At 63.4% G+C, this 221,912-nt stretch carries 215 protein-coding genes, 2 tRNA genes, 8 pseudogenes and 2 riboswitches (2 of these 227 cut by a window edge); of the genes and pseudogenes, 132 read left to right on the top strand and 93 right to left on the bottom strand.

The genetic code is table 11. The annotated features are described in order from the left end of the window. Positions 1-184, bottom strand: partial view of a GntR family transcriptional regulator gene (locus PCQ86_RS01595; RefSeq protein ID WP_270174722.1) — the start only. The gene continues 518 nt to the left of window position 1, outside the view; 184 of the gene's 702 nt are visible here — the first part of the coding sequence; its start codon is at positions 182-184; the stop codon falls past the left edge of the window. 121 nt (positions 185-305) lie between these two features. Between PCQ86_RS01595 and PCQ86_RS01600 the strand changes: the two genes are divergently transcribed. From PCQ86_RS01600 to PCQ86_RS01610, 3 genes are read left to right on the top strand one after another with little or no spacing between them, the layout of a single operon-like run. Beyond that, positions 306-1,496 carry an acyl-CoA dehydrogenase family protein gene (locus PCQ86_RS01600; protein ID WP_270174723.1) on the top strand — a complete coding sequence of 397 codons (1,191 nt, stop codon included), beginning with the start codon at positions 306-308 and terminating at the stop codon, positions 1,494-1,496. Next, positions 1,493-2,275: an SDR family NAD(P)-dependent oxidoreductase gene (locus tag PCQ86_RS01605; RefSeq protein ID WP_270174724.1), complete on the top strand. Its 783-nt coding sequence runs from the start codon at positions 1,493-1,495 to the stop codon at positions 2,273-2,275. The genes PCQ86_RS01600 and PCQ86_RS01605 overlap by 4 nt, the downstream gene beginning before the upstream one ends. Continuing rightward, positions 2,272-3,312, top strand: a complete 1,041-nt coding sequence (locus PCQ86_RS01610) for a phosphotransferase (RefSeq protein WP_103736828.1) — start codon at positions 2,272-2,274, stop codon at positions 3,310-3,312. The genes PCQ86_RS01605 and PCQ86_RS01610 overlap by 4 nt, the downstream gene beginning before the upstream one ends. Before the next feature lie 104 nt (positions 3,313-3,416). Here PCQ86_RS01610 and PCQ86_RS01615 read toward each other — a convergent pair whose 3' ends face one another. Beyond that, positions 3,417-4,220 (bottom strand): exodeoxyribonuclease III, encoded by an 804-nt coding sequence (locus PCQ86_RS01615; RefSeq protein ID WP_011803699.1) that lies wholly within the window; start codon positions 4,218-4,220, stop codon positions 3,417-3,419. Positions 4,221-4,230: 10 nt separating this feature from the next. Here PCQ86_RS01615 and pyrE point away from each other — a divergent pair, with 10 nt between their 5' ends. Together pyrE and PCQ86_RS01625 are read left to right on the top strand one after the other, a co-directional pair. After that, positions 4,231-4,941: an orotate phosphoribosyltransferase gene (pyrE, locus tag PCQ86_RS01620; protein ID WP_012655328.1), complete on the top strand. Its 711-nt coding sequence runs from the start codon at positions 4,231-4,233 to the stop codon at positions 4,939-4,941. Positions 4,942-5,006: 65 nt separating this feature from the next. Further along, entirely contained in the window at positions 5,007-5,690 is a 684-nt protein-coding gene (locus tag PCQ86_RS01625) for a DUF4124 domain-containing protein (RefSeq protein ID WP_270174725.1), read from the top strand. A gap of 71 nt (positions 5,691-5,761) precedes the next feature. Here PCQ86_RS01625 and gatB read toward each other — a convergent pair whose 3' ends face one another. From gatB to gatC, 3 genes are read right to left on the bottom strand one after another with little or no spacing between them, the layout of a single operon-like run. Beyond that, entirely contained in the window at positions 5,762-7,219 is a 1,458-nt protein-coding gene (gene gatB / locus PCQ86_RS01630) for an Asp-tRNA(Asn)/Glu-tRNA(Gln) amidotransferase subunit GatB (RefSeq protein WP_135149727.1), read from the bottom strand. A gap of 2 nt (positions 7,220-7,221) precedes the next feature. Further along, positions 7,222-8,724 carry an Asp-tRNA(Asn)/Glu-tRNA(Gln) amidotransferase subunit GatA gene (gene gatA / locus PCQ86_RS01635; protein WP_103736826.1) on the bottom strand — a complete coding sequence of 501 codons (1,503 nt, stop codon included), beginning with the start codon at positions 8,722-8,724 and terminating at the stop codon, positions 7,222-7,224. Between the two features lie 10 nt (positions 8,725-8,734). Continuing rightward, positions 8,735-9,034: an Asp-tRNA(Asn)/Glu-tRNA(Gln) amidotransferase subunit GatC gene (gatC, locus tag PCQ86_RS01640; protein WP_088887854.1), complete on the bottom strand. Its 300-nt coding sequence runs from the start codon at positions 9,032-9,034 to the stop codon at positions 8,735-8,737. A gap of 206 nt (positions 9,035-9,240) precedes the next feature. Here gatC and PCQ86_RS01645 point away from each other — a divergent pair, with 206 nt between their 5' ends. The 4 genes from PCQ86_RS01645 to mrdA are packed head-to-tail and all read left to right on the top strand — an operon-like array spanning position 9,241 to position 13,717. Continuing rightward, the gene (locus PCQ86_RS01645; protein ID WP_135147851.1) at positions 9,241-10,284 is read left to right on the top strand and encodes a rod shape-determining protein; all 1,044 of its coding nucleotides are present in this window, start codon (positions 9,241-9,243) and stop codon (positions 10,282-10,284) included. Positions 10,285-10,313: 29 nt separating this feature from the next. Further along, positions 10,314-11,231 (top strand): rod shape-determining protein MreC, encoded by a 918-nt coding sequence (mreC, locus tag PCQ86_RS01650; RefSeq protein ID WP_252101690.1) that lies wholly within the window; start codon positions 10,314-10,316, stop codon positions 11,229-11,231. Next, positions 11,228-11,749 carry a rod shape-determining protein MreD gene (mreD, locus tag PCQ86_RS01655; protein WP_011803707.1) on the top strand — a complete coding sequence of 174 codons (522 nt, stop codon included), beginning with the start codon at positions 11,228-11,230 and terminating at the stop codon, positions 11,747-11,749. Before mreC ends, mreD begins: the two co-directional genes overlap by 4 nt. 27 nt (positions 11,750-11,776) lie before the next feature. Continuing rightward, entirely contained in the window at positions 11,777-13,717 is a 1,941-nt protein-coding gene (gene mrdA, locus PCQ86_RS01660) for a penicillin-binding protein 2 (RefSeq protein WP_270174726.1), read from the top strand. A gap of 16 nt (positions 13,718-13,733) precedes the next feature. Here the strand turns inward: mrdA and PCQ86_RS01665 are convergent, their stop codons facing one another. The 7 genes from PCQ86_RS01665 to PCQ86_RS01695 all read right to left on the bottom strand — a co-directional run bounded on the left by PCQ86_RS01665 (position 13,734) and on the right by PCQ86_RS01695 (position 20,974). Continuing rightward, positions 13,734-14,633, bottom strand: coding sequence for a DMT family transporter (locus tag PCQ86_RS01665; RefSeq protein WP_270174727.1), 900 nt, complete (start codon positions 14,631-14,633; stop codon positions 13,734-13,736). A gap of 132 nt (positions 14,634-14,765) precedes the next feature. Then, positions 14,766-15,518 (bottom strand): amino acid ABC transporter ATP-binding protein, encoded by a 753-nt coding sequence (locus tag PCQ86_RS01670; RefSeq protein ID WP_011803710.1) that lies wholly within the window; start codon positions 15,516-15,518, stop codon positions 14,766-14,768. Next, positions 15,515-16,297 (bottom strand): amino acid ABC transporter permease, encoded by a 783-nt coding sequence (locus PCQ86_RS01675; protein ID WP_011803711.1) that lies wholly within the window; start codon positions 16,295-16,297, stop codon positions 15,515-15,517. Before PCQ86_RS01675 ends, PCQ86_RS01670 begins: the two co-directional genes overlap by 4 nt. Positions 16,298-16,336: 39 nt before the next feature. Further along, entirely contained in the window at positions 16,337-17,098 is a 762-nt protein-coding gene (locus tag PCQ86_RS01680; RefSeq protein ID WP_012655337.1) for an ABC transporter substrate-binding protein, read from the bottom strand. Positions 17,099-17,263: 165 nt separating this feature from the next. Next, a complete protein-coding gene (gene rocF / locus PCQ86_RS01685) occupies positions 17,264-18,184 on the bottom strand; it encodes an arginase (RefSeq protein ID WP_012655338.1) in 921 nt (306 codons plus the stop codon). Between the two features lie 37 nt (positions 18,185-18,221). Next, a complete protein-coding gene (locus PCQ86_RS01690) occupies positions 18,222-18,980 on the bottom strand; it encodes a sulfite exporter TauE/SafE family protein (protein WP_270174728.1) in 759 nt (252 codons plus the stop codon). A gap of 299 nt (positions 18,981-19,279) precedes the next feature. Next, positions 19,280-20,974 (bottom strand): GMC family oxidoreductase, encoded by a 1,695-nt coding sequence (locus PCQ86_RS01695; protein WP_270174729.1) that lies wholly within the window; start codon positions 20,972-20,974, stop codon positions 19,280-19,282. Between the two features lie 335 nt (positions 20,975-21,309). On the opposite strand from PCQ86_RS01695, the gene PCQ86_RS01700 reads away from it, so the two are divergent. The 8 genes from PCQ86_RS01700 (at position 21,310) to PCQ86_RS01735 (ending at position 27,830) form a co-directional block, all read left to right on the top strand. Continuing rightward, positions 21,310-22,428, top strand: coding sequence for an MlaE family ABC transporter permease (locus tag PCQ86_RS01700; RefSeq protein WP_123675269.1), 1,119 nt, complete (start codon positions 21,310-21,312; stop codon positions 22,426-22,428). 2 nt (positions 22,429-22,430) lie between these two features. After that, positions 22,431-23,273, top strand: a complete 843-nt coding sequence (locus tag PCQ86_RS01705) for an ABC transporter ATP-binding protein (RefSeq protein WP_012655342.1) — start codon at positions 22,431-22,433, stop codon at positions 23,271-23,273. Then, the gene (locus PCQ86_RS01710) at positions 23,273-24,250 is read left to right on the top strand and encodes an MlaD family protein (protein ID WP_270174730.1); all 978 of its coding nucleotides are present in this window, start codon (positions 23,273-23,275) and stop codon (positions 24,248-24,250) included. The genes PCQ86_RS01705 and PCQ86_RS01710 overlap by 1 nt, the downstream gene beginning before the upstream one ends. 17 nt (positions 24,251-24,267) lie before the next feature. Beyond that, a complete protein-coding gene (locus PCQ86_RS01715; RefSeq protein WP_270174731.1) occupies positions 24,268-24,945 on the top strand; it encodes an ABC-type transport auxiliary lipoprotein family protein in 678 nt (225 codons plus the stop codon). Between the two features lie 247 nt (positions 24,946-25,192). After that, positions 25,193-25,408 (top strand): CsbD family protein, encoded by a 216-nt coding sequence (locus PCQ86_RS01720; RefSeq protein ID WP_011803720.1) that lies wholly within the window; start codon positions 25,193-25,195, stop codon positions 25,406-25,408. A 76-nt stretch (positions 25,409-25,484) separates the two neighbouring features. Beyond that, the gene (locus PCQ86_RS01725; RefSeq protein ID WP_196994557.1) at positions 25,485-26,063 is read left to right on the top strand and encodes a hypothetical protein; all 579 of its coding nucleotides are present in this window, start codon (positions 25,485-25,487) and stop codon (positions 26,061-26,063) included. 148 nt (positions 26,064-26,211) lie between these two features. Next, on the top strand, positions 26,212-26,718 hold the full coding sequence (locus PCQ86_RS01730; protein ID WP_011803722.1) for a hemerythrin domain-containing protein: 507 nt from the start codon (positions 26,212-26,214) through the stop codon (positions 26,716-26,718). Positions 26,719-26,897: 179 nt separating this feature from the next. Then, positions 26,898-27,830, top strand: coding sequence for a GGDEF domain-containing protein (locus tag PCQ86_RS01735; RefSeq protein WP_270174732.1), 933 nt, complete (start codon positions 26,898-26,900; stop codon positions 27,828-27,830). Positions 27,831-27,833: 3 nt separating this feature from the next. Here PCQ86_RS01735 and PCQ86_RS01740 read toward each other — a convergent pair whose 3' ends face one another. Both PCQ86_RS01740 and PCQ86_RS01745 read right to left on the bottom strand, forming a co-directional pair. Next, a complete protein-coding gene (locus PCQ86_RS01740; protein ID WP_011803724.1) occupies positions 27,834-28,472 on the bottom strand; it encodes a MarC family protein in 639 nt (212 codons plus the stop codon). Next, on the bottom strand, positions 28,472-29,218 hold the full coding sequence (locus tag PCQ86_RS01745; RefSeq protein ID WP_012655349.1) for an SDR family oxidoreductase: 747 nt from the start codon (positions 29,216-29,218) through the stop codon (positions 28,472-28,474). The genes PCQ86_RS01740 and PCQ86_RS01745 overlap by 1 nt, the downstream gene beginning before the upstream one ends. A 107-nt stretch (positions 29,219-29,325) precedes the next feature. On the opposite strand from PCQ86_RS01745, the gene PCQ86_RS01750 reads away from it, so the two are divergent. Next, positions 29,326-30,015 (top strand): dienelactone hydrolase family protein, encoded by a 690-nt coding sequence (locus tag PCQ86_RS01750; RefSeq protein WP_172205463.1) that lies wholly within the window; start codon positions 29,326-29,328, stop codon positions 30,013-30,015. An 87-nt stretch (positions 30,016-30,102) separates the two neighbouring features. On the opposite strand, the gene PCQ86_RS01755 is transcribed toward PCQ86_RS01750, so the two are convergent. The 6 genes from PCQ86_RS01755 to hemB all read right to left on the bottom strand — a co-directional run bounded on the left by PCQ86_RS01755 (position 30,103) and on the right by hemB (position 37,377). Then, a complete protein-coding gene (locus PCQ86_RS01755) occupies positions 30,103-31,662 on the bottom strand; it encodes a DHA2 family efflux MFS transporter permease subunit (protein ID WP_270174733.1) in 1,560 nt (519 codons plus the stop codon). Positions 31,663-31,773: 111 nt separating this feature from the next. Continuing rightward, positions 31,774-32,985: an efflux RND transporter periplasmic adaptor subunit gene (locus PCQ86_RS01760; RefSeq protein WP_270174734.1), complete on the bottom strand. Its 1,212-nt coding sequence runs from the start codon at positions 32,983-32,985 to the stop codon at positions 31,774-31,776. A gap of 33 nt (positions 32,986-33,018) precedes the next feature. Next, positions 33,019-34,476: an efflux transporter outer membrane subunit gene (locus PCQ86_RS01765; RefSeq protein WP_270174735.1), complete on the bottom strand. Its 1,458-nt coding sequence runs from the start codon at positions 34,474-34,476 to the stop codon at positions 33,019-33,021. A gap of 31 nt (positions 34,477-34,507) precedes the next feature. Then, complete coding sequence (locus PCQ86_RS01770; RefSeq protein ID WP_270174736.1) at positions 34,508-35,020, bottom strand: MarR family winged helix-turn-helix transcriptional regulator; 513 nt, start codon at positions 35,018-35,020, stop codon at positions 34,508-34,510. Between the two features lie 104 nt (positions 35,021-35,124). After that, positions 35,125-36,267 carry a magnesium transporter CorA family protein gene (locus PCQ86_RS01775; RefSeq protein WP_270175411.1) on the bottom strand — a complete coding sequence of 381 codons (1,143 nt, stop codon included), beginning with the start codon at positions 36,265-36,267 and terminating at the stop codon, positions 35,125-35,127. A gap of 102 nt (positions 36,268-36,369) precedes the next feature. Next, a complete protein-coding gene (gene hemB / locus PCQ86_RS01780) occupies positions 36,370-37,377 on the bottom strand; it encodes a porphobilinogen synthase (RefSeq protein ID WP_270174737.1) in 1,008 nt (335 codons plus the stop codon). On the opposite strand from hemB, the gene PCQ86_RS01785 reads away from it, so the two are divergent. The 22 genes from PCQ86_RS01785 to PCQ86_RS01890 all read left to right on the top strand — a co-directional run bounded on the left by PCQ86_RS01785 (position 37,376) and on the right by PCQ86_RS01890 (position 53,288). Further along, positions 37,376-38,251: a lipoate--protein ligase family protein gene (locus PCQ86_RS01785; protein WP_270174738.1), complete on the top strand. Its 876-nt coding sequence runs from the start codon at positions 37,376-37,378 to the stop codon at positions 38,249-38,251. The genes hemB and PCQ86_RS01785 overlap by 2 nt on opposite strands. 209 nt (positions 38,252-38,460) lie before the next feature. Then, positions 38,461-38,889: a CopD family protein gene (locus PCQ86_RS01790; protein ID WP_011803734.1), complete on the top strand. Its 429-nt coding sequence runs from the start codon at positions 38,461-38,463 to the stop codon at positions 38,887-38,889. A 97-nt stretch (positions 38,890-38,986) separates the two neighbouring features. After that, a complete protein-coding gene (locus PCQ86_RS01795; RefSeq protein ID WP_011803735.1) occupies positions 38,987-40,084 on the top strand; it encodes a VanZ family protein in 1,098 nt (365 codons plus the stop codon). Between the two features lie 9 nt (positions 40,085-40,093). Then, the gene (locus PCQ86_RS01800) at positions 40,094-40,435 is read left to right on the top strand and encodes a (2Fe-2S) ferredoxin domain-containing protein (RefSeq protein WP_011803736.1); all 342 of its coding nucleotides are present in this window, start codon (positions 40,094-40,096) and stop codon (positions 40,433-40,435) included. Between the two features lie 83 nt (positions 40,436-40,518). Beyond that, positions 40,519-41,166, top strand: a complete 648-nt coding sequence (locus tag PCQ86_RS01805; protein WP_270174739.1) for an alpha/beta hydrolase — start codon at positions 40,519-40,521, stop codon at positions 41,164-41,166. A gap of 79 nt (positions 41,167-41,245) precedes the next feature. Beyond that, positions 41,246-42,409 carry a D-alanyl-D-alanine carboxypeptidase family protein gene (locus tag PCQ86_RS01810; protein WP_196994548.1) on the top strand — a complete coding sequence of 388 codons (1,164 nt, stop codon included), beginning with the start codon at positions 41,246-41,248 and terminating at the stop codon, positions 42,407-42,409. 150 nt (positions 42,410-42,559) lie between these two features. Continuing rightward, positions 42,560-42,937: a 30S ribosomal protein S12 gene (gene rpsL, locus PCQ86_RS01815; RefSeq protein WP_003059441.1), complete on the top strand. Its 378-nt coding sequence runs from the start codon at positions 42,560-42,562 to the stop codon at positions 42,935-42,937. A 170-nt stretch (positions 42,938-43,107) separates the two neighbouring features. After that, the gene (gene rpsG, locus PCQ86_RS01820) at positions 43,108-43,581 is read left to right on the top strand and encodes a 30S ribosomal protein S7 (protein WP_011803739.1); all 474 of its coding nucleotides are present in this window, start codon (positions 43,108-43,110) and stop codon (positions 43,579-43,581) included. Positions 43,582-43,738: 157 nt separating this feature from the next. Then, positions 43,739-45,847 carry an elongation factor G gene (gene fusA, locus PCQ86_RS01825; protein ID WP_270174740.1) on the top strand — a complete coding sequence of 703 codons (2,109 nt, stop codon included), beginning with the start codon at positions 43,739-43,741 and terminating at the stop codon, positions 45,845-45,847. A gap of 184 nt (positions 45,848-46,031) precedes the next feature. After that, positions 46,032-47,222 carry an elongation factor Tu gene (gene tuf, locus PCQ86_RS01830; protein WP_047349905.1) on the top strand — a complete coding sequence of 397 codons (1,191 nt, stop codon included), beginning with the start codon at positions 46,032-46,034 and terminating at the stop codon, positions 47,220-47,222. Positions 47,223-47,249: 27 nt separating this feature from the next. Beyond that, positions 47,250-47,561 carry a 30S ribosomal protein S10 gene (rpsJ, locus tag PCQ86_RS01835; RefSeq protein WP_003059431.1) on the top strand — a complete coding sequence of 104 codons (312 nt, stop codon included), beginning with the start codon at positions 47,250-47,252 and terminating at the stop codon, positions 47,559-47,561. A gap of 250 nt (positions 47,562-47,811) precedes the next feature. Beyond that, positions 47,812-48,486, top strand: coding sequence for a 50S ribosomal protein L3 (gene rplC / locus PCQ86_RS01840; protein WP_011803742.1), 675 nt, complete (start codon positions 47,812-47,814; stop codon positions 48,484-48,486). Continuing rightward, positions 48,486-49,106, top strand: coding sequence for a 50S ribosomal protein L4 (gene rplD, locus PCQ86_RS01845; RefSeq protein WP_011803743.1), 621 nt, complete (start codon positions 48,486-48,488; stop codon positions 49,104-49,106). Before rplC ends, rplD begins: the two co-directional genes overlap by 1 nt. Beyond that, positions 49,103-49,417: a 50S ribosomal protein L23 gene (rplW, locus tag PCQ86_RS01850; protein ID WP_011803744.1), complete on the top strand. Its 315-nt coding sequence runs from the start codon at positions 49,103-49,105 to the stop codon at positions 49,415-49,417. The genes rplD and rplW overlap by 4 nt, the downstream gene beginning before the upstream one ends. Positions 49,418-49,420: 3 nt before the next feature. Further along, positions 49,421-50,245: a 50S ribosomal protein L2 gene (rplB, locus tag PCQ86_RS01855; RefSeq protein ID WP_011803745.1), complete on the top strand. Its 825-nt coding sequence runs from the start codon at positions 49,421-49,423 to the stop codon at positions 50,243-50,245. A 10-nt stretch (positions 50,246-50,255) separates the two neighbouring features. Beyond that, on the top strand, positions 50,256-50,534 hold the full coding sequence (gene rpsS / locus PCQ86_RS01860) for a 30S ribosomal protein S19 (protein WP_011803746.1): 279 nt from the start codon (positions 50,256-50,258) through the stop codon (positions 50,532-50,534). 9 nt (positions 50,535-50,543) lie between these two features. Then, positions 50,544-50,876, top strand: a complete 333-nt coding sequence (gene rplV, locus PCQ86_RS01865) for a 50S ribosomal protein L22 (RefSeq protein ID WP_011803747.1) — start codon at positions 50,544-50,546, stop codon at positions 50,874-50,876. 16 nt (positions 50,877-50,892) lie between these two features. Next, positions 50,893-51,759 (top strand): 30S ribosomal protein S3, encoded by an 867-nt coding sequence (gene rpsC / locus PCQ86_RS01870; RefSeq protein WP_012655363.1) that lies wholly within the window; start codon positions 50,893-50,895, stop codon positions 51,757-51,759. Between the two features lie 2 nt (positions 51,760-51,761). Then, on the top strand, positions 51,762-52,178 hold the full coding sequence (gene rplP / locus PCQ86_RS01875; RefSeq protein WP_011803749.1) for a 50S ribosomal protein L16: 417 nt from the start codon (positions 51,762-51,764) through the stop codon (positions 52,176-52,178). A 12-nt stretch (positions 52,179-52,190) separates the two neighbouring features. Beyond that, complete coding sequence (rpmC, locus tag PCQ86_RS01880; protein WP_011803750.1) at positions 52,191-52,388, top strand: 50S ribosomal protein L29; 198 nt, start codon at positions 52,191-52,193, stop codon at positions 52,386-52,388. A 9-nt stretch (positions 52,389-52,397) separates the two neighbouring features. Then, positions 52,398-52,667: a 30S ribosomal protein S17 gene (gene rpsQ / locus PCQ86_RS01885; protein WP_011803751.1), complete on the top strand. Its 270-nt coding sequence runs from the start codon at positions 52,398-52,400 to the stop codon at positions 52,665-52,667. A 114-nt stretch (positions 52,668-52,781) separates the two neighbouring features. Beyond that, complete coding sequence (locus PCQ86_RS01890; protein ID WP_041835851.1) at positions 52,782-53,288, top strand: peroxiredoxin; 507 nt, start codon at positions 52,782-52,784, stop codon at positions 53,286-53,288. A 144-nt stretch (positions 53,289-53,432) separates the two neighbouring features. Here PCQ86_RS01890 and PCQ86_RS01895 read toward each other — a convergent pair whose 3' ends face one another. Together PCQ86_RS01895 and PCQ86_RS01900 are read right to left on the bottom strand one after the other, a co-directional pair. Then, entirely contained in the window at positions 53,433-53,948 is a 516-nt protein-coding gene (locus tag PCQ86_RS01895) for a GNAT family N-acetyltransferase (RefSeq protein WP_088887834.1), read from the bottom strand. A 42-nt stretch (positions 53,949-53,990) separates the two neighbouring features. After that, the gene (locus PCQ86_RS01900) at positions 53,991-54,659 is read right to left on the bottom strand and encodes a cytochrome b/b6 domain-containing protein (protein WP_270174741.1); all 669 of its coding nucleotides are present in this window, start codon (positions 54,657-54,659) and stop codon (positions 53,991-53,993) included. Positions 54,660-54,839: 180 nt separating this feature from the next. On the opposite strand from PCQ86_RS01900, the gene PCQ86_RS01905 reads away from it, so the two are divergent. Then, the gene (locus tag PCQ86_RS01905; protein WP_270174742.1) at positions 54,840-55,301 is read left to right on the top strand and encodes a c-type cytochrome; all 462 of its coding nucleotides are present in this window, start codon (positions 54,840-54,842) and stop codon (positions 55,299-55,301) included. A 95-nt stretch (positions 55,302-55,396) separates the two neighbouring features. Here PCQ86_RS01905 and PCQ86_RS01910 read toward each other — a convergent pair whose 3' ends face one another. Further along, positions 55,397-55,900 carry a TlpA disulfide reductase family protein gene (locus PCQ86_RS01910; protein ID WP_011803756.1) on the bottom strand — a complete coding sequence of 168 codons (504 nt, stop codon included), beginning with the start codon at positions 55,898-55,900 and terminating at the stop codon, positions 55,397-55,399. 252 nt (positions 55,901-56,152) lie between these two features. On the opposite strand from PCQ86_RS01910, the gene PCQ86_RS01915 reads away from it, so the two are divergent. The 5 genes from PCQ86_RS01915 to ptsP are packed head-to-tail and all read left to right on the top strand — an operon-like array spanning position 56,153 to position 60,423. Next, positions 56,153-56,716 (top strand): hypothetical protein, encoded by a 564-nt coding sequence (locus PCQ86_RS01915; protein WP_196994542.1) that lies wholly within the window; start codon positions 56,153-56,155, stop codon positions 56,714-56,716. Then, complete coding sequence (locus PCQ86_RS01920; RefSeq protein ID WP_270174743.1) at positions 56,713-57,951, top strand: MFS transporter; 1,239 nt, start codon at positions 56,713-56,715, stop codon at positions 57,949-57,951. The genes PCQ86_RS01915 and PCQ86_RS01920 overlap by 4 nt, the downstream gene beginning before the upstream one ends. Continuing rightward, positions 57,948-58,397, top strand: a complete 450-nt coding sequence (locus PCQ86_RS01925) for a PTS sugar transporter subunit IIA (protein ID WP_011803759.1) — start codon at positions 57,948-57,950, stop codon at positions 58,395-58,397. The genes PCQ86_RS01920 and PCQ86_RS01925 overlap by 4 nt, the downstream gene beginning before the upstream one ends. After that, a complete protein-coding gene (locus PCQ86_RS01930; protein ID WP_011803760.1) occupies positions 58,366-58,635 on the top strand; it encodes an HPr family phosphocarrier protein in 270 nt (89 codons plus the stop codon). Before PCQ86_RS01925 ends, PCQ86_RS01930 begins: the two co-directional genes overlap by 32 nt. An 18-nt stretch (positions 58,636-58,653) precedes the next feature. After that, the gene (gene ptsP, locus PCQ86_RS01935; protein ID WP_270174744.1) at positions 58,654-60,423 is read left to right on the top strand and encodes a phosphoenolpyruvate--protein phosphotransferase; all 1,770 of its coding nucleotides are present in this window, start codon (positions 58,654-58,656) and stop codon (positions 60,421-60,423) included. Between the two features lie 71 nt (positions 60,424-60,494). On the opposite strand, the gene lipA is transcribed toward ptsP, so the two are convergent. From lipA to PCQ86_RS01950, 3 genes are read right to left on the bottom strand one after another with little or no spacing between them, the layout of a single operon-like run. Continuing rightward, on the bottom strand, positions 60,495-61,475 hold the full coding sequence (lipA, locus tag PCQ86_RS01940) for a lipoyl synthase (RefSeq protein WP_011803762.1): 981 nt from the start codon (positions 61,473-61,475) through the stop codon (positions 60,495-60,497). A 17-nt stretch (positions 61,476-61,492) separates the two neighbouring features. Then, positions 61,493-62,185 (bottom strand): lipoyl(octanoyl) transferase LipB, encoded by a 693-nt coding sequence (gene lipB, locus PCQ86_RS01945; RefSeq protein WP_041838775.1) that lies wholly within the window; start codon positions 62,183-62,185, stop codon positions 61,493-61,495. Between the two features lie 11 nt (positions 62,186-62,196). Next, the gene (locus PCQ86_RS01950; protein ID WP_270174745.1) at positions 62,197-62,493 is read right to left on the bottom strand and encodes a YbeD family protein; all 297 of its coding nucleotides are present in this window, start codon (positions 62,491-62,493) and stop codon (positions 62,197-62,199) included. 239 nt (positions 62,494-62,732) lie between these two features. Between PCQ86_RS01950 and PCQ86_RS01955 the strand changes: the two genes are divergently transcribed. The 13 genes from PCQ86_RS01955 to pdeM all read left to right on the top strand — a co-directional run bounded on the left by PCQ86_RS01955 (position 62,733) and on the right by pdeM (position 76,490). Further along, a complete protein-coding gene (locus PCQ86_RS01955; protein WP_011803765.1) occupies positions 62,733-63,221 on the top strand; it encodes an ATP synthase subunit I in 489 nt (162 codons plus the stop codon). A 22-nt stretch (positions 63,222-63,243) separates the two neighbouring features. After that, a complete protein-coding gene (gene atpB / locus PCQ86_RS01960) occupies positions 63,244-64,107 on the top strand; it encodes a F0F1 ATP synthase subunit A (RefSeq protein ID WP_011803766.1) in 864 nt (287 codons plus the stop codon). A gap of 51 nt (positions 64,108-64,158) precedes the next feature. Further along, positions 64,159-64,407 (top strand): F0F1 ATP synthase subunit C, encoded by a 249-nt coding sequence (atpE, locus tag PCQ86_RS01965; RefSeq protein WP_011803767.1) that lies wholly within the window; start codon positions 64,159-64,161, stop codon positions 64,405-64,407. 35 nt (positions 64,408-64,442) lie between these two features. Next, positions 64,443-64,913: a F0F1 ATP synthase subunit B gene (locus PCQ86_RS01970; protein WP_103738591.1), complete on the top strand. Its 471-nt coding sequence runs from the start codon at positions 64,443-64,445 to the stop codon at positions 64,911-64,913. 11 nt (positions 64,914-64,924) lie between these two features. After that, a complete protein-coding gene (locus PCQ86_RS01975) occupies positions 64,925-65,467 on the top strand; it encodes a F0F1 ATP synthase subunit delta (RefSeq protein WP_103738590.1) in 543 nt (180 codons plus the stop codon). 46 nt (positions 65,468-65,513) lie between these two features. Then, a complete protein-coding gene (gene atpA / locus PCQ86_RS01980) occupies positions 65,514-67,073 on the top strand; it encodes a F0F1 ATP synthase subunit alpha (protein ID WP_011803770.1) in 1,560 nt (519 codons plus the stop codon). 18 nt (positions 67,074-67,091) lie between these two features. After that, entirely contained in the window at positions 67,092-67,958 is an 867-nt protein-coding gene (gene atpG, locus PCQ86_RS01985; RefSeq protein ID WP_011803771.1) for a F0F1 ATP synthase subunit gamma, read from the top strand. A 42-nt stretch (positions 67,959-68,000) separates the two neighbouring features. Continuing rightward, positions 68,001-69,407, top strand: a complete 1,407-nt coding sequence (gene atpD / locus PCQ86_RS01990) for a F0F1 ATP synthase subunit beta (RefSeq protein WP_196994539.1) — start codon at positions 68,001-68,003, stop codon at positions 69,405-69,407. Between the two features lie 75 nt (positions 69,408-69,482). Then, on the top strand, positions 69,483-69,899 hold the full coding sequence (locus tag PCQ86_RS01995; protein WP_135148449.1) for a F0F1 ATP synthase subunit epsilon: 417 nt from the start codon (positions 69,483-69,485) through the stop codon (positions 69,897-69,899). Between the two features lie 129 nt (positions 69,900-70,028). Beyond that, positions 70,029-71,129, top strand: coding sequence for a ligase-associated DNA damage response exonuclease (locus PCQ86_RS02000; protein ID WP_270174746.1), 1,101 nt, complete (start codon positions 70,029-70,031; stop codon positions 71,127-71,129). Beyond that, the gene (locus tag PCQ86_RS02005; protein ID WP_270174747.1) at positions 71,129-72,808 is read left to right on the top strand and encodes an ATP-dependent DNA ligase; all 1,680 of its coding nucleotides are present in this window, start codon (positions 71,129-71,131) and stop codon (positions 72,806-72,808) included. Before PCQ86_RS02000 ends, PCQ86_RS02005 begins: the two co-directional genes overlap by 1 nt. 91 nt (positions 72,809-72,899) lie before the next feature. Continuing rightward, the gene (locus PCQ86_RS02010) at positions 72,900-75,812 is read left to right on the top strand and encodes a ligase-associated DNA damage response DEXH box helicase (protein WP_270174748.1); all 2,913 of its coding nucleotides are present in this window, start codon (positions 72,900-72,902) and stop codon (positions 75,810-75,812) included. 3 nt (positions 75,813-75,815) lie between these two features. Then, positions 75,816-76,490: a ligase-associated DNA damage response endonuclease PdeM gene (pdeM, locus tag PCQ86_RS02015; protein WP_270174749.1), complete on the top strand. Its 675-nt coding sequence runs from the start codon at positions 75,816-75,818 to the stop codon at positions 76,488-76,490. 48 nt (positions 76,491-76,538) lie between these two features. Here the strand turns inward: pdeM and PCQ86_RS02020 are convergent, their stop codons facing one another. Genes PCQ86_RS02020 through PCQ86_RS02030 form a run of 3 tightly spaced genes read right to left on the bottom strand, consistent with a single transcriptional unit; the run spans position 76,539 to position 78,645 of the window. Then, entirely contained in the window at positions 76,539-77,090 is a 552-nt protein-coding gene (locus tag PCQ86_RS02020) for a TPM domain-containing protein (protein WP_172205532.1), read from the bottom strand. Between the two features lie 25 nt (positions 77,091-77,115). Beyond that, the gene (locus tag PCQ86_RS02025) at positions 77,116-78,018 is read right to left on the bottom strand and encodes a TPM domain-containing protein (protein WP_270174750.1); all 903 of its coding nucleotides are present in this window, start codon (positions 78,016-78,018) and stop codon (positions 77,116-77,118) included. Between the two features lie 21 nt (positions 78,019-78,039). Further along, positions 78,040-78,645, bottom strand: coding sequence for a LemA family protein (locus tag PCQ86_RS02030; protein ID WP_011803780.1), 606 nt, complete (start codon positions 78,643-78,645; stop codon positions 78,040-78,042). A 144-nt stretch (positions 78,646-78,789) separates the two neighbouring features. Between PCQ86_RS02030 and PCQ86_RS02035 the strand changes: the two genes are divergently transcribed. The 3 genes from PCQ86_RS02035 (at position 78,790) to PCQ86_RS02045 (ending at position 80,896) form a co-directional block, all read left to right on the top strand. Then, positions 78,790-79,239 carry a YybH family protein gene (locus tag PCQ86_RS02035; protein ID WP_270174751.1) on the top strand — a complete coding sequence of 150 codons (450 nt, stop codon included), beginning with the start codon at positions 78,790-78,792 and terminating at the stop codon, positions 79,237-79,239. Positions 79,240-79,311: 72 nt separating this feature from the next. Further along, the gene (locus PCQ86_RS02040; RefSeq protein ID WP_270174752.1) at positions 79,312-80,316 is read left to right on the top strand and encodes a YheT family hydrolase; all 1,005 of its coding nucleotides are present in this window, start codon (positions 79,312-79,314) and stop codon (positions 80,314-80,316) included. Between the two features lie 40 nt (positions 80,317-80,356). Beyond that, positions 80,357-80,896 carry a DUF2946 family protein gene (locus tag PCQ86_RS02045; RefSeq protein WP_011803783.1) on the top strand — a complete coding sequence of 180 codons (540 nt, stop codon included), beginning with the start codon at positions 80,357-80,359 and terminating at the stop codon, positions 80,894-80,896. Positions 80,897-80,975: 79 nt separating this feature from the next. Here PCQ86_RS02045 and PCQ86_RS02050 read toward each other — a convergent pair whose 3' ends face one another. The 4 genes from PCQ86_RS02050 to PCQ86_RS02065 all read right to left on the bottom strand — a co-directional run bounded on the left by PCQ86_RS02050 (position 80,976) and on the right by PCQ86_RS02065 (position 87,548). Continuing rightward, entirely contained in the window at positions 80,976-81,518 is a 543-nt protein-coding gene (locus PCQ86_RS02050) for a c-type cytochrome (RefSeq protein ID WP_270174753.1), read from the bottom strand. Between the two features lie 120 nt (positions 81,519-81,638). Beyond that, positions 81,639-83,084 carry an efflux transporter outer membrane subunit gene (locus PCQ86_RS02055; protein WP_270174754.1) on the bottom strand — a complete coding sequence of 482 codons (1,446 nt, stop codon included), beginning with the start codon at positions 83,082-83,084 and terminating at the stop codon, positions 81,639-81,641. 24 nt (positions 83,085-83,108) lie between these two features. Beyond that, entirely contained in the window at positions 83,109-86,255 is a 3,147-nt protein-coding gene (locus PCQ86_RS02060) for an efflux RND transporter permease subunit (protein WP_270174755.1), read from the bottom strand. An 18-nt stretch (positions 86,256-86,273) separates the two neighbouring features. Then, entirely contained in the window at positions 86,274-87,548 is a 1,275-nt protein-coding gene (locus PCQ86_RS02065; protein ID WP_270174756.1) for an efflux RND transporter periplasmic adaptor subunit, read from the bottom strand. Positions 87,549-87,719: 171 nt separating this feature from the next. Here PCQ86_RS02065 and PCQ86_RS02070 point away from each other — a divergent pair, with 171 nt between their 5' ends. From PCQ86_RS02070 to PCQ86_RS02080, 3 genes are all read left to right on the top strand, one after another. Further along, entirely contained in the window at positions 87,720-88,340 is a 621-nt protein-coding gene (locus PCQ86_RS02070; RefSeq protein ID WP_012655391.1) for a TetR family transcriptional regulator, read from the top strand. Between the two features lie 54 nt (positions 88,341-88,394). Further along, a tRNA-Arg gene (locus tag PCQ86_RS02075) sits at positions 88,395-88,457 on the top strand. Between the two features lie 124 nt (positions 88,458-88,581). Beyond that, positions 88,582-88,657, top strand: a tRNA-Arg gene (locus tag PCQ86_RS02080). Positions 88,658-89,146: 489 nt separating this feature from the next. Here the strand turns inward: PCQ86_RS02080 and PCQ86_RS02085 are convergent. Further along, complete coding sequence (locus tag PCQ86_RS02085; protein ID WP_270174757.1) at positions 89,147-90,202, bottom strand: hypothetical protein; 1,056 nt, start codon at positions 90,200-90,202, stop codon at positions 89,147-89,149. 35 nt (positions 90,203-90,237) lie between these two features. Here PCQ86_RS02085 and PCQ86_RS02090 point away from each other — a divergent pair, with 35 nt between their 5' ends. From PCQ86_RS02090 to tnpC, 3 genes are all read left to right on the top strand, one after another. Next, positions 90,238-90,789, top strand: a complete 552-nt coding sequence (locus PCQ86_RS02090) for a transposase (protein ID WP_270174758.1) — start codon at positions 90,238-90,240, stop codon at positions 90,787-90,789. Then, a complete protein-coding gene (tnpB, locus tag PCQ86_RS02095) occupies positions 90,786-91,118 on the top strand; it encodes an IS66 family insertion sequence element accessory protein TnpB (protein ID WP_270174759.1) in 333 nt (110 codons plus the stop codon). The genes PCQ86_RS02090 and tnpB overlap by 4 nt, the downstream gene beginning before the upstream one ends. 88 nt (positions 91,119-91,206) lie before the next feature. Beyond that, on the top strand, positions 91,207-92,718 hold the full coding sequence (gene tnpC / locus PCQ86_RS02100) for an IS66 family transposase (RefSeq protein WP_442874517.1): 1,512 nt from the start codon (positions 91,207-91,209) through the stop codon (positions 92,716-92,718). 25 nt (positions 92,719-92,743) lie between these two features. On the opposite strand, the gene PCQ86_RS02105 is transcribed toward tnpC, so the two are convergent. Beyond that, positions 92,744-93,826: an RNA-directed DNA polymerase gene (locus tag PCQ86_RS02105; protein WP_270174761.1), complete on the bottom strand. Its 1,083-nt coding sequence runs from the start codon at positions 93,824-93,826 to the stop codon at positions 92,744-92,746. A gap of 591 nt (positions 93,827-94,417) precedes the next feature. Here PCQ86_RS02105 and PCQ86_RS02110 point away from each other — a divergent pair. After that, positions 94,418-95,130 (top strand): annotated as a pseudogene (locus tag PCQ86_RS02110) (IS5 family transposase). A 25-nt stretch (positions 95,131-95,155) separates the two neighbouring features. Here PCQ86_RS02110 and PCQ86_RS02115 read toward each other — a convergent pair. Both PCQ86_RS02115 and PCQ86_RS02120 read right to left on the bottom strand, forming a co-directional pair. Next, positions 95,156-95,830, bottom strand: coding sequence for a hypothetical protein (locus PCQ86_RS02115; RefSeq protein ID WP_270174762.1), 675 nt, complete (start codon positions 95,828-95,830; stop codon positions 95,156-95,158). Continuing rightward, positions 95,830-96,306: a hypothetical protein gene (locus PCQ86_RS02120; protein WP_199563020.1), complete on the bottom strand. Its 477-nt coding sequence runs from the start codon at positions 96,304-96,306 to the stop codon at positions 95,830-95,832. Before PCQ86_RS02120 ends, PCQ86_RS02115 begins: the two co-directional genes overlap by 1 nt. 281 nt (positions 96,307-96,587) lie before the next feature. Between PCQ86_RS02120 and PCQ86_RS02125 the strand changes: the two genes are divergently transcribed. Genes PCQ86_RS02125 through PCQ86_RS02135 form a run of 3 tightly spaced genes read left to right on the top strand, consistent with a single transcriptional unit; the run spans position 96,588 to position 99,831 of the window. Further along, the gene (locus tag PCQ86_RS02125; protein ID WP_270174763.1) at positions 96,588-97,754 is read left to right on the top strand and encodes a CBASS cGAMP synthase; all 1,167 of its coding nucleotides are present in this window, start codon (positions 96,588-96,590) and stop codon (positions 97,752-97,754) included. Next, entirely contained in the window at positions 97,751-99,367 is a 1,617-nt protein-coding gene (locus PCQ86_RS02130; RefSeq protein WP_116005710.1) for a ThiF family adenylyltransferase, read from the top strand. Before PCQ86_RS02125 ends, PCQ86_RS02130 begins: the two co-directional genes overlap by 4 nt. Next, on the top strand, positions 99,355-99,831 hold the full coding sequence (locus PCQ86_RS02135; RefSeq protein ID WP_270174764.1) for a Mov34/MPN/PAD-1 family protein: 477 nt from the start codon (positions 99,355-99,357) through the stop codon (positions 99,829-99,831). The genes PCQ86_RS02130 and PCQ86_RS02135 overlap by 13 nt, the downstream gene beginning before the upstream one ends. A 75-nt stretch (positions 99,832-99,906) precedes the next feature. Here PCQ86_RS02135 and PCQ86_RS02140 read toward each other — a convergent pair whose 3' ends face one another. From PCQ86_RS02140 to PCQ86_RS02180, 9 genes are all read right to left on the bottom strand, one after another. Further along, the gene (locus PCQ86_RS02140) at positions 99,907-101,316 is read right to left on the bottom strand and encodes a nucleotidyltransferase (RefSeq protein ID WP_270174765.1); all 1,410 of its coding nucleotides are present in this window, start codon (positions 101,314-101,316) and stop codon (positions 99,907-99,909) included. A 1-nt stretch (position 101,317) separates the two neighbouring features. Continuing rightward, positions 101,318-102,316, bottom strand: coding sequence for a CBASS cGAMP-activated phospholipase (locus PCQ86_RS02145; RefSeq protein ID WP_116005708.1), 999 nt, complete (start codon positions 102,314-102,316; stop codon positions 101,318-101,320). 335 nt (positions 102,317-102,651) lie between these two features. Then, a complete protein-coding gene (locus PCQ86_RS02150; RefSeq protein WP_270174766.1) occupies positions 102,652-105,804 on the bottom strand; it encodes a type I restriction endonuclease subunit R in 3,153 nt (1,050 codons plus the stop codon). Between the two features lie 83 nt (positions 105,805-105,887). Then, positions 105,888-106,418 carry a DUF6036 family nucleotidyltransferase gene (locus tag PCQ86_RS02155; RefSeq protein WP_086926346.1) on the bottom strand — a complete coding sequence of 177 codons (531 nt, stop codon included), beginning with the start codon at positions 106,416-106,418 and terminating at the stop codon, positions 105,888-105,890. Then, entirely contained in the window at positions 106,415-106,729 is a 315-nt protein-coding gene (locus PCQ86_RS02160; RefSeq protein ID WP_066785924.1) for a hypothetical protein, read from the bottom strand. The genes PCQ86_RS02155 and PCQ86_RS02160 overlap by 4 nt, the downstream gene beginning before the upstream one ends. Positions 106,730-107,076: 347 nt before the next feature. Further along, on the bottom strand, positions 107,077-107,901 hold the full coding sequence (locus PCQ86_RS02165) for a hypothetical protein (RefSeq protein WP_270174767.1): 825 nt from the start codon (positions 107,899-107,901) through the stop codon (positions 107,077-107,079). A 48-nt stretch (positions 107,902-107,949) separates the two neighbouring features. Continuing rightward, the gene (locus PCQ86_RS02170) at positions 107,950-108,459 is read right to left on the bottom strand and encodes a hypothetical protein (RefSeq protein WP_270174768.1); all 510 of its coding nucleotides are present in this window, start codon (positions 108,457-108,459) and stop codon (positions 107,950-107,952) included. Further along, positions 108,456-110,198 carry a type I restriction-modification system subunit M gene (locus tag PCQ86_RS02175; protein ID WP_270174769.1) on the bottom strand — a complete coding sequence of 581 codons (1,743 nt, stop codon included), beginning with the start codon at positions 110,196-110,198 and terminating at the stop codon, positions 108,456-108,458. The genes PCQ86_RS02170 and PCQ86_RS02175 overlap by 4 nt, the downstream gene beginning before the upstream one ends. 61 nt (positions 110,199-110,259) lie before the next feature. After that, positions 110,260-110,550 carry a helix-turn-helix domain-containing protein gene (locus PCQ86_RS02180; RefSeq protein ID WP_333489927.1) on the bottom strand — a complete coding sequence of 97 codons (291 nt, stop codon included), beginning with the start codon at positions 110,548-110,550 and terminating at the stop codon, positions 110,260-110,262. Positions 110,551-110,629: 79 nt separating this feature from the next. Between PCQ86_RS02180 and PCQ86_RS02185 the strand changes: the two genes are divergently transcribed. From PCQ86_RS02185 to PCQ86_RS02215, 7 genes are all read left to right on the top strand, one after another. After that, positions 110,630-110,869: a hypothetical protein gene (locus PCQ86_RS02185; protein WP_026437435.1), complete on the top strand. Its 240-nt coding sequence runs from the start codon at positions 110,630-110,632 to the stop codon at positions 110,867-110,869. Further along, positions 110,862-112,133 carry a site-specific integrase gene (locus PCQ86_RS02190; protein WP_086926343.1) on the top strand — a complete coding sequence of 424 codons (1,272 nt, stop codon included), beginning with the start codon at positions 110,862-110,864 and terminating at the stop codon, positions 112,131-112,133. Before PCQ86_RS02185 ends, PCQ86_RS02190 begins: the two co-directional genes overlap by 8 nt. A gap of 122 nt (positions 112,134-112,255) precedes the next feature. Further along, positions 112,256-112,873 carry a hypothetical protein gene (locus tag PCQ86_RS02195; protein ID WP_139285381.1) on the top strand — a complete coding sequence of 206 codons (618 nt, stop codon included), beginning with the start codon at positions 112,256-112,258 and terminating at the stop codon, positions 112,871-112,873. A gap of 39 nt (positions 112,874-112,912) precedes the next feature. Beyond that, positions 112,913-113,149 (top strand): hypothetical protein, encoded by a 237-nt coding sequence (locus PCQ86_RS02200; protein ID WP_094122685.1) that lies wholly within the window; start codon positions 112,913-112,915, stop codon positions 113,147-113,149. Between the two features lie 13 nt (positions 113,150-113,162). Further along, the gene (locus tag PCQ86_RS02205) at positions 113,163-113,837 is read left to right on the top strand and encodes a hypothetical protein (RefSeq protein WP_270174770.1); all 675 of its coding nucleotides are present in this window, start codon (positions 113,163-113,165) and stop codon (positions 113,835-113,837) included. Positions 113,838-113,898: 61 nt separating this feature from the next. Beyond that, on the top strand, positions 113,899-114,270 hold the full coding sequence (locus PCQ86_RS02210; protein ID WP_232476455.1) for a hypothetical protein: 372 nt from the start codon (positions 113,899-113,901) through the stop codon (positions 114,268-114,270). 346 nt (positions 114,271-114,616) lie between these two features. Then, a complete protein-coding gene (locus PCQ86_RS02215; protein WP_198314746.1) occupies positions 114,617-114,994 on the top strand; it encodes a type II toxin-antitoxin system HicB family antitoxin in 378 nt (125 codons plus the stop codon). A gap of 47 nt (positions 114,995-115,041) precedes the next feature. Here the strand turns inward: PCQ86_RS02215 and PCQ86_RS02220 are convergent, their stop codons facing one another. The 4 genes from PCQ86_RS02220 to PCQ86_RS02235 all read right to left on the bottom strand — a co-directional run bounded on the left by PCQ86_RS02220 (position 115,042) and on the right by PCQ86_RS02235 (position 122,373). Next, entirely contained in the window at positions 115,042-115,818 is a 777-nt protein-coding gene (locus PCQ86_RS02220) for a hypothetical protein (RefSeq protein ID WP_086926340.1), read from the bottom strand. After that, on the bottom strand, positions 115,811-118,537 hold the full coding sequence (locus tag PCQ86_RS02225) for a hypothetical protein (RefSeq protein WP_270174771.1): 2,727 nt from the start codon (positions 118,535-118,537) through the stop codon (positions 115,811-115,813). Before PCQ86_RS02225 ends, PCQ86_RS02220 begins: the two co-directional genes overlap by 8 nt. After that, positions 118,534-120,564 carry a hypothetical protein gene (locus tag PCQ86_RS02230; RefSeq protein WP_270174772.1) on the bottom strand — a complete coding sequence of 677 codons (2,031 nt, stop codon included), beginning with the start codon at positions 120,562-120,564 and terminating at the stop codon, positions 118,534-118,536. The genes PCQ86_RS02225 and PCQ86_RS02230 overlap by 4 nt, the downstream gene beginning before the upstream one ends. Positions 120,565-121,188: 624 nt before the next feature. Beyond that, entirely contained in the window at positions 121,189-122,373 is a 1,185-nt protein-coding gene (locus PCQ86_RS02235) for an ATPase (protein WP_066785869.1), read from the bottom strand. A gap of 578 nt (positions 122,374-122,951) precedes the next feature. On the opposite strand from PCQ86_RS02235, the gene PCQ86_RS02240 reads away from it, so the two are divergent. Both PCQ86_RS02240 and yczR read left to right on the top strand, forming a co-directional pair. Further along, a complete protein-coding gene (locus PCQ86_RS02240) occupies positions 122,952-125,867 on the top strand; it encodes a Tn3-like element IS1071 family transposase (RefSeq protein WP_003049965.1) in 2,916 nt (971 codons plus the stop codon). 143 nt (positions 125,868-126,010) lie between these two features. Continuing rightward, on the top strand, positions 126,011-127,267 hold the full coding sequence (gene yczR / locus PCQ86_RS02245; RefSeq protein WP_256496993.1) for an aminotransferase-like domain-containing protein: 1,257 nt from the start codon (positions 126,011-126,013) through the stop codon (positions 127,265-127,267). An 18-nt stretch (positions 127,268-127,285) separates the two neighbouring features. Here the strand turns inward: yczR and PCQ86_RS02250 are convergent, their stop codons facing one another. After that, a complete protein-coding gene (locus tag PCQ86_RS02250; protein ID WP_201969913.1) occupies positions 127,286-127,900 on the bottom strand; it encodes a TetR/AcrR family transcriptional regulator in 615 nt (204 codons plus the stop codon). Between the two features lie 89 nt (positions 127,901-127,989). Between PCQ86_RS02250 and PCQ86_RS02255 the strand changes: the two genes are divergently transcribed. The 7 genes from PCQ86_RS02255 (at position 127,990) to PCQ86_RS02290 (ending at position 137,479) form a co-directional block, all read left to right on the top strand. After that, positions 127,990-128,910, top strand: coding sequence for a ketopantoate reductase family protein (locus PCQ86_RS02255; protein WP_033996653.1), 921 nt, complete (start codon positions 127,990-127,992; stop codon positions 128,908-128,910). A 43-nt stretch (positions 128,911-128,953) separates the two neighbouring features. Then, positions 128,954-129,805, top strand: a complete 852-nt coding sequence (locus tag PCQ86_RS02260) for an alpha/beta fold hydrolase (RefSeq protein WP_033996654.1) — start codon at positions 128,954-128,956, stop codon at positions 129,803-129,805. Then, positions 129,805-130,782 (top strand): DMT family transporter, encoded by a 978-nt coding sequence (locus tag PCQ86_RS02265; protein WP_033996656.1) that lies wholly within the window; start codon positions 129,805-129,807, stop codon positions 130,780-130,782. The genes PCQ86_RS02260 and PCQ86_RS02265 overlap by 1 nt, the downstream gene beginning before the upstream one ends. A 49-nt stretch (positions 130,783-130,831) precedes the next feature. Then, complete coding sequence (locus tag PCQ86_RS02270; protein ID WP_030093064.1) at positions 130,832-131,623, top strand: LysR family transcriptional regulator; 792 nt, start codon at positions 130,832-130,834, stop codon at positions 131,621-131,623. A gap of 118 nt (positions 131,624-131,741) precedes the next feature. Further along, the gene (locus tag PCQ86_RS02275) at positions 131,742-134,444 is read left to right on the top strand and encodes a Tn3 family transposase (protein ID WP_196996221.1); all 2,703 of its coding nucleotides are present in this window, start codon (positions 131,742-131,744) and stop codon (positions 134,442-134,444) included. A 1,070-nt stretch (positions 134,445-135,514) separates the two neighbouring features. Beyond that, positions 135,515-136,477: an IS5 family transposase gene (locus tag PCQ86_RS02285; protein WP_046462844.1), complete on the top strand. Its 963-nt coding sequence runs from the start codon at positions 135,515-135,517 to the stop codon at positions 136,475-136,477. Between the two features lie 363 nt (positions 136,478-136,840). Further along, positions 136,841-137,479 (top strand): trimeric intracellular cation channel family protein, encoded by a 639-nt coding sequence (locus PCQ86_RS02290; RefSeq protein ID WP_092701314.1) that lies wholly within the window; start codon positions 136,841-136,843, stop codon positions 137,477-137,479. A 117-nt stretch (positions 137,480-137,596) separates the two neighbouring features. Here PCQ86_RS02290 and PCQ86_RS02295 read toward each other — a convergent pair whose 3' ends face one another. From PCQ86_RS02295 to PCQ86_RS02305, 3 genes and pseudogenes are all read right to left on the bottom strand, one after another. Then, positions 137,597-138,871 (bottom strand): D-amino acid dehydrogenase, encoded by a 1,275-nt coding sequence (locus PCQ86_RS02295; protein ID WP_044398507.1) that lies wholly within the window; start codon positions 138,869-138,871, stop codon positions 137,597-137,599. Between the two features lie 61 nt (positions 138,872-138,932). Next, positions 138,933-139,045, bottom strand: a riboswitch (glycine riboswitch). Next, positions 139,046-139,135: riboswitch (glycine riboswitch) on the bottom strand. 10 nt (positions 139,136-139,145) lie between these two features. Beyond that, positions 139,146-140,059 (bottom strand): annotated as a pseudogene (locus PCQ86_RS02300) (amidohydrolase); the annotation flags it as partial. A gap of 2 nt (positions 140,060-140,061) precedes the next feature. Continuing rightward, entirely contained in the window at positions 140,062-140,892 is an 831-nt protein-coding gene (locus tag PCQ86_RS02305; protein ID WP_044398509.1) for an AraC family transcriptional regulator, read from the bottom strand. Between the two features lie 107 nt (positions 140,893-140,999). Between PCQ86_RS02305 and PCQ86_RS02310 the strand changes: the two genes are divergently transcribed. The 3 genes and pseudogenes from PCQ86_RS02310 to PCQ86_RS02320 all read left to right on the top strand — a co-directional run. After that, positions 141,000-141,539 carry a carboxymuconolactone decarboxylase family protein gene (locus tag PCQ86_RS02310; RefSeq protein ID WP_044398511.1) on the top strand — a complete coding sequence of 180 codons (540 nt, stop codon included), beginning with the start codon at positions 141,000-141,002 and terminating at the stop codon, positions 141,537-141,539. Positions 141,540-141,738: 199 nt separating this feature from the next. Beyond that, positions 141,739-141,993, top strand: coding sequence for a hypothetical protein (locus PCQ86_RS02315; RefSeq protein ID WP_052521058.1), 255 nt, complete (start codon positions 141,739-141,741; stop codon positions 141,991-141,993). Positions 141,994-142,101: 108 nt separating this feature from the next. Then, positions 142,102-142,245: pseudogene (locus PCQ86_RS02320) on the top strand (class II aldolase); the annotation flags it as partial. Between the two features lie 533 nt (positions 142,246-142,778). Here the strand turns inward: PCQ86_RS02320 and PCQ86_RS02325 are convergent. From PCQ86_RS02325 to PCQ86_RS02345, 5 genes are read right to left on the bottom strand one after another with little or no spacing between them, the layout of a single operon-like run. Further along, positions 142,779-143,270 carry a DM13 domain-containing protein gene (locus tag PCQ86_RS02325; protein ID WP_081770863.1) on the bottom strand — a complete coding sequence of 164 codons (492 nt, stop codon included), beginning with the start codon at positions 143,268-143,270 and terminating at the stop codon, positions 142,779-142,781. Between the two features lie 8 nt (positions 143,271-143,278). Continuing rightward, positions 143,279-143,980 (bottom strand): haloacid dehalogenase type II, encoded by a 702-nt coding sequence (locus tag PCQ86_RS02330; protein WP_044398513.1) that lies wholly within the window; start codon positions 143,978-143,980, stop codon positions 143,279-143,281. A gap of 20 nt (positions 143,981-144,000) precedes the next feature. Continuing rightward, on the bottom strand, positions 144,001-144,699 hold the full coding sequence (locus PCQ86_RS02335; RefSeq protein WP_044398515.1) for a glutathione S-transferase N-terminal domain-containing protein: 699 nt from the start codon (positions 144,697-144,699) through the stop codon (positions 144,001-144,003). Positions 144,700-144,702: 3 nt separating this feature from the next. Further along, complete coding sequence (locus tag PCQ86_RS02340; protein WP_043387357.1) at positions 144,703-145,398, bottom strand: glutathione S-transferase family protein; 696 nt, start codon at positions 145,396-145,398, stop codon at positions 144,703-144,705. Positions 145,399-145,430: 32 nt separating this feature from the next. Beyond that, positions 145,431-146,306 (bottom strand): AEC family transporter, encoded by an 876-nt coding sequence (locus tag PCQ86_RS02345; protein ID WP_044398520.1) that lies wholly within the window; start codon positions 146,304-146,306, stop codon positions 145,431-145,433. Positions 146,307-146,399: 93 nt separating this feature from the next. On the opposite strand from PCQ86_RS02345, the gene PCQ86_RS02350 reads away from it, so the two are divergent. Both PCQ86_RS02350 and PCQ86_RS02355 read left to right on the top strand, forming a co-directional pair. Continuing rightward, a complete protein-coding gene (locus tag PCQ86_RS02350; protein WP_084601294.1) occupies positions 146,400-147,164 on the top strand; it encodes a helix-turn-helix domain-containing protein in 765 nt (254 codons plus the stop codon). Between the two features lie 87 nt (positions 147,165-147,251). After that, complete coding sequence (locus tag PCQ86_RS02355) at positions 147,252-148,199, top strand: IS5-like element ISAte1 family transposase (protein WP_044398522.1); 948 nt, start codon at positions 147,252-147,254, stop codon at positions 148,197-148,199. 65 nt (positions 148,200-148,264) lie between these two features. Here PCQ86_RS02355 and PCQ86_RS02360 read toward each other — a convergent pair. Next, positions 148,265-148,663, bottom strand: a pseudogene (locus PCQ86_RS02360) (Na+/H+ antiporter NhaA); the annotation flags it as partial. Next, complete coding sequence (locus PCQ86_RS02365) at positions 148,587-149,534, bottom strand: IS5 family transposase (protein WP_043009032.1); 948 nt, start codon at positions 149,532-149,534, stop codon at positions 148,587-148,589. The pseudogene PCQ86_RS02360 and the gene PCQ86_RS02365, both read right to left, overlap by 77 nt. 187 nt (positions 149,535-149,721) lie before the next feature. Between PCQ86_RS02365 and PCQ86_RS02370 the strand changes: the two genes are divergently transcribed. Beyond that, a complete protein-coding gene (locus tag PCQ86_RS02370; RefSeq protein WP_003464995.1) occupies positions 149,722-150,567 on the top strand; it encodes an AraC family transcriptional regulator in 846 nt (281 codons plus the stop codon). A gap of 29 nt (positions 150,568-150,596) precedes the next feature. On the opposite strand, the gene PCQ86_RS02375 is transcribed toward PCQ86_RS02370, so the two are convergent. Next, a complete protein-coding gene (locus PCQ86_RS02375; protein ID WP_003464991.1) occupies positions 150,597-151,115 on the bottom strand; it encodes a YkgB family protein in 519 nt (172 codons plus the stop codon). Between the two features lie 875 nt (positions 151,116-151,990). Next, positions 151,991-153,067: pseudogene (locus tag PCQ86_RS02380) on the bottom strand (transposase); the annotation flags it as partial. 136 nt (positions 153,068-153,203) lie between these two features. Here PCQ86_RS02380 and PCQ86_RS02385 point away from each other — a divergent pair. After that, the gene (locus PCQ86_RS02385; protein ID WP_003049965.1) at positions 153,204-156,119 is read left to right on the top strand and encodes a Tn3-like element IS1071 family transposase; all 2,916 of its coding nucleotides are present in this window, start codon (positions 153,204-153,206) and stop codon (positions 156,117-156,119) included. A gap of 240 nt (positions 156,120-156,359) precedes the next feature. Here PCQ86_RS02385 and PCQ86_RS02390 read toward each other — a convergent pair whose 3' ends face one another. Together PCQ86_RS02390 and PCQ86_RS02395 are read right to left on the bottom strand one after the other, a co-directional pair. After that, a complete protein-coding gene (locus tag PCQ86_RS02390; protein WP_086926369.1) occupies positions 156,360-156,857 on the bottom strand; it encodes a GNAT family N-acetyltransferase in 498 nt (165 codons plus the stop codon). Beyond that, positions 156,854-157,135 carry a type II toxin-antitoxin system TacA family antitoxin gene (locus PCQ86_RS02395; RefSeq protein ID WP_067511936.1) on the bottom strand — a complete coding sequence of 94 codons (282 nt, stop codon included), beginning with the start codon at positions 157,133-157,135 and terminating at the stop codon, positions 156,854-156,856. The genes PCQ86_RS02390 and PCQ86_RS02395 overlap by 4 nt, the downstream gene beginning before the upstream one ends. Before the next feature lie 173 nt (positions 157,136-157,308). Here PCQ86_RS02395 and PCQ86_RS02400 point away from each other — a divergent pair, with 173 nt between their 5' ends. The 3 genes from PCQ86_RS02400 (at position 157,309) to PCQ86_RS19815 (ending at position 159,099) form a co-directional block, all read left to right on the top strand. Then, complete coding sequence (locus PCQ86_RS02400; protein ID WP_082763069.1) at positions 157,309-157,863, top strand: antitoxin Xre/MbcA/ParS toxin-binding domain-containing protein; 555 nt, start codon at positions 157,309-157,311, stop codon at positions 157,861-157,863. Beyond that, on the top strand, positions 157,860-158,339 hold the full coding sequence (locus PCQ86_RS02405; protein ID WP_157667092.1) for an RES family NAD+ phosphorylase: 480 nt from the start codon (positions 157,860-157,862) through the stop codon (positions 158,337-158,339). Before PCQ86_RS02400 ends, PCQ86_RS02405 begins: the two co-directional genes overlap by 4 nt. A gap of 349 nt (positions 158,340-158,688) precedes the next feature. Then, positions 158,689-159,099: an IS3 family transposase gene (locus PCQ86_RS19815; RefSeq protein WP_406562098.1), complete on the top strand. Its 411-nt coding sequence runs from the start codon at positions 158,689-158,691 to the stop codon at positions 159,097-159,099. Between the two features lie 67 nt (positions 159,100-159,166). On the opposite strand, the gene PCQ86_RS02420 is transcribed toward PCQ86_RS19815, so the two are convergent. Continuing rightward, positions 159,167-159,595, bottom strand: coding sequence for a type II toxin-antitoxin system VapC family toxin (locus tag PCQ86_RS02420; RefSeq protein WP_198314750.1), 429 nt, complete (start codon positions 159,593-159,595; stop codon positions 159,167-159,169). Next, complete coding sequence (locus PCQ86_RS02425) at positions 159,592-159,846, bottom strand: type II toxin-antitoxin system Phd/YefM family antitoxin (RefSeq protein ID WP_067511925.1); 255 nt, start codon at positions 159,844-159,846, stop codon at positions 159,592-159,594. The genes PCQ86_RS02420 and PCQ86_RS02425 overlap by 4 nt, the downstream gene beginning before the upstream one ends. 704 nt (positions 159,847-160,550) lie before the next feature. On the opposite strand from PCQ86_RS02425, the pseudogene PCQ86_RS02435 reads away from it, so the two are divergent. Together PCQ86_RS02435 and PCQ86_RS02440 are read left to right on the top strand one after the other, a co-directional pair. After that, positions 160,551-160,724, top strand: a pseudogene (locus tag PCQ86_RS02435) (transposase); the annotation flags it as partial. Positions 160,725-160,760: 36 nt separating this feature from the next. Continuing rightward, positions 160,761-160,976 carry a hypothetical protein gene (locus PCQ86_RS02440; RefSeq protein WP_270174773.1) on the top strand — a complete coding sequence of 72 codons (216 nt, stop codon included), beginning with the start codon at positions 160,761-160,763 and terminating at the stop codon, positions 160,974-160,976. Positions 160,977-161,098: 122 nt separating this feature from the next. Here the strand turns inward: PCQ86_RS02440 and PCQ86_RS02445 are convergent, their stop codons facing one another. From PCQ86_RS02445 to PCQ86_RS02480, 8 genes are all read right to left on the bottom strand, one after another. Beyond that, on the bottom strand, positions 161,099-161,584 hold the full coding sequence (locus PCQ86_RS02445) for a LysR family transcriptional regulator (RefSeq protein ID WP_270174774.1): 486 nt from the start codon (positions 161,582-161,584) through the stop codon (positions 161,099-161,101). Positions 161,585-161,722: 138 nt separating this feature from the next. Next, the gene (locus PCQ86_RS02450) at positions 161,723-163,003 is read right to left on the bottom strand and encodes a TRAP transporter large permease (protein WP_270174775.1); all 1,281 of its coding nucleotides are present in this window, start codon (positions 163,001-163,003) and stop codon (positions 161,723-161,725) included. A gap of 1 nt (position 163,004) precedes the next feature. Further along, positions 163,005-163,607 carry a TRAP transporter small permease gene (locus PCQ86_RS02455; RefSeq protein ID WP_270174776.1) on the bottom strand — a complete coding sequence of 201 codons (603 nt, stop codon included), beginning with the start codon at positions 163,605-163,607 and terminating at the stop codon, positions 163,005-163,007. A 42-nt stretch (positions 163,608-163,649) separates the two neighbouring features. Continuing rightward, a complete protein-coding gene (locus tag PCQ86_RS02460; RefSeq protein ID WP_270174777.1) occupies positions 163,650-164,561 on the bottom strand; it encodes an NAD(P)-dependent oxidoreductase in 912 nt (303 codons plus the stop codon). Beyond that, positions 164,561-165,625: a TRAP transporter substrate-binding protein gene (locus tag PCQ86_RS02465; protein ID WP_270174778.1), complete on the bottom strand. Its 1,065-nt coding sequence runs from the start codon at positions 165,623-165,625 to the stop codon at positions 164,561-164,563. The genes PCQ86_RS02460 and PCQ86_RS02465 overlap by 1 nt, the downstream gene beginning before the upstream one ends. Before the next feature lie 42 nt (positions 165,626-165,667). Further along, positions 165,668-166,654, bottom strand: coding sequence for a Bug family tripartite tricarboxylate transporter substrate binding protein (locus PCQ86_RS02470; RefSeq protein ID WP_270174779.1), 987 nt, complete (start codon positions 166,652-166,654; stop codon positions 165,668-165,670). A 613-nt stretch (positions 166,655-167,267) separates the two neighbouring features. Further along, complete coding sequence (locus PCQ86_RS02475) at positions 167,268-168,071, bottom strand: enoyl-CoA hydratase/isomerase family protein (protein ID WP_270174780.1); 804 nt, start codon at positions 168,069-168,071, stop codon at positions 167,268-167,270. Further along, positions 168,068-168,751, bottom strand: coding sequence for a GntR family transcriptional regulator (locus tag PCQ86_RS02480; protein WP_201395788.1), 684 nt, complete (start codon positions 168,749-168,751; stop codon positions 168,068-168,070). The genes PCQ86_RS02475 and PCQ86_RS02480 overlap by 4 nt, the downstream gene beginning before the upstream one ends. Before the next feature lie 139 nt (positions 168,752-168,890). Here PCQ86_RS02480 and PCQ86_RS02485 point away from each other — a divergent pair, with 139 nt between their 5' ends. From PCQ86_RS02485 to PCQ86_RS02540, 12 genes are all read left to right on the top strand, one after another. Then, entirely contained in the window at positions 168,891-170,354 is a 1,464-nt protein-coding gene (locus PCQ86_RS02485; RefSeq protein WP_270174781.1) for an NAD-dependent succinate-semialdehyde dehydrogenase, read from the top strand. 46 nt (positions 170,355-170,400) lie between these two features. Next, complete coding sequence (locus PCQ86_RS02490) at positions 170,401-171,210, top strand: HpcH/HpaI aldolase family protein (protein WP_270174782.1); 810 nt, start codon at positions 170,401-170,403, stop codon at positions 171,208-171,210. Between the two features lie 33 nt (positions 171,211-171,243). Next, positions 171,244-172,425 carry an acyl-CoA dehydrogenase family protein gene (locus PCQ86_RS02495; protein WP_270174783.1) on the top strand — a complete coding sequence of 394 codons (1,182 nt, stop codon included), beginning with the start codon at positions 171,244-171,246 and terminating at the stop codon, positions 172,423-172,425. Between the two features lie 5 nt (positions 172,426-172,430). Continuing rightward, positions 172,431-174,197 (top strand): FAD-binding protein, encoded by a 1,767-nt coding sequence (locus PCQ86_RS02500; RefSeq protein WP_270174784.1) that lies wholly within the window; start codon positions 172,431-172,433, stop codon positions 174,195-174,197. A gap of 24 nt (positions 174,198-174,221) precedes the next feature. Continuing rightward, complete coding sequence (locus PCQ86_RS02505) at positions 174,222-175,484, top strand: CaiB/BaiF CoA transferase family protein (RefSeq protein WP_270174785.1); 1,263 nt, start codon at positions 174,222-174,224, stop codon at positions 175,482-175,484. A gap of 1 nt (position 175,485) precedes the next feature. Then, positions 175,486-177,174: a GMC family oxidoreductase gene (locus PCQ86_RS02510; protein ID WP_270174786.1), complete on the top strand. Its 1,689-nt coding sequence runs from the start codon at positions 175,486-175,488 to the stop codon at positions 177,172-177,174. Beyond that, entirely contained in the window at positions 177,171-178,082 is a 912-nt protein-coding gene (locus tag PCQ86_RS02515; protein WP_270174787.1) for an AEC family transporter, read from the top strand. The genes PCQ86_RS02510 and PCQ86_RS02515 overlap by 4 nt, the downstream gene beginning before the upstream one ends. A gap of 9 nt (positions 178,083-178,091) precedes the next feature. Next, positions 178,092-179,114, top strand: a complete 1,023-nt coding sequence (locus tag PCQ86_RS02520) for a 2-hydroxyacid dehydrogenase (RefSeq protein WP_270174788.1) — start codon at positions 178,092-178,094, stop codon at positions 179,112-179,114. Beyond that, positions 179,111-181,906 carry a phosphoenolpyruvate carboxylase gene (gene ppc, locus PCQ86_RS02525; protein WP_270174789.1) on the top strand — a complete coding sequence of 932 codons (2,796 nt, stop codon included), beginning with the start codon at positions 179,111-179,113 and terminating at the stop codon, positions 181,904-181,906. The genes PCQ86_RS02520 and ppc overlap by 4 nt, the downstream gene beginning before the upstream one ends. 10 nt (positions 181,907-181,916) lie before the next feature. Continuing rightward, positions 181,917-183,236 carry a glycerate kinase type-2 family protein gene (locus PCQ86_RS02530; protein ID WP_270174790.1) on the top strand — a complete coding sequence of 440 codons (1,320 nt, stop codon included), beginning with the start codon at positions 181,917-181,919 and terminating at the stop codon, positions 183,234-183,236. 83 nt (positions 183,237-183,319) lie between these two features. After that, complete coding sequence (locus PCQ86_RS02535) at positions 183,320-184,069, top strand: electron transfer flavoprotein subunit beta/FixA family protein (RefSeq protein WP_270174791.1); 750 nt, start codon at positions 183,320-183,322, stop codon at positions 184,067-184,069. Positions 184,070-184,093: 24 nt separating this feature from the next. After that, positions 184,094-185,026, top strand: coding sequence for an electron transfer flavoprotein subunit alpha/FixB family protein (locus PCQ86_RS02540; protein WP_270174792.1), 933 nt, complete (start codon positions 184,094-184,096; stop codon positions 185,024-185,026). A gap of 165 nt (positions 185,027-185,191) precedes the next feature. Here PCQ86_RS02540 and PCQ86_RS19820 read toward each other — a convergent pair whose 3' ends face one another. From PCQ86_RS19820 to PCQ86_RS02560, 4 genes and pseudogenes are all read right to left on the bottom strand, one after another. Continuing rightward, positions 185,192-185,500 (bottom strand): DUF3363 domain-containing protein, encoded by a 309-nt coding sequence (locus PCQ86_RS19820; RefSeq protein WP_442874527.1) that lies wholly within the window; start codon positions 185,498-185,500, stop codon positions 185,192-185,194. Between the two features lie 88 nt (positions 185,501-185,588). After that, positions 185,589-186,392, bottom strand: coding sequence for an IS21-like element ISThsp10 family helper ATPase IstB (gene istB, locus PCQ86_RS02550; protein WP_270174793.1), 804 nt, complete (start codon positions 186,390-186,392; stop codon positions 185,589-185,591). Next, positions 186,382-187,899 (bottom strand): annotated as a pseudogene (gene istA, locus PCQ86_RS02555) (IS21 family transposase). Before istA ends, istB begins: the two are co-directional and overlap by 11 nt. Positions 187,900-188,076: 177 nt before the next feature. Continuing rightward, complete coding sequence (locus tag PCQ86_RS02560) at positions 188,077-188,397, bottom strand: hypothetical protein (RefSeq protein ID WP_270174794.1); 321 nt, start codon at positions 188,395-188,397, stop codon at positions 188,077-188,079. A 699-nt stretch (positions 188,398-189,096) separates the two neighbouring features. On the opposite strand from PCQ86_RS02560, the gene PCQ86_RS02565 reads away from it, so the two are divergent. Both PCQ86_RS02565 and PCQ86_RS02570 read left to right on the top strand, forming a co-directional pair. Then, on the top strand, positions 189,097-189,402 hold the full coding sequence (locus PCQ86_RS02565) for a helix-turn-helix domain-containing protein (protein ID WP_270174795.1): 306 nt from the start codon (positions 189,097-189,099) through the stop codon (positions 189,400-189,402). Positions 189,403-189,540: 138 nt separating this feature from the next. Further along, positions 189,541-189,768: a hypothetical protein gene (locus tag PCQ86_RS02570; protein WP_252101750.1), complete on the top strand. Its 228-nt coding sequence runs from the start codon at positions 189,541-189,543 to the stop codon at positions 189,766-189,768. A 199-nt stretch (positions 189,769-189,967) separates the two neighbouring features. On the opposite strand, the gene PCQ86_RS02575 is transcribed toward PCQ86_RS02570, so the two are convergent. Next, positions 189,968-190,498 (bottom strand): helix-turn-helix domain-containing protein, encoded by a 531-nt coding sequence (locus PCQ86_RS02575; RefSeq protein ID WP_252101751.1) that lies wholly within the window; start codon positions 190,496-190,498, stop codon positions 189,968-189,970. 106 nt (positions 190,499-190,604) lie between these two features. Next, a complete protein-coding gene (locus PCQ86_RS02580; protein ID WP_270174796.1) occupies positions 190,605-190,916 on the bottom strand; it encodes an HU family DNA-binding protein in 312 nt (103 codons plus the stop codon). 316 nt (positions 190,917-191,232) lie between these two features. On the opposite strand from PCQ86_RS02580, the gene PCQ86_RS02585 reads away from it, so the two are divergent. The 6 genes from PCQ86_RS02585 to PCQ86_RS02610 all read left to right on the top strand — a co-directional run bounded on the left by PCQ86_RS02585 (position 191,233) and on the right by PCQ86_RS02610 (position 197,669). Beyond that, the gene (locus PCQ86_RS02585; protein ID WP_442874554.1) at positions 191,233-191,901 is read left to right on the top strand and encodes a DNA/RNA non-specific endonuclease; all 669 of its coding nucleotides are present in this window, start codon (positions 191,233-191,235) and stop codon (positions 191,899-191,901) included. A 713-nt stretch (positions 191,902-192,614) separates the two neighbouring features. Then, positions 192,615-194,309: an OmpA family protein gene (locus PCQ86_RS02590; protein ID WP_270174798.1), complete on the top strand. Its 1,695-nt coding sequence runs from the start codon at positions 192,615-192,617 to the stop codon at positions 194,307-194,309. 39 nt (positions 194,310-194,348) lie between these two features. Continuing rightward, positions 194,349-195,899 carry a hypothetical protein gene (locus PCQ86_RS02595; protein WP_270174799.1) on the top strand — a complete coding sequence of 517 codons (1,551 nt, stop codon included), beginning with the start codon at positions 194,349-194,351 and terminating at the stop codon, positions 195,897-195,899. Between the two features lie 15 nt (positions 195,900-195,914). Further along, complete coding sequence (locus PCQ86_RS02600; RefSeq protein ID WP_270174800.1) at positions 195,915-196,769, top strand: hypothetical protein; 855 nt, start codon at positions 195,915-195,917, stop codon at positions 196,767-196,769. Between the two features lie 9 nt (positions 196,770-196,778). After that, the gene (locus PCQ86_RS02605; RefSeq protein ID WP_270174801.1) at positions 196,779-197,006 is read left to right on the top strand and encodes a glycine zipper domain-containing protein; all 228 of its coding nucleotides are present in this window, start codon (positions 196,779-196,781) and stop codon (positions 197,004-197,006) included. A gap of 72 nt (positions 197,007-197,078) precedes the next feature. Then, a complete protein-coding gene (locus PCQ86_RS02610; protein ID WP_270174802.1) occupies positions 197,079-197,669 on the top strand; it encodes a hypothetical protein in 591 nt (196 codons plus the stop codon). 171 nt (positions 197,670-197,840) lie between these two features. Here the strand turns inward: PCQ86_RS02610 and PCQ86_RS02615 are convergent, their stop codons facing one another. From PCQ86_RS02615 to PCQ86_RS02640, 6 genes are all read right to left on the bottom strand, one after another. Continuing rightward, the gene (locus PCQ86_RS02615; protein ID WP_270174803.1) at positions 197,841-198,038 is read right to left on the bottom strand and encodes an XRE family transcriptional regulator; all 198 of its coding nucleotides are present in this window, start codon (positions 198,036-198,038) and stop codon (positions 197,841-197,843) included. A gap of 82 nt (positions 198,039-198,120) precedes the next feature. Continuing rightward, positions 198,121-198,978 carry a hypothetical protein gene (locus PCQ86_RS02620; RefSeq protein ID WP_270174804.1) on the bottom strand — a complete coding sequence of 286 codons (858 nt, stop codon included), beginning with the start codon at positions 198,976-198,978 and terminating at the stop codon, positions 198,121-198,123. 20 nt (positions 198,979-198,998) lie between these two features. After that, the gene (locus tag PCQ86_RS02625; RefSeq protein ID WP_270174805.1) at positions 198,999-203,861 is read right to left on the bottom strand and encodes a hypothetical protein; all 4,863 of its coding nucleotides are present in this window, start codon (positions 203,859-203,861) and stop codon (positions 198,999-199,001) included. An 800-nt stretch (positions 203,862-204,661) separates the two neighbouring features. Further along, on the bottom strand, positions 204,662-205,222 hold the full coding sequence (locus PCQ86_RS02630; RefSeq protein WP_270174806.1) for a DUF6036 family nucleotidyltransferase: 561 nt from the start codon (positions 205,220-205,222) through the stop codon (positions 204,662-204,664). A 12-nt stretch (positions 205,223-205,234) separates the two neighbouring features. Continuing rightward, complete coding sequence (locus PCQ86_RS02635) at positions 205,235-205,861, bottom strand: helix-turn-helix transcriptional regulator (RefSeq protein ID WP_270174807.1); 627 nt, start codon at positions 205,859-205,861, stop codon at positions 205,235-205,237. Positions 205,862-205,907: 46 nt separating this feature from the next. After that, positions 205,908-206,210, bottom strand: a complete 303-nt coding sequence (locus PCQ86_RS02640) for a hypothetical protein (protein WP_270174808.1) — start codon at positions 206,208-206,210, stop codon at positions 205,908-205,910. A 718-nt stretch (positions 206,211-206,928) separates the two neighbouring features. Here PCQ86_RS02640 and PCQ86_RS02645 point away from each other — a divergent pair. From PCQ86_RS02645 to PCQ86_RS02655, 3 genes and pseudogenes are all read left to right on the top strand, one after another. Beyond that, a complete protein-coding gene (locus PCQ86_RS02645; protein ID WP_270174809.1) occupies positions 206,929-207,258 on the top strand; it encodes a KGG domain-containing protein in 330 nt (109 codons plus the stop codon). A gap of 211 nt (positions 207,259-207,469) precedes the next feature. Then, entirely contained in the window at positions 207,470-207,931 is a 462-nt protein-coding gene (locus PCQ86_RS02650) for a hypothetical protein (RefSeq protein ID WP_012655393.1), read from the top strand. A gap of 64 nt (positions 207,932-207,995) precedes the next feature. After that, positions 207,996-209,161, top strand: a pseudogene (locus PCQ86_RS02655) (zinc-dependent alcohol dehydrogenase). A gap of 132 nt (positions 209,162-209,293) precedes the next feature. On the opposite strand, the gene PCQ86_RS02660 reads toward PCQ86_RS02655, so the two are convergent. The 5 genes from PCQ86_RS02660 to PCQ86_RS02680 form a co-directional block, all read right to left on the bottom strand. Then, complete coding sequence (locus PCQ86_RS02660; protein WP_123674830.1) at positions 209,294-209,803, bottom strand: DUF4142 domain-containing protein; 510 nt, start codon at positions 209,801-209,803, stop codon at positions 209,294-209,296. A 126-nt stretch (positions 209,804-209,929) separates the two neighbouring features. Continuing rightward, on the bottom strand, positions 209,930-210,697 hold the full coding sequence (locus tag PCQ86_RS02665) for a class II glutamine amidotransferase (RefSeq protein ID WP_011803798.1): 768 nt from the start codon (positions 210,695-210,697) through the stop codon (positions 209,930-209,932). A 33-nt stretch (positions 210,698-210,730) separates the two neighbouring features. Further along, on the bottom strand, positions 210,731-210,919 hold the full coding sequence (locus tag PCQ86_RS02670) for a 4-oxalocrotonate tautomerase (RefSeq protein ID WP_011803799.1): 189 nt from the start codon (positions 210,917-210,919) through the stop codon (positions 210,731-210,733). 23 nt (positions 210,920-210,942) lie between these two features. Then, positions 210,943-211,179, bottom strand: coding sequence for a cysteine-rich CWC family protein (locus PCQ86_RS02675; protein WP_011803800.1), 237 nt, complete (start codon positions 211,177-211,179; stop codon positions 210,943-210,945). A 106-nt stretch (positions 211,180-211,285) separates the two neighbouring features. Next, on the bottom strand, positions 211,286-213,487 hold the full coding sequence (locus PCQ86_RS02680; RefSeq protein ID WP_270174810.1) for a malate synthase G: 2,202 nt from the start codon (positions 213,485-213,487) through the stop codon (positions 211,286-211,288). Positions 213,488-213,713: 226 nt separating this feature from the next. On the opposite strand from PCQ86_RS02680, the gene PCQ86_RS02685 reads away from it, so the two are divergent. From PCQ86_RS02685 to PCQ86_RS02695, 3 genes are all read left to right on the top strand, one after another. Then, positions 213,714-214,652 carry a LysR family transcriptional regulator gene (locus PCQ86_RS02685; RefSeq protein WP_047349345.1) on the top strand — a complete coding sequence of 313 codons (939 nt, stop codon included), beginning with the start codon at positions 213,714-213,716 and terminating at the stop codon, positions 214,650-214,652. 91 nt (positions 214,653-214,743) lie between these two features. Further along, on the top strand, positions 214,744-215,328 hold the full coding sequence (locus PCQ86_RS02690; RefSeq protein WP_270174811.1) for a DUF3016 domain-containing protein: 585 nt from the start codon (positions 214,744-214,746) through the stop codon (positions 215,326-215,328). Positions 215,329-215,367: 39 nt separating this feature from the next. Further along, positions 215,368-215,823: a DUF2214 family protein gene (locus PCQ86_RS02695; protein WP_196994524.1), complete on the top strand. Its 456-nt coding sequence runs from the start codon at positions 215,368-215,370 to the stop codon at positions 215,821-215,823. Positions 215,824-215,923: 100 nt separating this feature from the next. Here the strand turns inward: PCQ86_RS02695 and PCQ86_RS02700 are convergent, their stop codons facing one another. Beyond that, a complete protein-coding gene (locus tag PCQ86_RS02700; protein WP_012655402.1) occupies positions 215,924-216,256 on the bottom strand; it encodes a PsiF family protein in 333 nt (110 codons plus the stop codon). A 125-nt stretch (positions 216,257-216,381) separates the two neighbouring features. Here PCQ86_RS02700 and argS point away from each other — a divergent pair, with 125 nt between their 5' ends. The 6 genes from argS to PCQ86_RS02730 form a co-directional block, all read left to right on the top strand. Further along, positions 216,382-218,085, top strand: a complete 1,704-nt coding sequence (gene argS, locus PCQ86_RS02705) for an arginine--tRNA ligase (protein WP_270174812.1) — start codon at positions 216,382-216,384, stop codon at positions 218,083-218,085. 12 nt (positions 218,086-218,097) lie between these two features. After that, a complete protein-coding gene (locus PCQ86_RS02710; RefSeq protein WP_047349343.1) occupies positions 218,098-218,724 on the top strand; it encodes an SPOR domain-containing protein in 627 nt (208 codons plus the stop codon). 58 nt (positions 218,725-218,782) lie between these two features. Beyond that, complete coding sequence (locus PCQ86_RS02715) at positions 218,783-219,433, top strand: thiol:disulfide interchange protein DsbA/DsbL (RefSeq protein ID WP_011803808.1); 651 nt, start codon at positions 218,783-218,785, stop codon at positions 219,431-219,433. Between the two features lie 173 nt (positions 219,434-219,606). Next, on the top strand, positions 219,607-220,266 hold the full coding sequence (gene lptA / locus PCQ86_RS02720; protein ID WP_041835854.1) for a lipopolysaccharide transport periplasmic protein LptA: 660 nt from the start codon (positions 219,607-219,609) through the stop codon (positions 220,264-220,266). A 23-nt stretch (positions 220,267-220,289) separates the two neighbouring features. Further along, complete coding sequence (gene lptB / locus PCQ86_RS02725) at positions 220,290-221,042, top strand: LPS export ABC transporter ATP-binding protein (protein ID WP_012655406.1); 753 nt, start codon at positions 220,290-220,292, stop codon at positions 221,040-221,042. Between the two features lie 52 nt (positions 221,043-221,094). Next, a protein-coding gene (locus PCQ86_RS02730) for an RNA polymerase factor sigma-54 (protein WP_270174813.1) crosses the window boundary here: on the top strand, positions 221,095-221,912 show its 5' portion. It continues 760 nt past the right edge of the window; only the first 818 of its 1,578 coding nucleotides appear in the window; it begins with the start codon at positions 221,095-221,097; its stop codon lies off the right edge, out of view.

Consider the following 221,912-nt stretch of genomic DNA (forward strand, 5'->3'; position numbering starts at 1 on the left):
GCACCGAGTTGCGGCTCACGCCGAACTGCGCGGCCAGGTCCACCTCCACCAGCCGCTGGCCGGGCACGAAGCGCTGCTGCGCCAGCCCCTGCACGATGCCGTGGAACACCGCGTCGGCGGCGCTCTGCGGGGCGTCGGCCCCGGTATCGGGCGAATCGGGTAAGGGCGGGGCGATGGAGGGCATGAGCGGGCGAGGAGATTGCGCGCAAACGTTAGCACAACGGCAGGGGTATTGTTTTCAAAATTGTTCAACAATATCATCCGCAATATGCCAGGTGTTCTGGTTGACCTTCTACGAGGCCCGCATGGACTTTTCTCTCTCCCCTGAACTGCGCGCATTGCGCGACAAGGTGCGGCAATTCATCGCCGAACAGGTAATCCCCCTGGAAAACGACGAGCGCCAGTCCCACCACGGCCCGAGCGAGGCGTTGCGTCACGAGCTGGTGGCGCGCGGCAAGGCGGCAGGGCTGCTCACGCCCCATGCTTCCCGCGCCATGGGCGGTATGGGCCTCACGCATGTGGAAAAGGCCGTGGTGTTCGAGGAGGCCGGCTACTCCTGGCTGGGCCCCACGGCACTCAACATTCACGCGCCCGACGAGGGCAACATCCACCTGATGGAAGAGGTGGCCACGCCCGCGCAGAAGGAGCGCTGGCTGCGCGGCCAGGTGGCCGGCGACTGGCGCTCGTGCTTCGCCATGACCGAGCCCGCGCCCGGCGCGGGGGCGGACCCGTCCATGCTGGACACCACGGCCGTGCGGGATGGCGACGACTACGTGATCAACGGCCGCAAGTGGTTCATCACCGGCGCAGAAGGCGCGCACTACGCCATCGTCATGGCGCGCATGGAGGACGGTTCGGCCACCATGTTCCTGACCGACATGGACAAGCCCGGCATCGTGCTGGAGCGCAACATGGACGCCATGGACGCCTGCTTCACCGGCGGGCACGGTGTGCTGCGTTTCGACAACCTGCGCGTGCCCGCAGCCGATGTGCTGGGCGAGGTGGGCAAGGGCTTTCGCTACGCGCAGGTGCGCCTGGCGCCCGCGCGCCTCACGCACTGCATGCGCTGGCTGGGCCAGGCGCGCCGCGCGCACGATACGGCGCTGGAATACGCGCGCAAGCGCCACGCCTTCGGCAAGCCGCTGGCCGAGCACGAGGGCGTGGGCTACATGCTGGCCGACAACGACATGGACCTGCACACCGCGCGCCTGCACATCTGGCACACCGCATGGATGCTGGACCAGGGCGAGAAGTGCAACTTCGAGTCCAGCCGCGCCAAGGTGGTGTGTTCCGAGGCCGAGTGGCGCGTGGTGGACCGCAGCGTGCAGATCCTGGGCGGGCAGGGCGTGACGGGCGAGACGCCGGTGATGCGCATCTTCACCGACATGCGGGCCTTTCGTATCTACGACGGCCCGAGCGAGGTGCACCGCTGGAGCATGGCTCGCAAGCTCGTGCACATGGCCGAGAAGGCCGCCGCAGCCAAGGAGGTGGCATGAGCGATGCATTGACGCCCTTTCGTCTGGACGGCCGCGTGGTGCTGGTCACCGGCGCATCGAGTGGCCTGGGCCAGCATTTCGCGCGGCTGCTGGCTTCGGTGGGCGCTCGCATAGCCGTCGCCGCGCGCCGGGCCGACAAGCTGCAGGGCGTGGTGGATGACATCGCCGCCGCGGGCGGCGAGGCGCGGGCGTTCACGCTGGACGTGACGGACGCCGCCAGCGTGCGCGCGTGCCTGGACGCCGTGGGCGCCGTGGGCGCCTGGGGCGTGCCCGATGTGGTCATCAACAACGCGGGCGTCACGGTGACGCGCCCGCTGCTGGAGCAGACCGAAGAAGACTTCGACCAGGTGCTGGACACCAACCTCAAGGGCTGCTGGCTTGTCGCCACCGAGGCCGCGCGCCGCATGGTGGCTGCGGGCAAGGGCGGCGCCATCGTCAACGTGGCATCCATCCTGGGTGAGCGCGTGGCGGGCGGCGTGGCGCCGTATGCCATCTCCAAGGCCGGCGTGGTCCAGGCCACCAAGGCCATGGCGCTGGAGCTGGCGCGCCACCGCATCCGCGTGAACGCGCTGCTGCCCGGCTACGTGGTGACCGACCTGAACCGCGACTTCCTCACCAGCGAGGCGGGCGACAAGCTGCGCAGCCGCATCCCCAGCCGGCGCTTTGGCGAGCTGACGGACCTGGACGGGCCGCTGCTGTTGCTGGCGTCCGACGCCGGCGCCGCCATGTCGGGCGCCACGGTGGCGGTCGACGGCGCGCACCTGGTGAGTTCGCTATGAGCGGCGCGTCCACTTCTTTGCCGCTGGACGCGCTGGGCGACTACCTGCGCGCGCAGGGCCTGGCGGGCACGGGGCCGCTCGCGGCCACGGTACTGGCGGGCGGGCAGTCCAACCCCACCTTTCGCATCACCACGGCGGAAGGCCGCAATTACGTGCTGCGCAAGAAGCCCCCGGGGGCGCTGATCGCATCGGCCCACGCCATCGACCGCGAGTACCGCGTGATGCGCGCGCTGCAGGACACGGCCGTGCCCGTGCCGCGCATGCTGGCCTACTGCGACGATGCGGCGCTGCTGGGCACGCCGTTCTACGTGATGGAGTTTCTGCAGGGCCGCGTGCTCATGGACCAGTCGCTGCCCGGCATGGACCCGGCCGAGCGCACCGCCATCTACCGCGAGATGAACCGCGTGATCGCCGCGCTGCACGCCGTGGACTACGCCGCCGTGGGCCTGGCCGACTACGGCAAACCTGGCAACTACGTGGGCCGCCAGGTCGCGCGCTGGTCGCGCCAGTGCCGCGAGGCCACGGTACCCGTCACGCCGGCGATGGAGCGGCTCATGGACTGGTTGCCCCAGCACCTGCCGCAGGACGACGAGACCACGCTGGTGCATGGCGACTACCGCTTGGACAACCTGGTGTTCCACCCCAGCGAGCCGCGCGTGATCGGCGTGCTGGACTGGGAACTGTCCACGCTGGGCCACCCGCTGGCCGACCTGGCCTACCAGTGCATGGCCTGGCGCATCCCGCCCACCCTGTGGCGCGGCATCGGCGGGCTCGATCTCGCGGCGCTGGGCATCCCTCAGGAAAGCGAGTACGTGGGCTGGTACGAGCAGGCCACCGGACGCCAGGCGGCGGAGCACTGGGATTTCTACCTGGCCTACAACCTGTTCCGCATGGCGGCCATCCTGCACGGCATCGCCCAGCGGGCGCAGGACGGCAATGCCGCGGCCGCCGATGCGGTGGAGACGGGCGCCAAGGCCGGACCGCTGGCCGAACTGGGCTGGGAGGCGGCGCAGCGTTACATGGCCGGGCGCCAGTAAGCAGGTCGCTATGAAAATAGAAGCTGTTCGCGCTGGATATGTAAGCTTTTCCATGCGAAAGCGCGTGGAAAATGCCGAACACCCGGCGCGAATAGCTCCTGAATTCAGAGCGACAGCTCGTACCCCACGGTGATGGGCGCGTGGTCGCTGAACTTCTGCGCCTTGTAGATTTCCTCGGTACGCGCGAGCGCCGCGATGGCGGGCGTCGCCAGGTGGTAGTCCAGGCGCCACCCCACGTTGTTGGCATAGGCCTGGCCGCGGTTGCTCCACCACGTGTAGCAAGCGTCCGTGGTCTCCGGCTGTAACTGACGGTAAACGTCCACCAGCCCGCCCGCGGGGTCAGAGATGTGCAACAACTTTGTCATCCAGGCGCGCTCCTCGGGTAAAAAGCCGCTGTTCTTCTGGTTGCTGCGCCAGTTCTTCAGGTCGATCTGCTGGTGGGCAATGTTGATGTCGCCGCACAGGATGAACTCCCGCTCGGCCTTCAGCCGCATGAGGTGCGGATGGAATTCCTCCAGGAAGCGGAACTTGGCCAACTGGCGCTCCTCGCCCGAGGAGCCGCTGGGGAAGTAGGCGCTGATGATGGACAGGCGCCGCGCGGGCGTGTCAAAGCGCAGTTCCACGTAGCGCCCCTCGGTGTCGAACTCGCTGGAGCCGTAGCCGATGACCACGTCGCTGGGCTCGTGGCGCGCATAGATGCCCACGCCGGAATAGCCCTTCTTCACCGCAAAATGGAAGTAGCCCTTCAGGCCGGCCAGTTCCTCGAAACGCCCCTGCATGTCCGCAGACTGGGCCTTGATTTCCTGTACGCAAATACAATCCGGCCGGCTTTGGGCAATCCATGCCTCGACCCCTTTGGACGTGGCCGAGCGGATGCCGTTGAGGTTGAGACTGGTTAATTTGAACAAGGGTGCATCCATGGTGACAGACAGCGCGCAGACGGTGGAACAAGGGGCGAGCCAAGCCCGCCTGGCGCAGGATTTCGTGCGGTTTGCTGTGGATTCAGGGGTGCTGCGCTTTGGTGAATTCAAGACCAAGGCAGGCCGCATGAGCCCGTATTTCTTCAACGCCGGTCTGTTCGACGACGGCGCCAAGCTCGGGCGGCTGGCGCAATTCTATGCACAAGCCCTGCTGGCCAGCGGCGTCGAGTTCGACATGGTCTTCGGCCCCGCCTACAAAGGCATTCCGCTGGCCGCCACGGTGGCGGTGGAGCTGGCGCGCCTGGGCAAGAACGTCCCCTTTGCCTACAACCGCAAAGAGGCCAAGGACCATGGCGAGGGCGGCACGCTGGTGGGCGCGCCGCTGCAGGGCAAGGTGCTCATCATCGACGACGTGATGAGCGCCGGCACCGCCGCGCGCGAGTCCATCGCGCTGATCCGCGCCGCGGGTGCCACGCCGCATGCGATTGCGATTGCCCTCGACCGCCAGGAGAAGGCCACCGAGAATGGGCAGGACGTGGACCACAGCGCCGTGCAGTACGTGCGCCGTGAACTGGGCATGCAGGTTTGCGCTATCGCCAAGCTGGCAGACTTATTGCAATACCTATCGGCGGGTGGCGGCGATACGCAGATGCGCGAGCACCACGAGCGGGTGCTGGCCTATCGCCAGCGCTACGGCGTGAACGACTGAAAACAACGGCAGCAGCCAGGAGGGCAGGGGTTTTGAAAGCAGGCACACGACACGCGGGCTGGTTCATGGCAGGAGCAACCGCCGCAGCGCTGGGCCTATTGTCCCCGGTCGCCTGGGCGCAGCCGAAGCCGCCGCAAGAGGTGTACACCTGCATCGACAAGAGCGGACGGCGCATCACCGCCGACCGCCCCATCGCCGACTGCGTGGACCGCGAGCAGCGCATCCTGGACCACACCGGTGCCGAACGGCGCCGCATCGGCCCCACGCTGACCGAACACGAGCGTGCCGCGTTGGAAGTGCAGCGCCGCAAGGAGGCGCAGGAGCGCGCGCGCATTGCCGAAGAGCGCCGCCGCGAGCGCGTGCTGATGGCGCGCTACCCCGACGAGGCGGCCCACCAGGTTGAGCGCGAGGCCGCCCTCGTGCAGGTGGACGAGGTCATGGCCGTAGCACGCAAGCGCATCCAGGAACTGCAGGTCGAGCGCAAGCGCATTGACGGCGAGATGGAGTTCTACCGCCGCGACCCGCTCAAGGCGCCGATGAAGCTGCAGCGCCAGATCGCCGAGAACGATGAGGCCGTGGCCGAGCAGCAGCGCTTTTTGACCGCGCAGGACCAGGAAAAGCGCCGCATCCACCAGCGCTTCGACGCCGAACTGGCCCAACTGCGCCAGTTATGGGCGGCCCAGCGCGCGGCGGCGTCGCAACTGGTGCCGCCGCAATCCACGCTCGTATCGCCCGGCGCCTCGCGCTGAGACGGCACACAAAAAGGCTCCAACGGGAGCCTTCTTTTTTGATAGCTGCCAGCGCTCGACTGGCCTGCGTTTTAGGCCAATTTGGCCTTCAGCAAGTCGTTGACCTGCTGGGGGTTCGCCTTGCCCTTGCTGGCCTTCATCACCTGGCCTACGAGGGCGTTGAAGGCCTTGTCCTTGCCGGCCTTGTACTGTTCCACGTTGGCGGCGTTGGCGGCAATCACCTCGTCGATGATCTTCTCCAGCGCGCCCGTATCGTTCATCTGCTTGAGGCCCTTGGCCTCGATCACGGCGTCCACGTCATGGCCTTCGCCGCTCCACAAGGCTTCGAATACCTGGCGAGCGGCGTTGTTGCTGATGGTGCCGTCGTTGATGCGGCCGATGAGCGCCGCCAGTTGGGCGCTGTTCACCTTGGCCTGCTCCACACCGATCTCCTCGGCATTCAGGCGGCGCGAGATCTCGCCCATCACCCAGTTGGAGGCGAGCTTGGGCTGGCCGCAGCCCTTGGCGGCGTCCTCGAAATAGGCCGCCATGGCCTGGCTCTGCGTGAGCGTGGTGGCGTCGTACTCGGGCAGGCCGTACTGCTGCACGAAACGCGCGGCCATCGCGCGCGGCAGCTCGGGCATCTGGGCCCTGATGTCATCGATCCAGGGCGCGGCGATGCGCAGCGGCGGCAGGTCGGGGTCGGGAAAGTAGCGGTAGTCGGCCGCGTCTTCCTTGGTGCGCATGGCGCGCGTCTCGCCCGTGTCGGGGTCGAACAGCACGGTGGCCTGCTGGATCGCGCGGCCATCCTCGATCTCCTCGATCTGCCAGCGGATCTCGTAGTCGATCGCCTGCTGCATGCTCTTGAAGCTGTTGAGGTTCTTGATCTCACGGCGCGTGCCCAGGGGCTGGCCGGGCTTGCGCACCGAGACGTTGGCGTCGCAGCGGAAGCTGCCCTCCTGCATGTTGCCGTCGCAGATGCCGATCCAGGTCACGATCTTGTGCAGTTCCTTGGCGTAGGCCACGGCTTCTTCGCTGCTGCGGATGTCGGGCTCGGTCACGATCTCCAGCAGCGGCGTGCCCGCGCGGTTCAGGTCGATGCCCGACTGGCCCCCTCCACCCAATGAGGAGTCCTCGTGCAGCGACTTGCCCGCGTCTTCCTCCAGGTGGGCGCGCACCAGGCGCACGGTCTTCTTCTCATCGCCCAGATAGAAGGAGACTTCGCCGCCTTGCACCACCGGGATCTCGAACTGGCTGATCTGGTAGCCCTTGGGCAGATCCGGGTAGAAGTAATTCTTGCGCGCAAAAATGCTCTCTGGCGCAATGTGGGAGCCAAGGGCCAGTCCCAATTTAATAGCGCAGGCGACGGCCTCGCGGTTCATCACCGGCAGGGTGCCGGGCAGCGCCAGGTCCACGGCGCAGGCCTGGGTGTTGGGCTCGGCGCCAAAGGCGGTGCTGGCGCGGCTGAAGATCTTGCTGCGGGTGGCGAGCTGGGTGTGGGTCTCGAAGCCGATGACGACTTCGTAGCCCTGGATGAGTTTCGCGGTCATGGTCAGATGCCCTCCGGCGCACGGAGGTGGAAGTCGGTCGCCTGCTGCAGGCGGTGCGCGGCATTCAGCAGGCGGCCCTCCTGGAAGTAGTTGCCGATGAGCTGCAGGCCCACGGGCATGCCGCCCGCGCCAAAGCCGGCGGGCACGCTCATGCCGGGCAGGCCGGCCAGCGACGCGGGCAGGGTGAAGATGTCGGCCAGGTAATCGGCCAGCGGGTCGTTGCCGTGCTCGCCGAGCTTCCAGGCCACGCTGGGCGCCACGGGGCCGGCGATCAGGTCGCAATCCTTGAAGGCGTTCTGGAAGTCGTCCGCGATCATGCGGCGGATCTTCTGCGCCTGCAGGTAGTAGGCGTCGTAGTAGCCGTGCGAGAGCACGTAGGTGCCGATCATGATGCGGCGCTTGACCTCGTCGCCGAAGCCTTCGGCGCGGGTCTTCTTGTACATGTCCACCAGATCGGCGTAGTCCTTGGCGCGGTGGCCGAACTTCACGCCGTCAAAGCGCGAGAGGTTGGACGACGCCTCGGCCGGCGCAATGATGTAGTACACGGGGATCGACAGCTCCGTGCGCGGCAGGCTGATGGGCACCAGCTTGGCGCCGAGCTTCTCGTACTCCTTCAGTGCCGCATCGACGGCGGCGCGCACGTCGCCCGCCAGGCCGTCGCCGAAGAACTCGGCCGGGATGCCGATGCGCAGGCCGTCGATGGAGTCATTCAGCTGGGCGCTGAAATCCTCGGCCGGCACGTCCAGGCTGGTGGAGTCGCGGTCGGGGTCGGGGCCGCACATGGCCGACAGCAGCAGCGCGCAATCCTCGGCCGAGCGGGCCATCGGGCCAGCCTGGTCCAGGCTGGAGGCGAAGGCGATCATGCCGTAGCGGCTGGCGCGGCCGTAGGTGGGCTTGATGCCGGTGACGCCGCAAAACGATGCCGGCTGGCGGATGGAACCGCCGGTGTCCGTGCCGGTGACGGCCGGCGCCAGGCGCGCGGACACGGCCACGGCGCTGCCGCCCGAGGAGCCGCCGGGGATGCGGCTGGTGTCCCAGGGGTTGCGCACCGGTGCGGGGGCGTCGCAGCCCACGGGCGCCACGGCGGAGTTTTCGTTGGCCGAGCCCATGGCGAACTCGTCGCAGTTGAGCTTGCCCAGCGTCACGCAGCCGGCATCGGCCAGGCGAGTGACCACGGTGGCGTCGAACGGCGACTGGTAACCGGCCAGCATTTTCGATCCGGCGGTGCTGGGGAAGTCGCGGGTGACGAAGATGTCCTTGTGCGCGATCGGCACGCCGGCCAGCGGGGCAGCCGTGCCGGCGGCGAGGGCCGCGTCCTGCGCGCGGGCCTGCGCCAGGGTGGCGTCCTCGTTCATGGCGACGTAGGCGCCCAGGTTCTGGTGCTGGCGTGCGCGGGCCAGGAAATGCTGCGCGGCCTCGACGGCCGAGACCTGTTTGCTGCGCAGTGCGCTGGTCAGCTGTGCGATGCCCAGGTCGTGGAGTTCGGAGGAGGGGGTGTTGCTCATGCTGTCGTCCTCACTCGATGACCTTGGGCACCAGGAACAGGCCGCGCTCGACGGCCGGCGCGCTGCGCTGGTTGGCCTCGCGCTGGTCGGGCTCGCTGGCCACGTCCTCGCGCAGGCGCAGCTGCACATCCTGCACCACCGCCACCGGGTGCGACAGGGGGGCGATGCCATGGGTATCCACAGCCTGCATCTTCTCGACGATGCCGAAAAAACCGTTGAGTTGCGTGAGCATGCGCTCACTTTCGCCGGGGCTCAGTTCGAGCCGGGCCAGATTGGCGATGCGGCCGATATCCTGGGGTGTCAGTGCCATAGGGAAGAGGGACGGGCGGAAACCAGATGTAAAGCGGTTTCCCGGGCTCCGCCAGGGGGAGTTATTCACAGGGGATGCGTTATTATCCCGGCTTTGCCGCTAGACCTCCACATTGCCGGTCATTGTGCGAAAAAAGCCAACAAACACCCCCGTAATATCCGGCGACGGCAGGCCGACGTGCATGCCGTGCCTGAGAGGACCCCTGCATGTTCGGAGCTTTCCGTCGGTACTTCTCCACCGACCTGGCCATTGACCTTGGCACAGCCAACACCCTGATCTTCGCCCGCGACAAGGGCATCGTGCTCGACGAACCCTCCGTCGTCGCCATCCGCCACGAGGGCGGCCCGCATGGCAAGAAAGTGATCCAGGCCGTGGGCCACGAGGCCAAGGCCATGCTGGGCAAAGTGCCTGGCAACATCGACGCCATCCGCCCGATGAAGGACGGCGTGATTGCCGATTTCGTGATCACCGAGCAGATGATCAAGCAGTTCATCAAGATGGTGCATCCCCGCTCGGTGCTCACGCCCAGCCCGCGCATCATCATCTGCGTGCCCTGCGGCTCCACCCAGGTGGAGCGCCGCGCCATCAAGGACGCGGCCGAAGCGGCCGGCGCCACCGCCGTGTACCTGATCGAAGAGCCCATGGCCGCCGGTATCGGCGCGGGCCTGCCGGTATCCGAGGCCTCTGGCTCCATGGTGGTGGACATCGGCGGCGGCACCACCGAGGTCGGCGTGATCTCGCTGGGCGGCATGGTCTACAAGGGCAGCGTGCGCGTGGGTGGCGACAAGTTCGACGAATCCATCATCAATTACATCCGCCGCAACTACGGCATGCTGATCGGCGAGCCGACGGCCGAGGCCATCAAGAAGAACATCGGCTCTGCCTTCCCCGGCTCCGAGGTCAAGGAGATGGAGGTCAAGGGCCGCAACCTCTCCGAGGGCGTGCCGCGCAGCTTCACCATCTCGTCCAACGAGGTGCTGGAGGCCCTGACCGAGCCGCTCAACCAGATCGTCTCCGCCGTCAAGAACGCGCTGGAGCAGACCCCGCCGGAGCTGGGCGCCGACATTGCGGAGCGCGGCATGATGCTCACCGGCGGCGGCGCGCTACTGCGCGACCTGGACCGTTTGCTGGCCGAGGAAACCGGCCTGCCCGTATTGGTGGCCGAGGAGCCCCTGACCTGCGTGGTGCGCGGCTGCGGCATCGCGCTGGAGCGCATGGACCGCCAGGGCAGCATCTTCACCAGCGACTGAGCCCGAACCGCGCCTGACGAGCTGTCCGCATGCCACTGGGAACCCTGGACCGTTCGGCGCCGACGCTGTTCAAGCAGGGGCCATCGCCGCTCTCCCGCCTCACCCTCTACAGCGCCCTGGCGCTGTTTTTGATGGTGGCGGACGCACGCTTTCACCTGACAGAGCCGCTGCGCAAGGCCGTCTCCACGGCGCTGTACCCGCTGCAATGGCTGATGCTGCAGCCGGTGGAGTTCGCGGACAAGGGGGCTGGATACTTCCAGTCGCTGCAGGCCGCACAGCAGGGCATGGACGACGCGCAGCGCACCATGGCGCAAATGGCTGTGCGCGCCGGCGAGGCCGAGCAGCTGCTGCGCGAGAACGCCGAGCTGCGCCAGTTGCTGGCACTGCGCGAGCGCCTGACCACCGAGGCCACGGCCGCGCAAGTGATTTATGACACGGCAGACCCCTATACGCGGCGTGTGATGGTGGACCGTGGGCAGCTGGCAGGCGTGGAGCCGGGCTCGCCGGTGATGGATGCCTCGGGGGTGCTGGGGCAGGTCACGCGCGTGTTCCCCATGCTCAGCGAAGTCACGCTGCTCATCGACCGCGACCAGGCCATTCCTGTGCTCAACCTGCGCACCGGTGCACGCAGCGTGGCCTACGGCGACCCGGTGGCCGGGCATGGCGGAGGCATGGAGCTGCGCTTCACGCCGGGCAATGCGGATGTGCAGGAAGGCGACCTGCTCACCACCAGCGGCGTGGACGGCCTGTACCCCGCGGGCCTGCCGGTTGCGCGCGTGCTGCGCGTGGAGCGGCGCGCCGACTCCGCCTTTGCGCGCATCTACTGCGCTCCCGTGGCGCAGATGTACGGAGCGCGCCATGTGATGGTGCTCAAGCCAGTGGTGGCCGACCTGCCGCCGCGCCCCGAACCCGAGCCGGCGGCGCCCAAGCGCGGAGGCCGCAAATGATCATGCCCAAGGGCCAGCAGCTGCTGCTGCCCGTGAATCCGGTCTTCATCGCTGCCAGCCTGGTGGCCGCGCTGGCGCTGAACATGCTGCCACTGGGCCGCGTGGTCTGGACGCCCGACTGGGTCATGGTGCTGCTCGTGTTCTGGGGCATGCACCAGCCGCAGCGCGTGGGGCTGGGGGTGGCTTTCCTCATGGGGCTGTGCCTGGATGTGTACCAGTCTGCCCTGCTGGGCCAGCATGCGCTGGTGTACTGCCTGCTGATGTTCGGCGCGCAATACACGCACCGCCGGCTGCTGTGGTTCGGCCCGCTGCTGCAGGCGCTGCAACTGCTGCCGTTGTTCTTTGCGGCCCATGCGCTTGAACTGCTGCTGCGCGTAGCTATCGGCGGGGGCATCCTGCCGGGTTTCGAAGGCCTGGTGGCACCGCTGCTGGAGGCCGCCCTCTGGCCGCTGGCCAGCTGGGTGCTGCTGGCGCCCCAGCGCCGCCCGCCCGACCGCGATGAAAACCGGCCGCTGTGAGCGCGCAGGGGTGAAGGGCCGCTGCGGATGACCGAACTGCGCAATGCCGAGGCCGATGTCTGGCACTTTCGCCTGCGCGTGTTCGTCGTGGGCGTGGTGGTGCTGCTGGCATTCCTGCTGATCGTCGCGCGCCTGGTGGTGCTGCAGGTGGTGCGCCACGAGGACCTCGCGGACCAGGCCGAGAGCAACCGCACGGCGGTCGTGCCCATCGTGCCCAACCGCGGCCTCATCCTGGACCGCAACGGCGTGGTGCTGGCCACCAACTACTCGGCATACACGCTGGAGATCACGCCCTCGCGGACCATGGACCTGGAGGCAACGATCGACGCGCTGGCCGAGGTCGTGGACATCCAGCCGCGCGACCGGCGCCGCTTCAAGCGTCTGCGCGAGGAGTCGCGCAGCTTCGACTCCCTGCCCATTCGCACACGGCTGTCGGACGAAGAGGTGGCGCGCTTTGCGGCGCAGCGCTACCGCTTCCCCGGCGTGGACATCAAGGCGCGGCTGTTTCGCAACTACCCGCTGGGCGAGGTGGCGAGCCACGCCATCGGCTACATCGGCCGCATCAACCAGCGCGAAAAGGAGCGCATCGAGGACTCGGACGATGCGGCCAACTACCGCGGCACGGACTACATCGGCAAGCTGGGGGTGGAGCAGAGCTTCGAATCCACGCTCCACGGCCAGACGGGGTTCGAGCGCATGGAGACCTCGGCCGGCGGGCATGCCGTGCGGCGCCTGAACAGCCACCCGGCGACGCCGGGCAACACGGTGATGCTGTCGCTGGACATCAAGCTGCAAAAGCTGATCGAAGATATGTTCGGCGAGCGCCGCGGCGCTCTGGTAGCGCTGGACCCGCGCAACGGCGAGGTGCTGGCGCTGGTGTCCAAACCCACGTTCGACCCCAACCTGTTCGTCGAGGGCATCGACCAGGAAAACTGGCAGGCGCTCAACGAGTCCATCAACAAGCCACTGCTCAACCGCGCGCTGCGCGGCACCTACCCTCCCGGCTCCACCTACAAGCCCTTCATGGCGCTGGCCGCGCTGGAGCTGGGCAAGCGCACGGCGGGGCAGGTGTTCAACGACCCGGGCTATTACAACTATGGCGGGCGCACCTTCCGCAGTCACGAAGGCGGCCTGGGCGGCGTGGACATGCACCGCGCCATCCAGTATTCGAGCAACACCTATTTCTATTCGCTGGCCGTGGAGATGGGTGTGGACGCCATCCACGACTTCATGAAGCCGCTGGGCTTCGGGCAGATCACCGGCATCGACATCGGGGGCGAAGTGCGCGGCGTGCTGCCCAGCACCGAGTGGAAGCGCAACACCTACAAGCGCCCGGAGGCCAAGCGCTGGTACTCGGGCGAGACAGTGTCGCTGGGCATCGGCCAGGGCTACAACAACTTCACCATGCTGCAGCTGGCCGTGGCCGAGGCCACGCTGGCCAACGGCGGCACCCGCCACCGTCCGCACCTGATCAAGGCCGTGAAAGACCAGGTGGGCGGGCAGGTGACCGAGGTGCAGCAGCCCCCCGGCGAGCACCTGGGCTACAACCCCAAGCATGTGGCGATCGTGAACAACGCGCTGATGGCCGTGAACCAGGCGGGCACGGGGCGGCGCGTGTTCGCGGGCGCGCCCTACACCTCGGCGGGCAAAACCGGTACGGCGCAGGCGGTGAGCCTGGGGCAGAACGTGCGGTACAACGCCAAGCTGCTGGAGGAGCACCAGCGCGACCACTCCCTGTTTGCCGCGTTCGCACCCGTGGAGGAGCCCCGCATCGCCGTGGCCGTGATCGTGGAGAACGCGGGCTTTGGCGCGGCGGCGGCGGCGCCCATCGTGCGCCGCGTGTTCGACTACTGGCTGCTGGGCCAGTACCCGAGCGAGCAAGACCTGGCGGCCGTCTCCAAGGGGCAGGCCGGTGCTCCCATGGGCACGCCGCGCAACGCGGCGGACGTGCCGCTCGCGATGCCCTGAGGGCTCTTGCGCCCGATCAGGGTGCGGAAGGACGCGCCAGTGCGCGCGGCGGCGGCAACTGGCTCACCACCAGGGCGGCCACGATCAGCGCCGCGCCCGCCAGGCCGGCCGCGCCCAGGCGCTCGCCGATCAGCACCCAGGCCGTGGCGGCGGCAAACACCGGCTCCAGCCCGAAGACGATGGCGCTGCGCATGGCATCCACGCGCTGCTGGCCCCAGGCCTGCAGCGTCACCACCAGCACGCTGGCCACCACGCCCAGGTAGGCCAGCGCCGTCAGCGCGTGCGCCGGCAGGTCCGCCAGGGCCTGCAGCGATGTGGCGACCTCGCCATGGCGCGCGAGCAGCAGCACGCTGGCCGCGGCGAACATCACCAGCGCCTGCACCGCCGCCATGCGTGTGGCGCGCAGCGGCCGGGCCGCCGTGCGGCGCGCGCATTCCTCCAGCGTGAGGATGTAGATGGCATAGAACAGCGTGCTGGCGAGCGTCAGCGTGTCGCCCAGGTTCCACGGCTCGTTCTCGTGGAACATCAGCACCATGCCGGCCAACGCCATGGCGCAGGCCGCCCACAGCGCGGCGCCATAGCGCCGGCCCAGCACGGCCATGGCCAACAGCGGCACCACCAGCACGTTCAGCCCGGTGACGAACGCATTGCGGTTGCTGCTGGTGCGCGCCAGCCCCTCGATTTGCAGCCAGAACGCGAGGAACAGCAGGGCGCCCAGCAGCAGACCCCAGCGCAGTTCCGTGCGCCGCAGACCGCGCCACAGCGGCGCCAGGACCAGCAGCGCAATCGCGAAGCGGGCCCAGATGATCTGCAGCGCATCCAGGTGCGCGGACATCATCTTCATCGCAGGGAAGGTGGTGCCCCAGACGGCGACCACCAGCAGGAGGGCCAGCAGGCCCTGGCGTTCGGAACGCATGGCTTCTTCAAAAATGAGAGCTGTTGGCGCTTGTCTCAAAAGGATTCTGATATGTTTTCATATCGGAACCCAAGTACATCAAGCGCTGGCAGCTATGGTTTTATAAGCGGCCGCACCGTGCCGCCCGGCGGGTCAGTGGCTCATGCGCCCGATGAAGGAGCGGATGCGGTCGTTGGCCGGGTTGGAGAAGAACTCGGCCGGCGGCGCATCGTGGGCAATGCAGCCCTGGTCGAAGAACATCACGCGGTCCGCCACCTCGCGCGCGAAGCCCATCTCGTGCGTGACCACGATCATCGTCATGCCGCCGCGCGCCAGCTCGCGCATCACGTCCAGCACCTCCTGCACCATCTCGGGATCAAGGGCACTGGTGGGCTCGTCGAACAGCATCACCTTCGGCGCCATGGCCAGCGCGCGCGCAATCGCCACGCGCTGCTGCTGGCCGCCCGACAACTGCCAGGGGTACTTGTGCGCATGGTCCTGCATGCCCACGCGCTTGAGCAGGGCCATGGCCTTGTCGTTGGCCTCGCGGCGCGACGTGTGGCGGATGCGGCGCGGCGCCAGCGTCACGTTGTCCAGCACCGTCATGTGGCCGAACAGGTTGAACTGCTGGAACACCATGCCCACTTCGCTGCGCTGCAGCTGCAGCGTGCGCGGGTCGTCGGTGACCTCCACGCCGTCGATGGTGATGCTGCCGCTGTCATGCGGCTCCAGGCGGTTGATGGCGCGCAGCAGCGTGGACTTGCCCGAGCCCGAGGCGCCGATGATCACGGTGACCTCGCCCGTGCGGAACACGGTGGACACGCCCTTGAGCACCTCGTGGCTGCCGAAGGCCTTGCGCACGTCCTTGCACACGATGTAGGGATTGGCGGAAGCGGCGTGGCTCATTTCACACGCCCTTCGACGTCAAAGCGGTACTCGATGGCATGGGTGACCTGCGTCACCAGCGTGGTCAGGATCAGGTAGGTGATGGCCACCGTGGTCAACGTGGCCACGGGCTGGAAGGTGGCGGACTGGATGCGGTTGCCCACGTTGGTCAGCTCCACCACGCCGATGGCGTAGGCGAGCGACGAGTCCTTGAGCAGCGCCACGAAGTTGCTCACCAGCGGTGGCAGCGCGATCTTGAAGGCCTGGGGGAACACGACGTCGAAGAACACGTGCGTGCGCGACAGGCCGAGTGCTCGCGCGGCTTCGGTCTGCCCGCGCGGCACGGCCAGCAGGCCGGCGCGGATGGCCTCGGCGTTGTAGGCGCCCACGTTCAGACCCAGCGCCACCACGGCGGCGGCGAAGTCGGGCAGGTTCAGGCCCGGCACCAGCACGGGCAGCGCGAAGTACACGAACAGGATCTGCACCAGCAGCGGCGTGCCGCGGATCGCCCAGATGTAGAAGCTGGCCACCCAGCGCAGCCAGGCCAGGCGCGAGGTGCGCGCCAGCGCCGCGGCGGTGCCCAGCAGCAGGCCCACGGTGCCGCTGACCAGCGTCAGGTACAGCGTGGTGAGCGCGCCTTCGGAGAAGAGCTCCGCGTTGGAGCCGATGGGCTCAGGAAAGAAGGAGAGGAACTGGCCGAGCAGGGCGAGGACCAGCGCCATCAACACCAAAGCCGCCACCAGCGTTGCATTGCTGCGCTGGGTGCGGCTCCAGTGTGCGGGCCAGAGAGCGAGAAGCATGGGCAAAGCGGGCCGGACCCGCAGGCCCGGCGCAGTCGGTTACTTGCAGGTGACGTCTTCTTGGAAGTACTTCTGGGAGATCTTGCCCACAGTGCCGTCGGCGATCGCTTCCTTCAGCGCCTTGTTCCAGGCGTCGGCCAGGCCCTGGTTGCCCTTGGAGACGGCGGAGGCCACCTGCTCCACGAACAGCATGTCGCCCGTGCGGAAGCCCGCCTTGGGCGCCTTGGCCAGCATTTCCTTGGCCACGAAGCGGTCGGTCACCCAGGCGTCCACGCGCTTGGACGCCAGGGCGTTGCGCGCGGCTTCGTCGGTGGGGAAGTTCTTCACGTCCTTCACGCCGGGCACCTTCTTCACGGCGTCCAGGTAGGTGGTGCCGGTCTGCACGGCGACCACCTTGCCATTCAGGTCGGCGGCCTTGGCCACCTCGGGCTTCATCGACACGATGATGCCGCCCGAGCAGTAGTGCGGCAGCGTGAAGGTCACGGCCTTGGAGCGCTCGTCGGTGATGGCGTGCGAGGCGATCACCAGGTCCCAGCGGTCCTGGGCCAGGCCGGTCAGCAGCGCGTCGAAGCCGACGGTCTTCCACTCGTACTTCAGGCCCATCTTCTTGACCACGGCCTCGGCCACTTCGATCTCGTAGCCCGTGAGCTGCTTGCCCTTGAAGAAGTTGAACGGCGCGTACTGCCCCTCGGAGCCGAGGATGATGGTGCCGCTCTTCTGGATTTCTTCCAGGGGACGCGCCTGCACGACAACGGCGGCGCACAGCGCCACAGCAGTGGCCAGGGTCTTGAACATCTTCATAGGGAGTTCCTGCTTGCTTCAGGTACAAAAAATCCGGCATTGCGGATCACAAGCCGGAAACCAACGCCTGCGCAAGAAGCCCGGGTAAGGGCGGCGTCACGAGGCGGTCACATTATAGAGAGCGGCCCCTGGTGCGCCGCATTGACGCAAACCCGGGGGCCAGGGTCATTGCGGGCGCATCAGCGTGGACTTGCCGAACAGGCTCTCCAGCAGGTCCACGGCCAGCTCGGCCGTCTGGTTGCGCACGTCCAGCGCAGGGTTCAGCTCCACCAGGTCCGCCGAGCCGAGCGCACCGCAGTCGGCCAGCATCTCCATGCACAGCTGGGTCTCGCGGTAGGTCGGGCCGCCGCGCACGCCGGTGCCCACGCCCGGGGCCACCGACGGGTCCAGGCAATCCATGTCGAAGCTCACGTGCAGGTGCGTGTCCTGGTCCACGTCGGCCAGCGCGGCCTGCATCACCGCGCGCATGCCCAGCTCGTCGATGGTGCGCATGTCGTACACCTCGATGCCGTGCTCGTTGACGAAGCGCTTCTCGGTGGCATCCACGCTGCGCACGCCGATCAGCGTGATCTGCCCGGACTGCAGCGCCGGCGGCGCATCGGGGCCGGCCAGGCGCGTGAGCTGCGCCGGACCGTGGCCCAGCAGGCACGCCACAGGCATGCCGTGCAGGTTGCCGCTGGGGGAGGACTCGGGGGTGTTGGCGTCCGCGTGCGCGTCGAACCACAGCACCTTCAGCCGCCGCCCGCGCGCGCGGCAGTGCTGCGCCACGGCGCTGATGGAGCCGATGGCCAGGCAGTGGTCTCCGCCCATGAGCAGCGGCAACTGTCCCGCCTGCAGCGCGGCGTGCGTGGCTTCGTACACCGCCCGGTTCCAGGCCGCGACCTCGGCCAGGTGGCGAAAGCCGCTGGCGGGCTCGGCCTGCGGATTGCCGGGGCCGGCCAGGTTGCCCTGGTCGCGCACGTCGAAGCCGCGTGCCTGCATGGCCCGCGCGATGCCCGCGATGCGCAGCGCGTCGGGGCCCATGCTGGCGCCCAGCACGCTGGCGCCCACGTCGGTGGGGGCGCCGATCAGGGTCAGGGTCGTCATCGGGTCTCTCCTTGCCAGTGAATGCGGGTGGATCGGGTCAGCGCAGGAACGCGTCGTAGCCGGTCTTCAGGATCAGCATGCCCACCACCAGGATGAAGATGCCGCGCACGAAGCCCGCGCCGTGCTTCAGCGCCAGGTGGGCGCCGAGCAGGCTGCCCACCACGTTGGCCACGGCCAGCGGCAGCGCGAAGTGCCACCAGACATGGCCCTTGGCCGTGAACAGGATCAGCGCGGCCACGTTGGTGGCCAGGTTCAGCAGCTTGGCGGACACCGACGCGTTCAGGAAATCGTAGCCCAGCACGCGCACGAAGAGAAACACGAAGAAACTGCCCGTGCCGGGGCCGAAGAAGCCGTCGTAGTAACCGATGGTCACGCCGATGGCGCAGGCCGCCAGGGTTTCACGCCCTGCAGCCAGGCGCGGCGCGTGGTGGCGCCCCAGGTCCTTGCGCGCCAGGGTGTAGATCAGCAGCGCCACCAGCACCAGCGGCAGGAGCTTGCGCAGGAAATCGGCGGAGATCAGCGTCACCACCCAGGCGCCGGCGAACGCGCCGACGAATCCCGCGAGCGCCGCCGGCAGCATGGCACGCCAGCGCATCTGCACGCGGCGGCTGTACTGCCACGTGGCGATGCCCGTGCCCCAGATGGCGGCACTCTTGTTGGTGCCCATCAGCGTGGCCGGCGGCGCGGTGGGAAACGTGGCGAACAGGGCGGGCAGCAGGATCAGGCCGCCCCCGCCGACGATTGCGTCCACGAAGCCGGCCAGCAGCGAGGCCAGCGAGACGATGATCCATTCCATGGGCGCGATTGTCGCACCGCCACCGCTACGGAATCAGTAGCTGCTTGCGCCCACCCTGCGGGCGCTGGGGCCACTTTTGCTGAAAGTCTCGATAAATAAAAAGGCACCCGGGTTGCGGGTGCCTTGTGAAGGGGCATCTCGTTGCGGATGCCTGATTGGATGGTTGATGTTCTTGTGTTAGGGCTGTTGTCTCCTCGGTCCCCTCGGTTGGCGAGCCGAGGCGCGCTTCGAGTGCATGGACTGTAATAAAACGCACCCCGTTGGTGCATTGGTGGTTTCCCGCACCTGCTGCCACTGGTTCAAACTGGGGCACGCGCCTCGCTGCGAATCCATTGGGCGGCCATCTCGGCCATCATCAGCGTGGGTGCATTGGTATTGCCGCTGGTGATGGTGGGCATGGCGCCCGCGTCCACCACGCGCAGGCCGGCCACCACGCCGCCGCGGCCGTCGCGCACGCGCAGGCGCGCATCCAGCACGGCCTGCGGATCGTCCAGCCGGCCCATGCGCGTAGTGCCCACGGGGTGGAAGATGGTGGTGGCGATATCGCCCGCCAGCCGGGCGAGGTCTTCGTCGCTCTGGTACTGCGGGCCGGGCTTGTATTCCTCGGGCTGGTAGGAAGCCAGTGCGGGCTGGGCCACGATGCGGCGCGTGACGCGCAGACTGTCGGCGGCCACCTGGCGGTCCTCGGGCGTGGACAGGTAGTTGGGAGCGATGGCCGGCGCGGTGCGGAAGTCCGGGCTCTTGATCTGGATGGTTCCGCGGCTGGTGGGGTTCAGGTTGCACACGCTGGCCGTGAAGGCCGGGAAGCGGTGCAGCGGCTCGCCGAAGGCCTCCAGCGACAGGGGCTGCACGTGGTACTCAAGGTTGGGGTGCGGCAGGTCCGGCTGGCTGCGTGTGAAGGCGCCCAGTTGCGACGGTGCCATGCTCATCGGGCCGCTGCGCTTGAAGGCGTATTCCAGCCCGATCCTGGCCTTGCCCAGCAGGTTGCCCGCCAGCATGTTCAACGTGGGCACGCCTTGCACCTTGTACACGGCGCGGATCTGCAGGTGGTCCTGCAGGTTGGCGCCCACGCCGGGCAGGTCGGCCTGTATGTCGATACCGTGCCGCTGCAGCAACGCGCCGGGGCCGATGCCCGACAGCTGCAGAATCTGTGGCGAGTTCACCGCGCCGGCGCTCAGGATCACCTCCTGCTGCGCGTGGGCCGTGACCATTTCCTCGCCGGTCCACACCTGCACGCCGGTGCAGCGCAGGCTGCCGTCCGGCTGACGGTCCAGTACCAGGCGCGTCACCTGGGCCGAGGTCCACATCTCGAAATTGGGCCGCCCGTAGCAGGTGGGGCGCAGGAAGGCCTTGGCCGTGTTCCAGCGCCAGCCGTTCTTCTGGTTGACCTCGAAATAGCCCACGCCCTCGTTGGTGCCGCGGTTGAAGTCGTCGGTGGCGGGAATGCCGGCCTGCTGCGCGGCCTGGGCGAAGGCGTCGAGGATGTCCCAGCGCAGGCGTTGCTTTTCCACGCGCCATTCGCCCGAGCTGCCTGTGGACTTGCTGCCGTGCAGGCGCTTGAAGTTCTCGTTCACGCCCTCGGGCTGGTCCAGGCGCCAGTGGTCCTCGTGGCGGCGAAAGGCCGGCAGCACGTTGTCCCAGCGCCAGGCGTCGTCGCCCGTGATCTGGGCCCACTGGTCGTAGTCGCGCGCCTGGCCGCGCATGTAGATCATGCCGTTGATGCTGCTGCAGCCGCCCAGCACCTTGCCGCGCGGGTAGCGCAGGCTGCGGCCGTTCAGGCCGGTGTCGGCCTCGGTGTGATAGAGCCAGTCGGTGCGCGGGTTGCCGATGCAATACAGGTAGCCCACGGGAATGTGGATCCAGTGGTAGTCGTCCCTGCGGCCGGCCTCCACGAGCAGCACACGGTTCTTGGGGTCTGCGCTGAGCCGGTTGGCCAGCAGGGCGCCGGCGGTGCCGCCGCCGATGATGATGTAGTCGAAAGTGGTGTCGCTCATGGATGCCGATCGCACGTCAGGGAAGGAGCGCAACGCGCCAGCGCCGGGGCTGCCGCAGTGCAGCAATCGATTGTGCGATTCGGCACTCGGGTGTCGAGAGGGAAACCCCGCTGCGCTACGCTTTTTGATAGTGGCAGCGCGCGCTGCGGGTGCGTCACGACCGGTTTTTGATGTTTTTTCAAGCGCCGGCGGGCCTCGCTTTTGCCACGCGCCAATCTGTGGAATGATGCGCCGCGTCAGCCCCGTGCGCGGCGCGGCCGCCGGAATATGCAAAACTGCGGGCGCCGCCAGTGGCGCCGGCGCCAGCCGGTCGCCCGGCCTCTTTCCCGACCACCATGCCCGTCACCCACCCTCCATCGGTCGTGCAGGACCACGCTGCCAGGCCCCTTGCCCAGCCGCAGGGCGAGTGGGTGGCCGCGGCTTTTGCCGACCGCCGGGCCTGGCGGCGGGTGGCGGCGCAGCTCAAGGAGTGCGGTCCCGGCGTTGCCTGGAGCCTGCAAGGCGTGCAGCGTCTGGACCACGTGGGCGCGCAGATCCTGTGGAACCACTGGGGCCGCGCCTGGCCCGAGCAGCTGGAACTGACCGAGAACCAGCGTGAGATGCTGGAGCGCGTGGCGCAGTACACCACCCCCTGCGAGCCCCCCGCGCCTTGGCGCCTGGGCGACCAGGTGGACCGCCTGGGCGTGCTGGTGCTGCACGCGCTGGACCATGTGCGCCATCTGGTGATATTGGTGGGCCAGCTGGTGCTGGACGTGCTGCGCCTGCTGCGCAACCCGCGGCGCGGGCCCTGGCGCGACATCTCGGGCCACCTGTACCGCATGGGCGCCACGGCGCTGCCCATTACGGCGCTGGTGGGCTTCCTGATCGGCGTGGTGCTGGCCTATCTCATGTCGCTGCAGTTGCGGCAGTTCGGCGCCGAAGCGTTTATCGTGAACATCCTGGGCATCTCGCTGATCCGCGAGCTGGGGCCCATGCTGGGCGCCATCCTCGTGGCGGGGCGATCGGGCTCGGCCATCACCGCGCAGATCGGCGTGATGCGCGTCACCGAGGAGCTGGACGCCATGCGCGTCATGGGCATACCGCACGGTTTTCGCCTGGTGATGCCGCGTGCGCTGGCGCTGGCGCTGGCCATGCCCCTGGTGGCCCTGTGGACCACGCTGGCTGCGCTGGCGGGCGGCATGCTGGCTGCGGACCTGACCATGGGCATCTCGTCGGCCTACTTCGCGCAGGCCCTGCCTGCCGCCGTGAATGTGTCCAACCTGTGGCTGGCGATGTCCAAGTCGGTGGTGTTCGGCGTGTTCATCGCGCTCATCGGCTGCCACTGGGGGCTGCGCGTCAAGCCCAACACCCAGAGCCTGGGCGAAGGCACCACCGCCTCGGTGGTGAGCGCCATCACCATGGTGATCATCGTGGACGCGCTGTTCGCCGTCGCTTTCAAGAACGTGGGTTTCTAGCCATGGATGCCACCCGCCCCGCCGCAGACGCCGACACCCGGGCCGTGGTTGAGCCGCCGGTGGTGGACATCCGCGGCCTGGCCACGGTGTTCGGCCGGGGTGACGAAGCGTTCACGGTGCACGACGACCTGCAGCTCACCGTGCAGCGCGGCGAGATCCTCTCGCTCGTGGGAGGCTCGGGCACCGGCAAGACGGTGTTGCTGCGCCACATCCTGGGGCTCACGCGGCCCACGCGCGGCAGCGTGGAGGTGCTGGGCCGCTCGGCGGCTGAGCTGGTCGGCGGCGAGCGCGCCAGCAGCCGCGTGGGCATGCTGTTCCAGCACGGGGCGCTGTTCTCGGCCTTCAACGTGCTGGACAACATTGCTTTCGCGCTGCGCGAGCTGGGCACGCTGCCACCCGCGCTGGTCAACGACGCGGCCATGGTCAAGCTGCGCCTGGCGGGGCTCAAGCCCGAGCACGCCACGCGCATGCCGGCGGACCTCTCGGGCGGCATGATCAAGCGCGTGGCCCTGGCGCGCGCGCTCATCATGGACCCGCCGCTGCTGCTGCTGGACGAGCCCACGGCGGGGCTGGACCCGAGCAGTTCCGACGAGTTCTGCGCGCTGCTGCGCGAGCTGCATGCGGCGCTGGGCCTCACGGTGATCATGGTCACGCACGACCTGGATACCCTGTACGCCCTGTCCACGCGCGTGGCCGTGCTGGCCGACCGGCGCGTCATCGTCACCGGCACGCCGCAGGAGGTCGCGCGCTTCGACCATCCCTTCATTCACCACTTTTTTCTCGGAGAACGCGGCCGCCGTGCCATGGCCCAGCCGCCCGCCGCCTCTTCGTCCAAGGAAGCCTGATGGAAAACAAGTCCCATGCCCTGGCCGCAGGCATTTTCGTGATCGCCGTGGCGGCGCTGCTGGCCGGCCTCGGCATGTGGCTCACGCGCGACCAGACCGATTACCAGCTCTACGAGCTGTCCAGCAAGGACAGCGTGAGCGGCCTGCAGCCCCAGGCAGCCGTGCGCTACAAGGGCGTGGCCGTAGGCAAGGTCATGCACATCGGTTTTGACCCGCAGGTCTCGGGCAACGTGCTGATCCGTATCGCCGTGAATGCGGACGCGCCCATCAGCCCCACCACCTTCGCCACGCTGGGCTACCAAGGCGTGACGGGCCTGGCCCATGTGCAGCTGGACGACGCGGAGGCGCCGCTGCCCGCGCCGCCGCCGGGCGCCAGCGGCCTGCCGCGGCTGCCGCTGCACAGCTCCTCGTTCAGCCAACTGGCCGAGCAGGGCCCGGCCATCCTGGGCCAGGTGCAGGAGGCCACGCAGCGCATCAACACCCTGCTGGGCGACGAGAACCAGCAGCGCTTTTCCACGGCACTGAAGCAGTTGGGCGACGCGGCGGGCAGCATCGACCAGCTCGCGCGCCGCCTGGACAACACCGTGACCACCCGTCTGGACCCCGCGCTGGCGGGCGTGCCGCCGCTGGTGCAGGACACGCAGCAGACCCTGCAGGCGCTGCGCCAGGCGGGCAGCAGCGCGGCCACGGCCGCCAACGACGTCAGCCAGGCCATCCGCACGCTGCAGGCCGAGGGCGGCGCGCTCGACGAGATCGCCGCGGGCGCCAAGTCGCTGGCCGGCGCGGCCGACCGCTTCGGCCGCGTCACGCTGCCGCGCATCAACCATGCGGCCGACGAAACCGCGCGCGCCGCGCGCCGCGTGGGCCGCACGGCCTCGGGTATCAACGACAACCCGCAGTCGCTCATCTATGGACCAGGCCGCTCGGCCGCGGGGCCCGGCGAGCCCGGTTTCACCGCTCCCGCAGCGCAGCCCTGACGCATTGCAAGGACCCTATGATGACTATTAAAATGATAGCTGTTTGCGCTCACCAGATAAGCGTTAAAGCCATTTTTGGCTTCACATTTATGGCGCTGATGGCAGGCTGCTCCATCCTCCCCGAGCCGCCGGTGCGCGCCGATGTGTACGACTTCGGCCCCGGTCCCTTGCAGGCGCCGGGCCCCGCGGCCAGCGCGCCGCTGCCGCCGATCGCGCTGGCCGAGGTGACCGCCACGGGCCTGCCCGAGGGCAGCACCGCGCTGCTGTACCGGCTGGCCTATACCAACGCCCAGCAACTGCGCCCCTACACCCAGGCGCGCTGGAGCCTGCCACCCGCCGTGCTGCTGCACCAGGCGGTGCGCGAGCGCCTGGGCCAGCGCCGCGCGGTGCTCTCAGGCGACGACGGCATGGCCGTGTTGCTGGAGCGCGGCCGCATGCCCAGCGTGCTGCGCCTGGAGCTGGAGGAGTTCAGCCATGTGTTCGGCGCGCCCCAGGCGAGCGCCGGCCTGGTGCGTGTGCGCGCCGTGCTGGCCGACGCGAGCACCGCGGGTGAGACGCTGGTCGCGCAGCGGGTGTTCGTGGCGCGGCGCGATGCCGCCACGCCCGATGCCGCCGGCGGCGCCAAGGCCCTGGCCGATGCGGCGGCCCAGGTGGCCGAAGAGCTGGCCGCATGGGTGGAGCAGTCCGGCCGCTGAGCGCCTGCGCCTTTTCAACCCCTCAAGAGACATGCCTGCGCATGTCTCTTTTTTTTGCCCACCGCGCACCGGCGACGGCGCGGAGGCCTACATGCCGCTGTCGCCCTGGGCTGACGCGGCTTGCGTGCGCGCACCGACGCGCTGCCGCCGAGCACCTGCCTAGAGTCCATTCATCGCCTCGCAATGCCCGGCGCTGTACAGGGGCCAGGCAGGCGATCCCTCAACAACCGCTACAGGAGAGTGACGTATGAACGAAGACCGCATTGAAGGCAACTGGAAGCAGTTCAAGGGCAAAGTGAAGGAGCAATGGGGCAAGCTGACCGACGACGACCTGGACGTCATCGCCGGCAAGCGCGACCAGCTGCTGGGCAAGCTGCAGGAGCGCCACGGGCTGGCCCGGGAGGCGGCCGAGGAACAGCTCAAGGGCTGGGAGCAGCGCAACCCCGACTTCCGCTACGACTGACGCAACGCGCCGCAGGGGCATGACTCGCGCGCCCTGCGAGATCCAATTTCCATCACATTCATCTGGAGGACATTCCATGAAAAACGCACGCAATCTGCTGGCCCTGGCGGCCGCTGCCCTGATGGCCACTTCGGGCATGGCCATGACCAAGGAGGAATACAACGCCGCCAAGGACCGCATCGGCGCTGACTACAAGGCTGCCAAGGCGCAGTGCGACACCCTGAAGGGCAACGCCAAGGACGTCTGCATGAAGGAGGCCAAGGGCCGCGAGAAGGTGGCCAAGGCCGAGTTGGAAGCCCAGTACAGGCCCAGCGACAAGGCCACCTACAACGTGAACGAGGCCCGTGCCGATGCTGACTATGAAGTGGCCAAGGAAAAATGCGACGACCAGAAGGGCGACGCCAAGGACATTTGCGTGAAGGACGCCAAGGCCGCCCATGTGGCCGCCAAGGAAAACGCCAAGGTGCAGCGCGCGCAGGCCAAGCCCGCCGACTCCACCGCCGAGAAGCGCGCCGATGTCGCAGAGGCCAAGAAGGACGCCGCAGAGGCCCAGCGCGAAGCCAACTACAAGGCTGCGAAGGAGCGCTGCGACACCATGAGCGGTGACGCCAAGGACAAGTGCGTGGCCGATGCCAAGCGCACCTACGGCCAATAAACCGGCAAACATGTGCAGCCCCGCCTCTGGCGGGGCTTTTTTTGTCCCCCACCAGCGGCACCGACATGACATGTGTCAATACCGCCGGTGGCGGTTTTTCTTAAGCTCGCGCCGCTTCACAACGCCGCACAGGAAGGAAAGACCGCCCATGGCCGCATTGCAATGGTCCGAGGAACTCGCACTGGATCTGCCGCAGATGGACCACACGCACCAGGAATTCGTGGCACTGCTGCAGGCCGTGGAGAGCGCCGATGACGTGGCGCTTATCGGTGCCTGGGAAGACCTGGTGGCGCACACCGACGCCCACTTCGCCCAGGAGGACCGCTGGATGCAGGCCACCCGCTTTGCCGCGGGCAACTGCCACAGCACGCAGCACCAGGTGGTGCTCAAGATCATGCGCGAGGGCACCGACCGCGCGCGCCAGGGCGAGCTGCATGTCCTGCGCGAGATGGCTGCAGAGCTGGCCGTATGGTTCCCCCAGCATACGGACGCCATGGACGCGTCCCTCGCCCAGCACCTGCGCCGCGTGGGCTTCGACCCCGCCACGGGCAGCGTGCAGAAGCCGGGCGCGCTGCCCGACGATCTGATCCACGGCTGCGGTGGGGCCTGCTCTTCGGGTGACGACACCCCCGCCCAGCCCGCCGCCGTGGCCTGAACGATCGGCCGGCTCAGCAGAACTGCAAAACTGGGGCGGTGCGGCGCCGCGCCGGGTGCGTGTGGCGCTTGGCGACAGGTTGTGCCGGAGTGGCGCGGCGTGGCGTCCCGCGCCCGCCACGGTTGCTGTCGCGTCGCCCTGCTAAGCTTGCTGCGTTTTCACGGCCAGCCGGAGCCCCCATGACGCCGCATGAACCACCCGAAAGCGCGCTCTATCGCACCCTGCTCGAATCCACGCGCGCCATTCCGTGGAAGATCGACTGGGCCACGGCGACCTTTGCCTACATCGGGCCGCAGATCGAGGACCTGCTGGGCTGGGCGCCCACCAGCTGGAGCACCGTGCAGGATTGGGCCGACCGCATGCACCCCGACGACCGGGACCGGGTGGTCAACTTCTGCATTTCGCAATCCCAGTCGGGCGTGGACCACGAGGCGGACTACCGCGCGCTCACCACAGGCGGGGATTACGTGTGGATCCGCGACGTGGTGCATGTGGTGCGCGACTTGCAGGGCAATGTGGTGTCGCTCGTGGGCTTCATGTTCGACATCACCGAGCGCAAGCAGAACGAACACCAGCTGCTGCAACTGCAGCAGGAGCTGCAGGAACTGTCATTCCGCGACGGGCTCACGGGCGTGAACAACCGCCGCAAGTTCGACGCGGTGTACGAGCGCGAATGGCAGGAGGCGCAGCGCACCGGAGAGCCGCTGTCGCTGCTGATGTTCGATGTGGATTTCTTCAAGAGCTACAACGACCAGTACGGCCACGTGGAGGGCGACGAGTGCCTGCGGCGCGTGGCCCGCGCGCTGCAGCAGGCCGCCCACCGCCCGCGCGACTGCCTGGCGCGCTACGGCGGCGAGGAGTTCGTGCTGCTGCTGCCCGGCGCGGATGCATCTTCCGCGCGCGCGGTGGCGCAGCGCTGCATGCAGGAGGTGGCCCACGCCGGTATCGTTCATGCGGCTTCGCCCCTGGGCCAGCAGCTCACGGTGAGCGTGGGCATGGGCACGGCCCTGCCCGGCACGCAGGATGACTCCAAGCGGTTCCTGGAAACGGTGGACCGCTGCCTTTACCGTGCCAAGCATGCGGGGCGCAACCGCATCGAGGCCACGGCCTGACCGCTATGAACGCGCGGCCAGCACCGGAAACAGCTTGCTCAGCCCGTCGGCCATCACCTCCACGGCCAGCGCCGCGAGGATCAGTCCCATGAGCCGCGTCATCACGTTGATGCCCGTCTTGCCGAGCACGCGCTCGATGGGCTCGGCCAGTGCAAAGCACAGCGCCGTCGCCGCGCCCACCACCACGCCGTAGCCCACCAGCGCCAGGTGCTGCCAGATGCTCTGCGCGCGGTCGGCGTAGATCACCACGGTGGACATGGCCGCCGGCCCCGTGAGCAGCGGGATGGTCAGCGGCACCACGGCGATGCTGCTGCCCGCAGCCGCCTTCTCGGCGCCCTGCTCCAGCTCGTGGGTGTGCGGCTTGGCCTCGGCCGGCTGCGCATTGAGCATGTTCATGGCGCTGATCAGCAGCAGCATGCCCCCGCCCACCTGGAAGCTCTGCAGCGAGATGTTGAAGAAGTCCAGGATCTGCAGGCCGACGAGCGCGCAGGCCGCGATCACGCAAAACGCGCTGAACGCCGCCACCTGGACGGTGCGCCGGCGCTGCGCGGCGTTGAAACCGCTGGTGTAGTGGATGAAGAACGGCACGATGGCCAATGGATTCACGATGGCCAGCAGCGTGATGAGCGGCTTCAAGTCCATCAGCGGCCCCCGGCAATGTCCATGAGCGTGGCCGAGGTGTAGCTGGCCGCGTCCGACATCAGCCACACGATGGCCTCGGCCACTTCCTCGGGCGTGCCGCCGCGCCCCATGGGCACCTGGCCTGCCAGGTCGCGCACGCGGTGGGGCAGGCCGCCGCTGGCGTGGATATCGGTGTCGATCAGGCCGGGGCGCACGGCATTCACGCGGATGCCCTCGCCGCCCACCTCGTGCGCCAGGCCTATGGTGAGCGTGTCCAGCGCGCCCTTGGACGCCGCATAGTCCACGTACTGATGGGGCGCACCCAGCCGGGCCGCGATGCTGGACACGTTGACGATGCTGCCACCGGCGCCGCCATGGCGCGTGCTCATGCGCAGCACCGCCTCGCGCACGCAGTAGAAGGCGCCCAGCACGTTGATGCTGAACATGCGCCTCAGGCGCTCGCCGTGCATCTCGTCCACGCGGGCAGGGCGGTCCACCACGCCCGCGTTGTTCACCAGTGCCGTGAGGCGCCCCAGGCGGTGGTCCACGGTCTCGAACAAAGTCACTACGTCGGCCTCCACCGCCACATCGGCCTGCACCGCGATGGCGCGCCCGCCCGCGGCCTCGATCTGGCGCACCACGCCGTTCGCGGCTTCGGCGTGGCGCAGGTAGTTGATGGCCACGGCCCAGCCGCGCTGCGCGGCCAATAAGGCGGCGGCAGCGCCGATGCCCCGGCTGCCGCCGGTGATCAGAACAATCTTGTCCATGTACGGGTGACTCCTGCAAGAATGGCGCATTGGAACAGGTTTGCGGCGCTGACGCGTATCGTCCACGCGCCTGCATTCCCTTCGCTCAACGCCTCAGGAGACACGACATGGGACAGTGGGTGGACCTTACCGCCAGCGACGGATTCACGGCCCCCGCCTGGGTGGCGCGCACCGACGGCGCGCCGCGCGGCGCGGTGGTGGTGCTGCAGGAGATCTTCGGCGTCAACGCCCACATCCGCGCCGTGACCGACCGGCTGGCCATGCGCGGCTACCTGGCGGTGGCGCCGTCCACCTTCGCGCGGGTGCAAAAGGGCGTGGACCTGGGCTACAGCGATGCCGACATGAAGGCCGGCCGGGCACTCAAGGCCGCCGTGGAGGGGTTGCCCGCGCCGGGCGTGATGCCCGACATCCAGGCCGCCATCGACTATGCCGCGCGGCACAGCGACTGCAAGGTCGGCGTGGTGGGCTTTTGCTGGGGCGGGCTGCTCACCTGGCGCGCGGCCTGCATGCTGCAGGGGCTGTCCGCGGCCGTGCCCTACTACGGCGGCGGCATGACCACGCCCGCCGAGGTGGCGCGCCAGCCGCGCGTGCCGGTGCTGGCGCACTTTGGCGAGCGCGACCAGTGGATCCCGCTGGACAGCGTGCAGGCCTTTGCCTGCGCGCACCCCGAGGCGCAGGTGCATGTGTACGCGGCGGACCACGGCTTCAACTGTGACCAGCGCGCCAGCTACGACGAGGCCGCCGCCATGACCGCGCGCGACCGCACGCTCGCCTTCCTGGCACGGCACGTCGGCTGAGATTTATAGAGAAAATCACTGCTAGCGCCCACCTGGTAAGCGCTAGCAGCTAGATTATTGATAGCGTTTTCGCATCGACATCGCCGCTCAATGCGCACCGGCCGCGGCGTCGGCGCTGCCGCTGGCAGCGCGCGTGGGGTGGGCCAGCCACACCAGTGGGATCAGCAGCAGGAACAGCAGGGCCGAGGCATAGAAGATGTCGTTGGCCGCGAGCATGAAGGCCTGCTGGTTCACCAACCGCTCCACCTGGGCCAGTGCCTGCTCGGGCGTGAGACCCCCGGCCTGCAGGCCCTGCAGCGCCTGCGTGAACGGCAGGTGGCCCTGGTGCAGGCCTTCGGTCAGCTGGGCATGGTGCAGGCTGGCGCGCCGCTCCCACAGCGTGGTGGTGACGGACGTACCCACCGCGCCGGCCGTGATGCGCATGAAGTTCGACAGCCCCGAGGCCGCCGGGATGCGGTCGGGCGCAATGCCCGACAGCGTGATCGTGACCAGCGGGATGAAGAAGAACGCCATCGCCACGCCCTGGATGATGGTGGGCACCATGATGGTGGCGAGGTCTGCCTGGGTGTTGAAATTGGAGCGCATCCACAGCACCAGCGCAAACACCAGGAAGGCCAGCGTGGCAAAGCGGCGCAGGTCCACCTTGGCGATGTTCTTGCCCACCAGGGGCGACAGCACCATGGCCAGCAGCCCCACGGGCGCCATCACCTCGCCGGCCTGCGTGGCGGTGTAGCCCATGTACTGCTGCAGCCACAGAGGCAGCAGCACCACGTTGCCGAAGAACAGCCCGTAGCCCACGGAGGTGGCCAGCGCACCGGCCCAGAAATTGCGGATGCGAAACAGCGCCAGGTCCACCACGGGGTGGTCCTCGCCGCGCTCCCAGACCACGAAGGCCACCAGGCCCACGAGCGCGACCAGGCCGCAGGCCACCACCCAGGGCGACTCGAACCAGTCGTGCTCCTTGCCGATGTCCAGCATGACCTGCATGGCACCCACCCAGATTACGAGCAGCGCGAGGCCGATGGAATCGATGGGCAGCGCGCGCCGCTCGGTCTCGCGCTGGTGGAAGATGCCCCAGGTGACCACCACGGCGGCAATGCCCACGGGCACGTTGATGTAGAAGATCCACGGCCAGGTCATGTTGTCGGTGATCCAACCGCCCAGCAGCGGCCCGGTTACCGGCGCGATCAGCGTGGTCATGGACCACATGGCCATCGCCACGCCCGCGAGCGCGCGCGGATAGCTCGACAGCAGCAGCGACTGCGACAGCGGAATCATCGGCCCGGCGACAAAGCCCTGCAGCGCGCGTGCGGCGATGAGCAGTGCCATGTTGGGCGCCAGCCCGCACAGCAGCGAGGCGATGACGAACAGCGTGACGCTGGCGACGAACAGGCGCACCTGGCCGAAGCGCTGCGAGAGCCAGCCCGTGAGCGGCACGGCGATGGCGTTGGCCACCGCGAAGCTGGTGATGACCCAGGTGCCCTGCGTGGAGCTCACGCCCAGGTCGCCGGCAATGGCCGGCAGGGATACGTTGGCGATGGACGTGTCCAGCACGTTCATGAATGTGGCGGCCGACAAGGCCAGCGTGCCCCAGGTGCGCGCGCTGCCCGTGAGCGGCGGTGGGGGCAGGGGAGCGGAAACTGTCATGGGTGCTTGAACCTTTCGATCAATTCGGCGTGGCCCGGGGCGCGGTCGGCTGCGGCCCGCGCGGCGGAGCCGGGAGGCGGGCGGCGCCGCGCGCACCGGGCCTTGGCGGCATCAATGCGCGCCCAGGTTCGCGCGGATGATGCGGGCCACGTCAGCGTCCGCGCCCTCGTCGAGCGAGGCGTACACGGTGGTCTGCGCCACCGCCTCCTTGCGTGGCGCCTCGGCCAGTGCAGGGCCGCTGCGCTCGCTCGTGTCCACCGTCACGTCCATGGACAGGCCCACGCGCAGCGGATGCTCGGCCAGCTGCGCGGCGTCGAGCGCGATGCGCACCGGCACGCGCTGCACCACCTTGATCCAGTTGCCCGTGGCGTTCTGCGCGGGCAGCAGCGCAAAGGCCGCGCCCGTGCCCACGCCCAGGCCTGCGACGGTGCCCGTGTACTCGACCTTCTTGCCGTAGAGATCGGCCGTGAGCTTGGCCGGCTGGCCCAGGCGCAGGTGGCGCAGCTGGTTTTCCTTGAAGTTCGCGTCCACCCAGACCTCGCGCAGCGGCACGATGGACATGAGCGCGGTGCCCGCGGCCACGCGCTGGCCCAGCTGCACGTTGCGCTTGGCCACATAGCCGTCCACCGGCGCGGGCAGCGCGGTGCGCCGGTCGGCCAAGTAGGCCTCGCGCACCTTGGCCGCGGCGGCCAGCACGCTGGGATGCTGCTCCACGGGCACGCCCTGCGTCAGCGACTGGTTGGCCGCGAGCTGCTCGCGCGCGGCCGCTACGCCGGCCTGCGCGGCGGCCAGTTGGGTGCGCGCGGTGTCGAGCTGGCTGCGCGCGTGCTGCAGCTCTTCCTTGGAGACGGCGCCATCGCCCGTGAGCGCCTGGCGGCGCTGAAGGTCGGCCTGGGCGCGGGCCACCTCGGCCTGGGCGCGAGCCACCTCGGCCTCGCGCAGGCGCACCTGGGCGGTCAGCGTGGCGTTGTTGGCGTAGAGCTGGCGCGTCTGGCGCACGGTCTGGGCCAGCGCGGCCTCGGCCTGCTGCAGGGCCACGCGCGCGTCGGCCGGGTCCAGGCGCACCAGCGGCATGCCGGCGCGCACCAGGTCGGTGTCGTCGGCCAGGATGGCCGTCACCGTGCCGCTGGTCTGCGGCGTGATCTGGATGACGTTGCCCTGGACGTAGGCGTTGTCGGTGGATTCGTAGTGGCTGGCGACGAGCCAGTCGTACACGCCCCAGGCCGCGCCGGCGAGCACGACCACGCTGGCGAGCGTGAACAAGGCCTTGCGGCGGGCGGTTTTGCTGGCCGCGGCGGCAGCGGGAGTTTGCGGTGCGTTCATGGTGGAAACGGGTCTTGTCAGGGGAAGAAGGGTTTAGCCAGCGGTGTAGCCGCCGCCCAGGGCGCGCATCACGGCAGCCTGCGTGTCGAGCCGTCGTGCGGTGAGGTCCACGGCCAGGCGGCGCTGGGCCAGCACCTGCGATTCGGCCGAGAGCACCTGCAGGTAGGTGGCGAGCCCTGCCTCGTAGCGCTTGCGGGCGATGGCGTAGGCGGATTCGGCTGCTGCGGCGGCCTGCTGCTGCTCGGCAATCTGGCGCTCGATGGAGGCACTGGAAGCCAGCTGGTCGGCCGCGTCGCGCACGGCCTGCAGCAGCGTGGCGTTGTAGCTTTCCACGGCGGCATCGAGGTCGGCCGACTTGCCCGCGAGGTTGGCGCGCAGGCGCCCCGCGTCGAAGATCGGCAGGCGCAGGGCCGGGCCCACGCCCCATTCGCGGCTGCTGCCTTCCACCAGCCGGTCCAGGCCCATGCTGGCCAGGCCCACGAAGGCCGTGAGGCTCACGTTCGGATAGAACTGCGCCCGCGCCACGGCCACGTCTTGCGTGGCGGCCTCCACACGCCAGCGCGCGGCGGCCACGTCGGGGCGGCGGCCTAGCAGGTCGGCGGGCAGCGTGGCGGGGACTGCTACCGATTGGATAGCTGCTAGTGCTTGTGGGATAAGCGTTAGAGTCGATTTTGGATCACCCACCAATGCGCCCAGCGCATGGCGGGTAAGCGCGTCCTGCTCGCGCAGCGCCTCGATCTGCTGGCGCGCCTCGGGCAGCGCGCCCTCGCTTTGGCGCAGCTCCAGTTGCGTGTCCAGGCCCGCGGCCACGCGGCGCTGCACCAGGCGCAGCATTTCCTCGCGCTGGGCTAGGGTGCGTTCGGCCACGCGCAGCTGCTCCTGCACCTGGGCGAGCTGCAGGTAGGTGTGCACGACGTTGGCCGCCAGCAGCAGGCGTGCGGCCTCGGCATCGGCGCGGGCGGCGCGGGCCGCGCCCAGGGCCGCTTCCAGCGCCGCGCGGTGCTTGCCGAAGAAGTCGATTTCCCAGCTGCCCGACAGGCGCGCCGTGTCCATCGTGAGGGTGCTGCCGGCCTGGCCGGGCGGGTAGGGGCCGTTGTCGCTGTAGCGCTGGCGCGAGAGGTCGGCGCTCGCGTTGACCTGCGGGCTCAGTGCGGCGCGCGCCGTCTGGGTGTAGGCCTCGGCGCGGGCGATGCGTGCCTGCGCCTGGCGCAGTTCCGGGTTGCCAGCCAGGGCCTGCTCCACCAGCGCATCGAGCTGGGCGTCGCCAAACGCACGCCACCAGTCGGGTGCGACGGCAACCTGCGGCCCGCCCGCATCGACCAGCGTGGCCGCATCGCGCGCCTGCGCCCGCGGGGTGATACCGCCCATGTCGGCGCAGCCGGTGAGCGCGGGCAGCGCCAGGAGCGCCACGGCCAGCGTGGCGGCATAGAGCAGTGCGGAGCCTGGCGGCGCGGCGCCGGGGGCAGGGGGAGAGGAGAGGTGGTTTTTCATGTTGTGTTTCTCTCGGAGGGGAAGCGAAGAATCAGGGCCCGGTCATGGCGCAGGTGTTGGCGTAGATGCGGGCAAGGAAGTCGCGCAGCTGCGCCTCCTCCGCTGCGTCAAAGCCGGCGATGAGCTCTTTCTGGACCTGGGTCAGGATGGCGGGCAGCTGCTCGGCCACAGCCCGGCCCTCTGGCGTGAGCGCGACATGCACCACGCGGCGGTCTTCCTGCGATCGCTCGCGCTGGCACAGGCCCTTGGCCTCCAGCCGGTCCAGCAGGCGCGTGAGGCCGCCCGCGTCCAGGTGGCACATGCGCGCCAGGGCCGCGGCGGTGCCGGGCGGGTCCAGCAGCAGGCGCAGCAGGGGTTTCCACTGCGCGTCGGTCAGGCCCAGGGGCTCCATGCGGCGCTCCACCTCATACCCCAGCAGGGTGGTGATGCGCCGCATCTGAAAGCCGATGCTGCGCTCGATCTCGAACGGCACCGGCAACTCCGGGTCGGACAGCGGGCAGGCGACATCCGCCGACAGGGGGGGCGGAATGGAAGGTGAATTCATGCCGCGACAATAGTTGACTGGTCAATCATTGTCAAAGCAAGAAAACAAAACCCTGCTGGTAACCGGGGCGGCGTGGCCGTGCAGCCGCGCGTGCGGGGAAGGGGTCAGCCCTGGCCGGTGCGCGCCAGGTAGCGCTTGCGCCAGAAGAACAGCGTGAGGCCGACGGCCGTGGCGGTCATGCTGCCCATGGCCCACCAGAAGCCGTCCTGCTTGTGCACCAGGGGGATGAACTCGAAGTTCATGCCGAAGATGCCGGCGATCAGGTTCAGCGGCAGGAACACGGCGGTGAGCGCCGTGAGCGTGCGCATGATGTCGTTGGTGCGGTTGCTCTGCGCCGAGAAGTGCATCTGCACCGTGGCCTCGGTGCTTTGCTCCAGCCGGCGCACGTGGTGCACCACGCGCTCGATGTGCTCCAGCACGTCGCGGCTGCGCACCTTGAGCAGGTCCAGCTCGCGCAGGGCCGCCGGCGTGTCCGACGAGGGGGCCCAGGTCTCCAGCACCGCGCACCAGGCCTGCACGGCGGCACGCTGGTCTTCGCAGATCTCGTCGAGCTGGTGCAGGGTCAGGCGCGCGTCCATCAGGGCGCGCCAGTTGTTGAAGCGCGTGCGCGGCTGCAGCAGCTCGGCCTGCCAGTGGTCGAGCTGGCGCGACAGCTCGCGGCGCAGGTCCAGGTAGTTGTCCACGATCTGGTTGACCATGCGCAGCATGAGGTCGGCCGGGCTGGCGGGCAGGCGCGTGCCGGCCACAGGGCCGGTGCGCAGTTCGCGCACCACGGCTTCGGCGGGCGTGGTGGGCAGCGCGTTGCCGTTGGGCGCCTCGGGCGGGGGCGTCGTCGTCGGAGCCGGTGGGGTGATCAGGCGCGCCGCGTAGGCATCGCGCACGGAGCAGTCGGCCGGGTGCACCGACAGCAGCACCTGGTCGAACACCGCGAAGCCCACGGGGCTGGTGTCGATGCGCCGCAGTACGGGCGGGCCGCCGCGCGCCGCCGCCGGCATGAGCGGGGCGGCCGCGGGGGCGAGCGATGCGCTCAGGCGGCGCACCACCAGCATGTCGTACTGCGAGGTGTAGTCGTAATGCGAGGGTAGCTGGGCGTTGAGCAGGTCGGACACGTGCAAGTCCACCAGCTGCTGGCCCGTGAGCGCCTGCAGCACGCCCTGCAGGCGCGGCAGTTCGGTGCTGAACGCCGCACGTGTGCAGGCGATCCAGTAAAAGCCCCGCGCGGGCGGCTGGGTGGGCAGCTCGGGCATTTCCCGCGCTTGGGCGCCGGGCTGCAGGTGGAAGATGCGGATCGCCTGCGGGGTTAGGGTCAAATCGGCCTCCAGCGCTTATGGGGCAAGCGCAAGCAGCTATTATTTTGCGAGCAAACGCGCGGCGTCCAGCGCGAAGTAGGTCAGCACGCCGTCGGCACCCGCGCGCTTGAAGGCCAGCAGCGACTCCATCATTACCTTGTCATGGTCCAGCCAGCCGTTGGCGGCGGCGGCCTTGAGCATGGCGTACTCGCCGCTGACCTGGTAGGCGAAGGTGGGCACCTTGAACTCGTCCTTCACGCGGCGCACCACGTCCAGGTAGGGCATGCCGGGCTTGACCATGACCATGTCGGCGCCCTCGGCCAGGTCCAGCGCCACCTCGCGCAGGGCCTCGTCGGTGTTGGCCGGGTCCATCTGGTAGACGTTCTTGTTGCTGCGCCCCAGGTTGGCGGCCGAGCCGACCGCGTCGCGGAACGGGCCGTAGAAGGCGCTGGCGTACTTGGCGCTGTAGGCCATGATGCGGGTGTAGATCTGGCCGTGGGCCTCCAGCGCCTCGCGGATGGCGCCGATGCGCCCGTCCATCATGTCGCTGGGCGCGACCATGTCCACGCCGGCCTGGGCATGGGTCAGGGCCTGGCCTACCAGCAGTTCCACGGTCTCGTCGTTCAGGATGTAGCCGGTGTCGTCCAGCAGGCCGTCCTGGCCGTGGCTGGTGTAGGGGTCCAGCGCCACGTCGGTCATCACGCCCAAGTCGGGGAACTCGGCCTTGAGCTTGCGCACCACGCGCGGGATCAGGCCGTCGGGGTTGAGCGCCTCCTTGCCATCGGGCGTCTTGAGCGCCGCATCGATCGACGGAAACAGCGCGAGCACCGGGATGCCAAGCTTCACGCATTCCTCGGCCACGGGCAGCAGCAGGTCCAGGCTCAGGCGTTCCACGCCGGGCATGGAGGCCACGGGCACGCGCAGGTGGGTGCCTTCGTGCACGAACACCGGATAGATGAAGTCGTGCGGCGTGAGCACGGTCTCACGCACCAGGTTGCGGGTGAATGCATCGCGGCGCAGGCGGCGCGGGCGATTGGCGGGAAAGGGGGTGGGGCTGGACAGATGCATGGCGTCGATTGTCCTTCACTCCCATGCCGGGCTCCACCCCTGCGCTCATCCTTGCGCGGGCCTGCCCGTGGCCGCTGGTGGTAGCCTGTGCCACTTGCCATCTCGCCAGGAGTGCGCCATCACCACCGCAGCACAGGAGCACCGCTGGAACCAGCGGTACATGCAAACCGCAGTGACGCGGCCCTATTGGCGCGTGTGGACCTACGAAACGCCCGCGGTGGTGCTGGGCTGCTCGCAGCGTGCCTATCTGGACAGCGCCCGCGCGCGCCTGGCGCCCGGCATGGAGCTGTTGCAACGCCCCTCGGGCGGTGGTGCGGTGCTGTGCGGCCCGTGGATGGTGAGTTGTTCGGTGGTGCTGCCGCCATCGCACCCCTGGGTGCAGGGCCGCCTGCCCGACAGCTACCAGGGGCTGGGCCAACTGCATGCGCAGGTACTGGCCCCGTGGGGCGTGGCGGCGCGGGCGTTGCCGCCCGATCAGGTTGCCGCTGCCAACGCCCGCGGCGGGCCGGTGGTGCCCTGGGCCTGCTATGGCAGCCTTGCACCGTGGGAAGTGGTGGACGCGGCCGGACGCAAGCTGGTCGGCCTGGCCCAGCGGCGCCAGCGCGCTGGCGTGCTGCTAGTGGCGGGCACCCTGGTCACGCCCCCGGACTGGGCGTTGCTGTGCCAGGCGCTGGACCAGCAGGGCGACGAAGCTGCACTGCGCGCGCGCACCGTTTCGTGCGCCGAACTCAGTGCCTGTGCGCCGGATGCGCAGCAGATGGCCCGCGCCTTGCGCGTGGCGCTGACACAGACGCTGGGTGAAGAAGCGGGCGACGGCGCGGGCGAGGCGGCGGACGACCCCGCGCGCCAGGCACCAGCACCGAACCGTCCCTAGCCGACGCTCCATCTTGCGCACCCTGGCGGTGGGTGCTAGATTGGCCCTGGGCGGCCCCTCCGCCCCCCGCTTCACCTCCCTGAGCGGGCCCCGCTGCCTGCGACGCGGCGGGGTTTTCCGCCCGGATTTCCGGGCATTTTTTTGCCTCGTGGCGGTTCCGTGTCCCGACCGGGTAATGCAGCGCCGGCACCGCCACGTACACTGCGCCGATGCTCTGGGTCAAAGCCTTTCACATCGTCTTCGTCGCCAGCTGGTTTGCTGGCCTGTTCTACCTGCCGCGCATCTTCGTCAACCTGGCCATGGTGGCGCCCGGGTCGGTGGCCGAGCGGGAGCGCCTGCTGCTCATGGCGCGCAAGCTGCTGCGCTTCACCACGCTGCTGTCGGTCCCCGCCATCGCGCTGGGCCTGTGGCTGTGGCTGGGCTACGGCATCGGCAAGGGGCCGGGCAACGGCTGGCTGCACGCCAAACTGGCCGTGGTGCTGCTGGTGGTGGGCTACCACCACGCCTGCGCCGTACTGCTGCGCAGGCTGGCTTCCAACGCGGACCAGCACAGCCACCGCTGGTTCCGCTGGTTCAACGAGGTGCCGGTGCTGCTGCTGCTGGTCGCCGTGGTGTTGGTGGTCGTCAAGCCGTTCTGAGATGCAGCGGCTGCAGCGTTGCCCGGCTTCGTTTCCTCGCAATGGGGGCGGCGCGCGGCGGGCGGCAGCGGCCACGGCACGAGGTGATTGAGAGGGCATGCACAAGACGTCCGCCTGGCCTCTGGCGCTCATCTACGCGGCGCTGATCGTCTTCGCCAGCCTGTTCCCGTTCGACGGGTGGCGCGAGCAGGGAATTTCGCCCTGGGTGTTCTTCTCGGCGCGCATCCCGCCGCCGTACTGGACCTGGTTCGACGTCAACATGAACATCGCGGGCTATGCCCCGCTGGGGTTCCTGCTGGCCTTGGCGGGCCTGCGTTCTGGCTGGCCGCGCGCGGCCGTGCCGTTGGCGGCACTGGCGGGTGCGCTGCTGTCGCTGAGCATGGAATACCTGCAGATCTTCCTGCCGCGGCGGGTGCCGTCCAACATGGACTTCGCGCTCAACGCGACCGGTGCGCTGCTGGGAGCGTTGGCGGCCGCGCTGCTGGAGCGCTTCGGGGCCATTGCGCGCTGGAGCCGCTTTCGCGAGCGCTGGTTCGTTCCGCATGCGCGCGGCGCGCTGGTGCTTTTGGCGCTGTGGCCCTGGGCCCTGCTGTTCCCGGCGGCGCTGCCCTTTGGCCTGGGGCAGATGTGGGAGCGGCTGGAGGCCGCGCTCATCGACGCGCTGCAGGACACGCCGTTTCTGCAGTGGCTGCCCGTGCGCGAGGCGCCGCTGGAGCCACTGTCGCCGGGCGCCGAGCTCATGGCCGTCGCGCTGGGGCTGCTGATCCCCTGCCTGCTGGGCTACTGCGTCATGCGCCATGCGGGGCGCCGCATGGCCTTCGCACTGGCGACGGCCGCCGTGGGCGTGGGCGTGACGGCGCTGTCGTCGCTGTTGAGCTACGGGCCCACGCACGCCTGGGAGTGGCTCACGCTGCCGGCCCGCATGGGCGTGCTCGTTGCCCTGGGGGCGGCCCTGGCGATGGCGGCCGTGCCGCGGCGCGGCTGCGCGGCGTTGCTGCTGCTGGCGCTGATGCTGCACCTGAACCTGCTCAACCAGGCGCCCGCCAGCGCCTACTTCGCACAGACGCTTCAGGCCTGGGAGCAGGGGCGCTTCATCCGCTTCTACGGCCTGGGGCAGTGGCTGGGCTGGCTCTGGCCCTATGGGGCACTCGTCTATGTGGTATTGCGGGTGTCGCGCCGCGATGGCGACTCCTAGAATCGTGCCATGAGCGACACCACCCCCCAGTACTACCAGCGCCACATCTTCTTTTGCCTGAACGAGCGCACGAACGGCGAGAACTGCTGCGCCCACCATGGCGCCCAGCAGGCGTTTGACCGCTGCAAGATGCTGGTCAAGCAGCAAGGCCTGATGGGCCCCGGCAAGGTGCGCGTGAACAAGGCGGGCTGCCTGGACCGCTGCGCCGGCGGCCCCATCGCCGTGGTCTATCCCGAAGGGACTTGGTACACGTACGTGGATGAGAGCGACATCGACGAGATCGTGGAGTCGCACCTCAAGAACGGCGTGGTGGTCGAGCGCTTGCTCACGCCGCCGGAACTTGGCCGCTGATTTGCGCTCACTATCCTCTTTGTAGTGTTTTGGGCTCCAGCGCTTTCCCATCCAGCGCGGGCAGCTCTTGATTGGATAGCAACGTGAATGCCCAGACCGAACGCCTGACCCTCACGGGCGCCGCGGGTGCCATCGAAGCCGCGCGCGATGCCGCGGCCGACGGCGTACCGCCGCGCGGCGTGGCGGTGATCGCCCATCCCCACCCGCTCTTCGGCGGCACCATGGACAACAAGGTGGTGCAGACCCTGGCGCGCGCCTTCGTGGCCTGCGGCTGGACGGCCGTGCGCTTCAACTTCCGGGGCGTCGGCGGTACCGCTGGCGTGCATGACGAAGGGCGCGGTGAGCTGGAGGATCTGCTGGCCGTCGTCCGCCAGGTGGCGCCCGAGGGGCCTGGCGCCGTGCCGATTGCCCTCGCGGGTTTCTCCTTCGGCGCCTTCGTCACCAGCCACGCGCTGGCGCGCCTGTGGGGTGAGCGTGCGGTGGAGCGTGCCGTGCTCGTGGGCACGGCGGCCAGCCGGTTCAACGTGGCCGACGTACCCGCCGAGGCCCATTTGCGCACCCTGGTCGTGCACGGCGAAGCCGATGACACCGTGCCCCTGTCCGCTGTGATGGATTGGGCGCGCCCGCAGACACTGCCGGTTACGGTTGTGCCTGGGGGCGGTCATTTCTTTCACGGACAATTGCCGCTGCTCAAGGGCCTGGTCATGCGCCACCTGCAATCCGCGCCCTGACGGCGCGGCACCATTTCTCTTGTGCCGGCCATGCGGTCGGCCCGTTTCTTCTCCCGTCTCCCGAGTGCCTGTTCCCACCATGAAGTCTCTTTTGTCCTCCCTGCGAACCCTTGCCTGCGCCGCCCTGATGGCCCCCGCCATCCTCTGGGCGCAGGTACCCCAACCGCCGGAGATCGCCGCCCGCAATTACATGCTGGTGGACGTGACGGCCGGCCAGGTGCTGGCGACCAAGGACATCGACGCGCCGGTGGAGCAGGCTTCGCTGACCAAGCTCATGACGGGCTATCTGGTCTTTGACGCACTGCGCGCCAAGAAGATCACGCTGGAGCAGCGCCTGCCGGTGAGCGAGCGCGCCTGGAAGATGCCGGGTTCGCGCATGTTCATCGATCCCAAGATGCAGGTTCCGGTGGACGACCTGCTCAAGGGCATGATCGTGCAGTCGGGTAACGACGCCACCGTGGCCCTGGCCGAAGGTGTGGGCGGTACGGTGGAAAACTTCGTGCGCCTGATGAACGAGCAGGCCAAGGCGCTGGGCATGACGAACACCGCCTACAAGAACCCCGAGGGGTTGACCGAGCCCGGCCACACCACCACCGCGCGCGACCTGGCCACCCTGGCCACCCGGCTGATGCAGGACTTCCCCGAGTACATGCACTACTACTCGACCAAGCAGTACCGCTACGAGGGCACGCCAGCCTCCAACAGCAACAACCGCAACATGCTGCTGTTCCGCGATCCATCGGTGGACGGCCTGAAGACCGGCCATACCGCCGCCGCGGGCTATTGCCTGGTCGCCACGTCCAAGCGCGAGTTTCCCAATGTGGGGCAGCGCCGCCTGCTGTCCATCGTGCTGGGGGCCGCGAGCGAGAACGCCCGCGCCAACGAGAGCCAGAAGCTGCTGAACTGGGGCTACACGGCGTTCGATTCGGTCAAGCTGTTCGACGCTGGCCAGGCTGCCGCCACGCCCGCCGTGTGGAAGGGCACGCAGAGCACCCTCAAGATCGGCCGCCCCGAAGCCATCGTGATCACCGTGCCTTCGGGCAGCGCGGGCAAGGTCACGACCGAGATCGTGCGCAAGGACCCGCTGGTCGCACCCTTCACCAAGGGCCAGGCCATCGGCGCGCTGAAGGTGAAGTTGGGTGAGCAGCAGGTGGCCGAGGTGCCCCTGGTGGCGCTGGAGGATGTGGCACAGGCCGGCATCTTCGGCCGTGCCTGGGACGCCATTCGCCTCTGGATCAAGTAATCGCCACGCTTTGGAGGCGGCTCAGCCGGGGGTTCATCGTCCCCGGATTGCCTGTCCGCTTCCAAACTGGTACATTAGAAGGCTTTTCGGAATTTCCGAAGGGTTTCACGTTTTCGCTTTTTATAGCAATTCACGTTTAGGGACGTATTAATGCCAACCATTAACCAACTCGTGCGTCAGGGCCGCACGGTCGAAGTTGTCAAATCCAAAAGCCCTGCTATGGAAAACTGCCCCCAGCGCCGTGGCGTGTGCACCCGTGTGTACACCACGACGCCGAAGAAGCCTAACTCCGCTCTGCGTAAGGTCGCCAAGGTGCGCCTGACCAACGGTTTCGAGGTGATCTCCTACATCGGCGGTGAAGGCCACAACCTGCAAGAGCACAGCGTGGTGCTGGTGCGCGGCGGTCGTGTGAAGGACTTGCCCGGTGTGCGTTACCACATCGTGCGCGGTTCGCTTGACCTGCAAGGCGTCAAGGATCGCAAGCAGGCCCGCTCCAAGTACGGCGCGAAGAAGCCCAAGGCCAAGTAAGCCCTGGGCCTTTCGGTCTGAGATTTTTCGGTGCTGTTCCCGCGTGGCGCGGTGACACAGCGTAGTGACCCTAAACGCAGGTGTTCTGCGCGGGTCGAGTAAGTGGGAGTCCTGAATGGCTCTCGCGGTGCCGGGAACGGTGCCAACTGAAGCAAAGATAGAGGTAAAAAATGCCACGTCGTCGCGAAGTCCCCAAACGTGAAATCCTGCCGGATCCCAAGTTCGGCAATGTCGAGCTGTCCAAATTCATGAACGTGATCATGGAAGGCGGCAAGAAAGCAGTTGCAGAGCGCATCATTTATGGCGCCCTGGATCTGATCTCCCAGAAGCAGCCTGAAAAGGATGCTCTGGAAGTGTTCGTCACGGCCATCAACAACGTGAAGCCGATGGTCGAAGTGAAGTCCCGCCGTGTGGGCGGTGCCAACTACCAGGTGCCCGTGGAAGTACGTCCCGTGCGCCGTCTGGCCCTGTCGATGCGCTGGATCAAGGAAGCCGCCCGCAAGCGCGGCGAGAAGTCCATGGCCCAACGCCTGGCCAACGAGCTGATGGAAGCCACCGAAGGCCGTGGTGGCGCCATGAAGCGTCGTGACGAAGTGCACCGCATGGCCGAAGCCAACAAGGCCTTCAGTCACTTCCGCTTCTAATCAAACGGAAGTCATCAAGGGTTCACCTCGGTACACGATAAAGGCCGCTGACGTGCTGAAGCACGCGGCGGCCTGTGTTGATTGAGGCCCTGTCATCAAAGGTCGCGCGTTATCGATGCGCGATCGGATCCCCAAAGCGATCAACCAAGGATTCATCATGGCTCGCAAAACCCCCATCGAGCGTTATCGCAATATCGGTATTTCCGCCCACATCGACGCGGGCAAGACCACCACGACCGAACGTATCCTGTTCTATACCGGTGTGACCCACAAGCTGGGCGAGGTGCACGATGGCGCCGCCACGACCGACTGGATGGAGCAGGAGCAAGAGCGCGGTATCACGATCACCTCGGCGGCCGTGACCTGCTTCTGGAAGGGCATGGACATGTCCTACCCCGAGCACCGCTTCAACATCATCGACACCCCCGGCCACGTGGACTTCACCATTGAGGTGGAGCGTTCCATGCGCGTGCTCGATGGTGCCTGCATGGTGTACTGTGCCGTGGGTGGCGTGCAGCCCCAGTCGGAAACCGTTTGGCGTCAGGCCAACAAATACAAGGTGCCCCGCCTGGCCTTCGTGAACAAGATGGACCGTACCGGCGCCAACTTCTTCAAGGTGGTGGACCAAATCAAGACCCGCCTGAAGGGCAACCCCGTGCCCGTGGTGGTGCCGATCGGTGCCGAAGACAACTTCAAGGGTGTGGTCGATCTGCTGAAGATGAAGGCCATCATCTGGGACGAGGCTTCTCAGGGCATGAAGTTCGAGTACACCGACATTCCCGCGGAAGTCAAGGAGACGGCCGAGAAGTGGCGCGAGAACATGGTGGAAGCTGCGGCGGAAGCCAGTGAAGAGCTGATGAACAAGTACCTGGACGAAGGTACCTTGTCGGAAGAGGACATCAAGGCAGGTCTGCGTGCCCGTACCCTGGCCGTTGAAATCCAGCCTATGCTGTGCGGCACGGCGTTCAAGAACAAGGGCGTGCAGCGCATGCTGGACGCTGTGATCGACTACCTGCCCTCGCCCGTGGACATTCCTGACGTCGAAGGCACCGACCCCGACGACGAAGAGAAGAAGCTGGCCCGCAAGGCCGACGACGGCGAGAAGTTCTCCGCGCTGGCGTTCAAGCTGATGACCGACCCGTTCGTGGGTCAGCTGACCTTCGTGCGTGTGTACTCGGGCGTCCTGTCCAAGGGCGACACCGTGTTCAACTCGGTCAAGGGCAAGAAGGAACGTATCGGCCGTATCGTGCAGATGATGGCCAACGAGCGTATCGAAGTGGACGAGATCCGCGCCGGCGACATCGCTGCCTGCGTGGGCCTGAAGGATGTAACCACGGGTGAAACGCTTTCCGACGTGGACAACCCCATCATCCTGGAGCGTATGGTGTTCCCCGAGCCCGTGATCGCACAGGCCGTGGAGCCAAAGTCCAAGGCTGACCAGGAAAAGATGGGTATTGCCCTGTCGCGCCTGGCCTCCGAAGACCCGTCGTTCCGCGTGCGCACCGACGAAGAATCGGGCCAGACCATCATCGCCGGCATGGGCGAGCTGCACCTGGAAATCATCGTGGACCGCATGAAGCGCGAGTTCAACGTGGAAGCCAACGTGGGCAAGCCCCAGGTGGCCTACCGCGAAACCGTGCGCAAGACCGTCACCGATGTGGATGGCAAGTTTGTGCGCCAATCCGGTGGTAAGGGTCAGTACGGCCACGTGGTGTTCACGCTGGAGCCCCTGGAAGCAGGTAAGGGCTTCGAGTTCGTCGACGAAATCAAGGGCGGTGTGGTTCCTCGCGAATACATCCCTGCGGTGGAGAAGGGCGTGATCGAAGCGATGACCTCGGGCGTCTTGGCGGGTTACCCCGTGGTGGACGTTCGCGTGCGTCTGACTTTCGGTTCGTACCACGATGTGGACTCGTCCGAACAGGCGTTCAAGATGGCTGCTATCTTCGGCTTCAAGGAAGCGGCTCGCAAGGCCAACCCCGTCATCCTCGAGCCCATGATGGCCGTGGAAGTCGAGACGCCCGAGGATTACGCCGGTACCGTGATGGGTGACCTGTCCAGCCGTCGTGGCATGGTGCAGGGCATGGACGACATGGTCGGCGGCGGCAAGGCCATCAAGGCCGAAGTCCCGCTGTCCGAGATGTTCGGCTACGCCACGCAGCTGCGCTCCATGACGCAAGGTCGCGCGACGTACACGATGGAGTTCAAGCACTACGCCGAAGCACCGCGCAACGTGGCCGAAGCCATCGTTGCGGCTCGCGCCAAGTAAGCCGGGCATATAAGCAAAAAGAGCTGCTAACGCTTGTCCATCAAGCGCAGGCGGCTCCTGTTTTTCTAGCAAGTTTCTTGCAATCTGCGATCCGGTGCCGTCCTGTTGCACTGTGCGGGCCGAACCAGCAACCGGATGCAGACGTTAAACCCTCACACAGGCATTGCTCTTTTGGAGTTCGAAAATGGCAAAAGGTAAGTTTGAACGTACCAAGCCCCACGTGAACGTGGGCACGATCGGTCACGTGGACCATGGCAAGACGACGCTGACGGCGGCCATCGCCACCGTGCTGTCCAAGAAGTTCGGCGGCGAAGCCAAGGGCTACGACCAGATCGACAACGCCCCTGAAGAAAAGGCGCGCGGCATCACGATCAACACCTCGCACGTGGAATACGAAACGGCCACCCGCCACTACGCCCACGTCGACTGCCCCGGCCACGCCGACTACGTCAAGAACATGATCACCGGCGCCGCTCAGATGGACGGCGCCATCCTGGTGTGCTCGGCCGCTGACGGCCCGATGCCCCAGACGCGCGAGCACATCCTGCTGGCCCGTCAGGTGGGCGTGCCCTACATCATCGTGTTCCTGAACAAGTGCGACATGGTCGACGACGAGGAACTGCTCGAGCTGGTCGAGATGGAAGTGCGCGAACTGCTGGACAAGTACGACTTCCCCGGCGACGACACCCCCATCATCCGCGGTTCCGCCAAGCTGGCCCTGGAAGGTGACCAGTCCGACAAGGGTGAGCCCGCCATCATGCGCCTGGCCGAAGCCCTGGACACTTACATCCCCACGCCTGAGCGCGCCGTGGACGGCGCCTTCCTGATGCCCGTGGAAGACGTGTTCTCCATCTCCGGCCGCGGCACCGTGGTGACCGGCCGCATCGAGCGCGGCATCATCAAGGTCGGCGAAGAAATCGAAATCGTCGGTATCCGCGACACGCAAAAGACCACCGTCACCGGCGTGGAAATGTTCCGCAAGCTGCTGGACCAGGGCCAGGCTGGCGACAACGTGGGCCTGCTGCTGCGCGGCACCAAGCGCGAAGACGTCGAGCGCGGCCAAGTGCTGTGCAAGCCCGGCTCCATCAAGCCCCACACCCACTTCACGGCTGAGGTGTACGTGCTGAGCAAGGACGAAGGCGGCCGTCACACGCCCTTCTTCAACAACTACCGTCCCCAGTTCTACTTCCGCACCACCGACGTGACCGGCTCCATCGAACTGCCGGCCGACAAGGAAATGGTGATGCCCGGCGACAACGTGTCGATCACTGTGAAGCTGATCAACCCCATCGCCATGGAAGAAGGCCTGCGCTTCGCTATCCGCGAAGGCGGCCGTACCGTGGGCGCCGGCGTCGTTGCCAAGATCATTGCGTAATCCAGCAAAGCACTGAAGGAATACACAATGTCCAAGCAAAAGATCCGCATCCGCCTGAAGGCATTCGACTACAAGCTGATCGATCAGTCTGCAGCCGAGATCGTTGACACCGCCAAGCGTACCGGCGCCATCGTCAAGGGCCCCGTGCCCCTGCCGACGCGCATGAAGCGCTTCGACATCCTGCGTTCGCCGCACGTCAACAAGACCAGCCGCGACCAGTTCGAAATCCGCACGCACCAGCGCCTGATGGACATCGTCGATCCCACGGACAAGACGGTGGACGCCCTGATGAAGCTGGACTTGCCGGCTGGCGTGGACGTCGAAATCAAGCTCCAGTAATCCCTTCCTGTTGCTTGCTTCGTCCCGGTCCTCGCTGAGGACCGGGCACCCCCAACGCGGACTTGCTTGTAAAAGCAGTCCGCGTTATACTTTGCGGCTTCGCGTTTTTGCGTCCAATTTTGGATGCGTGATGCGGAGTTTTATCAACCTTCTTTCGCGCACATAGGTGCAAGCCGTCGAGGCCAGCGCCCGTCGTGCAAACGTTCTGGCCAATTGAAGTCGGGGCGGCGGAAGTTTTGGAGAACAACCAATGAGTCTGAGCAACTCCCTCGGGTTGCTGGGCCGCAAGGTGGGCATGATGCGTCTGTTCACCGATGACGGGGACGCAGTGCCCGTCACGGTGGTGGATGTGTCCAACAACCGCGTGACCCAGGTGAAAACCCAAGAGAACGATGGCTACGTGTCCCTGCAGGTCACGTTCGGTTCGCGCAAGGCATCTCGCGTGACCAAGCCTGAAGCTGGCCACCTCGCCAAGGCGGGGGTCGAAGCCGGTGAAATCATCCGTGAATTCCGCGTGACCCCCGAAGTCGCAGGCAAGTACGCCGCTGGCGCTGCTGTGCCCGTGGCTGATGTGTTCGCCGTGGGCCAGAAGGTCGACGTGCAGGGCACCTCGATCGGTAAGGGCTTCGCCGGCACGATCAAGCGCCACAACTTCGGTTCGCAGCGCGCCTCGCACGGTAACAGCCGTTCGCACAACGTTCCTGGCTCCATCGGTATGGCGCAGGATCCGGGCCGCGTGTTCCCTGGCAAGAAGATGACGGGTCACCTCGGTGATGTCACCGTCACGACGCAAAACCTCGACGTGGTTCGCATCGACGAAGCACGCCAACTGCTCTTGATCAAGGGCGCTGTTCCGGGCTCCAAGGGTGGGTTCGTCACGGTGCGTCCGGCTGTCAAGGCGCAAGCTTCCAAAGGAGCGAACTAATGCAGCTCGAACTCCTGAATGAACAGGGCCAGGCGGCGTCCAAGGTGGATGTGCCCGAGACCGTGTTCGACCGTCAGTACAACGAAGACCTGATCCATCAGATCGTCGTCGCTTACCAGGCCAACGCCCGTCAAGGCACGCGCGCCCAGAAGGACCGCGAGCAGGTCAAGCACTCGACCAAGAAGCCTTTCAAGCAAAAGGGTACTGGCAATGCACGTGCCGGTATGACCTCCTCGCCTCTGTGGCGTGGGGGCGGTCGCATCTTCCCGAACCTGCCTGAAGAAAACTTCTCGCAGAAGATCAACAAGAAGATGTACCGCGCTGGCATGGCTTCCATCCTGTCGCAGCTGGCCCGTGAAGGCCGTCTGGCTGTGGTGGACTCCCTGAAGCTTGATACGCCCAAGACCAAGGTCCTGGCCGACAAGTTCAAGGCCATGAACCTGCAATCGGTGATGGTGATCGCCGATGAAGTGGACGAAAACCTGTACCTGGCATCCCGCAATCTGAAGAACGTGTTCGTGACCGAGCCGCGTTATGCAGATCCCGTGTCGCTGGTGCACTACAAGAAAGTGCTCGTCACCAAGGGCGCGATCGACAAACTCAAGGAGATGTTCGCATGAGCACGCTCAAGTTTGACGAAGGTCGTCTGATGCAAGTGTTGGTCGCTCCCATCGTGTCCGAAAAGGCCACCATGGTTGCCGAGAAGTCCAACGCTGTGACGTTCAAGGTGCTGCAGAACGCAACCAAGCCCGAGATCAAGGCCGCCGTGGAACTCATGTTCAAGGTGGAAGTGAAGGGCGTTTCTGTGGTGAACACCAAAGGCAAGACCAAGCGCTTTGGCAAGACCATGGGCCGCCGCGATAACGTGCGCAAGGCCTATGTGCTGCTGAAGGAAGGTCAAGAGCTGAACCTGTCCGGGGAGGCTGCGTAAACCATGGCCGTTATCAAGATCAAACCGACTTCCCCGGGCCAGCGCGGCGCGGTGAAGATCTCGCGTGACCACCTGTACAAGGGTGAAGCGTTTGCAGGTCTGCTGGAACCCCAGTTCCAGAAGGCCGGCCGCAACAACAACGGTCACATCACCACCCGTCACAAGGGCGGTGGCCACAAGCACCACTACCGCGTGGTGGACTTCCGTCGCAACAAGGATGCCATCCCTGCCAAGGTGGAGCGCATCGAGTACGACCCGAACCGCACGGCCCACATCGCCCTGGTGTGCTACGCCGACGGCGAGCGCCGCTACATCATTGCTCCGCGCAACCTGGAAGTGGGCGCCACGATCGTCAGCGGCTCCGAGGCGCCGATCCGCGTCGGTAACACGCTGCCGATCCGCAACATTCCCGTGGGCTCGACCATCCACTGCATCGAGCTCAAGCCCGGTGCCGGTGCGCAGATCGCCCGCTCCGCTGGTACGTCGGCCACGCTGCTGGCCCGCGAAGGCGTGTACGCCCAGGTGCGTATGCGTTCGGGCGAAGTGCGCAAGATCCACATCGAGTGCCGCGCCACGATCGGCGAAGTCGCCAACGAAGAGCACAGCCTGCGCCAACTGGGCAAGGCCGGTGTGAAGCGTTGGATGGGTATCCGTCCCACGGTGCGTGGCGTTGCCATGAACCCGATCGACCACCCGCACGGTGGTGGTGAGGGCCGTACCGGCGAGGGCCGTCATGCTGTTGACCCATGGGGCAACCTGACGAAGGGCTACCGCACCCGCAACAACAAGCGCACACAAGTGATGATTGTGTCGCGTCGCAAGAAGTAAGGGCTAGCAAATGACTCGTTCTCTCAAAAAGGGTCCGTTTGTTGACCATCACCTGGTCGCCAAGGTCGAAAAGGCCATTGCTACCAAGGACAAGAAGCCAGTCAAGACCTGGTCGCGTCGCTCCATGGTTCTGCCCGAGTTCATCGGTCTGACCATTGCCGTGCACAACGGCAAGCAGCACGTGCCGGTTTATGTCACCGACCAGATGGTGGGCCACAAGCTGGGCGAATTCGCCCTGACGCGCACCTTCAAGGGTCACCCCGCGGACAAAAAAGTCCAGAAGAAGTAAGGAACGACCATGTCTGAAACACGTGCAGTCCTCCGGGGCGTCCGTCTGTCGGTGGACAAGGGTCGCCTGGTCGCTGACCTGATCCGCGGCAAGAAAGTGGACCAAGCCCTGAACATCCTGGCCTTCACGCAGAAAAAAGCTGCCGTGATCGTCAAGAAGGTGCTGGAGTCCGCCATCGCCAACGCCGAGCACAACGACGGCGCCGACATCGACGACCTGAAGGTCAAGACCATCTTCGTCGAGCAAGGCACCACGCTCAAGCGCTTCACCGCGCGCGCCAAGGGTCGCGGCAACCGCATCAGCAAGCCCACGTGCCACATCTACGTGACCGTGGGTAACTGAGGCCTAAAGGAAGAATATGGGACAGAAAATCCATCCTACCGGCTTCCGCCTTGCTGTAAGCCGCAACTGGGCCAGCCGCTGGTATGCCAGCAACCGTGACTTCGCCGGCATGCTGGCCGAAGACATCAAGGTGCGCGAGTACCTGAAGGCCAAGCTGAAGAACGCCGCCGTGTCGCGCATCCTGATCGAGCGTCCTGCCAAGAACGCCCGTATCACGATCTTCTCGGCACGTCCCGGCGTGGTGATCGGCAAGAAGGGCGAGGACATCGAGAACCTGAAGAAGGAACTCGCAACCCGCCTGGGCGTGCCTGTCGCCGTGAACATCGAAGAAGTGCGCAAGCCCGAAATCGATGCCAAGCTGATCGCCGACTCGATCACCCAGCAGCTGGAAAAGCGCATCATGTTCCGCCGCGCCATGAAGCGCGCCATGCAGAACGCGATGCGCCTGGGCGCCCAGGGCATCAAGATCATGTCCTCGGGCCGTCTGAACGGCATCGAAATCGCCCGTACCGAGTGGTACCGCGAAGGCCGTGTGCCGCTGCACACCCTGCGCGCCGACATCGACTACGGCACCTCCGAAGCCAAGACCACCTATGGTGTGATCGGCGTGAAGGTGTGGGTCTACAAGGGCGACACGCTGGGCCGCAACGACCTGCCCGCCGCCGAGACGCCGCGTCCTGAAGAAGAGCGCCGTCCCCGTGGCCCGCGCCGCGATGGCCGCCCAGGCGACCGCGCCGGTGCTGGCCGTGGCGGCCGCCGCCCGATGGGCACCAATGCAGCCCCTGCCGACGGTAGCGACAAGCCTGCCGGCGCTGGTGGCGATTCCGTTAAGCGCGTCAAGAGCGCGCCCGCTGCCGCAGCGGCGGACGGTAAAGGAGAATAAACATGCTGCAACCTGCTCGCCGCAAGTTCCGTAAGGAGCAAAAAGGCCGCAACACCGGCGTTGCCACGCGTGGCAATTCGGTGGCTTTCGGTGACTTCGGTCTGAAGTGCACGGACCGTGGCCGTCTGACGGCCCGCCAGATCGAGGCCGCACGCCGTGCGATCTCCCGCCACGTCAAGCGTGGTGGCCGTATCTGGATCCGCGTGTTCCCCGACAAGCCGATCTCTACCAAGCCCGCTGAAGTGCGTATGGGTAACGGTAAGGGCAACCCCGAGTACTACGTGGCTGAGATTCAGCCCGGCAAGGTGGTGTTCGAGATCGTTGGCGTGCCTGAAGAACTGGCCCGCGAAGCGTTCCGCCTGGCTGCCGCCAAGCTGCCGCTGCGCACCACGTTCGTTGCCCGTCAGATTGGCGCCTAAGGAGAAATCAACATGACGAAATCTGCTGAACTCCGCCAAAAAGACGTGGCCGGCCTGGAAGCCGAAATCAAATCGCTGCAAAAGGCCCATTTCGGCCTGCGCATGCAAAAGGCCACGCAACAGCTGGGCAACACCGCCACGCTGAAGGCCACGCGCCGCGACATCGCCCGCGCCAAGACCATTCTTGCTGAAAAGCAAGCCGCCAAGTAAGGAGCCGACATGACGGAAGCTAAAAAATCCCTCAAGCGCACCTTGGTTGGCAAGGTGGTCAGCGACAAGCGCGCCAAGACCGTGACCGTGCTGGTCGAGCGCCGTGTGAAGCACCCCATCTACGACAAGATCATGATCAAGTCGAGCAAGTACCACGCCCATGATGAGAATGGCGAGTACAAGATGGGCGACACCATCGAGATCACGGAGAGCCGTCCGCTCTCCAAGACCAAGAACTGGGTGGCCACGCGCCTGGTGCAAAAGGCCGGGCTGCTCTAAGCCTTCGCAGACGCCATCTGCGCGCCTCCGAGAAACGACCCACAATGTGGGTCGTTTTTCTTTTTGGGGCCCGCAGATCCTGCCGGGGCCCTCCAACCCAGCAAGGAGATTCTCATGATCCAAGTCGGCGACACGCTGCCCGCCATCACACTGATGGAGTACTCGGAAGTCGAGGGCAATGGCTGCAGCCTCGGCCCGAACCCGGTGGATGTGCAAAAGGCCGCCGCGGGCAAGACGATTGCGCTGTTCGCGGTGCCGGGCGCCTTCACGCCCACCTGCTCGGCCAAGCACGTTCCCGGCTACGTGGAGCAGGCGGGCGCCCTGAAGGCTGCCGGCGTGGACGAGATCTGGTGCCTGTCGGTGAACGATGCCTTCGTGATGGGCGCCTGGGCGCGCGACCAGAAGACCGATGGCAAGGTGCGCATGCTGGCGGACGGCGACGCCGCGTTCGCCAAGGCCACCGGTTTGACGCTGGACTTGAACGGCAAGGGCCTGGGCCTGCGCAGCAACCGCTATTCCATGCTGGTCAAGGACGGCAAGGTGGTTGCATTGAACGTCGAGGCGCCGGGCAAGTTCGAGGTGAGCGACGCCGCTACGCTGCTCGGCCAGGCCAAGGGCTGAGGCTGCTGGCGCTGGCATCGGAGGGCTCCGGTGCTGGCACCACGCCGCAGGCGAAACGCCGCCCCGTCGCGAGATGTGGGCGGCTTTGCTATTGTTTAGATAGCTTTCAACGCTTTCCACATAAGCGCTAGAGGCCTTAAAAGGCTAGTAAATTTCCGCTTTCAGGTAGTGCGAACCCGGCAGGGGGTTGTGGTAGTACGGCGGTATTTCCTCGAAGCCCAGTTCGGAATACAGCGCACGCGCCGATTCCATGCCGTCCAGCGTGTCCAGCAACACGCAGGCATAGCCGGCCTGCCGTGCCTGGTCCAGCATGGCCTCGGCCAACTGCCGCCCCAGGCCGAAGCCGCGGAACGCCTTGCGCACGTACAGGCGCTTCATCTCGCAGGCGTTGGGGTAGTCGGCGGTGTCCAGCGGCCGCAGGGCGCAGCACCCGGCAATGCTGCCCTCCACCTCGGCCAGCAGGATATGGCCGCGCGGCGGCGCATATTCGCCCGGCAGGGTGGCGAGTTCCTGCGCAAAGTTCTGGAACGACAGGTCCACGTCCAGGGTGTCGGCATATTCCTGGAAGATGTCGCGCACCACGTGCATCTCGTGGGGCAGGGCGGGGCTCAGCAGCGTAACGTCAGGGGAATGGTCCACTGTGCAGAAAGAATCCGGCATGGAAAAAGGCAGGGGCCAGTGTAGCCGCACCGCTGTGGGCGCTCAAAAAGCCCCCAGGCTGGCGACCCACCAGGCCAGTAGCGCGCTCAGAGCCGCCACAAGGGCCGCCCCTGCGCGGCTGAGCGCATCGTCGCGCGACGCGGGTGTGGGCCCGGGCAGTTGGCGATCGCCGTGCACCATGGCGCCCACCAGGGCCTGACGGCGCACCAGGGCGTAGAAAACAATCGCCGCCAGGTGCAGCGCGACGAGCCCCACCAGCAGGAATTGGCCCACGTCCTTGTGATACCAAGTGGCCTGCGATACCCACTCGCCAGAAACGAAGCGCGTAAGCGGACCGGCGAAGGCGATCTCGTCGTCGCTCAGCAGGCCGGTGCCTACCTGGGCCAGCAGCACCGCCAGCAGGGCAAAGACCGACAGTGCGCCCAGCGGCGAATGGCCCGGGCTGGTCACCTTGCCTTCCTGGTGGGCGAAGTGGCTGCGCAGGCGCGCGGGTGTGGGTAGGAAGCTCGCAAAACGCGACCAGCGTCCGCCCACCAGGCCCCAGGCCAGGCGAAAGGCCAGCAGCGCCAGCATCACGTAGCCCAGCCGCAGATGCCACTGCATGGCGTTGCCGCCCAGCTTGGCGGTGACGACCAGGGCGACGGTGGTCACGGCGAGCGACCAGTGGAACAGCCGGGTCGGCAAATCCCAGATGCGTACGGTGTGCGGCATGGCGAAGCGGGGGAGCGGAGGACGCGGCTATTGTGCCCAGCGTGCCCCCGGCGGGCTATATCCGACTGCCCTTCGGGCGCTTGCGGCCATGGCGTCACGCGGCCGCGCCATACTGCGCGCCGGCGCAGGGCGTCCAGCCGTCGCCGCAGCCATTCCCTTCCCCACGACAAGGTGCATTCCATGCCAATCAAAGCCCTCGCTCTTGCCGCCACCGCAGCAGCCGCCACGCTGGTGTCGCTGCCCGCTGCTGCCCAGTTCGCCAAGCCAGAAGATGCCATCAAGTACCGCCAGGGTGCGCTGTTCGTGATGGGACAGCATTTCGGCCGCATCGGCGCAATGGCCAATGGCCGCGTGCCGTTCGACGCGAAGGCTGCGCAAGAGAATGCCGATACCGTAGCCGCCCTGGCCGCTTTGCCGTGGGCCGGCTTCGGCCCCGGCACGGACAAGGGCGCGCCCACCAAGGCCAAGCCCGGCGTGTGGACCGAACAGGCCAAGTTCCAGGAGCATGCCGACAAGTTCCAGGCCGAGGCCGCCAAGCTGGCCGCCGCCGCCAAGACGGGCCGCCTGGACAACCTGAAGGCCGCATTCGGCCCGGCGGCCAATTCCTGCAAGGCGTGCCACGACGCCTACCGCGCACGTTGATGCGCTATTGAAATAATAGCTGCTAGCGCTTGCTGCATAAGCGCGAAAGGCTGATTTCATTCAGGAAATCGGCCTTTTTTCTGAAGAAAGGTGCTTCAGGCTTCGGCCAGCAGGCGTTCGATGAGCTTGTGCAGCTCCTCGAAATCGGGTGCGCCGATGTAGCTCTTCACGATCTCTCCGCGCTTGTTGACGATGTACGTGGTGGGGGTGAGCTTCACGTCGCCCCAGGCCTTGGCCACGGCGCCGGTGTTGTCGATGGCCACCTTGAACGGCAGCTTGCGCGTTTCGGTGAAGTTGACCACGTAGCTCGGCGGGTCGTAGCTCATGGCCACGGCCAGCGTCTCGAAGCCCTGGCCTTTGTACTTGTCGTAGGTCGCGACGATCTCGGGCATCTCCGCCACGCAGGTGGTGCAGCTGGTGGCCCAGAAGTTCACCAGCGCCACCTTGCCCTTGAGGTCGGCGGTGGTCTGCTGCGAACCGTCGAGCAGAACGAACGTGGACTGCGGTGCCTGGGACGTGCCCGAGCCCAGCACCACCACGGCGCCCACGGCAGCGCCCGCCACCAGGGCGCCCGCCGCCAGCCATTTCTTGATCTGCATAACCAGGTACTCCGTGTGGGCCGCCGTTCGGGTGGCCGTTCGTGTGTTTGACGCGATAGGTACGGGATTGTGCCGCGCGGGCGTTCCAGCACTCGCCACCATGGGATTGCCTGCAAGGCGGTAAGTTCACCGGACGGCCGGCCTCGAGCGCGCGGTTTGCGCCAGCGCAAAGCCCTGGGGCCCATACCGTGCGCCGTCTAGAGGGGCAACCGCCAGCAGCCAGCCAGGGCGGCGCTGGGAATAATCAGGCACATGACCCTTGCTCCTGCCGGCGCGCGCCGTCTCCTGACCCTGGCCTTCGCGGCCAGCATGCTGGCGCTGGCCGCCTGCAGCCCTGCGCTGAATTGGCGCAGCGTCACCTTGCCCGACGCCGGCCTGGCGCTGACGCTGCCCTGCAAGCCCGAGTATGCGAGCCGGCCCGTGGACCTGGGCACGGGCGCCGTGCCGCTCGCCATGGTCGGCTGCGAGGCCGATGGCGCCACCTTCGCCGTATCCCACATGCCGCTGGCCGAAGCGGCGCAGGCCGGGGCGATGCTGGCGCGCTGGCAGGCGGCCGTACAGGCCGGCATGCGCGCTTCGCAGCCGACTGCACCCGTCGCCTTCGTGCCCACGCGCGCGCTGGCTGTGCCGCAGTCGGTGCGGCGGCAGGCGCAGGGCCAGGCGCCCGGCGGCTCGGCCGTCACCGTCGATGCCGTGTGGTTCGCGCGCCTGGAGGGCGGCCAGGCACGTCTGTACCACGCGGCGGTCTATGCGCCGCGCCGCACGACGGCCACGGCGGCTGACACCTTCTTCGCCAGCCTGGCGCTGCAGCCATGAGCGTGCTCACGCGGCGCACGGCCGTGGTCGTCTTCCTGGCCTTTGCGTTCACCTACTTCATCTCGGCGCTGTTGCGCGCGATCACCGCCACTCTGGCGCCCACACTGGAGGCCGAGTTCCAGTTGCACGCGCGCGACCTGGGGCTGCTGGCGGGTGGCTACTTCCTGGGTTTCGCGCTCACGCAACTGCCGCTGGGCCGGTGGCTGGATCGTCACGGCCCGCGCGTGGTGCTGCTGGGTTTTCTGGGTGTGGCGGTGGCGGGGTGCCTGGTGTTCTCCTGGGCCACGGGCTTCTCGGGGCTGCTTGCGGGGCGCATGCTGTGCGGCGCGGGCGTCAGCGCCTGCCTGATGGCTCCGCTCACGGGATTCCGGCGTTGGCTGGAGCCCGGTGCGCAGTTGCGCGCCAACTCCTGGATGCTGATGACCGGTTCGCTGGGCATGGTGGCGTCCACCCTGCCGGTGCAGTGGCTGCTGCCACTGGCAGGGTGGCGCCCGTTGTTCTGGGGGCTGGCGGCGCTCATCGTGCTGGCCATGGCGCTGCTGGCGCTGGGCGTGCCGCGCTGGCCGCAGGCGCCGGCAGAGTCGGGAGCAGGCGTAGAAACGGGCTATGCACAGGTGTGGCGCCATCCGTACTTCCTGCGCACGGCGCCGCTGGGCTTCTTCTGCTATGGCGGCATGGTCGCGGTGCAGACGCTGTGGGCCGCGCCCTGGATGCAGCACGTGGCCGGCTATACGCCGTTGCAGGCCGCCACCGGACTGTTCTGGATCAATGTGAGCATGCTGATCACCTTCTGGACCTGGGGCATGGCCAGCCCGTGGTTGCTGCGTCGCGTGGGCGGGGCCGACCCGGTGATGGCCGCGAGTTTGCCGCTGTCGCTGCTGGTGCTGGCGGGCATTGTGTTGGCGGGCGGACGTGCGGGCGCCGCGGCCTGGGCGCTGTATTGCGTGTCATGCACCAGCGTGGCGCTGTCGCAGCCCGCGGTGGCATTGGCGTTCCCGCAGGCACTGGCGGGGCGCGCGCTGTCGGCGTACAACCTGGTGATCTTTGCGGGGGTGTTTGCCGTGCAATGGGGTATTGGCCTGGCGGTGGACGCGTTCGTGGCCGCCGGGCTGGACATGGCGCGCGCCTACCGGGCCGCCATGGCGCTGCACCTGGCCTGCACGGCGGGAGCCTATGCATGGTTCATGGCGCGGCGCGAGCACGGTGATAATGCACTGCACTGCAGTACCCCATGAATACGCGCCTTCTCATCATCGCCCACGCCCCTTTGGCCCATGCGCTGCGTGAATGCGCGCTGCACGTGTTCCCCGACTGCTGGCAGGAGGTGCTGGCGCTGGACGTGCCGCCCCATGAGGCCCCCGAGGCCACGCTGTCGGCCGCCCGCGCGCTGATGGAGCAGCAGGGCGAAGCCTCGGTGCTGGTGCTGAGCGACTTGTTCGGCGCCACGCCCTGCAACGTGGCCCAGCGGCTGGTGGACGGCCTGCAGTCCCGCCTGGTGGCGGGCGTGAACCTGCCCATGCTGCTGCGCGCCGTGAGCTACCGTAGCGAGCCGCTGGATGCGCTGGTGGCACGCGCCCTCGTGGGTGGCACGCAGGGCGTGATGCAGGTGGGCGCGGCCGCGCCGCAGAATCAAAACCGACGTCCGTCTCATGATCAAGAAGAACATCACCATCAGCAATAAGCTGGGCCTGCATGCCCGCGCCTCCGCCAAGCTCACCAAGATGGCGGGCAGTTTTCCCTGCGACGTCTGGATGCGCAAGGGAGAGCGCCGCATCAATGCCAAAAGCATCATGGGGGTGATGATGCTGGCGGCGGGCATGGGGTCCGAGGTCGAGATCGAGACCGATGGTGCGCAGGAGCAGGAAGCCATGGATGCGCTTGTCGCGCTCATCGATGGCAAGTTCGGCGAGGGCGAATAAACCGCAGGCGAGGCACGCATGACCTTCTCCATCCACGGTCTGGCTGTCGCGCGCGGCATCGCCATCGGGCGGGCGGTGCTCGCGGTATCCAGCCGCATGGAGGTGGTGCACTACTTCATCGAGCCCGGCCAGGTTGAGGCCGAGATCCTGCGTGCGCGCCGCGGACGGGACGCGGTGGCCGAGGAGCTGCAGCGCCTGCAGGCCGACATGCCGCACGACGCGCCGCCCGAGCTGGCCGCGCTGCTGGACGTGCACCTGATGCTGCTGCAGGACGAGATGCTGGTCAACGGCGTCAAGCACTGGATCACCGACCGCCTCTACAACGCCGAGTGGGCGCTGACCACGCAGCTGGAGATCATCAGCCGCCAGTTCGACGAAATGGAGGACGACTACCTGCGCGAGCGCAAGGCCGACCTGGAGCAGGTGGTGGAGCGCATCCTGCGCCACATGCGCGGCGTGGCCAGCCCCGTCGCGCCGCCGCCCTCCGCCCCGCGCCGCCAGGCCGAGGCGGGTGCGGAGGCGGAGTTCCTGCTGGGCGGCGCGGCCGATGCGCCGCTGGTGCTGGTGGCGCACGACCTGTCGCCGGCCGACATGCTGCAGTTCAAGCAGAGTGTGTTCGCCGGCTTCGTGACCGACGTGGGGGGCAAGACCAGCCACACGGCCATCGTGGCGCGCAGCATGGACATCCCCGCCGTGGTGGGTGCGCGCAGCGCCAGCCAGTTGGTGCGACAGGACGACTGGGTCATCATCGACGGCGATGCCGGCGTGGTCATCGTCGACCCCACGCCGATCATCTTGGCGGAATACGGTTTTCGCCAGCGCCAGATCACGCTGGAGCGCGAGCGCCTCATGCGGCTGCGCCACACGCCGGCCGTCACGCTGGATGCACAGGCCATTGAGCTGCTGGCCAACATCGAGCAGCCCGGTGATGCGGGTGCCGCGTTGCGCGCGGGCGCGGCGGGCGTGGGGCTGTTTCGCAGCGAATTTTTGTTCATGGGCCGCAGCGGCCGCCTGCCGGACGAGGAGGAGCAGTACCGCGCCTACCGCGAGGCGGTGGAGGGCATGCAGGGCCTGCCCGTGACCATCCGCACCGTCGATGTGGGCGCCGACAAGCCGCTGGACAAGGGGTACAAGGACAGTTCGCTCAACCCGGCGCTGGGCCTGCGCGCCATCCGCTGGAGCCTGGCCGATCCGGCCATGTTCCGCACCCAGCTGCGCGCGGTGTTGCGCGCGGCGGCACACGGCCCGGTGCGGCTGCTGTTCCCCATGCTCGCGCATGTGAGCGAGATCCGGCAGACGCTGGCCCAGGTGGACCTGGCGCGCGCCGAGCTGGACGCACGCGGCGCTGCCTACGGTGCGGTGCAGCTGGGCGCCATGATCGAGGTGCCGGCTGCGGCGCTCATGGTGCGCCAGTTCCTGCGCTACTTCGACTTTCTCTCGATCGGCACCAACGACCTGATCCAGTACGCGCTGGCCATCGACCGCGCGGACGAGGCCGTGGCCCACCTGTACGACCCGTTGCACCCGGCCGTGCTGCGGCTGGTGGCCGACGTGATCGCGGAGGGCGCGCGCCAGGGCAGGAGCGTGAGCGTGTGCGGCGAGATGGCGGGCGACGTCGCCATGACCCGGCTGCTGCTGGGCCTGGGCCTGCGCAGCTTCTCGATGCAGCCGGCGCAGATCCTGGCCGTCAAGCAGGAGGTGCTGCGCGCCGACGCGCGCAAGCTGGGCGAGTGGGCGCAGCAGCTGTTGGATGGGGACGATCCGGCTGCGTCGTTGCGAGCGCCCTGATCGCTATTTAGATAATAGCTGCTGGCGCTTGTCAGTATTGGCCTGGAGGTCGATTTGACTTGTATTCCGAGTCAAACGCCAGCGGCGTGCGCCTGCTGGTCGGCATGGTAGCTGGAGCGCACCATGGCACCTACTGCGGCGTGGCTGAAGCCCATCTTGTAGGCTTCTTCCTCGAACATCTTGAAGGTGTCGGGGTGCACATAGCGCCGCACGGGCAGGTGGCTGTTGCTGGGGGCGAGGTACTGGCCGATGGTCAGCATCTCGATGCCATGTGCGCGCATGTCGCGCATGACTTCCAGAATTTCCTCGTCCGTCTCGCCCAGGCCCACCATCAGGCCGCTCTTGGTGGGCACGCCGGGGTGCAGTTGCTTGAACTTCTTGAGCAGGTTGAGGCTGAACTGGTAATCGGAGCCGGGGCGCGCTTCCTTGTACAGGCGCGGCACGGTTTCCAGGTTGTGGTTCATCACGTCCGGGGGCGCGGCCTTGAGGATTTCGAGCGCACGGTCGTCGCGGCCGCGGAAGTCGGGCGTGAGGATCTCGATCTGCGTGCTGGGCGAGAGTTCGCGGGTACGCTGGATGCACTCCACGAAGTGGCCCGAGCCGCCGTCGCGCAGATCGTCGCGGTCCACGCTGGTGATGACCACGTACTTCAGGCGCAGCGCGGCAATCGTCTTGGCGAGGTTCAGCGGCTCGTCTTTGTCCAGCGGGTCGGGGCGGCCGTGGCCCACGTCGCAGAACGGGCAGCGGCGCGTGCACTTGTCGCCCATGATCATGAACGTGGCCGTGCCCCTGCCAAAGCATTCGCCGATGTTGGGGCAGCTGGCTTCCTCGCACACCGTGTGCAGCTTGTGCTCGCGCAGGATGTTCTTGATCTCGTAAAAGCGCGTGGTGGGACTGCCTGCCTTCACGCGGATCCACTCGGGCTTCTTGAGCACCTCGCCCTGCTCGACCTTGATCGGGATGCGCGACAGCTTGGCCGCGGCCTTCTGCTTGGCCAGCGGGTTGTAGGCTTCGGTGGACTGCGCTTCGCGCACGACGTCGGGAGTGCTCATGGCTGCTGAGGGAGAGGTCAGGGCGCGAGGCGGCGTGCGAGCTGTTGGCCCAGCATGGCCGCGGCATCGTCCCAGGGGATGTGGACGCCGATTGTAGAAAGGTCCACCGTTTGCAAACCTGCGTAACCGCAAGGGTTGATGCGGGAGAAGGGTTCCAGGTCCATGGCGACGTTCAGCGCCACACCGTGGTAGGTGCAGTGGCGCGCGACCTTGATGCCCAGCGCGGCGATCTTGCCCAAGCCGGTGAAGTCCGGCTGGGGTGGGCCGTCGGCGTGGGCACGTTTTTGCGGGCGCTGCGGCAGCATGCTGTGGCCGTGCGGATCGTCCAGGCGCACGTAGATGCCGGGCGCGCCGGCCACGCGGTGGCCCGTCACGCCGTAGTGGCCCAGCGTGCGGATCACGGCTTCCTCTATGCGGTACACGTATTCCTTGACGTAGTAGCCCGCACGGCGCAGATCGATGAGCGGATAGGCTACGACCTGGCCGGGGCCATGGTGCGTCACCTGCCCGCCGCGGTTGGTGGCAACGACGGGGATGCCGCCGGGCGAGAGGACGTGGTCGCTCTTGCCGGCCAGGCCCTGTGTGTACACCGCGGGGTGCTCGCAAATCCACAGCTCGTCGGGCGTCTCGTCAGTGCGCTCCTCCGTGAAGCGCTGCATGGCGGCCACCGTGGCCGGGTAGTCCACCCGGCCCAGCATGCGCAACTCCATGGTGCGGACGTTCAGAGCACGACCTTGACCATCGGGTGCGAGGTCAGGGCCCGGTACAGATCATCGAGCTGCTCCCGACTGGTGGCAGTCACGGTGATGGTCACGCCCAGGTAGTTGCCCGCGCGGCTGTCGCGCAACTCGATGGTGGAGGCGTCGAAGTCGGGGTCGAAGCGGCGCGCAACCTCGGTGACGGCATGCACGAACCCGTTCACGTTTGCTCCCGTGACCTTGATGGGAAAGCGGGACGGATATTCGATCAACGAGTCCTTGCGAGGATCGGCGGAAGAGGGCTGGCTGGGCGTCGTCATTAGGCTCTTTCAAGGCCGGAGGGGCCGAAGGGAAGGGGTGCCCCAAGCGGGTAGCGATGGTATACCCGCGGTTCGCTGTGGCTTTAGGCGGGCCCCGTGGCCGCGCTGCACCACAATAGGCGTTGGCGCGGTGCCACAATGGTGCGGCTATGTGCAGTGATCCACCCGCGCTCCGTTACCGATTGTGGATCGGCCGGGGTTTTTACTTATAATCAAGGGCTTTGTGAAAGTTTTGGTCTGTGGCGCAGGCGTCTTCCAACGATAAAAAAATCGCCTCCGAGACTGAATCTGAGGTTGAGGATTCCGACTTCAAGCCCCTGACTGCACAAGAGGCGCGGGAGTGGCGGTCACGCCATCCGGCACTGTCGGTCTGGCGCATTGTCTGGGGCCAGGCGGCGGTGGGGGCGGTAGTGGCCCTGCTGGCATGGTGGCTGACGGGCAGGCTGCCGGTGGCATGGTCCGCCGGGTACGGGGCTCTGTCCGTCGTGGTGCCGGCGGCGCTGTTTGCCCGTGGCATGGCGCGCAGGCGCTCCACGGCTGGTGCTGCGATGGTCGGGCTTCTGGGTTGGGAGTTGGTCAAGATTGCATTGACCGTCGCCATGTTGGCGGCGGCGCCCCGGGTAGTGCCGGGGCTCAGCTGGCTGGCGTTGCTGGTCGGCATGGTGGTAACGATGAAAACGTACTGGATCGCGCTGCTGGCGCGGCCTGGTGTCCGACGAACCGATTGATATTTGAGAGAAGAGTTGTCCGATGGCCGCAGATGCGCACGCCCCGACTGCAAGTGAATACATCGTTCACCACCTGCAGCATCTCCAGAACATCAAGCAGAAGTCCATCATCGACTTCTCGGTTGTCAACCTCGATTCCGTTGCCGTCAGCGTGATCTTGGGTGTTTTGGGTCTGTTCGTCATGTGGCTCGCTGCCCGCACGGCCACTTCCGGTGTGCCAAGCCGCTTCCAGGCGGCTGTCGAGATGCTGGTCGAGATGGTGGACAACCAGGCCAAGGCCAACATCCACAACGCGCAAAGCCGTAAGTTCATTGCACCTCTGGCGCTCACCGTGTTCGTCTGGATTTTCCTGATGAACGCCATGGACCTGCTGCCGGTGGACCTGCTGCCCGTGCTCTGGCAGGTCGCCACAGGTGACTCGCATGCCTACCTGCGCGTCGTTCCCACCGCCGACCTGTCCACCACCCTGGGCCTGTCCAGCGCCGTGCTGATCCTGTGCTTCGTGTACAGCATCAAGATCAAGGGGCTGGGCGGCTGGGCGCATGAACTGGTGACCGCGCCCTTCGGCACCAGCAAGAACCCTGTTTTCGCCCTGATCCTGGGCGTGGTCAATCTGCTCATGCAGATCATTGAATACGTTGCCAAGACCGTGTCGCATGGCATGCGACTGTTCGGCAACATGTACGCTGGTGAGTTGGTGTTCATGCTGATTGCCCTGATGGGTGGCGCAGCGGCTATGTCGCTCTCTGGTGTGTTGCTCCCCGTGGGGCACATCATTGCGGGCTCTATCTGGGCGATCTTCCACATCCTGATCATCACCCTGCAGGCCTTCATTTTCATGATGCTGACGCTGATTTATCTCGGCCAGGCGCATGAAGCTCACTGATCCTTTCGTTTCCTTTCTCAACCTTCCTTTCTTTTCATCCTAGGAGTCATCATGGAAAACATTCTCGGTCTCGTCGCTCTGGCTTGTGGTCTGATCGTGGGCCTCGGCGCTATCGGCGCTTCGATCGGTATTGCCCTGATGGGTGGCAAGTTCCTGGAATCCTCCGCACGCCAGCCTGAGCTGATCAACGAACTGCAAACCAAGATGTTCATCTTGGCAGGTCTGATCGACGCCGCCTTCCTGATCGGCGTGGCCATCGCTCTGCTGTTCGCTTTCGCCAACCCCTTCGTTCTGGCCTAAGCCTCCGTCAACGCCCTAGAAAGAAAGGTGTTGCCGTGAGTATCAACGCGACCCTGTTCGTTCAGGCCATTGTTTTCCTGATCCTGGTGCTGTTCACGATGAAGTTCGTGTGGCCCCCGATTGCGAAGGCGCTGGATGAGCGAGCCCAGAAAATCGCCGATGGTCTCGCAGCTGCCGATCGTGCCAAGACCGAGCTTGCTGCTGCCGACCAGCGTGTGAAGCAGGAACTGGCTGCCGCCAGCAACGAAGCCGCGACACGCTTGGCCGACGCTGAGCGCCGCGCACAGGCCATCATCGAAGAGGCCAAGGCGCGCGCCAACGACGAAGGCAACAAGATCGTCGCTGCTGCCCGTGCCGAGGCCGAGCAGCAAGCGATCCAGGCACGTGAAGCCCTGCGCGAGCAGGTGGCGGCCCTGGCCGTCAAGGGGGCTGAGCAGATTCTCCGCAAGGAAGTCAATGCCGGCGTTCATGCCGATCTGCTGAACCGTCTGAAGACCGAGCTGTAAGGGAGCATTCAATGGCTGAACTCGCCACCATTGCCCGCCCTTACGCCGAGGCGCTGTACAAGGCCTGCACCGACCAAGCCGGTGTGGACCTGAATGGCGCTACAGCCTGGGTGGACGAGCTGGCGGCGATTGCCGCCAATCCCCAATTGCGCCAACTGGCGGACAACCCCAAGGTGACGGGCGAGCAGGTGTTCGACGTCATCGTGGGCGTGGCCCGCTCGGCGTTGCCTGACCTGGCCAAGAACTTCCTGCGTACCGTGATCGATAACGGGCGCGTGCAGGCGCTGCCTGAAATCGCGGCCCAGTTCCGTACGCTGGTCAATCGCAGCCACGGCACTTCGGATGCCGTGGTGTACAGCGCCTTCCCGCTGGATGCGGGCGCTCTGACCGATTTGGGTGCCACGCTTGAAAAGCGCTTCGGTCGCAAGCTCAATCTCTCCGTGCAGTTGGATGAGACCCTGATCGGCGGCGTGCGCGTGGTGGTGGGCGACGAGGTGCTCGACGCTTCCGTCAAAGCCCGTCTGGAACAAATGAAAGCTGCCCTCACCGCCTGATGGGCGTGAGGTCTCGGCTATACCCCCAAGAAAGAAGGAAAGAGTCATGCAACTCAATCCCGCAGAAATTTCTGAACTGATCAAGAGCCGCATCGAAGGTCTGGCAGCCAGCAGCGACATCCGCAACCAGGGCACCGTGGTGTCCGTGACCGACGGTATCGTGCGCGTCCACGGCCTGTCGGACGTGATGCAGGGCGAAATGCTCGAATTCCCTGCCGCGGCAGACGGCCAGCCCTCCTTCGGCCTGGCCCTGAACCTCGAGCGCGACTCCGTCGGCGCCGTGATTCTGGGCGAGTACGAACACATTTCTGAAGGCGATACCGTGAAGTGCACGGGCCGCATTCTGGAAGTGCCGGTGGGCCCGGAACTGATCGGACGCGTGGTGAACGCTCTCGGCCAGCCGATCGACGGAAAGGGTCCGATCAATGCCAAGATGACGGACGTGATCGAGAAGGTCGCCCCCGGCGTGATCGCGCGCCAGTCCGTGGACCAGCCGCTGCAAACCGGCCTGAAGTCCATCGACTCCATGGTGCCAATCGGCCGTGGCCAGCGTGAGCTGATCATCGGCGACCGCCAGACCGGCAAGACGGCAGTGGCCATTGACGCCATCATCAACCAGAAGGGCCAGGGCGTGACGTGTATCTACGTCGCCATCGGCCAGAAGGCATCGTCGATCAAGAACGTGGTGCGCGCCCTGGAGCAGGCCGGCGCCATGGAATACACCATCGTCGTGGCGGCTTCGGCTTCCGAGTCCGCCGCCATGCAGTACGTGTCGGCCTACTCCGGCTGCACGATGGGCGAATACTTCCGCGACCGTGGCGAAGACGCGCTGATCGTGTACGACGACCTGTCCAAGCAAGCTGTGGCCTACCGCCAGGTTTCGCTGCTGCTGCGCCGCCCGCCAGGCCGCGAAGCCTTCCCCGGCGACGTGTTCTATCTCCACAGCCGCCTGCTGGAGCGTGCAGCCCGTGTGAATGCCGACTATGTGGAAGCCTTCACCAAGGGCGAGGTCAAGGGCAAGACGGGTTCGCTGACCGCACTGCCCGTGATCGAAACCCAGGCCGGCGACGTGTCTGCCTTCGTTCCAACCAACGTGATCTCGATCACCGACGGTCAGATCTTCCTGGAAACCAGCCTGTTCAACGCTGGTATCCGCCCCGCCATCAACGCCGGTATCTCGGTGTCGCGCGTGGGTGGTGCCGCCCAGACCAAGCTGATCAAGGGCCTGTCCGGCGGTATCCGTACCGACCTGGCCCAGTACCGTGAACTCGCGGCGTTCGCGCAGTTCGCCTCCGACCTGGACGAAGCCACGCGCAAGCAGCTGGATCGCGGCGCCCGCGTGACGGAACTGCTCAAGCAGCCCCAGTACAGCCCGCTGAGCACGGCCCTGATGGGCGCGACGCTCTTCACGGTGAACAAGGGCTTCCTGGACGACGTGGACGTGAAGAAGGTGCTGGCCTTCGAAGCCGGCCTGCACCAGTACCTGAAGACGAGCCACGGTGCGCTGCTGGACCGCCTACAGCAGAACCGCGCGTTCGACAAGGAAGGCAAGGACGAGGCCGAACTGACGCAAGCCATCACGGCGTTCAAGAAGTCGTTCGTTTAAATCGGACGAGGAACCATCATGGCAGCAGGTAAGGAAATACGCGGCAAGATCAAATCGGTGGAAAACACCAAGAAGATCACCAAGGCCATGGAAATGGTGGCCGCGTCCAAGATGCGCAAGGCGCAAGACCGCATGCGTGCCGCCCGACCCTATGCCGAGAAGGTGCGCAACATTGCCGCCCACCTCGGCGAGGCCAACCCTGAGTACGTGCACCCTTTCATGAAGGCGAACGATGCGAAGGCGGCTGGCATTATTGTCGTGACGACCGACAAGGGCCTGTGCGGAGGTATGAACACCAACGTGCTGCGCGCCGTCACCACCAAGCTGCGCGAACTGCAGTCTACGGGTGTCGATGTGCAGTCCGTCGCTATTGGCAACAAGGGGTTGGGCTTCCTCAACCGCGTGGGTGCCAAGGTCGTGGCGCATGCCACCGGGCTGGGCGATACGCCGCACCTGGACAAGCTGATCGGACCGGTGAAGGTGCTGCTGGATGCTTACGCGGAAGGCAAGATCAACGCGGTGTACCTCAGCTACACCAAGTTCATCAACACCATGAAGCAGGAATCGGTGGTGGAGCAGTTGCTGCCCCTGTCGTCCGAGCAGATGCAGGCCCAGAAGACCGGCCATGGTTGGGATTACATCTACGAGCCTGACGCGCAGAGCGTGATCGACGAACTGCTGGTGCGCTATGTCGAGTCGCTGATCTACCAGGCAGTGGCAGAGAACATGGCCTCGGAGCAGTCCGCGCGCATGGTGGCCATGAAGGCCGCCACCGACAACGCCGGTAACGTCATCAACGAGCTCAAGCTGGTCTACAACAAGACGCGCCAAGCGGCGATCACGAAAGAACTTTCGGAGATCGTTGCAGGTGCCGCGGCAGTCTGATGCCGCCTTCGGGTCTCGGTTTAAATTTTTGGAGCAAATCAAATGGCTCAAGTGCAAGGCAAGATTGTTCAATGTATCGGCGCCGTGGTGGACGTGGAGTTCCCGCGCGACCAGCTGCCCAAGGTGTATGACGCCCTGAAGCTCGAGGGCTCGCCCCTGACGCTGGAAGTGCAGCAGCAGCTGGGCGACGGCGTGGTGCGTACCATTGCGCTCGGTTCTTCGGACGGCCTCAAGCGTGGCCTGATGGTCACGAACACCGGCAACCCCATCACCGTGCCCGTGGGCAAGGCCACGCTGGGCCGCATCATGGACGTGCTGGGCAACCCCATCGACGAGCGCGGCCCCGTGGACCAGAGCCTGACGGCTTCCATCCACCGCAAGGCCCCCGCTTATGACGAGCTCAGCCCTTCGCAGGAACTGCTCGAGACCGGCATCAAGGTGATCGACCTGGTGTGCCCGTTCGCCAAGGGCGGCAAGGTGGGCCTGTTCGGTGGTGCCGGCGTGGGCAAGACCGTGAACATGATGGAGCTCATCAACAACATCGCCAAGGCGCACTCGGGTCTGTCCGTGTTCGCTGGCGTGGGTGAGCGTACCCGCGAGGGCAACGACTTCTACCACGAGATGGCCGACTCCGGCGTCGTGAATCTGGAGAGCCTGGGCGAGTCCAAGGTGGCCATGGTCTACGGCCAGATGAACGAGCCCCCGGGCAACCGTCTGCGCGTGGCCCTGACCGGCCTGACCATCGCCGAGTCCTTCCGCGACGAAGGCCGCGACGTGCTGTTCTTCGTGGACAACATCTACCGTTACACGCTGGCCGGTACCGAAGTGTCCGCCCTGCTGGGCCGGATGCCTTCCGCCGTGGGCTACCAGCCGACGCTGGCCGAGGAAATGGGCCGTCTGCAAGAGCGTATTACCTCGACCAAGGTCGGGTCCATCACGTCCATTCAGGCCGTGTACGTGCCTGCCGACGACTTGACCGACCCGTCGCCTGCCACCACCTTCGCCCACCTGGACTCCACCGTGGTGCTGTCGCGTGACATCGCCGCTCTGGGTATCTACCCTGCCGTGGACCCGCTGGACTCCACCAGCCGCCAGCTGGACCCGCAGGTCGTGGGTGAAGAGCACTACCAAGTGGCCCGCCAAGTGCAGGGTACCCTGCAGCGCTACAAGGAACTGCGCGACATCATCGCAATTCTGGGTATGGACGAGCTGGCCCCCGAGGACAAGCTGGTCGTGGCCCGTGCCCGCAAGATCCAGCGTTTCCTGTCGCAGCCGTTCCACGTGGCCGAGGTGTTCACGGGCTCGCCTGGCAAGTACGTGCCGCTGTCCGAGACCATCCGCGGCTTCAAGATGATCGTGGCTGGCGAATGCGACCACCTGCCCGAGCAGGCCTTCTACATGGTGGGCACCATCGACGAAGCCTTCGAAAAGGCGAAGAAGGTGGCCTGATGGTCCGAAGGCCGGCCCCGCGTCCGGCCCTCGTGAGCCCCACAGGCTTGCCATTCCCTTTTTCTAGGAGCAAAGATGAACACCATCCATGTTGATGTGGTCAGTGCCGAAGAGTCCATCTTCTCCGGCGAGGCGCGCTTCGTCGCGCTGCCCGGCGAAGTGGGCGAATTGGGCATCTATCCGCGCCACACGCCACTCATCACCCGCATCAAGCCGGGTTCGGTGCGCATCGAATTGCCTGACGGCAATGAAGAGTTCGTTTTCGTGGCCGGTGGCATTCTGGAAGTGCAGCCCGACTGCGTGACCGTGCTGTCCGACACCGCCATCCGTGGCCGTGACCTGGACGACCAGAAGGCGCAGGAAGCCAAGGCTGCGGCCGAGGAAGCCCTGAAGAACGCCAAGAGCGAGATCGATCTGGCGCGCGCCCAGGCCGAGCTGGCCGTGATGGCAGCGCAGATTGCCGCGCTGCGCAAGTTCCGCCAGAAGCGCTGATCGACTGGTCGCCTTCCATCGCAAAAGCCGCCTTCGGGCGGCTTTTGTCGTTAGGGGGGGGCCGCTATGGCGCTCGTCCATCGGCGCCGTCCGACGCCAGCCAGGCCCAACGCGGCGCTAGCATGGGCCATGGTCAACCCTTTGGCAGAGACTGCGGCAGGCGACTTGGTGGTAGCGCGCCCCGAAGGGCTGTATTGTCCACCGGGTGGCTTTTATATCGACCCCTGGCGGCCGGTGGACCGGGCCGTCATCACCCATGGCCATGGCGACCACGCGCGGCGCGGGCACGGACACTACCTGGCGCACGAGCACAGCGCGGGTATCCTGCGCGGTCGGCTGGGGGCGGACATCGCCTTGCAGACGCTGGCTTACGGCGAACCCCTGCACCACAACGGCGTGCGCATCTCACTGCACCCTGCGGGCCATGTGCTGGGCTCGGCCCAGGTGCGGCTGGAGCACGGCGGTCGCGTGTGGGTGGCCTCGGGTGATTACAAGCTGGAGGCCGACGGCACCTGCGCGCCGTTCGAGCCCGTGCGCTGTGACACGTTCATCACCGAATCCACCTTCGGCCTGCCCATCTACCGTTGGCCCGCCCAGGCCGTCCTGCAAGCCCAGATCAACGACTGGTGGCGTTCCAACGCGGCCATGCGCCGCCCTTCGGTGCTGTTTTGCTATGCGTTCGGCAAGGCGCAGCGCATCCTGCATGGCGTAGATGCCAGCATTGGTCCGCTGCTCATGCATGGCGCGGTGGAGCCCCTCAATGCCGCTTACCGCGCCGCCGGCGTGCGCCTGCCGCCCACGCAGGGGGCCACCGACGCGTCACTGGATGCGGCGACACGCGAGACCGCGCTGGTGCTGGCGCCGCCCTCGGCCCAAGGCAGTCCGTGGATGCGCCGCTTCCCACGCCACGCCGATGCCTTTGCCAGCGGCTGGATGCAGCTGCGCGGCACGCGTCGCCGCCGCGGGGTGGATCGTGGTTTCGTGCTCTCCGATCACGCAGACTGGCCGGGCCTGCAGCAGGCGATTGCCGCCACGGGGGCCGAGCGCGTGTTCGTCACCCACGGCAGCGTGACCGTCATGGTCCGCTGGCTGCGCGAGCAAGGGCTGGATGCCCAGGCTTTCGCCACCGAATACGGCGACGAGGACGAGGCAGCGCCGACCGACGCGCCAACTGCAGCGCCCACTGCACCGGAAGGCGACGCAGGCGACGCGGCCGGAGGCACCTCCTGATGCAGGCCTTTGCCGCGCTCTACCAGGCGTTGGATGCCAGCACGTCCAGCCTCGCCAAGCAGGCCGCGCTGCGCGACTATCTGCGGGGTGCGCCACCCGAGGATGCCGCCTGGGCCGTCTACTTCCTCGCGGGTGGCAAACCACGCCAACTCGTGCCCACCAAGCTGCTGCGCGCGGTGGCGCGCGAAGCGGCGGGGTTGCCGGAATGGCTGTTCGACGAAAGCTACGAGGCTGTGGGCGATCTGGCCGAGACCATCGCACTGCTGTTGCCCCCGCCCACGCAGGCGCACGCCCTGGGGCTGGCCGCATGGATGCGCGAACACCTCTTGCCGCTGCGCGGCCTGGCGCCCGACACCCAGGCTGAACGACTGGGTGCGCAATGGGCGCGGCTGGCGCCCGAGGAGCGGCTGGTGTACTTCAAGCTCATCACGGGGGCCTTCCGCGTGGGCGTGTCGCGCTTGCAGGTCACGCAGGCGCTCGCGGCCGTGAGCGGCGTGGACGCCAAGCGCATCGCACAGCGCCTCATGGGCTACACGCACGTGGGCGCGCAGCCCGGGGCGGCTGACTACCAGCGCCTCGTGGCGCCCGAGGGAGACAGTGCGGGCGCGCAGGCTGCGGAGGCCCAGGGCCATCCCTATCCCTTCTTTCTGGCGCACCCGCTGCAACTGCCGGTGGCGCAGTTTGACGCCGCGCTCGGCCCGCCGGCGGACTGGATCGTGGAATGGAAGTGGGACGGCATCCGCGCCCAGCTCGTGCGGCGCGCTGGCGCCACTTGGCTGTGGTCGCGCGGGGAGGAGTTGGTGACCGATCGCTTCCCCGAGCTGCAGGCGTTGGGCGACGAAGCCCTGCCCGACGGCACGGTGCTCGACGGCGAGATCGTCGTGTGGCAGCCCGCGCGAGCGGATGCGCCGGCGCAGCCGCGCCCGTTTGCCGACCTGCAAAAGCGCATCGGCCGCAAGTCGCTGGGCCCCAAGCTGCTGCGCGAGGTGCCCGTGGTGCTGCTGGCCTACGACCTGCTGGAGGAACACGGCCAGGACCTGCGAGGCCTGCCGCTGCAGGCGCGGCGCGCGCGGCTGGACGCGCTGCTGGCGCGCGTCGACCACCCGGCGCTGGTGCCCAGCCCGGTGCTGCCGGGACAGAGCTGGGCCGAACTGGCCCGCCTGCGGGACAGCGCGCGTGCACTGGGCGTGGAGGGCATGATGCTCAAAGGGCGCACGGCGCACTATGGTGTGGGCCGCACCCGGGACGTGGGTATCTGGTGGAAGTGGAAGATCGACCCGATGAGCGTGGACGCCGTGCTCATTTATGCGCAGCGCGGCCACGGGCGCCGCGCCAGCCTGTACAGCGACTACACGTTCGCCGTGTGGAGTGCGCCGCACGGCACCGAGGGGCGCACGCTGGTGCCGTTTGCCAAGGCGTATTCGGGCCTGACCGATGCCGAGATGGCGCGGGTGGACGCCATCATCCGCAAGACCACGGTGGAGAGCTTCGGCCCGGTGCGCAGCGTGCGGCCCACGCTGGTGTTCGAGCTGGGCTTTGAGGGCATAGCGCGCAGCGCGCGGCACAAGAGCGGCATCGCCGTGCGCTTCCCGCGCATGCTGCGCTGGCGTGAAGACAAGCCGGTGGACGAGGCTGATTCGCTGGATACGCTGGCAGCGCTGTTGCCTGCTACGCCATGATCTGGTGCTATGAATACAAGAGCTGTTGGCGCTGGATGGACGGGCGCTGCAGGCGATTTTCCCTCGAAATGCCATGGCCCGCGCGGCGGCAATGCCTTGGCCGCGCGGTGCAACGGGGGGTGCCGTGACCGCCCCGCGCTTCCCCCTCGCAACCGGCTGGCTGGCCACGCGCGGCTGGGCGCCATTCGCCTTCCAGCGCCAGGTGTGGCGCGCCATCGCGCAGGGACGCTCGGGCCTGCTGCATGCCACCACGGGCGCCGGCAAGACTTATGCGGTGTGGCTCGGGGCGCTGCAGGCCTTTGCGGACTTGGAGTCAAAACGGCCTGTAGCGCCCGTCCATCCGGCGGTACACGCTATAAATAACGAAGCAGCACCGCGGACCGCACCACTCACCGTGGTGTGGATCACGCCCATGCGCGCGCTGGCCGCCGACACGCTGCGTGCGCTGGCGGCGCCGCTGCAGGCCCTGGCCGCACAGCATGCCGGCCTGGCGCGCTGGAGCCTGGGCGCACGCACGGGCGATACCGGCAGCGCCGAACGCAGCGCCCAGGCGCGGCGTCTGCCCACGGTGCTCGTCACCACCCCCGAAAGCCTGTCGCTGCTGCTGGCGCGCGCGGACTCGCGCGAGCAACTGGCCCGCGTGCGCCTGGTGGTGGCGGATGAATGGCACGAGCTGCTGGGCAACAAACGCGGCGTGCAGGTGCAGTTGGCGCTGGCGCGGCTCGCGGGCTGGAACCCGCGGCTCCTGGTCTGGGGCATGTCGGCCACGCTGGGCAACCTGCCCGAGGCCATGCAGACGCTGCTGGGCCGGGAGGGCGGCACGCTGGTGCGCGGCCGCGTGGAAAAGCGCCTGGTGGTGGACACCCTGCTGCCCGAGCGGCCCGAGCGCTTCACCTGGGCCGGCCACCTGGGCCTGGCCATGCTGCCGGCGGTGGTGCGCGCGCTGGAGGAGTCGCCCGGCACCACGCTGGTGTTCGTCAACGTGCGCTCGCAGGCCGAGCAGTGGTACCAGGCGCTGCTGGACGCGCGGCCGGACTGGGCGGGGCAGATCGCCATCCACCACGGCTCGCTGGACCGCAGCGTGCGCGAATGGGTGGAGGTGGGGCTCAAGAGCGGCAGCCTGCGCGCCGTGGTCTGCACCAGCAGCCTGGACCTGGGCGTGGACTTTCTGCCGGTGCAGCGCGTGCTGCAGATCGGCTCGGCCAAGGGCGTGGCGCGCCTGCTGCAGCGCGCCGGCCGCTCGGGCCACGCACCAGGGCGGCCCTCGCGCATCACGCTGGTGCCCACGCACAGCCTGGAGTTGGTGGAGGCCGCTGCCGCGCGCGCCGCGGTGCATGCCGGGCGGGTGGAAAAGCGCGTCTCGCCGCACCAGCCCGTCGATGTGCTGGTGCAGCACCTGGCCACGGTGGCGTTGGGCGGGGGCTTCGAGCCCGAGGCGCTGTATGCCGAGGTGCGCCGCACGGCCGCGTACCGCACGCTGCCGCGCGGCGTGTGGCAGTGGTGCCTGGACTTCGTTGCGCGTGGCGGCAGCGCCCTGGCGGCCTACCCGGACTACCGCCGTGTCGTGCCGGACGAGAACGGTGTGTGGCGCCTGCCCGATGCGCGCCTGGCACGCCGCCACCGCGCCAACATCGGCACCATCGTGAGCGATGCCAGCATGCAGGTGCAGATTCTGCAGGGCGCTCGCCTGGGCGCGGTGGAAGAGGGCTTCATCGCGCGGCTGTCGCCGGGCGACTGCTTCGTGTTCGCCGGGCAGGTGCTGGAACTGGTGCGCACGCGCGAGATGACCGCCTTCGTGCGGCGCGCGCCGGGGCGCCAGCCCACGGTGCCGCGCTGGAACGGCTCGCGCATGCCGCTGTCCACCGTGCTGGCCGACTACGTGGTGCAACAGCTCGCGCAGGCGGGGCGGGGCCGCTACGCCAGCCCCGAGCTGCGCGCCGTGCGCCCGCTGCTGGAGGTGCAGCGCCGCTGGTCCGCCCTGCCCACGCCGGGCACGCTGCTGGCCGAAACGCTGCGCACGCGCGAGGGCTGGCACCTGTTCCTCTACCCGTTTGCCGGCCGGCATGCGCACATCGGGCTGGCCAGCCTGTTCGGCTGGCGCGCGGCCCAGGGGGTGCCGGGCACCTTCTCGATCGCCGTGAACGACTATGGATTGGAGCTGCTGTCCGCCACAGAACGCGACTGGCCGGCCTTGCTGCCCGACCTGCTGCGCACCGACGCCGCCGCGCCGCAGGCCGCCCGGCAGGCGCACGCCCTGGCGCCCGACGAGGCGCTGGCCATTCGCAACACTGCCAACGCCACGGCGCCCGAGTCGGTGCCGCAAGAGAGTGACGCGCGCGCAGCGTTGCTGCACGAGGTGCTGGCCAGTCTCAACGCCACCGAGATGGCGCGCCGGCGCTTTCGCGAGATTGCGCGCGTGGCGGGGCTCATCTTTCAAAGCCACCCGGGCGAGCAGCGCAGCGCGCGCCAGCTGCAGGCGTCTTCACAGTTGTTCTTCGAGGTCTTTCGGCGTTATGACGCGGGCAACCTGCTGCTGCGCCAGGCCGACCAGGAAGTGCTGAGCCAGGAGCTGGACGTGGCACAGCTGCTGGCGGCGCTCACACGCATGCAGGCGCAGCAGCTCATGGTGCAGCCTCTCGTGCGACCCGGGCCGCTGGCCTTTCCGCTGATGGTGGAGCGCTTTCGCGAGCAGCTCAGCAACGAGGCGCTGGCCGACCGCATCGCGCGCATGCTGGGCGACATGGAAGCCGCCGCCAGCGCGCGCAAACCCGTACCGGCCCCGCCGGTGCAGGACGTCGTGCCCCCTGACCCGCCGCGCCGCCGGCGCGCCGCCCCCCCGGCCGCGCCACCGCGGCAGGAAGCATCGTCCGCCGTCACCGACGCACTGCGCGGCACGCTGGACTTTGCCGATGCCTCCGAGGGCACGGGCGCCGCGCCGGCCGCGGCGCGGGGCCGTTCCCCGCGCCGCGCGCGCAAACCTTCCCGCCCGTTGCCGCGCCTGTGACCCATGCATGCGCCTGATCCGCCCGCCGACCTGGCCGTGGACCTGGCCGGCACCACCGTGTGGCTGCTGCCCGAGCGCGCGCTGTGGTGGCCGGAGGGCGCCATGCTGTGCCTGGCCGACCTGCACCTGGGCAAGGCCGCCACCTTCCGCGCGCGCGGCCTGCCCGTGCCCGCGGGCACCACGCAGGGCAACCTGGCTCGGCTGGCGCAGTTGCTGGCGCGCCACCCCGGCGTGCAGCGCTTGGTGGTGCTGGGCGACTTCCTGCATGCGGCCGAGGCCCACGCGCCCGCGTTGCTGCGCGCGTTGGCCGCTTGGCGCGAGGACCATGCGGCACTGGAACTGGTGCTGGTGCGCGGCAACCACGACCGCCACGCGGGCGACCCACCGGCGTGGCTGGGCGCGCGCATCGTGGAGGAGCCTTGGTCTCTGGGACCTTTCGCCTGCTGCCACCATCCACAGCACCGCGCGGGGCAGTGGGTGCTGGCCGGACACCTGCACCCCACGGCCGTGCTGTACGGCGGCGGGCGCGATGCGCTGCGCATGCCCTGTTTCGTGGCGGAGCCGGGACTGCTGGTGTTGCCGGCCTTTGGCGAGTTCACCGGCGGCCATGCCGTGCCCGCCGCGCCGGGGCGCCAGCGCTTCGCGGTGGGGGCGGGGCGCGTCTGGGCGTTGCCCTGAAGGGGTGATCGAAAAGGGAGTTCCGCCTCGCAAGGCGTGCTCTGGTACTCAGTCCACCGTGCCCGGGATGACGGGAGCGTCGGGCAGCTCGTTCGGCCAGTCCACGCCCTCGGTGGCCGGAAAGTGCTCCACGAGCAGCGCAGAGACCTCGCTCAGCGCCTGGGTCAGACCGTCCTCGTACCGGCCTTGGCGGAAAGCCTCGGCCATGTGCGACACCATGCTGCGCCATGTCGCCGGGGGCACGCGGCGCGCCAGAGCGCGGTCGGCCACGATCTCGATGGCATGCTCGGCCAGCATCAGGTAGATGAGCACGCCGTTGTTGTGTTCGGTGTCCCACACACGCAGCTTGCCGAACTGCGTGACCGCGCGCTCGCGCGCCGTGGCGCCGCGCCACAGGTACGACAGCGGCAGGCCGCCTTCCACGCAGATGCGGATCTGGCCGGTGTGGCGGCGCTCGCTGGCGGCCACGCGCTGGCCCAGGCGCTCCAGCACCTCGGGTGGCAGGGCCTGGTGCAGGCCGCCGTCGGACCAACGGTGCCGCAGCAGCCGCGCCAGGCGCGCCAGCACGCCGGAAGGTGGGGATGAAGAGGGTGTGACCATGGTGTTTCGCTCTGTGCTTGCCGCCCTACCAGTCGCCCGATGCACCGCCGCCGCCGAAATCTCCGCCGCCGCCCGAGCCGAATCCACCACCGCCTCCACCGCCCCAGCCACCGCCGTGACCGCCTCCCCAGCCGCCGCCGTGCCACACCACGGGGCCGCCGCGGCCCGCAAAGATCCAGGTGTAGAGCAGCGCCAGCAGCCCCGCGCCACCCGCCAGCAGCAGGCTGGAGGTGACGATGAAGGCCAGGAACCCAGCGCCGCCGCCCATCACCAGGCCGCCCAGGCGCTGGCCGAACAGCCGGCGCACCACGGGGCCCGCCACCATCACGCCGAAGAAGAGGAAGACGGCCAGGTCTGTCCAGTCAAAGCCCGCGGACGCGCCGCGGCCCTGCCCGTCGCCTTGCTGGCTGCTTTGCGGCGCGGGCAGGTTTTCGCCCGCGATGCGCGCGCCGATTTGCTGCACCGCGGCGTCCAGCCCGCCGGCAAAGTCGCCCTCGCGAAAGCGCGGCTTCATCGCGCCGTCGATGATGCGCGCGGCGGCGATGTCGGGTATGGCGCCTTCCAGCGCCTTGGCCACCTCGATGCGCATGCGCCGGTCGTCCTTGGCCACGACCACCAGCACGCCATCGCCCACGTCCTTGCGGCCGATCTTCCAGGCGTTGCTCACGCGGTTGGCGAAGGCGGCGATGTCCTCGGGCGCGGTGGTGGGCACCATCAGCACCACCACCTGCGAGCCGTGCTGCTGCTCGATGGCGGCCAGCCGCGCCTCCAGCCTCTGGCGCTGCGCGTCGTTCAGCGTGCCGGTCTGGTCGATCACGCGCGCCTGCAGCGCAGGCACCGCGCGCAGCGGCTGCGCGGTGGCGGGGAGGGCTCCGATAGCTACAATAAATATAGCTATCAGCGCTTGAAGGGCAAGCGCTAGCGGCATATTTTGCTTACAACCCCGATGTCAGGGCTTGGAGGCGGGTGCGGGGCTGGAGAAATCCACCTTGGGCGGCGCAGAGATCTCGGCCTCGTTCGCCACCGTGAAGCTGGGCTTGGGTTCATAGCCGAACACCATGGCCGTGAGGTTGGTGGGGAAGCTGCGTGCGAGCACGTTGTACTCCTGCACGGTCTGGATGTAGCGGTTGCGTGCCACGGTGATGCGGTTCTCGGTGCCCTCCAGCGTCACGCGCAGGTCGCGGAAGGCCTGGTTGGCCTGCAGCTGCGGGTAACGCTCGGCCACCACCATCAGGCGCGACAGCGCGCTGGACAGCTCGCCCTGCGCCTGCTGGAACTTGTTGAACGCCTCGGGGTTGTTGAGGGTTTCGGGCGTCACCTGGATCGAGGTGGCCTTGGCGCGCGCCTCGATCACCTTGGTCAGCGTCTCCTGCTCGAACGCCGCCTCGCCCTTGACGGTGGCCACGATGTTGGGCACCAGGTCGGCGCGGCGCTGGTACTGGTTGAGCACTTCGCTCCACGCGGCCTTGGACTGCTCGTCCAGGCGCTGGAAGTCGTTGTAGCCGCAGCCCGAGAGGGCCAGCACGGCGGAAAGCATGGCGATGAGTCGTTTCATGGTGAAGAGGCCTTTTCAATGCAGAAGAAAGACGGGCGGCACGGCGCCGCGCATGCCCATCATTGTGCATGCATCGGCCAGGCGCATGACAGGGCCATCGAACGGCACAATACGCGGCTGGGTTGCAACCACCGACACTTCGCCATGCCCCGAACCCCGCTGCGCGCGGCCGCCCTGGCCGGTTCCCCCGACGATCTGGAAGCCGCGTTCTACGACGCCCTGCAAGCCGGCGACGTGGAGCGCGTGATGGCCTGCTGGGCCGACGAGGACGACATCGTCTGTGTGCACCCCGGCGCCGCGCGCCACGTGGGGCCCGCCGCCATCCGCGCGGCGTTCGCCACCTTGCTGCAGCAGGGCGGCCTCAACGTGCATCCCGCGCAGGTGATGCGCGTGCAGGCCCTGGCGAGTGCCGTGCACAGCGTGTTGGAACATGTGCGTGTGATGCTGCCCGACGGCCCGCGCGAGGCCGTGGTACAGGCCACCAACGTCTACCACAAGACCCCGCAAGGCTGGCGCCTGGTGGCGCACCATGCCAGCGCCGCCGGCATGCACGAGGCCAAGGGCGCTGCGCCCGCCGGGCACCTGCTGCATTGATGCCAAGCCTTTGAGGGGCTGGTTTATGGGGCAAATTGGCCTTCAGCACAATACCAGAAAGCGCTTCCAGCTATGAAATATGAAGCGCCTTGGTGGTTGCCCGGCGGCCATGCACAGACCATCTGGCCCGCGCTGTGGGCGCGGCGCACGCTGGGGCCGCCGCCGGCCTATGTGCGCGAGCGCTGGCTGGCGCCCGACGGCGACTTCGTGGACGTGGACTTCCTGTGGCCGTGTGCCGCGGCGGGCGCGGCCCCCGCGCCGCTGCTGGTGCTGTTCCATGGACTGGAAGGCTCGTCGCGCAGCCACTATGCGCAGGCCTTCGCCGGCGTGGCCCGCGAGCGCGGCTGGGGTTTTGCCGTGCCGCACTTTCGCGGCTGCAGCGGCGAGATCAACCGCGCGCCGCGCGCCTACCATTCGGGCGACCATGAAGAGATCGACTGGATCCTCCGGCGCCTGGCCGGGTTGCAGCGGACCGGCGGTGGGGCGCGGGCGCCGCTGCTGGCCGTGGGGGTGTCGCTGGGCGGCAATGCGCTGATGCGCTGGGCCGGCGAGCAGGGCGGCAGCGCGCTCGCCAGCGCGGACGCCATCGCCAGCGTGTGCGCTCCGCTGGACCTGGCGGCCGGCGGCCACGCCATCGGGCGGGGCTTCAACCGGCAGGTGTACACGCGCATGTTCCTGCGCACCATGGTGCCCAAGGCGCTGGCCAAGCTGGCGCAGTACCCCGGCCTGTTCGACCGCGCGGCCCTGCTGGCCGCGCGCGATCTGCACGCTTTTGACGACCTCTTCACCGCGCCGCTGCACGGCTTTCGTGATGCAGAGGACTACTGGCGCCGCGCGTCGGCCAAGCCGCTGCTGCCTGCGGTGCGCGTGCCGGCGCTGCTGGTCAATGCGCGCAACGATCCCTTCGTGCCCGGCGCCAGCCTGCCGCGCGACGGTGAGGTGGCGCCCGTGGTCACGCTCTGGCAGCCGGCGCATGGCGGCCACGTCGGCTTTGCGCAGGGCGGCTGGCCCGGCCATGTGCGCGCCCTGCCCGAAGCCGTGGCTGCCTGGCTGGCCGACCACGCGGCGCTGGGGTGAATACCTGCGGGGGCGCGGACGAGGGCGCACAATCGCTGTCATGGATGACATCGTCAAGCAGGCCATCGCCAAATGGCCCAACGTGCCGGCCTGCTACGGCTGGCTGGGGCTGGATGCGCGCGGCCACTGGTACCTGCGCGATGACGCCGTGCAGTTACAGGGGGGCTTCGCCGTGGCGCGCGGAACGCGGCTGGAACATGCCAAGCTGATCGAATTCATCCACCGCAACTATGAGGCGGATGGTGAAGGCCGCTGGTTCTTCCAGAACGGACCGCAGCGCGTCTATGTGGAACTGGAGGCCACACCGCTGATCTGGCGTCTGGGCGCCGACGGCGAGCCCGTGGCGCACACCGGCCGGCCGGCCGGTCGGGTGAATGAGTGCCTGGTGGACGAGGCCGGCCGCGTGTACCTGGCCTGCACCGCCGGCCTGGGCCTGGTGCACAGCCTGGATGTGGAGGCGTTGGCGCGCCAGATCGATCAGGGCCGCTGGACGCCACGCGAGGTGCTGGCGGCCGACCTGCCCGGTGCCTACGGCTTTGTGCCGAGCCCGCAGGCGGCTGCGGGCCCACTGCCTGCGTAACGCGCCGCACTGCAGAAAACCCCCGTCCAGAAACCAACAAGCCGGCACGCGGCCGGCTTGTGACGAGGCGAAAAGTGCCTTAGTTGGAGGCGGCTGGTGCGCTCGCAGCGGCCGCGCCGCCTTCGGCGCCGGGACGGTTGGGCTCCTCGAACTTGGCGCCGGCGGCATTGGCCATGTAGGCCACGCCGCGCGCGATCTCGGTGTCGTCGAAGTCGCCGCCACCCTGCGGTGCCATGGCGCCCTTGCCCTTGAGGGCCGATTGCACCAGGGCTTCGAAGCCCGTGGCAATGCGCGGCGCCCAGGCGGCGGCGTCGCCCAGCTTGGGCGCGCCCGCGGCGCCGGTAGCGTGACAGGCGGCACACTGCCCCTGGAAGACAGCTTCGCCTGTGCGCAGCGGGCGGTTGGCGTCGCGCACCTCGACGTTGCCAATCTTCTGGATGCGCTGGGCCACGGCCAGTTCGGGGTTGGAGGAGCCGGCCGCCGGCTTCTTGTCGGCCGTGACGAACAGCACCAGGCCGATGATGGCGAACACCGGGAGCACAAACGCAAAAATGACGGTGACCAGGAGTTGCTTGGGGTTCTTGATCGGTCCGGTATGCGCTTCGTCGTGGGTGTCGCTCATGGGATCCTCTGGTGATTCTGTTGTACTGGGGGCTGAAGGGAAAAGAGTTTTCGATTATAGGAGCGCGCTCCACGCCCGCCCGTTGGGGAAAAAACGGGCAGGCGCGCGTCGTGACCTATGTCAGGAGCGTGGGGTCTCTTCGGCGGGAGCGGTCCAGCCGCCGCCCAGCACCTTGTAGAGCGTCACCTGGTTCTGCAGTTGCTGCAGGCGTGTCACCACCAGCGACTGCTGGGTGGCGAACAGCGAGCGCTGCGCATCCAGCAGGTCCAGGTAGCTGGCCACGCCGTTGCGATAGCGCAGGTCCGACAGCTCGAAGCGTTTGGCATCCGCCTGCGCCTGGGCACGCTGGGCGTCGACCTGCTCCTGCAGCGTGGCCTGGCCGGCCAGGGCGTCGGACACCTCGCGGAACGCGGTCTGGATGGATTTCTCATACTGGGCCACGGCGATTTCGCGGCCCGCGCGCGCGGACTCCAACCCCGCCTGGTTGCGGCCGGCATCGAAGATCGGCAGGGCCAGTTGCGGCGCCAGAGAGAACGCCCACGAGCCGCTCTTGAACAGCCCCGACAGCTCATCGCTCACGGTGCCGAACTGGGCGGTGAGCGAGATGCGCGGGAAAAACGCCGCGCGCGCCGCGCCGATGTTGGCGTTGGCGCCGATCAACTGCTGCTCGGCCATGCGCACGTCCGGGCGGCGCACCAGCAGGTCGGAAGGCAGGCCCGCGGGCAGCGCCTGCATGGGCGTGGCGTCGGCCAGGCGCGAGGAGGGCAGGCTGGCACGGATGTCGTCGGGCAGCGGCTGGCCCAGTAGCAGGACCAGCGCGTTTTCATCGAGCATGCGCTGGCGCTGCTGCTGCGCATAGGTGGCGCGTGCGGCCTGGGCCAGGCTCTCGGCCTGGCGGTTGTCGAGCTCGGAGCTCACGCCGTTCTCCAGGCGCAGGCGTGTGAGCTTGACCGACTCATCGCGCGTTTCCAGCGTGCGACGCGAGATGTCGAGCAGCTCCTCGTCGGCCATCAGTGTGAGCCAGCCCGAGGCCACGGCCGCCACCAGGCTGATCTGCGCCGACTTGCGCGCCTCGTCCGTGGCCAGGTACTGGGCCAGGGCCTGCTCCTTGAGGGCCGCCACGCGCCCGAAGAAGTCGATCTCCCAGGCCGAGATGCCCAAGCCCACCTGGAACTGGTTGGCGTAGCTGCCCGTGGTCACGCTGGGCTGGCGCGTGCCGCTGGCGATGGCGTTGACCGTGGGGAACTGGTTGGCGCGCTGGATCTGGAATTGCGCGCGCGCCTGCTCGACATTGAGCATGGCCACGCGCAGGTCGCGGTTGTTGCCCAGGGCCATGCCGATCAGCCGCTGCAGGCGGGGGTCGGTGAAGTATTCCTTCCAGTCGATGTCCGCCGCGGCCCGCGCGGAGGTCGTGGATTCGGCCCCCGCCAGCGGATAGGCCTGCGGCACGGGGGCCGCAGGACGTTCGTAGGTCGGGATGAAGCTGCAGCCCGCCACCAGCGCCGCGGCTAGCAGGGGGGAGAGGGCGCGCGCAGGGCGCGCGCGGTTCAGGGTGTGCGATTGCATAGGTTGTTCTCCTGCCGGCGGGGCTCAGGCCTCGCCGCGGTGTTGGAGTGCCTGCTGGGCGTCATGCTCCTGCTGGCGGCGGCTGCCCTTGAAGAAGCTGCGCACCACCACGAAGAACACGGGCACGAAGACCACGGCCAGCAGCGTGCCGGTGATCATCCCGCCGATCACCCCGGTGCCGATGGCGCGCTGGCTCGCCGAGCTGGCGCCCGATGCGAGGAACAGCGGCACTACGCCCAGCGTGAAGGCCAGCGACGTCATGATGATGGGGCGAAAGCGCAGGTGGGCCGCCTCCAGGGCTGCCTCGATCACGCTCTTGCCCGAGGCCTGCAGGTCCTTGGCAAATTCGATGATCAGGATGGCGTTCTTCGCCGACAGGCCGATGATGGTCACCAGGCCGATCTGGAAGTACACGTCGTTGGACATGCCGCGCAGCAGCGTTGCCAGTACCACGCCCAGCACGCCGAGCGGCACCACCAACAAGACCGAGAACGGGATGGACCAGCTCTCATACAGCGCTGCCAGGCAGAGGAACACCGCCAGCAGCGAGAACGCGTAGAGCACCATGGCCTGCGAGCCCGCGAGCTTTTCCTCGCGTGACTGGCCCGTCCATTCGAAGCCGAAGCCCTCGGGCAGCTGCGCGGACAGGCGCTCCATCTCCTGCATGGCGTCGCCGGTACTGAAGCCCGGTGCCGCATTGCCGGCGATCTTCATCGCCGGATAGCCGTTGTAGCGCACGGTCTGCATGGCACCGCTGATCCATTGCGTGGAGGCGAAAGTAGACAGCGGGACCACCTGCCCCTTGTTGTTGAGCACGGGCAGGTCCAGCACCGACTCGGGCTGCATGCGTGCCGAGGCATCGGCCTGCACCACCACGCGCTGCAACCGGCCCTGGTTGGGGAAGTCGTTCACATAAGACGAGCCGAGCGCGGTGCCCAGGGCGCTGCTGATGCTGTCGAACGACACGCCCAGGGCATTGGCCTTGTCGCGGTCGATGTTGATCTGCATCTGGGGTGCGTCTTCCATGCCATCGGGGCGCACGCCGGCGAGCACCTTGCTCTGCGACGCCATGCCCAGCAGCTGATTGCGTGCCGCCACTAGGGCGTCGTGGCCCTTGGACCCGCGGTCCTGCAGCCGGAACGTGAAGCCCGAGGCCGTGCCCAGCTCGGGAATCGGCGGTGGGCTGAGCGCGAAGATGAAGGCATCGCGGAAGCCCGACAGCGCGCCCATGGCGCGGCCGGCCACGGCGTCGGCGGAGTGCGCGGCGCCGGGGCGCTCGCTCCAGTCCTTGAGGGTGATGAACGCCAGGCCCGCGTTCTGCCCCTGGCCGGAGAACGAGAAGCCCGCCACGGTGACGATGTCCTTCACCTCGGTCTGCTTCAGGGCGAAGTCCTCCACCGCGCTCAGTGCGCTCTGCGTGCGCTCCAGCGATGCCCCGGCGGGCAGTTGCACGTTGGCGATCAGGTAGCCCTGGTCTTCATTGGGCAGGAAGGAGGTGGGCAGGCGCATGTACACGATGCCCACGGCACCGATCAGCGCGGCGTAGATGATCAGCATGCGGCCGCCGCGGCGCACGAGGCGGGACAGGCCCGACTCATAGCGGTGCGTGGTGCTCTTGAAGACGCGGTTGAACCAGCCGAAGAAGCCTTTCTTTTCGTGGTGGTCTTCCGCGACGGGCTTGAGCAGCGTGCCGCACAGCGCGGGCGTCAGCGACAGTGCCAGGAAGGCCGAGAACGCAATCGATGTGCCCATGGTGACTGCGAACTGGCGGTAGATGTTGCCGGTGGAGCCCGCGAAGAACGCCAGCGGCACGAACACCGAGATCAGCACCACAGTCACGCCCACGATGGCGCCGGAAATCTGGCCCATGGCCTTGCGCGTGGCCTGCAAGGGCGGCAGTCCCTCCTCGGCCATGATGCGCTCCACGTTCTCCACCACCACGATGGCGTCGTCCACCACGATGCCGATCACCAGCACCATGCCGAACATGGTCAACACGTTGATCGAGAAGCCCATGGCCAGCAGGGCGCCGAAGGTGCCCAGCAGCGCCACCGGCACCACGATGGTGGGGATGATGGTGTAGCGGAAGTTCTGCAGGAACAGGAACATCACCAGGAACACCAGCGCCACGGCTTCCAGCAGCGTGTGGATCACTTTCTCGATGGACACCGAGATGAAGGTGGAGGTGTCGTAGGGAATCGCGTACTTCACGCCTTCGGGAAAGTACTTCTGCAGGTCGGCCAGCTTGGTCTTCACGGCTTCGGCCGTGGCCAGTGCGTTGGCGGTGGAGGTGAGCTGCACGCCCATGCCCACCGAGGGCGACCCGTTCAGCCGCGCGCTGGTGCTGTAGCTTTGCGCGCCCAGTTCGATGCGCGCCACATCCTTCATGCGGACGGTGGAGCCGTCGGTGTTGGCGCGCAGCACGATGTCGCCGAACTGTTCCACGGTGGACAGCTGCCCCTTGACGACGATGGTGGCCGAGGTGGTCTGGCCTTCCGCGGCGGGCAGGTCGCCCAGGTTGCCGGCCGACACCTGCACGTTCTGGGCGCGGATCGCGGCATTGACCTGGTCGAGCGAGAGATTGAATCCCTTGAGCTTGACCGGGTCGATCCAGATGCGCATGGCACGCTCGGAGCCGAACTGCGTCACACCGCCCACGCCCGGCAGGCGCTGCAGTTCAGGCACCACGTTGCGCGCGGCATAGTCGTTGAGTGCCTCGATGCTCACGTTGGGGTTGTCAGACGTGAGGATGGAAAACAGCAGGAAGTTGGAGCGCGACTTTTCCACGCGCACGCCCTGCTGCGTCACCGCGGCTGGCAGGCGCGGGGTGGCGCGCGACAGGCGGTTTTGCACATCCACCTGGGCCAGGTCGTCGTTCGTGCCCGGCTCGAAGCTCAGCACGATCGAGCCCGTGCCGTTCGCCTGGCTGGTGGTTTCCATGTAGGCCAGACCGGTGGCGCCGTTCATCTCGCGTTCGATGACGGCGAGCACGCTGTCCTCCAGGGTCTGGGCGGTGGCGCCGGGATAGGCCACCGATACCTGGATGGTCGGAGGCGCCACCGCCGGGTACTGCGCAATGGGTAGCTGGGTGATCGAGACCGCGCCGGCCACCATGATGAAGATAGCGATCACCCACGCGAAAATGGGGCGCTCGATGAAGAACTTGGCCATGTGCCGCGCTCCTGGTTCTTATTGTTGGGCCGGCGTTGCGGCGGGCTGGCTGGCGGCGGACGCTGGCGCCGCTGGGGCCTTGGCGGCACCTTGCGGTTGCCACGGCACGGGTTGGACGACGATCGGGTCGCCCGGCTTGCCGCGGGGCAGCTTCTGGAAGCCGTCCACCATGACCTGTTCGCCCGACTTTAGGCCGTCGAGCACCACCCAGTTGGAACCCTGGGCCGGGCCGAGCTTGACCACGCGCGGTGTGACGTGGTTGTCGGGGCCCACCACCATCACCGTGTCGGCCTTGCCGGAGCGGGTGACGGCCTGCTGGGGCAGCAGGATGCCGTTGTCCACCTGGGCCTGTTCCAGACGCACGCGCACGTACAGGCCGGGCAGCAGGGCGCGCTCGGGGTTGGGGACTTCGGCACGCAGGGTCACCTGGCCGCTGGTGGCGTCCACGGTGAGGTCGGTGAACAGCAGGCGGCCGGTCTGCGGATACACGATGCCGTCTTCCAGCACCACGCGCACGTTGGCCGCATTGGCACTGGACTGCTTGTACTTGCCGCTGGCCATGGCGGCCTTCAGCTTGATGGCCTCCGAGGCGGACTGCGTGAAGTTGATATACAGGGGGTCGATCTGCTGGATCACCGCCAGCTCGGTGGGTGTGCCCTGGCCCACCAGCGCGCCTTCCGTGACGAGGGCGCGGCCAATGCGGCCGGAAATCGGAGCGGTGACCGTCGCATAGCCCAGGTTGATGCGCGACGTGGTCAGCGCGGCCTTGGCGGCGGCAACATTGGCTTCGGCGGTCTTCTGCGCGGCGACAGCATTGTCGTATTCCTGCTTGCTGATGGCGTCGACGGCCACCAGCGGGCGATAGCGCTCGGCCAGCGCACGGCTTTGCGCCAGGCTCGCCTCGGCCTGGGCCACGCTGGCCTCGGCCTGGGCCACACTGGCCTGGTAGGGCGCGCTGTCGATCAGGAACAGTTGCTGGCCGGCCTTCACATCGCTGCCTTCCCTGAAGAGGCGCTTTTGCAGAATGCCCGCGGCCCGAGCGCGCACTTCGGCAACGCGCGAGGCTTCCAGCCGGCCGGGCAATTCGGTGACCAGCCCGATGTCCCTCGGCTGCACGGTGACCACGCCCACCTCCGGTGCGCGGGGTGATGCGCCCGCGGCGGGGGCGTCGCTTTTCTGACCGCAGGCGCCGAGCGCGAGGGCCGTTGCCAGCGCAACCGCGAGGGCTGCGGGGACAGGGGTGCGCTGGAAGGGGCGGATAGCACGGGCTGTTGCGTTGTTCAGGCGAGGCATGGAAATCCTTTGACGGCGGTATGCGTTAGATGTTGTTTGAGACCGGCGGGTGATGCTGACACGGGTAAATGACAGACGCGCAAAGGGGAATGATTATACATACGTACATGAATGTATAATTACTTGGAAAGCGCGGCCGTTGCCGTATCCACGTTTTGGAGGTTCCCATCCATGGCACGACGTACCAAGGAAGATGCAGATGCTACGCGCAACAGCCTTCTGGATGCTGCCGAGCGCGTGTTCTACGAAAAAGGCGTGTCGCGCGCCTCGCTGAGCGACATTGCCCAGGCTGCGGGCGCCACGCGCGGCGCGATCTACTGGCATTTCAAGGACAAAGTGGCCTTGTTCAATGCCATGATGGACCGGGTGACCCACCCGCTGGAGCAGGTGGGCAGCAAGAGCGCCAGCATGGCCACTCTGCCCCCGTTGGAGCGGCTGCGCTCCATGGTGGACTTCGTCCAGCGCACCATCGTCCAGGACGAGCGCACGCGCCGGGTGTTCGAGATCGCGTTGTACCGGGTCGAATACGTCAACGACCTCGCGGCGGTGCGCGACAACCATATCGAAGGCTGTGCAGATTTTTGCGCGCTGATCGAGGGTGAATTGCGTTCGGCGGCAGAAGACCAGAACCTGCAATTGCCGATGGAGCCACACACCGCCGCGATGGGTGTACAGGCGCTGTTCGATGGCCTGCTGCAGTCCTGGCTGCTGACCCATGGACGCTTCGATCTGGTGACCGTCAGCCGAGGCGCCATCGACGCCTATCTGCGGGGGTTGGGTTTTCGTCTGTAGCCACAGCCACGTGCGATAATCCGCCGCTTGTTCGCCATCGGGCGGATTTTCCCAGCGGCTGTAGCTCAGTGGATAGAGTATTGGCCTCCGAAGCCTATAGTCATCCGCGCAGCCGTGATGAATTTGAGCATTGGTCTTTTTTAGAGCTGCGGCTGTAGCTCAGTGGATAGAGTATCGGCCTCCGAAGGCTATAGTCATCCGGGCTGTCAGCGGAATTTTGAGTATTGGTCTTTTAAGAGTTGCGGCTGTAGCTCAGTGGATAGAGTATCGGCCTCCGAAGCCGAGGGTCGTGGGTTCGATCCCCGCCAGCCGCACCAAAATCAAGGACTTACGTGAGTTTTCCATGGCCCACGATACAGTCAAATTTTGGTTCAAGTCTCAGAGTTGACCGCTCTCAGCAGCCAATAAGGCCTTGAGGCTCAGGGTCACAGTTTTCTGACGTCTGTGTTCATGGCCCGCCTGTGGCCCATGCGTGGCCCTGCCATAGCGCAGAGATGAAGCTTCAAGGGATTTTTGACCATTGGGCCCGTGGCCCATCGAAAGTTCTTCAGCTTGCCGTCATCTCTTGATGGATGCTCCGTTGACTGCTAAACCTTCCCACTTGGGGGATAAGCAATCAAATGACTGTTCAGCAGCGATAGGCGACGTTCGCAATCGCTCGCCTGAGCGTCCACTTCCGCCGAAAGTCGACACGCGCCCCGATACAGCGGGGTGCAGAGTTGCTGCAACCTCAGCAACACTTTTGCTGTAGTTGCGCAGTTAGCATGGACTGTGCATGCAGCATCACCACTGCTACCAATGCCCCCTCAGTACCCAGCAGCCTTGATCTCGGCCAGTGCGGCGATCATGAGCTTGCGTCCGGTCTTTAGCCACTTGAACGGAATGCGCCCGGTAGGTGCTTTGGTCGTCTTAACGATCGGATGAGCGAGTTCGCTTTCACCGCGCTTTGTGTGTACAGCAAAGACGTACGCATAGGTCTTCGGGAACTTAGCCATGAAGGCCTTGTTGCCAATCACGCCACCAAAGTTACCAAGATTCCGGGCACCAATCGTTCCGTCGCGCTTGAAGAGATCGTCGACCAGGAGATCGTTGAAGACATCAAGCATACTGACCCAGACCGTCGGATTCGTCTTGAAGTAGCCCTTGCAGGCAACTATCTTCGTCTCGACGTGATGATAGTTCTTGTTAAAGAACTTCCGCCAGTTGACTGCGACATCTATGCCGCTCATTTCGTGCAGTGCCAGCCGGATTCCGCAGACCTTTGTATCAACACGCCGCAGCTTGCCGTTCTCTCGCAGCACGATCTTGGCCAGTGGATGGATATCACGGATCGGCTTTCGAATCTCGCAGTCCAATAGAGCAGCGAGCCATGCTGCCGCCAGTGCCACATCAGCGTCATTGCTTCGCATCGAAGCGTTCAGGAGTCGCTCCCGTCGACCATTAGCAATTTCGAACCAAGGCATGCCGAAGTGCAACCGCGTCCTCAGCCAAGGCGTATGTGAATACTGCAGCGCGTAGTCAGACTGGCGTTCAGTCAGGTGCGACAAGCGATGCAATGCATTCCACAAGGACGCGGTCAACTCAGGCGTGCTGGTTCGGGGCGCCCACATCCTCTTCAGTAACGATCGAAGGCGCTTGGTGTGTGTCACTGACAGACGATCACCGGCAGCCGTTACCAGGCTTGCCCGAATCGCCGGGTATAGATCCTGCTTTTCGATGTGGTCTAGCAGGCGATCGCCATGCTTGTCAGGCAGCTCTCTAAACTTCTGTAGGTAATTCGAAATCTGGGGGTAGTAGTGCGGCGCGTGCTCGAAGACAGTATCCGTCCAGCCACCCCATCTACCCCGAATGAGCAATTGCAAGCACCATCGTGTCCACGTAAACCATCGTGCACACCATGTCTCAAGAGATTCCCAACTCGCGCTCCTGTGTCCCCCGCACTCGCCGGGTCTACAGCGCGCAATTCAAGGCTGAACTGATCGCCGCGTGCCAGCAGCCCGGCGCATCCATTGCCGCCACGGCGCGTGAACATGGCATGAATGCCAACGTGCTGCATCGCTGGCTCAAGGAGCATCGTCTGGGCCAGCACCAGAGCGCCTGCGATACCGCGCATGCCGATGCGTCCGGCATCGCCCCACACTGCGACGATGCAGCGGCTGAGCCAATGGCCAATGCACAGCCTGTTCGTGCCCCAGCGCATCAGGTTCATCCGGCGCTTGCCAACCCCGCACCCGCCTTCATCGCCATGACACTGGGCTCGCCAGTGATGGTTCCCCAGGCAGCGGGTGCACAGGCGGCCCCCACCAGTGCTGCATCGGCAGCTGCCTCCTCAGACATCCGCATCGAGTGCTGCCATCACGGCACCCTCGTGACGGTCAACTGGCCTGTGGGCGCTGCTGCCGAGTGTTCCCGCGCATTGCAGGGTTTGCTGCGGGTGCTGCGGCAATGATCCGCATCGACGCCGCCTGGCTGGCCACGGCACCGCTGGACATGCGCGCCGGCACCGACACGGCGCTGGCCCGGGTGGTCACCGTGTTCGGTGCCGTCCACCCCCACCACGCCTATCTGTTCGCCAACAAGCGCGCCAACCGCATCAAGGTGCTGGTGCACGACGGCATCGGCATCTGGCTGGCCGCGCGCCGTCTGCACCAGGGCAAGTTCATCTGGCCGGCACCAGGCGATGAACAGTGGCAGTTGGAGTCCAATCAGCTCGATGCCCTGGTGCTGGGCCTGCCCTGGCAACGCATGGGGGACGCGGGCATCATCACCGTGGTTTGAAGTCTGAGCGGCAGGTCTGCCGGCGCGCAATCCGTGGATCTGCGCATGACAGTGCAGTGCCTTCCTTGGCACACTGCCTGTCATGTTGATGCAGCCGCAATCCCTGGATGATCTGAGCGCAGAGCAACTGCGCGAGATGACCACGCGGCTGCTCACCGAACTGCGCCACAGCCAGGCCCTCAACGCCAAGCTCACCCACGAGAACGCGCTGCTCAAGCGCATGAAGTTCGCGGCCCAGTCCGAACGCTTCAACGCCGAGCAGCGCAGCCTGCTCGAAGACGAGATCGAGGCCGACCTGGCGGCGGTCGCCATCGAGATAGAGCAACTGCAGCCGCCTGCGGCGCCAGCCCCCCAAGCCAAGCAGCAACCCAAACGCCACCCCCTGCCGGCCCATCTGCCGCGCCGCGAGATCCGCCACGAGCCCGATTCGACCACCTGCCAGTGCGGCTGTGCGATGAAACGCATCGGTGAAGACGTGGCCGAGAAGCTCGACTACGTGCCCGGCGTGTTCACGGTGGAGCGCCACGTGCGTGGCAAGTGGGCCTGCGCCCAGTGCGAGACCATCACCCAGGTGCCAGTCGACGCGCATGTGATCGACAAGGGCATCCCGACTGCGGGCCTGCTGGCCCAGGTGCTGGTGGCCAAGTACGCCGACCACCTGCCCCTGTACCGCCAGGAAACCATCTTTGCGCGCGCCGGTCTGGCCATCCCTCGCTCGACCCTGGCGCAATGGGTGGGCACCTGCGGCGTGCGGCTGCAGCCGCTAGTGGATGCGCTCAAGGCGGAAATACTCGGCCACCGTGTGCTGCACGCCGATGAAACGCCGGTGCAGATGCTCCAACCCGGCAAAGGGGCGACGCATCGGGCTTACCTTTGGGCCTACGTGCCAGGCGCGTTCGAAGACATGAAGGCCGTGGTGTACGACTTCTGCGAGTCAAGAGCGGGCGAGCATGCGCGCCACTTCCTGGGCGATTGGAAGGGGGCACTGGTCTGCGACGACTTTGCTGGTTACAAAGTCACGATCGCCAACGGCGTGACCGAGGTGGGCTGCCTGGCGCACGCCCGGCGCAAATTCTTTGACTTGCATGCGGCGAACAAAAGCCAGCTTGCCGGGTTCGCGCTGGAGCAGTTCGCCAAGGTCTATGACATCGAGCGCGAGGTCAAGGAACTGAACGCCGATCAACGCAAAGCCATTCGTCAGCAGCACACCAGGCCGATCCTGGATGCGTTACACCAGTGGATGACATTGCAGCGGCAAAAGCTGCCAGACAGCTCGGCGACTGCCAGGGCCCTGGATTACAGCCTGCGGCGCTGGACTGCGCTGACGCGCTTCGTTGATGACGGGCAACTGCCCGTGGACAACAACTGGATCGAGAACCAGATCCGGCCGATTGCCATTGGCAGGAGCAACTGGCTGTTCGCCGGCAGCCTGCGCGCGGGCCAGCGTGCGGCTGCTGTGATGAGCCTGGTGCAGTCGGCCCGAATGAACGGGCATGACCCCTATGCCTACCTCAAGGATGTGCTCACAAGGCTGCCCACGCACAAGGCCAGCCGTATCGACGAGCTCTTGCCGCACCGCTGGCAAGCTCTGATCGTCTGATCAATAACCGGGTGACCGACAACGGTCAACATGGGATTACCGCGCGCTTACCGAAGACATGCCATAGTCGGTCGAGGACCCGAAGCGACGGCGCAGCATTGGCCAGCAGAAACTTGAACCGCGTCGGGTCAGTTACCCGATACCCTTTTTCTCGGGGAGCCAATTCCGCGATCCGGCGCCGGATGCCAACCTGGTCAGGTACCGGGCCCGTCAGCACCGCCTCCACAGGAGAGCTGACAGACTTCAACTCGTCCTGAATGTCTGTCACCCGGTGGATGTCGATCTTCCCCGACTGCGGGAATAAACCCACGTCCTTGCTCAGTCGATCGAGAGAGACCAGTGCGTGCCGCAAGTGGTCCTCGTTCTTCGCAAAAAGACGGATGTCATCAACATAGCGAAAGTATTTAACGTCGAAGCGGGTGCGGAAGTTGTCGTCGAAGTGCTTTAGGACCGCTTCGGAGATTAGTCCCGAACTTAGCGGGCCTTGCGGGATGCCGTGGTCGTGATAAATCTGCGTCGTCGTTGCTGTCCACTTATTTAGTAGCCTGGTCAGCTCTACGCAGAAGTCATGGTCAAGGCCAATCTCCTTGAGCATGTGGCGCAGGACGTTGTGGTCGATGCTGTCGTAAAACGCTGTGAGGTCGAAGCTCGCAGTCCAGACGTAGCCGTTGACAAACACTGTTTCGGCCGCCTTGTTGAATGCCTTGTATCCATCAGTCCACCTTCGGTAGAACCATAGGCTGGACACACCTGCATACTGATGACCGAAGACTTGGCGGTTGTATTTGCTTTTGACGCGCGGATGCAGTCGTTCGGCAACGACATTGGCCATCGCCTGATACACGATCTGATCCTCGATGCCCAACAATGTGTACGGACGCAGGATGCCCGAGGGCTTCGGCAGGAGTAGTTTGCAAGCATCGGATGGTTCGAAGATGCTTCGATCAAGTCGACTCTTCAGATGTTTTAGCAGGGCCCCATCTGCGGTCGCGTAAGCCGAGTACAGCTCTCTGAAGTGCGACTTGTACGCACGATCCGGATTCGAACGAATCCACTGCCAAGCTAGCTGTAGGTTCTCCAGACGCGCGGCGAACTTCGGAAAAGGCATAACGAGAGTGTCGAGCAGGTAAGCGTCTTCACGCAGGTGAAGGCTTCTATCGTCATTGGATCGCTCTGCTTCCGCCCAGAGCGTCGAGACACGGCCAGCCTCCCTTGTTATTGGAAATTCGCATGGAATGTTACTCGACGAACTCCGCACCGCCGAGTGAAAATTTCGCGCTTTCAGCCCTAGTCCGCTTCGGATGCTTGATCTGTCGCTTGGAAGGTAGACCGGCAAAGGCAGGAATCAGCCTGAAGTTGTCAACAGGGTGCCAGTGGGCAGCTATGCAGCGGTTGCAGTCCGCCGCCGTGCCGACCTCAACGCACGCTCTCTGTAGCGTTGCAGTCATCCGTACGGCGCCGGTTGCTCTTGCTCGTTGACCGCTTATGGTCGAGCAGTCGACGTCAGGCCAAATCGGTCAAACGACTACTGTCCCCGTTGGTAAACTGACGCTACCCGCCCCATCAAAATACTGTCGATGGCGAAAGCCGTCGGATTGGGCTAGGGGCTGTTGAGAATCAAGCACAACGGCTCGGAGGGCTGTGATGCAATAGGCGCATGAGCATTCGATGGGTACTGACAGACGAGCAATGGGCCAAGATGGAGCCTCAATGCCTTGGCAAGCCAAGTGATCCTGGACGCAGCGGCACAGACAACCGCCGCTTCGTTGAGGCAGTGCTGTGGATTGCCCGCACAGGCAGCCCCTGGCGAGACCTGCCGCCAGAGTTCGGCAAGTGGAACACGGTGTTCAAACGCTTTAGAGACTGGGTTAAGGCCGATGTGTTCCAACGTCTGTTCGATGCAGTGAGCGAGCAGCCGGACATGGAATATGCGATGGTGGATGCCACGATTGTGAAAGTGCATCGGCACGGCCAGGGGGCAAAAGGGGGACTTCGGGCCAGGCCATAGGCCACTCGAGGGGCGGCATGACCACGAAGATACTGGCGCTGACGGATGCATTGGGCAATCTGGTGAAGTTCGTCTTGATGCCAGGGCAGCGCCACGACACCAAAGGGGTCAGAGAGCTGATTGCCGATGTGCGCTTTGATGCCTTGCTTGCCGACAAGGCCTTCGATGTGAATTGGCTGATCCAGGAGTTGGGTAAGCGCGGGGCGCAGGTGGTGATCTCACAGATGCCCCGCAGGAGAGCGCCACTGGAGATTGACCTGGAGGTCTACAAATGGCGCCACTTGATCGAGAACTTCTTTTGCAAGCTCAAGGAGTTCAAACGTATCGCAATGCGCAGCGACAAGACGGATAGCAGCTTCGCAGCGATGATCTATCTCGCAGCTGGGGTTATCAACTCCCGTTGATTCTCAACGCGCCCTAGACAGCAGCCTAACCCTTGATCTTCAGCGACTCCGCGCAGGCCTTCTCAGCATCGGCGAACGAGTCGATGCCGCTGAAATCCCGCGTCAGGAGGTCCAGCGAAATGTGGCCCCTAGTGGGCGAGTTGGTCCAATAGTAGCCCTCCAGCCGTGTGTCGCTCGACGTGAGCCGGAGGTCCCCATAGCCGACGGTGATCTTGTCTTCGGCATCCTGCAGGCGCTGCATTTCGAATACGTACTGCAGCTGCCCCACTGAGTTCCGCGGTTGAACCACCATCCTCTCCATCGTGGACTCGGCTGGCACGCTGGGCGTGTACGACTGGATCGTCAGGAAAAAGTAGCTCTGCTTGATCACGAACGCGATCGGGATGGGCGGCAGCGGATCAGCGTTATCCGACGCCTTGAACTCGGACTTCAACTCACCCCACCACAGCCCATGGACCATGCGCTTGCCCATGAGCTTGGCGATGCGAGGGTGCTTCCACTCCACCTTTGACAGTACCCAGAGCAGCAACGGCGGCACGGTCAGAGCGGTGGAAGCACTCTGCCAGATGACTTTCAACGGGTGCGCGTGCAGTTCTGGCAGGCGGAACAAGAGGATGGCGCCGCACACCAGCAGCACGACGCCGCCGCAGTACTTGAGCAGCCGCAGGAGGTCGTCATAGGTCAGGCTCAAGGGCAGCATCAGAAGGTCTCGCTCAAGGTCAGCCGGCCGGCCTCATAGATGGAAGCCGCGCGTTCGTGGGTCAGCAGCCCGATGGCCACGACGCCGGCTACCTTCGAGGCCAGCAGTGCCGTCATGTGTCGGGCACCACCGGCTCGCGGCGCGGCATCGGCCGCTCCAGGCAGCGGCGGCGCGATGAACTGGCACAGGTGGGTCAGCGCCCCGGAGCCCGCATGCACGAAATGGAAACCGTCATGCCACGGCGATGACCGTCGCGACGTCCGTGCGAGCACCTCGCCGATGGCCTTGAGCCCCACAACCGGCAGTTCAAAACGCTCGTCGCCGACCACATCGAGCTGCAGGTGCGGCAGCGCCGCCAGCGAGTCGTAGAAAACCACACCCAGCCCGGCGAAATCGCCGGCCACCTTGGGGGCCGCGTGCCGCACCAGTTGCTCTGCGCTGAAGGCTTGAGGGGAATTCAACGGCAAGGTCTCCATGGTGCTCAACCGACTGCCTACCGATCATAGGTGTGGGCTATATTAGCCTAGGCCGGGTCAGTCTCTGGGTACTCGTCGCACCCTGTAGGCACAAACCCTATATCGACGTGCGCGACTATTGAAAATCCTGACGTCATTCGTATGTATGTTTGCGTCGACATCCTGAGCACGCTTTGGAGCGGTAGCCGGCTTGCCGGTTGAAGGGTGGAACGGATGGCTCGACGCCTGCAAGCGACGCGACTGGACGCGCGTTGCGCCGTCCACCTCACGCCCGACCATCCATGCTGAACCTGAGCGCCCTTTTTTACACAGAAGTCGAACCTGAACCCTGCCTCTTCGGCAACCTGAACCTGCGCGACGACGACCGCCAGGACATCGCCGCGGCCAAGAACGAGGTCCGGATTGCGCTGCGCGACGGAATCCCCCGCGTCTACGCGGCGGAAGGCCACCCTGGCAAGGTTCCGCAGCCGCGCTTTTTCACCCAGGGCTCCTGGGCCTACAAGACGCTGAACGCGCCGGCGCAGGAGCCCCAGCAAGCGGACGTCGATGATGGCTGTTACCTGCCGCTTGGCTTCCTGACCCTGACCGACAGCCCCAGCGTGGCAGCGAACGTCTTCTTCGGCGTAGCGGAGAAGGCCCTGGCCGACCTGGTGAAGGAAAAAGGCTGGAAGCTCTCCGGCAAGCCCACCTGCATCCGCGTGGAGATCAGCGACCTCGCGCACATCGACATCCCCCTGTACGCGATCCCGGACAAGGAGTTCGAGACCCTCGTCAAGGCCGAGACCATCCGGCGCGCTGCGATGGATGGCATCCACGTCTTATCCGAGGCCACGATCGAGAGCTGGGACGAACTGCCTTCCACCAAGGTGCTGCTGGCCCACCGCGTGGAGGGCTGGATGCACTCCGACCCCCGGCCCGTGAAGGAATGGTTCGTCGACCAGGTCGAGACCCGGGGCGAGCAGCTGCGCCGCGTCGTGCGCTACCTCAAGGCGTACCGCGACTGGACCTGGAAGTCCGGCGGCCCCAGCTCAATCCTGCTGATGGCCGCGGCGGCGCCGCTGTTCGTTAAGCAGGACCGTCGCGACGACCAGGCGCTGCTTGACGTCGTCAAGCAGCTGCCCACGGCCCTGCGCAGCGGTGTCAGCAACCCGATCAACCCCCAAGAGTCGCTGACCGACCGCCTGCGCGCCTCTGACGACGAGGTAGACATGGTTGAACAGGCGGCGCTGCAGTTTGAGGGTCTGGGCCGCCAGCTTCAGGCGGCGTTGGACGCCGGCAGCGCCGCGCAGGCGTGCACCTGGATGCAGGGGCTATTCGGCCCGCGCTTCCCGGACCGTCCTGACCGCGTCAAGGTGAGCGCCGCTGCTTCGGTCGTGGCGGCCGCCATCGCCGCCTCTCCGGCGATCGCCGGCCCGAACGAATTAGTCGGGCGGACGCGCGCTGGATGAAATTTCAGAAGGTTGCGATCCCGGACCTGACCGCCGCGCTGCAAGAACGCGGCTTTTCGTACTTGAAGCGCGACGGGCGCGGCAGGTTGAGGTACGCCGGCAAACTGTGCCTCAAGGCGAAGAACTACCCGTGCGAGCTGACGATCTCGCCCGCGCTCGATGATTTCCCCCGCGTCTGGCTGACACCGGTTCCGCCGGGGCACCCTGAACTGCAGCCCCACCTCAGTGCAGACGGGTACCTGTGCTACCTGGCGGTGGGCTCGGTCATCTTTGATTCCTTCAACCCAATCCAGCAGACGATGGCCTGCCTCGACCGGGCCGAACAGGTCCTGGAAGACATCCTTGCCGGCAAGATGGTCGCGGACTTGGCTGAGGAATTCCACATCACCTGGGGCCACCGCTGGTGTATGTTGGATGTCGACGAACGTCGGCCCGGAGGGCTGGATGCTTACACCTACGACGGGAAGATCAGCGTCGCCACGGACGACACGCTGCGCACTCACGCTAAGCTTGAAGCTATCGGCTTGGGGCTGCCCAAGACTGAGTTGAAGGCGTTCCGCGTGCATACCAAAGCACGGCCCATGCCGCTGCAGGACCGCTGGCCGCCTAAGACGGTCCAGGAGTTCCTGAAGTGGCAGAACACGTTGGACCCGCGGTGCACTAAGAAGATCGAACGGCGCCTCTTAGAGCTGTTTCGGGCGAAGGCGACGAGCGCACTTGTCTTGATCGACTCGCCCCAAGTTCAGTATGGCGTCGAGGTGGACCTGCAGCGGGATCCCGTCGGCATCGGCAACAAGCCGTCGCTGCGCGAAACTCTCTACCGGCTGCCGATCCGCAGGATTTCCGCGTGCCGCATCGACGACCACTACCTCGCCGAGCGCAACCTGCCGGGCTCTAAGACTCTGGCCGGGCTCAAGATCGGGCTGGTCGGCTGCGGGACCATTGGGGGCTACCTCGCCGAGATGCTGACCAAGGCCGGGGCGGGCACAGTGGGCGGGAGGCTCACACTGGTGGACATGGGGTCGATGGAGCCCGGCAACCTAGGCCGTCATCGGCTCGGTTTCAACGCCCTGATCAAGAATAAGGCCGAGGCGATGGGCGAGGAGCTCCGGCGCGTCGCGCCCGGCATCGACGCGGTGGCCGTGGTGGGGGACGTCAAGAATACGAACCTGGGGCCCCTAGACCTATTGATCGACGCCACTGGGGAACAGGGCCTGACCGACTGGCTCACCTGGCAGTACGCCGACAAGGTGCCGTTCCTAGCAGCCTGGGTGGAAGGGACCGGCGCGGCCGTCCGCGCCCTGCTCAAGGCCAAGCCTGAGCACGCCTGCGCGCGGTGCATCTCTCAGCCGCCCTTGAATGACCAGTACCGCGTGTTCGACGTGCCGCCGGAGGTCATCATGAAGGGGCACGGCTGCGAAGGCCTGTACGTCCCCTTCCCCGCCACCGCGTCCGTCCAGGCGGCCGCGCTGGCCATGGAGATGGTGCAGGCCTGGCTGGACGGCGCCGAGTCGCCCAGCTTCAGGACGAGAGTGCTTGATCTGCAACGCGAGGTCCATTTCAAAGACTGCTCGCCCCAACGGGCCGAAGGATGCCCCGCATGCGCCACGTGAGCGACTGGACGCTGGACGACGGCAGCCTGCTGCTGAACTTTTCCGACGAGGTCTTAGGCATGTTCGAGCGGCACATCCAGGTGGGCGACCTGCCGGAGAGCGGCGGCGTCCTGCTTGGCACAGTTCATGAGAAGGGGCTGCTGGTCACGCTGGCCACCAAGCCAACGGGCCTGGACCGTCAGCTTCGCTACCTCTTTGAACGGTTGCCGTTTGGGCACCGAGCCGTGGCCAGGCGTTACTGGCGTTCCAGCGGCGGCATGACCCGCTACATCGGCGAGTGGCACACCCACCCGCAAGACATCCCCGTCCCTTCCCACATCGACCTGAACGAGTGGACGAAGCTGGCCAAGGAGCGGGCCGACAAGCGGCCCCTGCTGGCCGTCATCGTGGGCCGGTACGGCCTGCACGTGGAGATGACCTACGGCGACGGCAAACGGGAATTGCTCCGACACTATGTCGGATGAGTACATAGACTCAATAAAGCACTTGATCTAGCTCTCGTGGTCCCCACGTCAACCACCTCGGGTACGCGATGCGGGTCAGCGTCGGCGCCTCATGCTCAGTCGCGTGTATGAAGGCTGCAGCGCCCTGTGAACGTGGTGAACGTCGCGGATAGTGACCGGAACCCGGCGAACGGCGTAGACCTGACCGTTGACGCGGATGATGCAGTCCATGTGATGAGTGCCTTGGTAGCGCGTGCGCTCTTCGGCCTGCAGCAGACCCATCCCGATCCTGCGATGCCCGAGGTCGCTGATAGCTTCGGCCTCCAACCCCTGGTTGCGCACCGTCCATTCGATGGTGGCGAACGGCGGGAGGATGTGGGCGTTGGCGATTGAGAACACCAGCGTACAGCCCTTGGCGACCCCGGCCACCCGGTTGCGGTGATTGGCCACGAAGCAGCGCTTATCTCCACTCCCCGTGTAGACCGCAATGTCGATGTCGGGCAGCTGCATGAGTGCGCGCGACGTCTGCTCGTCCACCAAGTCGACCTCGTCCACCTCCGGCAGCGGCATCAGGAACGAAAACGCCTCGGTCCAGATCAGAGCCGCCGCCGGTTCTCCCTCGGCCTCGTCTGCGCGCTGGGCGATGTCCAGCAGCGCATCGAGCCGTGGCAGGAGGGCCGCCCAGGCCTCTGCGCTCATCCGATTCAAGTCCTCGTCGGCCTTGGTGGCTGGGTTCTGGACGCGGCGATCCTTGTTCAGCCGGTCATGGATCGTCTTAATGATGGAGATCAGGGCGTCGTCATCATCGACGCCGAAGAGGAGGGCAAGACCGATGTCGCCGTAGGCTTCGGTGGCCAGCACTGTGAGCAGGATCGAGGTCGGCCGCGAATCCGGGATGTCATCGAACGACAACGCAGCCCAGGCCTTCAGGTAGCGGATCAAGCGCCGCAGCTGGTCCCGCTGACCGCCGGTTCGCGCATCCCGGAACCACTTGTAGAAAGCCTTGGGGTCGCTGTCCTCCCACCCCTTGGTCAGGCACGCCAGGCGCCGCTCGTCGGTGTCGGTGTTGAGGTGGTAAACCGGGGTGTCGATGTGGAACTGATGCTCGTACGACGCCCGCGAGCACCGCTCTTTGGGCGGCTCCGCCACGGACCGCATGGTCGGGCAATTGGGCTGGTAGTCGACAAGTACCTGCTGGACCCAGCGACGCAACTGGTCGGCCGTTGGCTCGATCTCGACGCCCTTGCCCCACTCGAAGTAAACGCCCAGGTCGACGTCGTACTCCTCGTCCGAGTGGACGGGCTTGATCAGCGTACCGTACTTGTAGGAGCCCTGCAGCCACGTGGAGATCGGATGGCCGTGCTGGGCCTTGAGCGACACCTTCAGGTGCTCGGCCAGTTCGTTCCATCTGGTCTGCAAGAACTCGCGCTGCTGGGTCGTGGGGCTGACGCGGCTGATCAGGGTCTGTTCGCCGGCGCCATTGAACAGCGAGCTGGCGCGGCCCATCTCAGCCGCCCCGCACCAGAGTCATCTGGGGTTTGTGCGCCAGGAACGGCGCCAGATTCGTGTTGAGGATGTCGCTTGCGGCCTTCTTGCCCAGGGCCATCAGCGTGCGCCGCGCGGCCTCGGTGGCGACGTCTAGGCCAAGATCCTTGGCCTGCTCGTTCGACGGGGGCGCGTCCAGGCGGAAGTACCGATCCTTCAGTTTGTGTTGCATCAGCTGATCCACAAGCTGCTGCTGCGACGAGATCGTGACGGAGAACAGACGGTTATCGTCCATCCAGCCCTGTATGCCCAATTCCCGGCCGGTCTCGAAGGACAGCGAATACATGTTAGTCGTCGTGCCGACGCTGAGAATGCGGACGGCGGTGCTAGGCACGTCGAAGAAGTGCTCAGCCTCGTGAAGGGCCAGAAGATCCGGCGCATTGGCGTACAGGCCGCCGTCGGCGTAGCGCTGGCCATCGACTTCCGCCAGTTCGAAGAACGTCGGCGCTGCCGAGGTGGCCAGGGCCACGTCCACAACCTTGTATTTCCAGTCGCGCGTCCATTCCGCCTTGTGCCGGGTCTTGAAGACCTGTGGCTTGCCGCTGGTGACATTAACCGCGGGAATGCCGACGGCGTGTATGGCGTCGTTGAGCGTGGCGTCCTCAGGAATGAGGCTCGTGATCACCTCGCGCAGCGCCTGTGACTTGTATCGTGGCCGATCCCAGTGTTGATAGATATCCAGAGCCTTGGCGAACTTGCCCTTAGGTTTCTCGCGCGAAGGAAAGATCTTCTCCCCCGACTGTTCGAAGGCCTGTACAACCTTCAGCATGGGGACTTCGAACGCCACGGCCAGCGCGATGATGCCGCCGATCGAGGTGCCATACGAGAGGTCAAACCGACGGCCGATGGGTTCGCCGATGTGATCTTCCATCTCCTGCAGTGCCCGCGCCGTGAAAAGGCCTCTGTAGCCTCCTCCGGTCAGTGCCAGCGCCTGAAAAGGCCACTCTTCGGTCCACGCCATACGCCCCCCCGCATCTAGGTTTTGAAGGGTGAGGATACCAATCAACGGGTGTGCGCGCGATCACTTCAAGCATCTTTCGTCGCACTCGTCCGGATTTCTGTCGCTGCTGACTGAGCGACGGGTCTGGGCGGCACTTCGGCCGCAAATGCCGCGCGCCATCGAACGTCCGGTTGCGGCGGTAGTGGTCAGTAGGGCCGCCACCAGCGAATGACTCGGATCAGCCTGAAGCGGAAGTTCGCCCGTAAGACATGAAGCTTGCTCTTGGCCATCACCTGCCAGCCCCATAGAAATCAACTCCACTGAGCCTAGTAGCGTTTCACGAGCGCAAGACATGGCTACTGAGCATTGAATCTGTTGCCCCCCCGCTCCCTCAACACCTCATACAACTGCGCCGGCCCCAGCAAGATGGCCTTGAGCCCGGAGCGCACCCGCTCGCTGTCCAGCGCCTGTTTGCTCATGGTGGTGTAGGCATCAAAGGCGTCGATGATGGCGTCGGTCAGTGCGCTGTCCAGGTCGGGTGAGTTGTCGAACTGGCCCTTGCTGTTGTTGCTGGCCTGTTGCACCAGGATGTCGGACTCCAGCAGTTTGCCTTTGACGTGGTTCACATACACCAGCCGGTCGTCGTCGCTGAGTTCGCCGTCGAACAGGTCGTTCACCTTGGCAACGATCTCTGATAGCAGCACTTTCATCTTGTCCTGCACCGCGCCCGCGCCGGTGTCGGTCAGGGGCTGCAGCTTGTAGTCGCCGTCGGTGTCGTGCAGCGCCAGGCTGCGCTGGCCTTGCTCCTTCAGCCGGTGGTGGGTCAGCACCACCTTCGACAGGTCCACCCCTTCGCGCTCCCGGCCGAAGTCCAGCAGGGGCAGCAGGCGCTTGAAGAAGATGGCGCGCTTTTCGATGGCGGTGTTGCCGTAGTCGAATACTTGGCCCAGGAAGGCGTACACGCGCACGAAGGTGCCCAGGTCGCGCTTGAACAGGGTGAGGGCCGCCAGTTCATCCTTGGCGGCTTGTGCTGCCGGGCCGTCTGGGATAGTGCTGGCCTCTGCATCCTGCAGGTTCTGCCGCGCCGCCTTGTAGCGCTTGAGCAGCCGGTCGGCCACGGGCTCGATGGCGGCCACCAGCATGGCCTGCGTGGCCTTGGGGTTCATCTCGGCCAGCACCACGCGCTCGACCTCGAACTCGTCGTAGTGGCCCGAGGCATCGAGCTTGGCGCGCAGGTCATAGACCAGATGCGGGTCGGTCACCCCGGCCAGCTCGGCGGTTTCGTAATAGGTCTTGAACGCTGCCAGAACATCGTCGGGCTCGTTCACAAAGTCGAGGATGTAGGTCGTGTCTTTGAGGTCGAATGGCCCGCTGTAGGCGCGGTTCAGGCGGCTCAGGGTCTGCACCGCCTGGATGCCGCCCAGGCGCTTGTCCACGTACATGCCGCACAAGAGCGGCTGGTCAAACCCGGTCTGGAACTTGTTGGCCACGAGCAGGATTTGGTATTCATCGGTGGCAAACGCCTCGCGCATGTCGCGGCCCTTGAGGTTCGGGTTCAGCGCGGTGCTGTTCTCCGACACCGGGTCAGGCAGGCTCTGCGGGTCGTTTACCTCGCCCGAGAAAGCCACCAGCGCGCCCAGTGGGTAGCCGTTGTCCTGGATGTAGTTCTGGATGGCCAGTTGCCAGCGCACCGCCTCTTGCCGGCTGCCCACCACCACCATGGCCTTGGCGTGGCCGTCGAGCAGGGGCTGCACGTTCTCGCGGAAGTGCTCCACCACCACCGCCACCTTCTGGCTGATGTTGTAGGGGTGCAGGCGCACCCAGCGCATCAAGCCCTTCATGGCCTCGTTGCGCTCAACCTCTTTCTCGTCCCACTCCTTGCCGTTGTTGGCCAGCTTGAAGGCCAGCTTGTAGGGCGTGTAGTTCTTCAGCACATCGAGGATGAAGCCCTCCTCGATGGCCTGGCGCATGCTGTAGATGTGGAACGGTGCGGGCAGGTTGCCCGGCCCGGCGGGTTGCTCGGGGTTGGGGCGGCGGCCAAACAGCTCCAGTGTCTTGGACTTGGGCGTGGCGGTGAAGGCCACATACGTGATGCCGGTGTCGTTGGCGCGCGCCGCCATCTGCGCGGCCAACAGGTCTTCGGTGCCCACCTCACCACCGTCGGCCAGGTCTTTCAGTTCTTCTGCGCTCAGCAGCTGCTTGAGCTTGGATGCGGCCTCGCCCGTCTGGCTGCTGTGCGCCTCGTCGGCAATCACGGCAAAGCGCTTGCCCTGCGTGGCGGCCAGCTCCTGCACGGCCTTGAGGGCGAATGGGAAGGTCTGGATGGTGCACACCACAATCTTCTTGCCGCCGCCCAGTGCCTCGGCCAGCTCGCCGCTCTTGCTGCCCGCGTCACCCTTGATGGTGGCCACCACGCCCTTGGTGCGCTCGAAGTCGAAGATGGCCTCTTGCAGCTGCGCATAGAGCACGTTGCGGTCGCTGACCACCAGCACGCTGTCGAACAGCTTATGGTTCTGCGCATCGTGCAGGTCGGCCAGAAAGTGCGCCGTCCAGGCAATCGAATTGGTCTTGCCGCTGCCCGCGCTGTGCTGGATCAGGTATTTATGCCCAGCCCCCTCGGCCAGCACGGCGGCCTGCAGCTTGCGCGTGGCATCGAGCTGGTGGTAGCGCGGGAAGATGAAGCCCGTCACCTTCTTCTTGCTGTCGCGCTGGGTGACGAGGTAGCGCCCCAATATCTCCAGCCAGCTATCGCGCTGCCACACCTGCTCCCACAGGTAGGCCGTGCGGTGGCCTGCGGGGTTGGGCGGGTTGCCCGCACCGCCGTGATCGCCCTGGTTGAAGGGCAGAAAGCGCGTGGCGGGGCCTTGCAGGCGCGTGGCCATCATCACTGTGCGGTTGCTCACGGCAAAGTGGACCAACGCACCACGCGGAAAGTCCAGCAATGGCTCGGCAAACGGCCGGCCCTTGGGTTTGGGGATGCGGTCAAAGCGGTACTGGTCCACCGCCGCGTTCATGTCCTGCGTGAAGTCGGTTTTGAGCTCCGCCGTGGCCACGGGGATGCCGTTCAAGAACAGCACCAGGTCGATCACGTCATCGTGCCCGGTGCGGCACTGGCGCACCACGCGCAGGCGGTTGGCGGCGTAGCGGGCCTGCAAATCCGGGTTCATGGCCAGCGCGGGCTTGAACTGCGCCAGCTTGAGCGGGCTCTTGAGCCCCAGCAGGTCGATGCCCACTCGCAGCACTTCGAGCGTGCCCCGGTCGTCCAGCGCCTTGCGCAGGCGGTCCAGCAGCATGGCCGGGGCCGCTGCGCCGTGGTTCTTGACCAGCGCCTCCCAGGCTTGCGGCTGCGTGGCCTGCACCCAGGCCAGCAGGTCGGCGGGGTACAGGGCGCGGGGGGTGTCGTAGCCGCTGGCGTCGCCCTCGGTGCCTGGTTCACTATAGAGCCAGCCCTGCGCTGCCAGGTGGTTGCAGATGTCGGTCTCGAACGCGATTTCGTTGTGCAAGCTCATGGGCTGCAGGTTCCTTCCGATGCTGTTTGTCTCATGGGGACACCGTGACTGCACTCCATGCCTGGCCTTGGATTCAGCGGGGGTCAGGTGAGCTTCAATGCCTTGCGATGCCGCGCCATCCTTTTGCGGGCAGCGGGCAGCTCCCCTTCCAATGCCGGTGCGCTCGCAATCCGACGTTCAATGGTGTGCATGTCGAGGAGCCCACTTTTCAGGCCAGCGAGCAGCCAACGCAGGTCGCGTTCTTCGCCGCGCATGTACTTGGAAACTGCCACATCGTCAGGCTGCACAAAAAAAGCCTTCACGTCACCGAAATCCAGCGGAATCAACCTCTCCTGCCACCCCTCCGGGAACGAGGGCAGGCTGGGGGATACCGGGTCCAGGTAATAACCGAATTCATCCTCGAACACAGAGCCCTGGCCCAGTGCCTGGGCCAGTTCGTAGGTGCGCTGGGGGTCGTTCTTCAGATAGGTATCCACATCAATGGACATCACCATCGTGCGGGGTGGGTCGCTGACGGCGCCCAGGATGGAGAGCGAGCCAACGATCACGAAGTCTGTGTGGTGAACGATGGCTTTGGCCTGCGTCAGCAGTGCATGAAGCTGTTCGCGGTTCAACGCAATTCCCGCAGCAAGAACGAAAAGGGCGTGTTCTGCATCATTCCCAGCGAGCGGCGCTCCGACGCTTCCAGCACTTTCTGCTTGTAAACAGCACTGTCGCCCGAGCTCACCACACCAGACCAAAACCGGATGTAGTAATCGCTGCACAGGCGGCCCTGTTTCCACAGCCCGATGCGCTGGCGCGCATGTTGCAGGATCTCATCCTTGCGGTCTGACTGCAGCTGCTCGTAGACATAGCGGTGCAAGGACCGCAGCGCTTCGTCCTGCGCTTGCTTGCCTTGGCGTGCTTGCATGTTGGGCGCTTGCATGAAAAACCTTGGGTGAGGGACCGTCTGGAAATGAGATGACTGAATGGTAGCAGGAGGGCTGTCAGAGGGCGTTTGCGTGGAGGCGCCTTGCTGGACAGCGCCCGCAGAACTTGGCGTCGGCGTTGCGCCCGAACAATCGGGGGGAATTTTCAGCGCCAGGGGATTTTTCTCAGAAATGCGGGGATGGGCGATTTATTTCTCAGTTTCCTGGCCGCCGGTTCACTACCCATCTGCCCATGCAAGGGCGCTATGGCGGTCCGTTCTGTTTGTTGCTCATAAGGCGACGATGGTTGCCTTGAAGGCTTCATGCGGCAAGGGGATAGGGTGGGTTTGAAGCAAAATTGGCCTCAAGCGCTTGCTGGATAAGCGCTGGCAGCTACTGAATCAGGAGCATTTGCGCTGCCCGCCAGCCCGCGCACGTCGATCTGGCCGGTGACGGCGGCGGAGATCAGGGCGGTGCGGCGTTCTTGCAGGAGGGTGATGGCAGAGCGGGCTTCGGCGGTCAGGGTGTCGAGCTTGGCGGTTTCTTGCTCCAAAAACACTGTGATCGTCGCTTGCTCTGCCAGTGGCGGCACCGCCATTGCAAAAGTCAGCAAGCTCGACTGCGGCAGGTTGTTCGCCATGCCATTGCCACCGCTCAGAGCGTTCTCGATCTGAATCCGCAATGGGCGCGAGTTGAGTGCCGCAACAAAAAAAGCTGCGTTGACGAACTCTTTCAACTTGAGTCGAAAGATCTTGTCCGAGAGCATGAGCCGCTCTCGGGTGGCTTTGACCAAAGCAGTGGACCCCACCAACTCAGGAGAGCCACTGGCGCGGGACATGAGCACATCGCCAACTCGGACTTCGTATGCCTCTTCTGGAGGCAACTCCGGCGGCAGGGCTTTGTTTTCAGATGGCCGAAAATTTCCGCCATTCAAACAACCGGCCTTGAGCACGCCCCATTCCTGCTCTTCAGCTTCGCGGGCATAGCATTCCGGGCTCCAACCTTGTTCGATTGCTGCGATCACGCGCCGCAATGCACAAACCTCCCAATGCACCGACACCTCCCCCAGCCACTCCACGCCCGAGTCCTTCATAGTCACGCTCGGGTCCAGCCCCTTGGTCACGGCGTGGGAGATGACGGCCTGGCGCTTTTCCTGCAGCAGGGCGATCAGCTTTTCCTGCTCGGCCACCAGCGCGTCAATCTTGGCGGTTTCGTTGTCGAGGAAGGTGGCGATGGCTCATTGTTCTTCGGGGGATGGCAAAGGAAACCAAAAATCATTGAACTGATCGGTGGGGAGTCTCCATCGCCCAAGCTGAGAACTTCCCTGTCCGAAAGCAAAAAAGACTTTATTCAGATACCCATTCTGAAGAAGGTATAGAACGTACTTGGGATGACAGACACTGGGATCGCGAATGGAGAAAACCCGGTAATCGGGGCTAGTCACACCAACGATTGAGGACAGGTCAACATAGCCAGTCAGCAAGTCCATATGGTTCATTGCAAAGTCGCCAACCTCGACGAGTTGGTACTTTGTGTAGTCCATCGATAGCTGCCCGTCGTTGCTTTCCGTGTCTTTGACTCGGATTCCCTTTTGAGTAATCGACAGCACATCGAACCCCAGCTCGCCAACGATTCGTTTTTTTATCTCGCAAAGCCAACGTACCTTCACGACCTCCCAATGCGCCGGCACCTCACCCAGCCACTCCACCCCACTGACCTTGTACTTCGGGTATCGCAGAAAACTCATGCCGACAGCCCCTTGATCATGTCCAAAATGCGGTCGGTGGTCTGCTTCAGTTCCGCGTCAATCTCGGCCAGCGGACGCGGGGGCTTGAACACGTAGAAGTGCCGGTTGAACGGGATTTCGTAGCCCACCTTGGTCTTGTCGGGGTCGATCCAGGCGTCGGGCGCGTGGGGCAGCACCTCGCGCTTGAAATACTCGCTCACGTCTTCGGTGTAGGGCACGTTCTCGGTGTCGCGCAAGCTCGCGTCGGGCTGGGGTTTACCCTTTTGCTTGCCCTTGATGCCCAGCACCACGTTGCCCGCTTCGTCGCGCAGCGGGCGTTCGACGGTGATGGCGTGGTAGCCAAAGGCTTCGTTGTCGAAGATGCGGCTGATGGGGATGCCGTCTTGCTCCGCCTCGGCAAAGTCGCCAAACAGGCGGGTGATGCGCTCGATGTGGGCGTCGCTGAGTTCCTTGCGCTTGGAGCCGAGGCTTTTGCGCATCTTCTGCCACATGCCGGACGCATCAATCAGCTGCACCTTGCCCTTGCGCGCTGCGGGCTTGCGGTTGCTGATGATCCAGACGTAGGTGCTGATGCCGGTGTTGTAGAACATGTCGGTGGGCAGGCCGACGATGGCCTCGCACAAGTCGTTCTCCAGCACGTAGCGGCGGATCTCGGATTCGCCCGAGCCCGCGCCGCCGGTGAACAGCGGCGAGCCGTTAAGCACGATGCCGAAGCGGCTACCACCCTCGGTCGCGGGGCGCATCTTGCTGAGCAGGTGCAGCAAAAACAGCATGGAGCCATCGCTCACGCGGGGCAGGCCGGGGCCAAAGCGGCCGTTGTAGCCCTGGCTTTCGTGCTCTTTGCGCACTTCCTTCTCGACCTTCTTCCACTCCACGCCAAAGGGCGGGTTGGACAGCATGTAGTCAAATTTCTTGTGGCCATGGCCGTCGTCGCTGAGCGTGTTGCCAAAGGCGATGTTGGCCACGTCCTGGCCCTTGATCAGCATGTCGGCCTTGCAGATGGCATAGGACTCGGGGTTGAGCTCCTGGCCAAAGACGGTGAGGCGCGCCTGGGGGTTGTGCTCGGCCAGGTATTCGCCCGCCACGCTGAGCATGCCGCCGGTGCCTGCTGTGGGGTCGTAAATGGTGCGCACCACGCCGGGCTTGCTGAGGATGGCGTCGTCTTCAATGAAGATCAGGTTGACCATCAGCCGGATGACTTCACGCGGGGTGAAGTGCTCCCCGGCGGTCTCGTTGCTGATTTCGGCGAACTTGCGGATCAGCTCTTCAAACACCAGCCCCATCTGCATGTTGCTGACCACCTCGGGGTGCAGGTCGATCTGGGTGAACTTTTCTGCCACCTGGTAGAGCAGCCCGGCCTTGGCCAGCCGCTCGACCTGGGTGTGAAATTCAAAATGCTCAAACACGTCACGCACGGCGGGCGAGAACGCCTGCACGTAGCTGAACAGGTTTTGCGCAATGTGGTCGGGGTCGCCCAGGAGCTTTTTCAGGTCCAGCGTGGAGGTGTTGTAGAAGCTCTGGCCCGCCTTGCGCAGCAGGAAGGGCTCGGGGTTGACGCCCTGCTTTTCTTTGTCGGCCAGCTCGGTCAACACGGCGGGCTTGGTCGATTCGAGCACGCAGTCGAGGCGGCGCAGCACGGTGAAGGGCAGGATGACCTTGCCGTAGTCGGATTGCTTGTAGTCGCCGCGCAGCAGGTCGGCCACGGACCAGATGAAGGCGGAGAGGGTTTGTTGGTTCATTGATGGTGGTTATACGCAGATCTCTGAGGCAACTTCGTGTTGTGCCGCAGGGGACGGGTTGTCATTCTTGGTCCGACGTACTGTCTGGGACGTATTCGAACAATTCACCTACCGGAACGCTGAAGTAGCCACACAAGGTGTTGATCGCATCCAGATCAACTCGTGTAGCCGTCTCCTGGTAGAGCAGCGTGATGGTGTTCCTATGGAGACCAGTGTCCCGCGCAAGGTCGCTGATCTTGAGCTTTCGTTCTCCCATAAGCCTGGACAGGTGACACTTGATCAAGACATTCTCCATGTAGAAATATCGCTCAGAACGACAAAAAGTCATTGACAAGGGCGATTTCGCGCTCATAATGCCATCCAGGATGACAAAAAAACGCAGTGCGTGACTTTTTTGAATCCTGATTGTCCACCATTGCAAGGAGAGAGAAATGACATCGTGTACCTATCTGACCACTGACGAGTTGTCAGACCGCATCAAGTACGACGCACGGACCATCCGGGACAGGCTCAAGGACAGCGTCCTACTTGAGGGTCGGCATTACATCCGCCCTTTCGGTGGACGCAAAACTCTCTATATCTGGGAGCACATCGAAACAGACATGACTCAGTATTCGGCCGTATGTGCAGAGGGCATACCGCTGGCCAATGGAGGTGTGATTCATGGGTAGTATCCGCCGCCTGGAAAGTAAAGGGACGCTGTTCCTGGACTTCCGATATGCGGGGCAGCGGCTGCGGGAATACACCACGTTGCCCGACACCTCAGCCAACCGCAAGCGCTTACTGAAGGTGCTGGAGCGCATCGAAGGAGAAATCGCCCTGGGCGCCTTCGATTACCAAAAAACCTTCGGCAAACCCTTGCCTGCCGTGGAGACAGACCCCCCGCAGGAGCCCATGCTTGCCGGGCCTGCACCAGGCGCGTTGAAGCAGCCTCCCAGCACAACCCCGCTGTTTAGCGACTTCGCCGAGGTGTGGTTCGTAGAGGCCGAGGTGACATGGCGGCGCAGCTACAGCATCACGCAACGCGGTGCACTGGACAAATACCTGATCCCCTTTTTCGGGGACAAGGAGGTCGGCCAGATCACCAAGGCAGACGTACTGGCATTTCGGGCTTCACTCGCCAAAGTTCCCGCCCGAAAGTCCAGCAACACCCTATCCAACCGACGCATCAACTCCATCATGAAGCCTTTGCGACAGATCCTTAACGAAGCGGCCGACCGGTTCGAGTTTACGTCCGCCTTCCGCAATATCAAACCCTTGAAGATGAAGCGCAGCGATGTCATGCCCTTCACGCTGGAGGACGTGCAGCGCATCCTGTCCACCGCGAGGGCGGACTATCGCAACTACTTCACCGTGCGCTTTTTCACAGGAATGCGAACCGGAGAGGTGCATGGTCTCAAATGGAAGTACATCGATTTCGAGCGTCGGCTCATCCTGGTGCGTGAGTCGATCGTGCTCAACGAGGAAGACGAGCTCAAGACGGATGGCAGCATGCGCGACATCCAGATGAACGAGATGGTGTTCGATGCCCTGCAGGCGCAGTTCAAGACTCGGCACCCTGACTCGGAGTATGTATTCAGCTTGCGCAGTGGCAAGCCCATTGATAACCAGAACTTCCTCAACCGGGTCTGGGCGCCGCTGCTACGTCACCTGGGGTTGGAGCACCGCAGGGCCTACCAGATGCGGCATACGGCGGCAACGCTGTGGCTTGCTGCCGGGGAAGCGCCGGAATGGATTGCGCGACAGTTGGGTCACACCAGCACCGAAATGCTGTTCCGTGTCTACAGCCGGTATGTGCCCAACCTGACGCGCCGGGACGGCTCTGCCATGGAGCGCTTGCTCAAGCAGCACATCTCGTTAGCGCCCGTCACGGGGAACGTGACCCCCGTGATCCTGGCGCTTGAGGCTTCACCGGCAGTGGCAACCACTACCTAACCACATCGCTTTTTTGAACCTACGCCAAGTGCCCGACGCGCAGGGCAGGGCGGAGCCTTGCCTGCGCCCACCCTGTAAGCCCGATTGGCCGAATCTGCACTTCGAGTGCCAAGGAGTTTCATATGACCGCATCACTTCACTTGCATCGAAACCGTAACCGCATCTCCCTCCGCACGCTCATGTCGGAGCGCGTGCAGCAACATGACTGTGACGTGATCACGCAATATCGCGACGAGATCTACGCTCGTATGCCCGATGCTGCACAGGGCGCGCTGAACGCATTCATTCGCAATCTTTTTGGCGATGATGGCCTGGTGCGTGCCTATCTTCATCCCGTGGCAACTCCTGCGGGAGAGCCGGCGACCATGCCTCTGGACCTTTGCGAACGCGCCGCAAACCAAGCGAGCCGTTACCCGAGACTGTTGCACCGCCACGAAAGAGAGTTGGCAGCAGTCGCCGCCTTTGTGCAATCCTGTGGCTACTATTGGTGTGCCTACCAACAAGTCCTGGGGCGGCCTGCTGCCCAGAATGCCGAAACCATGCGCTTCTATCGCAGCCGCATAGCCTCGGCACACAAAGCGTTACTGGAAGAGCCCCTCAGGCAACTGCGACGCTGCCACGCGGATCTGGGATACACACTTGCTCAAGTGCTGGGGATGGAACATGACGACACGGCTGACCCGCAGCAGGTAGCGCGTATACAGGCTGCGCTTGGCAGTGTGATGATGCAGATGCCTTAGCTATCAATCAAGGTGCACAAAATGAGAGTTCATGAATTGATGTCGACACCGTTCGTCGCGGAACTCATTTGCGACCGCTGTGGAACGCAGGCGCGACACGATGAGGGCGATGGCCTGAACAACTTCCTGCAGCTGGGGTTCGACGCGGGCTGGGGATCGCCCCTGGGCGATGGAACGCGGGTGGATATCGATCTTTGCCACAGTTGTTTGAAGGAAACACTGGGTCCCTGGCTGCGCCTGTCGACGTCTGCCTGGGCCTTAGCACCCAAGGGTTGACCAAGGAATCCACATGAGAAATCCGCATTATGAGTATTTGGGTAGGCGCATGCGTGAGTATCACCGCATGCAACAGTGGCGTCTTTCAGATGGCGGTCTGTTCATCCCGCACGCCTACTGGAACATGGGGCCTGAAAGTCTGTCGTATTGGGATGACGTGGGTTTCATCCTCAACGGGCGGCGCATCATCGTCTGGTGGCATCACCCTCGACACACCTATGGGGAGGCTATTTCTTCCATGGCTTGGGACGAGGCGGGTGACGGCCCACGGGATGACTGGCTCTTTGAGGGCGGGACCAAAGGCTACAAGATGGTTGGCAAGTCGAGCAAGCGGAAAAAACTGAGCAGCTTCACCAGCCGCGCACCTTCCGAGGCCCAGACACAGCACTACGCAAAGCTTCAGAAAATTGAAGAACGGCTGACCCGGGATGGGATTGACTTGGAGGTTCGGCCCTCATGGAAATGGGAGCGTCTCAGTTGGGCGATGGGTGTCAGCCTTGTGGCACCGTTTGAAGTAAGAAATGAAAAGGAGCTGGCAGAAGTGGCGCACTTGGCCCGAGAACTCATCTTGCAGAAAACCACCTTGACCCAAGAGTTTCCGGACTTTGTATACGACAAAGCAAGCTGGCTGCGCGAGCGGGCCGTACTGGCTCCCGCCCACCACACTGCCCCTGAAGTGAAGGCCTGAAGAGGCTTGAATGGACAGGGCAGTACCGGCTGTATGGCGAAGTAGTACGCAAGGAATTGATATGACGATTGACCGTGCCAGCTATCCAGGCGTGCCGGATGATTTCCCGGTGACTGCGGTTCCCTCTGCCATTGGAGGCGCCCAGCCGAAGATGAGCCTCGTTGAGGAAGATGGAAAGTTCTATGCGCCAGGTACTTCGCCCTCAGAAGTCGTGGCAGCCTTTCAGATGTGTGACGACCTGGTCTCGCAGATGGTTCCGTACTGCCAGCGAAAGCTGCCCACCTTTGAAGGGGGCCAGGAAGCGACGGTGAAGACTGCGTTAAAAGGTCTTCTGGCCAAGCGATGGTGCACAGATGCGCAGTGCGTATGGATCATGCGCAGGGTTGCGCGAGAGCTGCAGTGGCCAGTGGACGAAAGCGCTTTGGGCGTCTGAACGCTTTGGCTCGTTACCCCGGCGCTGTTGATCGAAGACCATGTGTTGACGCAAGGTGCGCTTCGCGCTGGCACGCTCATGGGATTTACCGACGAAGTGCTCTCCAATGCCATTGGACTGTAGCTCAAGACGATTTTAAGGTTGGACGCAAGACTGCAGGATCTTTGTGCGGGCACTGCAAGTGGGCTCACTTGAAGTCGGCTGTGCAGCGGAGGACTAAACCGCTCGCGCGGTAGACCGCCGCGAAGGCCCTGACGCAAAGTACACATCGCGCCTCTGTCTATGTTGGCGAGTGAGGCAACCCATGCTGGTGCGCAGGCGTTGATCGGTATCGCATGAGATCTGCTTGGCAGTTCTCTACAAGATGAAAGGAATATGCGCCATGGTGGGCTTAATTACCCTATGCCTTATCGGCGGCGTGATTACCTGGTTCGGCATATATGTGGCCACGAGCCAAACGCAACCTTCTGGCCCCTGCGCCGCCAACTACACGTTGGAGTGCATGCGTGACAACGACGGACGGTTTCTGGCCGAGGTTGTCCCGGAGCTGCCGGGAGCACGTGCCTTGGGAGCCACGGCTGAAGATGCCATGGCGAAGGCCCAGGCCGTAGCGTTGCGCGTTCTGGCCGAGCGGTTGGAGCAAGGCGAGGTCACGCCGCGCGCCATCCGCATCGAACTCCGCGTACCCGCAATGACGGTGGATGCCCCTGCCACCCCAACGTAAACATTACCCGAAGGCAAAGGCACAGATTCGAGCGCTCCTCATGTATGTCAACAGTCATCGGGCGATTCAATCATCCTAAGAAAAGACAAATTAACGGTTTGGCCTATCCGATTGACATAGCGGCATGCGTCAACCTCAACGAGTGCTCGTGACTCCATGGATTCCAGGAGAATTTCATACAGAAATGGATGCTCCAGCGGAAGCCAGTGAAGCTGGATCTGCTTGCTCTTGGTCTTCAGTTGCGATCGATGTTCCTTGGTCGGCTCAATAACAGCTTTCTCGCGACCTACCATGTCTACACGAAAGCGAACGGAGACGGGGTCGGGAAGCATTGTTCTTCGCGATTGGTAGATTGGATCCACAGAGATAGTCACGCCATCGCTGGTCCGGAAGCTCGTGGTTTCTTCCCGGTCCGTAAGCAGGCGGATCAATGCTGGCGCAGTGGTGCGTATGGCATCAATGAAGTCATCAGGGCTCAAGCCCGTCGAGGTAGACAATGTTCTCAGGTGCTTCAATGCGTTAGTCGCTTGCATGACGGTTCCAGCGAGAAGCGGATCCTCGGTGGAGGATGCTGAGTAAGGCGCTTTTCTGTCCTCAAAGAGCCTGCGCTGAAGACTGTCACAGCAGGAAACCACTAACCACTGGTCAAGTTTGCCCGGGTCTACCTCCAGAGAGTAGTACAGGCGGTCCTGTTCAGACAGCTGCCCCAAGACCGTGTTCATCGTGTTCTGCACGAGCATGATCTCCCGCTGCTCCTTGGCGGGATCTCTGGCCTTTTGCACCGAGTTGATGAACACCCGAAATATTTCTTGGTCCTTACTCATGCGCATCCATTCCAATCATGCCGTGCCATACGGCCATGGAAAACATAAGGCCATGAAAAGATCCCATGCGCAATCTGGCGGAAGGGCAAGGCTTGGATGTTTTGGTGAAAGGCTTTCTTGAGATCAGCATGTAGGGAGGTTGTTCGAGTTTCCGTTGGCGAACCCCTTCAATCGTGACGGAGGTTCCGAAGTACTGTCCTAGCTGATCTTGCGCACTTCTGGCTGAATCACTGCGCACAGTCGTAGCGCGAGAATGAGGATCAGCAACATGCTTCATTGGAACTCGAAGGACAATGCAGCTGCCAGGAACGGAGCCGTCGCTCAGCCAACGCAAAAGGTCGTCGGCCGATCCATCGGGTCGCAATGCAATGCTTTGCCCATCGCGGCAGTGCATCCATGAGCGCACGGCATTGCGCTGTGCAAACGTAGGAGCAATGTTTTGAGGTGCCAACTTTTGCCAGGAAGGTTCATCGGTGACCGTCGGCCGAATATCGCAATCCATAAAGATCTGAAGTAGCCGTGCAAGTTTGATCACCCGCGTGGCATGTTCGAGGATCAGGCGGCGACCACGGACACTTCCCAAGACAAGAAGCTGGTTGGCGATCAATACAGCACGATCGATCACTTCCAAGACGGTGGCCAAAGGGACACTGCAGCGAGAAGCCACAGCCTCGACTGGTATGCCAGTGTGAAGATCGCAGAGGATCTTGCGTACATGCATCAGGCCGATTGACGCTATTGGTGGCGGCGGCAACGCCGCCAGCAGAGATGGGGGCGGCGCTTGGCGTACAGCCAGCCCAGTGGATGTCTCGAAGAGACAAGACCACAAGAATTCCGCTTTGTTCTCACTGCGTTGTTTAGCCTTTCGCAATGCGGCAGCGGAACGTCCGGTCCAGAAGGCTGCGACTTCAGCGGTAAGTGGCCTCGTCTGCCAATAGCTGTTCAGAGAGCAGCGCAAGGCCATGTCGGGTCGGTGGAAATAGTGCTGCAGGGTTGTCGGAACTTGGGCATGTCCCACCTCAGCGGCAACTTTTTGCAACCAGGAAACGGGGCTTGGACGAGAAGAAGGCTGATCCAGCTGATGGATGATGTTGCGGTTGACCCATGCGTGCCGCAGCGTATGGAAGGAAACTGATTTGTCGCCGCAGACTTGCTTAAGAGCGCGGTTGACCAGTCGGCTGCAGGCGGCAAACATGTAGGTGCGATGGCTGCTGTGGGGATCTCCAAACAGCAGAGCAGACTTGCCATGTCTGCCCTCTTCTTCACTCTTCCTGCGCTTGATCCAGCTGGCTACGCACGCCACCCACGCCGGCTCGCCGAAGCTGCGCATCCATCGCTTCGCGCTGTAGCTTTTACCTTGATGCTGCCCTCGCCGAGGGTGGTATCGGAGTTCGATGCCTTCTTCAGTGATGACGAAGTCCTCTAGGCGTAGGGCTTGTGCCTCGCCGATGCGCAGGGGAAAAATAGCGGCAAGAGCCAGCAGCGCTTGCACACTGGCGCAGATGCGTGCATCGCTGCTGGCAGTGAGGGCAAGTTCCAGGGCCCCGTGGATTTCTTGGGACCAGACCGTGTTGGCGTGCACTACCGTGGTGTTTCCGTCACCCGAAAAAAGTACCTGCGCCATCGGCGGGGCGCCAAATGTCTGGATGCAAAACTGATGGAAGGAGGCAAGGGCCGGGCGTTGTGGGTCGCTGTTAACGGCATGCTTCAGTGCATCGAAGAAGGCGATCCACTGTTCATCGTCCATGTGAATTGCAGAGCACGGGCATTGAGTGTAGTTTTCGGAGATGAGCCCCGCGGTAGCGCTGACGTAGCGAGAGATTGTTGCGACGGAAGGATTCTTCAGGCGCACGCTGCCAACGCTGAGCAGGTGGTGCACCCACAGCAGGACCAGCGCATCGCCTTCTGTGCCTTGGCGTGCAATCAAGTCGGCGGTCATGGCCAACCTGCTGTACAGGCTTGTTCGCCAACGCTGATCAGAAAGCCGGATGTCTGTTGCCTGGTTGGGTAGAGTAAACAGGTCTTGAATCTCCTTCAGGCACCGAGCGCGGCGGTTGATGGGCGCCTCCATCTCAAGGAGTATTTCCAATGCTCCGTCGTGGGAGGGACTGAGAGCATCATCATCTGCAGCATCCCGCGTTTCCCAGTGCACGTCCTTTTGTCGTAGGTTCCATCGCGTAAGCACATCGCGGGGCAGTGCCGTGATGGGAATACTGCCCGTGAGCATCCCCAGACAAAAATTGGGGATGTGCTGATGTAGCCAGGCCAGCGCGTCGTGGAAGATGAGATGCCAGAGGTCCTTGCCCATCTGGGATTGGGCCATTGGGTAGTTCTTCAGCAATACTTGATGGAAGGAGTCCAGGTCCTTCTTGGGCGACGTTTCACTGGGGACTCGGAACAATGCGATGCGCGTGCGTGGATCGAGCGCCCGGCTATGCAGACGGTCCTGTTCATCTGACCATTGGACGTAGTGGCCGTCACAGGTGGAGTGCGATGACACCAAGGCATGAAGGAAGTTCGATAGCTCTGCGGATGAGCCTATGCCTTCGTAGAGGATGGCGCACAAGATCAGGGCATGCGAAGGCGCGAGTTGAGTCACCAGCCGGTCGGCCGATCGAATAAAGCTGTCGAAGCGAGCGACCCCGCCGGGAGCGCTGAAGGCCGGAATCAGGACTGGATTTCGTTTGGTTGTTGTCCAGGGTTGTGACAGAGATGTCATGGAGCGATTTCCTTGCTCAGGCCGGACCTGGGTCGGATGTTCAGCTCCAGTAGCACTTGGTCGATGCCTGAAATAAGGCGTTCGGTGCTGTGGTACTTGACGCGGTTGGAATTCAGTTCGTGCGTTGAGATTCCCGGCGAGAAATGGCGGAGCCAGTCTTGGATATCCTCGAATGGCATGCCCGCATCCAGCAAAAGATCCGGCAGAGAATGGCGACCAAAGTCCCGGTTGAGCTGGCTGGCTGGGCCTGTGAAAAGGACATCTGAGCTCAAGGGGACGGGGGCGCCATGCGTGTCCAGCAAAAAAAGCATGGGCAAGTTCTGGAGTTCCCTGATCTGGCGGATGAGTTGAAAGGCGGCCGAAGAGCCGGGGGCTTGCAATTTCAATAGCCGCTTATCCAGCGCGGCGATGTGCGCGTGCCAAAGCTTGAGCTGCTCGGAGAGCGCTGCTGGGATGGGGGTCGGTGTCGTGCCTCGCGTGGCACTCAAGGGCTTGTCTTCCATCAAGCCGAAGGTCGTGGTGCTGCTCCAAACGCTCGCACGAAAGTCGATAAGGCGGCGGTCGCGGCCTCCGACGACAAACTGCATCAAGAGGCCGACGTAACGCGCGCACGCGTTGTGGTGCTCGATCAATGATGGCAACGAGTACCTGCGACCACACTTTTTCGCGAGCAGTTCATCGCCAGCGCTTGCAAATACTTCTTTGATCCAATCCGCCGATGGTGTCAGGCGGGAGCCGATGCGGAGGTTGGAGTTGCCACCACTTTGCGGTACTGCTGGCCCCAGGCCGACGGCGTCATAGAAGTCGGAGCAGGCCTGCCAGATCTCGCGCTCGCGTGGGCAGACGTAATGGAGATCGGATTTGTTTACCAGTTCAAGGGCAAGAGTCGCGTAGGCAGAGATATCACGCCTGTCGGTGGTCGCTAATGAAATCGATCGCGCGGAGTTCATCAGTCCGGCCAACGAAGCGCTGTGATGAACCCCCGGCAACGAGATTTTTTTGCGGCTGGTTGGTTTGTTAATGCACAGATCGGCGAGCGTGCGCAACTGGCTGTTTTGCGTGTGGGCCTCTCGCAGCATGGTGGCAACACCCTGCGGCAGTGGGCGCTTCAGGATCAGCGTGGACGCTTGATGCCGCGGGCTTGAACGTTTACCAAGACCTGCCAGTGCGAATGACAAGTCCACGTATGTTGAGCCTGCAACCGGATCGATCCAGGCCATCCAGCCTTGTCCGCTTTCTCCGGAAACCAGTGGTATTCGCTTGCCGAGGTTTAGGCCGAGGCCAACGCATAGGCAGATGAGGGTGACCAGGTCATCAGAGTGACCCTGCTGTGCTTGGTCGAGAAGAAGGACGACGGTGCGTGTGAGCTCGCTGCGGCTGAGTGTTTGGCCGGTATCTACGGCCTGGCGCTCGGTTTGACGTAGGGAGCTCAGTCGATTGGAAAGGCAGGAGGTCACCGCTGCGTTAAATGACAGTTGCGCGCTGTTCGTGGAGCAGGAGTGCAACGCCAGCAACTGCAGGAGCTTTTGATGTGCTTGCCCTTCAAGCTTGGTGACCTCCGCTTCGAACTGCTGGTTTGTCAGGATCTCGTCGTGTGATTGTTTGATGAGCTTGCGCAGTTTTTGAACGAAGCTCTTTTCTATGGAGGCTTCTTTCAGGAGGGCCGCGACTAAATGCTTGCCGACCAAGCTCTGGAGTCGATGCGCGTAAGGAAAGCTCGCAGATACGAACCACGCCCAGGCTGGGTAATCGCTCGCGAGGCCGAGCATTGCATTGGGCTGAGCAATGCAGGCGCCTGAATCGTCGCTCAACTTGCCAAGCAACGAGATATGTTGCGCGAGATGAGATCCGGCAGCGGGAACTTCGATCAGCAGTGCCGTCAGGCAGGTCAAGGTATTTTTAGCGACTAAGCCGATGCCCGGTTGATGCGGTGGCGCCGGAATGATGCTCAAAAGCAGTCGCGCAGCATCAGGCCCCTCCACGGCAACGGAGGTGTGAGCGAAAACGAAGGACGCCGGAATAGTCATAGCAACTCCATAGAAAAAGCCGGGCCGAGAAAGGGGGGAAGGGCCATGTAGGCGCGCGCGGATGCACCTCGATCGGCGCCAGCCGAGGTGTCGGGCATCAAGGGGGGCGGCGTGACGCCGCTCGTGATGTGGCTGCGCCGGCCCGAACGTGGTACGCGTCAGGCGGGCAGCATTGAAGGGGCGCGCGTGAGCGCGCCGCATTGATAGCCCCTAATCAGGGCAACTTTTGGGGCTTGGCTTTGCTGGCCTAATTTCCGGACATCGGAGATCGTTCAGTCGAACGCCCTCCACTGAGGTACAGGACGACCTCAAAGAGACTTTTGGCAAAAAAGCCATCGCGAGCAAAAGCCCACGAAATTTATATCTGCGCAAGCAGAAATATCCGGCCTAGGGGCCTTTTGCTGGGATCGGGCCCAGCTTGTTCAGGGGCCCGCAAGTATTTTTGGTGCGGCGGGCTCACACCAGCAGGCCATAAAGCTAGCTCGCGCTAATCTAGCGGAGCTGATGGCTCTTTGTCAATGCCCATTGAGCGCGTCCGATCAGAAGCTGACTGCCCGGTAACTTTATGCATGTGATCAGCAACTGGTCGATGGGACAAGAGGGCTGTTCCCTTCTGCCCTGTATTCAATCATCATCAAGGGGCAGCACGCCCTGTGGCGGTGTGGGTGGCCACTTTCCTGCGCCGCCGCGCTTTTCAAACCAGCGGTGCATGGCCACGTCTTCTAGCGCGTATTCACCGCGGGCCGACTTCCATACCAACGCGGGCATACGCTGTCGCAAACCCTCCAGCGCCCGCTGAACTTGGGTAGCGTTTACTGGGTGGCCAGTTCTTTCCCGGTAAAAGCGCAGTGCTTCGGCATCGTAAGGGCGGTATCGTGAACCTTGCGTCAGCATGCGCCACAGCACGGCCTGCTCGGTGGGCTTCAGCCCCAGGTAGTCCGACTCCATCTGCGCTTCGTCGTGGGTTTGTTGTTGTTGAGCCGCATCCAGCAATGCCGATTCAAAGCGCCCGGTCAGGGCAGCGAGGGGACTGAGCACCTGGCCCAATGCGGCCATGAAAAATTGCGGACGGAAGCCGAACACTTCAAATGCCTGTTGCAGCAGGGTCTGATCCACCGGTTTGAGTTCGGGCCGCTGCGCCTCGATCAACGCTGCTATGTGGGCAATGAAGTCAGGCCCCAGGGGCGGCATGCGCTGAATCTGTGAGCCGTAAAACGGTGCACCGGCCGTGTTGACCAAGCGCAGCAATTTGTCGCGGTCTGAGCCTGACATCACCAGCATCAGGTTCACCACGCCGGGCTGATTGAGTTGGTCGCGGGCTGATTTCAAGGCAGTCATGGCTGCCTCGCCGGCTTCGCTGGTAAGGGCGTGCTGCGCTTCGTCGATGATCAGCGCGATCGGCTTGCCGGCGTGGTCATGCAGCAGGCGCAGCGCATCGGTCAGGGTGAGTCCATCGATCTTGCCGATCTTGCTGGTGTCCACCTCTAGCCCGCCCACCTTCACCTTGTCCAACCCCGCCTTGCGGGCGGTTCGGGCCACAATGCCCAATTGGGGTTCCAACGCGCGAGCAATGGCTTCGGCGATCAGTCCACCCGGGTCACGTCGCGTATCGGCCCACAGATCCACATACACCACGACCACATCGGCTGCTTCCAGCGCGGGTCGTAAGTCACCTTGCAAAAAGGTGGACTTGCCGGTGCGGCGGGGGGCGGCCAAGAACAGGCCGTTGTGGGCGTCTCCCAGCAGGGCTTTGCCTTGCAGGGCGGCGACTAACTCTTGGGCGAGTGCGGCGCGTGGGAAAGCGATCATGTCAATTATCGGAAATTATCTTGAAAAAGATATTTTATCGTATTTTCGATAAAATAGCATAATTAACGGTGTTCTTACAGTGGCTTTGTTGCACAAGCCCAATTGTGCGAACTGGTATCAGCGCACCGGCGAAGGGCGCAATGAGCGAGTGGCGCTTGCATTTGAAGGCTGCTTCAGGCTGATCCCAGTCACTGACGCTGCAGCATATGAACGACCGCTGCGACGCTTGGCGGACATTCAAGTGTCGTCATGTCGCTTAACGTCAGCACCTCACTCGGCAGTGGATCCTGCTCTTTCGGTTCGAGTGGCGTCTACCGCCCCTGCTAAGCAGCAGCGCATTGACTGTTTTCGAGAGATTCCTACACATCTTCTTTGGGCGGGTACTTTCACCGGTCGGCGGGTGAAAACACCCTGCTTTCGAAGAACGATAGATGGGGTCTCCTCGTTTTCAGTGCAATAAGTGACGGTACGCAAAGCTAGCACTGGCGCGGGGGTGGTCTGGGTAGACCGTTGATTTCATTGACTTTCCTGTTCGCTTTGTAAACGGGTATGGTGGCCTCCCACTTTTGAGGTTCACGATGCAGGGTTGGCACACAACGTTTTTGGGGATGCGTGGGCTCCCCCGCGATATCAGCGACTTCGAGATGAAGGCATTTTTCACCTTCGATGGTGCCGAGCGCGACGCAATCAATGCACGCCGAGGTGATTCCCACAAGCTTGGTCTGGCGCTCCATATTGGTTTCCTGCGCATGAGTGGGCGTTTGCTCGGTGCCTTTCGGGTAATTCCAGTAGCCTTGTGGCGCCACCTTGGCAACGAGCTTGGCATTGCAGCACCAGAAGTCGCCTCGCTGAGAGCCATGTATGAACGCGGGCGCACGCTATTCGATCACCAACAAGTAGCCTGCACGGTCCTTGGATTCCAGTGGATGAGCGAGCACCAGCGCCGCTCACTGGTACGTGAACTGCGCGACGAAGTGGCGCGCTGCGCCGACCGCGATCAGCTACTCGTGCGGGCGCGTCAATGGCTGTACAAGAACAAGCTGGTGATCGTGCACGAGCGGGCAATTCGGACACTGATTGCGGCGGCACTTGCCCAGCTTGAAGTTGAAACAGGCACCGCCATCGCCGCCAGCGTTGATCCAGCAACACTTGATCGCTGGCGAGCCTCAGTTTCAGAGCTGCGCCCAGATGGACAAACCCAGCAGAGTTGGCTATGGGCTGCACCGGCGAAACACTCAACCCGCCAAATCAGCGAGGTACTGGAGCGCATCGACCTGCTTTACACGCTGGACGTTCATAAGCACCTGGCAGACATCCCCGATCTCATCTTGCGCCGCTACGCGCGCCGACTTGTCTCCAGGCCGCCCTCAGCCGGAGCCAAGATCAAAGAGCCAGCGCGCACCGTGGAGGTCGCATGCTTTCTTCGGTATTGCCTGTTCACCACCACAGACCAGTTGATCCTTATGGTGCAGCGCCGGATCGCCGATCTGTGGCGTCAGGCTGCCGCCGATGTCCCCGCTACCGTCAATTGGGCCGCAATGTACAAAACGCTGCTCGGCGAACTTGTTGCCTTGAGCGCGCAAGGTGCGGTGCCAGATGCTGAGTTGCGTGCCCGTCTTGAAGCCTTGATCACCGAAACCCAGAAACGCAAACCACCGAGCAGGGCCTCCCTGGTCCGCGAGGGATTGATTGATGGAATTCGCCCCGTGCGGTCGTTGCTCGTCGCCATTGCAAAGCTGCCCTGGCAGGCCACCGGCGAGCATCCTGCCATCGAGTACCTTGCCAAGCTGCAAGCTTTATATCTCAAAGGATCCAGAAAGCTGCCAGTTGAAGTGGTGGCACCAAGTCTGGGAATGATCTGGCAGGTTTCGATCTCCAGCCCAGACCGGGAACGGGCGTTTCAGGCGTTGGAGGTGGCCACCCTGTTTGCCCTGCGCCGCGCGGTGCGCAATGGCTCGGTCTGGATTGAGCACAGCCTGAGCTTTCGGGGTCGTGCGCGCTTGTTCTTCACGGACGAGCGTTGGCAGGCAGAGTCCAAGAAACACTATGCCCGTCTATCGTTACCCAGCAAGGCTGCCACTTTCTTGAAGCCTTTGCTGGCCAGAGTAACTGCCGGTGTCGATGCGGTGGCCGCTGCAGCCCGCAGTGGCGTACTGCGCGTGGATGATGAACTCCATTTGTCGCCATTGCCCGCAGAGGACGAAGACCCAGAAGTGACCAAGCTGCGCGCGGCTTTGGATCACCGCATCGGTGAGGTTCAATTGCCGGAAGTGATTCTGGCCGTTGACGCCCAGGTGCGCTTTAGCTGGATCATGCTCGGACGTGAGCCGCGCTCTACCGACGAGCTGCTGATGGTCTATGCCGGCATCATGGCCCACGGCACCAGTCTGACTGCGGTCGAATGCGCGCGCATGATTCCGCAATTGTCTGCCACCAGCATTCGCCAGGCCATGCGCTGGGCGCGGGACGAACGGCGTCTGAGCCAGGCCTGCCAGGCTGTGCTGGAATTCATGCAGCGACACCCGATTGCCGCCACCTGGGGGCGGTCCGATTTGGCATCTTCTGACATGATGAGCATGGAGACCACCAAACGGGTGTGGCAAGCCCGGCTTGATCCTCGGCGCAACACACCTTCCATTGGAATCTACTCCCATGTAAAAGACCGGTGGGGCATCTTCCATGCGCAGCCCTTTGTGCTCAATGAGCGCCAGGCGGGCGTGGCCATTGAAGGTGTCATCCGCCAAGAAAAGCTGGAGACCAGCCAGCTTGCTGTGGATACCCATGGCTACACCGACTTTGCCATGTCACATGCCCGTTTGCTTGGTTTTGATCTTTGCCCGCGGTTGAAGGAACTCAAACAGCGCCACCTCTTTGTGCCACGCGGCACCAAAGTGCCCGCAGAAATCGCTGCGGTGTGCGAAGCCAATGTCGACGTCGCTTTGATCGAAAAGCATTGGGATAGTCTGGTGCACCTGGCAGCCTCGGTCATGAGCGGACATGCCAGTGCGGTGGCAGCTCTTGCGCGGTTCGGTTCTGCCGCCCAGGGCGATCCAATCTATGAGGCTGGCGTGCAATTGGGGCGGTTGCTGCGTACGGCGTTTTTGGCTGACTACTTTGTCAAGGACGCTTTCAGGAACGAGTTGCGCCGGGTGCTCAATCGGGGCGAGGCTGTTAACGCCCTCAAGCGCGCCATTTATACCGGCCGGATCAGCCCGGCGCAGGCCAAACGTGTCGATGAAATGCAGGCTGTGGCCGATGCGTTGAGCCTGATGGCCAACATCGTGATGGCGTGGAATACCTCACAGATGCAGGCGGTCCTGGATCGCTGGTCGAACCGCCGCCAGGTCATTCCACCGGAACTGATCGGGAAGATTGCGCCCACCAGGCTGGAGAGCATCAACTTGCGGGGTGTGTTTCGCTTCCCGGTTGACCGCTATGCTGACCAAATCCTGCCTTCGCGGCCAAATGCATCGATAACTGGCACCAATGGATGAAACCGACCACGGTTTGACGCCACGAATCGCAGATTTGAAAGTGAACAGGAAAGTCAATGAAATCAACGATCTACCAACACCACCTCCGCGCCAGTGCTAGCTTTTCGTACCGTCACTTATTGCACTGAAAACGAGGAGACCCCGTGTCGCGTGCATATGCCGCGCTGCGAGACAGCGGCTACGCTCACGCGACACAAGGTGCAGGAACCTTCACCGCCGTCCCCGGCGGGCGCGAACGAGCCCATGACCGTGTGCTTGCTCCGAAAGGTGTCGGCGAGGACTGGATCGACCTGAACTGCACTGCGGACTCGGCGCCCGCCGACGTAATGAGCGCCTACACAGCCGCGCTTTCGCAACTCCCCGCCTACTTGGGCGGTCACGGATATTTTCCGGGAGGCTTGCCGGTGTTGCAGGAAGCCGTTGCTGCGGCCTACGCGATGCGCGGACTGCCAACCACTCCTGACCAGATCGTGGTCACACCGGGTTCGCTGGCTGCCGCCAGCGTCGTGGCCCGCGCACTTGCTTCGCGTCGCACGCGCGCACTGGTCGAGTCCCCCACGTACCCCAATGCGGCCGAAGCACTGAGGGCATCCGGCGCGCGATTGCACGAAGCGCCATTGGATGCCCACGGATGGGACATCGCCGGCATCATGGAAACCGTGAAGCAAGTGAAGCCGGACTTCGTGTATCTCGTTCCCGATTTTCAGAACCCCACGGGTGCCGTCATGACCGCAGACCACCGCAAGCGATTGGGGAAGCATCTTCTTGCACACGCCGCGCTGCCCATCGTGGACGAAACGAACTACGCGCTGGCGTTGGATGGTCAGCAGATGCCGCCTCCGTTTGCGGCCTTCCATCCTAATGCGATCACGCTCGGCAGCATGAGCAAGGCGTTCTGGGGAGGATTGCGCGTGGGCTGGATTCGAGCCCCTCGTCACCTCGTCGAGCGCCTGACCAGGGCACGCCTATCTCTCGATCTTGGCGTGCCCGTTCTGGAGCAACTCGCGGCGACGCACCTGCTGCGAAGTGGACCGGCCGCTACCGGACATCTTCATCGTTTGCGACTACAGCGTGATGCACTGATCCACGCAGTAGAATCACATTTACCGGGCTGGCGCTTCGTCCCACCTGCTGGCGGGATGGCGCTGTGGTGCGAGCTTCCACGCCGAGGCGCAACCGCATTGGCCTCCATGGTGGCCGCCAACAATGTCATCATTTCGCCCGGCCCGGTCTTTTCCCTGGGGGGCGGGCTGGATAAATTCGTTCGCCTGCCTTGGACTCGGCCGGCAAACGAGTTGCAGGATGCCGTCGAGCGTATCGCCATCGCATGGCATCGCATTGAGCAACATGGCCACCACGGACATCCAACCCCCACACACGGGCGGTTCATCGTCGTCTAAGCGATGACCTCGGCTGATTCAGGCCTCGAATCCCAACGCCGTGAACGCATGCCGCGTGATCGCCTCCAGTGTGCGCCGGCTGGGCCGGGTCTTGGCCAGGACATTGAGTCCTTGCGTCGTGCATACGAGAAATACGGCCGCTTCGGCCGCATCGACGTCCCGCGATAGTTCTCCCGCTTGCTTTGCCCGCTCGATCGCGCCAGATAGGGCCGTTTCCAGCCTGGCCAGGTGGAGTTGGAAGGCTTCGCTGATCTGCGGATCATTCATGGCGAACTCAACGATCGAGTTCGTCACAAGGCATCCCCAGCGCCGTTTGCCGTCCAGCATCGCTTCGATGAGCGCCGCGTAGTAGTCGGCAATCCCGGCCCGACCGGACGGATTGCTGTTCAGGCGCGCGATCGTCTCTCGCGACATGGACGCCATGTAGCTCTTCAAAGCCTCGATGAAGAGGCCGTGCTTGTCACCGAAGGCGGCGTAGACGCTGCCCGGGTTGAGCCCGGTGACCCGGCAGATCTCCTGCATGCCAGCCCCGTCATAGCCCCGCTCCCAGAAGACGTCCACCGCGCTTTCAAGCACCGCATCGCGGTCAAAGTTTCGTACTCGGCCCATGGCTTTTGATGATTCATCAATCAAGAATTTTCACATGACTCAAGCATACATTGCCATGAAGACTTGTTGAAGCTAGAATCTTCTTGAATTCATATTCAATAATGGAGCCGTGGATGAAGATCGCGATCATGGGCACCGGAGGCGTAGGTGGTTATTTCGGAGCCAAACTGGCCCTCGGAGGCAACGACGTCAGCTTCATTGCCAGAGGGGCGCACCTGGCTGCCATCAAGTCCCAAGGCCTCACTGTGCGCAGTCCGCTAGGGGACATGCATGTCCCCACGCCCAGAGCAACCGACACGCCGTCGGACGTCGGGCCAGTCGATGTCGTTCTGTTCGGTGTCAAGCTTTGGGATACCGAGACGGCCGCCAACGCGATCAAGCCGCTGATCGGACCCGAAACGATGGTGATCTCCTTCCAGAACGGGGTGATCAAGGACGAATTGCTGAGAGCCACGCTCGGAGAAAAGCCGGTAGCAGGTGGCGTTTGCTACATCGCGGCAACCATCGCGGCCCCGGGCGTCATCGGTCATGCCAACAACCTGCAGAAGCTGGTCTTTGGCGAGTACGGCGGCCATCGCAGCGCGCGTATCGAGCGCTTCCATCGAGCCTGCATCCAGTCGGGGATCGACGCCGAGATCAGCGACGACATTGCCAGAGTGATCTGGGAGAAGTTCGTCTTCCTGGTTGGCCTGTCGGCGACCACCGCGTCCACACGGCGCCCGATAGGCGTGGTGCGCGGCAACCCGGCCTCCCGCAAGTTGCTCGAAGGCGTCATGCAGGAGGTGGTCGACGTCGGACGTGCTGAAGGCGTCAACCTCGCCACTGACTTTGCCCTGGACCGGCTTCGCTTCTGCGACCAACTGCCCGCCGACATGACTGCTTCCATGTTGCGCGACCTGGAACGCGGAAACCGGCTGGAGGTGCAGTGGCTCAGCGGCGACGTCAGCAGCAGAGGCCGGCGGCTCGGCGTGCCCACGCCGCGAAATTCAGTGGTCTGCGAAATCCTTGCGGTTCATGCGGACGGAGCGCAGTGAGTCATCAGTGATTGTTTCTGCCCTTTCAACATGAGGAAGTGCCATGAAAAACGAAATTCTTGAAAATGGCTTTCTTGACGTGGCCGGTCACCGCATCGCCTACACACGCCAGGGCCACGGGAGTGCCATCGCCCTTGTTCACGGCATTCCCACGAGCCGCCATCTTTGGCGCAACGTCATGCCGCTTCTCGCCGCATCAGGCCATGAAGCGCTTGCGATCGACCTTCTCGGTTATGGTGATTCCGACAAGCCTTCGGACGCGGAACTCGGAATCCAGGCGCAATCCGAAATCATCTTTCAGGCACTTTCGGCCCTGGGGTGGAAGCGCGCAACCATGGTGGGCCACGACATCGGAGGTGGGATTGCCCAGCTCGTGGCTATCAACCATCCCGAAATCCTTGATCGCCTCGTTTTGATTGACTCCATCCTCTATGACTCGTTTCCAGAGCCAGGAATTGCCCGCTTGAAGGAGCCGGCGTGGGACGAAATTCTTGGTGCACCGGACTTCGATCTGAGAAAGGGTCTGGCGAAAGGCTTTTCACGAGGCATGTTCCATACCGATCGGGTGACCGCTGAACTGGTCGAGGCCTATGAGCGTCCGTTCCGTGGCGTCGAAGGGCGGCGTGCCTACCTACGTGCGGCCCGGGCATTGAGGTCAGAGGAGCTTTCTTCGCGCATGGAAGACGTCGAGAAGCTGGCCCTGCCCACGCTCATCATCTGGGGGCTGCACGACACATTCCAGCCATTGCGCTTCGCAGAGCGTTTGGCAGGGAAGATGTCCAACGCCCAACTCCAGGTTTTTGATGACGCTGGGCATTTCCTGCCAGAGGATGTACCGGAAGCGCTGGCTTCCCGTGTCGCTGAATTTACAAGTACCCAGGAAGGAGCACGCTGATGGCGCGAAATGCCCCCGCTCCTGCATCCAGTCAGGCTGGCTTCCTTGTCACGCTTTTCGCATCGACCTTCTTGATGGGGTCCAGCTTCGTCGCAGGAAAAATCCTGCTACAGCAGGGCTTCACGCCGATGATCTTGGTCGGGTGGCGCTTCTTTGTCGCGGCCTTGGCGACCTTGCCGCTGGTGCTGGCCGGCGAGCGAAATATTGTGGCCGCGCTCCTGCCAGCCAAAGCAGGGCTGCGTGATGTTGCGCTGGTGATCCTGATTGGCTTGCTTCAGACAGCCGCCGTCATGGGGCTGCTGTTCTGGGCCATGCAGTTCATCTCCGCATCGACGGCCGCCATCCTGCTTTTCACCAATCCGATCTGGGTTGCTGTTCTGGGTCGCATCTTCCTTGGCGAAAGCCTGCACAGAGCGAGGCTCCTTGGGTTGCTTCTTGGCGTTGTCGGTGTTGCGCTTGCCATTGGTATCAGCCCATCCATGTTTTCTGGCGGGATGACCTTGGCTGGCGAAATCATCGGCATCGTCTCTGCGCTTTGCTGGGCAAGCGCGACGCTCATCAATAAACGGGCGGCATTGCCGTTCGCGCCTTGGGCCTTGAGTTTCTGGCAAATGCTGGTGGGTGCGATCGCCATTCTAGTCATCGCCTACATCAATGGCGAGCAATGGCCCGATAACGTAACGCGGGAGCAATGGGGATGGTTTCTCTGGCTTTCCATCCCTGCATCAACGGGCTCATTTGGCCTCTGGTTCGTGGCGCTTAAAAGAGGTGGTGCAACAAGAACCAGCGGATTTCTGTTCTTGGCTCCGCTGTTCACGGTCATCCTTGCGTATTTCATCTTGGACACGGAAATTTCCTGGATGCAGGCTGCTGGCGGAATATTGATAGGCCTTGCTTTATGGCTAGTCAACCGAGAACTGCCGGCAAGAAGTCGGCGCGAGAGGGCTGACGAGGTAATCGCTGAGGGCGAGCCGTGATGAAGATACGTTATTTCTGTTAGTCATCGGGTCACCGCAGCAGGCCAACATGGAAATTCGGCATTTGCGTTGCTTCGTAGTATTGGCGGAAGAGTTGCATTTCACCCGTGCTGCGGAGCGCTTGCATATTGAACAACCCCCTCTTTCGCGGGCCATCAAGGAGCTTGAGGACGAGCTGGGGGTCGTACTTTTCAATCGAAACCGCCGGGGGACGTTACTGACTGCAGCGGGTGCAGCCTTCCTGCAAGATGTCCGTCGGTTGTTCACCGTTCTGGATCAGGCGCGAGAGAACGCAAAGGCTGTTGCGGCAGGCTTGCGAGGTAGTCTGCGCATCGCGATATCCGACGGGGCCATCGACCCCCGACTGTCGGCGTTTCTTGCCCGTTGTCGTGCAGAAGAGCCGGAGGTCGAGATACGTCTATCAGAAGTGCCTTTGGCCGAGCAGTTGCGCGGCCTGCGCTCGGGCGATTTCATGATCGGGTTCGCACATACGGCCGACGTCGGCGACGGCGTTGTTGCCGAACCAATCTGGCAAGACCCGCTGGTGATCGCGGTGCCAGCCCGGCACGCATTGCTCGTCCACAAGGAGGTTCCACTCCACGAACTGGGAGGGCATCCGCTTGTCTTGTGCAACCCGCACGCATGCGAGGGCTATTGCCGCGAGCTGGGACGCCTCCTGCAAGCGGTGGAGCACAAGCTGAACGTCGTGGAGAAAGTGTCCTCGCTGGACATGATGCTTACCTTAGTCGGCGCAGGCTATGGCGTCGGCTTCATGACGGCGACCAAGATTCCGGTCTCCCAACGGCCGGATGTGGGGGTCTCCTCGTTTTCAGTGCAATAAGTGACGGTACGCAAAGCTAGCACTGGCGCGGGGGTGGTCTGGGTAGACCGTTGATTTCATTGACTTTCCTGTTCGCTTTGTAAACGGGTATGGTGGCCTCCCACTTTTGAGGTTCACGATGCAGGGTTGGCACACAACGTTTTTGGGGATGCGTGGGCTCCCCCGCGATATCAGCGACTTCGAGATGAAGGCATTTTTCACCTTCGATGGTGCCGAGCGCGACGCAATCAATGCACGCCGAGGTGATTCCCACAAGCTTGGTCTGGCGCTCCATATTGGTTTCCTGCGCATGAGTGGGCGTTTGCTCGGTGCCTTTCGGGTAATTCCAGTACTCGTGCGGGCGCGTCAATGGCTGTACAAGAACAAGCTGGTGATCGTGCACGAGCGGGCAATTCGGACACTGATTGCGGCGGCACTTGCCCAGCTTGAAGTTGAAACAGGCACCGCCATCGCCGCCAGCGTTGATCCAGCAACACTTGATCGCTGGCGAGCCTCAGTTTCAGAGCTGCGCCCAGATGGACAAACCCAGCAGAGTTGGCTATGGGCTGCACCGGCGAAACACTCAACCCGCCAAATCAGCGAGGTACTGGAGCGCATCGACCTGCTTTACACGCTGGACGTTCATAAGCACCTGGCAGACATCCCCGATCTCATCTTGCGCCGCTACGCGCGCCGACTTGTCTCCAGGCCGCCCTCAGCCGGAGCCAAGATCAAAGAGCCAGCGCGCACCGTGGAGGTCGCATGCTTTCTTCGGTATTGCCTGTTCACCACCACAGACCAGTTGATCCTTATGGTGCAGCGCCGGATCGCCGATCTGTGGCGTCAGGCTGCCGCCGATGTCCCCGCTACCGTCAATTGGGCCGCAATGTACAAAACGCTGCTCGGCGAACTTGTTGCCTTGAGCGCGCAAGGTGCGGTGCCAGATGCTGAGTTGCGTGCCCGTCTTGAAGCCTTGATCACCGAAACCCAGAAACGCAAACCACCGAGCAGGGCCTCCCTGGTCCGCGAGGGATTGATTGATGGAATTCGCCCCGTGCGGTCGTTGCTCGTCGCCATTGCAAAGCTGCCCTGGCAGGCCACCGGCGAGCATCCTGCCATCGAGTACCTTGCCAAGCTGCAAGCTTTATATCTCAAAGGATCCAGAAAGCTGCCAGTTGAAGTGGTGGCACCAAGTCTGGGAATGATCTGGCAGGTTTCGATCTCCAGCCCAGACCGGGAACGGGCGTTTCAGGCGTTGGAGGTGGCCACCCTGTTTGCCCTGCGCCGCGCGGTGCGCAATGGCTCGGTCTGGATTGAGCACAGCCTGAGCTTTCGGGGTCGTGCGCGCTTGTTCTTCACGGACGAGCGTTGGCAGGCAGAGTCCAAGAAACACTATGCCCGTCTATCGTTACCCAGCAAGGCTGCCACTTTCTTGAAGCCTTTGCTGGCCAGAGTAACTGCCGGTGTCGATGCGGTGGCCGCTGCAGCCCGCAGTGGCGTACTGCGCGTGGATGATGAACTCCATTTGTCGCCATTGCCCGCAGAGGACGAAGACCCAGAAGTGACCAAGCTGCGCGCGGCTTTGGATCACCGCATCGGTGAGGTTCAATTGCCGGAAGTGATTCTGGCCGTTGACGCCCAGGTGCGCTTTAGCTGGATCATGCTCGGACGTGAGCCGCGCTCTACCGACGAGCTGCTGATGGTCTATGCCGGCATCATGGCCCACGGCACCAGTCTGACTGCGGTCGAATGCGCGCGCATGATTCCGCAATTGTCTGCCACCAGCATTCGCCAGGCCATGCGCTGGGCGCGGGACGAACGGCGTCTGAGCCAGGCCTGCCAGGCTGTGCTGGAATTCATGCAGCGACACCCGATTGCCGCCACCTGGGGGCGGTCCGATTTGGCATCTTCTGACATGATGAGCATGGAGACCACCAAACGGGTGTGGCAAGCCCGGCTTGATCCTCGGCGCAACACACCTTCCATTGGAATCTACTCCCATGTAAAAGACCGGTGGGGCATCTTCCATGCGCAGCCCTTTGTGCTCAATGAGCGCCAGGCGGGCGTGGCCATTGAAGGTGTCATCCGCCAAGAAAAGCTGGAGACCAGCCAGCTTGCTGTGGATACCCATGGCTACACCGACTTTGCCATGTCACATGCCCGTTTGCTTGGTTTTGATCTTTGCCCGCGGTTGAAGGAACTCAAACAGCGCCACCTCTTTGTGCCACGCGGCACCAAAGTGCCCGCAGAAATCGCTGCGGTGTGCGAAGCCAATGTCGACGTCGCTTTGATCGAAAAGCATTGGGATAGTCTGGTGCACCTGGCAGCCTCGGTCATGAGCGGACATGCCAGTGCGGTGGCAGCTCTTGCGCGGTTCGGTTCTGCCGCCCAGGGCGATCCAATCTATGAGGCTGGCGTGCAATTGGGGCGGTTGCTGCGTACGGCGTTTTTGGCTGACTACTTTGTCAAGGACGCTTTCAGGAACGAGTTGCGCCGGGTGCTCAATCGGGGCGAGGCTGTTAACGCCCTCAAGCGCGCCATTTATACCGGCCGGATCAGCCCGGCGCAGGCCAAACGTGTCGATGAAATGCAGGCTGTGGCCGATGCGTTGAGCCTGATGGCCAACATCGTGATGGCGTGGAATACCTCACAGATGCAGGCGGTCCTGGATCGCTGGTCGAACCGCCGCCAGGTCATTCCACCGGAACTGATCGGGAAGATTGCGCCCACCAGGCTGGAGAGCATCAACTTGCGGGGTGTGTTTCGCTTCCCGGTTGACCGCTATGCTGACCAAATCCTGCCTTCGCGGCCAAATGCATCGATAACTGGCACCAATGGATGAAACCGACCACGGTTTGACGCCACGAATCGCAGATTTGAAAGTGAACAGGAAAGTCAATGAAATCAACGATCTACCAACACCACCTCCGCGCCAGTGCTAGCTTTTCGTACCGTCACTTATTGCACTGAAAACGAGGAGACCCCTGGTATGGCAACTTAGTGTTGGGTGAGGCCTATGGCGCGGGAGAGTTTCTGCAAGTTGAGAGCTACAAGAATTTAAGGCGATGGGCTAATGAAGTTCTTCAACGCCCTGCCGTCCAGCGTGGTCGAAAGGTCAACCGTACTTGGGGCAAGCTTTCAGATCAACTACACGAACGTCACGATGCAACGGACTTTGACCTCAAAACTCAAGACAAACTGGCACCTCCAAGTACCACTTGAAACGTGTGTGCTAAATGAACAAAAACCATGCTTCTAGATACCCCAATCTGTGATTTTGGCTGGCTGCTCCGGACTTCACTCTTAAGGCCCCCGATGGCTGGCGTTACCCCATAACGGTAGACAATTTCTATAGTATGAGTTGGAGTGAGTAGCACTTTGTACAGATCGATTTATGCAGCTTGCTTTTGGTCATCGACCGTGTAATAAAACGTGCAATGACTGAGAAAAATTGGTCTAAATAATGAGCTAAGTTTTAACCAGAGAACCTCTGATTAACAGAAAAACAGGCTCGTCAAAATCCCATATGAATCAATGACTTATTGGTGTTTTTGATAAACGTGTAATATTTCGTGTAATTGGGTCAAAAGTTGTGTTTCGCAACTTTTCCAAGGTTTAGTGCACTTTTGCTACGTTTGTGAGCCATCTTACTTCCCAAACGTTACACGTTACGAATAGCAAGCGAACTAAAACCTGTGGAAGTTCAAAGCTACATGGGAGGGGCGTCCAGATTCTGGACGGTTCAGCATTGAGTTGATCAACTTATTGGAGTTGAATAAGCAGGTCAATTTCCAGCGCAGGAGTAGATTTTGCAATTGGCGCTTTAAACAAGCAGGGGAAAAGTTAGGGAAATCCTGCAAAACTTCCCCCGATGTTTGGTAGGAGTCAGCAGGCGATGGCAATCTCACGGCCATGAAGCAAAGCAGCCTTGATCTGAGCCTGAGTACCAAGAAGACCCGCAAGCAGGAGCTTCTTGCCCAGATGGATCTGGTGGTTCCCTGGGCTGCGTTGGTCGAGCTCATCACGCCGTATTACCCCGAAGGCAAGAACGGTCGCCCACCCTTTGCACTGGAGACCATGCTGCGCATCCACTGCATGCAACAGTGGTTCACCCTGTCAGATCTGGCGATGGAAGAAGCCTTCTTTGACACCCCGATCTACCGAGAGTTTGCCCAGCTCGATGCCCATGGACGAATACCGGATGAGAGCACCATCCTGAGGTTTCGCCATCGGCTGGAGAAACATAAGCTGGCCGATCAGATTCTGGCCACCGTCAATGATCTGCTGGCAGCCCAGGGCTTGCTGCTCAAGGCCGGAACAGCCGTGGATGCCACCTTGATTGCAGCACCGAGTTCCACCAAGAACAAGGGCAGAAAGCGCGATCCAGAGATGCACTCCAGCCAAAAGGGCAACGAGTGGCACTTTGGCATGAAGGCCCATATCGGCGTGGACGCGGACTCTGGGCTGGTGCACACCGTCATCGGCACCTCGGGCAACGTGTCTGATGTGGTGGAAGGCAACAGTTTGCTCCATGGTCAGGAGACAGACGTCTTTGGGGATGCGGGCTACCAAGGCGCACACAAGCGCCCCGATGCCAGCAAAGACGTCACTTGGCATGTGGCGATGCGCCCAGGCAAACGCAAAGAGCTGGACAAAGAGAACAACCCCGTTGATGCGCTCATAGACCAAGTGGAGAAGATCAAGGCCAGCATCCGGGCCAAGGTGGAACACCCCTTCAGGGTGATCAAACGACAGTTTGGCTATACCAAGGTGCGTTACCGGGGGCTCAAGAAGAACACGTTGCAGCTCAAGACGCTGTTTGCACTATCGAACCTGTGGATGGTGCGCCACCAACTGCTGGCGGCGCAGGGATGAGTGCGTCTGCAAACAGGCCAGAGGCCGCAAAAGCGGCGCGAATGACCAGAAATGGCGTGAGAAATGGCGCGAAGACGCGAGCAAAACGGCTGCAATTGCGCCATCTAAAAAAACGGACCGGTAGCACTTACTAATCCGAGTTGTTCAGGACATCCTTAGACGCTTTGCTTAGTGCGCGAATCAAAAAAATTTTTTTGAGACCATGCACTGACATCGAACTGTGACAGCCCTAATTATTCGAGCTCAATTTTTAAAGTCGAACTGTTGTAGACCAGTAGCCTATAAAATTAAAAACGTGGAATTTACAGTGCGATTGAATTTGCTTTAGCTATGAAAACTTTAAATTGGTGACATAAATTTTCAATGTATTTACTTCAATCATGGGGGGACACCCTACATTTGATAGTCGAGTTGTTAGCGACCGCTGCATTTGCGTTGTCTGGACTGATGAAAGCTGCGGGTAAAAAGCTCGATGCGGTGGGCATTTGTGTTGTGGCTTTTCTGGCAGCTTTTGGAGGTGGCACCTTGCGCGACTTGCTGCTTGATCAACGCCCGTTTTTTTGGGTGCAACATACCGAAATGCTTTGGGGCGTATTGGCCTTGTGCGTATTTGCTATGGTCTTCATGCGACAGCGGCATTTTGAAGTAACTGAAAGAACAATACTCTGGCCCGACGCGCTGGGCTTGGGACTATTTACTGCGACGGGAGTTCACCTCGCCTTGCAGTCACTCATGCCGCCAGTAGTCGCCGTCTTAATGGGCCTGATCACGGGTGTTTTTGGTGGTGTGCTGCGTGACATGGTTTGCAATGAAATTCCCACGGCTTTCAAAGACCACCGCCCCTACGCGGTGTGTTCTTTTGCTGGTGGCTGGACTTACGTGGTCCTTTGGACATTAGATGCTCCAGACTGGATGGCCTTACTGGGGTGCTTATTTGTTACTGTGTGCCTTCGCGCACTGGCACTGTGGCGCAACTGGCAACTGCCGGCTTGGCGGGCTTGAATGTTAAAAAACTATAACCAATGATGAGGTTGTTTAATTTTTTAGAAAATCACCAACTAAGTTAAGAAAAAAAGCAGTAGAGAGCCGCAAGACCCCTACTGCTTATTATTTTGAACTCTAAATGTTGCCAGCAGCAACTGCATGCAAGTTCATTGAATATCCTGATTTCTTTGCTGCAGCTTTGACGATGGTGTCTGACACCAGCTCAGCTGTCACGGCTGATAACGTCCAACCCAAGTGCCCATGCCCGGTGTTGTAAAAAACATTGGGAGTTCTACCTTGACCCACCCGAGGCATCATGTTGGGCATCATAGGGCGCAAGCCTGCCCAAGGCACTACAGAGCGTGTGTTAACGCGGGGAAAACATTGTTCCACCCATTCAATCAATGGGCGGATGCGGTCTGCGCGAATGTCACGGTTCACGCCATTGAATTCGGCAGTGCCTGCAACGCGGAAACGGTTGAGGCCTAAGCGGCTGGTGACCAACTTGGTTTCGTCATCCAGTAAGCTCACGGTGGGGGCACCCAATTGACTTTCTTCATCGTTCAAGTTGACGGTGATGGAGTAGCCTTTGACGGGGTAGATGTTCACGCGATCGCCTAGCTGAGCTGCAAAGTCACGGCTGCCCACTCCTGCACACACCACCACGCTATCAAAGGTATGCAGGCTTGGGGTGGCGTCTTGTTGTGTCACGGTGATGACAGCTTGTTGGCCATCGCTTTGAATCGACGTCACATCTTGACCATACAGCGTGTGCACGCCGAGTCGTGATGCCGCATTTGCTAGTCCATTGGTGAATTTGTGAATGTCTCCCGTGGAATCGCTCTCAGTGAAGTAGCCACCGTAGTAGGTGCCTGCCAATGTCGGCTCGATGGCTTTCATTTCAGCTGGGGTCACGGCATAGCGAGGTAGGCCCCCCTTGGCCAGCATGACTGACACTTTGCCTGCATGGTCGAACCCTTTTTTGTCACGGTAAATGTGCAGGATGCCTTCCTTCTTCAGGTCGAAATCAATGCCTTCTTCCTGCGCCCAAGTAAACAAGTGTTTGCGGGCTGCGACTGCTAAGCGAGCTGTCTCAACCGTGTTGCGCTCGTAATGGGGCATCGCAGCAATGAACTCTGCAAACCAGGAGAGTTTGTGCCACGTAGGTGCTGGGTTGACCAGCAGCGGCGCATCACTTTTGAGCATCCACTTTAGCCCTTTGAGGATGGTGGACCAATGCGTCCAAACTTCTGCATTAGATGCAGAGAGTTGCCCTCCGTTTGCGAATGATGTTTCCATCGCAGCATAGCGATGGCGTTCAAACAAGGTAACGGAAAAGCCGCGTTTTGCCAAGGCATAAGCTGTTGTGACGCCCGTGATGCCGCCGCCAATAACTGCGATTGTTTTCATAGTGAATGAGCTTTCAAAAACGTCAAAGTGTTGAGCACCAACAAGCCCTGTGCATGGCTGGTGCACCCCCTCTGTTTAGAACCTGAGAGATTCGTGGTCCATCGTGTTCAATGCAACCACTTGCTCCTGCGGTGTGCCGGGTGACTAAGACCAGCAACTCTTCAGAGATATCAACGATTCAAACCGGTCCTTTTGCCTGAGAGTTTCCGGGGTGGTTGCTCCTTCGGCGTCGCGATTTAACGCGATCTCTCCCGATCTGAATTTCATAAAAAAACTACGCCAGAAAGCGCTCAGTCAACGCGACCCAGAACGCAGCACCCACAGGTATGTTGCGGTCTTCAAAATCGTAATTGGGGTTGTGCACCATGCAGGCCCCGTGACCTCCGTTAGTTGCATCGCCATTCCCGATGAATAGATAGCTGCCTGGCACTTTGTCGAGCATGTAGGCGAAGTCTTCACTGGCGGTGAGCGGTTCAGTTTGGAGCACCACGTTATCTGCGCCTACCAACGCCACCGCCACTTCGCGGGCTATTCCCGTCTCAATAGGGGTATTGACCAGCACCGGGTAACCGGGCAAAAACTCGACTTTTGCGGTCACGCCAAAACTTTTCGCCTGTAACTCAACGAGCTCCACAATGCGATTGCGCAACAACTCTCGCACATCCCGATCCAGCGCCCGTACGCTAAGCTTTAACGTGGCGTTTTGGGGGATGACGTTGTTGACCACACCCGACTGAAAAGAGCCGACCGTGATCACGGCCATGTGCAGTGGGGGTACGTTGCGTGAAACGATGGTTTGTAGCGCCATGACAATTGCCGAACCCGCAACGACCGGGTCAGCACTCTGGTGCGGCATGGCACCATGGCCGCCTTTACCTTCAATGTGCACCAGAATGTTTTCGCTGGACGCCATGGTTGCGCCTTCGCGCAATAACAACTGACCTGGCCGAAAGCCCGGCAGGTTGTGCATGGCAAAGATTGCGTCGCAGGGGAAGCGGTCAAACAGGCCGTCTTCAATCATCTTGCGCGCCCCCCCAAGCTTTCTTCAGCGGGCTGAAAGATCAAATTCAGCGTGCCATCAAACGTGGTGGACTTTGCAATATGTTCGGCCGCAGCCAGCAGCATTGCGGTGTGTCCGTCGTGGCCGCAGGCATGCATCAAACCCGCATGGCAACTGGCATGGGGCAGCCTCAGTCCTGATCGGTGTGCGTTTGCAGCCAGGCAAGTGGCGGCATGCCGACGCGGTGGGTGAAAGCGCGGGTAAGCGCTACAGCGCTGGCGTAACCCACCATGGGCGCAATGGACTTGAGCGGCTTGCCTCGTTTGAGCAAACCCTTGACTACTGTGATGCGCCAGGCCGTGAGGTAGTCGAGCGCGGTCAGGCCCGACACCTCTCGAAAGTGATTGGCAAAGCGTGCGCGCGACATGCCTGCGGTTTCGGCCAACGATTCCAGCGTCCATGCATGGCCGGGCCGGTCGTGCATGGACGTGACCGCTTTGGACAAACGTGGGTCGCCCAGCGCCGCCAGGATGCCGGTGGTGACCGATGAAATGTCAAGCAGGTGGCGCAGCAACAAGATGAGCAGGTATTCCATCAACAGGTCCAGCGCAGCTTGCCGACCACACTTTTCGTCAAAGGCTTCCTGGAACAACAGGTCCAACGCGGGTGAAAGACTGGACGACTGGTTCAGCGGAATCACCAGCACCTCGGGCATGGCAGAGATCAGCGCGCCTCGGGCCTCGTCGCCCAGATCGACAGACGCACACACCAGGTCAACACCGTCGGCGCTATCGGGCACCAGCCGGTGGGCAGAACTCTGCGGGAAAAACAACAAACTGGGCTCTTCAACCCTGCTGGCGCGCCCATGCCGGTCGATCACGCTCATGGTGCCCCTGCGCATCAAATGCACATGGCCCACATGAGCTTCGGCCTCAAAGGCGGAGATCTGGCACAGGTTGCCCGAATAGAACACGCGTGCGCTGGGCACCGAGCGGGCAAACAAAGGTGAAAGTCGGTCCATGGCGGCGCTTGATACTTTGGGTATGCTTTCTTGTACTTTCAGTGATTATACGTATCGCACAATTCACTGGTGCATGTCGCACAGCCATTCAAAACGAGAGTTTCACCATGACACGTATCGCACCTGTATCACTTGCCCAAGCCGACGCCACCACCCAAGCCACCCTCAACGGCGTCAAGGCCAAGCTCGGCATGGTACCCAACCTGTTTGCCACCTTCGCCCAGGCTCCAGCCGCCCTGAACGGCTACCTGGCTTTCTCCGACGCACTGAGCAAAGGCCGCTTGAGCGCCGCCCAGCGCGAGTTGATCGCATTGGCCGTGGGCCAAACCAACGCTTGCCAGTACTGCTTGTCTGCACACACCCTGATCGGTAAAGGTGCTGGTTTGTCGGAAGCAGCCATCCGCGCAGCCCGAAGCGGCACCGCCGAAGGCGAACAAGACAAGGCCTTGGTTGAGCTGGCCATCAAAATCGTCCGTCAGCGTGGCGTGTTGGCCGACAGCGATCTGGCCGATGCCGCAGCAGCGGGTGTGGACCATGGCCTGGTCATCGAAGTCACCGCCAACGTGGCCCTCAACGTGTTGACCAACTACACCAACCACATTGCCGACACCGACGTCGACTTCCCAGCCGTGCCAGTCGCCCTGTAAAGCCCAGCCTCGCTGACAAGCGGGGAACGCCAACGGCCACCTCCTGGTGGTCGTTGGCGCAGGTGGCCGTGTTGCTCCTGTTGGCACACAGATGGCCTTCACTCCTGCGGCCAAGCTCGCCCTCATTGACGGCAACAACTTCTACGTCTCCTGCGAACGCGTCTTCCAGCCCTGGCTGCAAGGCCCTGGGCATCAAGTTGTGCGCGCCTTATTCCAGCTGCGCGAGTCATCCATCTCCTCGCTCATCCCCACCATGCCCCAAGGCAAACCAGCGGGCGTGCCCTGCGTGCAACTTGACGAACAAATGCGCTGCAAAGTTTTTGGGCAACCCGAACGGCCCGCGATGTGTGGGCAACTGCAAGCGTCGGTGGAGATGTGTGGGGATGTGGCCGATGGCGGGGTGCACGCCCGGGCTTGGCTGATGCGGCTGGAGGAATTGACGCGGCCGGGGTGAGTGCGGCCTCATCGTTGGCAGCCCTTTACGCCCAGTCACCAACAAGTCATCCCCCCGCCCCGCTTGCCGCTAAGCTGAATCCCTTTTGCTGACCTGCGGAGCACAGCCATGGCGTTTGAGATTCCTTCCTTAAAAGATAGCGTTCACCCCGATGAATGGCAGCTGCGGCTGGGCTTGGCCGCGTGTTACCGGCTGGTGGCGCTGTATGGCTGGAGCGATCTGGTGTTCACCCACATCAGTGGCGTTACCCCATAACGGTAGACAATTTCTATAGTATGAGTTGGAGTGAGTAGCACTTTGTACAGATCGATTTATGCAGCTTGCTTTTGGTCATCGACCGTGTAATAAAACGTGCAATGACTGAGAAAAATTGGTCTAAATAATGAGCTAAGTTTTAACCAGAGAACCTCTGATTAACAGAAAGCCAGGCTCGTCAAAAATCCATATAAATCAATAATTTATAGGCAAAAACGATAAACGTGTAATAAACCGTGTAATAAGCCAAAAGTTACATAATGTAACTTTTCTGAGGTTTAAAGCACTTTTGATGTGTCCTATAGCATTTTACTCGGCAAATGATGAGCCAATCAAAAGGCAATCAAACTAGGAGCCAAGGGAAATCAAGGTTTGGTGCAGTAGTGAGACGAAAGTAGGGTGCATTGATCGAGTTCAATTTCGGGAGTCGAACTCAACGAAATGAGAAGCATACGAAGTGAAAACCGTGGAATTGACTGTGCGATTGCTCGCACTTCATATGCTGCTCATTAATTTCTTGTCTGATCAACTTACTTTGCTTGCCGTAAATCTGCCGAACCGATGTATTCTTTGAACTGCTTGCACCAAATTAGCACACTCGTTACGTCTTCTGGGTTTTGCGTTGGCAGGAGATAGAAAGCGGCACCATTAGGCTTTTTAAGCCGGCTAACTTCAATTTGTTGAACGCTAAATTCATCGTTGTCCTTGATGGCAGATTTGCTACTGATGTAGACATGGTAGTCAGGGCCTGGGCTGGATCTAAAGTTCTCGCTTGATTGCAAAAATAATTGATTTCCTACCTTTATGACAGACCACTCGCCAGAGGAGTTGTGGATTAAATCCTGCCCCTTTGCTGTTTTGTCAATCTGTCCTCGTTTGATGAGTTCGCCTTCGATTTTTTGGTGATCGTCAAATCGCACTCTTAGGTCTTGAGCATGACCACGAATTGCATCTAGCAGCTGTGCATTTGCATTTGGCACTGTGCAAAGAAGTATGAAACTTAAAAGTAGATGAAATTTCATAGCAATGATTACTCCGCTAGCTCCAACGAGTGAAGGACTGACTTGAGATCTGGCCCGGAATAATGCGGGCGAGGTGTCAAAGCCTCAAACGGCAAACCTTGTCGATTGACCCAGTGCGTTGTAAAGCCAAACCAAGTAGCACCTAGTGCATCCCATGCATTGCTTGATACGAACAGAATTTCATCTTTGTTTACGGGAATCGTCTGTTGCACAAGTCCATAGCTTTCGGGCGATGTCTTGAAAAGGCGTATTGAATCTACTGATATGACTTGATCTAAGACATCTTCCATGCCCGCGCTCTTGACAGCTGATGCCAGCATGTCCACGCTGCCATTAGAGAGGATGGCAGTCGTAACACCACTAGCTTTGATTTTCTGAAGGACTGCCAAATTTTCAGTAAACGGGGTCAGGTGAGCGTATTGCTGCATCAGTTTTTCTACCTGATCCGATTCACGATTTAGTTTCAGTCTGTCTAGGGTGTACTCCAATGACAGGCGTGTCAGCTCCCAAAATGGACGGAAGTATTGACTGCCAGATGCGTTGTGCGGATCAGACTGCGTAATCAACCTTGTGTACTCAATTTGCTTGTCGCGCCACTTCACCGCAATGTCAGCCCCATGGCTTGGGTAGAGCTCTTCAGCTAATACTTGGATGGAGTAAACATCAAACAATGTGCCGTAAGCATCAAAAACAACTGCTTTTATAGTCATGAAAATTTCCTAGTTGGGAATCAAACTACTGTCTTTGCATCTTGACCAAACAAAATGGATTTGGCGTTCTGGTCCACAGTAGGCGCGGTATTGATCGACTTTGCGATGTCATAGGCCTTTTGTGTTGCCGGACGACTTCCAATCCGTTCAAACCATGAAGATAGGTAGGGGAACTGGCTCATGTCTTGTCGTTGGCGTTCGTGTGGGACAACCCATGGATAGGAGGCCATGTCGGCAATAGAGTACTCACCGCAAATGTATTCGCGACCATCTGATAGATGCTTATTCAGCACGCCATACAAGCGTGATGTTTCTTTGACATAACGATCAATGGCATACGGCAGTTGCTCTGGTGCGTACTGGACAAAGTGATGGTTCTGACCAGCCATTGGGCCTAGACCACCCATTTGCCAGAAAAGCCATTGCAGGCATTCATTTCTTCCACGTAAGTCCTGAGGGATAAATTGTTTCGTCTTGTCTGCCAAGTACAAAAGAATGGCACCCGATTCAAAAATGGCAATGGGTTCGCTTCCACCAACAGGTGTGTGATCTACGATGGCCGGTATGCGATTGTTGGGCGCAATTTTCAAAAAATCAGGAACGAATTGTTCGCCTTTGCTGATATTGATTGGTTTGATGTTGTAGTCAAGACCTGACTCTTCCAAGAACATCGTGACCTTGTGGCCGTTAGGTGTGGTCCAGTAATAAAAATCAACCATGCCTCACACTCCAGAGGCTTTCAGGCGCTCGTTAGATGGGAACAGCTTTTTGCGTGCGTCTTCATCCATTTCGGTTTTGAAAGCAAACTTGGTCTTCAAGGCTTCTGCTCGTTGCGCCGCAGGACGTGCGTTGATTTCATCAAGCAAGCGTTTAACGTGCGGCAGTTTTTCCCAAGCATCAGCACCCAATACAAAGGGGACGACGCGAGCCCAGCCCCATACCGACATGTCCACTATTGAGTAATCATTGCCCATCATGTACGGCTGATGTGCCAAGTGGTCGTTGATGAGGTTCCAATGACGCCATGCTTCAAAGTCATAGCGGTTCACTGCGTATTCTTTGGGCTCTGGAGCGAAGTGCTTGAAGTGGACAGCCTGACCACAGTAAGGGCCAATACCTGTGGCTACAAACATCAGCCATGAATACATCTCAGCTTTGTTCTTTGGCGTCCCTACAGGCACAAACTTGCCAATCTTTTCGCCCAAATAAAGCAACATCGCATTGCTATCAAAAACTCGAATGTCGTCGTCAAGCATGGCTGGCGTCTTCGCGTTCGGGTTGATGACCTTAAAGCTATCTGAGTGCTGTTCGCCTTTACGTGTGTCGACAGGAATGAGCTCATAGGGCTCTCCTGTCTCTTCAAGGTACAGGGCAATCTTTAAAGGGTTGGGCGAAGGATGGAAATAAAACTTGATCAAGATGAACTCCTTTTTGCTTATGAATGAAAAACTTAAATGAATGCCAGCCAAATCCCGAGTGGCAGAAAAGCCAGACTCAGTAAATGTCCAACGATGACTGTGGAAGCCACCTTGTTAGGCTCCACCTGAAATTTGTCTGCAAGCATGAAATTGAAGACTGCCGATGGCAAGCATGCAAAAAGGATCAATGCCCCACGCTCTAGTCCTTCCAATGGAATGAACCAAAGGGCCAAAAGTACAGCAGCAAGCCTGATGATCAAAATAAGCACGCCTGAGCGAACACCTACCCATGCGTCCGCCACTTGACTGCTGGCAAGTCTTGCTCCGAGTGACATCAACATCATCGGGACCAGTACACTGCCAATCATGGTGCAGGATGTTTGAACCCACTCCGGAAGTGTTATCTGCAATTGAGAACTAGCAACACCCAATACGGTTGACCAAACAAGTGGGTTGGCATAAACCATCCGCCAGTCAACTTTGCCGCTCATCACGCCAGCACCAAGCGTGAAATGCAGGATATTAGAAATCACCAACAAAACGACCGCGGGAGCCATGCCCTCGGGTCCATAGGCAAGTGCAATCAAGGGAATGCCAATTGGACCAACATTAGTGAACATGGCACACGGCAAAAATGCTTGCACTGATGCGCCTGAGAATTTTGCGAATGGCCAAGCGATCAGGCCAGTCAGAAGAATCAACACGATCGATGCCCCAGTGAAAGACATGGCAGAAATGGGATCGAATGATTTAGCGGACAACGAGATAAAAATCAAAATAGGCAGTGCGATGTCCACCACCAGTTTGTTGGCTCCCCCTAGGTCCGGTTTGACGCGTCGGCTGTAGAGAAAACCAACCAGCACAAGGGTAAAAATTGGCAGCGTGATGGATGCGATTTTTGAAAACATGTGCCCTCACTTGTTACGTGAAAAACTAGAACAGATTGCAGTATCCTGCACTTGGTGCAACAATTCGTACATATAAATTTGCAATTCGTACAAATGGACGCTCCGCGCTTAGATCGACTCACCGCCTTGCTTGAGGGACTTAGTCCGAAAGTAACCTTGGCAACTAAGCCAGACGGGTTTTCGCTGCACATCATCAAGACGGGGACATCTGATCATCCAACCGACAGTTTCTCGGGTATTCAGCAGGACGCCTTGTCATTGTTGGTTTGCCCTGCGGCGAGCTATTTTGAGAATCTTCTGCAAGCAGATCAGCAGTGCTGCATGAGCTTTGATGTTGTCTTTGATGGGCCAATGGGGCCTAGCTTCTTAGCGGAGCAATCTAAGCCAATCTCAATCGTCATGAAGGATGCTGATCCATCGTTGGTGCAAGTCATGATGCTGATTGCAAACGAAATGCAGGCCAGTCGTTGTGGACAACCCTTCTTCATGAATCGGGCAGGCGATATTTTGTTGGTTAGCTTGATGCGACACCTGACTTCTCGACCACAACAATCCACAGGGTTGTTTCAGGCTTTGTCAGATCCGCGGATTGCTAAAAGTTTGGTAGCGATGCATTCCAAGCCAGCCCATCCTTGGACCTTGGAAAGTTTGGCTAACTTGGCTGGAATGTCGCGAACATCATTTGCCAATTACTTCAAGGAAGTGATGCAGGTATCACCAGGAAAGTATTTAGAAAACTTGAGGTTAGCTATTGCGCGGCAATTGGTTGACACCGGTATCGGGTTGAAGCAAATTGCAACGCGAACTGGTTATTCCAGCCCATCAACATTATCTAGGGCGCTGGGTCGCGTTGCTTAGATGACAAATTGGCGTTACCCCCAAACAGCATAAGCCACAAGGGCTTTGTTGCACAAACCAGCCCCATTGCACTGGTAACCTCGGCGCATGAATGAACCCCAAGGGCCTAAGACCCGCTACAAGACCACCAACTGGGCTGCGTACAACGCCGCACTCAAGGTCAGAGGGGCGCTGACGATCTGGCTGGACAAAGACATGCAGTGGTACGCACCTGCCAGTGGCAAACGGGGTCGCCAGCAGACGTTCACGGATGCGGCCATCCAGTTTTGCCTGAGCATCAAGTGCCTGTTTGGCTTGGCACTGCGCCAGAGCCTGGGACTGATTCAGAGCCTGCTGCGTCTGGCGGGGCTGAATTGGCGGGTTCCCGATTTCAGCACCATCAGTCGCCGTCAGAGGACGCTGCAGGTGCAGCTTCCTTACCAGCGCAGCGCCACAGCGCTGGATTTGCTGGTGGACAGTACGGGCATCAAGTTCCTGGGTGAAGGGGAATGGAAACGCAAGAAGCACGGAGCCGAATATCGGCGGCAATGGCGCAAGGTGCACCTGGGCATTGATGCCCACACGCTGGAGATTCGGGCCATTGAAGTCACAGACAACAGCGTGGGCGATGCTCCCATGCTGCCCGAACTGTTGGCCCAGATACCGCTCGATGAGCCGGTGGCAAGTGTCGGTGGGGATGGAGCCTACGACACAAAGGGGTGCCACGCGGCGATAGCGCAAAGAGGTGCGCAGGCGGTGATTCCCCCGCGCAAGAATGCAAGGCCTTGGAGACAAACGCTGGAGGGAGCGGGCGGGCGCAACGAAGCCCTGCGAGCTTGCCAAAGGCTGGGGCGCCGTATCTGGAAGAAGTGGAGCGGTTATCACCGAAGAAGCCTGGTGGAAACCAAGATGCATTGCTTCAAGCGCTTGGGCGAGCGGGTGATGGCGCGAACGTTTGAGCGCCAGGTCACAGAACTGCATGTGCGGGTGGCTTTGCTCAACCGCTTCACACAACTTGGGCGCCCGGCAACGGTGCCTGTGCCTGCTGTGGCGTAGCTGCGTCTGGGGCTGGGGTTATCTCGGCTCGCTTCTGGTTTGTGCAACAAAGCCAGCCACAAGAATCCAATGGTGCCCGCTGTCACAGATGCCAGCAATATGGCAATCTTTGATGCATTGATCAATTCAGCCTCACCAGTGAAGGCCAGATTGGTGATAAAAATTGACATTGTGAAGCCTATGCCGCCCAGAAGTCCTGCGCCAAATACATTGACGCCATAGGAGCCGGTCAGGTCATAAAACGATTGGCCATCCAAGTCGGTCACATGCACACCAGCGGCTGATTGCAAGAACGAACCCACCTTCAAATGCGCTTGCACCAAGGGGCTGAACGGCTTTGTTGCACAAGTCGGAAGGCAGACGAGATTACCCCAGCCCCAGACGCAGCTATGCCATGGCACCCACGGGCACCGTGCTCGGGCGCCCGAGTTGCGTGAAACGGTTGAGCAGAGCCACACGCACATGCAACTCCACCACCTGCCGCTCAAACGTGCGCGCCATCACCCGTTGGCCCAGGCGTTTGAAGCAGTGCATCTTGGTCTCCACCAGACTTCTGCGGTGATAGCCGCTCCACTTTTTCCAGATGCTGCGCCCCAATCTGTCACAGGCTCGCAGCGCTTCGTTGCGCGCATGCGCTCCCACCAGGGTCGCCTTCCACGTCTGGGCGTTCTTGCGCGGGGGGATCACCGCCTGCGCATTTCGCTGGGCAATCGCCGCATGGCACGCCTTGGTGTCGTAGGCACCGTCCCCACTGACGCTGGCAATCGGCTCATCGGGTGGTATCTGCTCCAGCAACTCGAGCAGCATGGGCGCATCGCCCACGCTGTTGTCGGTCACCTCGATGGCCCGGATCTCCAACGTGTGGGCATCAATACCCAGGTGCACCTTGCGCCACTGGCGCCGGTACTCGGCACCGTGCTTCTTGCGTTTCCATTCGCCTTCGCCAAGGAACTGAATGCCGGTGCTGTCCACCAGCAGTTCCAGTGCGGTGGTACTGGCTCGGTAGGGCAGTTGTACCTGCAAAGTCTTCTGGCGTCGGCACACGGTGCTGTAGTCGGGCACCCGCCAGTCCAGGCCTGCCAGACGCAGCAGGCTTTCAACCATGCCCAGGCTTTGACGCAGGGCCAGACCGAACAGGCACTTGATGCCCAGACAGAACTGGATGGCTGCGTTGGAGAAGATGTGCTGGCGCCCGCGTTTGCCGCTGGATGGGGCGTACCACTGCATGCCTTTGTCCAGCCAGATTGTCAGCGACCCTCGGGCTTTGAGCGCGGCGTTGTACTCTGCCCAGTTGGTGGTCTTGTAGCGGGCCTTGGACCCCTTCGGTTCACTCATGTCTCGAGGCTACCAGCTCAGCGGACTGGCTTTGTGCAACAAAGCCCAGCCGAACTGGAAAGGGAGGCTGAGCTGCTCAGTGATCACTTTATCCGTTGGCTGATTTACGCCGGCATGTTCGCTACAGGCACTGAACGACAACGCAGATGGTATGGTCTGTGCGTTCTGACTCGTCAAGGATCGGCCAATGGATCGTTTGTCTAATTTGCTCTCGCGGTTCGGCGTGCGGGCCAATCTGTTCTATGACGGCGACCTATGCGGCTCTGCATCTTACGATGGCGCCGAGCGGCGAGGTTATATCCATCTGCTTCAGGCCGGCAGCGTGACGTTGCTTGGTCCCGATCGCAAGGATTTGCAGCTCACTCGCCCTAGCTTGATTTTTATGCCACGCCCCGCCAAGCATCAATTGTTTGCGGGTGAGTCCGATGGCGCAAAGTTGTTGTGTGCTTCCATGGAGTTTGAGGGCGGAATTGATAATCCTTTGTCGGCTTCATTACCGGACTGTTTGGTGCTCGCACTCGATGATCTGCCCATGCTGGCAGACACGTTGGAGTGGATGTTCGCCGAGGCGGCAAATGTGCATTGTGGAAGGGAAGCCGCGCTTGAGCGCTTATTTGAGCTCCTAATCATTCTGTTGCTCCGTTACCTGCTCGATCATCACCAGTTGCGCACCGGAATGATGGCTGGACTGGCCGACATGCGGCTTGCCCGATCGCTTTTACAGATGCACAACTCCCCGGAACATGCCTGGTCAATAGCAGAGCTGGCCAGTGAGTCAAATATGTCACGCGCTGCGTATGCCGTGCATTTCAAGAGTGTCATCGGACAGACGCCTGCTGATTATTTGTTGAGTTGGCGAGTTAGCCTGGCTCAGAAGCTGATGCGAGAAGGGCGCTCGATTACGCTGATTGCAGCTCAAGTCGGCTACGAAAGTCCTTCGGCGCTGTCTCGCGCATTTAGACGCAAGACGGGGTTGAGCCCTCGTGACTGGTTGAAAGATCTGGCGGGGGAAAATGACGGCAAAAAGGCCTAAGGCATTACTGCCTTAAGCCATTGAAAAAATTATGCATTAATTTTACGTTTTTCCAGTTCAACCAGCGAATGGCCTGCCACAAATATCGAAACAGCAAGCAACCCTAAGTCTTTAAGCAGAAACTGACCTGGCGCAACGGAAATCGCCGGAAACCCTAAACTAGGCTCAATGACGCCCGGAGTGGAAAACATAAAGCTAAGGGTTGTGAAGAACAGGCCTGCAGACAGAGCGCCTCCTACCACGGATAGTTTGGGTGACAGCATGCGGCCTGCGATCAGAGTGCCGATCGAAATCTCTAGTATGCCGAGCAGGCTGGAGAACATGTCGACCGAAAAAATGCTATACACCCATCCCAAAAGCGGGCTGTTGCTCACCAGTGGAACCAGGCCCTCGGCCTCGTAGTGGGTAAATTTCATGCCGCCGAACCAGAAGTAAATAATAGCGAGAGCCAAGTACGCGCCATAGATACCTAGCCCCATAGTTTTGGTTCCAAGCGTTAAGTGGGCCTGTACGCTGGACTTCGAGTTTTCAATGCCTATGGTTTTCATGTCTGAGCTTCCAGTAGTGAGTGAGAGTGTGTTGGCTGCCGAACGCCGTATGCGTTGGCGATGAGATGATTATGGCTGGCATCTCTAATCAAGAGGCATCAGAAAGTATTGATTTCAGTGCAGATCGTCTTGGGCGGTGCAATTCGCGATGAAGGGATCGCCGTGGAGAGCGATGAGTGCACTATTTCGATAAAGGAGTCGTTTTACATAGGTCGATGAAGCGCGTTGCGGCATCGCCTACTGTCATTTCTCAAATCTGACTATGGGGCTTGGGGCGAAGGGCGGCACTGACTAGGCTTAGAACAGCTACCAACTAGCCGCGCGGCCGCGATGCACAAAGAATGGTAACTGAGCCGTGAGTGCGGTGGGCGCCCGCATTTATTTCCAAACCCTACAGATACATCGATCTTCGACTTCAACCGGGCAGATAGCTGTTGCAGCAAGCCTATCAATCGACTTTGACGTGTTAAAGAGGATAGGTTTTCCAGGGTTGGGGAACAGCATGCCCTGCAGAACGACACACGTCACTTTTGTTAAATTAATATTGATCCGGCACGGTTTATTGCAGAGTCCCGATGCCGTTCAACTTGAGCCCGTCGAGGGGCTTCGACACCTCAGCCCGAGCAAGGTTTACGAATAAAGCCTGCCGGATCAATAAGTTAGCTACCTATTGGGCAACGGATAGGCGTTTTAACCGCATGAGGCCAAGTATCGCACCGCGGAAGCGCCATCAAGCCGGCTGAGACACTCGATTTTCCCGCCCAGGTGTCAGGTTCACCACCAGGGTTTGGCGTTCAGGAGAGTGATTTGCGGCGCTCGGCGTGTACCGGGCGCAGAGCCAGTTCGCGGCAAGTCAAAATCGCCGCTTTGTTCATTCACCAACTGATGCGCTGATCGACCTCAAAGTCCGGTGCCGGTTGCGCCGCTAGGTCCCAGTCTGCTGGCTCGGTTTGCGCCCCGTCATCCATCTGCGCATCACTACAGTCATCCCACAGCGGTGGCCCGCGCGCCGGGGAGATGCGGGGTGGCTCTGAATCTGCCCCGATGTGGTCCAGGATGTGCCGGATGTCAGCGCTGTGCGTAATGAACGCGATGATGCGCATATGCCCGCCACACAGCGGACACAAGAGGGGGAACACCTCGTAGATGCGGGCGATCAGCACCGCCCACAGGTAGTGCGCTGCACGCTTGGGCAGCACCGGCTCGCTCTGGGATGGCAGCGCGCTGCTCATCGGTACCACACCAGGCGCGCACTCCCCCGTGCTGATCGACGCGCCCAGCACGGGAGCGGCTTGCGCCGGTGTCGCCAGCGCCGTCACCGCAGCCCTGAGCGGCGAGTTGGGTGCCAACACGCCAAAATAGCGGTGCCGGTGGGTGCGTGGCGGGGGAACCAGCGCGGCAATGCGGTCGATCAGCTCCAGCGGTGTGAGGTGCAGCTCATCAACCTTGGCACCGCGCTTGTCGCTGGTGGGTTCGCTGCGCTGCTTGCCGCAGCGGTACACCAGTTTGCTTCCCTCTTTGCGCAGCCTGTCCATCGCAAAGGGTGGGCGGGCGCAATAGCGCAAGAGCCGCTCAAGGCCTGGACGGTCGTGGGATTCAATGCACACCCCGGCATCCACCGAGAAACCGCTGTGTTTGTACCCCAGCATCTCTTTTGCCTCGAAGTTCTCCAGCTGCCCGCGGCCCACAAAGGCGCGCAGGATACGTTTTTGCAGTGTGGTCTGCACTTGTGCCACGGGTGTCGCATCGATGCCGGTGGCAGGGTGGAATACGACACCTGACGCAGAGACTTGCATTGCGGCATCAGCGCTGCCCTCGCCTGCCACTTCCTCAAACACCCCGTCCACCACACAAACGTGGAAGTGGACGTGTTCATTGAGGCTGGAGCCGAATCGGTGAATGAAGGCGATGGCACCGATGTGCAGGCCTGCCTTGTCCATATGGGGGTCTCCTCGTTTTCAGTGCAATAAGTGACGGTACGCAAAGCTAGCACTGGCGCGGGGGTGGTCTGGGTAGACCGTTGATTTCATTGACTTTCCTGTTCGCTTTGTAAACGGGTATGGTGGCCTCCCACTTTTGAGGTTCACGATGCAGGGTTGGCACACAACGTTTTTGGGGATGCGTGGGCTCCCCCGCGATATCAGCGACTTCGAGATGAAGGCATTTTTCACCTTCGATGGTGCCGAGCGCGACGCAATCAATGCACGCCGAGGTGATTCCCACAAGCTTGGTCTGGCGCTCCATATTGGTTTCCTGCGCATGAGTGGGCGTTTGCTCGGTGCCTTTCGGGTAATTCCAGTAGCCTTGTGGCGCCACCTTGGCAACGAGCTTGGCATTGCAGCACCAGAAGTCGCCTCGCTGAGAGCCATGTATGAACGCGGGCGCACGCTATTCGATCACCAACAAGTAGCCTGCACGGTCCTTGGATTCCAGTGGATGAGCGAGCACCAGCGCCGCTCACTGGTACGTGAACTGCGCGACGAAGTGGCGCGCTGCGCCGACCGCGATCAGCTACTCGTGCGGGCGCGTCAATGGCTGTACAAGAACAAGCTGGTGATCGTGCACGAGCGGGCAATTCGGACACTGATTGCGGCGGCACTTGCCCAGCTTGAAGTTGAAACAGGCACCGCCATCGCCGCCAGCGTTGATCCAGCAACACTTGATCGCTGGCGAGCCTCAGTTTCAGAGCTGCGCCCAGATGGACAAACCCAGCAGAGTTGGCTATGGGCTGCACCGGCGAAACACTCAACCCGCCAAATCAGCGAGGTACTGGAGCGCATCGACCTGCTTTACACGCTGGACGTTCATAAGCACCTGGCAGACATCCCCGATCTCATCTTGCGCCGCTACGCGCGCCGACTTGTCTCCAGGCCGCCCTCAGCCGGAGCCAAGATCAAAGAGCCAGCGCGCACCGTGGAGGTCGCATGCTTTCTTCGGTATTGCCTGTTCACCACCACAGACCAGTTGATCCTTATGGTGCAGCGCCGGATCGCCGATCTGTGGCGTCAGGCTGCCGCCGATGTCCCCGCTACCGTCAATTGGGCCGCAATGTACAAAACGCTGCTCGGCGAACTTGTTGCCTTGAGCGCGCAAGGTGCGGTGCCAGATGCTGAGTTGCGTGCCCGTCTTGAAGCCTTGATCACCGAAACCCAGAAACGCAAACCACCGAGCAGGGCCTCCCTGGTCCGCGAGGGATTGATTGATGGAATTCGCCCCGTGCGGTCGTTGCTCGTCGCCATTGCAAAGCTGCCCTGGCAGGCCACCGGCGAGCATCCTGCCATCGAGTACCTTGCCAAGCTGCAAGCTTTATATCTCAAAGGATCCAGAAAGCTGCCAGTTGAAGTGGTGGCACCAAGTCTGGGAATGATCTGGCAGGTTTCGATCTCCAGCCCAGACCGGGAACGGGCGTTTCAGGCGTTGGAGGTGGCCACCCTGTTTGCCCTGCGCCGCGCGGTGCGCAATGGCTCGGTCTGGATTGAGCACAGCCTGAGCTTTCGGGGTCGTGCGCGCTTGTTCTTCACGGACGAGCGTTGGCAGGCAGAGTCCAAGAAACACTATGCCCGTCTATCGTTACCCAGCAAGGCTGCCACTTTCTTGAAGCCTTTGCTGGCCAGAGTAACTGCCGGTGTCGATGCGGTGGCCGCTGCAGCCCGCAGTGGCGTACTGCGCGTGGATGATGAACTCCATTTGTCGCCATTGCCCGCAGAGGACGAAGACCCAGAAGTGACCAAGCTGCGCGCGGCTTTGGATCACCGCATCGGTGAGGTTCAATTGCCGGAAGTGATTCTGGCCGTTGACGCCCAGGTGCGCTTTAGCTGGATCATGCTCGGACGTGAGCCGCGCTCTACCGACGAGCTGCTGATGGTCTATGCCGGCATCATGGCCCACGGCACCAGTCTGACTGCGGTCGAATGCGCGCGCATGATTCCGCAATTGTCTGCCACCAGCATTCGCCAGGCCATGCGCTGGGCGCGGGACGAACGGCGTCTGAGCCAGGCCTGCCAGGCTGTGCTGGAATTCATGCAGCGACACCCGATTGCCGCCACCTGGGGGCGGTCCGATTTGGCATCTTCTGACATGATGAGCATGGAGACCACCAAACGGGTGTGGCAAGCCCGGCTTGATCCTCGGCGCAACACACCTTCCATTGGAATCTACTCCCATGTAAAAGACCGGTGGGGCATCTTCCATGCGCAGCCCTTTGTGCTCAATGAGCGCCAGGCGGGCGTGGCCATTGAAGGTGTCATCCGCCAAGAAAAGCTGGAGACCAGCCAGCTTGCTGTGGATACCCATGGCTACACCGACTTTGCCATGTCACATGCCCGTTTGCTTGGTTTTGATCTTTGCCCGCGGTTGAAGGAACTCAAACAGCGCCACCTCTTTGTGCCACGCGGCACCAAAGTGCCCGCAGAAATCGCTGCGGTGTGCGAAGCCAATGTCGACGTCGCTTTGATCGAAAAGCATTGGGATAGTCTGGTGCACCTGGCAGCCTCGGTCATGAGCGGACATGCCAGTGCGGTGGCAGCTCTTGCGCGGTTCGGTTCTGCCGCCCAGGGCGATCCAATCTATGAGGCTGGCGTGCAATTGGGGCGGTTGCTGCGTACGGCGTTTTTGGCTGACTACTTTGTCAAGGACGCTTTCAGGAACGAGTTGCGCCGGGTGCTCAATCGGGGCGAGGCTGTTAACGCCCTCAAGCGCGCCATTTATACCGGCCGGATCAGCCCGGCGCAGGCCAAACGTGTCGATGAAATGCAGGCTGTGGCCGATGCGTTGAGCCTGATGGCCAACATCGTGATGGCGTGGAATACCTCACAGATGCAGGCGGTCCTGGATCGCTGGTCGAACCGCCGCCAGGTCATTCCACCGGAACTGATCGGGAAGATTGCGCCCACCAGGCTGGAGAGCATCAACTTGCGGGGTGTGTTTCGCTTCCCGGTTGACCGCTATGCTGACCAAATCCTGCCTTCGCGGCCAAATGCATCGATAACTGGCACCAATGGATGAAACCGACCACGGTTTGACGCCACGAATCGCAGATTTGAAAGTGAACAGGAAAGTCAATGAAATCAACGATCTACCAACACCACCTCCGCGCCAGTGCTAGCTTTTCGTACCGTCACTTATTGCACTGAAAACGAGGAGACCCCGAGAAGCCTTGCTGAGAAGATGGCGCGGCGTGGCGTCGACGTGGCTGGGGTGTTCTCGAAAACCGTTCTCAATTCAAACGGCTTGGAACGGCGAGTTTCAAGAACGCAGGACGGTAGCCAGCGGCAAGAACAGGGTAAGCGGCGAGTCTGGCAAGGCAATGAAGCCGTGATGCCGGTAGAAAGCCGCTGCCGCCTCGTCCTTGGCGTCCACCATCAGGGCGAAGGCGGCAATCTCCGAACGGGCGGCACGGTCGAGCGCATCGGCCAACAGAGCACCACCTAGACCTTGGCTCTTGAAAGCCTGATCGACAGCCAAGCGGCCCATCCGAACGGCTGGCACGGTCGGATAGCGCGGCAGTTTCTTGACGGTGCTGGCCGGAAGATCGGCCAGCAGCAGGCTTGCCGAGGCCAAGGTGTAATAACCAGCGATGCGCGACCCATCTGCCAAAGCCACGAAACAAGCAGCCACGCGGCGGCGAACGTCTTGGGTGGCTTGCTCGCGCAGGTAGCGATTCAGCGGCTCCGAATCGCTGTTGAACGCGGTGCGGTCATGCCCGGCATCAAGCGACGCGAGCCGGAACGGTGCACCGCTCATTCAGCGCGCAAGAGCTTGCTGCGACGGGCAAAGGCACGTTCCAGAGCTGGAGCCGGTAGCGGCGGCGACAGCAGCGCTTGTGCAAAGCATTCCTGATCGGCCAGCGAAAGCCGGATAACTTCCGCTTGCTCAATGGCGCGTTGCGCTGCGTCTTGGACGGCGGACACAACGAAATCGGTCATGGTGCGGCCTTGAAGTTCAGCGGCACGCTTGAGCATTGAATGCAGATCGGTGCTGATTCGGGCTTCGAGACGGGCGGTAGAGATGGCGACGGGCATGGCTTTGTCCTCCTGATCCAATGATACGGCAAATTGCCGTACAACTCAAGGCGGAATTTTCGGCGATTCCGGCTTACCGCACGATCTCTTCCGTTTTCTGAAGCGGCCCCCAGTAGCCACGCCCACGCCTCCAGGTCGTTGCAATTGCATCGGAGCCGTGATTAAATCGCATCATGATTGCCGACCCAACTCCCACCCCCCCCGCTACCGCTGCACGCTTGTCTTCGTTGGCTGAGCTGTGGCAGTACATCGATGATGCAGCGCCCGCACCAAAGAACACCTCGACTGCAAGAACAGGCCTTGCCAAGGTAAAAATGGGCGTGAAATTCGGAAAGAGGACTTACGCCGTTGCCATCGACAATGAGCATGCCTACCGGATTCTCAAGCGCGGCATCTCCAGTAAAGCAATCGGGCCTCTTGCTGCCTTTCTGGGCCTGGGCAAGGGCAATGTGGCTGAGTACCTGGATATGGACCGGGTGACCGCCAATCGGCGTGCTCAGAAAAATCAACCACTCCCAGACCATGCGGCGGAAGGCGTCTTGCGCCTACTTGAGTTGAACCGGATGGCCGTTGATACTTTCTCGACCGAGGAAGAAGCCACAAGATGGTTACGCCAGCCTCATCCCATGCTGGATGGCGACACGCCCCTTGATGCTGCGAGAAACTCATTTGGGAACGAGCGCGTCAAAGAGATTCTTGTCGCTATCAAATACGGCGGTGCCGTTTGAGCACCACCGTCTGGCGCATAGGCTTTGTACCGAGCCCGCAACCTGCTATTGCAGCCATCCTCGGATCGCTTGGCTACGGTTCAACCCTGGCCAATGGCCGTTGGCATACCAAAGGGCCTGCGCAGATCGTTTATGCGGGCTCCAGTCGGGCCCTGTGCCAGCTGGAAAAGCGCGTCCACTGCAACGGAGCCAATCCTGCCAATCAAGCCCTCATGCGCCTTGAATTGCCCGCCAGATCGGAAATCCTGCATGCGGCAGATCTGGGCCTCCCAAAGGACTGGCATGACCACATGGCAGCGACACAATCCATCGGCATGAACTGGCTTGCGTCCGGGGCGAGCCTGGGTCTTTGGGTGCCGTCATTTGTCGAGCGCGACGAAATGAACCTGCTGATCAACCCGGCCCATTCCCAATACGGGGCCATCCGGTTGGTCGTCGAGCGCAACCCTTTCGAATTCGACCCTCGCCTGTTTTAACGCATTGCCTAGGCCAACAGCGGCAGAAACCAGACGGCTCTTGGCACGGGTCTTTCATGCCATGAAGGGGCAGGGCGGGGCCTTCACACAAGGCCCCCGAGCACGTAGAATGGACGGTATTTCCTTTGGCGATCTTGGCCTCGTGCCAACCTTTCTTTTTATCAACCCCGATGGGCACCTCATGCCCCATCCGGGGCTGGTGCCCAGCTTCAATTCATGGAGATGGATATGACAAAACAAACCGCTACATCTGGCCAACCGAAATACGCCTTGGGCCAGTTGTTGACGCCGACCGAAAACTGACCCACTGGGGGTGCGGCGGAAATCTTGGACTACCTGGAGGTAGTTCATTTATTCATACGAAGACCGCATCCGAGCGGTCACGCTCTACATCAAGCTGGGCAAGCGCACCGGGGCGACTATCCGCCAGTTGGGCTACCCGACGAAGAACTCTTTGAAAAGCTGGCATGAGGAGTACGAGCGGCGCCTGGACCTGTCGTCCGGCTACGTGCGTTCGAAGCCGAAGTATTCTCAAGTTCAGAAGGAGCAGGCTGTCAAACACTACGCCGAGCACGGGCGCTGCATCGCCACCACGGTCGAGGCGTTGGGCTATTCTCGGGACTGGAAGGGCACGACCATCGAGCAGTTCATTGAAGTGGTCGACTCGTACATCCGCTGGTACAACGAGAAGCGGATCAAGATCTCCCTTGGGGCCCTCAGCCCGATCGAATACAGGGTGAGTCTTGGACTTGCGGCATAAAACCAGTCCAAGTTTTTATCCGCACCCCCTTACCACAGCCATGTCGTGTAATGTTCATGGGCAGCGGTCACCGCACCGCCTCCCACGGATTGAGAATGATCGCGCCCGTTGGCTGGAAATCAGCAACGTTGCGAGTAACCATCGTCATGCCGTGCACAAGGGCCGTTGCCGCAATGAGTGCATCGCGCTCGCCGCGCTTGTCGGGGACATGCAACCGTGCGCAGCGTTGCGCCACGGCGGTATCAATAGGCAGCGTGCGGCCGGAGAACTCGGGCAATACGTGCTGCTCCAGCCATGAGCGCAGCATGGCCCCCTGGGTGGCGTCCTTGCGTTCAATCGACAGAACGCCAAGCTCCAGCTCCATGATGGTGATGGCTGACACAAAGAGATCGGCGGCATCAACGCTTTCCGCCCATGCGGTCACGTTCGCATCGGCCTTGCCACTGCGTACCTTGCGCAGCTCCGACACCACGTTGGTATCAAGAACAAACATCATGTGAAATCAACCGGCCGGGGTTTGATGGTCACACGCGGCGGCACAAACTCGATGTCGGCGATACCCGGCATTGCCAGCGCATCGGCAATGTTGCGCCGCTGCTTGGTGAGCCGCTGATACTCCTCAAAGCTCATCAGCACATGGGCCGGTCGGCCGCGATCTGTAATGAACACTGGCCCGTTGTTTGCGGCCCGTTTTGCCTCGCTCGCCCCTTGGTTGAACTCGCGGCTTGATAGGGTGGTGATGGTCATAACTGCACCTCCGATAGGCGATAAATGTAGCCATGTTACTACAACATAAAAAAGGGAGCAAGCGTTTTTAGAGTCGGCAAACGGTGATTTCCTAGCCCTGCCGCCCGGGCCTTTGACAGGATGGCCGCTGCCTCGGCCCAAATGCCCGTGATCTTTTCCTTCGCCATGTTGGTGCGCAGGTACCATTCAGTTCGGAGACCGCATCTCCGTCAACTGAAGTCCGAACCGTTTACACAGAAATTCGGACACGCCCTCCTGCCTCCGTCCTCAACTACGGAGATCACGATGGCGACTACGCAAGAGTATCTGAGCAGGAGTCGGCTGTTTCGGCGCCTGAGAAGCGGTATCTACGGCCCATTTATCGAGCTGTATGGGGCGGGCACGCCTCGTGGAGGTCGGGCTCTCCAAACCCGGCACGTGGCGCTCCCTCAACAAGGTCAGCAATTCTCCTGGCTTGGATGGCACCCTTGAGCCCCAAACGTACAATCGCCCGCGGGCAGCCAGCGGATGCAAGTAGCCGGCCGCGCACAGCACCGCGTGTAGCGCATCGGCCGTTTGCCCCTTGAGCCAACACCGGTCCATGCGGTTGTCGTGTTTCAGATGCCCGATGCTGCGCGGGTTGCTGCGAGCCATGATGGCGACCGGGCCGCTGCCGCTCAAGGTGCTGCGTGTGTCTGAGGTATATCGCTAATTAGACACCCCTAAGTATTGCCGCGTTGTACAAGCATCGCTGTCAGGTGGAGTTGTTCTTCAAGTGGATCAAGCAACACCTGCGCATCAAGTTAAGCGGCTTGAAGACCCGGCGGGGCAGGAAGCAAGAGGCCAAGAGTCATCAATTGCGAGTGGCGCTTCGGGCCGTTTTTGCGGGATCAGCGTGACAATGTGTGCCTGTTGAGCGCAAATGAGGGCTCGTGATGTCCCAATTGGGATGGGTGCAAATCCTGTATGATCAACAACTTACGTCGATTGGTTACTTATTGAGTGCAAAAATTGCTATTGAAACGCAGCAATTTTTTTGCCCTCCGAAGCCGAGGGTCGTGGGTTCGATCCCCGCCAGCCGCGCCAAAATCAATGACTTACGTGGGTTTTCCATGGCCCAGGCAGTAGTCAAGCAATCTTTTCAGCATTGAAAATTGAACCTGCTGTGGGCTGTCCTGCCACGGAGGACTATGGTCGTGGCCTGCATTCGCACGGCTCCATGGCCCATCTACGGCCCACGCGTGGCCCAGCAACAGCCTGGAGTCCGTTGCTTTCAGGACTTTTTGACTATTGGCCCGCTGGCCCATGGAAGTCTCTCTTGATTAACGCGGGAGATGGCCGGACGGGGTACGGACGGCCACGCAGGGTTTGAACCATCTATCCCGCCCCACGCGCTGGAGATTTGTCGCAAATGAGCAAATGCGGCCAGTTTGTCTGAAAAATCAGACTTGCGCAGGGCATTCGATGGCGATCCGCGAGAGGGTAATTGCATGTTCGCGTCAGTGGCGGAACTGCAGCGGTTGCAGGCCTCGAAGCGGATGAGGAGCTTTTGTGCTTCTTTCAGAAGTTTCAGCCCCGCTGGCGTCAAGTCCAGTTTTCGGGGAAGTCGGATAAACAATGGTGCGTCCAGTTGATCTTCCAGATCACGGATCGCCCGTGAAAGCGAGGCCTGATCAATATGGATTCTTTCGGCGGCACGGCGGAAGTTGAGTTCCTCAGCAACCGCGATGAAGTAGCGAAGATGTCTAAGTTCGATCATTCAAACCCTGCCCCGCTCCCTCTGTAATGCACTCTTCCGGGCTAAAACACGCCACGAGCAATTGCATTGTGAGCGCCCCGGCTACGCGGGGCGTTATGAAGCTCAACCATTCCTCCGAGCCTAAGAGAAGGCCAATGCTTATCCACCTAAGAGCCTGGCCGGCCAGATCACCAACTGAGGGAAAAGGACCATCAGAAACATCATCGCGAACTCCGCTGCCGCGAAAGGCAGAGCGCCCCGCGTCAGCTCGTCCATCCTCATTCTCCCGACACCTGCGACAACATTTAGTACGACGCCAACAGGCGGAGTGATCAAGCCTATTGAGTTGTTGATGATGAAAAGGACACCGAAGTAGATCGGGTCGATCCCCGCTTTGGTGATGATCGGCATCAGGACCGGCGTGAGAATCAGGATCGTGGGCGTCATGTCCATCGCGGTACCTACCGCCATGACCAAAGCCATGATGAGGAACATCAGGAGCATCGGACTCGAGATAAGCGGTTCGAGCAGTTCCACCAACATGGTAGGCAGATCGGCGACGGTGATGAGCCAAGCAGACACCATGGCAGCAGCGACCAGGAACATCACGATGCCACTTGTCTTGGCCGCCGAGACGAAGAGGGCATAGAACTGGGAGGGCTTCAGCTCCCGATAGACGACCGTGGCGACGAACAACGCATAGACAGCAGCCACAACGGCCGCCTCGGTGGGTGTGAAGACACCGAAACGCAAGCCAACCAAGATGATCAAGGGCAGCAACAGTGCCCAGGTTGCCTCCCGCAGAGCTTTGAGTACCTCGGTCGAGGATTTGCGTGCGGGAGGAATTACTTTCTCACGGCGAACGAGCCACCACCAAGTGAACCACAGGGATGCGCCAATCAGCAGACCCGGAAAGATGCCCGCCAGAAAGAGCTTGGATATGGAGACATTGGCAGTGACGCCGAAGATGACGAAACCGATGGACGGCGGAATGATCGGTCCGATGACCCCCGAAGCGGCAATGAGGCCGCCTGAACGGCTCTTGTCATGACCAGCTGCGACCATCATCGGAATGAGCAATGCCGCCAAGGCAGCGGCGTCGGCCACTGCGGATCCTGACAGTGCGGAGAGCAGGCACGCCGACACGATCGCAACGTAGCCCAAGCCTCCACGAATGTGTCCAACGACGGCCAGTGCGAGGTTGATGATGCGCCGTGACAACCCGCCCTGGTTCATGGCCTCGCCGGCGAGCATGAAAAAGGGTACCGCCAGCAGAGGGAAGCTGTCGGCGCCGTTGATCACGTTCTGCGCAAGGATCTGAGCATCGAACATGTCGAGATGCCACATGAGCGCGACTCCACACAGAAGGAGCGAGTAGGCGATGGGCACGCCGATGGCCATGCACCCGAGCAGGGCGCCGAGGAAAACTGCAATCGTCATATCAGGAGCCTTGCGTACCGGAGCGGTTGTTCGCCTGCGGCAGTCGTTCGTTCGCGTCACGTTGCGCGATCTCTGCATTGATGCGGTCGATGTCGGCTTGCTCTTCCGACTCATGCACCATCACCAGTTCATCCTCTTGCAACTGACCGGTGAGGGCTCTCCAGAGATCGTGGAAGAGGAAGACAATGGCAGAGACGCCATAGACAACGCCGACGAAGTAGAAGATCGCCACCGAAGCGCCAGAGGTCGGTGCTCTGACATCCCAGTTGACCAGTGTCTGCTGCCAGCTTCCACTCAACAGCAGCCAGGTCGCGTACAGCATCAGCCCGTGAGAGACGATGAGGCACATCTTCTTGCCCCACACTGGAAGCCTTCGGATCAGCGCGTCGGTCCCCAGGTGCGCGTGTTCGCGGACTGCGACGATGGCCCCGAGAAAGGTCATCCATACGAAGAGCCAGCGCGATACCTCTTCCGACACGGGAATGCCGGAATTGAAGCCGTACCGCAACACCACATTGGCGAAGACCATCACCACCATGAGCGCAAGAAGTACCGCCATGACAGCCTCTAGGCTGCGGCAATAAAAGGAAAATAGTCGGGTCATTCAATACCCCAGATATTTCAAACGAGGTGTTTCAAAGGGCACTCAAACGCCGGGCCGCGTTGCGTAGAGTCGGGCAATGGATACGGTCTCGTCGTCTCCGTGGCCGCTCTGCACGAAACTCGCGTACTGGGCGGTCGCGGCTTCGAGCACGGGGAGATTGAGCTGAATGCCGTGCCGAATTGACTCGACATGGCCCAGGTCCTTCAGCAATTGCGCGGCGCGCCCTGTGGGTGGGACGAAGTCTTCCGATGCCATCCGTGGCCAGGCTCTCTGAAGCGCCTGCGAGTCCGCCATGCCTCCCGCCAAGCTTGTTGGCACAAGTGCCGGATTCAGGCCGAGTTCGCGGGTCAGCGCCAGTGCCTCAGCGAGCAGCACGAACGTTCCGCCCACCAGAGCTTGGTTGATCGCCTTCATGGCCTGACCCGATCCGACGTCGCCGACACGGGTTGAGCGTGCTGCCAGAACTGCAAGGATGGGCTGGACCCTGTCCAGGGCATCGGTGCTGCCACCGGCCATGATGGTCAGTCCGCCTGTTTCGGCGGCGGCTGGTCCGCCGGATACGGGCGCATCGATCCATTCGATGCCGTAGGCGTGCGCGCGCTTCGCAATGTCCCTGCTCTGCTCAGGCGCCAGTGTCGAGAAGTCCAGCACCAAACGCGGACGCCGGCTGTGTGCTTCAGCGACACCCTGGGGACCGAATACCACGGCGTCGACCGCGACGTGATCCAGAACGCACAGGCAGATGATGTCGCACTGTTCGGCCACGTCGGCGGGCGATTGGGCACGGCTTGCACCGGCCGCCGCCAATGCGTCGCATCGCTCCGCCTCGCGATTCCAGCCGACCACTGCGAAACCGTGCGTCGCCAGACGCCGCGCCATCGGCAGGCCGAGCAGGCCCAACCCGATGAAGCCCACACGGTTGCCGTGTGCTTCGAACGTCTGCGCGTGGTGCATCACTGCCGGGCAGACGTGGCGGTGGCGCGTACCCGGGCGACTTCGTCGCGCAGTTCCTTGGTGATGGCTGCACCCGAGTCCTGTGCGAGTTTCTCCGAGACCGGCTGCACCTTCTGGCGCAGCCGCTCGACCTCGGCCGGTGCCAACTCGTTGACCTTCAGGCCCGCCGCCTTGATGGTCTCCAGGGCCTTGGCCTCTGCATCGCGGGACACCTTGCGCTGGTAGGGCTTGGCTTCATTCGCTGCTTCCAGCAGGATCTTGCGCTCGTCCTCTGACAGCTTGTCCCAGGTTCTCTTGCTCGCGACGACGAGCAGAGGGTTGTAGGTATGGCGAGTGATCGACAGGAACTTCTGTGCTTCATGCAGCCGCGAACCGACAATGGAGGTGAGCGGGTTCTCCTGACCGTCCACGGCACGGCTTTCCAGCGCGCCGTAGAGCTCGGGGAACGACAACGCGACGGGGTTGGCATCCAGCGCACGCATCATGTCCACGTAGATTGGGATCTGTTGGACCCGGACTTTCAGCCCACGAAAGTCCTCGATCGTGTTGATCGGCTTGGTGCTCGTGGTGAAGTTGCGAAAGCCATGGTCCCAGTAGCTCAGGCCCACGAGGTTCTTGCTGGGCAAGATGGCCAGGAGCTTGGCGCCGAACGGTCCGTCCAAAACGGCATCCGCTTCCGCGGCGCTCTGAAACAGGAACGGCATGTCGAACATCCCGAATTCCTTGCTGACGCCCGTCAGCGAGCCGGGCACCATCACCGAAAGGTCGATCGTCCCGCCCTGCATCGAGGACACGATCTGCATGTCGCTGCCCAGCGTGCCGCCAGGGTAGAGCCGGACGACCAGCTTGCCGGCGCTTTTTGCGTTGACCAGTTCGGCGAAACGCTCAGCACCCATGCCATGCGGATGCTCCTTGACGTTCACGAAAGACATGCGCAGGATCTTCTTGTCCTGGGCATGGGCATTGAAACCGCCGCCGAGCATCAGCGCCATACCGAGCAGTCCTGCGCCGATCGCTCTGCCGAAAGGGCGCAGGTGCGGGAACTTCAGAATCGAAGGGATCATTGGGTTGTCTCCTGGAATTGACGCTATCGCGCCGTTAAAGAACTAGCTGCCGCTCTGGTCGAACTTGATGCCTTGGCTTTGCACGATGGACTTCGCACGTTCAAGGGCCTTCTTGATCTCCCCTCCGAACTCTTCCGGTGTGGTGCTGACCGGCTCGGAGCCGGTCTGCACGACGCGCGCCTGCACGTCGGGCTGAGACATGACCTTCTTCGTGACCGCGTTGAGCTTCGTCTGGATGTCGCGGGGCAGGTTCGCAGGGGCTACCAGGCCGTACCAGACGCCGTCATTGATCGCGCCAAGGCCCAACTCCGCGTAGGTGGGAACCTCTGGCAAGATGGCTAGCCGCGTGGGCCAGGCCACAGCCACGGGTCGAGCGCGCTTGCTTTGGATTGCTTGGATCGACCCAGGCATGCTGTCGAAGAACAGTTCCAGTTGGCCCCCAATCAGGTCCGTCAATGCGGGGCCGGAGCCGCGGTAAGGCACGTGGGTCAATTGGGCCCCGATGAGGGACGAGAAGAGCGCCCCCGTGAGGTGGTGGACGCCGCATGTTCCTCCCGTGGCGTAGCGCACAGCGCCAGGGGCTTTGCGTCCGATGTAAGTCTTCAGGTCCTCAAAGTTCTGGGCCGGCACGTCCATGTTCATGACCAGCACGTTGGGTGTGCGGGCCAGATTGCTGATCGGCGTGAAGTCCTTGACGGGGTCGTATCCTCCCTTGGGATTGCAGGCGACATTGGCCGCATGCGTTCCGACCGTTGCCAAGCCGAGCGTGTAGCCGTCGGCGGGTGACTTCGCGACCGCCAAGGCCCCGATCGCCCCGCCCGCTCCGGCGCGGTTGTCCACGACGACAGGTTGACCGAGTTCCCTGCTGGCGGCATCTGCCCAGATCCGGGCCACGATGTCCGTAGCCCCGCCGGGTGCGAAGCCCACAACGAGGCGGATGGGTTTGGTGGGGTACGACTGGGCTGAGGCGCAGACCGCCGTGGTCATCAGCAGGCAGGCGGCAGCAATTCGGCGAACACAGGGCATCATGTTTGTCTCCTTGTTTGTGGGCTTTCCTGCGTTAAGTGTTCCACGTACTTTTTAAAGTGTCAACACATAGAGGCCAAGTGCATGCTTTAAATCTCGAGCATCTGGGCCATGTGCTGGCAATTGATCGCCGCATGCGCAGGCCAACGTCAGCGGCGGGCGCGCGTGCCGAGCCTGAGGGGATGGCTGTGGTTGCCGTGGCGTGGCATGGCTCAAGGGCCAGGTGGTCCGGCCAAGGCGTATTCGGTGACGGCGGCCGACGGCGGTGGGAGTCGTTCAAAGGCGTGCGGCAGCTGCTTGTGAGGGGGGGGGGGCGCTCGGGCGGGCAAGCCTTCGTCCACTCGCAACCAAGCCCGATACTGAGGCGCCGGCTGCTTGAGAAGGGCGCGACGTTCGGGCGATTTCGAATATGGCTCGCCTGCACTGCGTCAGCGCTGATCCGGGAGCGCCGTATGTCCCTGGCGCGGATGGCCGGCGATCTGGGGTTCAGCGACGCGACCACCTTCCCTCAGGCGAACAAGACATCGACCAGCGTTGCGCTGAGTCGTGCCAGGGTGGCGCCAAGCGCCTCAAAAGCTCACATGGTCAGCAGTTTCTGGTCACTGCGACGTGCGTCTCAGTCCTGCCGCCACTGGGGTACGCGCTTCTCAAAGAAGGCCTCATAGCCTTCGCGTGCGGCAGGCAGTTGGTAGGCGTGTACGAAGCACTCTGCTTCATATTCCAGGTGGGCGCGGAACTCGGAGCGGAATGTCCGGTCGGCGAGGCGCGTCATCGCTTGGATGGAGGACTTCGGCTGCGCCGCAATCTCGCTCGCAAGCGTCTGTACCCGTTCGTCGAGTGCTTCGTCATCGACCACCTCGTCGATCACGCCGAGAGCAAGGGCCGTCGTCGCGTCGAGCGATTCGCCGGTGTAGAGCAGCCGCTTGGCCAGCGAAGGGCGGATCTGGCGGGTGAGAAGGACGATGCCCCCGGTGCCCGGCCATGCGCCCCGCTTGACTTCAGGCAGGGCCAGCGTAGCGCTGCGGGTAGCGATGCGGTAGCTGCACCCGAGTGCCAGCTCGAGTCCACCGCCCATGCATGCGCCACGGATGGAAGCGATGGTCGGCACGTCGAGTTCGACCAGGGCAAGGATCATCCGGTGCGCGTTATGCACATGCGCGCGGGCAACCGCGGGGTCGAAGCGCTGCGGATACTCGCGCAGGTCGGCACCGGCGCAAAAGCTTTTCGGGCCGCTGTCGAACACGATGCACCGCACGTTCGGATCTTCCTGGGTGGACAGGAAGAACGAACCCAGTTCCCTGCGCACGACCTGATTCAGTACGCCGAGCGGCGGGTTGTCGATGGAAACGTGGCGCACTGCGGCCGTCGAGCCTGCTCGTACGGAGAGGGCGCTCCATGATGGAGTCGTGTGGTCGTTCATGGGTGGGGAATGGAGCGGGTTACCGTGTCGAGCATCCGTTGCTTGCCGGTGAGGATGTGGCTCTCGAAGCAGTCGGCCGCTTCGGCGACCTTGCCGTTTCGCAGTGCCTCGACGAGCGCGGAGTGCTCCGCATGCGACAACTGCATCTGGGCCATGGTGTACACGCCCTTGCGCAGGTACAGGCTCAGTTCGGCCTCGATGGTGTTGTTGAGCTCGATCAGCCGGGGGTTCTTGGTGATGGCCATGAGGTGCTCATGGAAGGCATTGTTGAGCTGATGGTATGTGCCGCCATCGCGGTTGTTCAGTGCAGCTTCCATCTGCGCCATCAGATCCAGCAGACGTTTTTCTTCCTCAGCCTCGAGGCGGGTGGCAGCCAGGCGGCCGGCGGTGCGAGCAATTCCAGCGCGGATGTCGTACAGATCCAGCGCCGCTTCAAGCGACACCTTGCGTACCTCGGCGCCTCGGTTGGGAATGATGCGCACGAGGCCGCTGCGCTCGAGTGAGCGCAGAGCCTCCCTGGCCGAATTGCGTCCCACGCCCAACTCTGCGGCGAGGGCTTGCTCGTTGACCCGTTCGCCCGGCTGAAGTGTGCCGTCCGCAATCATCTGCCGCACTCTGTCTTGGATCTCGTCCAGTCGTGTCGCGATCACCTCGGCGTCTCGAACTGCAGCTTTGCTCATGGTTTTTGGAAGAAGTTTTTATTAAGTCTACAGCACAAAACAAATCCCATGTGATATGCGCGCACTTCAAATTCAAGTGTTGACACTTGAGGCGATATTGTTATGATTCGACGATCTTCATCGCTCGGCGGATCACATCATGGAACTTCAGGACCTCTACGCCTCCCACGGGCAGTTCATCGGCGGGTCATGGCGCCGCGGCGCTGCGGATGCATGCGTCATGCTCAATCCAGCCACCGAGGAGCCGTTGGGTGAGGTGGCTCAAGCGGATGCGGCACAAGTGGCCGAGGCCATCGCCGCCGCCTACACGGCGCGGGGCAGCATGCGTGCCCTGACGGCGTGGAACCGCTCCGCCTTGCTGCGCCGGGCCGCCTCACTGATCGATGAGCGGGCCGAGGCACTCGGGCGGCTGGTGGCGCTGGAAACTGGCAAGCCGGTTCGGCAGGCGGTTGGCGAGGCCAAGGCCTCCGCCGAATCCGTAGACTGGTTCGCCGACGAGGCGCGGCGTGTGTTCGGCCTGAGCTACGAAAGCCGTGTGAAGGGAGACCGGTACCTGGTGCATATGGAGCCCCTGGGCGTGGTCGCGGCCTTCGTGCCCTGGAACTTTCCTTTGCTGCTCCTGGCCCGCAAGATGGCGCCGGCCCTTGCGGCCGGCAATGCCCTGGTGATCCGTCCGTCCAGCGAGGCTGCCGGCGCGACCATGGCCCTCGTCAAGTGTTTCGAGGATGCGGGCTTCCCGGCGGGGGCCATCAATCTGGTCGTCGGCCGCCCGGCCGAGGTCACCCCCACGATCATGGACGATCCCCGGGTCGCCAAGGTCAGCTTCACCGGCTCGGTGCCCATCGGCCGGCAGATCGTGCAGCAGTCGGCCACCACGCTCAAGCGCGTCAGCATGGAGTTGGGCGGCCATGCGCCGGTGATCGTGCACGCCGATGCCGACATCGACGCCTTTGCTCGCCTAGCCGCGGCAGGCAAGTTCCGCAACGCGGGCCAAGTGTGCGCGGCGCCGACACGGTTCTACGTCCACGAGTCCGTGGCGGCGCAGGTCGAGGAGAAGCTAGCGGCAGCAACGCGGGCATTGAACGTCGGCTCGCCGCTGGCCGATGCCACGGACCTGGGGCCGCTCACCACCGCGCGCCGCCGCGCCGCCATCGAGGAGATGGTGGAACAGGCTGTTGCCGGCGGGGCGCGGGTGGTGACGGGAGGGCGGCGGCCCGCAGGCTCGGACCGCGGCTACTTCTACGAGCCAACGTGGCTCACGCAGTTGCGGCCGGACGCCTCGGTGCTCAATGACGAGCCGTTCGGGCCGCTGGGCACGCTGGCGCCTTTCTCGACTCTCGACGAGGTGGTGACCGAGGCCAACCGCCTGCCCTTTGCGCTCGCCGCCTACGTCTTCACCCGCTCGCTGGCCAAGGCCCATGCGACCGCCGACCGCCTCGAGGCTGGGGTCATCGGGATCAACACCTTCGTCGCGTCCACCGCCGAAACCCCCTTCGGCGGAGCCAAGGACAGTGGCTATGGCCGCGAGGGCGGCCCGTACGCCATCCGGGACTACCTCGACACCAAGTTCATCAATGTCGCGATGCCGGCCGATGCCGAATGACGCGGCTAGCGATGGCCCACCACACTAAAGAGCACCAGGAGACCCTATGAAAGTCATTCCCAATTACGCCAAGCAACGCCTCTTGGACGGCGAGCTAGCCCTCGGCATGGGCCTGCGCCAGGCCCGCACGGTCGACATCTCGCAGATCGCCAAGAGCTGCGATTTCGACTGGCTGTTCATCGACATGGAGCACAACTCCATGAGCATCGACACGGCGGCGCAGATCTGCCAGGCGGCGCTCGGCGTCGGCATCACCCCCATGATCCGCGTGCCCGCCCATGACGCGTTCCACAGCACCCGCCTGCTCGACACGGGCGCCCAAGGCATCGTGGTGCCTCACGTCAGCACCGCCGAGCAGGCGCGTGCTGTGGTGTCCTTCTGCCGGTTCACCCCGCTGGGTCACCGCTCGATCCCGGGCGGCCTGCCGCAGACCCGTTTCATGTCGCTGCCGGTGCCGGAGACGGTTTCGCTGATCAACAGCGAAACCCTGCTGGTGGCGATGATCGAGACGGTCGAGGGCCGCGACAACGTGGACGAGATCGCCGCCGTGCCGGGCATCGATGCACTGCTGGTCGGATGCACCGACTTGGCGGCGGAACTGGGCGTGCCTGGCCAACTGGGCCACCCCAGCGTCAAGGCCGCGCTGGACACGGTGTTTGCCGCCTGCACGCGCCACGGAAAGGCCTGCGGGGTCGGTGGCGTCTATGACGAGGTCCTGATGGAGGAGTACATCCAAAAGGGCGCGCGGTTGATCCTGAGCGGCTCCGACTTGGCCTTCCTCATGGCCGGTGCGCGCAGCCGGTCGACCCGGCTTCGCAGCATCGAACTGGCATCCCCGATGCGCGCGTCCGCCTGACGGACACCACTGAAAAAACAAAGAGAGACAACCATGAATCCTGCATACACGCTGGCCATGCTCGATCGGCCAGACCTTCGTCCTTACCTGAGCGACGAGCAGTTCGAGTTCCGCCGCAGCGTCAACCGCGTGCTGGTCAAGCACGCCAGCCCCGAATACATCGGCAAATGCGATGAGGACAAGCGCTTTCCCCAAGAACTGATCGACGTGGGCGTGGAGCAGGGCTGGTTTGCGCTCACGCTGCCCGAAGCGTACGGCGGCATCGGCGACTACATGGACATGACCGCCTTCCTGGAGGTCGCCGCATACTACAGCGTGGCCTTGAGCCGTTTCTGGAATGCCAACATCAACATGGTCGGCGGGGCGCTGGCGCGCTTCGCTTCCGAAGAGATCAAGTCGGAGGTCCTGCCGGCGTTGGCCCAGGGGGAGGGATGGCTGGCGTTTGCGCTCAGCGAGAACGGCTCGGGTTCGGATGCCGCCTCCTTGACCACGCGCGCGGCGATCGACGGCGATGACTTCGTGATCGACGGGACCAAGATGTGGATCACCGGTGCCCTGCAGGCCAAGTACATCCTGACCGCAGTGCGCACGGACAAGGACGCCAAGAAGCACGAGGGCATCAGCCTGCTGCTGGTGCCCACCGACACACCGGGCCTGGAGATCCGGCCGATCGACCTCCTGGGCGGCAGCGCGATCCGGACCTGCGAGGTGAACTACGTGGGCGTTCGGGTGCCCAGGCGCCTGCTGGTGGGCGAACTGCACATGGGGTGGAAGCGGCTGACCGCCGTGCTGGCCAAGGAGCGTGTCGCGCTCTCGGCCATGTGCGCCGGCGCCGCGCAGGCAGCGGTGGATCTGGCGCGCTGGTATGCGCTGGACCGAAAGCAGTTCGGCCAGCCCGTGTTCGACTTCCAGGCCGTCTCGCACATGATCGTCGACATGCAGACGCAGGTCGATGCGGCAAGGATGATGGCCTATCGCGCCGCGCGGCTGCTCGCGGATGGCCAGCCCTGCGATGCCGAATCGTCGCAGGCGAAGTACTTCGCGTCCGACGTCTATGTGCGCGTGGCCACCGAGGGCCTGCAGATCATGGGGGCCAACGGCTACGCCATGGAATATCCGATGCAGCGGCACTACCGCGAATCGAAGCTCTTCCAGATCTTCGGTGGAACCAACCAGATCCAGCGCAACATCGTCGCGCGCAGCCTCAAGGGATGACACACATGGCGAAGAGCATTGCAGAACAGTTGAAGTCGCTGGGGCTGAAGGTCGCGCAGGACAGTGCGGATGTCGTCGTAGTGGGCGGCGGCGGCGCAGCGTCGCGCGCTGCGTTGTCTGCCCGGCTGACCGGCGCCGACGTGCTGGTGCTGGCCAAGGCCCCGTTGGGCACGGGCGGCAGCACCGTCCATGGCGCCAGCGAGATCATGAGCATGGGGGCCTCGGGCTACGGCGATACCGCCGACAGCCCGCAGGTGCACTACCACGACACGATGGCGGCCGCCAGCGGCTTCATCGACCGCGACCTCGTGCGGGTCCTGGCAGAGGACGCACCCAAGCGGATCGCCGATCTGATCGAACTGGGCGTTGCCTTCGACCGGGTTCCGGCCGAGAGCGTTCCAGGCAGCTACGCGTCGGACTACAAGCTGATCCGCAGCGACTTCGGCAGCTACGCGCGGGCGCTGGGTGTGTCCGGCAAGACCGGCAAGGCTTTCGTCAGCGCGCTGAACGAGCAAGCGATCGCCCAAGGCGTGCGGGTGCGGGCGCCGGCGGCCCTGGTCGATCTGTTGCTCGATGCGTCCGGCCGCGCGGCCGGTGTGCTGGCTTACGACGCGCAATCGAACGAATGGATCGTGGTGCGGGCCAAGGCCGTGGTCCTCGGGACGGGGGGCGCCCATGGCCTCTTCTCGCAACAGGTCTCCACGGCGGAGATGACCGGCGACGGCCAGGCCGTGATGTACCGCGCAGGCGCCGAGTTGGTGAACATGGAGTTCCACCAGTTCGGCCCGGCCCTGGTCCATCCCTACGTCCAGTTGTTCTCGAAGTCGTGCTTCGTGCTTCACCCGAAGATGACGAACGCGTTGGGACATGCCTTCCTGAAGGATTACCTGCCGGCCGGGGTCAGCGAGGAGGAGGTGATGGACGAGAAAGTCTTCCCCTTCACCGTGAGCAATGTCTCGCGCTACCTGGACATCGCCATCGCTTCGGAGATCGCTGCCGGCCGCGGCACCGGGCGCGGCGCCGTGAACTTCTCGCTGGCGCACGTGGCCGCCGACCGCCTGCAGGCCACCATCCCGAACACGATGCGATGGATGAAGGCCAATGGCGTGGACCCGCAGCGCGACCTCATGGAGGTCGGGATCGCCTTCCAGTGCCTCAATGGAGGCGTGCGCATGGTCGATGCCGATGCGCGCTCGACAATCCCCGGTGTTCATGTGATCGGGGAACTCGCTGGTGGCGTTCGCGGGCCCGACCGGCCTGGCGGCAATTCGCTGGCCGAAGGCCAGGTGTTCGGCCACCGTGCCGGCGATGCTGCGGGCCGTGAAGCGCTGGGCAGCCGGGCGTCTGCGTCTCCCGAAGGCGATGCGGTCGTGCAGCGTCTGGCGACCGCGCTGGCCGCCAATCGCGACATCGACGTCGAGGGCAGTGCCAGGCACCTGCAGGAGGTCATGCAGCGCCATGCTCTCGTCGAGAAGAACGAGACCGGTCTTTCCGAGGCGCTGGTCCAGGCCCGCGACATCGAAACGCAGCTGGCTCAGGGGGGCGGCGCAGAACCGTCCACCCTGCCGCGTGTGCTGACGCTTCAGAACATGGCGACCACCGCCTCGATCATCCTGGAGGCATGCCTCGCGCGCCGGGAAACCCGCAGCGGTCACCTGCGTACCGATTTTCCCGAGCGCGACGACGCGGCCTTCGGGTTTGCCTTTGTGCAGACCCGGACCGAGAGCGGCGCGAGCCGGTTCACGCCCCTGGCTTACCCGGCAGCACAGTAAGTCCGAAGAACGGAGACAACGAGTATGAGCAAGGAAACCGGCAATCGGCTGCCATTGAGCGGCTACACCATCCTGGACCTGAGCGTCATGACAGCCGGTCCGGTCGGCACCATGCTGCTGGGCGACATGGGCGCTGACGTGATCAAGGTCGAGGAACCCGCGCGCGGCGACCTCGCCCGCGACCTGGGCAACCAGTTCGTTCATGGCGAGAGCGTGCAGTTCATGTCCCAGAACCGCAACAAGCGCAGCCTGCGCCTGGACCTGAAGTCGCCGCAAGGCCGCGACGTCTTCCTGCGCATGGCCCAGACCGCCGACGTCATCGTCGAGAACTTCCGGCCCGGCACGGTCGATCGCCTGGGCATCGGCTACGAGGCCGTGCGCGCGATCAATCCGCGCATCATCTACGCGAGCGCGTCGGCGTTCGGGCAGACGGGGCCCTACGCCGCATGGCCGGCCAACGACCCGATCGTGCAGGCGGTGGCCGGCCTGATGGACATGACGGGAGAGCCCGAGGGGCTGCCGGTGCGCCTGGGCGCACCGCTGCCTGACTTTGGCGCAGCCGCCATGATGGCACTGGGCATTACGGCCGCGCTGCTGCATCGCGAGCGCACGGGGACGGGGCAGCGCCTGGACACGTCGCTGCTGGGAGCCTCGCTGTTCAGCACAATCCCCCGGGACGGGGAGGCTATCCGCAGTGGCAAGGCGCCGTCCCGCCTGGGCAGCGGGCACCCGACCATGGTGCCCTACCGAAACTATCAGGGATCGGACGGCAAGTACTTCTTCGCCGCGTGCTTCACCGAGAAATTCTGGCGCAACCTGTGCCAGGTGCTGGACCGGGCGGACCTGCTGACCGATGCGCGCTTCATCGACAACACGCGCCGCACCGAGAACCGCGAGCAGCTCGACGCGATCCTGGAAGAGATCTTCGCGACGCAGCCGGCGTCGCACTGGGTTCAGGTTCTGTCGCAGGCTGACGTTCCCAGCGCAGCCGTGCAGGACTACCACACGGCCTTGACCGCAGATCCGCAGATCAAGCATATCGGGGCGGTGCTCCACCTCGACCATCCGGTCGCCGGGCCTCTGACAAATCTGGCCAATCCCATCAACTTCCATGGATCACCCACGCAGGTTCGCCACCCACCTCCCGTGCTCGGACAGCACAGTGCGGAGGTGCTTCGGCAGTTCGGCTTCTCGCAGGAGGAGATCGATGGGCTGACGAGCCAGGGCGTGGTGAGGGGTTCGCGCCTGGACGATGCCGCCGTGCATGACGAGGCAAAGGGGCGCTGACATGGTGGACCTCCCCTATGAGGAAGTGACGGCCGACTACGTGATCGTCGGCGCGGGCACGGCGGGCTGCGTGCTGGCCAATCGCCTGTCGGCCGATGGCTCGCAACAGGTGGCCTTGGTGGAAGCGGGTGGTCGGGACCGGCATCCGATGATCCACATCCCGGCCGGCTTCATGCGGCTGCTCGATCATCCTGGCGTGACCTGGAGCTACCGGACCGCGCCGCATCCGGATACGGCCGACCGGCCCATCCTCTTTCCGCGCGGCAAGGGGCTGGGCGGCTCGAGTTCGATCAATGGCCTGCTCTATGTCCGGCCGTTTGCGGCGGACATCGACACCTGGGAGTCGATGGGTGCGACAGGGTGGAACTACCTGAACTGCCTGCCCTACTACAAGCGCTGTGAGACCTGGCAGGACGGGACCGACCCCCGCCGAGGCGCCGACGGTCCAATCAAGGTGACGCGAGTGCTTGCGCCGCCTGCCGTCTGCGCGCCTGTCGTCGAGGCAGGCCGCGAGCTGGGCCTTGAGTTCCTCGATGACCCCAACGCGGACCCGCGCGGCCCGTCGATCTGGTACTACCAGCAGACCCGCGATGGCCGCGTGAGGTCGAGTGCCGCACGAGGCTATCTCTGGCCGGTCGCGTCCAGAAGGAATCTGACGATTCACACCGAACTGCGGGCTCATCGGGTTCTCATGGAAGGTGAAGGTCCTCAACGTCGGGCGGTCGGCATGCAGTGCATGCGTGCTGACGGAGCCATCGTGGTGCTGAAGGCGCGCAAGGAGCTCATCCTGAGCGCGGGCGTGATCGGCACGCCGAGGTTGCTGGAGATGAGCGGCATCGGTGATCCCGACGTCCTCGACAACGCAGGCGTGCCGACCCAGGTTGCGTTGCGCGGAGTCGGAGCCAATTTCCAGGACCATTACGTCACGCGCCTGTGCTTTCGTATCCAGGGCATCGCGACCGCGAACGAGCGCGCGCACGGAACGGCTTTGGCGAGCGAGGTCGCCAAGTACGTCGTGTCCGGCAGTGGCATCCTGACCTACAGTGCGGCCGTTGTGGGCGCTTTTGCCTCAACGGGCCTGGTGGAGCGACCCGACGTCCAGTTCGTGATCGCGCCAGGCAGCTTCAAGGAGGGGCGGATCGGGGAACTCGAGGACCTGCCTGGTCTTTCGCTTGGCGTCTGGCAGATGCGGCCGGAGAGCCGGGGCAGCGTGCACATCAGATCGTCAAAGAATGACGAATCACCCCTGATCGACCCCAAGTACCTCAGCCACCCCCTGGACCGCGAGACGGTGGTGGCGGGCCTGCGTATCGGACGCGCCCTGGCGCAGCAACCCGCCCTGGCGCGGTATGTGGTGGAAGAAACCCTGCCTGGCGGACAGGCTGGGGACGACGAGGCCTTGTTGCAGTATGCGAGGGTCAACGGTTCCACGGTGTACCACGGTGTCGGCACCTGCCGCATGGGCCCGGATGCAGCAGCCGGTTGCGTGGTCGACGAGCGGCTGCGTGTCCACGGCGTTGCTGGTTTGCGCATTATCGACGGTTCGGTCATGCCGGCGGTGACCTCCACCAACACCAATGCGACGGTCTTGATGATCGCCGAGCGGGCGGCCGACATGCTCCTGGCTGAACACCCGGGGACAGGGGGGATGCCTGGCCTGGGCGCGTTGCTGTCGCCATACGCGGTATGACGGGGCAGGGCTGGCTGGCGGCCTATGCCCACATCGCTTCGCTGCTGCTGCCCGTCGCCTGCTGCGCCAGCATCGGGGCGTTCTGGGCGCGCTCGGGAAAGTCCTACCCCGGGGAGTTCGTAGCGCACCTGGCCACGGTGGTCAGCACGCCGGCGCTGGTGTTCCACACCCTGGTGACCACGAAGCTCGACGATGCGCGCCTGCTGGAGGTGGGGGCTGCTGCTCTGGTCGGGCTGGCGGTGGCTGCCGCAGCCAGCAGTTGTGCCCTTGCGGCGTTCAAGCTGCCGGTTCGCACATTGACGGCCGCCGCGACCTTTCCGAATGCCGGCAACCTCGGCCTGCCCGTGGCTTATCTGGTGTTCGGCGAGGTCGGTATGGCCGTGGCGATCACGTTCTTTGCCGTCAACTCGGTCGTTCAGCACACGTTGGGCGTCTGGTTCACCAGCCGAGGTGGAGCCCACGGGCAGCGTTGGCCCAAGGGCGTCGCGATCGCCTGCGTACTCGCACTGGCTGCGCGCGCCAGTGCGATGTCCGTGCCGACCCCGGTGCTGGAGTCAGCTCGCCTGATCGGATCACTCGCCGTGCCACTGATGCTGCTCAGTCTCGGCTATGCGCTGGCAACGGTATCCCGCAGCGGCCTGGGCCGTGGGGCAGTGCTCGGCGCGATACGCCTGCTGGCAGGTCTGCTCGGCGGCGCGGCGGTTGTCTATCTGCTCGGACTGCCGCCGTTGACGGCGGCCGTGGTCGCATTGCAACTGGTCATGCCAGTGGCTGTGGTGAGCGCCATCTACGTGCAGCGGTTCAGCTCCGAGGGGGACGTGGCGGCCGGAGCCGTGCTCGTGTCGACCGTGGTGTTTCTTGCGCTGTGCCCCCTTTGGATTGCCTTGGTGGGCAGTCGAAACCTATGAGGACCATGAATGACTTCGAAAACTGAAGACGGCGCGAATCGGCGCCGAAGGTTGCTGGTGACGGGCGTTCCGACGGATGCGGTCGTCGAGCGTGCGAATGCGGAGTTCGACGCGCAGTTCTGGCGTGAAGCCGATCCCATCGGAGACCGACTGCTGGACGTGGCCAGCGGCTTCGAGGCGGTTCTGATCATGCCCGACGACAAGCTGGATGCAGAACGCATCGGCCGCTTGCCTGCCAGCGTCGAGGTCCTTGGAACCCACTCCGTTGGATACGATCACATCGATCTGGCCGCAGCCACGGCGCGGCGGCTGCCCGTCTTCAATACGCCCGACGTCCTCACGGATGCCGTCGCGGATCTTGCGCTGTTCCTAGTGCTCGCTGCGGCCCGTGGAACGACATCGGCGGAAGCCGCACTGCGACGCGGTGGGTGGGGACGATGGGCGCCGACGCTGTTTCTGGGCCGATCTCTGGGTGGACTGCAACTCGGCATCTTCGGCATGGGGCGCATCGGGCAGGCGATCGCGCTGCGCGCAACTGCATTCGGCATGCGTGTGCACTACCACAATCGCACGCGGCTGGCGGAAGACAAGGAGCGCGGAGCGCAGTTCCATGAGAGCCTTGAGAGCTTGTTGAGCGCGAGTGACGTGTTCTGCATCTGCGCTCCCTCAACACCGCAGCTCAAGGACAGCATCAATGCGCAGCGTCTGGCATTGATGCCTCCCGGGGCGATCGTCGTGAATGTCGCACGGGGCGATCTGGTTGACGAGGCTGCGTTGTTTGCAGCGGTGCAGGAAGGTCGCGTGGGAGCCGTCGGCACGGATGTGTATCGCGGGGAACCGAACATCGACGCACGGTGGCTGGACCTCACTAATGCAACGCTGCTGCCGCATATCGGCAGCGCAACGCACGAAGTGCGCACCGCCATGGGCATGTTGGCGCTCGACGGCATCCATTCGCATTTCAGCGGTGCGCCTGCCGCCAATCTCCTCAATCCGCAGGTCTATGCGGTGACGCGCAGGAGCGGGGATTGAGCCACAACCACCAGCCACTGATCGAGGACATCCGTCTCCTCGGCCGCATCCTCGGCGACGTGATCCGCGAGCAGGAAGGCACTGAAACCTTCGAACTGGTGGAGAAGATCCGCACCCTCTCGGTCGCCTTCCGCCGCGACGAGAACCCATCAGCAGACCGCGCGCTCAAGCAACTGCTCGAGGACCTCACGGCCGCCGAGACGGTGCGCGTGATCCGCGCCTTCACCTACTTCAGCCACCTGGTCAACCTGGCCGAGGACCGCCACCAGATCCGCCGCCGCACCGCGGCCGAGCGCGCGGGCGAGGCCATCGAGGGTGGCCTGAAGGTGGCGCTGGCGCGCATCCGCCAGGCCGGCATCAGCGACGCGCAGGTGGTGCAGACGCTGGCACACAGCTACCTGTCGCCGGTGCTCACCGCGCATCCGACCGAGGTGCAGCGCAAGAGCATCCTCGACGCCGAGCGCGGTATCGCGCAGTTGCTGGCAGCACGCGACGACATCCGCCAGCGCCAGCAGCCATGCGCTGAAGCCATGGATGCTCTCGCGCCGCGCGAGCTGGCCGAGAACGAGGCGCAGATCCGCGTGAGGATCACGCAGCTGTGGCAGACGCGGCTGGTGCGCTTCACCAGGCTGACGGTGGCCGACGAGATCGAAAACGCGCTGTCTTACTACGAGGCGACCTTCCTGCGCATGATCCCGCACGTGTACGCCGAGCTGGAGACGGCGCTGGGTCGCGAGGACATCGCGCCCTTTTTCCGCATGGGGCAGTGGATCGGCGGCGACCGCGACGGCAACCCCAACGTGACCGCCGAGACGCTGGACCATGCCCTGCGCCGCCAGTGCGAGTTGGCGCTGCGCCATTACCTCTCCGAGATCCACGACCTGGGCGGCGAGCTGTCGCTGTCGGCCGCGCTGGTGGAGGTGACGCCCGAAATGCAGGCGCTGGCCGAGGCCTCGCCGGACCCGAGCGAGCACCGCCGCGACGAACCTTATCGGCGCGCGCTGATCGGCGTCTACGCCCGTCTGGCGGCCACGCTTCACGCGTTGACCGGCGCCACGGCTGTGCGTGCCGCCGTGGCCCCCCAGCATCCGTATTCCGATGCGGAAAGCCTCCTAACGGATTTGCGCACCGTCGAGGAATCGTTGCGCGAGAAGCATGGAGCTGCCCTGGCCGAGCCGCGCCTGAAGCCACTGATCCGCGCGGTGGAGGTATTCGGCTTCCACCTCGCCACGGTGGACCTGCGGCAAAGCTCCGACAAGCATGAGGCGGTGGTGGCCGACCTGCTGAAGGTGGCGCGCATCGAGCCCAACTACGCCGCGCTGGCCGAAGACGCCAAGCAGACCCTGCTGCTGCGCCTGCTGGACGACGCCCGCCCGCTGCGCGTGCCCGACGCGGCCTACGCGCCGCTCACCGTGAGCGAGCTGGCCATCTTCGCGCAGGCCCGCACGGTGCATGCGCGCTACGGCCGCGCCGCCATCCGCCACTACATCGTCAGCCACACCGAGACGGTGAGCGACCTGCTGGAGGCGCTGCTGCTGCAGAAGGAAGTGGGGCTGATGCGCGGAACGCTGAACGAGGACGCCGTGTGCGACCTGATCGTCGTGCCCCTGTTCGAGACCATCGAGGACCTGCGCAACGCCGCGCCCATCGTGCGCGCCTTCTTCGGCCTGCCGGGCGTGCACGCGATGGTGACGCGCTCCGGCGCCGAGCAAGACGTGATGCTCGGCTACAGCGACAGCAACAAGGACGGCGGCATCTTCACCAGCAACTGGGAGCTGTACCGCGCCGGCAACGCGCTGGTGAAGCTGTTCGACGAGCTGAACGAGGGCGAAGCGCAGCCGATCCGCCTGCGCATGTTCCACGGACGCGGCGGCACCGTGGGCCGCGGCGGCGGCCCCAGCTACCAAGCCATCCTGGCGCAGCCGCCGGGCACGGTGCGCGGGCAGTTGCGCCTGACGGAACAGGGCGAGGTGATCGGCTCGAAGTACGCCAACCGCGAGATCGGCCGACGCAACCTGGAAACGCTAGTGGCCGCCACGTTGGAGGCCACCTTCCTGACGCCGAACAAGGCGGCGCCGGCCGCTTTCATGGATGCGGCCGAGACGATCTCGCGCGCCAGCATGGCCGCGTACCGCGCGCTGGTGTACGAGACGCCGGGCTTCGTTGACTACTTCTTCAGCGCCACACCGATCCGCGAGATCGCTGAGCTGAACATCGGCTCGCGCCCGGCCTCGCGCAACCCCAAGCACAACATCGAGGACCTGCGCGCCGTGCCTTGGAGCTTCAGCTGGGGCCAGTGCCGGCTGGCCATCAACGGCTGGTATGGCTTTGGCAGCGCGGTGGCGGGCTTCATCGAGGGTGCGCCCGATGCCAAGGGCCGCGCGGAGCGCGAGGCGTTGCTGCAGCGCATGTACGCGCAGTGGCCCTTCTTCCGCACGCTGCTGTCGAACATGGACATGGTGCTGGCCAAGAGCGACCTGCAGTTGGCGCGACGCTATGCCGGATTGGTTGGCGAACCGGCCCTGCGGGAAACAGTGTTCTCAATGATCGAAGCGGAGTGGCGCCTGACCTCCGACACGCTCACGCTGATCACGGGCGCGCATCGAAGGATCCAAGACAACCCGGAGCTCCAGTTGTCCATGCAGTACCGCTTCCCCTACATCGATCCGCTGAACTTGCTCCAAATGGAGCTCCTCAGGCGATTCAGGAACAGCGATCAGGGGGATCAGGTGCAGCGCGGGATCCACATCTCGATCAACGGCGTAGCGGCCGGCCTGCGCAATACCGGTTGACGAGGCCATCATGAACAGTCGAACTTCCTGTGATCTCGAGCCCCGCGGCTTCCTGGAGCACCTGTACCGCACGGCGGTGCGTCATGCCCTGCCGACGGCACGCATGGGCGCCTTTCTGCCACCGCCGCCCAGTGGCCGCACGCTGGTATTAGGCGCCGGCAAGGCCGCCGGCTCGATGGCGCATGCGCTGGAGGCGCTGTGGCCGAAGGATGCGCCACTCTCCGGCCTGGTCGTCACCCGTTACCACCACATCCCGCCGCGGCCCGAGGGTCTTGCGCAGCGCATCGAGATCGTCGAGGCGGCCCACCCCGTGCCCGACGAGGCCGGCCTGAAGGCGGCTGAGCGCATGCTGGCGCTGACCGCCGGCCTCACGCCCGACGACCTGGTGCTGTGCCTCATCTCGGGCGGCGGCTCCTCGCTGCTCACCCTGCCGGCCGAGGGCCTGACGCTGGCCGACAAGCAGCGCATAAACCGACAACTGCTCGAATCCGGCGCCCACATCGGCGAGATGAACTGCGTGCGCAAGCACCTCTCGCGCATCAAGGGCGGCCGGCTGGCGGCAGCCTGCCGGCCGGCGCAGGTGGTCACGCTCACCATCAGCGACGTGCCGGGCGACGACCCGGCCGTCATCGCCAGTGGGCCGACGGTGCCCGACGCCACCACCTGTGCCGACGCGCTGGCCATCCTCGACCGCTACGGCATCGAGGTGCCCGCCGCGGTGCGCGCGCGGCTCGAAAGCGGCGAACTGGAAACGCCCAAGCCGGGCGATGCCGTCTTCGCCGGCCATGCCACGCACCTGATCGCCACGCCGCAGCAGTCGCTGGAGGCGGCGGCCGAGGCGGCGCGCGCCGCCGGCATCGAGGCGCACATCCTCAGCGACGAGATCGAGGGAGAATCGCGCGAGGTCGGCAAAGTGCACGGCGCCCTGGCGCGCGCCGTGGCCCTGCGCGGCCAGCCCTTCGCGCGGCCCTGCGTGATCCTCTCCGGTGGCGAGACGACGGTGACCGTACGCCAGCGCCCGCCTGGCACGCCCAAGGGACGCGGCGGGCGCGCCGGCGAGTTCTGTATGGGCCTGGCCGGCGTGCTGATGGGCCAGGCCGGCGTGTGGGCCCTGGCGGCCGACACGGACGGCATCGACGGCGTGGAGGATAACGCCGGCGCCTTCGTCACCCCCGACACCTTGGCGCGCGCGCAGGCGCACGGCCGCAGGCTCGCCGACTTTCTCGACCGCAATGACGCCTACGGCTGGTTCGACGCGCTCGGCGACCTGCTGGTCACGGGGCCGACACACACCAATGTGAACGACTTCAGGGCCATGCTGGTGATGTAAGCCATGTCGACCCTCAATTTGCACCACTCAGCAGTGGCTTTGCTGCAGCGCGCGTCGCGCATTTTCTTGGAGATGAAAAGCGAATGAAGATCTTGGTCCCCGTGAAGCGGGTGGTTGACTACAACGTGAAGGTCCGAGTGAAGTCGGACGGGACGGGCGTGGACATTGCGAACGTCAAGATGAGCATGAACCCCTTTGACGAGATCGCGGTGGAAGAGGCGGTTCGGCTGAAGGAAAAGGGCGTGGTCACGGAAGTGATCGCCGTGTCCGCGGGCGACGCCAAGTGCCAGGAGACGCTGCGCACGGCCATGGCCATCGGCGCCGACCGCGGCATCCTGGTCGAAACCAGCGAAGAGCTGCAGCCCCTGGCCGTGGCCAAGCTGCTCAAGGCCCTGGTGGACAAGGAACAGCCCGGCCTGGTGATCCTGGGCAAGCAGGCCATCGACGACGACGCCAACCAGACCGGCCAGATGCTCGCCGCGCTGGCCGAGCTGCCGCAGGCCACCTTCGCCAGCAAGGTCGAAGTGGCGGGTGACAAGGTCAACGTCACGCGCGAAGTGGACGGCGGCCTGGAGACCCTTGCCCTGAGCCTGCCGGCCGTGATCACCACGGACCTGCGCCTCAATGAGCCGCGCTACGTCACGCTGCCCAACATCATGAAGGCCAAGAAGAAGCCGCTGGACACCGTCAAGCCCGAGGAACTGGGTGTCGACGTGGCCCCGCGCCTGAAGACCCTGAAGGTGGTGGAGCCGGCCAAGCGCGGCGCCGGGGTGAAGGTGGCTGACGTGGCCGCGCTGGTGGACAAGCTCAAGAACGAAGCCAAGGTCATCTGAGGCCGCAACGAAGGAAGAACGACCATGACCGCACTCGTCATCGCCGAACACGACAACGCCAGCATCAAGCCGGCGACCCTGAACACCGTCACCGCCGCGGCTGCCGCGGGCGGGGACGTCCACATCCTGGTGGCCGGCCAGAACGCCGGTGAAGCCGCCAAGGCCGCCGCCCAGATCGCGGGCGTGGCCAAGGTCATCCATGCCGACGGCGCGAGCCTGGCCGATGGCCTGGCCGAGAACGTCGCCGCGCAGGTGCTGAGCCTGGCGGGCGAGTACAGCCACATCCTGTTCCCGGCCACCGCCGGCGGCAAGAACGTGGCCCCGCGCGTGGCGGCCAAGCTGGACGTGGCGCAGATCAGCGACATCACCAAGGTCGTGAGCCCCGACACCTTCGAGCGCCCGATCTACGCGGGCAACGCCATCGCCACCGTGCAGAGCAGCGATGCCAAGAAAGTCATCACCGTGCGCACCACGGGCTTCGATGCCGCAGCGGCCACGGGCGGCAGCGCCGCCGTGGAGACCAAGGACGCCGTGGTCGACAGCGGCAAGAGCGCGTTCGTGGGGCGTGAGGTGAGCAAGAGCGACCGTCCCGAGCTGACGGCGGCCAAGATCATCGTCAGCGGCGGTCGGGCGCTGGGCAGCAGCGAGAAGTTCCAGGAAGTGATCACGCCGCTGGCGGACAAGCTCAACGCGGCCATCGGCGCGAGCCGAGCGGCGGTGGACGCGGGCTACGCGCCGAACGTCCTGCAAGTGGGGCAGACGGGCAAGATCGTGGCGCCGCAGCTGTACATCGCGGCGGGCATCTCCGGGGCGATCCAGCACCTGGCGGGCATGAAAGACTCCAAGGTTATCGTAGCGATCAACAAGGACCCTGAGGCGCCGATCTTTAGCGTAGCCGACTACGGACTGGAGGCTGACCTGTTCACCGCTATGCCGGAGTTGATGGGGAGGCTATGAGCTGACTGTTTTCCGTTGATCCCGCTTCCCCCTACCCTCCCGATCCTGGCACATTCAAGACAACGAACCCAGCTTCGAGTATGGATCTTCACTGCCGTGCGACACTGTGCCTCACTGACAAGAACGTGCGGCGCGCGTAAGGTGGACTCGCACGCAGCCATCTCTCTAGATCGCGAGACCGCGTCGGCGGCCTAACTCCCACGTAGTGCTATTGCCCCGGATGACAGCCGTCAAATGTTGCCCCAGACGTCGCTCAACCAAAGGTTTCCACGGCACGAGTGTGAAACTCAGGCCGTCGTCCAACATGGCGAAGCGCCCGCTGACCAGTAGCACACTGCGACGGTAGACGCCGGACACGCGCTCGCCGTCCGCCGCCGGCCGGTACGGCAGGCCCGTCTCACGGGCGATGCCGTGCGCTGCGGCATCGAGGTCGCGCTGGCGCAGGGTGCCCAGCAGGTTGCGCGCGAGCACCACGCGCGAGCCACGGTGTGTTGATTTCCATGCAACCGTAACCCACCATTTCCATCTCGATCTGACCCACCCTGGTTCGTGAACTTCACGCTCACGTTGTGGATAAGTTCTTGGTCGCCTTCTCCTTCTTGGTGGTCTGTGGTGGTTGCTGTGCGGAGCTGTTCTTGAACCTGTAGCTGTCGTTGCCGGTTTCCAGAATATGGCAGTGATGCGTGAGTCGGTCCAGCAGCGCCGTGGTCATCTTGGCATCTCCGAACACATTGGCCCACTCGCTAAAGCTCAGGTTGGTGGTGATCACGACGCTCGTGCGCTCGTACAGCTTGGACAGCAGGTGGAACAGCAACGCTCCTCCTGACGTACTGAACGGCAGGTAGCCCAGCTCATCCAGGATCACCAGGTCAGCATAGGCCAGGCGGTGCGCGATCTGCCCCGGCTTGCCCTGGGCCTTCTCCTCTTCCAGTGCATTGACCAGCTCCACCGTGGAGAAGAACCGCACTCTGCGGTGATGGTGCTCGATGGCTTGCACCCCGAGGGCTGTGGCAATGTGGGTCTTGCCCGTACCCGGTCCACCCACCAGCACCACGTTGTTGGCGTTCTCCAAGAATTCGCAGCGGTGCAACTGGCGTACCAGTGCCTCATTCACCTCGCTGTGGCTGAAGTCAAACCCAGCCAGGTCTCGGTACGCAGGGAACCTGGCCACCTTGAGCTGGTAGGCCACAGAGCGCACTTCGCGCTCGGCGGTCTCGGCCTTGAGCAGTTGGGACAGGATGGGCTGCGCGGCACCGAAGGCCGGCGCACCTTGCTCAGCCAGTTCCGCAACCGCCTGGGCCATGCCGTGCATCTTGAGCTCGCGCAGCATGATCACGATAGAAGCGATGGCAGGGTCATGACGCATAGCGTGCCTCCCTCAATTGGTCATAGCGAAGCACATTGGCTTGGGGTTCCACCGCCAGCTTGAGGGCCTGCGGCGATGTGACCGGTGCTGGAGCGGGCTTGCCGTCCAGCAGGCGGTGCAGCACGTTCAGGATGTGCGTCTTGCTGGCAGCCCCTGACTCCAGTGCCAACTCCACTGCAGCGAGCACAGCCTGTTCATCGTGGTGCAGCACCAGTGCCAGTACCTCCACCATCTCCCGGTCGCCACCGGTTTGCTTGAGCAAGGTGGCCTGCAGGCGCTTGAACGCCGCTGGTAGCTCCAGGAACGGTGCACCATTGCGCAAGGCTCCCGGCTTGCGCTGCAGCACCGCCAAGTAGTGGCGCCAGTCGTACACGGTCTGACCCGCACCGTGGTGGTTACGATCGATCAGGCGCTGGTGCTCGCACACGATCTGGCCTTCGGCGGCGACCACCAGGCGATCCGCGTAGACCCGCAAGCTCACAGGCCGATTGGCATACGGCGCCGGCACGCTGTAGCGATTGCGCTCGAAGTGGACCAGGCAGGTGGGTGAGACGCGCTTGGTGTGCTCCACAAAGCCATCGAAGGGCCGAGGCATCGGCATCAAGGTTGTCTTCTCTTGAGCCCAGACATCCGCGACGGAGCCCGGCAGCTTGCCGTGCTCGATCTCGTGCCACAGCGCCACGCAGCGCTCGTGCAGCCAGGCATTGAGATCCGGCAGGCTTGGGAATGGCGGTACCACCTGCCACAGGCGATGGCGGGCATCGCGCACGTTCTTCTTCACCTAGCCCTTCTCCCAGCCCGAAGCGGGATTGCAGAACTCGGCCTCGAACAGGAAGTGGCTGACCATGGCCGCAAAGCGCGCATTGACGTCGCGCTCCTTGCCCCGGCGCACCCGGTCTACAGCGGTGCGCATGTTGTCGTAGATGCCACGGCGGGGCACGCCACCCAGGACTACGAATGCATGGTTGTGGGCATCGAACAGCATCTCGTGCGTCTGCAGGGGGTAGGCGCGCAGGTAGAACGCTCGGCTGTGGCTGAGCTTGAAGTGGGCTACCTGCAGCTTGGTGCGCACGCCGGCGAGAACAGCCCAGTCCTCGCTCCAGTCGAACTGGAAGGCCTCACCCGGACCGAAGGTCAGGGGAACGAAGGTGCCACGGCCAGTGGTCTGCTGTGCCACAAGGCGCTGCTCGTGCCAGAGGCGCGCAAAGGCCGCAACGCGGTTGTAGGAGCCGCCATAACCGAGCGCCTGCAGATCCATGTACATCTGCTTGACGGTGCGCCGCTGCTTGCGGGATCGGCCAGCTTCCGTCTTGAGCCAGCCCGAGAGCTTCAAGGCAAAGGGATCGAGCTTGGATGGACTGACTCGCTTGGCATAGTGCGGCTCGGCCTCGCCTGCGCGCAGGTACTTGCGGATGGTGTTGCGCGAGAGGCCCGTGCGGCGGGCGATCTCCCGGATGGACAGCTGCTCTCGCAGGGCCCAGCGCCTGATGACACTCAGTGTTGCCACGTCTATCACTCCTGGTCTCCTGCTGATTAAAAAAGCAGCAGGTTAGGGTTAGTACGTGGATCAGATTTAGATGGAAATCCTGGGGGTTAGTGGGTCACTTCTGCGTGGAAATCAACAGACCAGGTCCTACGGCAATCCGCCTTGGTCTCCCTTGGCCATCCTTCTCCGTTGATCGTTTTATTTGGCCCGCCACTTGGCCAGCAGGCGGGCTTGCAATGCTAGGCGTTCTGGTTTCAACTTGGTGCGTGGGGCTGCAATGCTCTCCGCCACCGCACGCTGGCGGTACGGGTCGAACCAGTGTTTTCCGTCCTTGGCCATATCCCAGGTGCTGGACACGGAGTGCCGGTGCACCGGCAACGGATCGCCATCCGGGGGGAGAGACGCTAGTTGATCGCGCTCGCGAGATCGCCAACGCTTGTGCCACAGCCGCTTGTCATCGGCCTCCGAGGGTGCATTGGCGATACCGAATATTGGTGTCTTGCGGCGACTGCGGCTCATACGGCATCCTCCCAGCTTTACAAAGCTCCGGCAATATCGCCAACGTTGACGTTGGCCACCTCAGGTGGTGCAAGTCAATAATCCATCACAACTTGTTGGTCTGCGTCGGTAGGTGAGTCGCGCTCCCACACGGACATGATGGCATTCATGTCCATCCATGGAGGTTGGCCACCCTGCCCACCAACGGCAAGGTAGCTGGCCCCGATTAGCGCGATCAACCTGCCCCGAAACGCATCGTGGACAGTACCGTCCACGGGCTGATCAAACTAAACACGCATCCTAGGCGCGAGTTCTTGGCATTGTCCGGCTCGCTGCAGGCGGCAGCAGCCGCTGACCGCTGGTCGACGAGTCCCCCGTCCCCTAACCAGTAGCAGCCACGGCTCCTGACGCACTCTGTCAGGTATCAGCGCCGACTGCGCTTCCAGCCTAAAACTTGAAGGACTGCATTCGGGCTTGCAGGGCAGTATGTGCAAATTTCGCACGCACTGCCGGCGACTTTCTCGCCCAGGTTGCCGTTGTCCCAAATATGCGGATCAGGCTCTCGGGGTGACAGGCCGGAATCGACGTTGAGTCAACCGTGTTGGGCAGTGGTCTTGAGTGGTGCAAAGTGACAATTAATTGTCGTTTTCGCCCAAAACGATAGTTAAGTTATCCTGCGCATCGACCACAACACAAAAGTTGGCCCCCACCACAACTCCGATGAAGACGCTCGCCAACTTCGCAGCCACCCTTTCCGAGGCCAAGCGCTCTCAGAAAATCACGGCCAAAGAACTCGCGCAGCGCACTGGACTGTCATCACTCGCGGTACGGCAGATCCTGTCGGGAACGCGTGCACCACGGATCACCAATGCGATGGCGTTGGCGCAGGAGTTGGGGCTTGAACTGGTATTCGTTCCAACGGTAGTGGCAGATGGCATTGAGCGGCCGCTCAAGAAACGGGGGCGTACCGTGGTGACCGACATCGAGAGGATGCTGGGTGTCCGGCCCGATGGAATCGGCGGATGAGGTGAGGGACGTGGATGATCCGGTACGGGGTTCGCTGGCCTGAAGCAACGGCAGACATGAATGCACGCCCGCCCTCTACCCTTTTGCGGCTAGATTGGGTGGCTTGACCCGTAAGCCTCACCCACGTAGGCTGCCCGCATGACCCTGCCTGTTCCTCCCACCGTGTTCGGTCTGGACACGCTTGAACTCACGCAATGGGTGCAGCGCGCTGTGCACGAGGCGGTCGTTGCCAATGTGCAAGCTGCAGTTCCGTTGACAGGACTGGTTGCTGGTCGTGTGCAGACCCTGCAAGCCAGTGATCCGAGAATCCCGGAGTTGCTTAGCGCCCGAGCAGGCGCAACACCCAAGCACCGCAATCACTCGTGATCATGGCCTTGATGCCGAACAGCGCACTGCACTCAAGCCTTGGCTGGCAGATCGATTCGCAGTAGACCTGCTGTTTCTTGTAGCCAGGTACCCGCGCGGTCAACGCAGGCCTATCGTTGGCTACTGCTGCTTGTGAGTAGGGGCTGCAGACAATGACTGGCCTGTCAGCACCAGCAATGTGCAAATTGTGCACATTGCCTTACTCCGCAATCTGCTTGCGCGCAGCGCGCACCCCCATGTTGAGCACCTCGCGCACGCGCTCCAGTTGCGCAGCGCGGGGCATCACCTCGCCCGTTTCCCACTTGTACACACTTACCACCGAGACGCCGAGCAGCCGGGCCATGTCCTTTTGGGTCAAGTGCAGTGCATGTCGCTTGGCAATCAGCGCTTCATGGCTGAAGGTGAATTTGCGTCCGCCACGGGCTTTGCTCGCTGTGGGTTCCACGGTCGGCGCCGCTGCCAGCGTGCGCGCATTTCCTGAACCAGCCTTGGATCGTCCCTGGGCAGCCTGCTGGCGCTCCGCGGTGGCGTCCGTCTTCTCCTGGGCCCTCTCCTGGGCCTTTGCCAGCCCGCGCAGCTGTAGGGTCAACGCCTTGAGGTCGCGCTTGAGTGCGGCGATCTCGGAACGCTGTGCGGTGACTGCTTTGCGCAAGTGGCCCAGTTCGCCTTTGATCTCTTTGCGTGCCATGCGCATGACTTCGGAGCGGAAGGCGTCGGAGAAGGCTGTCATTGATTCAACTCGGTTTTGTCAGTAGCGCCAAGCGTAGCAGGCGCCAACCAAAAACCGCCCGGCGGCTGCAGCACGCGGGGCGGCTCCTGGAATGGGTGTGACGGACTTACTTGCCTGCCTTCTCCGCCTTGCGCTTGGCGGCCTTGGGATCGACCACGGCCTTGAACTTGGCGCCGGGCACAAACTTGGGCACGGTGGATGCGGGGATCTTCAGGGCCGCGCCAGTGGCGGGGTTCTTGCCGGTGCGGGCAGCGCGCTTGGCGGACTTGAACGTTCCAAAGCCCACCAGTTGCACCGCATCGCCCTTCTTCACGGCGGTCTGGACGGTCTCGATCAGGGTTTCGAGGACGGCGTTGGCGGCCGCCTTGGACAGGTCGTTCTTGGAAGCCAGGATTTCAACAAGTTCGGCGCGGTTCATGGTGCTTTGGTTGGTACGAGGAGTAAAGCGCGATTTATAGCCGATGCGCGCTCCTGCCGTGGTTCGGTGCATTCCGAGGCTGACGCAGCGCATCCACGCGTTTCGAACGGGAGGGTGTTTCTCCCGCTGACACCGGGGCCTTGCTGCGGCGTGATCCAATCGATCGCTTTGCCTGTTTGTCGTGGGTTGGATTTCTCTTCGGGCGCCATCGCTGCGCCCCGCCTTCGCAGCACTGGCCGCTGCCACCGCTGCCGTCTTTTGTCTTCTCACCACCAACCCTGTAGAGGCGCTCTCTCGTCAAAGCGCGTCCTCCGGCATCGCGCTGCCGACGCGCTTTGCGCAGTGCCCGCAGTTCTTTGCCCATGCCCAGCCTCCGCGGGTGGCGCAGCAGCCTGCGCTGCGCGAGCTTTGCTACGAGGCCTTTGCGGTGCTGCACAGTGGCGTGACGCGCACTCCGGTATTCGTGGCACAGCGGCTCAATCGCCGTCTGGTCGAGGATGCCGATGAGAAGCGTGCCAAGCGTTTTTTTGCCGATGCCCGGCTGCCGCGCAATGAGCGGGCGGAGCTTGAAGACTACAAGGGCTCGGGGTATTCGCGCGGGCACATGGCTCCGGCCGGGGATATGCCCACGCCTACGGCCATGGCCCAGAGTTTCTCGCTGGCGAACATGGTGCCGCAGAACCTCCAGCACAACGGCGGGGCCTGGGCCAAGATCGAGAAGGACACGCGCAAGTACGCGCTGCGTGCCCGTGGAGATGTGTATGTGATCACCGGGCCGGTATTCACGGCCGCAAGTGAACGCATCGGCCCCGGTGGGGTACGGGTGCCCACCTACCTCTACAAGTTGGTCTCTGACGCGACCACTGGACGGGCCTGGGCGCACTGGCAGGCCAACCGGGAAGGCGAGCGGGTGTCACGGCCGATCAGCTATGCGGAGCTGGTGCAGCGTACGGGGATTGAGTTCTTGCCGGGGCAGGTGCCATGAGTCACATGGGCTGACTCCGCGCGAGCTTGCAGGGTGCGGAGGATGTAGCTTCCAATGCGGCCGAATCGGCCTGGCTCCTCGTTACATTGAGCAGCCAGTAACCTCGCGGATCGTTGGTTTTTTCATTGGGGCACCTGCTTATTCGACTTCACTTGCCGATCTCGGAGGGCTCGAAAAGCAGGGCAAAAACCTGTCCTGTGACAGCCCTTGAGGTTCGCCGGGAAACAGATCAGGTGTGCGTTGGCCCGTCATGCCTCACCAGGACTTCAGCGGGAATGCCTAATGTCATCAGGCGCCGTAGTCGTTGCCTTTAACGTTGAACACTATTCAGTTGTTGCCAAAGATGCTGGCACTACCAAAAGCGGCTTTCACATCGGCCGTCGAGCGCCACTGGCCTTGAGGTTCATGTTCACGTGATTGACACCCAGAATCAGGGCGTGGGTGCGACCCAGCAACGCTAAGAGGCCGGACAGGTATACATGTGCTTGGTGCATGGCCTGTCCGCCTTTTACCCGAATAGCGCACGCATCCAGTAGGCCCCTAGGTTCGTCAGCGAGTAGCATTTTTGTGACAAATAGCTACAATTCTTCAGATTGCTAACAATTGACGCCGGAAACTTGGCTCCTTCTCTTGTTGGCTTAGCACTCGTCCATGGCCCGCACTGTGCGCACGGCCGAGAACCATTACAACGAAAGCAAGAGATGACGCGTCCAATGCGCCACCGCGGGGGAAATGACGGCACGCCTGCTGCGGCGGGGTGGAGTCTTAAAAAAACTGCCGTCGTGGCTGGTTTGGTGCTGGGTACCACGGGCTGCCAGACCCTTGAACAGGGTGGGCAAATGATCCGCGACACGTTTGCCAGTAACGATCCCTGTGCATCGTCGGCCCGCAATGTGGGCATCGTGGCGGGGGCTGTACTGGGTGCCGCGATTGGCAGCCAGATGTCGGACAAGAAAGCCGGTGTGGCCCTGGGCGCAGGCCTTGGTGCTTCCCTGGGAGGCCTCATCGGCAATGACATTGACCGCCGCCGATGCGAACTGCACAAGATTGCGCAAAGCCACCAACTGGAATTGCTGGTGAGTGATATCCAAGTGACCAACGCCTCCATCGACACCGGCAGTACAAATTCCAAACTCACGGGCCTGAGCGTGTCCATCATCGACACAGGCGAGCAATTCCCTAGTGGCTCATCCACGCCCACCGCGCAGGCACGCATGGCTTTTGCCGAAGTGGCTCAGGCATACCAGCGCGTGGCCGAAGATGACAAATCCCAGGACAAGGCAGCCGCTCAAGCCCGACTGCGCAACATGCGAATCTTGCTGGTCGGCCACACAGATGACACCGGCAATTCGCGTCTGAATGCAGATTTGGCTGAGGCACGCTCCAGCGAGATCGCCAAGATTTTTGCGGCCCAAGGGTTTGCCGCCACCCAGATCTTCTACCAAGGTGCGGGCGAGACTCTGCCCATTGCCGACAACAGCACGGAAGAAGGCCGCTCCAAGAACCGGCGTGTGGAGATTGTGGACCTGAGCAGCGAGGAGGCCTTTGCCCAGTACCTCGCCAACCGGCGCCCCAATCTGAGTTTCTACCGGGAAGCAGCGGCACGCCCTGTGACTGCAGCCGCTCAACCTACTGTGCAAGCAAAAGCGAGCACTTCCACGCAGCCAAGAGCCCAGGGCCAAGCTGCATCGAGCGCCAAATCGGGTCGCAAAGACCGGGCTCGCAGCACCACCGCCGCCGCCGATACGGCCGCCTCCAGCACCGACTCTCCAGCGATGGCACCTGCTGCCATCGCCTCTCGAGGCGTGCTAATGACGCCAGCGGCGCCCGGGGTGCGTGAATTCGACTTTGGCGGCACCCCCATCATCGGACAGGCCCGGACAGTCCAGATTGGTGAACTCAAGGCCAAGCCGGCCTTCGCACTGATGTCCTCCGCCCATGCTAGCCTGCCCAATGGCTTGGGCAGCTGCCAAAGCGACCGACCACGAGTGGCCCATGGTGTGAAGTCGCTGGCCGATGGTGCAACGCCCACGCGCAACACCGCCGAATACATGCCAGGCCTGTACAACACCAGCTGGGTCGGCATGGCTGGGAGCCATCTGGTGGCGCTCAACCGGGTGGCCGTTCTGCGCGATGGCGGCACGCCTGCCCATCCGCCCGAGCTGCTGGTGTACGACAACTACAAGGGCAATACCTTGGCCAAGGCGGACTACCGAAAAACGCCTGAAGTCAACACCTACCTGGGCGACAAGGCCTTGCTGTACCGCGTGTTTGTGGATGGTCCCGTGCAGTGCATAGACGTGGTGATCCCTAACGACAACCCGCGTGAAGCGCCCCAATCCAACCTGGTCTATGCCTATGCCGGGCAGATGTACCAGGCGAAATTCGCGCCCGTGCTCGCCAAATAACACCTATAGCCCTATCCAACCTCTGAGGGAGCCTCCATCTTGGACTCTATTGCCACTCTTCTTGCGGAACACATCACAGCTATCACGCTGCTAGCCGCGTCGGTTCTGCTATTCATGTCTTTTGTCGCCAGCTCACGCTTTCGCCTATGGGTGCGTGACTTCTGGGTGACGCTGCCTGTGGTCGGCTCCATCGCACGGCTGTCCAAGGACCGTACACAATCGAGCGATGGTTGGCTGCGCGCTGAAGAGACCCTGTGCGGTATCTACAAGCCCTTTGCGCGGCTGGTGGGACCGCAAGAATTTGCTCAATCCATCGAATATCTGCGCAAGGCTGTCGACCTGGGCCGTACGCCCACGCCCCTTCGGGTCTGGTCGCTGCTGGTCGTGCTGGTGATTGCCGAAGGCATGGGTTTTTCCTATCTGCTGGGCACCTGGATGGCGCGCGAAGGCAGTGCCAACACACATACCGTTTTGATGGCCGCCATAGTGTTCGTGCTGTGTGTGCTGCTGGTGTGGATCACCCACTCGGCTGGCCGGCAGTACCGCCGCACCTCGTTGCTGCGTTCGTGCTTCAAACGTTTCAAGGACCTGGGAGCCAAGGAGTACTCAGTCGATCCGGTGTCGCTGGAAGATGACCAAGCCGTCGACCAACACCAGCCCGCTTTCAAGCAAACTCTCAACCGCGTAGCCGAAAACTCGCACGACACCGGCAACTATGGCTGGGTGATCACGGCTATCGTCACCATCGCTTTTATTTCCATCACCTCCACAGTGATGCGGGTGAAAAACATGGAAGGTGAGACCATCCGTGAAACCGCCATGCAGGCCCAGACGTCATCCGGCAACCCGTTTGCTGCCAGCCTGCCTACCGAGGTGAGCCAGGCACAGGACCAGGCGGACAAGGCCGCACAGGCCGATGCCAATACCGCTAAGGCCACGGAAGGCATCGCCGCTTTCATCATGCTGGGCTTCATCTTTGTGATCACCCAGATCGTGGGTATTGGGGCGGGCTACAAGTACAGCTTTGTGGGCCGTGAGTCCGGAGCAGCCTTCAAGGTCACACGCGGTTTTTCCACTTACGCCGAGTACTTCCGTTTTGTGCAGCCGCTGCGCGACCTGGCTAATGGCCGCCTCAAGGAGCTGCAGCAAAAGTTGGAGGAAAAGGCCCATACTCGCCTGAGCCTGGACAAGACCTTTGACGACTACCTGATCAAATCCGACGCCAGCAGCGCCAGCGTGGCTCAGGGCGCCGATGAAGTCTGGAACCGCAAGCGCGCGGCACAACAAGATCATGCAGCGACAGCTCCTGCCGTTGCGCAACCAACGGTATCGCCAATGCCTGTCGAAGTCGCCCCTGCAGTGGTTTTCACAGAGGTAACGCCGGCCCTGGCGCCTGCTCCAGCACTGTTGGTGGTCGACGAGGTGGAGAGCGTAAAGGCCGAAATCCAGCGCTTGGACAATGCCGAGGCTGAAAAAGCCTACTTTCTGTCGCTGCCTGCCGCAATCAAGGCAAAGCCCGAACTTCAGGCTTGGCTCAAGGAGCGCAAGGCCCAGCGCGAAGCGGCTGCCAACATTGATGAGCTGTTCTGAGCAGGATCGCACACGATGAAACTGCTTTGCAAAAATCTGCTCTCGGTCGCCGCGTTTGCCCTGTGCGGCACGGTCCTGGCCGGCACCGACAATGACGTGCCCAGTTGCTATGCTGCCAACAAGTTGGAGGTGAGCGTCCCGGCCACCACCACTGAGCTCTTTGTTCTGGTGGATCAGACCACCCCCCTCGATGCCACGCTGCAGGCCTCGGTGCGCGACAACGTGGGCCGGCTGATCACACCAGGCCGTGCCTACACCATCGCCAGTTTTTCCTCGTTTGGGCAGGGGCAGTATCTACAGGTGCTTAGCGCCGGCACGCTTGAGCAGCCTCTGCCTGCATCCCAGCGCGACAGCATTGGCTCACGGGTGCTGCAAAGCTTCGATGCCTGCATGAAGGGCCAGGCTGACTTTGGACGTCGCACAGCCGCAGCTGCCCTGCACAAGGCGCTAAGCGGACTGAACCCCGATTTCGCCAAATCGGATGTGATGGGCAGCATCAAAGCTATATCGGCGCGTGTGCGCAGCTCCCAGGCGAGCGACAAAATCGTGTTTCTGGTGTCAGACATGTTGGAACATTCGGGCATCAGCAGCTTTTATGCATCCAAAAACGTGCGCCGGCTGGATGTGGCCACTGAGCTGAAGAAGGCCGAGGCGGCGCAAATGTTTGGCGATCTGGCCGGGGCCCGCGTCTTTGTGTTGGGTGCGGGCCTAGTACAGGCCAGTTCTGGACCCGGCGCCAAGGACAGTGGCGTGTATCGCGATCCACAGGCCATGAATGCGCTGCGCCAATTCTGGACTCAGTATATGGAGCGCAGCCAAGGCAAGCTCGAACAATTTGGTGCGCCGGCCTTGTTGGTACCTGTTCAGTAAATCCAGTTGGTGCAAATTTTGCACATACTGCCGGCGATACATGCCGAAATCACCAAGGCCCATGAGAAGGGGCCCTGTGCATCGTCGGCCCGCAATGTGGGCATCGTGGCGGGGGCTGTACTGGGTGCCGCGATTGGCAGCCAGATGTCGGACAAGAAAGCCGGTGTGGCCCTGGGCGCAGGCCTTGGCGCTTCCCTGGGAGGCATCATCGGCAATGACATTGACCGCCGCTCATGAGAACTGCACAAGATTGCGCAAAGCCATCTATGAAACAGTAGCTCCATTCCCATCCACACTCTGACCATCGTCATGATCAAAAAAAGTCTTCCCTTCCTCGCTGCATTCATCCTCGCCGGCTGTGCAGGTGGTTTCCACCATGTCAACCCCAACAACGAAAAGGTGAGCTTCTCTGACCCCGTGCTGGCCGAGACCGATACGGTGAATCTCACCTATGTCCTGCTGGAAAAAGAGCAGGGCGGCAAGCAGTACCGCCTTGTAAGTATCTCCAAGGTCAAGCCCAAGATCGCCAATGTGCGCCAGGAACGGGTGGCATTCAACGCGGACCTGACCCGCTTTGCAGTCGATTACGACGAGTACGACTGGGAAACCTTCGTGGACTACCAGAACTACAGCCAGAAGACGCGCATCATGGTCTGCCAGGGCAAATACAGGTCGATCAAGACCCAGCGCTACAACCCCTGCACGAGCGATTTCAAGGCGCCCTTCATTCCCACCAGCGTGACCAAGGCCTACGTTGCTGGCCACATGCCCTACGAGGCCCGCAAGCTCTGGGACAACCCCAACTGGAATACCAAGGTGGTGACCATCAACCCCTGGCAGGCCCTGTCTGAATCCGGCGCCATCCATAAGCTCGGCATCAAGCGCGTTGAGACCCAATAAATGAACTCACCTACCGCTAAATCTCTTGAGAGGTTGTAGGGTTTCGCGGGACAAGAACTCTGACTTGCTCCGTTACCGGGGCAGATGTTTCGGTTTCGCCACCACGCCCGTCCCAGACGGGTGCGCGTCGATGAGATAGATTTTGAGAGGTTTTCGCTAGGCCCCACGGAATTAACCGCGAGTGATTTCTGAAACTTTTGCCTGGTCAATTTCAAGCAAATTTGCTGCGGCATCTTGGGTCAGACGTCGGGCTCTGATTGCCCGTGCAATTTCTGCCGCTAGCGAAGCCTTACGTTGCATTTTTGCGGCCTCTGCATACCCAAGGTCGGCATACACATTGGTACTTCCAAGCTCAATTGCGACAGTCATCTTTTGACTCCTCGTGTCTGTTGAGACCAGCGGCATGATCCTCATCAGCAGTCATACCAACCATTGTGGACTGGTCATGAGCCTACTCGCCAAATAGCAACTGCTGGACATCTTCGGAAGGTTGAACCAACTCCTTGATGTTCAGAATGCACGTGATGGTGAGCATCGAGCGGCCCGACGCCAGCTTGCGTTCGATTTGTACTTCGCACCTGACTGTCCGATGATGGAATTGAGCCATCTCGAGTGCCTTGATAGCGCGCATATCGTCAGCTGTGTTTAGGCAGAACGTGGCTTCTTCTGCCGCCGAGACAAACTCCGGCGCGTCCTTCCAGGCAAGTATTTCGCCACGCACCTTCCCATCCTTCTCATCGACCCCACGAGTCGGCACGAATTCGACGATAGTCAGATTGGCAACCAGAACCTCCTGCGGGACATGCTCGGCGAATCCACCGACGGCAAGTGTTGCCTCCGCCAATTCCACCGACATCTCTGGCAAGCGCGCTTGACGCAGCATCTGCTCAGCCATGTCCGGATTTTGTGCGTGCTCTATTTCCTGGCTAATCTCTTCGACGCTAGGGCTTTCTCCCGCCTTGAAAGCCTTAAGTACGGCGCTAACGCGATTGCTTGCGTCGACCAACTCCTGATCAGCCAGTTTGCGTAACCCAGAGAGCAGGTCAGCCCCCTTCGCCTTGGCGGAAGATCCTGACAGTACATCAGGCTGTTGAGGCAGAACATAAAGAACGGCTAGTTGCTGCAGATCAGCCGAAACACAGGGAAGGTAATCAACCACGCGTTGCTCTCTCATAATGAAATTGACCCGACGCGATAAACGATCAATATGCGAGGGGAGTTCAATGACGGGGATCCATAGACCATCTGGAACGGCGCCCTTGACAAGTGCCCCGACTTGGCAACGTCCGGCAGCGATCTCTTTTTTCACATAATCTATCCTTGGATTCATCATTGACTCCTTTCAGTTGGCAGAAAAGCGGCTATCGCTGCAGCGCGAAACACATATCGGCTGATCTCCCCCACTGTTCGGGGAGACACTACGGCAGCAGTTGCGGGTTGGACGTGAGCGCCCCACCGGTGTGGGGAAGCAGAGACACGGAGAACTAAGCCAATTCCCGTTGCATTGAGCTGGGAGCGCAGAGCGCTGCGCTGCTGCAAATCCAAGTTTGCGGGCGCAGCGACGAACACTTTCCAAGTGTCGGGTAAGCACCGGGCGAGCAATGCCGCGGCCAGATGCGATGACTCCGAAGACGGAAACTGGCCGAACCCGCGATCGTTGAAGCGGCTGATGATCAAGGCCAAGTCGCCGCCCTTGCTCTGTCGGAGCGCTTGGAGCTTTTGCCAACAAAGCACGGCGCGATCCGAGGAAAGCAGAGTGGGGCGTCGATCGCTACGACGGCTTGCAGAATCTGGGTGAATTGGGCGCCCCAACCCGGCCGCGACCGCGCGGAGCGCGACTCCAACATCGTCGTTGTCCACGCCTGTGACCAGCTCAACGTCGCCAGCACTGAGCCCGTACCAGCGCAACAGAGTGGCCCACGCCAGCGATGCCGCGCGAATGCGCGGGGTCTCGGCGGTCAAAGTAGGCATCTTTGGTGCCAGCTTAGGCTCTGCAATGGATGACCGCAGCGGCGCGAGCTGGGCCAGCAGGAAATTCCAGCTAGCGCGGTGATCAGTGACTGGCGCATGCTCGCGATGACGTGCCACGTCGATGGCCTGCGCAGTTCTTCCTGTCACGAATGCCATGAACTTCGAGCTGATAGCCAGACGGGCCTCAGTCTGCCGCAAGCGCAGCGAGAGTCGAACGGCGGCACCGGCGTCGTAATACTGCTGTGTCGTCGCAAATGTGGTGGAGTGCCTGGCGCGGCGCACCGCCAGAGCCATCGCGCGGCTCTTCTCGTGCAGCTGATTCGCTGTGTATGCCGGTGGTTCGAACCATTCTCCAGCCGTCAGCGCTGTCAGCATGTCAGGCAAAGGCGCTACGCCGTGTGTGACAGCAGAGGCTCTCAAATCCCTCAAGGTAAGCGTTGGAACTCCCGTTGCGAGCCGAAGTGCACGGACGATTAGCGCTTCCATGTTTGGGGCGATATCGGCATCCTCGAATGCGAAGAGTTGAGCGGTGAGCCTCTTGCCCAACGTGCGAGATTGCAGGCGTGCAATGTCAGATAAGCTGCTCCGCAAATCCGGCGACAAGACCGTGACCGAACCCCTGGACCCCGAAGACTTCAGGTGATCAAAGCCACTCGTGTTGATGTGCACCAGCGCGCCGTCAGTCGACACGTCGCGTATCGTGAGATTGGACGCCTCGATCGGCCGGCAGCCAACATCGGCCAGCAGGTGCATCTGCGCTACAGCCAGCTCCCTCCATGGAACCGTCTGGCGCTGAATCCATTCGGCCGCCCGCTGGATCTCGTGGTCAAAAACGACAACCGGCTGGCGCAGCGCGACAGACGACACACGCTGGCGATCAGGCAACAGTTTGGCGGGCACCGCGATGCCCTGGTGCCGCAGGAATGAGGTCAGGTGCATCAGGGCGCCGCTGACATCACTCAGTGTTTCGTCAGCGCGCCCCTTGGTCAGTGTGTTCCATGTAACTACCCAGTCGTCTGGTTCGAACTCGTCGACGGGGATCGGAGCCGCCAGCACAGGTGACAAGATCGTGAGGTATTTGTACAGGGTGCCGGGCTTGATCGCGTTGTAGGTGGGGGCTACGCACTCTGCGATAACCCAGTCGCAGGCCAGGTGCAGGTTGTCGCTGGTCGGTGGTAGGGACCGTTGCAATGCTTGGACGACTCTCGCAAGAGATTTCTTGCGCCGCTGTGTTTCACCTAGTTGCATCCGCTTATTGGCAAAGTGGCGGACATAGCTGACGAGGTCCTTCATGCCGCGATTGCGGCGCCGTACGGGCACGGTTGCAGTGGGGGCCAACAGAGAGGCCGGTTGCTTGTTGATGCTTCTGGCGACATCTACCGCCGAAATCGACCGGGTGCTGGCAAACGCTGCAAACTGTTCCGTGGGTGCGGTATGCACGAGAGCCCAGTGCATCGCCAGCGTCGTCAGCCACGAGATGGGATCCGCAATTCGCTGGACGTCCAGATCAGGATCCAGCGTCCTGAGCAGCACGCCGAGGTCAGCTGACAGATTGCCTGCGTTCGCCGCCGATGTGGATTGCCCGCGCAGTCGCAACAGGCAACCCTGAGTGAACAGAGACAGTGGCCGAAACGCTGTCACGACGCCCTCGTGCGAGTGCTGGGCAAAGACAGCCTGCTTCACGCGCAGCGGCTGCTCCACTACCGCACCCCGCAACGCCTCCAACTCGTGCGAACTTACAACTAGGTCGAACAAAATCATTGAGAACGTCAAGGAGGCCCCAGGTTCGGCGTCCGTGAGATCAGCTCTCAAGAAAGTCGAACGCAATCGCGCAAAATAACGAGCGGCGACCAGCGTTTCTTTTTCAAATGGGCAGCGCTGCACGTGGATGTTGGGCGTAATCAGTAAATCCTGGGCACGCAGCTTGTCCGCGAGGTAGTCATTCTTGGGGTGTGTCAGCCTGTAGACCGCTGCGGCGGGCGGCTGCTTGAGCTCTCGTTCACGCACCGGCCCCAGGCCTACCAGGGGCGTCAGACCCAGTGGATCAAACACCTGCTCCAGCGTGCCGAGGAGGTGGTCGCACACCTCGACCGGTGCCAGGGTCCCCTGCAGGCCGAATGGCTCGGCACCGGCGAGGTGACGTCCGGTCCAGGCGTTGATGGCCATGGATGGACAACCGCATAGCACCAGTTCTGAAAAACCAAAGTGTCGGCCCACGTTGACCGGCATGTCAAACGGCTCCAGCGCCGTGGCCAGATCCTCGTGGGCGACGGGGGCGAGGTAGTAGCGACCTGTGCGGCGATGGCGTCGATACCGATGAAAAAGGGTGGTTATCGCTTGGTCCAGCGTGCCGGCATTGATGCAGATGTCGCCGTTGGCGACGGCTTTTTGGAGGCGCTCAACCATCGCCCCCTGGTGAGCCCGAAGATGACGAAGCGTCTGCCGCGTCACGCCCGGCAGCGGAACCAGACGCCTTGCGCTGTATTCATCCGACTCCTTGTCGCGGACCAGCGTCAAGCCGGTATCGAGGTCAACGTCGCTCCAAGTGGCCGTCTGCAGGCGGGAGCCGCGGTGTCCCGTCGTGACCACAAACAGGAGGGCACACGCCAGCTGGTACTGGTTTTGATATTCGATGGTGTCGGCGATGCGGCTGCGTTGCGGCAGCTTGATGCGCAGGGACTGCAGCGCGGAGCTGAACCTTGTAAACGCTGCGGCCAGTTGGGCGGCCGATCGATACTGCGGCGAGCCCACTTGGGATCGTGGCAGTTCTGTAATCGCGGGAGGTGTCAAACCGAGCGCGCGGCAGGCCAGACTGATGTTGTGAAGTATTTGGTGCTCTGAGATGGCCAGGTAGAAGTGGTCCGCGAGCGGGCAGAGTCCCCAATCGCCGCTGATCTGGGCCGCGAGAGTCGGGTTCACGCCGAGATCTAGCAGGAACAATCCGAGAGATCGAGAAAGTCGAGACAATTTGGGACCGTGGGATGTCGTGTCGCACTCGTTGAGCAGCGTGAAAACGTCGCTCTCATCGATGCCGTGCCGTTCCAGGCAGTTGCCGAATGACAGCAGCCGTTCACTCGAAGAAATAGACCGCTTCAGGACGTTGGCGACCTCAACGGGCAGGCCAATTCGGCGCCAGTCCGCCTTCTTGGCGCCGGATGTCTCATCCATGCGCGACGTGATCGCGCCGATGTTGCGCAGCAGGAATCCCCCATCCAGGTCGATCCAGGTGTCCCCGTGTTCATGAAATCGGAGCTGGGCTAGCAGACGCAGGGGCAGGCCCGCCAGCAACATGAGCAGGCATGTGCCGGCGGTCAGGCGAGCTGACACGTCGCCCCCGCGCAAAAGGCGGGTCAGATGCACGGTGCAGTGCTTCAATTCATTGGGGTGTAGCGCATCCCAGCGCAGCGGCAACCCATGCCCGTCGAGGCCTGGCAAGTGCGCGGCCTGCCTGATCTGCCAACCTATGAAGTGGCCTTCGATTTCCTGTGCCGACGGCCCACTCTCGGCGTCATGCTGGGGGCGTTGTTCAGCAACGGTGGAACAGGGGGGCTGCGTGGCGGTTGCTGGTGGAGTATTGACTGTCGGTTGAGGGGGTGGGGGAGGTTGCGTCGCTTCCAGTGCGAGAGGAGGGCTAGAAAACGAAATCGCGGCCCAGATGCTCCGTAATTCCTCAAGAAATTTTGCGGTTACGGCGGTGGTGGTGGCGATGGGTGTGACGCCCGCAATCTCTTGGAGTTTTTCAATCGGCTGGCGCGCCAGCTGTTGCCACCCCGACAAGCGTGCATCCGCCAGCTTGCGCCACCCGTTGCTCAAATCCGCAGGAATCGGCAGATTACGGCTCCAGCTGCTATAGACGATGAGCGCCCACCAGGTGAGAAGTACCAGGCGTGCGGCTGGGTGCAAATAGTTAGCCGGCTGCGTGATAGCCGCCCGGCCCGTCTCGCTTGGGGTGGCTGCACATGCTGACTGTCTTTCGGCTTCAGCCCAGTCCTGCGCATGTCGGATTTGGTTTGTAAACTCCACCAGACCGGCGGCATTTGGGTTCGCCTTGAGCAGGTGCTGGGCTCCTTGCGAGAGCGTTACAAGTGCGCGGCGTCGCTGATGCTGTCCCTGGTCTTGTATGCACAACAGGCGAGCTAAAAGCGGGGTGGATGGACGTGCGTTTCCCTCCAGTGAACTGGAGGGAATATTCGACGGCGACGACACATCGGGCGACAACAAGGGCGGCCTCCTGGTTTCGGTGACATTGGGCGGGTGGGGGTCATGAAGCGAATCCACGGTGGGCCGTTGATTCGCGCTTCCTGGAATGCGTCGGAAACTAAGGATGGCGAGAGCGCCAGTCGCGCAGATCGCTATTGCGGAATGCGGATGTGGTCTGCTCTGGCCGTGGCAGGCTGTTCGAACTCGTGTCGAGACCGAAATTGCTGCTCAGATTGAAGTGCCAGATATAGCAAAAGCAAGGCTGTCGCGCTTGACGCGAACAGCGTAGCCAGGGCTAACGGCGATTGGTGACAGGGCGCACCTGTCCTATGTTCTTACCCTGCATTTCAGCAAGATAAGACGATCAAGAAGCGCACATGGATGCGCATTGTTCAAAAAGGATTCAAGAATCCCGCGAAACCATTAAAGCCAGCAGCAGATCGCCAAGACCGAAAAATGCAGGTTCTGGGTAACCGCCTGGCTCGCACGGAATCTAGGGCCCATGCGGCTGTCTACATCGTATCAGACTTGGTGAGCGGGCAGTGGTGAATTTCGCTGACGAACATTGATCGGCAAGAAAAATGTCTCGACGTTAATAAATGCGAGCACGAGGAGAGGAGTACGGGCTCGCTGTGGGTCGCACGATGATTTCGCTGACAGCCGCGTTGAAAGTCACATCCTCCGCTCCCTGTAAGCTCGCGCGGAGTCAGCCCACGTGACTCACGGCACCTGCCCCGGCAAGAACTCAATCCCCGTACGCTTGGCCGCGAAGTCTTCCGCGGGACTTGGAAAGCCAGCGCGTGTGATCGCCAGGCGTTTGTTCATGGCGCTTCGTTGTCGCTGGCCGGTGGCTCTGCGTGCCGCGCCCAGCGCCGAATGCGGGCTCGAAGTCGGGTTTTCTGCCCGTCGGCCAATGGCATGTCGGCGGCCCTCTGCACAGCCGCGTCAAACTGCACGTACCCAATTCGCAGCAGCGCGATGCAGAACTCACGGTCCTTTTCCCTGCCCGCCCAGGCCTTGGACATGAACAAGTCCAGCACGTCCAGGCAGTAACCAATCTTCAGGTCTGTCTGGGCGGTCTGAACCTTGTGCAGCCGCTCTTTCCAGCCGCTGGGCAACACCGCGGTCTCAGGTCCCACGCCTTGTGCGTAGACCTTGTGAGTGATGTGAAACCAGGAGCCTTCGCCAATGCTGCCGTCCAGCAAGTCGGCCTTTTCAGGGGCGCCCAGTGGGTACATGTCCGCCTCCATGGAGGCTTTGAGCTCCTGCGGCGGATTGGGCACAGGACCCAGGATGGACTGGCTACCCACGATGACGAACTCATACTCGTGGGTAACTTGCGCTGCTGCGCGGATGAGGTGCTCGAGTTGCTCGCGTTCCACGCAAAGCTTCCTTCAGGCGCTTGCCTGGGATTTCAGGCTCTTGATGTCGTCCAGTACCTTCTGGCGCACTTGTTCGGGCAGCACAGACAGCATGGGCGACGCTTGGCGCAGCTCATTGGAACGTTGCGTGCTGGCCAATACGCGTCTCCACTGCTTTCGGTGCAACACGACGGACCATTCGTCCCAGAGTGGGGACGAGCGCGAGCCGGGCTGCGCGCGCCAACTCTCGAGCGTCTGCAAGGCTTTGAGCCGCAGCTTGTCATCTCGCTTGACCAAGCGTACCGCTTCCTGGTGCAGGACCAGGCTTTGCAAATCTTGCAGCTGGTGGTGCGAGACGGGCACTCGCGTACTGGCCTGCGCCGCAGCAGTCTGCGAGTCCTGCGCCGGGGTTGCCGGATTGGCCAGGAGAGCTAGGTCGGCACCGAAGCCCAAGGCTCCCATTACGCGCACATAGCTGCCCATGGTCGGCGAAGGCTCTCCCGACTCGATGGCGCTGAGCGTCATACGCGACAGTCCCGCGGCGGCTGCTAGTTCGGTGCTGGTCAATCCTTTGGATTGGCGCGCGGCTTTCAAGCGCTGCCCCAACTGCAGGAGCAGTTGCCGCTCAAGCGCTGAAGATATCTCGACGGATGCTGGCATTTGTAAGGCATTATATCCAATTTAAGGGAATTTTGTCCAAAATGCTTTACACATGATAGGACGCAAGCTCCTTGTGGCTCAGTTGAGCGCCTTCGGCGGGCCGTCCACCAACCGTAAAACAATGCTCAAAGGCCAGGTCACTCTCCTGTACCACCCAGCCCAGTTGTTGAACAGTTTTGCGCATGATCCATTGGTTTTGCTCGGCAGTGCACCATCGCTTGTTCAGTAGCCCCTGAAACACGGCTTTTGCGGTGGCCGTCTGATCCCCACCAAACTCGGCAAGCGTGCGCTGACAGTAGGGCACCATCTGCGTGACCAGGTCTGCACACACATCGAAGGCCGCCAGCACTTCGGAAGATGATGTCCCCGGGACATAAAACTGCCCCCTCCTGTACCAAGCTCAGCTTGGGCTGCGCACCGGCGAGAGCAGAAACTGCCGGAATGATGGGGAAGTCTTCCAGCGCCCCCGGATAGTTGGCACGGTTGATGGACATGTTTGCTCCATTTGCCACGATTCCCGGAAGCTCCTCTTGTGCTGATCTTCCAATGCCCAAGGGTTCCAGATGGCCCGTCACCTTACTCTGAAGTTGCCCTACTTCTTCAAGTGCATCAGCCAGCCGCGTTGGAAGCCACAGGCCAATGGTCGCTACCGATCCATACACGGTCGGACGGCTGGGGCCTGATTGGACGCGTGAAACTTACATGTTTCGGCGTTAATCCGTATCTGACCATTGGTCTAGTGGATGGAGTCGTTGAACTCGAATTTAATGAAATCAATGACTTACAGAGCCTGCCTCCATGATCATTGGTCCCAAACCCGCTTTGTGCCATTCAAAGACGACCTAATGAGTGCTCTCCGAAGCCAAGGGTCGTGGGTTCGATCCCCGCCAGCCGCGCCACATTCCCCAGCCCTTGTTCCCAAGGGTTTTTTTGTTCCCACCGTCCATTCGTCAAGCCGCGCCTACGGACGGGTAGTCCCTAGCCTACGGTTGGCCCTTTGCAGTCCCCCGACAGTGAACTTCACACGGCAGTTTCCGTGTGACTTGTTCAACTTACCGGAGATGGAAATGGCAAACACCAATCAGGGCAACCAGAACCAAGGCAACCGCAATCATAGCCAGGGGAGCCGGGACAACAGCCAAGGGCAGTCGGGCTCGGGGCGCGGATTCGCCTCGATGGACCCCGACCGCCAGCGCGAGATCGCCGCAGAGGGGGGGCGTGCAGCGCACGCTTCGGGTAACGCCCACGAGTTCACATCGCAGGAGGCCCGCGCCGCGGGAGCCAAGAGCCATGGCGGCGGGGGCAACAACGCCTCTTCCGGCTCCGGCAATACCCGGGGCGGCAGCGGCCAGCAGCAGGCGCGCGCCGGCAGCCAGAGTCACAAGAACGACCGTTGACGTCTGGCAGGGACCGGAGGCCCGCAGTAGGCAGGGCCTTCGATCCAGCCGGTGTCCCGCGCGGGTCGGCACGCGCGCTTAAGCCCCAAGCTGTCAGCCATATAAGCGTGCTCCTACATCCCATACGAGGGCATGTCCGCAGGATGAGACGTTTCAAACGTGATCGAACTCTGGTGGATACAGCATCTGGTCCGCTCCCATAGGACTACCCATGACCACATCAACTCCCCATCCCTGGGGAACGAACCTGCAAAAAGCCCAGACCTTTCAACCGGACTGGGACAGTTACGTCGTCACGAAGGTCAAGCATGTGCGGGCGGCCTTGCTCTCCGGCATCGACACCTTCAGCGCGGAGGGCTTCACCGTGCCCATGGCCACCGGCTTCATCGAGCTGACGGGGATGCGCGCAGGGTCCTTCCGCACGTTTCTGAAGATCGGGTTTTCCGAGTCCAACCGCGTCATGCTGCCGACGTTCCAACTGGTCGATAACGCCGCGGTGGGAACGCTGATCCTGCCTTCTCCCTGCTTTGGCTCCGCGCTCCAGTTCGTCAACAGTCCCATGGCCCATTTCCGCATCGGCGGCGATGGTCGCCGCAACGCGTTGGCCACGGACGTCACGCTGTTGAACAGCGCATTGATCGAAGCCGGCGAACCCGAAGGCATGGAAATCTGAAACCCCGGCGCACAGCCCGGCGCGCCGTGCGCCCGGTGACCCCAGCCATTGACGGAGTGATCGCATGAAAGCGCTCACCTACCAAGGCGCCAAGGACGTGCGCGTGGAAAACGTGCCCGACCCCGTGCTGCTCGCACAGGACGATGTGCTGCTGCGCGTCACTGCCACGGCCATCTGCGGCTCGGACCTGCACATCTACCGGGGAAAGATCCCTGGCATGAAGGACGGCGACATCCTCGGCCATGAATTCATGGGTATCGTGGAAGAGGTGGGCCCTGCAGTGACGGCGCTGCGCCCTGGTGATCGCGTGGTGGTGCCGTTCGTCATCGCCTGCGGATCCTGCTTCTATTGCGACAAAACCCTGTTCGCGGCCTGCGAGAACACCAATCCGGGACGCGGCGCCATCCTCAACAAAAAGAACGCCACCGCGGGTGCAGGGCTGTTCGGCTACAGCCACCTCTACGGCGGTTACCCCGGCGGGCAGGCCGAGTACGTGCGGGTGCCGCACGGCAACGTCGGGCCGCTGAAGGTGCCCCAGGTGCTGAGCGACGAGCAGGTGCTTTTCCTGTCCGACATCCTTCCCACCGGCTACCAGGCGGCGGTCAATGCACAGATCGGGGCGGGCTCTTCGGTGGCGATCTTCGGCGCGGGACCGGTGGGGCTGATGAGCGCGCCCTGGCGGCGCGCCTCCTGGGCGCGGAGCAGATCTTCATGGTGGACCATAACGAGTACCGGTTGCAGTTTGCCCAGGCCACGTACGGCGTGGTGCCCATCAACTTCGACAAGGACGAGGACCCGGCCGAAACCATTCTCTCGGCCACGGGTGGGCACGGCGTGGATGCCACGATCGACGCCGTGGGTTTCGAGGCCAAGGGCAGCGCGCTGGAGACGGCGCTCACCGCCGTGCGTCTGGAGGGTTCCAGCGGCAAGGCGCTGCGCCAGTGCATCGCCGCGACGCGCCGCGGCGGAGTCCTCAGCGTGCCCGGGGTCTATGCCGGCTTCATTCACGGCTTCCTCTTGGGTGACGCCTTCGAGAAGGGGCTGACCTTCCGCATGGGGCAGACGCATGCGCAAAAGTACATGCCCCAGTTGCTGGAACACATCGCCAACGGCCGCATGCGGCCGGAGGTCATCATTTCCCACCGCATGAAGCTTGCGGATGCCGTGCGCGGCTATGAAATCTTCGAGAAGAAGGAAGAGGAGTGCGGCAAGGTGGTGTTGACGCCCTAGCGCGCTGCTACCCGCGCGTGCTGCTGCCCGCGTACGGTGAGGCCGGGCCAGGTTGGGCAGGCCACCGGCCGCCGGAGTCAGTCATCGCCTCCCTCCCATGGGTGGCGATGCGGCCACCCATCGGCCGGGCCTTCATCGCTTGATGGAAACCGCCAGGTCTTCGGCGTGGTCCTTGTGTGCCTTGAGTTTCGGCAGCGCCTTGAGGGCGAAGGTCTGGATCTCCGGATCGTCTGCGTCTTTGCCGGCCGCCTCGAACAGCGCGATATCGTGGCGGTGGTCGTTAAGGCCCACCTGCGAGAGGAATTCCTGGTCGAATTTCTGGGCTTTGGCGAGCTGGTCCAGTTGCTTTTGCTTGTCGCCAGGGAGGGTGGTGGGCAGCGCGACGCCCTTGCGCGCTGCCAAGGCCCGGAGTTCGTCGTTGGCGGCGGTGTGGTCCTTCACCAGCATCGCGCCAAACGATTTCACTTCGTTGGCCGTAGCGCGGTTCTGTGCAAGCTTGCCGGCTTGGACCTCGTAGAGCCCGCCGGTAGCGGCCTGCGTCAGGAATTCGCGGTCTTTCGTGCTGGCATCGGCATGGGCCGCTGCGGCGAGCACCAGCCCGCAGGCTGCGGTCACCAGCCTGGCGGTGCAGATCTTTGGCATGGCTGTCCCCCTAGAAAAAAGGGCCAGTATCCGGACGGCACTGCGAAGGGACTGTCGGCCCGTGCAGGAGGGGTGGGTCAGCCGTCTCCTACCGCCACTGCGGGGCGGCTGCGCCGGCAGGGGCGCTCAGGCGGCCTGGCACTGGCCGTCCACGAACACCCGCATCTCCCCCGACTGGAAGGCAGTCCATTGCTCGTTGGAGGTCAGCGGCGCCGTGACGACCACGGCCACCTTGTCGTTGGGCGTGGTGTGGGCGGAAAAGTCCACGCGCAGGTCTTCATCGCACAGCTGGGCTTGCGAGAACGGGTGGCGGCGTTCGATGTAGTACAGGTGGGTGGACGCGTGCGCCCACAGCGCCTGCCCGTTGGACAGCAGGAAGTTGAAGGTGCCGTGGGGCGCAATGCGCGCCGCCAGCTCGCGCAGCGTCAGCGTCAGCTCCTCGATGCTCGGCATGCCGGCGTGGGACTTGCTCAGCTCTTGCATCAGCCAGCAGAACACATGCTCGCTGTCGGTGGTGCCGACCGGGTGGAAGTGCGCGTGCAGGCGCGGACGGAAGTCCTTGAGGTCGCCGTTGTGCGCAAACACCCAGTAGCGCCCCCACAGCTCGCGCACGAAGGGGTGGCAGTTTTCCAGGCTCACCACGCCCTGGGTCGCCTTGCGGATGTGGGCGATGACGTTGCGGCTCTTGATGGGGTAGCGGCGGATCAGCTCCGCCACGGGTGAATCGGTGGCACGCTCATGGTCCACGAAGTGGCGCAGCCCGCGCCCCTCGAAGAAGGCGATGCCCCAGCCGTCCGTGTGGTCGGCCGTGTTGCCGGCGCGTTGCGCAAACCCCGTGAAGCTGAAGGTCACGTCGGTGGGCGTGTTGGCATTCATGCCAAGGAGCTGGCACATGGGCGATCGGCCTGTGGTGCGTTGGAGGGCGGCTTACTGCCGGTCCAGCCAGAGCTTGCCGCCCGTGGCCCAGTTCTCGCGCTTCACGTCCGTGATCAGGATGTCCACCGACTCGGGGGAGCCTCCCAGGATTTCGACGGACACGCGCGTGATCTCCTCGACCAGCTTGCGCTTTTGCTCGACGGTGCGGCCTTCCATCATCTCGATGTGGTACGTGGGCATGGTGGTGGGATTCCGGTTGGGGTTCAGGGGTTGGGAACGACGGGTGCCGGGGCCTGCGGCGCAGCGGGCTCTTCGCGTGCACACAGCGGGCAGATGCACGCGCGGCCGCGCGCCTCGGCGGGCAGGCGCGCCAGTGCGTCGCGCGAAACGCTCTCGTGCATGCACCAGCATTGCTGCGCCGGCAACCCGGCGGCCACGGCGCAACCGTTGGATTGGCCGCACAGCGGGCAGCGCGTGGTGGAGGGAGCGGTGGTGGGCATGGGGGAGAGTGTACGAAAGCACAACGGCACCCGTGGGTGCCGTTGTGGTCAAAATGGCCCCTGGCGCCCGTCCATCAAGCGCTAGCAGCTATTGTTTGAATAGCAATCAAGCCTTCTTCTGCGCGGCCTTCACCTTCTGGCGCCAGGCGTGCAGCAGCGGCTCGGTGTAGCCGCTGGGCTGCTCTACGCCCTTGAACACCAGGTCGCAGGCGGCTTGGTAGGCCATGGACTCGGCAAAGCGGCCGTGCATGCGCTGGTACAGCGGGTCGCCGCTGTTTTGCTGGTCCACCTTGGCGGCCATGCGCTCGAACGTGGCGCGTACCTGCCCTTCGGTCACCACGCCGTGCAGCAGCCAGTTGGCCACGTGCTGGCTGGAGATGCGCAGCGTGGCGCGGTCTTCCATCAAGCCGATGTCGTTGATGTCCGGCACCTTGGAGCAGCCCACGCCCTGGTCGATCCAGCGCACCACGTAGCCCAGGATGCCCTGGATGTTGTTGTCCAGCTCCTGCTGCTTTTCGGTCTCGCTCCAGTTCGGGTTGCTGCTCACGGGTACGGTGAGCAGGCCGGTCAGCAGGTTGTCGCGCTCGGCGTCGGCGTCCACCTTCAGCAGCTCGGCCTGCACGGCGGCCACGTTGACCTGGTGGTAGTGCAGCGCGTGCAGCGTGGCGCCCGTGGGGTTGGGCACCCAGGCGGTGTTGGCGCCGGCCTTGGGATGGGCAATTTTCTGCTCCAGCATGGCCTTCATCAGGTCGGGCGCGGCCCACATGCCCTTGCCGATCTGCGCGCGGCCGGACAGGCCCATGGACAGGCCCACCAGCACGTTGTTGCGCTCGTAGGCCTGGATCCAGACGCTGCTCTTCATGTCGCCCTTGCGGATCATGGGGCCGGCCTGCATGGCGGTGTGTATCTCGTCGCCGGTGCGGTCCAGGAAGCCGGTGTTGATGAAGGCCACGCGCGCCGTAGCGGCGGCAATGCAGGCCTTCAGGTTCACGCTGGTGCGGCGCTCTTCGTCCATGATGCCCAGCTTCACGGTGTTGGCGGGCAGGCCCAGCACCTGCTCCACGCGGCCGAACAGCTCGTTGGCAAACGCCACTTCGGCAGGGCCGTGCATCTTGGGCTTGACGATGTAGACGCTGCCCGTGCGGCTGTTGCGGATGCCACCCGCGCCACCCTTGAGGTCATGGATGGCGATGGCCGTGGTGACCATGGCGTCCAGGATGCCCTCGGGGATCTCCTTGCTCTCGGCACCCCACAGGATGGCGGGGTTGGTCATCAGATGGCCCACGTTGCGCACGAACATCAGCGAGCGGCCGTGCAGCTTCACGGGCTTGCCGTCGGCGCCGGTGTATTCGCGGTCGGGGTTCAGGCCGCGCGTGACCTGCTTGCCGCCTTTGTCGAAGGTGTCGGTCAGCGTGCCCTTGAGGATGCCCAGCCAGTTGCTGTAGCACAGCACCTTGTCTTCGGCGTCCACGGCGGCCACGGAGTCTTCCAGGTCCAGGATGGTGGACAGCGCAGCTTCCACCACCACGTCGGCCACGCCGGCGGCGTCGCCCTTGCCGATGGGGGTGTTGCGGTCCACACGGATGTCGATGTGCAGGCCGTTGTTCACCAGCAGCACGGACGATGGCTCGGCCGCATTGCCCTGGTAGCCCACGAACTGGGCCGCGTTCTTCAGGCCGGTGGTGGCACCGCCCTGGAGCGTGACGGCCAGCTTGCCGCCCTCGACCTTGTAGGCCGTGGCGTCCTTGTGCGAGCCGCTGGCCAGCGGGGCCGCCTGGTCCAGGAAGTCGCGTGCGAATGCGATGACCTTGGCGCCGCGTACGGGGTTGTAGCCCTTGCCCTTCTCGGCGCCGCCTTCTTCGCCGATCACGTCGGTGCCGTACAGCGCGTCATACAGCGAGCCCCAGCGCGCGTTGGCGGCGTTCAGGGCGTAGCGTGCGTTCAGGATGGGCACCACCAGCTGCGGGCCGGCCTGGATAGCCAGCTCGGCATCCACGTTAGTGGTGGTGGCCTGCGCGCCCTTGGGGGGCTCGACCAGGTAGCCGATCTGGCTCAGGAAGGCGCGGTAGCCTGCCATGTCCTGGATGGGGCCCGGGTTGGCCTTGTGCCAGGTGTCCAGTTCCTTTTGCAGGCGGTCGCGTTCGGCCAGCAGGGCCGCGTTTTTGGGCGCCAGGTCGGCCACGAGGGCATCGAAGCCCTTCCAGAAGGCGGCCGGCTCGACGCCGGTGCCCGGCAGCACCTGCTCGTTGATGAAGGCGTGCAGTTCGTTGGCCACCTGCAGGCCGTGGACGTGGGTACGTGCGGTCATGAGAAACCCCCTAGCGGTAATTGAAAAGCCGTGGCCCATGGCGGAGCCTTGCATGCCACTGTATTGGAAATATTTCCATTAATAAATCGCGCACATATCTCTTAACCAATGACTTTTTTGCAAAGGTTGGCACACTCCGCATGGGGAGTGCGGTGCATGCTTTCATGAAATTGATAGCTGCTTGCGCTTGCTGTATAAGGCTTGGAGCCTGATTTGGCTTGTATTCATGGACAAACTCAAAGCGTTCGAGTCATTCGTGTCGGTGGCCACGCGGGGCAGTCTCACCGCCGCCGCCAAGGCCGAGGGCGTGGCCCCGGCCATCATGGGGCGGCGCCTGGACGCGCTTGAGGAGCACCTGGGCGTGAAGCTGCTGGTGCGCACCACGCGGCGCATCGCGCTCACGCACGAGGGCAGCGCCTTCCTGGAGGACTGCCAGCGCCTGCTGTCCGATGTGGCCAACGCCGAGGCCAGCGTATCCGCCGGCGGCGTGAAGGCCACGGGGCATCTGCGCGTCACTGCGCCCGCGGGCTTTGGCCGGCGCCATGTGGCGCCCCTGGTGCCGCGCTTTCATGACCTGCACCCCGAGGTGACCCTCTCGCTGAACCTGAGCGACCGCGTGGTGGACCTGGCGGGCGAGGGCTACGACTGCGCCGTGCGCGTGGGCGACCTACCCGACTCGTCCCTGGTCAGCGTGCGCATGGCGGACAACCGTCGCCTGTGCGTGGCCACGCCCCAGTACCTGCAGCGGCGCGGCACGCCCACCCACCCGGGCGAGTTGGCCCAGCACGACTGCCTGACCCTCTCCAGCGATGCCTCGCAAACGCGCGGCTGGGCGTTTCGCGTGCCGGTGGCCGGCGGTGGTGGTGCCACCGAGGTCGTGCACTTCAAGCCCGGCGGGCCCCTCGATTGCTCCGACGGCCAGGTGCTGCACGACTGGTGCCTGGGCGGCTGGGGCATCGCCTGGCGCAGCACCTGGGAGGTGGAGTCCGAGATCGCGGCCGGCCGCCTGGTGGCGGTGCTGGAGGAGTTCGCCGCGCCGCCCAACGGCATCTATGTCGTCTTTCCCCAGCGCAAGCACCTGCCGCTGCGCGTGCGGCTGTGGATCGAGTACCTGAAGCACCATTACGCGCAGCCCGAATTCTGGGCACGGCCCGCCTCTGTCTGACATGAACGCGGGGCACAATGCCGCGGCATTCCTCCCGCCCGGCCCCCATCATGCCGGGGCCGTACGCACGGCCCACCGTACAGGAGCTTTCATGCGCATTCCCATTCTTTCTGTTCTCCCCGCCTTGCCCGCCGCTCGCTGGATGCTGGCCGCCATGGCGCTGGCCCTGGTCGCCGGCTGCGCCTTGCCCGCCCGGCACGCGGAAACCACGCCGCGCGCGCACGGGGTGCCGGCCGGCATGGTCAGTGTCACCTACGCGGATCCAGCCGGCTTTGCCGAGGCGCGCGAGCAAACCCCGCACGAGCCCGCCGCGGCCCGGCGTGCCTGGATGGATGCGCTGTGCGAGCACCTGGCCGAGCGCGTGGCCGCAGCCTTGCCGGAGGGCGAGCGCGCGGAGGTGCACATCACCGACGTGCGCCGCGCCGGTGCATTCGAGCCCGCGGCGGGGGCCACAGCCCAGGCGGTGCGCGTGGTGCGCGACGTGCATCCGCCGCGCATCGCGCTGGAGTTCAAGCGCCTCTCGCCTGACGGCCGTACCTTGGCCGAAGGCAGTCGCACGCTGCCGGGCCTGGCATTCCAGATGCGCGGGGACCGCTATCCTGGCGACAAGCTGCGCCACGAAAAGACGCTGATCGACGATTGGGTGGCGCAGGAGTTCTCCGCGCGCCGCCCATGACCTGTGCGCGCCGCGCGTACCTCTGCCGAAAGGAAACCTGTGACCACCGAAGCCCTGCTCGCCTATGCCCACATCATGGCCTTCCTCATGGCCGCCACCTTCCTTGCCAGCGAGACCGCGCTGTGCCGCAAGGAGTGGATGAACGCGGCCGCAGTCGAGCGGCTGGCGCGGGTGGACATGCTGTACGGTATCTCGGCGCTGCTGGTGCTGGCCACCGGGCTGGCGCGCACCTGGTGGGGCATGAAGGGCGGGGCTTGGTACTGGTCGCAGCCGCTGCTGCATGCCAAGGTCACGTTGTTCGTGGTGATCGGGCTGATGTCCATCGTCCCGACCATGCGCTTCCTGCGCTGGCGCCGCGCGGTGCGCGCCGGCGGCGCGCTGCCCTCGGATGACCAGGTGCGCAGCACGCGCCGTCTGGTGATGATCGAGGCCCATCTGCTGGCGCTGATTCCGCTGTTGGCCGTCTTCCTGGCACGCGGCGTGGGCACGCGCTGAGCGCCGAGGGAAGGGCAAAAAAAGAAACCCCGCGGGCGGCAGGCGTGCGGGGTTTGCTCGTGCAGGCCCGATGGGCGGGCCCGTGCGGTGCGTCGGTCCTTTAGCTGGCCGCGCCGCTCAGGCACTCTTTCATGAAGGCCTTGCGGGCGTCGCCCTTGAGGTTCTTCGCACCGGCGTCCGCGTTACAGCTCTTCATCTTGTCCTGCTGGGTGGACGCCTTGTTGCCGCTCAGGCACTCCTTCATGAAAGCTTTGCGTTCGTCGCCCTTGAGGTTCTTGGCGCCGGCGTCGGCATTGCAGGTCTTCATGCGCGTCTGCTGCGCCGTGGGCGCCTTGGCGGGGGCAGAGGCGCCGGCCGCGGGGGCGTCCGCAGCGTGTGCGGCGAACGAAAGGGCAAAGCCGGCAGCGGCCAACAGGGGAAGCAGTTTCTTCATGTAATGCTCCTGCAAAAAAGGAAAAGGTGAATGCGCCCGCCGACAACGCAGTGCCCCACGGGCCACCCAGCATAACGCCGGGCGGTCACGAATGGATGACGGGTCGGCCCGTAGAATCCGCCCCCATGCTCTCCGTCAAACAGGAATTGCTCGCGGCGCTGGCCGGCGAGCTGGAAAAGGTGTCGCCCGGCGCAGGCAGCCGCGCGGCCTTCGAATCTCCCAAGGTCGCTGCCCATGGCGACCTCGCGTGCACGGCCGCCATGCAGCTGGCCAAGCCCCTCAAGCAGAATCCCCGCGCACTGGGCGAACAGCTACAGGCCGCGCTGGAGGCCACGCCCGCGTTCCAAAAATGGGTGCAGGCCATCGAGATCGCCGGCCCCGGTTTTCTGAACATCCGCCTCAAGCCCGCCGCCAAGCAGCAGGTGGTGCACGAGGTGCTGGCGCAAGGCGCGCAATATGGCTACCAGCCGGCGCGCGGCGAGAAAGTCCTGGTGGAGTTCGTCTCCGCCAACCCCACCGGCCCGTTGCACGTCGGTCACGGCCGCCAGGCCGCCATCGGCGACGCCATCAGCCATCTGTACGCCACCCAGGGCTGGAGCGTGCACCGCGAGTTCTATTACAACGACGCGGGCGTGCAGATCGACACCCTCACCAAGAGCACGCAACTGCGCGCCAAGGGCTTCAAGCCCGGCGACGACTGCTGGCCCACGGACAGCGAGAACCCGCTGGCCAAGAATTTCTACAACGGCGACTACATCCAGGACATCGCCGACGCCTTCCTCGCCAAGTCCACCGTCCAGGCCGATGACCGCGCGTTCACGGCCAATGGCGATGTCGAGGATTACGAGAACATCCGCCAGTTCGCCGTGGCCTACCTGCGCAATGAGCAGGACAAGGATCTGCAGGCCTTCAACCTCCAGTTCGACCAGTACTACCTGGAGTCCAGCCTTTACGCCAACGGCCATGTGGACGCTACCGTGCAGCGCCTCGTCGCCAACGGCAAGACCTACGAGCAGGACGGCGCGCTGTGGCTCAAGTCCACCGACTACGGGGACGACAAAGACCGCGTCATGCGCAAGCAGGACGGCACGTACACCTACTTCGTGCCTGACGTGGCCTACCACATCCAGAAGTTCCAGCGCGGCTTCACCAAGGTGGTGAACATCCAGGGCACGGACCACCACGGCACCATCGCGCGCGTGCGCGCCGGCCTGCAGGCGGCGGACGTGGGCATCCCCCAGGGCTACCCCGACTACGTGCTGCATACCATGGTGCGCGTGGTGCGCAATGGCGAGGAGGTCAAGATCAGCAAGCGCGCCGGCAGCTACGTGACGCTGCGCGACCTGATCGAGTGGACCAGCAAGGACGCGGTGCGTTTCTTCCTGCTGTCGCGCAAGCCCGACACCGAATACACCTTCGACGTCGACCTGGCCGTGGCGCAGAACAACGACAACCCCGTGTATTACGTGCAGTACGCCCATGCGCGCATCTGCTCGGTGCTGCGTGGCTGGCGCGAGGACTACGACGTGGCCGCGCTGCGCGATGTAGACCTGTCGCCGCTGGAAGGCCCGCAGGCCCAGGCGCTGATGCTGCTGCTCGCCAAGTATCCCGAGATGCTCACCGCGGCCGCGGCCGGCAATGCGCCGCACGACGTGACCTTCTACCTGCGCGACCTGGCTGCCGCCTACCACAGCTATTACGACGCCGAACGCATTCTGGTGGACGACGAGGCCGTCAAGCAGGCGCGGCTGGCGCTCGTCGCGGCCACAGCGCAGGTATTGCACAATGGATTGGCGGTGCTGGGCGTGTCTGCGCCAGCCAGAATGTAAGTGACCACTGATATGAAGAAACAGCAACGCGGCGGCACCATCGTGGGCTTCATCCTCGGGGTGATCGTGGGCCTGGGAGCCGCGCTGGCCGTGGCCGTGTATGTGACCAAGGTGCCCGTGCCCTTCCTGAACAAGAGCACGCCGCGTGCGTCCGAGCAGGACGAGGCCACGAAGAACAAGAACTGGGACCCCAACGCGCCGCTGTACGGCAAGAACCCTGTGCGCCCCGCTGCGCCGGCTGCCGCTCCCGCGTCCGACACCGCGACCGCCGCAGCCCAGCCTGCGTCGGGTCCGCGGGCGGCGGCCAGCCGGCCCGGCGCGGCACCGACGTCGGCCGACCCGCTGGGCGACCTGGCCCGCGCCAAGGCCAACGCGGCGCCCGCTCCCGCGACCAGTGCCGATCCTTTCGAATACTTCGTGCAGGCGGGCGCGTTCCGCACCCAGCAGGATGCCGATGCGCAGCGCGCCAAGCTGGCCATGCTGGGCTGGGAGGCGCGCGTCAGCGAGCGTGAGCAGAACGGCCGCACGGTGTTCCGCGTGCGCGTGGGCCCGTTCGGCAAGCGTGACGACGCCGAGTCGCTGAAGGAAAAACTCGATGGCGCGGGGGTGGAGTCCGCGCTGGTCCGGGTGCAGCGCTGAACTTTTGCCCGCGCTGGCGCTCACAACCCTCCATACTGTCCAGGAGTGATCCCAACCTATGAAACGCCGTGAGTTTTCTCTGACCGTCGCCTCCGCGGCCACCGCCCTGAGCCTGCCGCTGGCGGCGCCCGCATTGGCGCAAGGCCGCCAGTTCAAGGAAGGCAAGGACTACGTCAAGCTGGGCAAGCCCGTCGCAACCGAGGCACCTGCCGGGAAGATCGAAGTTATCGAGTTCTTCTGGTACAGCTGCCCGCACTGCAATACGTTCGAGCCTTCGCTGGAGGCCTGGATCAAGTCGGCGCCCAAGGACCTGCACATCCGCCGCGTGCCCGTGGCGTTCAATGCGAGCTTCGTGCCGCAGCAAAAGCTCTACTACGCGCTGGAAGGCATGGGCAAGCTGCCCGAGCTGCATGCGAAGGTGTTCCGCGCGGTGCACGTGGAACGCCTGCCGCTGAACAAGGACGAGCTGATCTTCGACTGGATCGGCAAGCAGGGCGTGGACGTGGCGAAGTTCAAGGAGGTCTACAACTCCTTCACCGTATCCAACCAGGTGCGCAAGGCGTCGCAGCTGCAGGACGGCTACCAGGTCGAAGGCGTGCCCTCCATGGGAGTGGCCGGCCGCTACTACACCGACGGCACCATGGCCGGCAACATGCAAAGCGTGCTGCAGGTGGTGGAGCACCTGGTTGGCGTAGCGCGCAAGGGCTGAAGCGCCCCGCCGCGACCAACGACAAGCGCGCCTACGGGCGCGCTTTTTTCATGCCTGCGCACCGGTTGGCGCGGCGGCATGACAGCCGGTGGCAGGCCTGTACGGGTTGATGCGATCCACTGCGGCGGCGGCGCGCTTGCGTCAGTACAATGACCGCAAGATTCGTGCCCTCTATGAGAACCCGATTGCCCTTCCTCCTCCTGTCCCGCGCCGCAGCGCTGGCCCTGGCGCTGGCTGCATCGCCGCTGGTGCATGCCGAAAAAGCCGACCGCAACAAGCCCATGAACATCGAGGCCGATGCCCTGCGCCACGATGAGCTCAAGCAGACCAGCGTTTTCACCGGCCGTGTCGTCATGACCAAGGGCACCATCGTGCTGCGCGGCGCGCAGCTGGAGGTGCGCCAGGATGCCGACGGCTTCCAGTACGGTGTGGTGACGGCCGAGCCGGGCAAGCGCGCTTTTTTCCGGCAAAAGCGTGACACCGCGCCGGGCGCGCCCGACGAGTTCGTCGAGGGCGAGGGTGAGGTCATCGAATACGACGGCCGCGCCGACGTGGTGAAGCTCATCCGCCGCGCCGAGCTGCGTCGCTACCGCGAGGCCACACTGACCGACGAGCTGGCCGGCGCCCTCATCGTCTACAACAACCTCACGGACGTGTTCACCGTGGACGGGCAGAAGACCGCGCCCGGCGGCGCCACTGCCGGCACGCCGGGCGGCCGGGTGCGGGCGGTGCTCGCGCCCAAGGAGCCCGCCTCGGGCACCAGCGCCACGCCGCCCGTGCGCACCGAGCCGCCCGCGCTGCGTACCAGCCCCAGCCTGGACGGCGCGAAGTGAGCGCGGCCTTGGACGATGCGCGCATGAGCGAAGGCGTCAGCCGCCTGGAGGCGCTGCACCTGGAGAAGTCCTACGGCAGCCGCAAGGTGGTCAAGGACGTGTCCGTGGTCGTGCAAAAGGGAGAGGTGGTGGGCCTATTGGGCCCCAACGGCGCCGGCAAGACCACGTCGTTCTACATGATCGTCGGCCTGGTGCGCAGCGACGGCGGCCGCATCAGCATCGACGGGCAGGACGTGACGGACATGCCCATCCACCGGCGCTCGCGGCTGGGCCTGTCGTACCTGCCGCAGGAAGCCTCGATCTTTCGCAAGCTCAATGTCGAAGACAACGTGCGCGCGGTGCTGGAGCTGCAGACCGACGAGGCCGGCCGCTCCCTGCCGCGCGCCGAGGTGGAGCGGCGCCTGACCGCGCTGCTGCAGGAACTGCGCGTGGACCACCTGCGCAAGTCGCCTGCACTGGCGCTGTCGGGCGGCGAGCGCCGGCGCGTGGAGATCGCGCGCGCGCTGGCCACGCAGCCGCGCTTCATCCTGCTGGATGAGCCCTTCGCCGGCATCGACCCGATCGCCGTGATCGAGATCCAGCGCATCATTGGCTTTCTCAAGGCGCGCGGCATTGGCGTGCTGATCACCGACCACAACGTGCGTGAGACGCTGGGCATCTGCGACCACGCCTTCATCATCAGCGACGGCCAGGTGCTGGCTCAGGGTACGCCGTCGGACATCGTCGACAACGCGGAAGTGCGCCGGGTGTACCTGGGCGAGCACTTCCGCATGTGAGAGTGATGGGCGACCACGGCGCGATGCAGGACCAGACAGTGGGTTGCAGGCCATGAAGCCCGGCCTGTCGCTGCGCGTCTCGCAGCACCTGGCGCTCACACCGCAGTTGCAGCAGTCGATCCGCCTGCTGCAGCTGTCCACGCTGGAGCTGGCCCAGGAGGTCGAGCAAATGCTCGACGAGAACCCCTTCCTGGAGCGCACGCTGGAAGAGGCCCCGCGCGAGGAGTTCGGCCTGGCCCAGGCCGATGCACCGGTGAGCGAGCAAGACCGAGAAGTCGAAGATGCTATTTATTCAGGAGCTGTCAGCGCAGGGCAGGAAAGCGCTACAAGCCAAAATGATGCAGAAACCTCCACAGCCGAATCCACGGCCGAACCCGCGGACTGGGAAGGCGACGGCTCGGTAGACCTGGCGCCCGACGACAGCGAGTGGGGCGGCGACGCCCCGGCACGCAACGGTGCCGGCGCGGGGAGCGACGACGAGGTGGACGCCACCGAGCTGGCCCGCAGCCAGGAGTCGCTCACGGCCTTCCTGCACCGCCAGGCGCTGGCGCTGCGCCTGTCCGAGCTGGACATGGCCGCGCTGCGCTTCCTCATCGAATCGCTGAACGACGACGGCTACCTGGACGAGTCGCTGCAGGACCTGGCCGCCAGCCTGGCGGGCACCGAAGACCCCGAGCAACTCGATGAATTGGTGCACCGCTTCACCGTGGCGCTGCGCCTGCTGCAAAGCCTGGAGCCCGCGGGCGTGGGCGCGCGCGGACTGGCCGAATGCCTCACGCTGCAGTTGCGTGCGATGGACCAGGACGAAGAGGGCGACCCCGACGTGATCCAGGCCGCGCTGGCCATTTGCGGCCAGCCGCTGGACCTGCT

Origin of the sequence: Diaphorobacter sp. ED-3 (assembly GCF_027625375.1) — a bacterium.
In the GTDB taxonomy this organism is placed as follows: Bacteria; Pseudomonadota; Gammaproteobacteria; order Burkholderiales; family Burkholderiaceae_C; genus Diaphorobacter; species Diaphorobacter nitroreducens.

What these genes read in the sequence shown, in the direction of transcription:
- PCQ86_RS02220 (WP_086926340.1), bottom strand. Translation starts at nt 115,818, where the DNA reads ATGAGTAAGGACCAAGAAATATTTCGGGTGTTCATCAACTCGGTGCAA.
- PCQ86_RS02310 (WP_044398511.1), top strand. Translation starts at nt 141,000, where the DNA reads ATGACACGTATCGCACCTGTATCACTTGCCCAAGCCGACGCCACCACC.
- PCQ86_RS02570 (WP_252101750.1), top strand. Translation starts at nt 189,541, where the DNA reads ATGACCCTGCCTGTTCCTCCCACCGTGTTCGGTCTGGACACGCTTGAA.
- rpsL (WP_003059441.1), top strand. Translation starts at nt 42,560, where the DNA reads ATGCCAACCATTAACCAACTCGTGCGTCAGGGCCGCACGGTCGAAGTT.
- PCQ86_RS01930 (WP_011803760.1), top strand. Translation starts at nt 58,366, where the DNA reads ATGATCAAGAAGAACATCACCATCAGCAATAAGCTGGGCCTGCATGCC.
- PCQ86_RS02090 (WP_270174758.1), top strand. Translation starts at nt 90,238, where the DNA reads ATGTCTCAAGAGATTCCCAACTCGCGCTCCTGTGTCCCCCGCACTCGC.
- PCQ86_RS02200 (WP_094122685.1), top strand. Translation starts at nt 112,913, where the DNA reads ATGTCGACACCGTTCGTCGCGGAACTCATTTGCGACCGCTGTGGAACG.
- PCQ86_RS02060 (WP_270174755.1), bottom strand. Translation starts at nt 86,255, where the DNA reads ATGGCCAAGTTCTTCATCGAGCGCCCCATTTTCGCGTGGGTGATCGCT.
- rocF (WP_012655338.1), bottom strand. Translation starts at nt 18,184, where the DNA reads ATGACGACCCTGACCCTGATCGGCGCCCCCACCGACGTGGGCGCCAGC.
- PCQ86_RS02190 (WP_086926343.1), top strand. Translation starts at nt 110,862, where the DNA reads ATGGGTAGTATCCGCCGCCTGGAAAGTAAAGGGACGCTGTTCCTGGAC.
- PCQ86_RS02325 (WP_081770863.1), bottom strand. Translation starts at nt 143,270, where the DNA reads ATGAAATTTCATCTACTTTTAAGTTTCATACTTCTTTGCACAGTGCCA.
- PCQ86_RS02020 (WP_172205532.1), bottom strand. Translation starts at nt 77,090, where the DNA reads ATGGTCACACCCTCTTCATCCCCACCTTCCGGCGTGCTGGCGCGCCTG.
- PCQ86_RS02650 (WP_012655393.1), top strand. Translation starts at nt 207,470, where the DNA reads ATGACCACATCAACTCCCCATCCCTGGGGAACGAACCTGCAAAAAGCC.
- lipB (WP_041838775.1), bottom strand. Translation starts at nt 62,185, where the DNA reads ATGGAGTTGCGCATGCTGGGCCGGGTGGACTACCCGGCCACGGTGGCC.
- rplP (WP_011803749.1), top strand. Translation starts at nt 51,762, where the DNA reads ATGCTGCAACCTGCTCGCCGCAAGTTCCGTAAGGAGCAAAAAGGCCGC.
- PCQ86_RS02005 (WP_270174747.1), top strand. Translation starts at nt 71,129, where the DNA reads ATGCAGGCCTTTGCCGCGCTCTACCAGGCGTTGGATGCCAGCACGTCC.
- PCQ86_RS02010 (WP_270174748.1), top strand. Translation starts at nt 72,900, where the DNA reads ATGCCTTGGCCGCGCGGTGCAACGGGGGGTGCCGTGACCGCCCCGCGC.
- rpsJ (WP_003059431.1), top strand. Translation starts at nt 47,250, where the DNA reads ATGTCCAAGCAAAAGATCCGCATCCGCCTGAAGGCATTCGACTACAAG.
- PCQ86_RS02510 (WP_270174786.1), top strand. Translation starts at nt 175,486, where the DNA reads ATGGTGGACCTCCCCTATGAGGAAGTGACGGCCGACTACGTGATCGTC.
- tuf (WP_047349905.1), top strand. Translation starts at nt 46,032, where the DNA reads ATGGCAAAAGGTAAGTTTGAACGTACCAAGCCCCACGTGAACGTGGGC.
- PCQ86_RS02150 (WP_270174766.1), bottom strand. Translation starts at nt 105,804, where the DNA reads ATGAGCTTGCACAACGAAATCGCGTTCGAGACCGACATCTGCAACCAC.
- PCQ86_RS01895 (WP_088887834.1), bottom strand. Translation starts at nt 53,948, where the DNA reads ATGCCGGATTCTTTCTGCACAGTGGACCATTCCCCTGACGTTACGCTG.
- fusA (WP_270174740.1), top strand. Translation starts at nt 43,739, where the DNA reads ATGGCTCGCAAAACCCCCATCGAGCGTTATCGCAATATCGGTATTTCC.
- PCQ86_RS02295 (WP_044398507.1), bottom strand. Translation starts at nt 138,871, where the DNA reads ATGAAAACAATCGCAGTTATTGGCGGCGGCATCACGGGCGTCACAACA.
- PCQ86_RS01995 (WP_135148449.1), top strand. Translation starts at nt 69,483, where the DNA reads ATGAACACCATCCATGTTGATGTGGTCAGTGCCGAAGAGTCCATCTTC.
- PCQ86_RS01900 (WP_270174741.1), bottom strand. Translation starts at nt 54,659, where the DNA reads ATGCCGCACACCGTACGCATCTGGGATTTGCCGACCCGGCTGTTCCAC.
- PCQ86_RS02490 (WP_270174782.1), top strand. Translation starts at nt 170,401, where the DNA reads ATGAAAGTCATTCCCAATTACGCCAAGCAACGCCTCTTGGACGGCGAG.
- PCQ86_RS02285 (WP_046462844.1), top strand. Translation starts at nt 135,515, where the DNA reads ATGAAGCAAAGCAGCCTTGATCTGAGCCTGAGTACCAAGAAGACCCGC.
- PCQ86_RS02375 (WP_003464991.1), bottom strand. Translation starts at nt 151,115, where the DNA reads ATGAAAACCATAGGCATTGAAAACTCGAAGTCCAGCGTACAGGCCCAC.
- PCQ86_RS02270 (WP_030093064.1), top strand. Translation starts at nt 130,832, where the DNA reads ATGGAAATTCGGCATTTGCGTTGCTTCGTAGTATTGGCGGAAGAGTTG.
- PCQ86_RS02365 (WP_043009032.1), bottom strand. Translation starts at nt 149,534, where the DNA reads ATGAGTGAACCGAAGGGGTCCAAGGCCCGCTACAAGACCACCAACTGG.
- gatC (WP_088887854.1), bottom strand. Translation starts at nt 9,034, where the DNA reads ATGGCACTGACACCCCAGGATATCGGCCGCATCGCCAATCTGGCCCGG.
- PCQ86_RS01760 (WP_270174734.1), bottom strand. Translation starts at nt 32,985, where the DNA reads ATGAACGCACCGCAAACTCCCGCTGCCGCCGCGGCCAGCAAAACCGCC.
- PCQ86_RS01950 (WP_270174745.1), bottom strand. Translation starts at nt 62,493, where the DNA reads ATGACGACGCCCAGCCAGCCCTCTTCCGCCGATCCTCGCAAGGACTCG.
- istB (WP_270174793.1), bottom strand. Translation starts at nt 186,392, where the DNA reads ATGCGTCATGACCCTGCCATCGCTTCTATCGTGATCATGCTGCGCGAG.
- PCQ86_RS02475 (WP_270174780.1), bottom strand. Translation starts at nt 168,071, where the DNA reads ATGAACGACCACACGACTCCATCATGGAGCGCCCTCTCCGTACGAGCA.
- PCQ86_RS01810 (WP_196994548.1), top strand. Translation starts at nt 41,246, where the DNA reads ATGAAGTCTCTTTTGTCCTCCCTGCGAACCCTTGCCTGCGCCGCCCTG.
- PCQ86_RS02120 (WP_199563020.1), bottom strand. Translation starts at nt 96,306, where the DNA reads ATGGAGACCTTGCCGTTGAATTCCCCTCAAGCCTTCAGCGCAGAGCAA.
- tnpB (WP_270174759.1), top strand. Translation starts at nt 90,786, where the DNA reads ATGATCCGCATCGACGCCGCCTGGCTGGCCACGGCACCGCTGGACATG.
- PCQ86_RS02710 (WP_047349343.1), top strand. Translation starts at nt 218,098, where the DNA reads ATGAAGAAACAGCAACGCGGCGGCACCATCGTGGGCTTCATCCTCGGG.
- PCQ86_RS02675 (WP_011803800.1), bottom strand. Translation starts at nt 211,179, where the DNA reads ATGCCCACCACCGCTCCCTCCACCACGCGCTGCCCGCTGTGCGGCCAA.
- PCQ86_RS02105 (WP_270174761.1), bottom strand. Translation starts at nt 93,826, where the DNA reads ATGCCTTTTCCGAAGTTCGCCGCGCGTCTGGAGAACCTACAGCTAGCT.
- PCQ86_RS01915 (WP_196994542.1), top strand. Translation starts at nt 56,153, where the DNA reads ATGACCCTTGCTCCTGCCGGCGCGCGCCGTCTCCTGACCCTGGCCTTC.
- PCQ86_RS01675 (WP_011803711.1), bottom strand. Translation starts at nt 16,297, where the DNA reads ATGCTTCTCGCTCTCTGGCCCGCACACTGGAGCCGCACCCAGCGCAGC.
- PCQ86_RS02000 (WP_270174746.1), top strand. Translation starts at nt 70,029, where the DNA reads ATGGTCAACCCTTTGGCAGAGACTGCGGCAGGCGACTTGGTGGTAGCG.
- rplD (WP_011803743.1), top strand. Translation starts at nt 48,486, where the DNA reads ATGCAGCTCGAACTCCTGAATGAACAGGGCCAGGCGGCGTCCAAGGTG.
- PCQ86_RS01690 (WP_270174728.1), bottom strand. Translation starts at nt 18,980, where the DNA reads ATGGAATGGATCATCGTCTCGCTGGCCTCGCTGCTGGCCGGCTTCGTG.
- PCQ86_RS02385 (WP_003049965.1), top strand. Translation starts at nt 153,204, where the DNA reads ATGCAGGGTTGGCACACAACGTTTTTGGGGATGCGTGGGCTCCCCCGC.
- pdeM (WP_270174749.1), top strand. Translation starts at nt 75,816, where the DNA reads ATGCATGCGCCTGATCCGCCCGCCGACCTGGCCGTGGACCTGGCCGGC.
- PCQ86_RS02050 (WP_270174753.1), bottom strand. Translation starts at nt 81,518, where the DNA reads ATGAGCGACACCCACGACGAAGCGCATACCGGACCGATCAAGAACCCC.
- PCQ86_RS02485 (WP_270174781.1), top strand. Translation starts at nt 168,891, where the DNA reads ATGGAACTTCAGGACCTCTACGCCTCCCACGGGCAGTTCATCGGCGGG.
- PCQ86_RS02580 (WP_270174796.1), bottom strand. Translation starts at nt 190,916, where the DNA reads ATGAACCGCGCCGAACTTGTTGAAATCCTGGCTTCCAAGAACGACCTG.
- PCQ86_RS02305 (WP_044398509.1), bottom strand. Translation starts at nt 140,892, where the DNA reads ATGGACCGACTTTCACCTTTGTTTGCCCGCTCGGTGCCCAGCGCACGC.
- mrdA (WP_270174726.1), top strand. Translation starts at nt 11,777, where the DNA reads ATGACCGAACTGCGCAATGCCGAGGCCGATGTCTGGCACTTTCGCCTG.
- PCQ86_RS01745 (WP_012655349.1), bottom strand. Translation starts at nt 29,218, where the DNA reads ATGGACAAGATTGTTCTGATCACCGGCGGCAGCCGGGGCATCGGCGCT.
- rpmC (WP_011803750.1), top strand. Translation starts at nt 52,191, where the DNA reads ATGACGAAATCTGCTGAACTCCGCCAAAAAGACGTGGCCGGCCTGGAA.
- PCQ86_RS02055 (WP_270174754.1), bottom strand. Translation starts at nt 83,084, where the DNA reads ATGCAATCGCACACCCTGAACCGCGCGCGCCCTGCGCGCGCCCTCTCC.
- PCQ86_RS02045 (WP_011803783.1), top strand. Translation starts at nt 80,357, where the DNA reads ATGGATGACATCGTCAAGCAGGCCATCGCCAAATGGCCCAACGTGCCG.
- PCQ86_RS01730 (WP_011803722.1), top strand. Translation starts at nt 26,212, where the DNA reads ATGGCCGCATTGCAATGGTCCGAGGAACTCGCACTGGATCTGCCGCAG.
- PCQ86_RS02130 (WP_116005710.1), top strand. Translation starts at nt 97,751, where the DNA reads ATGAAATTTCAGAAGGTTGCGATCCCGGACCTGACCGCCGCGCTGCAA.
- PCQ86_RS02180 (WP_333489927.1), bottom strand. Translation starts at nt 110,550, where the DNA reads ATGAGCGCGAAATCGCCCTTGTCAATGACTTTTTGTCGTTCTGAGCGA.
- PCQ86_RS02685 (WP_047349345.1), top strand. Translation starts at nt 213,714, where the DNA reads ATGGACAAACTCAAAGCGTTCGAGTCATTCGTGTCGGTGGCCACGCGG.
- rplB (WP_011803745.1), top strand. Translation starts at nt 49,421, where the DNA reads ATGGCCGTTATCAAGATCAAACCGACTTCCCCGGGCCAGCGCGGCGCG.
- PCQ86_RS01795 (WP_011803735.1), top strand. Translation starts at nt 38,987, where the DNA reads ATGCACAAGACGTCCGCCTGGCCTCTGGCGCTCATCTACGCGGCGCTG.
- PCQ86_RS02240 (WP_003049965.1), top strand. Translation starts at nt 122,952, where the DNA reads ATGCAGGGTTGGCACACAACGTTTTTGGGGATGCGTGGGCTCCCCCGC.
- PCQ86_RS02520 (WP_270174788.1), top strand. Translation starts at nt 178,092, where the DNA reads ATGACTTCGAAAACTGAAGACGGCGCGAATCGGCGCCGAAGGTTGCTG.
- rplV (WP_011803747.1), top strand. Translation starts at nt 50,544, where the DNA reads ATGTCTGAAACACGTGCAGTCCTCCGGGGCGTCCGTCTGTCGGTGGAC.
- atpB (WP_011803766.1), top strand. Translation starts at nt 63,244, where the DNA reads ATGGCCGCAGATGCGCACGCCCCGACTGCAAGTGAATACATCGTTCAC.
- PCQ86_RS01705 (WP_012655342.1), top strand. Translation starts at nt 22,431, where the DNA reads ATGGATGCCACCCGCCCCGCCGCAGACGCCGACACCCGGGCCGTGGTT.
- PCQ86_RS02535 (WP_270174791.1), top strand. Translation starts at nt 183,320, where the DNA reads ATGAAGATCTTGGTCCCCGTGAAGCGGGTGGTTGACTACAACGTGAAG.
- PCQ86_RS01740 (WP_011803724.1), bottom strand. Translation starts at nt 28,472, where the DNA reads ATGGACTTGAAGCCGCTCATCACGCTGCTGGCCATCGTGAATCCATTG.
- PCQ86_RS02715 (WP_011803808.1), top strand. Translation starts at nt 218,783, where the DNA reads ATGAAACGCCGTGAGTTTTCTCTGACCGTCGCCTCCGCGGCCACCGCC.
- rplW (WP_011803744.1), top strand. Translation starts at nt 49,103, where the DNA reads ATGAGCACGCTCAAGTTTGACGAAGGTCGTCTGATGCAAGTGTTGGTC.
- PCQ86_RS02680 (WP_270174810.1), bottom strand. Translation starts at nt 213,487, where the DNA reads ATGACCGCACGTACCCACGTCCACGGCCTGCAGGTGGCCAACGAACTG.
- PCQ86_RS01720 (WP_011803720.1), top strand. Translation starts at nt 25,193, where the DNA reads ATGAACGAAGACCGCATTGAAGGCAACTGGAAGCAGTTCAAGGGCAAA.
- PCQ86_RS02590 (WP_270174798.1), top strand. Translation starts at nt 192,615, where the DNA reads ATGCGCCACCGCGGGGGAAATGACGGCACGCCTGCTGCGGCGGGGTGG.
- PCQ86_RS01765 (WP_270174735.1), bottom strand. Translation starts at nt 34,476, where the DNA reads ATGAAAAACCACCTCTCCTCTCCCCCTGCCCCCGGCGCCGCGCCGCCA.
- PCQ86_RS02175 (WP_270174769.1), bottom strand. Translation starts at nt 110,198, where the DNA reads ATGAACCAACAAACCCTCTCCGCCTTCATCTGGTCCGTGGCCGACCTG.
- atpA (WP_011803770.1), top strand. Translation starts at nt 65,514, where the DNA reads ATGCAACTCAATCCCGCAGAAATTTCTGAACTGATCAAGAGCCGCATC.
- PCQ86_RS02450 (WP_270174775.1), bottom strand. Translation starts at nt 163,003, where the DNA reads ATGACGATTGCAGTTTTCCTCGGCGCCCTGCTCGGGTGCATGGCCATC.
- atpG (WP_011803771.1), top strand. Translation starts at nt 67,092, where the DNA reads ATGGCAGCAGGTAAGGAAATACGCGGCAAGATCAAATCGGTGGAAAAC.
- mreC (WP_252101690.1), top strand. Translation starts at nt 10,314, where the DNA reads ATGCCACTGGGAACCCTGGACCGTTCGGCGCCGACGCTGTTCAAGCAG.
- PCQ86_RS02465 (WP_270174778.1), bottom strand. Translation starts at nt 165,625, where the DNA reads ATGATCCCTTCGATTCTGAAGTTCCCGCACCTGCGCCCTTTCGGCAGA.
- PCQ86_RS02635 (WP_270174807.1), bottom strand. Translation starts at nt 205,861, where the DNA reads ATGCCAGCATCCGTCGAGATATCTTCAGCGCTTGAGCGGCAACTGCTC.
- PCQ86_RS02235 (WP_066785869.1), bottom strand. Translation starts at nt 122,373, where the DNA reads ATGATCGCTTTCCCACGCGCCGCACTCGCCCAAGAGTTAGTCGCCGCC.
- PCQ86_RS02600 (WP_270174800.1), top strand. Translation starts at nt 195,915, where the DNA reads ATGAAACTGCTTTGCAAAAATCTGCTCTCGGTCGCCGCGTTTGCCCTG.
- PCQ86_RS01710 (WP_270174730.1), top strand. Translation starts at nt 23,273, where the DNA reads ATGGAAAACAAGTCCCATGCCCTGGCCGCAGGCATTTTCGTGATCGCC.
- PCQ86_RS02480 (WP_201395788.1), bottom strand. Translation starts at nt 168,751, where the DNA reads ATGAGCAAAGCTGCAGTTCGAGACGCCGAGGTGATCGCGACACGACTG.
- PCQ86_RS01890 (WP_041835851.1), top strand. Translation starts at nt 52,782, where the DNA reads ATGATCCAAGTCGGCGACACGCTGCCCGCCATCACACTGATGGAGTAC.
- PCQ86_RS01715 (WP_270174731.1), top strand. Translation starts at nt 24,268, where the DNA reads ATGATGACTATTAAAATGATAGCTGTTTGCGCTCACCAGATAAGCGTT.
- PCQ86_RS02505 (WP_270174785.1), top strand. Translation starts at nt 174,222, where the DNA reads ATGAGCAAGGAAACCGGCAATCGGCTGCCATTGAGCGGCTACACCATC.
- PCQ86_RS01605 (WP_270174724.1), top strand. Translation starts at nt 1,493, where the DNA reads ATGAGCGATGCATTGACGCCCTTTCGTCTGGACGGCCGCGTGGTGCTG.
- PCQ86_RS02115 (WP_270174762.1), bottom strand. Translation starts at nt 95,830, where the DNA reads ATGCTGCCCTTGAGCCTGACCTATGACGACCTCCTGCGGCTGCTCAAG.
- PCQ86_RS01910 (WP_011803756.1), bottom strand. Translation starts at nt 55,900, where the DNA reads ATGCAGATCAAGAAATGGCTGGCGGCGGGCGCCCTGGTGGCGGGCGCT.
- PCQ86_RS02040 (WP_270174752.1), top strand. Translation starts at nt 79,312, where the DNA reads ATGAAATATGAAGCGCCTTGGTGGTTGCCCGGCGGCCATGCACAGACC.
- PCQ86_RS02205 (WP_270174770.1), top strand. Translation starts at nt 113,163, where the DNA reads ATGAGAAATCCGCATTATGAGTATTTGGGTAGGCGCATGCGTGAGTAT.
- PCQ86_RS01790 (WP_011803734.1), top strand. Translation starts at nt 38,461, where the DNA reads ATGCTCTGGGTCAAAGCCTTTCACATCGTCTTCGTCGCCAGCTGGTTT.
- PCQ86_RS01695 (WP_270174729.1), bottom strand. Translation starts at nt 20,974, where the DNA reads ATGAGCGACACCACTTTCGACTACATCATCATCGGCGGCGGCACCGCC.
- PCQ86_RS02345 (WP_044398520.1), bottom strand. Translation starts at nt 146,306, where the DNA reads ATGTTTTCAAAAATCGCATCCATCACGCTGCCAATTTTTACCCTTGTG.
- PCQ86_RS02265 (WP_033996656.1), top strand. Translation starts at nt 129,805, where the DNA reads ATGGCGCGAAATGCCCCCGCTCCTGCATCCAGTCAGGCTGGCTTCCTT.
- PCQ86_RS01925 (WP_011803759.1), top strand. Translation starts at nt 57,948, where the DNA reads ATGAATACGCGCCTTCTCATCATCGCCCACGCCCCTTTGGCCCATGCG.
- lptA (WP_041835854.1), top strand. Translation starts at nt 219,607, where the DNA reads ATGAGAACCCGATTGCCCTTCCTCCTCCTGTCCCGCGCCGCAGCGCTG.
- PCQ86_RS02355 (WP_044398522.1), top strand. Translation starts at nt 147,252, where the DNA reads ATGAATGAACCCCAAGGGCCTAAGACCCGCTACAAGACCACCAACTGG.
- PCQ86_RS01905 (WP_270174742.1), top strand. Translation starts at nt 54,840, where the DNA reads ATGCCAATCAAAGCCCTCGCTCTTGCCGCCACCGCAGCAGCCGCCACG.
- PCQ86_RS01920 (WP_270174743.1), top strand. Translation starts at nt 56,713, where the DNA reads ATGAGCGTGCTCACGCGGCGCACGGCCGTGGTCGTCTTCCTGGCCTTT.
- PCQ86_RS01665 (WP_270174727.1), bottom strand. Translation starts at nt 14,633, where the DNA reads ATGCGTTCCGAACGCCAGGGCCTGCTGGCCCTCCTGCTGGTGGTCGCC.
- PCQ86_RS02230 (WP_270174772.1), bottom strand. Translation starts at nt 120,564, where the DNA reads ATGACTATTCCGGCGTCCTTCGTTTTCGCTCACACCTCCGTTGCCGTG.
- PCQ86_RS02610 (WP_270174802.1), top strand. Translation starts at nt 197,079, where the DNA reads ATGATCAAAAAAAGTCTTCCCTTCCTCGCTGCATTCATCCTCGCCGGC.
- PCQ86_RS02145 (WP_116005708.1), bottom strand. Translation starts at nt 102,316, where the DNA reads ATGGCGTGGACCGAAGAGTGGCCTTTTCAGGCGCTGGCACTGACCGGA.
- PCQ86_RS02560 (WP_270174794.1), bottom strand. Translation starts at nt 188,397, where the DNA reads ATGAGCCGCAGTCGCCGCAAGACACCAATATTCGGTATCGCCAATGCA.
- PCQ86_RS02425 (WP_067511925.1), bottom strand. Translation starts at nt 159,846, where the DNA reads ATGACCATCACCACCCTATCAAGCCGCGAGTTCAACCAAGGGGCGAGC.
- PCQ86_RS02070 (WP_012655391.1), top strand. Translation starts at nt 87,720, where the DNA reads ATGGCACGACGTACCAAGGAAGATGCAGATGCTACGCGCAACAGCCTT.
- PCQ86_RS02330 (WP_044398513.1), bottom strand. Translation starts at nt 143,980, where the DNA reads ATGACTATAAAAGCAGTTGTTTTTGATGCTTACGGCACATTGTTTGAT.
- PCQ86_RS02255 (WP_033996653.1), top strand. Translation starts at nt 127,990, where the DNA reads ATGAAGATCGCGATCATGGGCACCGGAGGCGTAGGTGGTTATTTCGGA.
- PCQ86_RS02455 (WP_270174776.1), bottom strand. Translation starts at nt 163,607, where the DNA reads ATGACCCGACTATTTTCCTTTTATTGCCGCAGCCTAGAGGCTGTCATG.
- PCQ86_RS02030 (WP_011803780.1), bottom strand. Translation starts at nt 78,645, where the DNA reads ATGAAACGACTCATCGCCATGCTTTCCGCCGTGCTGGCCCTCTCGGGC.
- lipA (WP_011803762.1), bottom strand. Translation starts at nt 61,475, where the DNA reads ATGAGCACTCCCGACGTCGTGCGCGAAGCGCAGTCCACCGAAGCCTAC.
- PCQ86_RS02275 (WP_196996221.1), top strand. Translation starts at nt 131,742, where the DNA reads ATGCAGGGTTGGCACACAACGTTTTTGGGGATGCGTGGGCTCCCCCGC.
- PCQ86_RS02540 (WP_270174792.1), top strand. Translation starts at nt 184,094, where the DNA reads ATGACCGCACTCGTCATCGCCGAACACGACAACGCCAGCATCAAGCCG.
- PCQ86_RS01645 (WP_135147851.1), top strand. Translation starts at nt 9,241, where the DNA reads ATGTTCGGAGCTTTCCGTCGGTACTTCTCCACCGACCTGGCCATTGAC.
- PCQ86_RS02335 (WP_044398515.1), bottom strand. Translation starts at nt 144,699, where the DNA reads ATGGTTGATTTTTATTACTGGACCACACCTAACGGCCACAAGGTCACG.
- PCQ86_RS02500 (WP_270174784.1), top strand. Translation starts at nt 172,431, where the DNA reads ATGGCGAAGAGCATTGCAGAACAGTTGAAGTCGCTGGGGCTGAAGGTC.
- tnpC (WP_442874517.1), top strand. Translation starts at nt 91,207, where the DNA reads ATGCAGCCGCAATCCCTGGATGATCTGAGCGCAGAGCAACTGCGCGAG.
- PCQ86_RS02135 (WP_270174764.1), top strand. Translation starts at nt 99,355, where the DNA reads ATGCGCCACGTGAGCGACTGGACGCTGGACGACGGCAGCCTGCTGCTG.
- PCQ86_RS01775 (WP_270175411.1), bottom strand. Translation starts at nt 36,267, where the DNA reads ATGCCCGAGCTGCCCACCCAGCCGCCCGCGCGGGGCTTTTACTGGATC.
- PCQ86_RS02420 (WP_198314750.1), bottom strand. Translation starts at nt 159,595, where the DNA reads ATGATGTTTGTTCTTGATACCAACGTGGTGTCGGAGCTGCGCAAGGTA.
- PCQ86_RS02390 (WP_086926369.1), bottom strand. Translation starts at nt 156,857, where the DNA reads ATGAGCGGTGCACCGTTCCGGCTCGCGTCGCTTGATGCCGGGCATGAC.
- PCQ86_RS02460 (WP_270174777.1), bottom strand. Translation starts at nt 164,561, where the DNA reads ATGCACCACGCGCAGACGTTCGAAGCACACGGCAACCGTGTGGGCTTC.
- lptB (WP_012655406.1), top strand. Translation starts at nt 220,290, where the DNA reads ATGAGCGAAGGCGTCAGCCGCCTGGAGGCGCTGCACCTGGAGAAGTCC.
- PCQ86_RS02575 (WP_252101751.1), bottom strand. Translation starts at nt 190,498, where the DNA reads ATGACAGCCTTCTCCGACGCCTTCCGCTCCGAAGTCATGCGCATGGCA.
- PCQ86_RS02350 (WP_084601294.1), top strand. Translation starts at nt 146,400, where the DNA reads ATGGACGCTCCGCGCTTAGATCGACTCACCGCCTTGCTTGAGGGACTT.
- PCQ86_RS02700 (WP_012655402.1), bottom strand. Translation starts at nt 216,256, where the DNA reads ATGAAGAAACTGCTTCCCCTGTTGGCCGCTGCCGGCTTTGCCCTTTCG.
- PCQ86_RS01725 (WP_196994557.1), top strand. Translation starts at nt 25,485, where the DNA reads ATGAAAAACGCACGCAATCTGCTGGCCCTGGCGGCCGCTGCCCTGATG.
- ptsP (WP_270174744.1), top strand. Translation starts at nt 58,654, where the DNA reads ATGACCTTCTCCATCCACGGTCTGGCTGTCGCGCGCGGCATCGCCATC.
- PCQ86_RS02065 (WP_270174756.1), bottom strand. Translation starts at nt 87,548, where the DNA reads ATGCCTCGCCTGAACAACGCAACAGCCCGTGCTATCCGCCCCTTCCAG.
- PCQ86_RS01680 (WP_012655337.1), bottom strand. Translation starts at nt 17,098, where the DNA reads ATGAAGATGTTCAAGACCCTGGCCACTGCTGTGGCGCTGTGCGCCGCC.
- PCQ86_RS02645 (WP_270174809.1), top strand. Translation starts at nt 206,929, where the DNA reads ATGGCAAACACCAATCAGGGCAACCAGAACCAAGGCAACCGCAATCAT.
- PCQ86_RS02670 (WP_011803799.1), bottom strand. Translation starts at nt 210,919, where the DNA reads ATGCCCACGTACCACATCGAGATGATGGAAGGCCGCACCGTCGAGCAA.
- PCQ86_RS02445 (WP_270174774.1), bottom strand. Translation starts at nt 161,584, where the DNA reads ATGATCGAACTTAGACATCTTCGCTACTTCATCGCGGTTGCTGAGGAA.
- PCQ86_RS02035 (WP_270174751.1), top strand. Translation starts at nt 78,790, where the DNA reads ATGCCCCGAACCCCGCTGCGCGCGGCCGCCCTGGCCGGTTCCCCCGAC.
- PCQ86_RS01770 (WP_270174736.1), bottom strand. Translation starts at nt 35,020, where the DNA reads ATGAATTCACCTTCCATTCCGCCCCCCCTGTCGGCGGATGTCGCCTGC.
- PCQ86_RS01975 (WP_103738590.1), top strand. Translation starts at nt 64,925, where the DNA reads ATGGCTGAACTCGCCACCATTGCCCGCCCTTACGCCGAGGCGCTGTAC.
- PCQ86_RS01670 (WP_011803710.1), bottom strand. Translation starts at nt 15,518, where the DNA reads ATGAGCCACGCCGCTTCCGCCAATCCCTACATCGTGTGCAAGGACGTG.
- PCQ86_RS01785 (WP_270174738.1), top strand. Translation starts at nt 37,376, where the DNA reads ATGGCGTCGATTGTCCTTCACTCCCATGCCGGGCTCCACCCCTGCGCT.
- hemB (WP_270174737.1), bottom strand. Translation starts at nt 37,377, where the DNA reads ATGCATCTGTCCAGCCCCACCCCCTTTCCCGCCAATCGCCCGCGCCGC.
- gatA (WP_103736826.1), bottom strand. Translation starts at nt 8,724, where the DNA reads ATGAGCAACACCCCCTCCTCCGAACTCCACGACCTGGGCATCGCACAG.
- PCQ86_RS02615 (WP_270174803.1), bottom strand. Translation starts at nt 198,038, where the DNA reads ATGACTGTCGCAATTGAGCTTGGAAGTACCAATGTGTATGCCGACCTT.
- PCQ86_RS01735 (WP_270174732.1), top strand. Translation starts at nt 26,898, where the DNA reads ATGACGCCGCATGAACCACCCGAAAGCGCGCTCTATCGCACCCTGCTC.
- PCQ86_RS02290 (WP_092701314.1), top strand. Translation starts at nt 136,841, where the DNA reads ATGTATTTACTTCAATCATGGGGGGACACCCTACATTTGATAGTCGAG.
- PCQ86_RS02440 (WP_270174773.1), top strand. Translation starts at nt 160,761, where the DNA reads ATGTCCCAATTGGGATGGGTGCAAATCCTGTATGATCAACAACTTACG.
- rpsG (WP_011803739.1), top strand. Translation starts at nt 43,108, where the DNA reads ATGCCACGTCGTCGCGAAGTCCCCAAACGTGAAATCCTGCCGGATCCC.
- rpsS (WP_011803746.1), top strand. Translation starts at nt 50,256, where the DNA reads ATGACTCGTTCTCTCAAAAAGGGTCCGTTTGTTGACCATCACCTGGTC.
- PCQ86_RS01625 (WP_270174725.1), top strand. Translation starts at nt 5,007, where the DNA reads ATGGCAGGAGCAACCGCCGCAGCGCTGGGCCTATTGTCCCCGGTCGCC.
- PCQ86_RS02395 (WP_067511936.1), bottom strand. Translation starts at nt 157,135, where the DNA reads ATGCCCGTCGCCATCTCTACCGCCCGTCTCGAAGCCCGAATCAGCACC.
- PCQ86_RS01755 (WP_270174733.1), bottom strand. Translation starts at nt 31,662, where the DNA reads ATGACAGTTTCCGCTCCCCTGCCCCCACCGCCGCTCACGGGCAGCGCG.
- PCQ86_RS02185 (WP_026437435.1), top strand. Translation starts at nt 110,630, where the DNA reads ATGACATCGTGTACCTATCTGACCACTGACGAGTTGTCAGACCGCATC.
- PCQ86_RS02160 (WP_066785924.1), bottom strand. Translation starts at nt 106,729, where the DNA reads ATGCAAGCGCCCAACATGCAAGCACGCCAAGGCAAGCAAGCGCAGGAC.
- PCQ86_RS01800 (WP_011803736.1), top strand. Translation starts at nt 40,094, where the DNA reads ATGAGCGACACCACCCCCCAGTACTACCAGCGCCACATCTTCTTTTGC.
- PCQ86_RS01610 (WP_103736828.1), top strand. Translation starts at nt 2,272, where the DNA reads ATGAGCGGCGCGTCCACTTCTTTGCCGCTGGACGCGCTGGGCGACTAC.
- PCQ86_RS02495 (WP_270174783.1), top strand. Translation starts at nt 171,244, where the DNA reads ATGAATCCTGCATACACGCTGGCCATGCTCGATCGGCCAGACCTTCGT.
- PCQ86_RS02140 (WP_270174765.1), bottom strand. Translation starts at nt 101,316, where the DNA reads ATGGGCCGCGCCAGCTCGCTGTTCAATGGCGCCGGCGAACAGACCCTG.
- PCQ86_RS01750 (WP_172205463.1), top strand. Translation starts at nt 29,326, where the DNA reads ATGGGACAGTGGGTGGACCTTACCGCCAGCGACGGATTCACGGCCCCC.
- PCQ86_RS01600 (WP_270174723.1), top strand. Translation starts at nt 306, where the DNA reads ATGGACTTTTCTCTCTCCCCTGAACTGCGCGCATTGCGCGACAAGGTG.
- rplC (WP_011803742.1), top strand. Translation starts at nt 47,812, where the DNA reads ATGAGTCTGAGCAACTCCCTCGGGTTGCTGGGCCGCAAGGTGGGCATG.
- PCQ86_RS02660 (WP_123674830.1), bottom strand. Translation starts at nt 209,803, where the DNA reads ATGCCAAAGATCTGCACCGCCAGGCTGGTGACCGCAGCCTGCGGGCTG.
- pyrE (WP_012655328.1), top strand. Translation starts at nt 4,231, where the DNA reads ATGGTGACAGACAGCGCGCAGACGGTGGAACAAGGGGCGAGCCAAGCC.
- PCQ86_RS02515 (WP_270174787.1), top strand. Translation starts at nt 177,171, where the DNA reads ATGACGGGGCAGGGCTGGCTGGCGGCCTATGCCCACATCGCTTCGCTG.
- gatB (WP_135149727.1), bottom strand. Translation starts at nt 7,219, where the DNA reads ATGACCGCGAAACTCATCCAGGGCTACGAAGTCGTCATCGGCTTCGAG.
- PCQ86_RS02025 (WP_270174750.1), bottom strand. Translation starts at nt 78,018, where the DNA reads ATGCCGCTAGCGCTTGCCCTTCAAGCGCTGATAGCTATATTTATTGTA.
- PCQ86_RS02530 (WP_270174790.1), top strand. Translation starts at nt 181,917, where the DNA reads ATGAACAGTCGAACTTCCTGTGATCTCGAGCCCCGCGGCTTCCTGGAG.
- PCQ86_RS02195 (WP_139285381.1), top strand. Translation starts at nt 112,256, where the DNA reads ATGACCGCATCACTTCACTTGCATCGAAACCGTAACCGCATCTCCCTC.
- atpE (WP_011803767.1), top strand. Translation starts at nt 64,159, where the DNA reads ATGGAAAACATTCTCGGTCTCGTCGCTCTGGCTTGTGGTCTGATCGTG.
- PCQ86_RS01700 (WP_123675269.1), top strand. Translation starts at nt 21,310, where the DNA reads ATGCCCGTCACCCACCCTCCATCGGTCGTGCAGGACCACGCTGCCAGG.
- argS (WP_270174812.1), top strand. Translation starts at nt 216,382, where the DNA reads ATGCTCTCCGTCAAACAGGAATTGCTCGCGGCGCTGGCCGGCGAGCTG.
- PCQ86_RS02690 (WP_270174811.1), top strand. Translation starts at nt 214,744, where the DNA reads ATGCGCATTCCCATTCTTTCTGTTCTCCCCGCCTTGCCCGCCGCTCGC.
- PCQ86_RS02125 (WP_270174763.1), top strand. Translation starts at nt 96,588, where the DNA reads ATGCTGAACCTGAGCGCCCTTTTTTACACAGAAGTCGAACCTGAACCC.
- PCQ86_RS02260 (WP_033996654.1), top strand. Translation starts at nt 128,954, where the DNA reads ATGAAAAACGAAATTCTTGAAAATGGCTTTCTTGACGTGGCCGGTCAC.
- mreD (WP_011803707.1), top strand. Translation starts at nt 11,228, where the DNA reads ATGATCATGCCCAAGGGCCAGCAGCTGCTGCTGCCCGTGAATCCGGTC.
- PCQ86_RS02170 (WP_270174768.1), bottom strand. Translation starts at nt 108,459, where the DNA reads ATGAGTTTTCTGCGATACCCGAAGTACAAGGTCAGTGGGGTGGAGTGG.
- PCQ86_RS02370 (WP_003464995.1), top strand. Translation starts at nt 149,722, where the DNA reads ATGGATCGTTTGTCTAATTTGCTCTCGCGGTTCGGCGTGCGGGCCAAT.
- atpD (WP_196994539.1), top strand. Translation starts at nt 68,001, where the DNA reads ATGGCTCAAGTGCAAGGCAAGATTGTTCAATGTATCGGCGCCGTGGTG.
- rpsC (WP_012655363.1), top strand. Translation starts at nt 50,893, where the DNA reads ATGGGACAGAAAATCCATCCTACCGGCTTCCGCCTTGCTGTAAGCCGC.
- PCQ86_RS02470 (WP_270174779.1), bottom strand. Translation starts at nt 166,654, where the DNA reads ATGATGCCCTGTGTTCGCCGAATTGCTGCCGCCTGCCTGCTGATGACC.
- PCQ86_RS02210 (WP_232476455.1), top strand. Translation starts at nt 113,899, where the DNA reads ATGACGATTGACCGTGCCAGCTATCCAGGCGTGCCGGATGATTTCCCG.
- PCQ86_RS02400 (WP_082763069.1), top strand. Translation starts at nt 157,309, where the DNA reads ATGATTGCCGACCCAACTCCCACCCCCCCCGCTACCGCTGCACGCTTG.
- PCQ86_RS02225 (WP_270174771.1), bottom strand. Translation starts at nt 118,537, where the DNA reads ATGACATCTCTGTCACAACCCTGGACAACAACCAAACGAAATCCAGTC.
- PCQ86_RS02565 (WP_270174795.1), top strand. Translation starts at nt 189,097, where the DNA reads ATGAAGACGCTCGCCAACTTCGCAGCCACCCTTTCCGAGGCCAAGCGC.
- rpsQ (WP_011803751.1), top strand. Translation starts at nt 52,398, where the DNA reads ATGACGGAAGCTAAAAAATCCCTCAAGCGCACCTTGGTTGGCAAGGTG.
- PCQ86_RS02665 (WP_011803798.1), bottom strand. Translation starts at nt 210,697, where the DNA reads ATGTGCCAGCTCCTTGGCATGAATGCCAACACGCCCACCGACGTGACC.